164 protein-coding genes, 3 tRNA genes, 11 pseudogenes and 1 riboswitch are annotated in these 197,608 nt (G+C 63.5%); of the genes and pseudogenes, 97 read left to right on the top strand and 81 right to left on the bottom strand.

What is annotated here, in order from left to right; genetic code table 11:
* The first annotated feature begins 103 nt into the window (after positions 1-103).
* The 9 genes from NG696_RS12205 to NG696_RS12165 all read left to right on the top strand — a co-directional run bounded on the left by NG696_RS12205 (position 104) and on the right by NG696_RS12165 (position 9,517).
* Positions 104-2,131, top strand: coding sequence for a CocE/NonD family hydrolase (locus NG696_RS12205; protein ID WP_252575555.1), 2,028 nt, complete (start codon positions 104-106; stop codon positions 2,129-2,131).
* Positions 2,132-2,152: 21 nt separating this feature from the next.
* A complete protein-coding gene (locus tag NG696_RS12200; RefSeq protein ID WP_252575553.1) occupies positions 2,153-2,803 on the top strand; it encodes a TetR/AcrR family transcriptional regulator in 651 nt (216 codons plus the stop codon).
* Positions 2,804-3,140: 337 nt separating this feature from the next.
* Positions 3,141-4,541 (top strand): LLM class flavin-dependent oxidoreductase, encoded by a 1,401-nt coding sequence (locus tag NG696_RS12195; RefSeq protein ID WP_252575552.1) that lies wholly within the window; start codon positions 3,141-3,143, stop codon positions 4,539-4,541.
* A gap of 44 nt (positions 4,542-4,585) precedes the next feature.
* Entirely contained in the window at positions 4,586-5,887 is a 1,302-nt protein-coding gene (locus tag NG696_RS12190) for a flavin monoamine oxidase family protein (RefSeq protein ID WP_252575550.1), read from the top strand.
* The gene (locus NG696_RS12185; RefSeq protein ID WP_252575549.1) at positions 5,884-6,411 is read left to right on the top strand and encodes a flavin reductase family protein; all 528 of its coding nucleotides are present in this window, start codon (positions 5,884-5,886) and stop codon (positions 6,409-6,411) included. The genes NG696_RS12190 and NG696_RS12185 overlap by 4 nt, the downstream gene beginning before the upstream one ends.
* A gap of 93 nt (positions 6,412-6,504) precedes the next feature.
* Entirely contained in the window at positions 6,505-7,056 is a 552-nt protein-coding gene (locus tag NG696_RS12180; RefSeq protein WP_252575548.1) for a flavin reductase family protein, read from the top strand.
* The gene (locus tag NG696_RS12175) at positions 7,053-7,556 is read left to right on the top strand and encodes an ester cyclase (protein WP_252575547.1); all 504 of its coding nucleotides are present in this window, start codon (positions 7,053-7,055) and stop codon (positions 7,554-7,556) included. The genes NG696_RS12180 and NG696_RS12175 overlap by 4 nt, the downstream gene beginning before the upstream one ends.
* A complete protein-coding gene (locus tag NG696_RS12170) occupies positions 7,553-7,795 on the top strand; it encodes a hypothetical protein (protein WP_252575545.1) in 243 nt (80 codons plus the stop codon). The genes NG696_RS12175 and NG696_RS12170 overlap by 4 nt, the downstream gene beginning before the upstream one ends.
* Positions 7,796-7,927: 132 nt before the next feature.
* Positions 7,928-9,517, top strand: a complete 1,590-nt coding sequence (locus NG696_RS12165) for an aldehyde dehydrogenase (NADP(+)) (RefSeq protein ID WP_252575543.1) — start codon at positions 7,928-7,930, stop codon at positions 9,515-9,517.
* Positions 9,518-10,926: 1,409 nt separating this feature from the next.
* Here the strand turns inward: NG696_RS12165 and istB are convergent.
* Together istB and istA are read right to left on the bottom strand one after the other, a co-directional pair.
* A complete protein-coding gene (gene istB / locus NG696_RS12160) occupies positions 10,927-11,658 on the bottom strand; it encodes an IS21-like element helper ATPase IstB (protein WP_252575541.1) in 732 nt (243 codons plus the stop codon).
* A pseudogene (gene istA / locus NG696_RS12155) lies at positions 11,655-13,121 on the bottom strand (IS21 family transposase). The gene istB and the pseudogene istA overlap by 4 nt, the downstream one beginning before the upstream one ends.
* Before the next feature lie 509 nt (positions 13,122-13,630).
* Here istA and NG696_RS12150 point away from each other — a divergent pair.
* The gene (locus NG696_RS12150; protein WP_252575540.1) at positions 13,631-13,966 is read left to right on the top strand and encodes a hypothetical protein; all 336 of its coding nucleotides are present in this window, start codon (positions 13,631-13,633) and stop codon (positions 13,964-13,966) included.
* Between the two features lie 18 nt (positions 13,967-13,984).
* On the opposite strand, the pseudogene NG696_RS12145 reads toward NG696_RS12150, so the two are convergent.
* Positions 13,985-14,155 (bottom strand): annotated as a pseudogene (locus NG696_RS12145) (glycogen debranching N-terminal domain-containing protein); the annotation flags it as partial.
* A gap of 476 nt (positions 14,156-14,631) precedes the next feature.
* Here NG696_RS12145 and NG696_RS12140 point away from each other — a divergent pair.
* The 3 genes and pseudogenes from NG696_RS12140 to NG696_RS12130 all read left to right on the top strand — a co-directional run bounded on the left by NG696_RS12140 (position 14,632) and on the right by NG696_RS12130 (position 17,599).
* Entirely contained in the window at positions 14,632-16,116 is a 1,485-nt protein-coding gene (locus NG696_RS12140) for an amino acid permease (protein WP_252575536.1), read from the top strand.
* The gene (locus NG696_RS12135; protein ID WP_252575534.1) at positions 16,113-16,448 is read left to right on the top strand and encodes an IS1096 element passenger TnpR family protein; all 336 of its coding nucleotides are present in this window, start codon (positions 16,113-16,115) and stop codon (positions 16,446-16,448) included. Before NG696_RS12140 ends, NG696_RS12135 begins: the two co-directional genes overlap by 4 nt.
* 585 nt (positions 16,449-17,033) lie before the next feature.
* Positions 17,034-17,599: pseudogene (locus NG696_RS12130) on the top strand (recombinase family protein).
* A gap of 501 nt (positions 17,600-18,100) precedes the next feature.
* Here the strand turns inward: NG696_RS12130 and NG696_RS12125 are convergent.
* Positions 18,101-18,416 (bottom strand): annotated as a pseudogene (locus NG696_RS12125) (integrase core domain-containing protein); the annotation flags it as partial.
* On the opposite strand from NG696_RS12125, the gene NG696_RS12120 reads away from it, so the two are divergent.
* Positions 18,340-18,729, top strand: a complete 390-nt coding sequence (locus NG696_RS12120) for an integrase core domain-containing protein (protein ID WP_374211218.1) — start codon at positions 18,340-18,342, stop codon at positions 18,727-18,729. The pseudogene NG696_RS12125 and the gene NG696_RS12120 overlap by 77 nt on opposite strands.
* A 1,051-nt stretch (positions 18,730-19,780) precedes the next feature.
* On the opposite strand, the gene NG696_RS20970 is transcribed toward NG696_RS12120, so the two are convergent.
* Positions 19,781-20,422, bottom strand: coding sequence for a response regulator (locus NG696_RS20970; protein ID WP_252575532.1), 642 nt, complete (start codon positions 20,420-20,422; stop codon positions 19,781-19,783).
* Positions 20,419-22,335, bottom strand: a complete 1,917-nt coding sequence (locus tag NG696_RS12110) for a hybrid sensor histidine kinase/response regulator (RefSeq protein WP_252575530.1) — start codon at positions 22,333-22,335, stop codon at positions 20,419-20,421. The genes NG696_RS20970 and NG696_RS12110 overlap by 4 nt, the downstream gene beginning before the upstream one ends.
* Positions 22,336-22,783: 448 nt before the next feature.
* On the opposite strand from NG696_RS12110, the gene NG696_RS12105 reads away from it, so the two are divergent.
* The 3 genes from NG696_RS12105 (at position 22,784) to NG696_RS12095 (ending at position 28,436) form a co-directional block, all read left to right on the top strand.
* Complete coding sequence (locus NG696_RS12105; protein ID WP_252575528.1) at positions 22,784-24,838, top strand: hydantoinase/oxoprolinase family protein; 2,055 nt, start codon at positions 22,784-22,786, stop codon at positions 24,836-24,838.
* Between the two features lie 2 nt (positions 24,839-24,840).
* Entirely contained in the window at positions 24,841-26,847 is a 2,007-nt protein-coding gene (locus NG696_RS12100) for a hydantoinase B/oxoprolinase family protein (protein WP_252575526.1), read from the top strand.
* Between the two features lie 365 nt (positions 26,848-27,212).
* On the top strand, positions 27,213-28,436 hold the full coding sequence (locus NG696_RS12095; RefSeq protein ID WP_252575524.1) for a purine-cytosine permease family protein: 1,224 nt from the start codon (positions 27,213-27,215) through the stop codon (positions 28,434-28,436).
* A 438-nt stretch (positions 28,437-28,874) separates the two neighbouring features.
* Here the strand turns inward: NG696_RS12095 and NG696_RS12090 are convergent, their stop codons facing one another.
* Positions 28,875-29,384 carry an amino-acid N-acetyltransferase gene (locus tag NG696_RS12090; protein ID WP_252575522.1) on the bottom strand — a complete coding sequence of 170 codons (510 nt, stop codon included), beginning with the start codon at positions 29,382-29,384 and terminating at the stop codon, positions 28,875-28,877.
* Between the two features lie 318 nt (positions 29,385-29,702).
* On the opposite strand from NG696_RS12090, the pseudogene NG696_RS12085 reads away from it, so the two are divergent.
* Positions 29,703-32,109, top strand: a pseudogene (locus NG696_RS12085) (FdhF/YdeP family oxidoreductase).
* Positions 32,110-32,399: 290 nt separating this feature from the next.
* Here the strand turns inward: NG696_RS12085 and NG696_RS12080 are convergent.
* From NG696_RS12080 to NG696_RS12035, 10 genes are all read right to left on the bottom strand, one after another.
* Positions 32,400-33,626: an amidohydrolase gene (locus NG696_RS12080; RefSeq protein ID WP_252575565.1), complete on the bottom strand. Its 1,227-nt coding sequence runs from the start codon at positions 33,624-33,626 to the stop codon at positions 32,400-32,402.
* A gap of 304 nt (positions 33,627-33,930) precedes the next feature.
* Positions 33,931-34,449 (bottom strand): nuclear transport factor 2 family protein, encoded by a 519-nt coding sequence (locus NG696_RS12075; RefSeq protein ID WP_252575520.1) that lies wholly within the window; start codon positions 34,447-34,449, stop codon positions 33,931-33,933.
* Positions 34,450-35,283: 834 nt separating this feature from the next.
* A complete protein-coding gene (locus tag NG696_RS12070) occupies positions 35,284-36,297 on the bottom strand; it encodes an FUSC family protein (RefSeq protein ID WP_308291971.1) in 1,014 nt (337 codons plus the stop codon).
* A gap of 150 nt (positions 36,298-36,447) precedes the next feature.
* The gene (locus NG696_RS12065) at positions 36,448-36,666 is read right to left on the bottom strand and encodes a hypothetical protein (protein WP_252575518.1); all 219 of its coding nucleotides are present in this window, start codon (positions 36,664-36,666) and stop codon (positions 36,448-36,450) included.
* A complete protein-coding gene (locus NG696_RS12060; protein WP_308291970.1) occupies positions 36,666-37,874 on the bottom strand; it encodes an acetyl-CoA C-acetyltransferase in 1,209 nt (402 codons plus the stop codon). Before NG696_RS12060 ends, NG696_RS12065 begins: the two co-directional genes overlap by 1 nt.
* 82 nt (positions 37,875-37,956) lie before the next feature.
* Positions 37,957-39,060, bottom strand: a complete 1,104-nt coding sequence (locus tag NG696_RS12055; protein ID WP_256472163.1) for a 3-hydroxyacyl-CoA dehydrogenase — start codon at positions 39,058-39,060, stop codon at positions 37,957-37,959.
* Positions 39,061-39,077: 17 nt separating this feature from the next.
* Positions 39,078-40,589 carry an aldehyde dehydrogenase family protein gene (locus NG696_RS12050; protein WP_252575516.1) on the bottom strand — a complete coding sequence of 504 codons (1,512 nt, stop codon included), beginning with the start codon at positions 40,587-40,589 and terminating at the stop codon, positions 39,078-39,080.
* Positions 40,586-41,767, bottom strand: coding sequence for an acyl-CoA dehydrogenase family protein (locus tag NG696_RS12045; RefSeq protein ID WP_252575515.1), 1,182 nt, complete (start codon positions 41,765-41,767; stop codon positions 40,586-40,588). The genes NG696_RS12050 and NG696_RS12045 overlap by 4 nt, the downstream gene beginning before the upstream one ends.
* A complete protein-coding gene (locus NG696_RS12040) occupies positions 41,764-43,011 on the bottom strand; it encodes a CaiB/BaiF CoA transferase family protein (RefSeq protein ID WP_252575514.1) in 1,248 nt (415 codons plus the stop codon). The genes NG696_RS12045 and NG696_RS12040 overlap by 4 nt, the downstream gene beginning before the upstream one ends.
* A gap of 34 nt (positions 43,012-43,045) precedes the next feature.
* Complete coding sequence (locus NG696_RS12035; RefSeq protein WP_252575513.1) at positions 43,046-44,404, bottom strand: aminotransferase class III-fold pyridoxal phosphate-dependent enzyme; 1,359 nt, start codon at positions 44,402-44,404, stop codon at positions 43,046-43,048.
* A gap of 124 nt (positions 44,405-44,528) precedes the next feature.
* Between NG696_RS12035 and NG696_RS12030 the strand changes: the two genes are divergently transcribed.
* The 5 genes from NG696_RS12030 to NG696_RS12010 all read left to right on the top strand — a co-directional run bounded on the left by NG696_RS12030 (position 44,529) and on the right by NG696_RS12010 (position 51,632).
* Positions 44,529-45,968 (top strand): PucR family transcriptional regulator, encoded by a 1,440-nt coding sequence (locus NG696_RS12030; RefSeq protein ID WP_252575512.1) that lies wholly within the window; start codon positions 44,529-44,531, stop codon positions 45,966-45,968.
* Positions 45,969-46,345: 377 nt separating this feature from the next.
* Positions 46,346-47,497 carry an alcohol dehydrogenase catalytic domain-containing protein gene (locus tag NG696_RS12025; RefSeq protein ID WP_252575510.1) on the top strand — a complete coding sequence of 384 codons (1,152 nt, stop codon included), beginning with the start codon at positions 46,346-46,348 and terminating at the stop codon, positions 47,495-47,497.
* Positions 47,498-47,530: 33 nt separating this feature from the next.
* Positions 47,531-49,018, top strand: a complete 1,488-nt coding sequence (locus NG696_RS12020; protein ID WP_252575509.1) for a flavin-containing monooxygenase — start codon at positions 47,531-47,533, stop codon at positions 49,016-49,018.
* Entirely contained in the window at positions 49,015-49,968 is a 954-nt protein-coding gene (locus NG696_RS12015) for an alpha/beta hydrolase (protein WP_252575508.1), read from the top strand. The genes NG696_RS12020 and NG696_RS12015 overlap by 4 nt, the downstream gene beginning before the upstream one ends.
* 152 nt (positions 49,969-50,120) lie before the next feature.
* On the top strand, positions 50,121-51,632 hold the full coding sequence (locus NG696_RS12010) for an NAD-dependent succinate-semialdehyde dehydrogenase (RefSeq protein ID WP_252575507.1): 1,512 nt from the start codon (positions 50,121-50,123) through the stop codon (positions 51,630-51,632).
* A 1,067-nt stretch (positions 51,633-52,699) separates the two neighbouring features.
* Here NG696_RS12010 and NG696_RS12005 read toward each other — a convergent pair.
* The 3 genes and pseudogenes from NG696_RS12005 to zwf all read right to left on the bottom strand — a co-directional run.
* Positions 52,700-53,644, bottom strand: a pseudogene (locus tag NG696_RS12005) (glycogen debranching N-terminal domain-containing protein); the annotation flags it as partial.
* Between the two features lie 432 nt (positions 53,645-54,076).
* Complete coding sequence (locus NG696_RS12000) at positions 54,077-54,985, bottom strand: glucose-6-phosphate dehydrogenase assembly protein OpcA (RefSeq protein WP_252575506.1); 909 nt, start codon at positions 54,983-54,985, stop codon at positions 54,077-54,079.
* Positions 54,982-56,538, bottom strand: a complete 1,557-nt coding sequence (gene zwf / locus NG696_RS11995; protein ID WP_252575505.1) for a glucose-6-phosphate dehydrogenase — start codon at positions 56,536-56,538, stop codon at positions 54,982-54,984. Before zwf ends, NG696_RS12000 begins: the two co-directional genes overlap by 4 nt.
* A gap of 44 nt (positions 56,539-56,582) precedes the next feature.
* On the opposite strand from zwf, the gene NG696_RS11990 reads away from it, so the two are divergent.
* Entirely contained in the window at positions 56,583-56,786 is a 204-nt protein-coding gene (locus NG696_RS11990) for a hypothetical protein (RefSeq protein ID WP_252575504.1), read from the top strand.
* A 232-nt stretch (positions 56,787-57,018) separates the two neighbouring features.
* On the opposite strand, the gene hxlA is transcribed toward NG696_RS11990, so the two are convergent.
* The 3 genes from hxlA to NG696_RS11975 form a co-directional block, all read right to left on the bottom strand.
* Positions 57,019-57,642, bottom strand: coding sequence for a 3-hexulose-6-phosphate synthase (gene hxlA, locus NG696_RS11985; RefSeq protein WP_252575503.1), 624 nt, complete (start codon positions 57,640-57,642; stop codon positions 57,019-57,021).
* Between the two features lie 64 nt (positions 57,643-57,706).
* Entirely contained in the window at positions 57,707-58,306 is a 600-nt protein-coding gene (gene hxlB / locus NG696_RS11980; RefSeq protein ID WP_252575502.1) for a 6-phospho-3-hexuloisomerase, read from the bottom strand.
* Between the two features lie 507 nt (positions 58,307-58,813).
* Complete coding sequence (locus NG696_RS11975; RefSeq protein ID WP_252575501.1) at positions 58,814-59,530, bottom strand: GntR family transcriptional regulator; 717 nt, start codon at positions 59,528-59,530, stop codon at positions 58,814-58,816.
* Between the two features lie 131 nt (positions 59,531-59,661).
* Between NG696_RS11975 and NG696_RS11970 the strand changes: the two genes are divergently transcribed.
* The 9 genes and pseudogenes from NG696_RS11970 to NG696_RS11930 all read left to right on the top strand — a co-directional run.
* Positions 59,662-60,714: a Rieske 2Fe-2S domain-containing protein gene (locus tag NG696_RS11970; protein ID WP_252575500.1), complete on the top strand. Its 1,053-nt coding sequence runs from the start codon at positions 59,662-59,664 to the stop codon at positions 60,712-60,714.
* A 2-nt stretch (positions 60,715-60,716) separates the two neighbouring features.
* Positions 60,717-61,163: a hypothetical protein gene (locus NG696_RS11965; protein WP_252575499.1), complete on the top strand. Its 447-nt coding sequence runs from the start codon at positions 60,717-60,719 to the stop codon at positions 61,161-61,163.
* 57 nt (positions 61,164-61,220) lie between these two features.
* Complete coding sequence (locus NG696_RS11960; RefSeq protein ID WP_252575497.1) at positions 61,221-62,159, top strand: ABC transporter substrate-binding protein; 939 nt, start codon at positions 61,221-61,223, stop codon at positions 62,157-62,159.
* 14 nt (positions 62,160-62,173) lie between these two features.
* Positions 62,174-63,124 (top strand): amino acid ABC transporter permease, encoded by a 951-nt coding sequence (locus NG696_RS11955; RefSeq protein ID WP_252575496.1) that lies wholly within the window; start codon positions 62,174-62,176, stop codon positions 63,122-63,124.
* The gene (locus NG696_RS11950; RefSeq protein ID WP_305884619.1) at positions 63,121-63,918 is read left to right on the top strand and encodes an amino acid ABC transporter ATP-binding protein; all 798 of its coding nucleotides are present in this window, start codon (positions 63,121-63,123) and stop codon (positions 63,916-63,918) included. Before NG696_RS11955 ends, NG696_RS11950 begins: the two co-directional genes overlap by 4 nt.
* 1 nt (position 63,919) lies before the next feature.
* Positions 63,920-64,879: a PDR/VanB family oxidoreductase gene (locus tag NG696_RS11945; RefSeq protein WP_252575495.1), complete on the top strand. Its 960-nt coding sequence runs from the start codon at positions 63,920-63,922 to the stop codon at positions 64,877-64,879.
* 65 nt (positions 64,880-64,944) lie between these two features.
* The gene (locus NG696_RS11940; protein WP_252575494.1) at positions 64,945-65,772 is read left to right on the top strand and encodes an IclR family transcriptional regulator; all 828 of its coding nucleotides are present in this window, start codon (positions 64,945-64,947) and stop codon (positions 65,770-65,772) included.
* Positions 65,773-66,749: 977 nt separating this feature from the next.
* The gene (locus NG696_RS11935) at positions 66,750-67,004 is read left to right on the top strand and encodes a hypothetical protein (protein WP_252575493.1); all 255 of its coding nucleotides are present in this window, start codon (positions 66,750-66,752) and stop codon (positions 67,002-67,004) included.
* Between the two features lie 268 nt (positions 67,005-67,272).
* Positions 67,273-67,502, top strand: a pseudogene (locus NG696_RS11930) (recombinase family protein); the annotation flags it as partial.
* Positions 67,503-67,739: 237 nt separating this feature from the next.
* Here the strand turns inward: NG696_RS11930 and NG696_RS11925 are convergent.
* Entirely contained in the window at positions 67,740-68,519 is a 780-nt protein-coding gene (locus tag NG696_RS11925) for an N-carbamoylsarcosine amidohydrolase (protein WP_252575492.1), read from the bottom strand.
* Between the two features lie 739 nt (positions 68,520-69,258).
* Between NG696_RS11925 and NG696_RS11920 the strand changes: the two genes are divergently transcribed.
* On the top strand, positions 69,259-70,005 hold the full coding sequence (locus NG696_RS11920) for an IclR family transcriptional regulator (protein WP_252575491.1): 747 nt from the start codon (positions 69,259-69,261) through the stop codon (positions 70,003-70,005).
* 227 nt (positions 70,006-70,232) lie between these two features.
* On the opposite strand, the gene NG696_RS11915 is transcribed toward NG696_RS11920, so the two are convergent.
* The 4 genes from NG696_RS11915 to NG696_RS11900 all read right to left on the bottom strand — a co-directional run bounded on the left by NG696_RS11915 (position 70,233) and on the right by NG696_RS11900 (position 75,300).
* A complete protein-coding gene (locus NG696_RS11915; protein WP_252575490.1) occupies positions 70,233-71,045 on the bottom strand; it encodes an IclR family transcriptional regulator in 813 nt (270 codons plus the stop codon).
* A gap of 124 nt (positions 71,046-71,169) precedes the next feature.
* Entirely contained in the window at positions 71,170-71,331 is a 162-nt protein-coding gene (locus tag NG696_RS11910; RefSeq protein WP_252575489.1) for a hypothetical protein, read from the bottom strand.
* A gap of 132 nt (positions 71,332-71,463) precedes the next feature.
* On the bottom strand, positions 71,464-73,623 hold the full coding sequence (locus NG696_RS11905) for an amylo-alpha-1,6-glucosidase (protein ID WP_252575487.1): 2,160 nt from the start codon (positions 73,621-73,623) through the stop codon (positions 71,464-71,466).
* Between the two features lie 297 nt (positions 73,624-73,920).
* Complete coding sequence (locus NG696_RS11900; protein WP_252575486.1) at positions 73,921-75,300, bottom strand: MFS transporter; 1,380 nt, start codon at positions 75,298-75,300, stop codon at positions 73,921-73,923.
* A 1,168-nt stretch (positions 75,301-76,468) separates the two neighbouring features.
* Here NG696_RS11900 and NG696_RS11895 point away from each other — a divergent pair.
* The 5 genes from NG696_RS11895 (at position 76,469) to NG696_RS11875 (ending at position 79,460) form a co-directional block, all read left to right on the top strand.
* Positions 76,469-77,074 carry a hypothetical protein gene (locus NG696_RS11895; RefSeq protein WP_252575484.1) on the top strand — a complete coding sequence of 202 codons (606 nt, stop codon included), beginning with the start codon at positions 76,469-76,471 and terminating at the stop codon, positions 77,072-77,074.
* A 53-nt stretch (positions 77,075-77,127) separates the two neighbouring features.
* The gene (locus NG696_RS11890; RefSeq protein ID WP_252575483.1) at positions 77,128-77,730 is read left to right on the top strand and encodes a DUF6919 domain-containing protein; all 603 of its coding nucleotides are present in this window, start codon (positions 77,128-77,130) and stop codon (positions 77,728-77,730) included.
* An 88-nt stretch (positions 77,731-77,818) separates the two neighbouring features.
* The gene (locus NG696_RS11885) at positions 77,819-78,529 is read left to right on the top strand and encodes an AEC family transporter (protein WP_252575481.1); all 711 of its coding nucleotides are present in this window, start codon (positions 77,819-77,821) and stop codon (positions 78,527-78,529) included.
* Positions 78,520-78,738: an AEC family transporter gene (locus tag NG696_RS11880; RefSeq protein ID WP_252575480.1), complete on the top strand. Its 219-nt coding sequence runs from the start codon at positions 78,520-78,522 to the stop codon at positions 78,736-78,738. Before NG696_RS11885 ends, NG696_RS11880 begins: the two co-directional genes overlap by 10 nt.
* The gene (locus NG696_RS11875) at positions 78,735-79,460 is read left to right on the top strand and encodes a FadR/GntR family transcriptional regulator (protein WP_252575479.1); all 726 of its coding nucleotides are present in this window, start codon (positions 78,735-78,737) and stop codon (positions 79,458-79,460) included. The genes NG696_RS11880 and NG696_RS11875 overlap by 4 nt, the downstream gene beginning before the upstream one ends.
* Here NG696_RS11875 and NG696_RS11870 read toward each other — a convergent pair.
* Both NG696_RS11870 and NG696_RS11865 read right to left on the bottom strand, forming a co-directional pair.
* The gene (locus tag NG696_RS11870) at positions 79,432-81,003 is read right to left on the bottom strand and encodes an APC family permease (protein WP_252575478.1); all 1,572 of its coding nucleotides are present in this window, start codon (positions 81,001-81,003) and stop codon (positions 79,432-79,434) included. The two genes, NG696_RS11875 and NG696_RS11870, sit on opposite strands and share 29 nt — an antisense overlap.
* Positions 81,004-81,067: 64 nt before the next feature.
* A complete protein-coding gene (locus NG696_RS11865) occupies positions 81,068-82,495 on the bottom strand; it encodes a flavin monoamine oxidase family protein (RefSeq protein WP_252575477.1) in 1,428 nt (475 codons plus the stop codon).
* A 142-nt stretch (positions 82,496-82,637) separates the two neighbouring features.
* On the opposite strand from NG696_RS11865, the gene NG696_RS11860 reads away from it, so the two are divergent.
* Entirely contained in the window at positions 82,638-83,342 is a 705-nt protein-coding gene (locus NG696_RS11860; protein ID WP_252575475.1) for a TetR/AcrR family transcriptional regulator, read from the top strand.
* On the opposite strand, the gene NG696_RS11855 is transcribed toward NG696_RS11860, so the two are convergent.
* The gene (locus NG696_RS11855; RefSeq protein ID WP_252575474.1) at positions 83,331-83,786 is read right to left on the bottom strand and encodes a UPF0158 family protein; all 456 of its coding nucleotides are present in this window, start codon (positions 83,784-83,786) and stop codon (positions 83,331-83,333) included. The genes NG696_RS11860 and NG696_RS11855 overlap by 12 nt on opposite strands.
* Positions 83,787-83,942: 156 nt before the next feature.
* A tRNA-Leu gene (locus NG696_RS11850) sits at positions 83,943-84,025 on the bottom strand.
* 332 nt (positions 84,026-84,357) lie between these two features.
* On the opposite strand from NG696_RS11850, the gene NG696_RS11845 reads away from it, so the two are divergent.
* From NG696_RS11845 to pknB, 7 genes are read left to right on the top strand one after another with little or no spacing between them, the layout of a single operon-like run.
* Positions 84,358-85,101: an FHA domain-containing protein gene (locus NG696_RS11845; RefSeq protein ID WP_252575472.1), complete on the top strand. Its 744-nt coding sequence runs from the start codon at positions 84,358-84,360 to the stop codon at positions 85,099-85,101.
* Positions 85,098-85,580: an FHA domain-containing protein FhaB/FipA gene (locus NG696_RS11840; RefSeq protein ID WP_056342800.1), complete on the top strand. Its 483-nt coding sequence runs from the start codon at positions 85,098-85,100 to the stop codon at positions 85,578-85,580. The genes NG696_RS11845 and NG696_RS11840 overlap by 4 nt, the downstream gene beginning before the upstream one ends.
* A 2-nt stretch (positions 85,581-85,582) precedes the next feature.
* Positions 85,583-87,208 (top strand): PP2C family protein-serine/threonine phosphatase, encoded by a 1,626-nt coding sequence (locus NG696_RS11835; protein ID WP_252575470.1) that lies wholly within the window; start codon positions 85,583-85,585, stop codon positions 87,206-87,208.
* Positions 87,205-88,593, top strand: a complete 1,389-nt coding sequence (locus NG696_RS11830) for an FtsW/RodA/SpoVE family cell cycle protein (RefSeq protein ID WP_252564284.1) — start codon at positions 87,205-87,207, stop codon at positions 88,591-88,593. The genes NG696_RS11835 and NG696_RS11830 overlap by 4 nt, the downstream gene beginning before the upstream one ends.
* Positions 88,590-90,050 carry a peptidoglycan D,D-transpeptidase FtsI family protein gene (locus NG696_RS11825; RefSeq protein ID WP_252564286.1) on the top strand — a complete coding sequence of 487 codons (1,461 nt, stop codon included), beginning with the start codon at positions 88,590-88,592 and terminating at the stop codon, positions 90,048-90,050. The genes NG696_RS11830 and NG696_RS11825 overlap by 4 nt, the downstream gene beginning before the upstream one ends.
* Positions 90,047-91,723 (top strand): protein kinase domain-containing protein, encoded by a 1,677-nt coding sequence (locus NG696_RS11820; protein WP_252564288.1) that lies wholly within the window; start codon positions 90,047-90,049, stop codon positions 91,721-91,723. Before NG696_RS11825 ends, NG696_RS11820 begins: the two co-directional genes overlap by 4 nt.
* A gap of 15 nt (positions 91,724-91,738) precedes the next feature.
* Positions 91,739-93,676 carry a Stk1 family PASTA domain-containing Ser/Thr kinase gene (gene pknB, locus NG696_RS11815; protein WP_308291969.1) on the top strand — a complete coding sequence of 646 codons (1,938 nt, stop codon included), beginning with the start codon at positions 91,739-91,741 and terminating at the stop codon, positions 93,674-93,676.
* Positions 93,677-93,772: 96 nt separating this feature from the next.
* Here pknB and NG696_RS11810 read toward each other — a convergent pair whose 3' ends face one another.
* From NG696_RS11810 to NG696_RS11800, 3 genes are read right to left on the bottom strand one after another with little or no spacing between them, the layout of a single operon-like run.
* Entirely contained in the window at positions 93,773-94,414 is a 642-nt protein-coding gene (locus NG696_RS11810) for an anthranilate synthase component II (RefSeq protein ID WP_252564289.1), read from the bottom strand.
* Positions 94,411-94,581, bottom strand: a complete 171-nt coding sequence (locus NG696_RS11805) for a hypothetical protein (protein WP_167349826.1) — start codon at positions 94,579-94,581, stop codon at positions 94,411-94,413. The genes NG696_RS11810 and NG696_RS11805 overlap by 4 nt, the downstream gene beginning before the upstream one ends.
* A gap of 2 nt (positions 94,582-94,583) precedes the next feature.
* Positions 94,584-95,384, bottom strand: coding sequence for a class E sortase (locus NG696_RS11800; RefSeq protein ID WP_252564291.1), 801 nt, complete (start codon positions 95,382-95,384; stop codon positions 94,584-94,586).
* 175 nt (positions 95,385-95,559) lie between these two features.
* On the opposite strand from NG696_RS11800, the gene NG696_RS11795 reads away from it, so the two are divergent.
* Positions 95,560-95,814 carry a cell division protein CrgA gene (locus tag NG696_RS11795; protein WP_056342777.1) on the top strand — a complete coding sequence of 85 codons (255 nt, stop codon included), beginning with the start codon at positions 95,560-95,562 and terminating at the stop codon, positions 95,812-95,814.
* A 19-nt stretch (positions 95,815-95,833) separates the two neighbouring features.
* A complete protein-coding gene (locus NG696_RS11790; protein ID WP_252564292.1) occupies positions 95,834-96,466 on the top strand; it encodes a DNA-3-methyladenine glycosylase I in 633 nt (210 codons plus the stop codon).
* A gap of 337 nt (positions 96,467-96,803) precedes the next feature.
* Here the strand turns inward: NG696_RS11790 and NG696_RS11785 are convergent, their stop codons facing one another.
* From NG696_RS11785 to NG696_RS11775, 3 genes are all read right to left on the bottom strand, one after another.
* On the bottom strand, positions 96,804-97,277 hold the full coding sequence (locus NG696_RS11785) for a carboxymuconolactone decarboxylase family protein (protein ID WP_252564294.1): 474 nt from the start codon (positions 97,275-97,277) through the stop codon (positions 96,804-96,806).
* 653 nt (positions 97,278-97,930) lie between these two features.
* Positions 97,931-98,824 (bottom strand): rhomboid family intramembrane serine protease, encoded by an 894-nt coding sequence (locus NG696_RS11780; protein WP_252575468.1) that lies wholly within the window; start codon positions 98,822-98,824, stop codon positions 97,931-97,933.
* 8 nt (positions 98,825-98,832) lie between these two features.
* Positions 98,833-99,378: a peptidylprolyl isomerase gene (locus tag NG696_RS11775; protein WP_141138883.1), complete on the bottom strand. Its 546-nt coding sequence runs from the start codon at positions 99,376-99,378 to the stop codon at positions 98,833-98,835.
* Between the two features lie 155 nt (positions 99,379-99,533).
* Here NG696_RS11775 and NG696_RS11770 point away from each other — a divergent pair, with 155 nt between their 5' ends.
* Together NG696_RS11770 and NG696_RS11765 are read left to right on the top strand one after the other, a co-directional pair.
* Complete coding sequence (locus NG696_RS11770; RefSeq protein ID WP_252564297.1) at positions 99,534-100,505, top strand: hypothetical protein; 972 nt, start codon at positions 99,534-99,536, stop codon at positions 100,503-100,505.
* Positions 100,506-100,641: 136 nt separating this feature from the next.
* Positions 100,642-101,517, top strand: coding sequence for a glycosyltransferase family 2 protein (locus tag NG696_RS11765; protein WP_252564299.1), 876 nt, complete (start codon positions 100,642-100,644; stop codon positions 101,515-101,517).
* A gap of 26 nt (positions 101,518-101,543) precedes the next feature.
* On the opposite strand, the gene NG696_RS11760 is transcribed toward NG696_RS11765, so the two are convergent.
* The 12 genes from NG696_RS11760 to dnaA form a co-directional block, all read right to left on the bottom strand.
* On the bottom strand, positions 101,544-102,488 hold the full coding sequence (locus NG696_RS11760; RefSeq protein WP_252575467.1) for a DMT family transporter: 945 nt from the start codon (positions 102,486-102,488) through the stop codon (positions 101,544-101,546).
* Between the two features lie 71 nt (positions 102,489-102,559).
* Positions 102,560-102,635, bottom strand: a tRNA-Ala gene (locus tag NG696_RS11755).
* Between the two features lie 72 nt (positions 102,636-102,707).
* Positions 102,708-102,824, bottom strand: a complete 117-nt coding sequence (locus NG696_RS11750) for a DLW-39 family protein (protein WP_210412373.1) — start codon at positions 102,822-102,824, stop codon at positions 102,708-102,710.
* 69 nt (positions 102,825-102,893) lie between these two features.
* A tRNA-Ile gene (locus tag NG696_RS11745) sits at positions 102,894-102,967 on the bottom strand.
* Between the two features lie 99 nt (positions 102,968-103,066).
* The gene (locus NG696_RS11740; protein ID WP_252575466.1) at positions 103,067-103,723 is read right to left on the bottom strand and encodes a DUF3566 domain-containing protein; all 657 of its coding nucleotides are present in this window, start codon (positions 103,721-103,723) and stop codon (positions 103,067-103,069) included.
* Positions 103,720-106,398, bottom strand: coding sequence for a DNA gyrase subunit A (gene gyrA / locus NG696_RS11735; protein ID WP_252564304.1), 2,679 nt, complete (start codon positions 106,396-106,398; stop codon positions 103,720-103,722). Before gyrA ends, NG696_RS11740 begins: the two co-directional genes overlap by 4 nt.
* A gap of 59 nt (positions 106,399-106,457) precedes the next feature.
* Complete coding sequence (gene gyrB / locus NG696_RS11730; protein WP_104060341.1) at positions 106,458-108,548, bottom strand: DNA topoisomerase (ATP-hydrolyzing) subunit B; 2,091 nt, start codon at positions 108,546-108,548, stop codon at positions 106,458-106,460.
* 374 nt (positions 108,549-108,922) lie between these two features.
* Positions 108,923-109,480 carry a DciA family protein gene (locus NG696_RS11725; protein WP_056342749.1) on the bottom strand — a complete coding sequence of 186 codons (558 nt, stop codon included), beginning with the start codon at positions 109,478-109,480 and terminating at the stop codon, positions 108,923-108,925.
* On the bottom strand, positions 109,473-110,675 hold the full coding sequence (recF, locus tag NG696_RS11720; protein ID WP_252564311.1) for a DNA replication/repair protein RecF: 1,203 nt from the start codon (positions 110,673-110,675) through the stop codon (positions 109,473-109,475). The genes NG696_RS11725 and recF overlap by 8 nt, the downstream gene beginning before the upstream one ends.
* 45 nt (positions 110,676-110,720) lie before the next feature.
* Positions 110,721-111,605 carry a phosphogluconate dehydrogenase (NAD(+)-dependent, decarboxylating) gene (gene gnd / locus NG696_RS11715; protein WP_252575464.1) on the bottom strand — a complete coding sequence of 295 codons (885 nt, stop codon included), beginning with the start codon at positions 111,603-111,605 and terminating at the stop codon, positions 110,721-110,723.
* A gap of 103 nt (positions 111,606-111,708) precedes the next feature.
* On the bottom strand, positions 111,709-112,833 hold the full coding sequence (gene dnaN / locus NG696_RS11710) for a DNA polymerase III subunit beta (RefSeq protein ID WP_252564315.1): 1,125 nt from the start codon (positions 112,831-112,833) through the stop codon (positions 111,709-111,711).
* Between the two features lie 528 nt (positions 112,834-113,361).
* Positions 113,362-114,783, bottom strand: coding sequence for a chromosomal replication initiator protein DnaA (gene dnaA, locus NG696_RS11705; RefSeq protein WP_252564317.1), 1,422 nt, complete (start codon positions 114,781-114,783; stop codon positions 113,362-113,364).
* A gap of 468 nt (positions 114,784-115,251) precedes the next feature.
* Between dnaA and rpmH the strand changes: the two genes are divergently transcribed.
* From rpmH to NG696_RS11665, 8 genes are all read left to right on the top strand, one after another.
* Positions 115,252-115,389, top strand: a complete 138-nt coding sequence (gene rpmH, locus NG696_RS11700; RefSeq protein WP_003800212.1) for a 50S ribosomal protein L34 — start codon at positions 115,252-115,254, stop codon at positions 115,387-115,389.
* A gap of 40 nt (positions 115,390-115,429) precedes the next feature.
* Complete coding sequence (gene rnpA, locus NG696_RS11695; protein WP_056342732.1) at positions 115,430-115,840, top strand: ribonuclease P protein component; 411 nt, start codon at positions 115,430-115,432, stop codon at positions 115,838-115,840.
* Positions 115,833-116,228, top strand: coding sequence for a membrane protein insertion efficiency factor YidD (gene yidD, locus NG696_RS11690; RefSeq protein WP_104060345.1), 396 nt, complete (start codon positions 115,833-115,835; stop codon positions 116,226-116,228). Before rnpA ends, yidD begins: the two co-directional genes overlap by 8 nt.
* A gap of 16 nt (positions 116,229-116,244) precedes the next feature.
* Positions 116,245-117,225 carry a membrane protein insertase YidC gene (gene yidC, locus NG696_RS11685; protein WP_252575462.1) on the top strand — a complete coding sequence of 327 codons (981 nt, stop codon included), beginning with the start codon at positions 116,245-116,247 and terminating at the stop codon, positions 117,223-117,225.
* Positions 117,225-117,791, top strand: coding sequence for a Jag family protein (locus NG696_RS11680; RefSeq protein ID WP_252564325.1), 567 nt, complete (start codon positions 117,225-117,227; stop codon positions 117,789-117,791). The genes yidC and NG696_RS11680 overlap by 1 nt, the downstream gene beginning before the upstream one ends.
* Before the next feature lie 20 nt (positions 117,792-117,811).
* On the top strand, positions 117,812-118,462 hold the full coding sequence (gene rsmG / locus NG696_RS11675) for a 16S rRNA (guanine(527)-N(7))-methyltransferase RsmG (protein WP_252564327.1): 651 nt from the start codon (positions 117,812-117,814) through the stop codon (positions 118,460-118,462).
* Between the two features lie 86 nt (positions 118,463-118,548).
* Positions 118,549-119,616, top strand: a complete 1,068-nt coding sequence (locus NG696_RS11670; protein ID WP_308291968.1) for a ParA family protein — start codon at positions 118,549-118,551, stop codon at positions 119,614-119,616.
* Between the two features lie 66 nt (positions 119,617-119,682).
* Positions 119,683-120,975 carry a ParB/RepB/Spo0J family partition protein gene (locus NG696_RS11665; protein WP_252564329.1) on the top strand — a complete coding sequence of 431 codons (1,293 nt, stop codon included), beginning with the start codon at positions 119,683-119,685 and terminating at the stop codon, positions 120,973-120,975.
* Positions 120,976-126,442: 5,467 nt separating this feature from the next.
* Here NG696_RS11665 and trxA read toward each other — a convergent pair.
* The 5 genes from trxA to NG696_RS11640 all read right to left on the bottom strand — a co-directional run bounded on the left by trxA (position 126,443) and on the right by NG696_RS11640 (position 132,473).
* The gene (trxA, locus tag NG696_RS11660; protein ID WP_058930642.1) at positions 126,443-126,769 is read right to left on the bottom strand and encodes a thioredoxin; all 327 of its coding nucleotides are present in this window, start codon (positions 126,767-126,769) and stop codon (positions 126,443-126,445) included.
* Positions 126,770-126,806: 37 nt separating this feature from the next.
* Complete coding sequence (gene trxB, locus NG696_RS11655; protein WP_252564331.1) at positions 126,807-127,763, bottom strand: thioredoxin-disulfide reductase; 957 nt, start codon at positions 127,761-127,763, stop codon at positions 126,807-126,809.
* 249 nt (positions 127,764-128,012) lie between these two features.
* A complete protein-coding gene (locus tag NG696_RS11650) occupies positions 128,013-129,590 on the bottom strand; it encodes a protein kinase family protein (RefSeq protein ID WP_252575461.1) in 1,578 nt (525 codons plus the stop codon).
* 181 nt (positions 129,591-129,771) lie between these two features.
* A complete protein-coding gene (murJ, locus tag NG696_RS11645; protein ID WP_252575459.1) occupies positions 129,772-131,880 on the bottom strand; it encodes a murein biosynthesis integral membrane protein MurJ in 2,109 nt (702 codons plus the stop codon).
* 92 nt (positions 131,881-131,972) lie between these two features.
* Positions 131,973-132,473: an NUDIX hydrolase gene (locus tag NG696_RS11640; protein ID WP_058930646.1), complete on the bottom strand. Its 501-nt coding sequence runs from the start codon at positions 132,471-132,473 to the stop codon at positions 131,973-131,975.
* Positions 132,474-132,680: 207 nt separating this feature from the next.
* On the opposite strand from NG696_RS11640, the gene NG696_RS11635 reads away from it, so the two are divergent.
* Positions 132,681-134,189 (top strand): CCA tRNA nucleotidyltransferase, encoded by a 1,509-nt coding sequence (locus NG696_RS11635; protein WP_252564337.1) that lies wholly within the window; start codon positions 132,681-132,683, stop codon positions 134,187-134,189.
* Positions 134,186-134,770 carry a histidine phosphatase family protein gene (locus NG696_RS11630; RefSeq protein WP_252564338.1) on the top strand — a complete coding sequence of 195 codons (585 nt, stop codon included), beginning with the start codon at positions 134,186-134,188 and terminating at the stop codon, positions 134,768-134,770. Before NG696_RS11635 ends, NG696_RS11630 begins: the two co-directional genes overlap by 4 nt.
* A gap of 640 nt (positions 134,771-135,410) precedes the next feature.
* On the opposite strand, the gene NG696_RS11625 is transcribed toward NG696_RS11630, so the two are convergent.
* Positions 135,411-135,611, bottom strand: a complete 201-nt coding sequence (locus tag NG696_RS11625) for a hypothetical protein (RefSeq protein WP_252564346.1) — start codon at positions 135,609-135,611, stop codon at positions 135,411-135,413.
* Between NG696_RS11625 and NG696_RS11620 the strand changes: the two genes are divergently transcribed.
* From NG696_RS11620 to NG696_RS11560, 13 genes and pseudogenes are all read left to right on the top strand, one after another.
* Positions 135,610-137,076 (top strand): glycosyltransferase family 87 protein, encoded by a 1,467-nt coding sequence (locus NG696_RS11620; RefSeq protein ID WP_252575458.1) that lies wholly within the window; start codon positions 135,610-135,612, stop codon positions 137,074-137,076. The genes NG696_RS11625 and NG696_RS11620 overlap by 2 nt on opposite strands.
* Positions 137,069-138,508 (top strand): phytoene desaturase family protein, encoded by a 1,440-nt coding sequence (locus NG696_RS11615; RefSeq protein WP_252575457.1) that lies wholly within the window; start codon positions 137,069-137,071, stop codon positions 138,506-138,508. The genes NG696_RS11620 and NG696_RS11615 overlap by 8 nt, the downstream gene beginning before the upstream one ends.
* A 137-nt stretch (positions 138,509-138,645) precedes the next feature.
* Positions 138,646-140,634, top strand: coding sequence for a penicillin-binding transpeptidase domain-containing protein (locus NG696_RS11610; protein ID WP_252575456.1), 1,989 nt, complete (start codon positions 138,646-138,648; stop codon positions 140,632-140,634).
* A 101-nt stretch (positions 140,635-140,735) separates the two neighbouring features.
* A complete protein-coding gene (locus NG696_RS11605) occupies positions 140,736-142,418 on the top strand; it encodes an ABC-F family ATP-binding cassette domain-containing protein (RefSeq protein WP_252575455.1) in 1,683 nt (560 codons plus the stop codon).
* Positions 142,419-142,550: 132 nt separating this feature from the next.
* Entirely contained in the window at positions 142,551-143,324 is a 774-nt protein-coding gene (locus NG696_RS11600; RefSeq protein WP_252564356.1) for a DeoR/GlpR family DNA-binding transcription regulator, read from the top strand.
* Positions 143,321-144,532, top strand: coding sequence for an MFS transporter (locus NG696_RS11595; RefSeq protein WP_252564358.1), 1,212 nt, complete (start codon positions 143,321-143,323; stop codon positions 144,530-144,532). The genes NG696_RS11600 and NG696_RS11595 overlap by 4 nt, the downstream gene beginning before the upstream one ends.
* Before the next feature lie 29 nt (positions 144,533-144,561).
* A pseudogene (locus NG696_RS11590) lies at positions 144,562-146,058 on the top strand (bifunctional phosphatase PAP2/diacylglycerol kinase family protein).
* Between the two features lie 168 nt (positions 146,059-146,226).
* On the top strand, positions 146,227-147,189 hold the full coding sequence (locus tag NG696_RS11585) for an ABC transporter ATP-binding protein (protein WP_252564362.1): 963 nt from the start codon (positions 146,227-146,229) through the stop codon (positions 147,187-147,189).
* 14 nt (positions 147,190-147,203) lie between these two features.
* Positions 147,204-148,091 carry an ABC-2 transporter permease gene (locus NG696_RS11580; protein ID WP_252564364.1) on the top strand — a complete coding sequence of 296 codons (888 nt, stop codon included), beginning with the start codon at positions 147,204-147,206 and terminating at the stop codon, positions 148,089-148,091.
* Between the two features lie 20 nt (positions 148,092-148,111).
* Positions 148,112-149,476, top strand: a complete 1,365-nt coding sequence (locus tag NG696_RS11575) for a sensor histidine kinase (protein WP_252564366.1) — start codon at positions 148,112-148,114, stop codon at positions 149,474-149,476.
* A complete protein-coding gene (locus tag NG696_RS11570; RefSeq protein WP_252564368.1) occupies positions 149,473-150,165 on the top strand; it encodes a response regulator in 693 nt (230 codons plus the stop codon). Before NG696_RS11575 ends, NG696_RS11570 begins: the two co-directional genes overlap by 4 nt.
* Before the next feature lie 80 nt (positions 150,166-150,245).
* Positions 150,246-151,139, top strand: a complete 894-nt coding sequence (locus NG696_RS11565) for an intradiol ring-cleavage dioxygenase (RefSeq protein ID WP_252575454.1) — start codon at positions 150,246-150,248, stop codon at positions 151,137-151,139.
* Between the two features lie 10 nt (positions 151,140-151,149).
* On the top strand, positions 151,150-152,478 hold the full coding sequence (locus tag NG696_RS11560) for a M18 family aminopeptidase (protein ID WP_252575453.1): 1,329 nt from the start codon (positions 151,150-151,152) through the stop codon (positions 152,476-152,478).
* 23 nt (positions 152,479-152,501) lie between these two features.
* Here NG696_RS11560 and NG696_RS20875 read toward each other — a convergent pair whose 3' ends face one another.
* Positions 152,502-154,661, bottom strand: a complete 2,160-nt coding sequence (locus NG696_RS20875; protein WP_305884618.1) for a PKD domain-containing protein — start codon at positions 154,659-154,661, stop codon at positions 152,502-152,504.
* 515 nt (positions 154,662-155,176) lie between these two features.
* On the opposite strand from NG696_RS20875, the gene NG696_RS11550 reads away from it, so the two are divergent.
* The 7 genes from NG696_RS11550 (at position 155,177) to NG696_RS11520 (ending at position 164,372) form a co-directional block, all read left to right on the top strand.
* Positions 155,177-155,992 (top strand): glycosyltransferase family 2 protein, encoded by an 816-nt coding sequence (locus tag NG696_RS11550; protein ID WP_256472160.1) that lies wholly within the window; start codon positions 155,177-155,179, stop codon positions 155,990-155,992.
* A gap of 1 nt (position 155,993) precedes the next feature.
* The gene (locus NG696_RS11545) at positions 155,994-156,992 is read left to right on the top strand and encodes a glycosyltransferase family 2 protein (RefSeq protein WP_252575450.1); all 999 of its coding nucleotides are present in this window, start codon (positions 155,994-155,996) and stop codon (positions 156,990-156,992) included.
* Positions 156,989-158,296, top strand: coding sequence for a glycosyltransferase family 2 protein (locus NG696_RS11540; protein WP_252575449.1), 1,308 nt, complete (start codon positions 156,989-156,991; stop codon positions 158,294-158,296). The genes NG696_RS11545 and NG696_RS11540 overlap by 4 nt, the downstream gene beginning before the upstream one ends.
* A gap of 195 nt (positions 158,297-158,491) precedes the next feature.
* Entirely contained in the window at positions 158,492-160,633 is a 2,142-nt protein-coding gene (locus NG696_RS11535) for a hypothetical protein (protein ID WP_252575448.1), read from the top strand.
* A 106-nt stretch (positions 160,634-160,739) separates the two neighbouring features.
* Positions 160,740-161,450: a glycoside hydrolase family 16 protein gene (locus tag NG696_RS11530; RefSeq protein WP_252563078.1), complete on the top strand. Its 711-nt coding sequence runs from the start codon at positions 160,740-160,742 to the stop codon at positions 161,448-161,450.
* Positions 161,434-163,362 (top strand): hypothetical protein, encoded by a 1,929-nt coding sequence (locus NG696_RS11525; RefSeq protein WP_252575447.1) that lies wholly within the window; start codon positions 161,434-161,436, stop codon positions 163,360-163,362. Before NG696_RS11530 ends, NG696_RS11525 begins: the two co-directional genes overlap by 17 nt.
* Entirely contained in the window at positions 163,359-164,372 is a 1,014-nt protein-coding gene (locus tag NG696_RS11520; protein ID WP_252563082.1) for an aminoglycoside phosphotransferase family protein, read from the top strand. The genes NG696_RS11525 and NG696_RS11520 overlap by 4 nt, the downstream gene beginning before the upstream one ends.
* Here the strand turns inward: NG696_RS11520 and NG696_RS11515 are convergent.
* The 8 genes and pseudogenes from NG696_RS11515 to NG696_RS11480 all read right to left on the bottom strand — a co-directional run bounded on the left by NG696_RS11515 (position 164,369) and on the right by NG696_RS11480 (position 174,104).
* Complete coding sequence (locus NG696_RS11515) at positions 164,369-165,820, bottom strand: lipopolysaccharide biosynthesis protein (protein ID WP_252564648.1); 1,452 nt, start codon at positions 165,818-165,820, stop codon at positions 164,369-164,371. The two genes, NG696_RS11520 and NG696_RS11515, sit on opposite strands and share 4 nt — an antisense overlap.
* Positions 165,817-166,983, bottom strand: coding sequence for a glycosyltransferase (locus NG696_RS11510; RefSeq protein WP_252564647.1), 1,167 nt, complete (start codon positions 166,981-166,983; stop codon positions 165,817-165,819). The genes NG696_RS11515 and NG696_RS11510 overlap by 4 nt, the downstream gene beginning before the upstream one ends.
* Positions 166,984-167,132: 149 nt before the next feature.
* Positions 167,133-168,260: a glycoside hydrolase family 16 protein gene (locus NG696_RS11505; RefSeq protein WP_252575446.1), complete on the bottom strand. Its 1,128-nt coding sequence runs from the start codon at positions 168,258-168,260 to the stop codon at positions 167,133-167,135.
* A 3-nt stretch (positions 168,261-168,263) separates the two neighbouring features.
* Positions 168,264-168,427: riboswitch (cyclic di-AMP (ydaO/yuaA leader) on the bottom strand.
* A 134-nt stretch (positions 168,428-168,561) separates the two neighbouring features.
* Positions 168,562-169,196 (bottom strand): annotated as a pseudogene (locus NG696_RS11500) (NeuD/PglB/VioB family sugar acetyltransferase).
* Positions 169,193-170,356 carry a DegT/DnrJ/EryC1/StrS family aminotransferase gene (locus tag NG696_RS11495; protein WP_252564641.1) on the bottom strand — a complete coding sequence of 388 codons (1,164 nt, stop codon included), beginning with the start codon at positions 170,354-170,356 and terminating at the stop codon, positions 169,193-169,195. The pseudogene NG696_RS11500 and the gene NG696_RS11495 overlap by 4 nt, the downstream one beginning before the upstream one ends.
* Before the next feature lie 199 nt (positions 170,357-170,555).
* A complete protein-coding gene (locus tag NG696_RS11490) occupies positions 170,556-173,222 on the bottom strand; it encodes a LuxR C-terminal-related transcriptional regulator (RefSeq protein ID WP_252575445.1) in 2,667 nt (888 codons plus the stop codon).
* 502 nt (positions 173,223-173,724) lie between these two features.
* On the bottom strand, positions 173,725-173,874 hold the full coding sequence (locus NG696_RS11485; RefSeq protein WP_252575444.1) for a hypothetical protein: 150 nt from the start codon (positions 173,872-173,874) through the stop codon (positions 173,725-173,727).
* 62 nt (positions 173,875-173,936) lie between these two features.
* Entirely contained in the window at positions 173,937-174,104 is a 168-nt protein-coding gene (locus NG696_RS11480) for a hypothetical protein (RefSeq protein ID WP_252575443.1), read from the bottom strand.
* A 379-nt stretch (positions 174,105-174,483) separates the two neighbouring features.
* Between NG696_RS11480 and rpsF the strand changes: the two genes are divergently transcribed.
* From rpsF to rplI, 4 genes are all read left to right on the top strand, one after another.
* Positions 174,484-174,789, top strand: a complete 306-nt coding sequence (gene rpsF, locus NG696_RS11475; RefSeq protein ID WP_011693941.1) for a 30S ribosomal protein S6 — start codon at positions 174,484-174,486, stop codon at positions 174,787-174,789.
* 73 nt (positions 174,790-174,862) lie between these two features.
* Positions 174,863-175,444, top strand: coding sequence for a single-stranded DNA-binding protein (locus NG696_RS11470; RefSeq protein WP_252575441.1), 582 nt, complete (start codon positions 174,863-174,865; stop codon positions 175,442-175,444).
* A gap of 128 nt (positions 175,445-175,572) precedes the next feature.
* Positions 175,573-175,812, top strand: a complete 240-nt coding sequence (gene rpsR, locus NG696_RS11465) for a 30S ribosomal protein S18 (protein ID WP_003800144.1) — start codon at positions 175,573-175,575, stop codon at positions 175,810-175,812.
* 17 nt (positions 175,813-175,829) lie between these two features.
* Entirely contained in the window at positions 175,830-176,282 is a 453-nt protein-coding gene (gene rplI, locus NG696_RS11460; protein WP_111908353.1) for a 50S ribosomal protein L9, read from the top strand.
* Positions 176,283-176,433: 151 nt separating this feature from the next.
* Here rplI and NG696_RS11455 read toward each other — a convergent pair whose 3' ends face one another.
* Positions 176,434-176,856, bottom strand: a complete 423-nt coding sequence (locus tag NG696_RS11455; RefSeq protein WP_252575439.1) for a DUF1801 domain-containing protein — start codon at positions 176,854-176,856, stop codon at positions 176,434-176,436.
* A 65-nt stretch (positions 176,857-176,921) separates the two neighbouring features.
* On the opposite strand from NG696_RS11455, the pseudogene NG696_RS11450 reads away from it, so the two are divergent.
* From NG696_RS11450 to NG696_RS11440, 3 genes and pseudogenes are all read left to right on the top strand, one after another.
* Positions 176,922-177,634, top strand: a pseudogene (locus tag NG696_RS11450) (PhzF family protein); the annotation flags it as partial.
* A 100-nt stretch (positions 177,635-177,734) separates the two neighbouring features.
* On the top strand, positions 177,735-178,361 hold the full coding sequence (locus NG696_RS11445; RefSeq protein ID WP_252564626.1) for an FMN reductase: 627 nt from the start codon (positions 177,735-177,737) through the stop codon (positions 178,359-178,361).
* Positions 178,362-178,466: 105 nt separating this feature from the next.
* Positions 178,467-178,841 (top strand): TFIIB-type zinc ribbon-containing protein, encoded by a 375-nt coding sequence (locus NG696_RS11440; RefSeq protein WP_252575438.1) that lies wholly within the window; start codon positions 178,467-178,469, stop codon positions 178,839-178,841.
* Between the two features lie 67 nt (positions 178,842-178,908).
* Here the strand turns inward: NG696_RS11440 and NG696_RS11435 are convergent, their stop codons facing one another.
* Together NG696_RS11435 and NG696_RS11430 are read right to left on the bottom strand one after the other, a co-directional pair.
* Positions 178,909-179,478 carry a hypothetical protein gene (locus NG696_RS11435; protein ID WP_252575437.1) on the bottom strand — a complete coding sequence of 190 codons (570 nt, stop codon included), beginning with the start codon at positions 179,476-179,478 and terminating at the stop codon, positions 178,909-178,911.
* Positions 179,479-179,480: 2 nt separating this feature from the next.
* Positions 179,481-179,936 carry a hypothetical protein gene (locus tag NG696_RS11430; protein ID WP_252575435.1) on the bottom strand — a complete coding sequence of 152 codons (456 nt, stop codon included), beginning with the start codon at positions 179,934-179,936 and terminating at the stop codon, positions 179,481-179,483.
* A gap of 690 nt (positions 179,937-180,626) precedes the next feature.
* On the opposite strand from NG696_RS11430, the gene dnaB reads away from it, so the two are divergent.
* Positions 180,627-182,009, top strand: a complete 1,383-nt coding sequence (gene dnaB / locus NG696_RS11425) for a replicative DNA helicase (protein ID WP_058930676.1) — start codon at positions 180,627-180,629, stop codon at positions 182,007-182,009.
* 26 nt (positions 182,010-182,035) lie between these two features.
* On the opposite strand, the gene NG696_RS11420 is transcribed toward dnaB, so the two are convergent.
* The 4 genes and pseudogenes from NG696_RS11420 to NG696_RS11405 form a co-directional block, all read right to left on the bottom strand.
* Entirely contained in the window at positions 182,036-183,004 is a 969-nt protein-coding gene (locus NG696_RS11420) for an acyl-CoA thioesterase (RefSeq protein ID WP_252575434.1), read from the bottom strand.
* A gap of 125 nt (positions 183,005-183,129) precedes the next feature.
* Positions 183,130-183,684 (bottom strand): annotated as a pseudogene (locus tag NG696_RS11415) (rhamnogalacturonan lyase family protein); the annotation flags it as partial.
* A gap of 17 nt (positions 183,685-183,701) precedes the next feature.
* Positions 183,702-183,839, bottom strand: coding sequence for a hypothetical protein (locus NG696_RS11410; RefSeq protein WP_252575433.1), 138 nt, complete (start codon positions 183,837-183,839; stop codon positions 183,702-183,704).
* Positions 183,840-183,923: 84 nt separating this feature from the next.
* The gene (locus tag NG696_RS11405) at positions 183,924-184,358 is read right to left on the bottom strand and encodes a DoxX family protein (protein ID WP_252564616.1); all 435 of its coding nucleotides are present in this window, start codon (positions 184,356-184,358) and stop codon (positions 183,924-183,926) included.
* A gap of 128 nt (positions 184,359-184,486) precedes the next feature.
* Between NG696_RS11405 and NG696_RS11400 the strand changes: the two genes are divergently transcribed.
* From NG696_RS11400 to NG696_RS11390, 3 genes are all read left to right on the top strand, one after another.
* Entirely contained in the window at positions 184,487-185,839 is a 1,353-nt protein-coding gene (locus NG696_RS11400) for an MATE family efflux transporter (protein WP_252575432.1), read from the top strand.
* 25 nt (positions 185,840-185,864) lie between these two features.
* On the top strand, positions 185,865-186,455 hold the full coding sequence (locus tag NG696_RS11395) for a hypothetical protein (protein WP_252575431.1): 591 nt from the start codon (positions 185,865-185,867) through the stop codon (positions 186,453-186,455).
* Between the two features lie 107 nt (positions 186,456-186,562).
* Positions 186,563-186,934 carry a hypothetical protein gene (locus NG696_RS11390; protein WP_252564611.1) on the top strand — a complete coding sequence of 124 codons (372 nt, stop codon included), beginning with the start codon at positions 186,563-186,565 and terminating at the stop codon, positions 186,932-186,934.
* Between the two features lie 86 nt (positions 186,935-187,020).
* Here NG696_RS11390 and NG696_RS11385 read toward each other — a convergent pair whose 3' ends face one another.
* On the bottom strand, positions 187,021-187,566 hold the full coding sequence (locus NG696_RS11385; protein ID WP_252575430.1) for a CGNR zinc finger domain-containing protein: 546 nt from the start codon (positions 187,564-187,566) through the stop codon (positions 187,021-187,023).
* 70 nt (positions 187,567-187,636) lie between these two features.
* On the opposite strand from NG696_RS11385, the gene NG696_RS11380 reads away from it, so the two are divergent.
* Complete coding sequence (locus NG696_RS11380; protein ID WP_252564607.1) at positions 187,637-188,641, top strand: EamA family transporter; 1,005 nt, start codon at positions 187,637-187,639, stop codon at positions 188,639-188,641.
* Positions 188,642-188,798: 157 nt separating this feature from the next.
* Here the strand turns inward: NG696_RS11380 and NG696_RS11375 are convergent, their stop codons facing one another.
* Complete coding sequence (locus NG696_RS11375) at positions 188,799-189,062, bottom strand: WXG100 family type VII secretion target (RefSeq protein ID WP_104062917.1); 264 nt, start codon at positions 189,060-189,062, stop codon at positions 188,799-188,801.
* A 245-nt stretch (positions 189,063-189,307) separates the two neighbouring features.
* On the opposite strand from NG696_RS11375, the gene NG696_RS11370 reads away from it, so the two are divergent.
* Complete coding sequence (locus NG696_RS11370) at positions 189,308-189,580, top strand: DUF2277 domain-containing protein (protein ID WP_252575429.1); 273 nt, start codon at positions 189,308-189,310, stop codon at positions 189,578-189,580.
* A gap of 19 nt (positions 189,581-189,599) precedes the next feature.
* On the opposite strand, the gene NG696_RS11365 is transcribed toward NG696_RS11370, so the two are convergent.
* The 6 genes from NG696_RS11365 to NG696_RS11340 form a co-directional block, all read right to left on the bottom strand.
* Entirely contained in the window at positions 189,600-192,092 is a 2,493-nt protein-coding gene (locus NG696_RS11365) for a heavy metal translocating P-type ATPase (RefSeq protein WP_252575427.1), read from the bottom strand.
* Between the two features lie 24 nt (positions 192,093-192,116).
* Positions 192,117-192,347 carry a heavy-metal-associated domain-containing protein gene (locus NG696_RS11360; RefSeq protein ID WP_058930688.1) on the bottom strand — a complete coding sequence of 77 codons (231 nt, stop codon included), beginning with the start codon at positions 192,345-192,347 and terminating at the stop codon, positions 192,117-192,119.
* Between the two features lie 62 nt (positions 192,348-192,409).
* Positions 192,410-192,757, bottom strand: coding sequence for a metal-sensitive transcriptional regulator (locus NG696_RS11355; RefSeq protein WP_252564601.1), 348 nt, complete (start codon positions 192,755-192,757; stop codon positions 192,410-192,412).
* Positions 192,758-193,089: 332 nt separating this feature from the next.
* Positions 193,090-193,608 carry a universal stress protein gene (locus tag NG696_RS11350; protein ID WP_252575425.1) on the bottom strand — a complete coding sequence of 173 codons (519 nt, stop codon included), beginning with the start codon at positions 193,606-193,608 and terminating at the stop codon, positions 193,090-193,092.
* Positions 193,609-193,668: 60 nt separating this feature from the next.
* The gene (locus NG696_RS11345; protein ID WP_252575424.1) at positions 193,669-194,403 is read right to left on the bottom strand and encodes a class F sortase; all 735 of its coding nucleotides are present in this window, start codon (positions 194,401-194,403) and stop codon (positions 193,669-193,671) included.
* Between the two features lie 102 nt (positions 194,404-194,505).
* Entirely contained in the window at positions 194,506-195,150 is a 645-nt protein-coding gene (locus NG696_RS11340) for a hypothetical protein (protein ID WP_252564595.1), read from the bottom strand.
* A gap of 282 nt (positions 195,151-195,432) precedes the next feature.
* Here NG696_RS11340 and NG696_RS11335 point away from each other — a divergent pair, with 282 nt between their 5' ends.
* From NG696_RS11335 to NG696_RS11325, 3 genes are all read left to right on the top strand, one after another.
* Positions 195,433-195,633: a hypothetical protein gene (locus NG696_RS11335; protein ID WP_252564664.1), complete on the top strand. Its 201-nt coding sequence runs from the start codon at positions 195,433-195,435 to the stop codon at positions 195,631-195,633.
* 77 nt (positions 195,634-195,710) lie between these two features.
* Positions 195,711-196,856: a WD40/YVTN/BNR-like repeat-containing protein gene (locus NG696_RS11330; RefSeq protein ID WP_252575423.1), complete on the top strand. Its 1,146-nt coding sequence runs from the start codon at positions 195,711-195,713 to the stop codon at positions 196,854-196,856.
* Complete coding sequence (locus NG696_RS11325) at positions 196,849-197,136, top strand: MoaD/ThiS family protein (protein ID WP_252575421.1); 288 nt, start codon at positions 196,849-196,851, stop codon at positions 197,134-197,136. Before NG696_RS11330 ends, NG696_RS11325 begins: the two co-directional genes overlap by 8 nt.
* A gap of 137 nt (positions 197,137-197,273) precedes the next feature.
* Here the strand turns inward: NG696_RS11325 and NG696_RS11320 are convergent, their stop codons facing one another.
* Positions 197,274-197,510 carry a hypothetical protein gene (locus NG696_RS11320; protein ID WP_056341782.1) on the bottom strand — a complete coding sequence of 79 codons (237 nt, stop codon included), beginning with the start codon at positions 197,508-197,510 and terminating at the stop codon, positions 197,274-197,276.
* Between the last annotated feature and the right edge of the window lie 98 nt (positions 197,511-197,608).

The following is a 197,608-nucleotide window of genomic DNA, read 5'->3' as shown; positions in this document are numbered from 1 at the left end:
CACCCACCATCCAGGCCTCCGCCACCCACACCATCAAGTGCCACGCACCCATCTCCGAGCTGGTCAGCCGCCTAGCCCCAGCAGCAGTCTAGGAAGGAACCCCTTGAAAATCCGCACGGAATTCCCTCATAACGTCACCGTCATGGAGAACGTCCTGATTCCGCTCAGCGACGGCACCCGGCTCGCAGCCACCGTCTGGCTCCCCGACGACGCCACCGGAAACCCGGTACCCGCGCTGTTGGAGTACCTGCCATACCGGCGCGGGGACTGGACCGCGCCACGCGATGCCCAACGCCACCCCTGGTACGCTGGCCACGGCTATGCTTCCGTCCGTGTTGACATCCGCGGTTGCGGAGACTCCGAGGGCGTCATGCTCGATGAATACCACACTCAGGAGCAGGCCGACGGAGTGGAGGTTATCGAATGGCTGGCAGCACAGCCCTGGTGCACAGGCAAGGTCGGGATGTTCGGCATCTCCTGGGGGGGCTTCAATGGCCTCCAGATCGCCGCCGAACAGCCCGAAGCGCTCAAGGCCATCGTCACCGTCTGCTCTACCGACGACCGCTATGCCGATGACGTCCACTATTACGGCGGGACCATGCTCGGCATCGACATGCTCTCCTGGGCCGGAACCATGCTTGCATTCCAGTGCCGGCCGCCAGCACCCTGGCGGGTCGGCAGCCAATGGGAGACCATGTGGAAAGAGCGGCTGGAGGGTCTGCAGCCATTTGCTGAAATCTGGATGGACCACCAGGAGCGTGATGATTACTGGCGTCACGGGTCGGTCTGCGAGGATTACTCCAAGATCAAGGCTGCCGTCATGGCTGTCGGCGGCTGGGCAGATCCCTACCGCAGCGCCGTGCTGCGTCTGCTTAACGGGCTGGACGCGCCGGCCCAGGGACTGATCGGACCATGGTCCCACCAATACCCTGACATCGCACGCACCCCCGGTCCGAACATTGGATTTCTGCAGGAAACACTGCGCTGGTGGGACTACTGGCTCAAGGGCATCGAAACCGGCATCATGGACGAGCCCGTGCTTCGCGCACTCCACCAAGATTCTGTACGCCCTGCCACAAATTATCCGGTCCGCACCGGAACCTGGATCGGCCTTGATGCCTGGCCATCAGCCCAGGTGGACACCGCCTCCTTCAATTTGGCCACCGCCCTGCGCAGCAACGCGACGGATGCAAACCAGCTCGCCGTCGTAGTAACCCCCCAGCACACCGGCATCGATGCCGCACGGTGGTTCCCTTACGGCAACCTTTCCGACTTGCCGCCGGACCAGCGGGCCGAAGACGGACGCTCCGTGGTGTTCGAGACTTCCGAGCTGACCGGGAACCTGGACATTTTCGGTTTCGCCAGGCTCCGGCTCCGCGTGAGCAGCACTACGCCGCGCGCCAACGTCTTCGCCCGGCTATGTGACGTGGCACCGGACGGTTCCAGCACGCTGATCACCCGCGGTGCCATCAACCTCTCCAAACGCAACGGAATGGACCGGGCCGAGGACGTTGTTCCAGGAGAGTTCGTGGATGCCGAAATCGAATTCAGGGCGATCTCCTGGCAGCTACCCCCCGGACACAAGTTGCGCCTGGCGCTGTCGAATACGTACTGGCCCTGGATCTGGCCGCACGGAGAGCAGGGGGCTCTGACAATCGACGCCGCAGGCTCCGAACTGAGCCTCGACGTACTGGATCCGGCCGTCATCGCCGCAGCCGGCGTTACCTTCGAGGAAGCCGAACAGTCCGCGCCCCTGGAAATACAACCCGGACCGCTACAGGAACCCCGTCCCGAACGCGAAGTCCGCTACGAGCCCGCGACCGGTTCCTGGACCCTGACCGTCGACCCGAACTTTGGAGGCAACCGCATCTACCCTGATGGGCTGCACTACGGGGAAGAAGCCCTGGAGACCTACCGGATCCGCGAAGACGATCCGCAGTCGGCATCTGCCGTATCGCAATGGAAAATAAGCATGGAACGCGATGATTGGGCCGTACGAATTGAAACAAGCGCCACCATAACCGCCACGGCAGAGCATTATGTCCTGCACCATGCAGTGACCACGTACAAGGATGAGGAGGTCTTCTTCGAGAAAACATTCGACAAGAAGATCGTCCGGACATCCGCCTAGCACCGAAACGAGCACGATCTTATGGCAATCAGCACGCAAGAGCCAACCGATCGGCCGCGGGCCAAGAGCTTCGGCGAGCGTCAGCGCCATCCCACCGAGGTTCGCCGTCAGCTAGTGATCGATGCCGCACGTGACCTGATTGCCGACAAGGGCCTGTTCAATGTGGTCATCCGGGACATTTCCCAGACCTGCGGAGTGTCCCCCGGCACGATCACCTACCACTTCAAGGGCCTCGAAGAAGTCTTGATGGAAGTGGTCAAGGCTGAGACAGCCGATTTCTATGTGCCTCTTCAGGAAGCCGCCCACGGCACAGAGGACCCTGGCAAAGGATTGGTGTTCTTCCTCGAAGGGCTATTCGGATCCGACCAGAACACGCGACGGCATTGGCTCATCTGGCTCGACTTCTGGGCCGCGGCTGCCCGAGATGACAGGTATGGCCAATGGATGAACGACCACTATGCTGCCTGGCGCAAGGCGCTGCAGGAGATCGCCGAACGGGGAGTCGACGAAGGCGTCTTCCGCTGTGAAGACCCTGCACGCTTTGCAGTCGAAACCACAGCCATGGCTGATGGCTTGGCCGTCCAATGCTATTCGCGCCAGACAACCATCCCCGTGGACCGCGCACGGGAACTGCTGATTGCCTTCGTGAAGCGGGAGCTTCACATCAACTGAATTTCACGCTAACCCGCCAGGTCCTCACGCAGGGAACGATCTGCTCAAGGACCGGCGGATGTAAGGACCCGCGCACGGCAGGAGCATGTGCTGCAACACAACGTCTGTTACGGCGAATTCCAACGACCCCACAAACCAGCCCACAAAGACGACGGGCGCCAAGAACGAAATGCGACAACCCAGATAAAGCTTCGCCTCACGAGACATGAAGGGATTCAGGTAGCGGTCTGACCCTAAACCGCCCAAAGCGAATGCACCTGACCTAAATGACCCTGCAGTAAAAGAACTCAGATTCTTACAGCCGCTGGCCGGAATCCGTAGAAAGAAGTGCCACAACATGAAAAACAATCCTCTCGACCTCTTCGCCTTCGACGTCCAGGCCCCAGCCCACCTGACGTCCGGTTCCTGGCGGAACGGAGGCGACCAGGGGCACCGCTACACCGACCTGGAGTACTGGACTGGCGTTGCCCGAATGCTGGAAGACGCCAGCTTCGACGGAATCTTCTTTGCCGACACCGTCGGCTACCACGATGTCTACGAGGATTCTGCAGATGCTGCCCTGCGCGATGCCGCACAGTTCCCGATCAACGACCCGCTCCTGCTGATCAGCGGCATGGCCGCAGTAACCAAACACCTGACCTTCGGTGTGACATGCTCCCTAACCTATGAGGAGCCTTACCTCCTGGCCCGCAGGTTCAGCACTCTGGACCACCTGACCGGAGGCCGCATCGGGTGGAACATCGTAACCTCCTACTCCGAATCGGCGGCCCGCAACCTTGGCAGGGTCGAACAACTCAGCCACGACGAGCGTTACGACAAAGCCGAGGAGTACATGGAAGTCGTCTACAAGCTCTGGGAGTCCTCCTTTGAGGAGGACGCCGTCGTCCGGGACGCCGAATCCGCCGAGTACATCGACCCAGCCAAGGTGCACCCGATCAACCACACCGGCAAATACTTCACCGTCCCCGGCTTCCACCTGTGCGAGCCCTCACCGCAGCGGACCCCGGTACTGTTCCAAGCCGGCGCGTCACCTAAGGGAATGTCCTTTGGCGGCCGACACGCTGAAGCCGTCTTCATCAACACCACCTCAGTCGCACAAGCCAAGCGCAGCGTGACGAAGATTCGACAGGCCGCCGTCGAGGCTGGGCGCGACGCGGACAGTGTGAAGGTCATTGCCCTGATCACCGTGGTCGTCGCGGCCACCGATGAGGAAGCCCAGACCAAATACGAGCAGTACCGCCAGAATGCAACCGTAGAGGGTTGCCTGGCGCGCTTCGGCGGCTGGACTGGTATTGACCTGTCCGCATACGACCTGGACACGCCGCTGAAATCCATCAAGACCCGCGGCATCCAATCAATTGTCGACATGTTCTCCAAAGCTGACCCCGACCGGGATTGGACACCTCGTCAGATCGCCGAATTCCTGGCCATAGGCGGGACCGGATCCACGATCGTCGGATCGCCGCTGACAGTCGCCGCGGAGCTGCGACGCTGGCGCGACGAAGGCGACATTGATGGCATCAACCTCAGCTACACCACCAAACCAGGCGGCTGGGAAGAGTTCATCGATCTGGCACTGCCCGAGCTGCGCGCCCAGGGGATCGTGTCCCCGGCACGCAGCGAGAACCAGGAACCGGTCACCCTACGCGAGAAACTCTATCCCGGCCACAAGCACACCCTAGGCGCCCACCCCGCCACCACATACCGCCCACAACGGCTCACCCCCGCTCCCCAGTAAATTCGCCCCCATTCCACGACTCAAGAACATCAACGGAGATACCCTTGACTGAACAAACAGACGTGGTCGTCATCGGCGCCGGAATCGCCGGCCTGATCACCGCCCGCGAACTCGCCCAGCGCGGCCACCAGGTCGTCGTCCTGGAAGCCCGGGACCGCATCGGCGGCCGCACCTGGACCGATCACCGTCTCGGACGGAACCTGGAAATCGGCGGCACCTGGCTGCACTGGACGCAACCGCACTCCTGGGCAGAAATCACCCGCTACGGACTCGACGTGACCCGCGGGCCACGTTCTCAGGAGACCTTCTGGCTCGCCGGCGATCAAGTGCGCCGCGGCACCCTGGAAGACTTCATGAACCTGATCGGCCCCGGGATGACCCGGGTGCTTGAAGACACAATGAAGTGGTTGCCCCGGCCAGACGCCCCGCTCACGGTCGAAGACCTAGCGGACGTCGACCAGTACAACCTGCAGGAAATGCTGGACAAGCTGGACCTGCCCGAAGACGAGCGCAACGCCAACGAAGCAGCATGGGTTGGCCACTTCAACGCCCCCCTGGATCAGTGCGCCTACGTCAACGCACTGCGCTGGACCGCTGCGTCGGCCGGCCACTGGCACCTGATGCACGAAGCGTCGGCGATCTTCCGCCTGACGGAAGGAACGGACGCACTCGTGAAGGCCATCGCCGCCGATTCCGTTGCCGAAATCCGCACCGCGGTCCCCGTTACCGCAGTCCACCATGACGCCGAGGGCGCCACCGTCACCTACGGCGATGGTCAGCAGATACGTGCCAGGAAGGTAGTTGTCACGCTCCCGCAGAACCTGCTGCACCAGCTGGACGTGGAGCCCGCGCTGTCATCCGGAAAAGTTGCGGCCAGCCTGGAAAGGACCGCATCCCAAGGCGTCAAGGTCTGGATCCGGGTAAAGGGTCCGATCAAGCCCTTCTTCGCCTACTCATCCCAGCACAAGCCCCTGTCGGTGATTCGCACTGAGTTCATAGGCGAGGACGATGCCGTCCTCGTGGGGTTCGGTGCCGACGCGACCAAAATTGACGTGACCAACCAGGAGCAGGTCACCGAGGCAATCAAGGTCTGGCGTGACGACCTTGAAGTGCTCGAGGTCACCGGTCACGACTGGATGGCCGACCCCTACTCAGAGGAGACCTGGCTGATCCAGCGTCCCGGGCAGCTGACCAAATACCTGAAGGAACAGCAGCGCAGCGAAGGTGCTCTTCACCTCGCCAGCAGCGACTACGCAAACATCTGGGCCGGCTTCATCGACGGCGCCATCGAAAGCGGTCTCCGCGCCAGCCGGAACGTCCACGCAGAGCTCCAGGTGCAGTCATGAGCGCAACGGCACTATCCAACCGCACGATCATCAACGCGGACCACTACCGTGCCGTCATGCGGCATCTGCCCACGGGAGTGGCAGCGATCTGCTCCACCGACCCGTTAACCGGGACCCAAAACGGCATGATCGTCGGCACTTTCGCGGCACTGTCAATGGATCCAGCCATGGTGACCTTCAGCGTCACGCACACATCCACAAGCTGGCCAAAGATCGCCGAGGCAGACAGATTCGGCATAAGCCTTCTCTCCGAGGACCAGCAGCAGGTCTGCCGTGCTCTGTCATCGAAGGGCAAGGACAAGCTCAGCGATGTTAACTGGTCCGAATCCGAGTGGGGCACCCCGCTCATCCACGGTTCACTGGCCTGGTTCGACTGCCGGACAGAGCAGCAGATCGTTGCCGGGGACCACCTGATCGTCGTCGCCAGCGTGCTGGAAATGACACCCGGCGAGGGAACTCCCCTCATCTTCCACGGCGGCCGCTTTGGAAGCTTCCGCGAGAACAGCGCCAACCCGCCCTCCTAACCAGAGGACATTCCCGTCCTATCCCCCGTCCAGCAACACAGCGAGGCCAGGACGGACCCCTGCCCTTATTGAAGTGATTGAAGGAACACTCATATGAACACCACCCCCTCCACGGACACCACTCCCGCCGCCGGTATCACTCCCGCCCACTACCGCCAGATTCTTGGCAAGCTGCCTACCGGAGTCGTGGCCATCACCGGCACCAACGACGATGACGAAAAACTAGGACTAATCGTCGGAACCTTCCAGTCGCTCTCCCTGGAGCCGCCGCTGGTCATGTTCTGCGTCGACAAGTCGTCCTCCACCTGGCCCAAACTTCGCAAGCTCCAGAACTTTACAGCCAACATCCTCGCCGATGACCAAATCAGCATCTGCCGCTCCCTGTCCCGCAAGGGCCCTGAAAAGTTCGAAGGCCTGCCCTGCACCACCGGCCCCCTCGGAACCCCGCACCTTAACGGCGCTACCGCCTACATCGACTGCGTCGTCACAGCCGAAGTAGTCGTCGGAGACCACTACATGGTGGTCGGAGCCGTGACGAATATGGAAGAGGGAACGGGCGACGCCCTGCTGTTCAGGGGTGGAAAATTCGGCCAATTCCGGCCCATCGAAATCCCCGTACCGCACCACGCAAGGAGCGCATCATGAGCACAAAGCGGGAAACAATCCTCAATGCCTGGAACCAGGCCTGGGGCGAGGGGGACTTGTCCTCGTTCGAGCAGCTGCTCGCACCAGGCTACGTCCGCAGGTCCAAGTCAGGAAGCGAAGACTACGCCAGCCTCCAGAAGACCATCAAGGCCACCCACGCCGCCTTCCCTGATTTTGCCACTGAAATTCACCACATCATTGAAGACCAAGAAACAGCCGCGATCTACTGGCAGAGCACGGGCACCCACCAGGGAACGTTCATGGATGTCCCGGCTACAGGCCGGGCCATCACCGTCACTGGGGCGTCCTTCCTTCGCTTCGATGAAGGAAAAATCGCCGAGGAATGGGTCGTTTGGGATCCCAGAGAACTTCTTTCCGCACTCGGCATCTGGCACCTGGGCCCCGAACTGAAGCGGACGCACAGCCAAACGACCTTACTCGCCGGGGGACCCCGCGCCGCCGAGCGGCGCACGGAATCAGAGCCAGGAGGGCAAAAATGAGCACAACACTCTGTGCGCACCAGCAGCAGCCAGGCCCTCCGCTCGATCCTGTCCACGACTGGGGCGAGCTCCGCCGCACCGATGCGGTGGAAGTCCGGCGTCACGACCTGGCCACCTCCGGCCAAGTCGACGTCTGTTCCCCGGACGGCAGCGTCCTCTGGATCCTCCAGGACCACGGGCTGGGACGCATCATGATCCACGAGTCCGACGGATTCGCCGTCTACCGGCATCCCTGCTGACAGCCTCTTGGGGCAACTGATCCGGATCACAACAATGCGCAGTTCACCGACCGAGTAACGATCCTGTCGAAGCCTTGCCTGACCGCTGACATGCCCGCCCAATCACCACTATCAATCGCCAGGAGACAAAAGATGGCACTCACCGGACATTCTCTGATCGGCGGACAAATAGTCCCCGGTGAAAGCGGGACAACATGGGGCATCGACCCTGCCACCAATGCACAGTTGGAGCCCGGGTACAGCCTGCTCACCGAGGAGCAGCTGAAAACTGCCACCGCGGCGGCTGCCGACGCCTTTGAGTCCTTCAGCAACCTGGAGCCGGGGCAGCATGCACTACTTCTGGAGACCATCGCCGCCAATATCGAAACCATCGGTGACGAACTGATCCTCCGGGCAGGAGCGGAGACGGGATTGCCCGCCGCCCGCCTGCAAGGCGAACGGACCCGCACCACTCTTCAGCTCCGCCTTTTCGCCTCTGTGGTGCGCCGGGGCGATTTCCGGGGCGTGCGGATAGACTCGGCGCTGCCCGACCGCGCCCCCCTGCCGCGCGCCGACATTAGGCAGCGGCAGATTCCGCTCGGCCCGGTGGCGGTCTTCGGCGCGAGTAACTTCCCGTTGGCGTTCTCAACAGCCGGAGGCGACACCGCGTCCGCCTTGGCCGCCGGCTGCCCCGTTGTCTTCAAGGCGCACAACGCCCACCCCGGCACCAGCGAACTCACAGGACAGGCCATCGTGAAGGCCGTCCGCGACCTAGGCCTGCATCCTGGAGTATTTTCACTTGTCTACGGCCCTGGCAACAGCATCGGCAAGGCTCTCGTGGCCGACCCGGCCATCAAGGCCGTTGGCTTCACAGGTTCACGGGCCGGCGGTACCGCGCTGACGCGCATCGCAGCGGCCCGGCAGGAACCCATACCTGTATACGCCGAAATGTCCTCAATCAACCCCGTCATTGTTCTTCCGGGCGTCCTCAATGACGACATCGAGACCCTGGCAGACCAGTACGTCGCGGCCCTAACGGGCAGCTCAGGGCAAATGTGCACAGTCCCGCGACTGCTTTTCGTCCCGGATGGCGCAGCGGGCGACCAACTCACCTGCGCCATCGGAAAAGCAGTAGCCGCCTGCGCCGGCCAAACAATGCTCACCGAGGGAATCGCAGCGGCGTGGCAGACCGGTGTCGAGAGCCTCGGCGCGCTCACCGATGTCAGTCTGATCGGCCGTGGCATCGCGGGCACCACGGCCAACGCTCCGGCGCCGGCCGTCTTCGGTGCCGCCCTCGATGTCTTTACCGGCAACCGTCGCCTTCACGAGGAAATCTTTGGCGCAGCCGGCCTGCTGGTCAGATACAAAGACATTTCTGGGCTGATCGAAGCCATGAACGAGATGGACGGGCAGCTGACGGCCTCTGTCCACCTGACCGACGAGGATTACAGCGCTGCAGCTGCGCTGCTCCCGGCGCTGGAGCGCAAAGTCGGCAGGATCATCATCAACGGATGGCCCACCGGCGTGGAAGTCGGCCACGCGATGGTCCACGGCGGCCCCTTCCCCGCCACTTCCGATTCACGGACCACCTCCGTGGGAACCATGGCAATCAACCGGTTCCTGCGGCCCGTCGCCTACCAGAACTTCCCACAGCGGCTCATTCCGGAACCCCTGCGGGACGCCAATTCCTGGAAACTGAACCGCTTGATTGACGGAATACCGGAACATCCGCCCAGTGAATGAAAACACCGCTGCAATCCTTGGCCCGGGATCGACCGGCGGCTGGTTGTTGTATTCACTCAGCCGCAGCAGACGAACCCGCTTCCGCCGGAGCTGGTGTTATGCGGCAGCCCGCGGCCGCTCAGTGTCAGGGGGGCGGCTCTTGGGGCGTTGGAGCTTCCGGCTGACCGACGCAGGACAGCTCGAAACGCGACCGGAGCTTCGGACAGCCCTGGCAGTTCCGGGTGCCGCCAACGATGCTGATCTGGTCACCACGCAACTCATCCGACAACGTGGGCGCCGGCATGGGCGTCCCGGTTCTGCGCTTTTTGCCGATGCGGGCCTGTTGACGAACCCGAGCCGGCTTCTCCGACCCAAACTCCTTTTGCTACAACGAGACGAAGGAAGAACATGGACCATGGTGTTGCTCCATGTGGAATTGACGGTGGCCGAAGCGGACGGCATACTGGCTTGCCGCTATCGACCACTTTGTTCCGGACCTGGGGCAGCAGCTTCTGCCGAAACGCGGCAAAGTCACCTCCGTTGGGCAAACCGTGTGGATCTCCGCCACGGCTGAGTTGAAGGCGAAATGCCGGGCCCGCAGCGTGCGCGTGCACCCTCCTTGGACTCCTTGGCCGGGTCCTGATCTGTGGAAATGCCGTTGAGTCATGGAACAGGAGTGTGGCTTGCCAGCCTACTTGGCCAGCGCAGTAGGTAGTTGGCCAAGAGAATTGCGCCTATCTCGGGGTCGCGGACGGTGTCCTGTTGTCAGCGGAGTTGGCCAAAAACCGCCGTGGGGTTCGTTCATCAGGACTGGGGGGAGGAACTCAATGTCGCGGAGGCTGAGCGCTGTTATCAGGGCGGCGAAGACGCCATCGATGATCCGATAGCTTTCCGGGGCTGATCCGATCCATTCCAGGCGTGGCCGCAGGTGAGTGTAGAGCCCGTCGTTGCTCGGGGCGTGGGTGAACAAGCATGTCCTTGTGGCCGTTGGTGATCGGCCAGTAGAGCTCGAGGTACTCAACCGCAAAGGTGAGGATCCGTACGACGGCGGGATACAGGTCGAGTCTAGGCTGCCGTGGAGACCACCGCTAACGTGGTGGTGGTCTCGGCCGCTGGGGTAGAGCCCGTGCTGGCCAGCTTCTTGGCAAGAATGGCCAACTATCGTGTCAATTGGCCAATTACCTTGGCAATCGACAAGGAGTTATTGTCCGTTGTCAGTGAAGTTGTCAGTCGCGACGTGGGAACTGACAGGTTGGATGAGAGAAATCTGGCGGATTCTTTCTCATTCAAGTTGTCAGTTCCGTAACTCTTTGACGAGCTCGCGGGGCGGCTGAAAGGCCATAAGTGTGTTTCGTCAACTTTAAGTAGGCCATTTCAGCGCTAAGAATCAGGCCACCTCGGCACGGTTCCAGGCCATTTCAGCTGTTTGGCTATTTCATCAGGGCATTTTTGACTCTGTAGGACTCTCCGCGGAACTGCAGGAGCCGTCCGTGGTGCACCAGCCGGTCGATGACGGCCGCGGCCATGTTGTCGTCCCCGAACACGGTTCCCCACCGGGAGAACTCGAGGTTGGTGGTGATGATGAGGCTGCGTTTCTCGTAGCCGTCCGCGATGACTTGGAACAGGAGCCTGGCTCCTTCGGTGTCGATCGGCAAATAACCCAGTTCATCAATTGCGATCAGCTGGTTTTTGGCCAGGGATGCGAGCTCCTTATCCAGCCGGTCCTCGTCCTTGGCTCTGCGCAGCATCATGACCAGCGAGGAGGTGGTGAAGAACCTGGCTTGGATGCCCTGCCGGCAGGCGGCCGCGACCAGGGCGGTGGCCATGTGGGTTTTGCCGGTGCCCACGTCCCCGTAGAGGACAAGGTCCTGGGCCCGGGTGATGAAATCCAGGGACTCGAGGGGTTCGCGGCCGTAGTCCTCGGGGAACCTGACACTGGTGTAGTCGAATCCGGTGAGTGTTTTCATGGCTGGCAGCCTCGCGGATTTCAGCAGCCGCTGACGGCGTGATTCCTGCCGGGATTCGTGCTCCGCGATCAGTACCTCGTGAAGGTATTCGCGCTGTTTGGGGGTGCCCTTCTCGGCCCATTCGGTCAACACGCTCCCGGTCAGCGAGGTATGTTTGCCCGCTTCGATGATGTCCTGGACGGTGATCGGGTTCATGCGACTTCTCCGGTGCTCGTGTTCAGGGTGGTGAAGGTGTCATAGACGCTTAGGTCCACGTTGGCGGCGGCCGGTTCGGTGCCGTGGGCCAACCGGCGGGCGAGCATCCCCAGCGCTGCCATGTCCGGGTTATCCCCGCGCTGGATCAGCGTGTCGGCGGCGGCCATCGCGGCGTCGAAGCCGGCGGACCCGGACGCGGCATCCACGGCGTTGAGCAGGCGGCGACGGTCAGTGGGCGCCGCGGCATCGAGCCAGTCGCGGACCGGATCGCTGACCAAGGCCCGCAACGGGGAATGGCCCCATGCGCCGGGCTTGGTCACGAGCAGCGGGACCAGGGATGCGGGGTCGAAGATCGTTGTCGCCTGCCGGCCGAACACTCGGTCAAAGGACCGGATCGGCTCGGAGTGCTCATCAAGGATCTGGACCACGTCGTGGCGCAGCCCGACGGTAAGCATTCGCCCATGGAAGGATGGCCCGGCGGCGTAGGTGTTCCCGTCAATGAGCAGGTTCCCGGTCTTGTCGGCCTTGCGCGATTCGTAGCGCACCGGGTCGAACCCGACCCCGGGCAACGCCAGGGATGAGGCAACGTCGTGGGTGAACAGTTCGCCCAACGGCAGGCCCTTGCGGTAATGCGTGGTGGTGGCCAGCGCGTCGCACCGGGCCATGAGCACCTCGTTCAGGGCATGCAGGCTGGAGGCCGCGGGTTCGGGAACCATGAGGTTACGTCGCAGGAACCCGACCGCGTTTTCCACGTTCCCTTTTTCATGCCCGGAGTACGGGTTGCAGTAGCGGGATTAGGAGCGGTAATGCAGTTTGAACGCCCCGAACAGTTTCGTCTCCACGACCTTGGCGCCCACCCGGCGCCCGATGCCGGTGGCGTTGTCAAAGACCAGGTGCCTCGGTGCGGCCCCGATGTGCTCGAACACCTTCCGTAGTCCGTGGCAGACGCATTCGGCGGTTTCGCCGCGGTATGCCTGGACGAAGCGCATGTTCGAGAACGGGAACGTCACCACCAGGATGTGCAGGATCTGCCGGATCCCGGCGATGATGGCCTCTGCCTGACCGAAGTCGACCTGAGCGGTCCCGGCCGGCCACACCAGCTCGGTGAAGCCCTCCCCGGCGATCCTGTTGCGGGCCGTCCATTTCTTCACGAACCGCTGCACCGGGGAATACGTGCCGGTGAAACCGTGCTCCTCCACGAGCCGGTCAAAGACGCGTTTGGCCGTATGCCGTTGCTTGCGGTTTCGGCGCTGGTCCTCGGTGAGCCACGCTTCGATGATGTGCTCGAACCCGGTGAGCACCGAAGCCCCGCGCCGGGCCAGCGGCACCGGCGGTTCAGGGGAGTAGTTCTCCTGATCGGCGTACTTGGTCACCGAGGACCGGCTAACGCCGAGCCTCCGGGCGATCTCCCGACCCGGGACTCCCTGGGAGTCCAGCCTTCTGATATTTTCTTGTACGGACATGGGTACCGTCATCTGCTTTCCAGCCCTTCCGGCGCATACGCTTCGCAATGGCAGCGCCGTAAGGAACCTATCTGGGGGTGGCGGGCCCATGTCCCTGACACTCTGGGAAGGGCGCCGGCCGCCGGGTGATCTCTATCCAGGCAAGCCCCCGAAACCATGATTTCGGGAAAAACTGGCCTGATTCTTACCGCTCTTTTGGCCTGAAACGAGCCACCAACTTGGCTCAAATTCCTGGCTGAAACGGCCTACAGATAGTCGATCACACACACCATAAGCCTGCCATTCGATGCCGTGACGGGACGCTGACAACTTAAATGAGAATTATCCAGAATCCGTACACTGACACGCTGAATGCGAAAACTGACATCTGGAATGAGAACGGACAGTTATCGCAGCTACTTCTACTCCCCCCGCCATCTTTTTATGCCGATAATGGAGATTACGTCAAGCGGCCAAGAGGGGTCCCCGATCGGGCTTTTTGCCACTCTCTGTGTCCAGTCTCAATTTAGTTGGCCAGTTTCGCAACTTACCTGGCCATCTACGGGTTTCTGGGTTTTGTCTCAGTTAATGTGGCCACCACGGCTGCTGCTGCCGCGCTGAGGTCGCTGCCTTCGAACATGACGGACGAGGCCCGTGTGTTGGCGCGCCTGGACGGGCGGATGGTGAATACGTCGCTTTCTGGGGCTCTGACATCGCTGGGGCTTGAGCCAGCGCTTCCGGTGCGGGCGTTCTTCTCGCGGCAGGGCAAGCGGAACTACGAGGGGCAGGTGGTGGTCCAGCAGGGTGCGGCACCCCCTGACGGACAAGGCCGCTGGCACCGCATACGGCATGGCCAACTATATTGAGACGGTTCCTATCAGGCCTGTCAGGCTCCAGCCGGACAGGATCCGGGTGTCGAGGACGAAGAGACCGTGCGGATGTTCGGGATGGATGTCCCCGTTCGGCAACGAAATACAGAAAGAAGATCCTTCCACCAACGTGACCGCCCCGGAACCTAACGGACCGGCCGCCGTGTCAGCATTCCATCCAGCCATCCCGGCCCCTTCAAGAAACCGGCACCAGCGTGCCTTGGCCCCTCAAGTCACGCCGGTCGCCGCCAGATTATGCAACCGACGCTACTCTTGCATACTCCCCGATGCCAGAGTTCCGGCCCGTGGAAACCTCCGTTCGGTCGGACACCATCCCTTTCGCAGGTCGGCAGTTTGAACTGACCATCCGCAGTGTGCTTTAAGTTCCACGCCGTCAGGGAATCAGCTCTCGCTGACGCTGGGTATTCCTTATCATCCAATGATCACGTCTGCGTCCCTTCCCTGGACGGAGTGGAGGGGCGCCCTCTGATCGCGCATTGTACGTTGTGTATAAGAGCAGCAAAGGAATCAGTGCAGACCATCCATAGTCTTGGGAAGCTGCACCGCGCACACTGGCAGGGAATTGTGCTTGGCATCACCTCAACCCTCCCAATCTAGGAGTCAAGAAACCTATGCAAGACCCAGAACGCAGCATCAGACCGGTGTCGCCAGAGACATCGGCCGAAATCTCCGTAGTGCCCCGCACGGAGCACAAGAAGCTCCGTTCACGCCACATCACCATGATCACGCTCGGCGGCATCATCGGTGCGAGCCTGTTCGTAGGCTCAGGCAACATCGTCCGCGCGGTAGGCCCCGCGGCCGTCCTGTCATACTTGATCGGCGGGCTGCTCGTGCTGCTCACGATGCGGATGCTGGGCGAGATGGCGGCCGCGCGGCCGACTGTCGGTTCCTTCATGGAGTATGCCCGAGTCGGCCTCGGCGAATGGGCCGGGTACCTCGTCGGCTGGCTCTACTGGTACTTCTGGGTCGGCGTCATCGCGTTTGAGGCCGTCGTAGGCGGTGCGATCCTCACTGGATGGTTCCCGGAAGTCCCGCAGTGGCTGTTCTCCGTTGTTCTGATGCTCATTTTCACCACCACAAACCTGGTATCGGCGCGCTCCTTCGGTGAGGTCGAATTCTGGCTCGCGAGCATCAAGGTCGTCGCGATCATCGTGTTCCTCGGCATTGGCACCCTTTTCGCACTCGGGCTGTGGCCGAACGCCACCTTCTCGGTCCCGAACCTCTGGACGCACGGCGGTTTCGCCCCCAACGGCCTGTGGCCGGTCATCAGCGGTGTCGCGATCGTGATCTTCTCCTACTTCGGCACCGAGATCGCCGTCATGGCAGCAGCCGAATCCGAGAACCCGGCCAAGGGCATCCGCCAATCCACTATCACGGTGGTCTGGCGCATCCTGCTGTTCTTCGTCGGCGGTGTGCTGCTCATCGTGACTATCGTTCCGTGGAACGAACTCCCGAAACCGAAGGAAGAAGCGCCATTCGCCCACATCTTCGGGCTCTTCGGCCTGCCAGGCGCCTCCCTCATCATGAGCGCCGTCATCCTCACCGCAGTATGCTCGGTCCTCAACTCGGGCCTGTACTCGGCCGCACGGATGTTCTCCTCGCTCGCCGAACAGGGCCTCGCGCCCCGCATCGTGGCCAGGAAGTCCAAGGCAGGCGTCCCATTCGTCGCTGTACTGGCGTCGACCATCGGCGGCTATGCAGCCGTGCTGGTGAACTTCCTCGCCCCGGACTCCGGGATCTTTGACTTCATCATGAACTCGGCCGGTCTTGTTGCTTTGTTCGTATACGCATTCATCGCGGTCACGCAGATGCGGCTGCGCCAGAAAATGACGCCAGAAGAGGTCACAAACCTGAAACTCAAAATGTGGCTGCACCCATGGCTGGGCATTCTAACCGTCGTGGGGGTCGCCGGCATCGTCGTGGTGATGCTGTTCACCGACGACGCTAGCCGTGCCCAGGTGTGGATGAGCCTCATCTCGGTGGCCGTGCTCGCCGTCTTCTGGCCTCTCGTTCGTCGAGGCCTCAAGGGCCGCGACGCGCCGGCGCCCGGCGGTGACATCGACCACTCACTCGCGGCGGTGCACGACATCGACCAAGACAAAGTGGAGCACGGCATCCACCAGTGAACGCAGACCCGGCCGCCAGCCTGAACACTTTTGGCCACGCTGGCGGCCGGATTTCCGGCTTGGCATTCTACGAATACGACTTGGGGGACAGCTGGCTTCACCGGATGGAGCTGATGTCCCGCCGACCGTTGGACGAAGACAGTCCGCCGGCACGGCTGATCGACGGCGCCCGGCGCGGTCCGCTGGAAGACTCCGGAGGACTTCCCGGCTACGAGGAGATTATGGCAGGACTGTCCGTTCTCAATCTAGTTGTCAGTCGTGACGTGGGAACTGACAGATTGGATGAGACAAATCTGCCAGATTCTTTCTCATTCATTTTGTCAGTTCCGTAAATCGTTGACGGGCTCGCAGCGGGGCTGGGGAAGGCCTTAAACCAGCCACTCGATGCCGCCACCAAGCCAGGAAAAGAAGGAATGGACAGGCTGCACAAACTCTAACCGGCCGCCAAGGCGGAGAACACAGGCTCATCCAGCATGCGCCCATCCCAAACGCGCGAGAACCCTCGTCGAGTCAGTGACATTCGCCGGCAGGGACCTCGAAGCCACACACGCCACGCTGACAACTAGATTGAGAATCTCCCAGAATCCGTACACTGACACGTTCATTGCGAAAACTGACATGTGGAATGAGAACGGACAAGGACCCCCTTTGCGCCTAATCCCCCACCCATTTCCGAACGCCGATAACGGACGTTACGTAAAGTAAGCAGGCTGATAGTTGCACACGACGCCTATTCCAGTTTAGCTGGCTCACGATCTTGAGGCACGAATACCAGAGAAGACGCAGCCCTGCTCCGGATCCATTCATGGGGCCGTTCCGGCCCCGGACCGGCAAGCCCACCAGGAGTCATGGCGTCTTGACTGTTGTCCGATAAGAGCTTATAACTCAGATTGACAGGTCGAGGGGTGGAGGCGCCGGTGATTGGACAGCGGATCGGGTACGTGCGTGTAAGCACGCTGGACCAAACCGAGAAACGTCAGCTCGACGGCCAGGTTCTGGACCGGATCTTTATGGACAAGGCTTCCGGAAGGGACACAGCCAGGCCACAGCTCACGGAACTGCTGCGGTTTGCCCGCGACGGGGACACCGTAGTTGTGCACAGCATGGACCGGCTCGCCCGCAACCTCGATGACTTACGCGCTCTCGTCCAGACCCTGACCCGCAAGGGCGTGCGGGTGGAGTTCGTCAAAGAGAGCCTGGTCTTCACCGGCGAGGACTCCCCCATGGCTAATCTCATGCTCTCCGTCATGGGAGCCTTCGCCGAATTCGAACGCTCCCTGATCAGGGAACGCCAAAGGGAAGGCATCGCCCTGGCCCAGCAGCGCGGCGCCTACAAAGGGCGGAAAAAGACCCTCACTCCGGACCGGGCGGCGGAACTGGTCCAGCGCGCGGCAATAGGATCCCAAAATCTGTCCTAGCCCGCGACTACGGCATCAGCAGGGAAACGGTCTACCAGTACCTGCGCCACGCCAAGCTGGAGTGAATCCCCCTCCCCTACCGGCACAAGCGGCTTGCCGAGCCGCGAAGCGTTGGGCTGACCGGAATCTCATTAGCGGCGATACATCCGGACTCCCATTGGACGAGAATCATGCACCTGAACTGTGGATTGCCAGCCTTGTTGGCGATTTGCCAAATGATCTGGCGAATCTTGCCAGCGAGTTAGGGAATCGCCGGTTCCGATCGGTCACGCGAGCCGCGAATGGTGCGCGTTGGACCGCGTCGCCGCTTGGCCTCGGCGACGCAGACCAACCCTGAACTCCATCGGAACGAACTATTCGCCAATTCTAGTGGCAACGCGAGCCGCTCGGGATCTGCTCATACAGGCGCGTTCTCCTGGGTCAGCTGCCCGCACCGTTGGCCAAAGGGCCACCCGAATTCCCGTTTCGGCCGCGCTCCTCGGCTCGCCAACTGGGTTGTCAATCTCGCCAACTAGTCTGACTGAGGTGTGTCAAGGATGTGAGACAGTCGCGTAGTTTCTTTTTGGTCAGGCAGCCGCGGGAAGCGGTTCCGCGGTTGGCGTGAAGGCCGCCATTGCGGTGGCCGGCGGCAGGCCGTCATTGTTGCTGTGGGGTCGCCAGCGGTTGTAGAACACTTCGATGTACTTCATCACTCCGCGCCGGGCCTCCTGGCGGGTCGTGAAGCTGTGGTGGTGGTAGAACTCGTTTTTCAGGGAGGAGAACGCCGATTCGGCCACGGCATTGTCCCAGCACACCGGTGGCTCCCATGGACTGTCGGATGCCGTTACCGGTGCACCAGACACTCATTTCCCGGGACGTGTACTGCGTTCCGCGGACGGAGTTAAGCCGAATTCGGCTTAACAGCGATGCGGGAAGCCAGTACACCTCGATCCGTTACACGGACACCCTGGCCCTGGAGGGCCTGCAGCCGTCCATTGGCAGCGTGGGTGATGCTTATGACAATGCCGCCGCCGAGACCGTGATGGGGCTGTTCAAGAACGAGGCCGTCGCGAAGGATTCACCGTTCCGCAGCGGGGCGTTGAAGACCGAAACCGACGTGATGGAGATCGTCTTCGAGTGGGTCCACTGGTACAACAACGAACGCCTGCACTCCGCCCTGGATCACCAGACGCCAGAGGAATTTGAGCAGACATAATATGATCTACAAACCGGCTCGTTACCCGACGACGCCGCCAACAAACGGGCGGCATGATTTCCCCGGACGGTTCAAGCAGATGCTTCCGTGCATGTGGGGCGGCGACGGCGGCCCCAATGAGATCACCAGCCGCGCCCTCGTCGAAGGTGAGCGCGGCCGCAGTGGAATCATCCTTCTGGCCAGAAAAGATCATTCCTTTAGAGCTGCAACCGGCCGATGTGTGCCACATGGATCAGCTGAAGAATTAGGAATGAAAGGACCCGGAGGGGCGGGTCAACCAGTCACCACTTCTGCAGCATCAGGAGGCTTGTCATGAAGCGGATAGCTTTAGTGAACAGCGGATGTGACCGTCAGCCGTCCACTGAGAGCCTACGGTCAGTACGACCGAACCAGAAATTGAATCCTGAGGACTGCCCGGCCTGCCGCTCCTCCCTCGACTTCCTCGGCTGTCCCTTCTGCTGGGGATCCGGGTCAGAAACACGGCCACCCGCTACGTTGTCCGCGGCCTGAGTAAGTAAGAGAGACGGGACCACAAGTTCCCGACCTCACGTCACAAAACAAACGCAACGTTCAAATTTATTGGCTAGTTGATCGCTTCAGAGAGGAAGCCATCATGGCCATCGACCTCACGACCGATCTGATTCGTCAGAACCTCGCCGTCACACTCCTGCCATCCCGGACCGCGCCCCGCCGTCCCGCCCCGGTGAGCCTCCCGATCGCTGACGAACCCTCCCGGGATGAATACGTCCCTGGAGTGACTTCAATCCCAGCCCTGCCACCCATGCCTTCCTCTACATCATCAAGTAAGCAGAACCGGCGCAACTCCACAGCACGAATCCACCCAACCCCCGGGCAGCAGGTTATGGGGGAAGCGTGCGGTGCAGAGGCCCAGTTCTCAGCCGAAGACGGCGCAGTCCTGCTGCGCCGGCATCTCATGGCGGCCCATCGGCAGTAGTGGTCTTCGGCAAGGACGCCTTGTACATGCGCAGTACTTCGAGTGCAAGGCGTTGGCATTGCCGGCAGCAACGGACGGACTTGTCCCCACTTGTAACTACCAGTGAAGAAAGCCGCGGCGTATGGCTTGCGCGACGGCGGAGGCCCGGTCGGAGACGTCGAGTTTGTCGTAGATGTGCTGTAAATGAGTTTTGACGGTCGTTAGGGAGATGTGGAGTTCACTGGCGATCTTTTGGCCGGAGTGCCCATCGGCCGCTAGACGGAGAATTTCGACTTCGCGGGAGGTCAGGATTGGTTTTTCGGTTGTGTTCTGGCGAGTACGGAGTTCCCGAGCAAGAACATCCTGCGCAAAGGGGGCGATGATGGTTCCGCCGGCGCCAATCTGCAGGACGGCTTCCGTGATCTCACTAAACGATGCTGCCTTCTCGAGGAATCCCCGAGCGCCGTGAGTCAAGGCCCTGTAGACGGTTGTACTGTCCATGTAGGCAGTTAGCACGAGGACACTGGTGGGCGAGTCCTCCGCGAACAGCAACTCCAGGACCTGCATGCCATCGAGTTCGGGCAGTTTCAGGTCCATGACGGCCACGTCGGGTTTCAACTGCCGGATGGCCTCGAGGGCACTTTTGCCATCCCCTGCCGAGCCTATGACGTTGATCTGTGGCACGCCCTCCCAATTCTGGGCGAGGCCTTCCCGGTAAACGGGGTGGTCGTCAGCAATGAATACGTTGATGATCTTCACGGCAGCGCCAATGCGCTGCGGATCGTGCGCGCGAAATGGTCGATTTCGAAAGGTTTGGTGAGGTAATCCAAGATGCCTATACCGCGCAGCTCTGCGATGCGGGCAGGAGTGGCATCTGCGGAGATAATGATGACCGGGACCTGCCTTGTGCGCTCGTCCTCCTGCAACTGTTTCACGACCTCGACCCCCGACATGTCGGAGAGGTTCAGGTCGAGCAGGATGAGTTGGGGCGACGCTGTTTGTGCCAGAGCAATTCCTGATTCGCCGCTGGTTGCGGAGATCAGATTTAGCCCACCCATGCCCGCGATGATGTTCTCCACCAGGCGAATATTTGCGTGCGTGTCTTCAATGTGGAGGATTGTTGCATCGCTTCCACTAGGGATGGTTAAGGTTCCCGCAGCCGGCATGGGCGCTATGGCATCAGCTTCTGGAGCCGACGCAAGAGGCATCTCAACAAAAAACGTCGAGCCCTCGCCGGGAGCAGTGTGTTCGATGCCCAGAACACCCCCCATTTCTTCGACGAGCTTCCTGGACAGCGCCAGCCCTAGGCCGGACCCTTCGACCTCAGCGGACTGGGGTAGTCGCACGAAGGGTGTGAACAATCGCTGGACATCGGCTTCGGCCATCCCGGGACCCGTGTCCATGATAAAGAATCGAAGGGAACCCTCTCTGAGTTCGCACCAGACGCGGACTGCACCCTGCGCGCTGTTGAACTTCACCGCGTTTCCGAGCAGATTGAGGAAGACCTGCCGGAGCCGTTGTGTGTCAGCTAGAACGTAGAGGTGGAGGGCGCCATGGAGATCGCTGGCGATTTCGATGTCCTGCGCAGCCGCGAGCGGGCGCATGAGTTGGAGAGCTTGGTGTATGGATTCAATGGCAGGCACAGGTGCCGTGGCGATGCCAGGAGCCCCGGCTTCGATCCAGGTGATGTCCAGGACCTCGTTTACGAGTGACAGCAGATGGTTGCCGGCGTCGAGAATATGACGGGCACTTTCGGCTGCCGTGGGACTGAGTGGAAGGTTTTGAAGCAGCTGGGCGAATCCAAGGATGGCATTCAACGGCGTCCGCAGCTCATGGCTCATCCTGGACAAAAATTCGTTCTTTGACCGATTGGCACGTTCTGCCTCATGCATTGCATCGCGGGCTGCCCTCTCGGCGCGCTTGCGGTCGGTTATGTCGGTGGAGATCGCGCCGAGAGCGTAGGGGTTGCCCGCGTCGTCGAGGAGAGGGAATTTGATGGAGAGCCAGCGGCTGTCTTCGTCCGGGTCAGTCAGGTCGCCGATGGTCACCAGGGGTTCCTCGACTTCGATAGAAGTGGAGGTTCTGATCACCATGTCGTCGTTCTTCGTGTAATGGTCTGCGATCGGTTTGGCGAACAGATCGTAATCGGTAAGACCGAGGATTGATTCCGAGCTGACGCCAAAGCGTTGGGCGTAGTAGTGGTTGGCGATGAGGTACCTCCCGTCAAGGTCCTTGATGTACATCAGCGCAGTCGAGTTATCCAGAAGATCTTTGAGTTGCCGGACCGTTGAATGCAGATCACGTTCCGTAGAGTTTTGCTCGCTAAGCGCCGTCAATTGGACTACCAAGTATTCAGCCGGATCCCCCGGCACACGGAACGGCCTGACCCGCGGACGGAAGGCTTCAAGATGATCACCCAGGTGGACGACCACGGTGAAGGGGTCGGACGTAGTGGAAAGTGAGGCGGTTACCAGCCGGGAAAGGGCTGCCCCGAGCTCCCCCTCTGTGCCTTGGTTGGGACTAGCGTTGCCCTGGACGAGCGAACCAAATTCGCTGTTGCCTCCAAGAAACACAAGCCGTTCGGAGGTCTCCCTGCGAAAGATGGCAGTCGCCAGCGGCGCCGCGTCGAAGGCGCCTTGTTTCAGCCTGCTGAGGGCTTCTGCGGAACTCACGGCAACAGTCTTTCACAACGGCATAGTTCATGAGCAGGCGCCCATTTGTCACGAGTGCCTGATCCGTACTCGCAGGTCGGTGGTTGACCAGCGGAGAACCGTGATCCGGTACTACTACTGGACGGAAGCGCTTCAGTGGGCGGCTTTGACGCGGACATGAGCCAACAGACAATTTAAGCATTGAAACCCGGGCCCTGCTGCGCGCGTAGCTGTGCGGAGGCAACCAACTCCAGTGATACGAGGTGCCGGCAAAGCCGCGGGCACGTCAGGCTCGAATTTAGGCGCGGCCGCAGCGGCATCATCCTTTTGGTCAGAAAAAGATCATTCCTTTGGAGCTGCAACCGGCCGATGTGTGCCACATGGATCAGCTGAAGAATTAGGAATGAAAGGACCCGGCGGGGCGGGTCAACCAGTGGTACCCAATCCGCAGCATCCTGGAGGAACATAGATGTCCAATCTTAGAGTCGCCGTCGACGTCGGTGGCACATTTACTGACGTCTGCATTTTCGACGAAGAAACACAACGCATGCGTGTCACCAAGGTCCCGTCGACCCCGGCCGACCCCATGCTGGCGATACTGAGCGGCGTGGAACGCGCCGAGATTAACCTTGCAGACGTGTCGCTGTTTTCACACGGCACCACGGTAGCAACGAATGCCCTGATTACCCGGAACTTTCCCCCCGCAGCCATGGTCACGACAAAGGGGTTCAGGGATGTCATCGAGATCCGGGACGGTACCAAAGACGACCTTTGGGACGCCTACAACGACGTAACCGGCCCCTACATCCGCCGCCGCGACAGGTTCGAGGTGACCGAACGTATTGACTACGCCGGCAACATCGTCGCTCCCCTGGACGAAGAAGAAGCCCGCCGTCTAGCCGCGGTGCTCCGTAAGCGCGGCGTCACAACAATCGCCGTCTGCTTCATCAACTCCTACGCCAACGCCGAGCACGAAATCCGGATGCGGAAAATCCTGGAAGAGGAACTTCCGGAAGCCACGGTCTCCACCTCGGCCGAGATCCTGCCCGAAATCTTCGAGCACGACCGCTTCAACACCGCCGTCTCCAACGCCGTGCTGGGACCCCTGGTGTCCGGCTACGTCAGCCGCCTCGCCGATGAGCTCAAAACCGGCGGTTACGACGGCGACCTGCTGCTCCTGCACTCCGGCGGCGGTTCCATGACCCCCCGCATGGTCAAGCGCTACCCCGTGCGCCTCGCAGCGTCCGGAATCGCAGCCGGCGCCATCGCGGCGAAGCACATCGCCCAGCAGTGTGGCTTCGAAAACGCCGTGAGCCTGGACATGGGCGGCACGTCTACCGATATTGCCCTGGTCTCCGACGGTGAGCTCCGCATCACCAAGGAATGGCAGGTCGAATACGGCCACCCCATCGTCTTTCCCAGCATCGAGGTCCTCACCATCGGCGCCGGCGGCGGCTCGATTGCGCACATTGACATTGCCGGTTCGCTGCGCAACGGCCCGCAGTCCGCGGGTGCCGATCCGGGACCCGCCTGCTACAACATGGGCGGCGAAGAGCCGACCAACTGCGACGCCAACGTGGTCCTGAACAGGCTCGGATCCACCCTGGCCGGCGGCGCGAAGACGCTGGACCGCGGGCTCTCGCAGGCCGTGATCAAGCGTGCCATCGCTGAACCGCTGGGCATGAACGAAGAGGAGGCCGCCCACGCCATCCTCCAAGTCGCGAACGCCAACATGGCTGACGCCGTCCGCCTGATCTCCATCCGCCGCGGCTATGACCCCCGCGACTTCGCGCTGCTCGCCTTCGGTGGCGCCGGCGCCCTGCACGGCGTAGAGGTTGCCAGGGAACTGAACATTCCCACCGTCGTCGTACCGCCCAACCCCGGCGTCACGTCCGCACTGGGCTGCCTCCTGGTGGATATCAGGCACGACCTGTCCGCGATGTACACGGCCGTTGCCGCCGACGCCGATCCGGAAGACCTGGAGAGCAAGTACAAGGCCCTCGAAACGGAGGCCACCGCCCGGCTCCGCCACGAAGGCGTATCCGCGGAGAATTCGATCCTGCAGCGGATCATCTCCATGCGCTACCAGGGACAGTGGCGTTCGTTGGCCGTGAATATGGGAACCGGCGACGGTGCTCTGGAAGAAGCCATCCAGAGCTTCCACCAGCAGCACGAGCGCGAATTTGCGTTCCGCCAGGATGACCAGCCCGTGGAAATCTACCAGCTGCAGCTCTCCGCTGTCGGCAAGACGCCCAAGCCCTCCTTCGCTCCGGCCACGGAATGGGTCTCAGAGCCCGGCGAACCCGATTCGGTCCGGCCGGTGTACTTCGGTGAGGACGGCTGGGTCGATACGCCCGTCTACGACCGCACCAAGCTCGGCGCCGGCGCGACGTTCCAAGGTCCCGCCATCATCGACCAGCTTGACTCCACGACGGTCGTGCCCCCGCGCACCACCGCCGAGATCGACGAGTGGCTCAACATCCGGATCCACCTCACAGAGTTCAAAGACGAGCAGGAAGCCTAATCATGACCGACGTGATCACCATTCCAGATCTCCATGTCGCCCACACCGATGCACGGCAGGCATCAGGCCTTGACCCCGTAACGTTCGAGGTGCTGAAAAACGCCTTCGTCACCAGCGTCGACCTGATGAGCGAGCAGATCCTGAGGACCTGCTATTCCTTTGTTATTTACTCCCGCGACTTCTCCTCCGCTCTCTGTGACGCGAACGGAAACACCGTCATGCAGGGCAGCGGCGACATTGCCGTCCACGTCGGTACCCTGCACTTCCAGTGCAAGGCCGTCATCGAAGAATTCGGCAAAGACATTCATCCGGGGGACGTGTTTGCCATCAACGACCCGTACCGGGGCGGCACACACTTCAACGACGTTAGCTTCATTCGACCGATCTTCTCCGACGGTGAGGTGATCGCCTTCGCCCAGAACAAGGGCCACTGGGCTGACATTGGCGGCAACGTACCGGGTTCATTCGATGTCAACGCCAAGGAACATTTCGGCGAAGGCCTGCGGATCACTCCCGTGCGGATCTGGAGCAAGGGTGTCTTCCTTCACGACGTCGCCCAGCTCCTGGTGTCGAACACCCGGGCACCGCGCCAGGCGATGGGTGACCTCCAGGCCCAGTCAGAAGCGACCGCCGTCTGCGAGCGTGAAGTCCTCCGCCTGGTGGACAAATACTCCAAATCGACGGTCGTCGCCGCGATGCAGGAAACCCAAGACTACGTTGAACGGATCGTCCTGCGCCGCCTGGAATCCCTGCCGCAGGGAGTGTGGGAGACCACCGATTACATCGACTTCGACCCGGGCAAGGGCGAGGGCCTGGTGCCCATCAAAATCAAGCTGACACTGGACGGCAAGGGCATCCACTACGACCTGACCGGTTCCGCGCCCGCCGTCGAAACCTTCCTTAACTCCGGTTACGGCACAACCCACTCGGCCATCTACGCCGGCACCAAGACGTTCTTCCCGGACGTTCCGCTGAACTCCGGCTTCTACGCCGCCGTCGATGCGGAAATCGGGCCCGAGGGCACCGTGGTCAATGCCGGGTGGCCCTACGCTGTCACCGGGTTCTGCTCCGGTCCCTACGAAAAGCTGATGAACGGAATTTTCGAGCTCTGGTCCCAGATCATGCCCGAACGCGCCATGGCCTGCGCCTTCAACCTCGAGTACCTCCTGGTCGGTGGCCGCGACGGCCGCACCGACGATAACCCCTACTTCATGTGGTACGACTGGATGGCCGGCGGCTGGGGCGGACGAGCCTCCAAGGACGGGGCCAGCGCCACCGCTCCGGTCTTCGGACCCGGTTTGGCCGTCCAGCCCATCGAAGGCCAGGAGCGGCTCTCACCCGTCCTGACCACCGTTCACCAGATCGGTACCGACTCCGGCGGACCCGGACGATTCCGCGGCGGCCTCGGCATCGAAAAGGGCGGCACCCTGGTCGACGCGACGAAGACCGTGATGAGCTACTGCTGCGACCGTGCACGCTCCATCACCTGGGGCATCGAAGGCGGCCTGCCGTCGATCCCGCACGGTGTCTGGATGAACAAGGGTACCGATCAGGAAAAGTTCCTCGGGTCCAACTTCTCAGCCGTTCCGCTGCACTCCGGGGACTCGTTTACCCGCCCGTCCGCTGGTGGGGGCGGCTACGGCGATCCCCTGGAACGCCCCTTCGACGAAGTCCTCGAAGACGTCATCGACGAGTACGTGTCGATCGAACGGGCAGCGAAGGACTACGGCGTCATCATCCGCGAAATCGATCGCGAACTGGACCAGTTTGAGATCGATCAAGCAGCCAGCCTCGAGCTGCGCCAGCAGATCCGTGGCGACCGCCTAGGGTGGCTGACCGCCGATCCGGTCGCCGTGGCGGAGAAGTACCGCGCCGGAGAGGTGGACATGCTCGACGTGATCCGCCGCCACGGCGTCATCCTGGACTGGGGCACCGGGGAACTGTTCCCGGAGACCACCTCAGAGTTCCGCAAGAGCATGGAAAAGCGTTCGTCGGCCCACTGGCACTAAGCGCATTCTGACCAACACCGGGTCCGCCGGCGCTGATCGCGTCGGCGGACCCGGCATCGTCATCGCCCTGCAATCGCGACAGACCCGTGACCACGGTGAGGGAAGCAACTCAATTTGGCAGGGAGCTAACGCCGGCTCGAACCCGGAGGAACCATGGCGGCTCCTCTCGAAACGATCTCCGGCCAAGCATCCCCCTCCCTGGCTTCTTCAAAGATTTGAAAGGTGCAAAATTGTCGTACTCAAATTACGTTCTACCTGTCACTGAGCGTGCCGGAAAATGGTCACTCACCATGGCTTGGTGGGCGGTATTCTCCGCCATGTTCTGGATCTACGTAGCTGTGGCCTCAGCAGGAGCAGTCGGTGTCGTGAACACCCTGATCGGAATGGCGCTCACCATTGTCACCTACGGTGCCATCAACACGGTTCTGTCGCGCTACGCGGCGCGGACAGGACTCACAGTTAGCCTCTTCTCCCGCACACTCTTCGGACTGGTCGGCTCCGCCCTGGCATCGCTGATCTTTGCAGCCACGGCCATCTACTACGCAGTGTTCGAAGGATCCATCATTGCCGTCGCATTCCACGAGTACTTCGGCGGCAGCATGGTCGTTTGGTATGGCATCGTGGTGCTCTACGCCATTCCCCTGGCCCTGGGGGGCGTACAGAACTGGCTGGACAAACTCAACGGTGTCCTGCTCCCGCTCTATGTTGCCGGCCTGATTGCGGTCGTGGTCGCCGCCACGCTTATCAAGGGCGCACCCACGGACTGGATTGGCCATGCCGCCGCCTCGTCGGCACTGCCCGGCTGGCTGACTTCATACCTTATCTACATGGGCGTCTACATCATGATGATGTACACCTTCGACTATGCCCGGTTAGGACGCAAACAAGACGAAAAGTTCCTGGGAACAGTGACATTCGGCTGGGTCTTCTACGCATTCACGTTCGGCCTGAACGGGCTGGTTGGCATATACATCATGAGCGCATGGCGAATTGAAGCCTCAGAAACCGGGGTCGTCCAAGCATTTATCTCATCACTGGGACTGGTCGGCCTGCTCGTCATCCTCATCTCACAGACCCGCATCAATACCGCCAACTACTTCCTGGCATCCGAAAACCTTTCAGCATTTGCCAGTCGGGTATTCAGGCTCAACCTCCCCCGCTATGTCTGGGTTATCGTCTGCGGCGCTCTGGCCTTTTTGCTCATGCTCACAGATGTTCTGAGTTACCTTCTCAAGGCCCTGGCCTGGCAAGGCGTATTTGTAACCGCCTGGGTTGCCATCGCACTGGTATTTATCGGACTGAACTGGAAAACGCAAAATCTTGTCCCTGATATCCGTCCGGCTAATCTCAAAGCGGTCAGCCCCGGAGCAGTTGCCTGGGTATTCGCTTCAGCAACCGGAATTGCACTCACTGAACAAACAGCGTGGCCGGTAGTGTCCCAGCTTACGCCTTTGATTACCATGGCCTTGGCTGCAGGCGTCTATTACGGTGCCTATAAATTCTCCCCGCCGCGTCTACTCAATTCCGTGGATACGATTGACCGAGCCGATGAAGAGTTGGATCCTGCCATTTCGCATCCCACCAGCTGAAGCCATATCGCTAGCACGTGCAGCCGAACTCCACCGGACAAAGTTGTCCGGTGGAGTTCGCCCATGCCCGAATCCGTCAACGTCCGCTACCAACGCAGTCCGGGTCAGGGTCAGAGGACACTTCCCGACCCGGGCACTGCCATAAACGAACCGGGCTTGCCATTGCAGTAATGCAGGTTGCTGCTCGCGCGAGCAGGCCGAGAAGTTTCCCTCGTCGTCCATCACCGCGAGACGCCGACCTGCTAACTGCAGAGCAGCAGGGCAGCACTAAGACGGCATTGCGGTTTCAGACCGCTCCAAAGTTATGAGGAGCCGCCCGCTGGAGTCTACGATCATCGCGTCTTTCACACGGAGCGGATCGATTGCTGCAAACATATGTCTTCCAGATTTGTAGAATGGGCGCCCGGGCACACGTGCAGGAGCTGCACCTGCACCGTCCTAGAGGAATCGGATCATGCGCGTGTTGCCCAGGGTGTTGGGCTTCACGCGGGCGAGGTCCAGGAACTCCGCAACGCCTTCGTCGTGTGAACGGAGGAGCTCCGAGTACACGACCGGGTCCACAGCGGACTGGTCTGCCATGACCTCGAAGCCGTGGCCCTTGAAGAAGCCCACCTCGAAGGTGAGGCAGAAAACGCGGGCAACACCCAACTCACGGGCCTCTACGAGCAGGCTCTCCACCAGCACATGGCCCACACCCTGGCCGCGCCAATCTTCGGAAGCTGCCAAGGTACGGACCTCAGCTAGGTCCTCCCACATGACGTGCAGCGCGCCGCAGCCGATGACGTCGCCCTCGCTGGATTCGGCGATTTGGAATTCCTGCAGGCTTTCGTAATAAGCCACGGTTTCCTTCGCCATGAGAATCCGCTGTTCCGCCAAGGGCGCTACCAACTTCTTGATGGCGGACACGTCGCTGGTGCGGGCAGGCCGGATGCGGAAGGAGTCGGTCACAGCGCTAATCCTACGAGGCCCTGCCTGGGCCGTTTCAGCGATATGTACGGCCAAAAGCGCATGTTTTGACGAACTGTGCGATGACGTCTCCCAGGGGCCATCCCTACTATCGGGGGATATCTGATTCCTAACCGCGGCAATCCGAGGGATCCAAGCCACGCGGGTGACGCATCCGCAGCGTCAGCGCAGACACGTTCGGCCGAACCCTGTCGCTTTTCGCACTCCTCAAGAGGCTTTCCGGCCCTTCATCGCAAGAGGGGCGGCCGCGAAGTCCCAAAGCAACACCGCTCAGCGGTGTTGCGCAAAGAAAGGTAGACAGTGAAGTTCGGTAGGCAGCCCGCTCCCGTGACGGACATCAATGAGGACAACCTCGAAGTTCACAAGCCCAAGACCGAGGCGGCCGGAGTCAAGGCCGTGATGGTGGCCCTTGAACGCGCCGTCGCCCAGGCCGGCGTGACGCGCACGGCGCAGTTGCTGCTGCGGCTGAACCAGCAGGGCGGGTTCGACTGCCCCGGCTGCGCTTGGCCGGAATCGGCCACGAAGCGCAAAGCGGCCGAGTTCTGCGAGAACGGCGCCAAGGCCGTGGCCGAGGAGGCGACGCTGCGTACCGTGGGGGCGGAGTTCTGGGCCCGGCACTCCATCGCCGAACTCTCCGGGAAAACGGAGTACTGGCTCGGCAACCAGGGCCGGCTCAGCGAACCGGTGGTGATCCGCGAGGGTGACACGCACTACTCGCCGATCTCCTGGGCCGAAGCCTTCGAGCTGATCGGCGAACACATCCGCGCCTCCACCCCGGACCGCTGCGTTTTCTACACCTCCGGCCGCACCGCGAACGAGACCGCGTTTATGTACCAGTTGTTCGCGCGGGCTTTGGGCACCAACAACCTGCCGGACTGTTCGAACATGTGCCACGAGTCCTCGGGCTCGGCGCTGAACCCGACCATCGGCATCGGCAAGGGAACAGTCTCCCTGGAGGACATCCACGATTCTGAACTCATCTTCGTCGTGGGGCAGAACCCCGGCACCAACCACCCCCGGATGCTCTCAGCCCTGAAGGAGTGCAAGGACAACGGCGGCAAGGTGGTGGCCGTCAACCCGCTGCCGGAGGCCGGGCTGTTCAACTTCAAGGATCCGCAGACCGTCTCCGGGGTGGTGGGCGGCGGCACGCCGCTCGCCGACGAATACCTGCAGATCAAGGTCGGCGGAGACCTTGCCCTGTTCCAGGCCGTCGGCCACCTCCTCCTGGCGGAGGAAGAACGCAACCCGGGCACCGTCGTCGACCGCTCCTTTGTTGACGCGCAAACCGACGGGTCCGATGCCTACAGTGACGCCCGCCGGGAGCTGGACTGGGCGGAAACGGAGAAAGCCACCGGCCTGGCCCGGGCCCAGATCGAGGACGTGGCCGGGATGCTGATCCGGTCCAAGGCCACCATCTTCTGCTGGGCCCTCGGCGTGACGCAGCAGCCGCACTCGGTGGACACCATCAAGGAAATGGTCAACGTCCTGCTCCTGCAGGGCAACTTCGGCAAGCCCGGCGCCGGCGCCTGCCCCGTCCGCGGGCACTCCAACGTCCAGGGCGACCGGACCATGGGCATCTGGGAGAAACCCAAGGACTGGCTGCTCGAAGCCCTCGACACCGAGTTCGGGATCGAGTCCCCGCGGCACCACGGCTATGACGCCGTCGAGTCCATGGAGGCCTTCGACCGCGACGGAGTCCCCGCGGCACCACGGCTATGACGCCGTCGAGTCCATGGAGGCCTTCGACCGCGACGAGGTGGACGTGTTCGTCTCCATGGGCGGAAACTTCTCGCTCGCCTGCTCGGACACGGAAACCCTGGAAGCGGGCATGCAGCGGATCGGCCTGACCGTGCACATCTCCACCAAGCCGAACCGCTCCCACGTGGTCCACGGGCGCACGTCCCTCATCCTGCCCACCCTGGGCCGGACGGACAAGGACGACAAACACGCCAACGGTGCCCAGTTGCTGTCCGTGGAGGACTCCATGTCCGTGGTCCACTCCACCCAGGGCCGCCTCCAGCCAGTCTCCGATCACCTGCTCGCCGAGCCCGTGATCATCGCCCGGATGGCCGACGCCACGTTCGGGGACGGCCATCCAGTGGATTGGAAGGCCATGGCCGCTGACTACGACGTGGTCCGGGAGCACATCTCCCGCGTCATCCCCGGCTTCCAGGACTTTAACACCCGGATCCGGACCAAAAACGGCTTTGTGCTGCCCAACCCGCCGCGGGACACCAGGTCCTTCAACACGGACATCGGCCGCGGCCGCTTCACCGTCAGCCCGCTGGAATACCTCACCCCACCCGCGGGCCACCTGGTCCTCCAGACCATCCGCAGCCACGACCAGTACAACACCACCTTCTACGGCCTCGATGACCGGTACCGCGGCATCTCGGGCGGCCGCCGCGTGATCCTGGTACACCCCGAAGACCTGGCCGAGCTCGGCTTCCAGGACCGGGACCTCGTGGACGTGGTCAGCACCTTCCGCGGCCACGACCGGCAGGCCGACAAGTTCCGGCTGGTGGCCTACCCCACGGCGAAAGGCTGCGCCGCCGCGTACTTCCCCGAGGCCAATGCCCTGGTCCACAAGGAGAACGTGGCCAGGGAATCCAACACCCCCGGCTTCAAGGCCATGTTCGTCCGCTTCGTTCCCCACGGTTCGCTCGCATCGAGCGAGGCAGTGGCACTGGCGGGCGCGCACGCCTGACTTTGCCGTTGATACTTCGACGGTGGCACACTCGTCTGTCCGGAGTGCCACCGTTGCCGGCCACGCAGTCCCGTGCTTGCGGTGTACGAACTTTCTAGGAGATGGCTCCTAAAGGGAGCGATCCCTACGGTGTGACTGAGGCATGGTGCCCAGCCACAAGGGCTGCATCCCTCCGGCAGATGCCGCAGGGATGCAGCACTTGTTTTGCCACAGTCGCTCAGAAACGATGCCGTCTTCTTTTGTGGGGTCGTTGGAAGGCCATTGCGGTCCCGGAAATTCCGTGGTGAAACTTAGGACATATTTTTGCGGGTTGAAGTCTGACGGCTGTATGCCGATTTGATGAAGCGTTCTCTTTCGGTGGGGGTGATCGCGGCCCCCGCGATGGTCCAGGCCAATGCAGTGGCCGCCTCGAACATCACGCTGTACGCGTCAGGCGAGTCGGCAAATGCTGCGAACCCGTGTGAGTGGATTGGTACGTTCGCGCCGGGGATACTCAGCCAGGGATGCAGGGTGGGAATTACCTGGGAGACGTTGCCCATATCAGTTGAGCCACCGCTCATGCCGGCGGAGCTGGACGTGTCCTTGCCGAACGTGTCCATGGCGTCAGTCCAGTGTGCAGCCAGGGCGCTGTCTTGGATTAACGGGTCGTATGCGGGTTCTGTCGCCTCAATGGTCAGCGCTGTTCCGGTGGCCAGGGCGGCCCCTTCGAAACAGCCGCGGACGCGCTCAAGCAAGGCTTCATATTCCCTTAAGGTGAATGCCCGGCACTCAAACTCGACTACCGCCCGTTCCGGAATGATGTTCGTGGCGTGTCCGGCCTCAGCTACATATAGAGCTATTCGGTGGTCTCCGGGCATTTGCTGGCGCAGTAACCCTACGGCGACTTGGCTCAGCACAGCTGCATCTGCGGCGTTTATGCCTAGATGGGGGGCTGCTGCCGCGTGGGCGGCCTTTCCAATGAAAGTCGCCTGGTACCTCCCCATCGCCTGGGCGCTGGTACCTGCCGGGTTATAGGTCACTCCGTCCTGGACAGGATGGACCATCAGGGCGAGGCTGATACCGTCAAACGCTCCCCGTTCAAGAAGAAGCGCCTTACCGCCGCCGCTTTCCTCAGCAGGGGTTCCGATGGCTTTTAGTGTGATGCCGAGCTCGTCTACGTAGGGTCTCAAGGCAAGGGCAGCGGCGACCGAGGCACCAGCAATCAGGTTGTGCCCGCACGCATGTCCAATGTTCGGAAGCGCGTCGTATTCCACGCACAGTGCCACCTTCAGCTCGCCGCTTCCAGCGGTGGCCGTAAAAGCTGTAGGCAGACCACCAGTGCCACGGTCAACTGTGAAACCACCTTCAGCCAGGAGCGCCGCTGCTGCCTCGGACGAGCGGACCTCCTCGAAGGCCACCTCGGGGTTGGCATGAATTTCGTGGGCCATTGCCTGAACCCGCGGCTTCCACTCCTTGACGCCCTCTGCAAGGGCGGTGCGCAGACTTGCCATAACGGTTGCTGTGCCTCCTGGTTCCATGAGTATCGCCTGCTTTAGCAGGACATAAACGAGTCGGCCTGGCTGCCTCGGAAAGGTCGAACCATCCGACATCTCAGTGGGCTCGCTGAACTGCAACCATCGTCGTACCTGAGCCTATGCCTGTGAGGGCAGTACCACGGGTGATGCGTTGCCGATGTACGAGTTACTTACCGGAGGAAGCTAAGTGTTGCATTACTTCGTTTAGGTATCCCCTGAGCGGGGAACCCGGGCCTCTGAAATTTTTGCGCAGTTACTTCTGGTCTGGAAGGGCTTTGTCCGACGTAGTGGCGAGAAGCCTTGAGAGCTAGTCAAGCCACCCCTCCGTTGCGGGGGTAAGTGAAAAGGCGGGTATGGGGTACCTGGACCAATGAGCGGCTCGACTCGGAGCCGAGAGAGTTTGAAAAAATGAGATTCGCCATCCCTCGGCCGTCCGGACGTATTCCTCTTCATAGTGTCCGTATCCCCTGATCTCCCACATACCTGGTACATCGAAGCCTTGATATTCGCGCGAGTCGGGCTCCCAGGTCAGCTGGTCGAACATGCTCCAGATCCCGCGAATAGAGTCATCGGATTGGCGCTCGAGTTGGGGCATGAATGCCTGGTGAATGGATACCATACCTGACATGTAGGCCGACACAGCCTCAACGAACGTGTCAGGGTCAGCTGGAGAGAAACTGAAGCCCAATATTTCGGTGTCTACGGAGAAAAGCGTCCGGAGGTCTGACCATCGCTTGAGGTAAATATAGCGAAAATACCGAGCCTTTAATCTACGCACGTCCTCGTAGTCGTCGGCGGATATCTGGGTCCATCTCGTCTCTGCCATGAAGGGACTCTATCGATGCCAGGGAGAGCGAACATCAGCTTTTTCGGCGATCAGTACAGACGAAAGCGGAAGTCTTGACGAACTGTACGGTGACTCGCGCGTGGGGCGTCCCTACGATCATGGGACAGCCTGATTCTCCAAGCGGCATTCATGTTCAGGCCTTCATTGTCAGGACCACTCCGAAAGAAGGGGCATCCGTGCTGCAGCTTCAGGTGAACCGCTCGAACAGTTTGACTATCAACGCAAGAACAGGGCACCACGCGCCTTTCAGTGGCTGGTGGGGACCCGAGAGTGATCCCTTGCCCGTCCGTTACCTGCAGCAAGGAGAAATTATGCCACTGCTGCACGGCTCCCAGACTGTATGGAGGCTCGTTCGCTCCGTATTACCGTCGATAAAAGCGAACTCCCGAAGCACTTACTCCTGACGTTCAACGTCTTGCCGTTCCCCCCTTCCGTTCACAAATTTAGAGAGGAGAAAAGATCATGAAAAGCAGGATCCTCGTTCAGAGCAAGAACACCTCCCGGCGCCTCGGGTCCCCGGAAGAAGCGGTTGGTACTTCCCCGTCGGTTGCCGGTGTCCAGCAGTCCGGGTGGGTAAGCTCAGCAGGTAAGCAGGAGCACGCCGACCGGCGGTCAGTTGCATCGACGCACAGGGTCTCATACGGCAGTCAGAACCGATAGTAGAACTGCGCCGGACTCCAAGAGGCCTGTCGGGCCCGGCGCATTCCCGCGGCTGGCAAGAGAAATCTCAGATGCTACTCAGTTCGATTCTGCATCAACAGCAACCGACGGTGTTGGTTCGCCGCTCTTGTGGAGTGCATGCAGAACCAGCGCTCAGCGCCGTGTCGTATCGCCGGAAGCTGGGTTTGATCTGAGGAGCGGACGCTGAGTGGGGTGATCCCTCTCCCCTACTTGCAACCATATGTCGTGGCCGTCGTGTCCGGAGAAGATGATGAGGACGATGACCCCTACGGTTGCACCGACCAGTGTCTCCACGCCGCGTTCGGCGATGAGCACGTAGGGGTGCGCCGGTGCGGCGAGCTGCGTAACCAGGAGTATTACCGGCGTGAATGACACCATGGCCAGGCCGTAGTGGCGCATCATGAAAAGTTCGGTGGTGAACTGGAAGAAGATGATGACGATCACCAGCGCCGGTGCCTCCTTCTGGGCATCCAGCTGCCAGGGGGAAGGCAGCAGGAGGACTGCGACGATGACAAGTCCAAGGAACGTTCCCACAATCCTGTGGATTCCGCGGTAAATGCCGCCGACTAAATTTTCCGAGGCAAGCGGTACCGCTGCAGCCGCCATGGCCCACTGGGGGTATGTGCTTCCGCTGAACACGCCAGCGGCTCCAGCCGCGCCTACCGCCAGGACGTAGCGTCCCGCATGGATGAACGCCTTTTGCCTTCGCGGTCCGGCAAGGGATGAGTGGTCCCGTCTTGCCTTGGGCCGCCACGCCCTTTCGCGTGTCCAGCCGAGAAAACCGACGGAAAGCGAAGAGGCGGCTGACGCCACAGCGATAAGCACAGCAAAGAGCCAGGGAACGGTTGTGGGGATCGAGGCACATGCTCCTAGGGCGAGGATTCCAAAGAAGGGCCCGCTCGGCTTCAGGTTCAGCCTGTCCGCGAAGATTGATCCCAGTCCGGCCAACAGCGTTTCAACGGCCACGAGCCACCAGGAATGGAGGCCAGTAACCGATAACCCGGTCCCGATCATCACTCCGGTCACGAGCATGCCTGCAGCCTGCAGTTGGTGTTTGAGACGGAGCTGGTGGGGTTCAGTCCTTCCGTACATTCCAGTCAGCGCGCCAAAAAGGGCGTAGATGGTCAGCTCTGGGTGTCCGAGCATCAGCAGAGCCAACGATGGAACTGCAACGCCTGTGCAGACCCGTAGGGCTGAGACGCGATCCCTGCTTGGAGGTGCGAAGCTGTGGAGTGTGCGGAGGTGATGTTTCACGGAGCGCTGCTCCTCAGCCAGTCGATGACTGTCTCCCCTGGACTAGATCCAAAGCTCGTAGCCGAGATCTTTGTGGAAGTACTCCCGGCGGTCAGCGGCATCGGCTGCCAACCATAGGCCTGAACCGTCCGGCATTTCTTCTTCGACGATCCCCCGGCGAACAACGCGGTCGTTGGAGCGGATCTCTACGATGTCGCCCACATGGTCCTGCCAATCTACTGTTCGGCGGAGGTGTGTAGCGGTGTGCCACTGCTCGAACATCAGCGTTCCAGGAGCAGGGCGTCGCCCTGGCCCCCGCCTCCACATAGTGCAACGGCGGCCCGGCCCGTTTCGCGGCGGATGAGTTCGTGCACGGCAGTGACAACCAGCCGGGCTCCTGAAGCACCGATTGGGTGTCCGATGGCAACTGCGCCGCCGTGTATGTTGATCCGGTCCTCGGACACGCCGAGCAGTTCCCCGGAATGCGACGCAACTGAGGCGAAGGCTTCATTGATCTCAACCAGGTCGAGTTCTTCGGCTGTCCAGCCTTCGCGCTCCAGGGCGGTGCGGATAGCCTTAGCGGGCTTGTCCGGCAGGGATGTGTCAGGCCCGGCGATTTGTCCGTGGGCCCGAAGGACTGCGAGGACATCCCACCCATGCCTCTGGGCGGTCTCCCGGGTGGTCAGTACAACTGCCGCGGCGCCATCGGTCAAAGGTGAGGCGTTGCCCGCAGTCACCGTCCCATCCGGGGAGAAGGCGGGGCGCAGACGGGCCAGCGACTCCCGTGAAGCATCGGGGCGGATGCCTTCATCCTCGGTGATTTCGAGGACGCCCTTTCGTGTGGGCACCTTCACAGGGATGATTTCCTGGGCCCACACTCCTGAATCTTGGGCTGCGGCTGCCCGCAAGTGGGAGGTGACGGCGACGGCGTCTTGGGTTGCCCGCGAAATGCCCAATGCCGAGTTGGCGCGGTCAGTGGCCAGGCCCATGGCCTCGTGGTCGAATGCGTCTGTTAAGCCGTCCTGGGCGGCTGCGTCCACCAGAGTGAGCGCTCCGTACGCATTCCCGGTCCGGGTGCCTGCGACTAGGCGGGGGGCCTGGCTCATCGATTCCTGGCCGCCGGCGACGACTACGGCTGCGTCGCCAAGGCGTAGCATTCGGGCGGCCTCGATTATGGCCGACAGTCCCGAGAGGCACACTTTGTTCACTGTCACGGCGGGTGCGCTCAGGGGAATTCCCGCGGCGACCGCGCTCTGCCGGGCCGGGTTTTGTCCGGTCCCTGACTGGAGAACTTGGCCCATGATGACGGCATCGACGGTATCTGCCGGGACGCTGGCCCGTGAGAGGGCGCCAGCGATGGCCGCTCCGCCCAGTTCGACGGCGGAAAGTGGTGCCAATTGGCCCAGCAGTCGTCCCTGAGCGGTGCGTGCTGCGCCGACAATGACGACATCCCTTGGGTCGGGTAGTCGGAAGTTAGATTCTGTTTTCACTGCGGTTGCTCCGGGATTTGTTGGTGGAGACGGCTCGAACTTACTTCGATTGGCCGTTCTTCGTTTTGAACGGTTGTGCATGTTACGTCGCGAGGAGGCGTGTCAGGCCGCCTGTCGGGAAGTTGGCGCCGAGAGTCATGCAGCGGTTGATGTCCTCCCAGGTTGCGACGACGCCTTCGTCCAGCATGAGCTGGGCTTCTTGGGCCAATGCATGGCGGACGCGCAGCCGTACCCGGTCCGGGTCCACTCCGTGCGGCTCCGGGGGTAGGGTCCGTGCCGCGGGCGGAACTTTGCCGTTTTCGTCGAAGAAGCCCGGCAGTCCGGCTTTTACGACTGCCGTGAGAGAGGCTGATCGGCCGAAGCGGGCGGGGTAGGCGCGGTGCAGTGTGTCACAGATGTGCTGTTGCACCGAGGGGCCTATGTAGCCGATCAGGTGAAGGGGTGTCATGGGCAGATCCCACGGTGAGAGGGAACGGTCCACGGCAACGGGGTCCCCGCCTTTGTCGATTTCAGCCAGTATTTCGTTAAACAGGCGCGTGAGGAGTCGGTTGACGACAAAGCCGGGCGTATCAGTGACAGGTATGGCGGTCTTGCCGAGACCCGCGGCGAGGCTCCATGCTGTGGCGAGAGCGGTATCGGATGAGAGGGGGGTCCGGACCAATTCGACGAGCGGGAGGACAGCGACTGGATTGAAGAAGTGGAACCCAAGCACCCTGTCTGGGTGCTTGAGGCCACGTGCCATGTCGGTGACCGAGAGCGAGGAAGTGTTGGTGAGCAGGAGGGCATCCGGATCGATGTGCTCCTCGAGCTGCCGGAATACGCTCCGTTTAGTCTTTTGGTCCTCGAAGACCGCCTCGATTGCGGCGTCGCACCCGCTGAACCTCGACGGATCGGTGGTGCCCCGGATTAGCCCGGCGATTTCGGCTGCCTCGCCTGGTCGGAGCTTGCCTTTGGCCTCCTGCCGGTCAAGATGTCCGCGCATTCGGTGGAGGGCCGCGGACACCCGGTCGGTGGAAAGATCGCTGATGAGGACCGGGATGCGGAGCTTGTCCGCGACCAGCAGGACGAGCTGGCTTGCCATAAGGCCCGCGCCAACGACGCCGAAGGTTTGGATGGTTTTCGGCTGCCCCGCGTTAGCGGCTGATACCGCTAAAGGGTCAGGCGTTTTTGAAAGAGTGTGAGACATCTGATCCTTCTTCGTTCCTACCCGCGGAGGTAGACCGTTGTCGTGTGTGTGTAGAAGTCTTTGGCCGCGCCGCCCTGTTCCTTGGGACCGAAGCTGCTCTTCTTTGATCCGCCGAACGGCACATGAGGATCTGAACCGGCAGATTCGGAGTTGAGGTGAAGGATTCCCACATCGAGGGCTTCGATTGCTTCCAATGCTGTCGCGAGGTCACGGGTGAATAATGCTGCAGACAGGCCGAACTCGGACTCTTCGGCCAAACCGAATGCTTCCTGGGTGGTCGCGGCCCGGCGGACCGCCAAGACGGGACCGAAAAGTTCTTTTCGCCAGGCGAGGTTGGTTGATCCGGCCTTGCCCGCAGGGAGCTGCAGCACAGTCGGGGGGATGAAGGCACCGGGAGTACCGGCATAGGAATTGTCAGCAGATGTTCCGGCGATGGCGACGGCGCCCGTCTCTACGGCTGTGTCGATTCCGCTCATGATGGACCTGCGCGCTGCCTCACTGATTACGGGCCCCATCTGTACTTTTGAGTCAACAGGGTCCCCGGTCTGCCAAACGCTGAGTCGGAGCGTGAGGCGCTCCAGGAATTCGTCCGCGATGGGGTCCGCGAGAATGAGCCGTGATGTTGCGGTACATTTCTGTCCGGTGGAGCGGAACGCCCCGAAAAGCACCTGTTCCGAAGCTAGGTCCAGATCAGCATCGGCCAGAACCAGTGCCGCGTTCTTTCCTCCCATTTCGCCTTGCATGGGAATTCCCCGGAGGGCCGCCTCGGCCGCAAGTGCACGTCCGACCCCGGAGGAGCCGGTGAAGGTCATGGCGTCCACCCCGGGGTTCTGAACAAGGGCAGTCCCAAGAGAGCCGGGACCAATAACAAGGTTGAGCAACCCTGCTGGCAGGCCGGCGTTGACGAGCGCTTCGGCAAAGCGCATGGCGAGCAGCGGGACGGTGGAAGCCGGCTTCCAGACCACCGCGTTTCCGTGCACCAGGGCGGGAGCGATCTTCCACGCCGGGATGGCGATCGGGAAATTGAACGGGGTGACGATGCCCACTACGCCCAGCGGCTTACGAGTTACCAGGATGCGTTCCCCGCGCCGAGGCGAAGCAAAGTGCTCCCCCGCCACACGGTCACCTTCGGCCGCGAAGTAGCGCAGAATTTGGGCTGCACGCAGCACCTCTGCCCTTCCCTCAGTGAGGGTCTTGCCTTCTTCGCGGGAAAGTTCCAGGCCAAGTGCGTCGGCTTTCGACTCCAAGGCTGCGGCGGCGCGAGACAGGATGGCCCCTCGTTCGTGGATTGGGGTCCGGCTCCAGGCCCGCTGTGAGCCGCGCGCTGCCAGGACAGCCCTGTCGAGATCGGCAAGGACGGCGGTGCCGCCTTCGGCGACGATCTCCTCCGGGCGGCTGGGATTTACAGAGGTGAGGTGGCCGCCGTTGCCTGAGACCCAGTCTCCGTCTATGAGGAGCCCGAGCTGCACCGTCCCCGTGGCACCGGGGGCGGCGCCTGACGTGGCCGGTGCATCAACGGCGGCACTCACCGAAAGGCTCCTATACCTGTTAGCTTCTGGCCAAGGATGAGGGTGTGGACCTCATCGGTGCCTTCATAGGTACGCACTGATTCAAGGTTGTTCGCGTGGCGAAGGGGCGAGTGTTCGAGAGTTATCCCGTTGCCGCCAAGGATTGTGCGTGCTTCGCGACAAATTTCGATCGCTTCGCGGCAGTTGTTCAACTTGCCCACGCTGATCTGATGGTTCTGCAGCTTGCCGGCATCCTTGAGCCGTCCCAGGTGCAGCGCCAGAAGAAAGCCCTTGTTGATCTCCAGCGCCATGTTCACGAGCTTCTGCTGAGTCAACTGATAACCGGCCAACGGCCGGTCGAACTGCAGCCGATTTTTGGAGTAGTCCAGGGCGTCTTCGAAGGCGTCACGCGCGGCTCCCATGGTTCCCCAGGCAATGCCATAACGTGCCTCGTTGAGGCAGGTGAAAGGCCCGCGGAGGCCAGTGACGTTTGGCAGGACCGCGTCGGCAGGAAGACGCACATCATCCAGAGTGATTTCACACTGAACAGATGCACGCATTGACAGCTTGGGCTCGATCGGTGTGGCGGTGAAGCCGGGAGTTTTGGTTGGTACGACGAAGCCGCGTACGCCGGTGTCCGTCTGGGCCCAGATCACTGCCACCTGCGCCACGTTGGCGAGCCCGATCCAACGCTTAGCGCCGGTCAATATCCAGTCCCTGCCGTCGCGGCGGGCATAGGTTGCCATGGCGGAAGGGTCCGAACCGGCGGTGGGTTCCGTGAGACCAAAACATCCGATGGCCGTGCCGGCTGCCATCCGTGGAAGCCACTCCTGCTTCTGCTCCTCAGAGCCGTGCTTAGAGATGGCAGACATGGCCAGAGACCCCTGGACAGAGACGAAGGTACGTATGCCTGAGTCGCCGGCCTCGAGTTCAGCAGCGGCGAGCCCGTAGTCCACCGCCGTTCCGCCAGCGCAGCCGTAGCCCTTTAAATGCATGCCCAGCAGGCCGAGTTTGGCGAGATCAGGGACGATTTCCAGGGGGAACCGCGCTTCTTCGTACCACTGGGCGATGTTCGGTTTGATCTCGTCCCGAACGTAGGTCCGGACCCGGTCGCGCAGTGCGATTTCCTCGGCAGTGAGGAGAGTGTCGAAGGAGATCAGGTCCGAGGGGTCGGGTGCAGAACTAGGGGCAAGAGTCATGATGTGGTCCCTCCTGGGCATAAGTGATTTTGGGAATGGGCGGCACTTTGAGGGGTGCAGGTAAACGTCTTGCTTTGGGGGTGGTGCCGCAGCCAGTCCAGCACCGCCCCGGTGTGCTCACCGAGGGCGGGTGGGGCTTGGGTGCGCGGTGGCAGCGCCGGCGTCCATGTGATCGGATGGCGGAGTTGGCGGCCGGTGATGTTTCCGTCCTTGTCATGGACTTGAATGGTCGGTTCCAAACCCAGTGACTCGGCGTATGCAATGCCTTCACCTATGCCGGCGACGCGGCCTGCCGGTACTCCCACGGAAACCAGCTGGTCCTGCCATTCCGTCGCTCCAGCGCCCGCGAGCCCGGCTTCCAGCAGTTGGACAAGTTCCCGGCGGTGCTTTACCCGCGCTGAATTGGTAATAAACCGGGGATCCTCCGCCAGTTCCGGATTACCGATAGCGCGGCAGAGCTTGGCGAACTGTGAGTCGTTACCCACAGCAACGGCCAGCGGGTCATCACGTGTGGCAAGAAGCTGGTACGGGACGATGGAAGGGTGGTCATTGCCCAGTCGCGTAGGAGTAACACCGGCGCCGAGGTACGCCTGGCCTTGGTTGGCAAGGGCGCCCTGCAGGCTTGAGAGGAGATTGACCTCGATCCGTCTTCCCCTACCTGTGGAATTGCGCTCTGTAAGGGCGGCGAGGATGCCGATCGTGGCATCTTTCGCTGTCAGTACATCGACCAGTGCCACACCTACTTTGTAGGCGTCGCCCTGCGGGTCCCCGGTAATACTCATCAGTCCCCCGACGGCCTGAACTATGAAGTCGTACCCAGGCAAATCGCGTCCGCCTTCGGAGCCGAAACCCGAAATCGATGCGTACACCAAGCCTGGGTTCTCCTCGGCCAATGATTCATATCCCAGGCCCAGTTTGGCGAGCCCGCCGGGTTTGAAGTTCTCCACCAAGACGTCGGCGCGGCGTGCCAGTTCCCGGGCAAGCTCCAGGTCCTCGGGGTCCGTCAGGTCAAGGGTGACGGATTCCTTATTCCGATTAACGCTTTCGAAGTAGGTCGCACCTGTCTTTGAGGAAGGTGGTGCCCATTCCCGCGTGTCATCCCCTGTTCCGGGCCGCTCCACCTTGATGACCCGAGCACCGAGATCAGCCAGGGTCATGGTCGCGAGCGGACCGGCAAGCACGCGGGAGAAGTCGGCGACGACAATCCCCTCAAGTGGCGCGCCGGATTCCGCTCCCGACCTCATAACTGATCCCGCCCGGTCCACCTTCCCCGGAAAGTCATGACAGTGCCGACCGAATAGATGCCTCCAGTACCGCCAGGCCCTCGTCAAGGACGTCGGCTTCGATTACGAGCGGAGGCAGCAGCCGGATGATATTTCCATTGGTCCCGCACGTAAGAGTCAGGACACCATGGGCATTGGCTGCCTTCGCTGCTGTGGTGGCGAGGTCTTTGCGGGGTCCGGAGGCGTCGCTGAACTCGATCGCCATCATCGCACCCCTGCCGCGAACGTCCGCGACACCGTCCAATTTGACGAGCGGCTCCAGACGACGCCGCACCGCGGTTTCGATGGCAACGGCGTTCTGCAAAAGGGCGCCGTCTTCAAGGAGCTCGAACACGGCCAGAGCGGCTTCACAGGCTACGGGGTTACCGGCGTACGTTCCGCCAAGACCACCGGTGTGGACAGCGTTCATGAGCTCAGCGCGGCCGGTAGCGGCCGAAAGCGGCAGGCCGCCGCCGAGTGCCTTAGCGGTCAGTGTGATGTCGCCGGCAATTCCGTCGTGCTCGGACGCGAACAGCGTGCCGGTCCGCCCCATGCCTGCCTGGATCTCGTCGATGACCAGAACGATGCCGTGGCGGGTAGCGATTTCACGAAGACCTTGGAGGAACCCGGGGGCCTGAACAATAAAGCCGCCCTCGCCCTGGATCGGTTCGATGACCATGGCTGCGAAGGTTTCCGCACCGTTTTCGGCGAGAAGCGCCTCGATCTGCTCAAGTGCCTTACCGGGCCCGTCAGGAGAGGTGTGCGCCGGGGCTGTCGGTCCGCGGAAAACTGAGCCCGGCAGGGGTCCGAAGTTGAGCCGGTATGGGTTTTCCTTTGCCGTCATCGCCATCGTGAGCTGGGTGCGCCCGTGGTAGGCCTCGTCGAAGACGAGAATGTTGGGGCGTCGAGTGGCGGCTCGGGCCACTTTGATGGCGTTTTCAACCGCCTCCGCTCCCGTGGTGAACAGTGCGGTCCGCTTTTCGAAGTCGCCCGGGGTGTGTTCATTTAGCCACCGGCAGACCTCAACGAAGGACGCGTATTCGGTCACCATGAAGCAGGTATGGGTGAACCGCTCCAGCTGGGCGGCGGCACGCTTGGCCACCTGCGGGTTCGCGGCGCCAACACTCGTCACGGCAATGCCTGAGGCGAAGTCAATAAGATGGTTCCCGTCAACGTCCACGAGCAGCGCATCCTGCGCGTGGTCGATAAACACGGGCATGACAATACCGAATGCGTCGGTGACGTGCTGGCGGCGTTCGGTCTCCAACTCGCGGGAACGCGGTCCCGGAAGCTCGGTGAGCAGGCGGCGTGCTGTGGCTTTAACGCTGGCCGGATCGTTGGCCTGGTCTGCGGCGAGTTCTGATGTGACAGTCATAGGTCCTCCTCGTGTGGTGAAATCCACCATAGGGACAGTCCGATGACGTGTCGTTGGACAATACATCCAAAGATATTTCCGGTTCGGTCTAAGCGTACAAAAGCCGGTCACCTATGATTTACCCATGATCACCCTCGCAAGGCTCGTCGAGGCCGCAAAGCGCGACCTCGCGCCCTACTGGCCGATACCGCTCCCCCGCGTGGAACTCACGGGCGTGCACGTCTCCGAGCTGGAGGATCCAACGATGTTCCTCTACGGCGGCGAGCTTCTACTCACCGTCGGGTTGCAGCTCACCGGCCTGGACGGAGACGCACGACAGGAGGGCGCCAAAAACTATGTGCAGCGGCTGGTGGACGGTCGTGTCGCTGCCCTGGGTCTTGGCCTGGGCTCAGGCCATGCCATGGTGCCGGACGAGCTGCGGGCCGCTTGTGTTGAAGCCGGCCTTCCCCTTTTGACCATTCCCCGGGAGTCTCCCTTCCTGGCCGTATCGCGCGCTTACTGGGAACTCGTCAGGCAAGGCGGCGAAGCTGAACTCACTGCTCTTTTGGGGCTTCAGGTGGCGTTGACGCGGGCGGCCGCGCAGGATAACGCGGAACCGGAGATCGTCCGCGAATTGTCGCGCGCCCTGGGAACCTGGGTGGCCTACCTGCCCGAAGGTGACGGGACCCCATCGTCCGCCGCCAGCGGTGCAGAACTACCGCCCGGACTGCTGGTCGAACTCACACGGGAATCTGCCATCCTGCGGAACGCCCGCCGAGGGGCCACCGGCAATATTCAACTGGCATCCGGTGTTGCTTCCCTCTACCCGGTATCTGACGGTCCGGCCGCTTCCGGGTATCTTGCGTTGGGTAGAAGCGGGCAACTGGCTGCTGCCGAGCGGCACTTGTTCCTCACCGCATCCACGCTCCTGGCCGCCAGAGCAGCCGGACAACGCCGCGCCGCGGCAGAGCGCCGACGGGCTGAGGGCATGCTCGCGGCGCTGGTCCTGGAAGGACATGACGACGCAGCGCGACTCCTCGCAAAGCAGATGGACTCCGATCCGCTACCGGAAACAGCATTCGTCGCGGTCCTGCCCGATACCGAACATCTGGCTGCCCAGCCCGCTCTGTCCGGGCTGGTACTCGAACGTTCCGGTGTCACGTTTGTGCTGCAGTCAGCGTCGAGCCCCTATCCAAGGCTGCCGAAAGGTGTCCGCGGTGCATGGGGAGGCCCGATGCCTCTACGGCGCCTGCACGAAATTGGAGCACAGGTGGCCGAGGCCGCTGCCTCAGCACCCGCAGGACAGCTGATACGCGTTGGTCACGGCCTCGACCTGCCGGCAGATGAATGGGTGGATGAACTAACCTCCCACACCGGCCAGCTCCTTGAAACGGTCCGCGCCTACCTGGCCCATCGCGGTCAATGGGAGGCCGCCGGCCGCGAGCTCGGAGTACACCGGAACTCAGTCCGCTACCGAATCGCCCAGGCTAAGGAACTGTTGGGGGTTGACTTGGATGACCCCGACGTAGCAGCCCAACTCTGGCTCGCCCTCAGAGGCCGCTCCCAAGCAATGCCTAAAGACTAGCGCGCATATCTAGCGCCCGGGACGGCTGAAACGGTTCGCCAGCGGATCCACCGCCCCTGACGCCAAGCGGTCCTTTTCCGCCTCCGGCGCCCTGTGCCAACGCCGTGCACAACCGCGCCCGCCTGCCCTTTGACGTTTCGTACAAAGGAAAGCGCATATATCGACTTTCCGCACCGTGACCTGAACTCCCGGCCTGCCTACTCTCAATGGACAGTCCGTCTCGGAGGAACCATCCCCGAGGGGATGAGCACACCCGTTGCAGGAGGAACGATGAGAACAACACGAGCCAGCACACATGGTGTTGCCCAGCGCCGAACGCTCCCTCCCAAAAAAGCCTTCCCCCTGCACAGCTCTAGCGCACCACTGAGAGGACAATCGTGACGACCGAAGATACGAACTCCATCGCAAAGACAACCACCACCAGGACCATACGCGGGGCGGTACTTGAGACCATCGGGGCAGAGCGGCCCTACGCTGATACCCGTCCCATCCATGTGGAAAACCTTGAACTCGAAGGACCCGGCACGGGCGAGATCCTGGTCCGCATCGAGGCCGCGGGCGTATGCCACTCCGACCTTTCCGTAGTCAACGGCAACCGGCCACGGCCGGTCCCGATGCTGCTCGGCCACGAGGCAGCCGGCATCGTGGAGGAACTGGGCGAGGGTGTCAACGACATCTCCCTGGGCCAGCGCGTCGTCATGACCTTCCTCCCCCGCTGCGGTGAATGCGCAGGATGCAACTCCAACGGCAAAACGCCATGCGCGCAGGGCAGCGCTTCCAATACGGAAGGAACGCTGCTGGGCGGCAACCGCAGACTCTCCCGCGAGGGTCAGCCCGTCCAACACCACCTCGGAGTCTCCGCATTCGCCACCTATGCAGTGGTCTCACGCCGTTCCGTGGTGCCCGTGGGCGCGGACGTTCCGGCGCACATAGCCGCTTTGCTCGGGTGCGCACTGCTCACCGGAGGAGGAGCTATCCTCAACGTCGCCAAGCCTGCACCTTCCGCCCGGGTAGCCATCGTCGGTCTCGGCGGAGTAGGCATGGCGGCACTCATTACGGCCATCGCCACCGGAGTCGAACACGTCGTCGGTATCGACACCTTGCCGGCAAAACTGGAAGCCGCCCGAAACCTCGGTGCCACTGACGCCTTGACCACTGCTGATGCCCTGGAACGCGGCGAAAAGTTCGACGCCGTCATCGAAGCAGCAGGGCACCCGCGCGCTCTGGAAGCAGCCGTCGCACTGACAAAGCCGGGCGGCATTACCGTCACCGTCGGACTGCCCGCACCCGGCCAATCAATCAACATCGACCCGCTGAGCCTTACAGCGGAGGCACGGTCGATCGTGGGCAGCTACCTCGGCTCGGCAGTCCCGGAACACGACATCCCGATCTACGAACAGCTCTGGCGATCAGGCCAGCTGGCGGTTGAAGGCCTGGTCTCAGACACCATCCCGCTGGAAGAGATCAACCGCGCCATGGACACGCTCGACGGCGGCCACGCACTGCGCCAAATCATTACCTTTCCCTGAACACCACACTTCAAGCTCCGAAGAGAGAACATCATGACCTCCACAAATGACCACATTTACAGCGCGATCATCATCGGCGCCGGCTTCGGCGGCCTAGGCCAGGGAGCCCAGTTCGTCCAGGAAGGCATCGACGACTTCCTGATTCTCGAGCGCGGCAACGATGTGGGAGGCGTATGGCGCGAGAACACCTATCCCGGCGCCGCATGCGACACCCAGGCGCTTGTGTACTGCTACAGCTACTTCCTGAACCTCAAGGTTTCCCGCATGTTTGCCGGCCAGGAGGAACTCCAGGGCTATCTGCGTTCCATGGTTGAGGAATTCGGGCTCGGTAAGCACATCCACTTTGGCCAGAACATCACCGCGACTGAATGGGACCAGGACCGCCGCCTCTGGACCGTGCACACTGCCGATGGCTCGGAGTTCCTGACGCGTTCCGTGGTGGCTGCCTGGGGCCAGCTGAACGAACCGAACATCCCCAACTTCCCCGGCACCGAAACATTCGAAGGCGCGGTGTTCCACTCCTCCAAGTGGCGGCACGACCTTGACCTGACCGGCAAGCGCGTCGCGTCCATCGGCTCCGCCGCAACTGCGGTTCAGTACGTGCCCGAGGTCGCCAAGATCGCGTCGAACCTGACCGTATTCCAGCGCTCAGCCAATTACATCCTCCCCCGTGACCAGTACATCTTCACGGAGGAAGAGAGCGCCCGCTTCCAGGAAAACCCGGACACCTACCGTCAGCTGCGTCAGGAAATCCACGAATTCCGCGAAGCCGGATTCGAACGCACCCGCCGCCACACCGCAGCTTCCGAGGAAGGAGTCGAGCTCGCCCGCCAGCACCTCGAGACCCAGGTTTCTGACCCTGAACTGCGGGCCAAGCTCACTCCCGACTACGACTTCGGCTGCAAGCGGATCCTGCGGAGCGATGATTTCTACCCCGCCCTGACCCGCGAGAACGTAGAACTCGTGACAGAGGCAATCACGGAATTCACTCCCCGCGGCCTCCGCACCGCTGACGGGGCCGAGCACGAGTTTGATGTCATTATCTACGCCACCGGGTTCAAGAGCCACGCCTTCATGGGATCCATGCGCGTTTCAGGACGCGACGGAATCGGCCTCGACGAGCGGTGGGGCAACGCCCCCGAAGCCTACCTGGGCATCGCCGTCGACAACTTCCCCAACCTCTTCCTGGTCTACGGGCCCAACACCAACCTCAACCACAACTCGGTCGTATCCATGCTGGAGGCCCAGCACCGCTACATCGCCCAGGCTGTGCAGTACATCGCAGCCGATGAATCAAGGTTCCTGGAAGTGGACCGCGCGGTAGTTGAGAAGTTCAACGCACACGTTCAGGAAGAACTCCAGAAGTCCGCGTTCTCCTCCGAATGCTCCTCCTGGTACAAGAACGAGGACGGCCGCGTTATCAACAACTGGTCCGGAACCGTCGAAGAATACCGGTCCCACACCCACGACCTCCAGCTCGAGGACTACCTGCAGCTGGCCGAATCCGGACCCGGAAAGTGACCAAAACCGACCGGTTCAGCGGGAGGCCCATAGCACCGGAGGCTGCAGAGGTGCTGCAGAAATTCCGTGCCTCCGGTGGGCGTCCGTTTCACTCCTACTCCGTGAAGCGTGTGCGCGAGCTCTACGAGAACGGTTGCGCGGCCAACGGCCTTAGCGGTGATCCGCTGGCGTCGGTCACTGACTTCAGCCTGGATGGTTTCAAGGTGCGGGTCTATGACCCCCGCACCGTTGCAGGCCCCACCCCCGCCGTGCTGTTTTTCCACGGCGGGGGGTGGGTCATGGGCAGCCTCTCAACTCATGACGGACTGTGCCGTCGCCTGGCCTCCCTCACGAACCTGCCGGTCATTGCTGTGGACTACCGGCTTGCCCCGGAGCACCCCTACCCGGCGGCGATTGACGACAGCCGCATGGCGATGCACTGGTTGTTCGATGCCGGCAACGAGCACGGCCTGGACGTAACCGAGGCTGTGCTCGTCGGTGATAGCGCGGGAGGACAATTGGCCGCAGTCCTGGCCAATGAGAACGCCACGACCACAGATCCCCTGCCTGTAGTGGCCCAGGTCCTCATGTACCCCATGGTGGATCTGACTATGTCCTCGCCCTCCTACAAACGCGTCACCGAGGGGTTCCCTCTGGTTGCTGACACCATCGCCTGGTTCGCTGACCACTACCTGCCAGAGGGCGTAGACCGCGCTGCACCGGAGATCAGTCCTTCCCTAGCCCAGCTCCCCGCAGGGCTGCCACCCGCTTACGTGATCACTGTGGACAACGACCCGCTGGTTGACGAGGGGGCAAACTACGCCGCCGCCCTGGCCCGGGCAGGTACGGAGGTCCAGTACCAGCACCTCCCCGGGTACGCCCACGGATTGTTGACCTCCGCGGGACGTATTCCCCGTGGAGAACAGACAGTCGACCAGGTCGCTGCCTTTATCAGGGACCGCACTATCTAACTGAGATGGAGTACGTCCCGCCATCACAGGACCGATGTGGCCAGTCGCGCTTCCGGCGCTTGAGCCCGTCGGGCTGATCAATCAAAGGACGGTGATAGCCCTCCACCCTAATGGCGGGTTATCACCGTCACTTACGTTCTTTAGGAATCTTCATGACTACTGCCCTCGTTGATCCGACTGCTGTCTCACGCCAGCGTGAGGCTGACCTCCTTGCCTCTGTCCCCACCGGTTTGTTGATCGGAGGTCGGTGGCGGGACGCGTCCGACGGCGGCACGTTCGATGTCCATGACCCCGCCACCGGGGAGGTACTCGCTACCCTCGCCTCCGCCACGAGTGAGGACGCTCTGGCAGCACTCGACGCCGCGGACATGGTTCAGGCTTCCTGGGCGCGCACCGCCCCGCGGGAGAGGGCCGAGATCCTGCGCCGGGCCTTCGATCTGGTAACCGAGCGTGCCGAGGACTTCGCGCTGCTGATGACCTTGGAAATGGGCAAGCCGCTGGCCGAATCCCGTGGGGAAGTCACCTACGGTGCGGAATTCCTCCGTTGGTTCTCCGAAGAGACGGTCCGGGATTACGGCCGCTACCTCACCACCCCGGAGGGCAAGAACAAGATCCTGGTCCAGCACAAACCGGTAGGCCCGTGCCTGCTCATCACGCCGTGGAACTTCCCGCTCGCCATGGCCACCCGCAAGGTAGCCCCTGCCATCGCCGCAGGATGCACCATGGTCCTGAAGCCGGCGAAACTGACCCCGCTGACATCCCAGCTATTCGCGCACACCCTGATGGAGGCCGGCCTGCCCGCCGGTGTCCTCAACGTAGTGTCTTCCTCGTCCGCCTCAGGGATCTCCGGACCGCTCATGAACGATTCGCGGCTGCGGAAGGTCTCCTTCACTGGATCCACCCCCGTGGGCAAACAGTTGATGGCCGACGCGGCGCAGAACGTGCTGCGGACCTCCATGGAACTCGGCGGCAACGCCCCGTTCATCGTGTTTGAGGACGCCGACCTGGACAAGGCCGTCGAAGGCGCCATGGCCGCCAAGATGCGGAACATGGGCGAGGCCTGCACCGCGGCCAACCGGTTCCTGGTCCATGAGTCAGTGGCACAGGAGTTCACCCGCAAGTTCGCCGCCGCCATGGGCGCCCTGACCATCGGCCGCGGCACCGAACCCGCCACCCAGGTAGGCCCCCTGATCGACGCCGGTGCCCGCGACAATGTGCACGCACTGGTCAGCGCCGCCATCGACGCCGGCGCCACGGCCATAACCGGAGGCTCACCCGTTGACGGACCGGGCTACTTCTACCAGCCCACCGTGCTCAGCGGCGTGCCCAACGACGCCGCCATCCTCCGCCAGGAAATCTTCGGCCCAGTTGCACCCGTCACCACCTTCACCACCGAGGAAGACGCCATCCGGCTGGCCAACGCCAGCGAATACGGCCTGGCCTCCTACGTGTACAGCCGCGACTTCAACAAGCTCCTGCGCGTGGCCGAGCAGATCGAATTCGGCATGGTCGGCTTCAACGCCGGCATCATCTCTAACGCTGCAGCACCCTTCGGCGGCGTCAAGCAATCCGGGCTCGGCCGCGAAGGCGGCTCCGAAGGCATCGCCGAATACACCACCACCCAATACATCGGCATCGCCGACCCCTACGCCGCAGGTAGCTGACAGGGCACGTATGGCCAGGCGGGACGCAGACTCTACTGGCGTGCACTTCACGGACCGACAGCACCGAACCTCACCTCATCCATGAGCGATCTCACTGGTCGTCGAACTCAAAGGACTCTTGATGAGAAACATTCTCCATCAGCAAGCACAGCGTAAGGAACGTGAAACAACGACGTGGCCACGGACGGGTGCCCATTTCCCTGCAGGCGGGCCCGGCGTTTTGGACCGCGGAGCTGCCCGCCTGCTCCCCCCGCCGGCAAGCACTACCCTCCGGAATTGGTCTCCATCCTCCAGCTTCAGGGTGGATGCAGCCATGTCGCAGGACGGCTGCGAAGAGGGCTGCCACTACTGCAACGGACCGGAAACGGACTGAAATCTGGATAAGCCGGCACGCAACCCCCGCCAGCGCGGGAGCCAAGCGCTTAGCCACTAGTGGATCCCCAAACGCCAGACCGGGGCAGTTCAGGTGGGTGGATCCTGCCCGCCCTGCAGGGCGAAACGTTTGAATCCTATGTTTTACACGACCGCAGCACTTAGGAACGAGGCCATGATGCCAGCCGCAAAGCACGTGCACCAGCACCAGGACGTCCGTGCCACCGCCACAAGCGGTGACCCTGCGCCAATAAGCGGTTGGTGGCGGCCGGCCGACGACCCCATGCCATTTCGCTACATAGAGCAAGGGGAAACCGTGCCACAACTGGGCGAAACGCAGACCCTCTGGACCCTTGTGTTTGACTTGGCACCCTCAGCGGGAGCCCATTTTGCCAAGCTGCGGCCCTGACGCGCTGAGAGGCCCAGACTCCCAGGTCCAGAAAATGCGACTACCTCTACTGGCCGGCTCAGCGGCTTCGAAGCAAACCAGCTGCCCTGCCCCCTTAGCCCATCCGAAGGCAGGACCGCAACCCCATGAAGCCAAAAATTGGAAGAAATTCAGAAACGGCCGTACCGGATCCCAGCGATAAAAGCCGTTGCCAGCAACTCGCGATCCGCATCTCTATACCCGGGCGCACGTAGGTGAATCGGCTCGCTTGAGCACACCGATAGTATCCACCAGCCCTGTCATAGTCACCTTGGCGTTCGGCCAGCGTTTGGAGGGTGCCTAAGGCCAGGGAGGGGTCCACGGGCAGCGCCATTTGCGAGGCCCACAGGGAATCCCGCCCGAATAGGGTCATGAACCAGGGTGCCCCGGCGGCCACCACGACCCGGTCCGGGTGGTTCGGGTCCTCGATGCGAAGAGCGCCCAGGTCGTCGTAGCTGCGCCGCAGCGTGCGTTCGATTGACGGGCTTCCTATGTGCAGCACCGGGATCTTGGCCACCCACTCCCGCCGACGTCGGTCGCTCGGTGACATTTCCTCCCGCTCAGCATGGACGAACGAGGGGGCGCTGGGACTTTCGGTGCCGGACACCGCGGTAAGGATCGTGCTCCACTGGCCTCGGGCGGCGATGGAAGCCCGGTACGTGATCGTGTCGGGGGTCACGTCGGCTCCGGGCGCCTGGATATTGACGCCTTTCTGGACGTCCTGCCAGACAGCCCGAATGGTAAGAACCCCACCTTCCGCTTGGCGGCTTTCGTCCCATGATCGCTGGATCCGCGCTTCCTTCACCTCAAACAAATCGGCGAAATCCGCCTCAACCGTCAGTGTGATCATGCATTCGACGGGGTCCAAGGAGAAATTCCGGACAGTAATCTGCTCTTGGATGCCAGCTCCCACCTCGCGGAGCCGCTCAACGATCAGGGGGCTGTCGGCATACCCGTCCGTGCGGGGCACGCGCCCGGCAAACAGCGCACGGTACGGCTCCTTGGTCTCTGCCGCCAGTGGCTCCACCATGAGCCCGTTGATGGTCAGGCTCCACTTGGATAGGATCCGGGTGTCCTGGACGAAGAGGCCATGGGGATGTTCCGGGTGGATGTCCCCGTTCGGCAAGGAGATACAGAAGGACGATCCCTCTACCAGGGTGACCGTCCCGGCCCCCAAGGGACCGGCCGCCGTGTCAGAGTTCCACCCAGCCATCCCGGCCTCCTCAAAACTAACACCCCTGCTGCCTCGGCTATAGGGCTTAACCGCCGCCTGGAAGCTAACTCTCCGATCGACGCTACGATCGCTGGCTCGCCGACGCCAGAGCCTTGGTCCGCGGGACGCGGCAGTGCACGTGCACGTGCAGGGACAAACGAGGCTACAACCGGTTGATCCTCCTGAAAGGGACGACACTGCGAGACTTGGCCATCTCGCATCACCCAACAACGCCGCCGCTGATGGTCAGATCCTCCAACGAGTGACTGCTTTCCGGAAGATCTGATATCGGCGTTTGAAGAGGGCCCGAAAGGGGCATTTCACTTCTTTGCAGCTCTATGTCAGCCATCCTGCTGAGGCCGTGGCACTTGGATGACGTGCCCATTCACGGCGGCCCAGGGCTCCTTATAGACGACCACACTGTGAGGTCGGCTAATTGCCCTTCTGATACTGAAGAACGTCGCCGAAGACTTCGTCGGGGTCGAGGCGGCGGAGTTCTTCGGCGAGGCAGTCGCGGAGGCTGCGGCGGGGCAGGGAGATGCGTTGGGCCGGCTGGCCGGGCTGGGTGAGTTCCGCGACGGAGAGTCCGGGGCGGAAGAGCTGCACGTCGCCGCTGTGGCGGGACAGCCGGACCCGGCGGATGCCGGTCCCGGCGGGGTCCGCGACGATGGTCACGGGCGCGTCCAGGGCCAGGGTCAGCCAGGCCGCGAGGAGGATGGTGGACGGGGAGTCGGAGGCGCCTTCGACGGCGACGGCGGTCACGGGTGAGGAGTCCACCTGATCCAGGACCGCCGCGAGCTGGATCCGCCAGTTCGTCAGCCGGGTCCAGGCGAGGTCGGTGTCGCCGGCCTTGTACGTGTTCCGGATGTTCTCCAGCGCCATTTGAGGATCGGGTTCGTTTGCCGAGTCGGTGATCCTTCGGTGCGCGATCCGGCCCACGGAGGTTTCGCAGGCGTTCTCCGGCGCCGCGTGCGGCCACCACGCCACGATCGGGGCGTCCGGCAGCAGCAGCGCCGCGACGAGGGACTCACTTTCGTGCGCGAGCTCGCCGTAACCGCGCAGCACGATCACCTCCGAGGCGCCGGCGTCACCGCCCACCCGGATCTGCGCGTCCAACCGGTTCGGGGCCTTTGCCCCGGCATCGGCGAGGACGATGATCCGGCAGGGGTGTTCGCGGCTGGCCTCGTTCGCGGCCTCAATCGCTTCTTCCTCGAGCCCGGAGCGGGTCACGACCACCAGGGTCAGGACCCGGCCCAGGGCAATCACGCCGCCCTGCTCACGCAGGGCGGTGATCTTCTTGGAGATCTTCGAGGTGGTGGTGTCCGGCAAATCTACAATCATGGCCTTCTCCAGGTTCGTCCGTCGCGGGCCAGCAGTTCATCCGCCGAGGCAGGGCCCCAGGACCCCGGGGCGTAGGGCTCCGGCTGCTCATCCAGCCCGGCCCAGTAGTCTTCAAAGGGGTCCAGGATCTTCCAGGACAGCTCCACTTCCGCGTGCCGGGGGAACAGGGGAGGCTCGCCGAGCAGCACATCGAGGATGAGCCGCTCATACGCTTCCGGGGACGATTCGGTGAACGAGTGACCGTAACCGAAGTCCATGGTCACGTCGCGGACTTCCATCTGCGTGCCCGGGACCTTGGACCCGAACCGGATGGTCGCACCCTCGTCGGGCTGGACCCGGATCACCACGGCGTTCTGGCCGAAGTCATCCTCACCATGGTCACGGAAGAGCAGGTTCGGGGCGCGCTTGAACACCACCGCGATCTCGGTCACCCGGCGGCCCAGACGCTTGCCCGCACGGAGGTAGAACGGAACACCGGACCAGCGGCGGGTATGGATGTCCACCCGGATCGCCGCGAACGTCTCGGTGGTCGAATCCGCGGGGATGCCGTCTTCCTCCAGGTAGCCCTGGACCTGTTCCCCGCCCTGCCAGCCGCCGGCGAACTGCCCGCGCGCCGAATGCGTGGAGAGGTCGTCCGGGAGCTTGACCGCAGCCAGGACCTTTTCCTTCTCCGCCCGCAGGTCGTCGGCGTTGAAGGAAATGGGCTCCTCCATCGCCGTCAACGCCAGCAGCTGCAGCAGGTGGTTCTGGATGACGTCGCGGGCCGCGCCCACACCGTCGTAATACCCGGCCCGGCCGCCCGTGCCGATATCCTCGGCCATCGTGATCTGGACATGGTCCACATAATTGGCGTTCCAGAGCGGCTCGAACAGCTGGTTCGCGAAACGCAGCGCCAGGATGTTCTGGACCGTCTCCTTGCCCAGGTAATGGTCGATCCGGAACACCGCATCCGGCGGGAACACCGACTCGACAATGTCGTTCAGCTGCCTCGCCGAGTCCAGGTCATGCCCGAACGGCTTCTCGATCACCACCCGCCGCCACTTCTCGCCCTCAGCCTGCGCCAGGCCGTGCTTGGACAGCTGCCGGCAGACCTGCTCAAACGCCTTCGGCGGGATCGAGAGGTAGAACGCGTGATTGCCACGCGTTCCGCGCTGCTCATCGAGCTCAGCGATCGTGTCACCCAACCGCTCAAAGGAATCATCGTCGTCGAACTCGCCCTGGACAAAACGGATACCCTCGGCGAGCTGGTTCCAGACCGCCTCGTCAAACGGGGTCCGCGAGTACGCCTTCACCGAGGCCTGCACCTCGGCGGCGAACTCCTCGTGTTTCCACGGACGGCGGCCGAACCCCACCAACGCGAAACTCGGCGGCAACAGCCCCCGGTTCGCCAGGTCATACACCGCCGGCATCAGCTTCTTACGCGCAAGGTCGCCGGTCACCCCGAAGAGCACCAACGAGGACGGACCGGCAATCCGGTTCAGGCGGCGGTCACGCGGATCCCGGAGCGGATTACGCCCGCGGTATCGTCGCCGTGTAAAGGTAGGGTCGAGCACGGGCTGCCTGCTACTCCTTGAACGAATGATTAAGTGTGGTCTTAGTGCAGTTTTCAGAAAGGGACGGCCTGGCATCCATGCCTCCAGCGTTCAACGACGCGGAGGAGAGTTCAGATGGGGCAAAGTGTGACCCTGTCCTCGCGAAGGAAAAGCCGCCGATGAGCGGTGCCGTTCTCGATCACCCAAATTATTTGACCTTGTTGTCCAACCTGGTCCACCCGGCCTGCGTACTGAAATACTTCCGCTGACCACACCTCGATGTCGTCACCGGGGCTCAGCGCTTCCCATCGGGAGACGGGCTGTCTCATAGTTCGACGATCGATTGTTTGGGCCTTCAACGCTCACTCACCTGCCTGCCCTTCGGATGTTGCTTCCGGGCGTCGGAAAGGCCCAGCACTTGGCTCTTCCTATGCTGGGCGGGTGGATGCAGCGGTCTGCACCTTGTGCAGGCGCAGACCGCCACAGTCTGGGTAGGGCGCTCTAGACGATTGCTGCCTGGAGTTCCTTGGCTGCCAGAGCCGGATCGGCGGCTCCGTAGATGGAGCCGCCGGCAACGGCGACGTCTGCACCAGCACGCTGCACGGCGCTGATTGTGGCGAGGTTTACTCCTCCGGCCACTGAGAAGGGGACGCGTGATTCCTCGCCGGCGCTGAGGAGCCCGTTAAGGTCGTAGCCGGGCTGTGCCTGTTCATCCAGGCCCGCGTGGAACTCGATGAATTCGGCGCCCAGGGCGCGCGCCTCTTTGGCGCGGGCGACCTTATTCGCCACACCGATGAGGTCAACGACGATGCCTTTTCCGTGTGCCCGTGCGGCTTTGACGGCGCCTGCGATGGTTGAGTCGTCGGCGCTTCCAAGGACGGACACCAGATCGGCGCCTGCTTTGAAGGCGATGTCGGCCTCCAGTTCGCCAGCGTCCATCGTTTTCATGTCGGCGAAGACGATCTTGTCCGGGTGAGCTGCTTTGATGGCGGTGACAGCGGAGAGACCTGCAGCCTTGATGAGGGGCGTGCCGAGTTCAATGATGTCCACGTGCTCGGCGACTTTGCCTGCCAGTTCGAGGGCGTCCTCGATTGTCAGGAGGTCCATGGCGACTTGAAGTTTCATGATCAGTTCTTTCTCTAGGGGTTGGGTGGTGAGCGGCTAAGGCTCTTGTTGGTCTTTGATGGGGCTATTCGAGGTTTGCGTGCCGGGTCCACAGCTGTTCGGCAGGGATATTGGCTTTCTCCCAGAGGGCCTGGAAGACGGCTTCGGCAGCGAGGAAAAGGACTTGCTCGAAGAGGCTCCCGGAATACTGCCGGGAGGCCCCGGATCCGTGGTCGGTCTTTTGGGGGGCAGGGATGATCACCAGCGTGTCCGCTATAGCCCCCAGCGGCGACTGCGGGTTAGCCGTGAAGGCTGCCACTCGGGCACCGGCTTTGGCAGCAATTTCTCCTGCCCTGACAACACCTGAGGTTGTTCCTGATCCCGAGGCAACCAAAAGTAGATCACCGGTGCTGATCGCGGGCGTCGTGGTGTCACCGGCTATGTGGACTCTTAGGCCAAGGTGCATTAAGCGCATGGCCGCCATCCTAAGAACGAGGCCACTTCGTCCCGCCCCTGCCACGAAAACCTGATCTGCGCCGGCAAGCTCTGCAGCCAGTGCAGCCAACTCTTCCCCATTGATCCTGGCTGCGGTGTCTGCGACTTCGCCATGGATGAGCGCTAGGTTGCGCCCGAGGGCGTCCGCAGGAATGGCATGAACAAGTGCCGGTGACGCCGTGCTCTGCATGTTGCTCTCCTTTGAGCTCTTCGGAATTGGGTAACTCAGTGAGTCCCGCGCGCTCCCGAGATACAATGAACGAGCGAGCCGTATACACTGTATACAGCCTTCGGGTTTGGGTCAACAGTCTTCGTCCTGCATTACCCGTCGGGCGGACTTAATGAGCGCACACCTACGCTACAGAAGGCCCGGACCGGGGAAAATCGCGAGTTAATGTTGCACGCGAACGGGGTTCGGGCGCGTCTCCGTCAGACTCCCCTGGACATCACGCGCCTCCACAGCCAGCAAGGCTGCATGAAATCTCACACCGGCAGACGCCGATGGCCCATAGCAACCCGCTCCGGGCCTCACTCGGTGCTGGCACTAGCGAGAACATTGTTGAGTTCCACGGTTCTAAACCTGAGTCCACTGCACGGGCTGCAGCTCGGCCGCCAATGGAGGTGATGCCCCTCCCCCAGCGCCAGGGCTGCGCTGGTTCAGTGGACACCAAACCACTATCGAGGCGCCCTTTTACCCTCAAAGCTCTACGGGGCTTTGTTCACGATTAGGATCGGTGACGTCATGGCAATGGCGCAGGAGCTCAATTGCCCGGTTGGCGTCCTCAGCCCTGAGGGCGTCCAGGATTTGACGGTGGTCGTCCACGACCTTGTTTTGGTAGTCCGCGCCCTGGCGGTAGGTCATCGTAATGCGCTTCTGTATCGGGTGATTCCAGACGGAGGTGAGCACGCTGAGCAGGAAGCTGTTTCCCGCCGGCTCTACAAGGGCTATATGAAAGGCCTGACCAAGCCGGAAAAGCTCGAGGTTATCTGACGGGTCAATGAGGGCGGTCTCTTCGGTGAGGCTGCTCATCCGCAGCAGCTGCTGCGGAGTGTAGTGGCCGCAGGCGCGCTGCACCGCCAATGTTTCGAGGGCGTAGCGGACGTCGAAGACATCTGAAATCTCGGTCTCGTCAAGCTGGTTGATGATGTACCCGCGGCCTGGGACAAGGGTCGTAAGCCCTTCCAAGGTCAGGCGGGTCAGGACGTCACGTACCGGGGTCCGCGACACCCCATACTGGGCGGCAACCTGCTCCTGGACCAGGGCCGTGCCGGACGGAATCTGGCCGGTGGCGATATCGGCCGTAATGAGCTCATAGACCTTCTCGGCCAAAGGCCTGAGATCTTTCGGTTGTACGGCCATGGCCACCTCTGCTTTCATTTTCTGCAATTTTGGCACGAACTCCGCGCCGGCCACGCCGTCCACGCTCGGCGGGAGCCAACCGCAACCAAGGCCGGAAGCAATCTTGCAGAGCTTTAGGGAAACTACTTGACCTGCATCACAGCTTCTGAATACAGTGTATACAGTCAATTTTAGGAGGAACGAAGATGTTCGTATTGAATACCTGGTACGTGGCGGGGTGGTCTGCCGATGTGACACGCAAACCGATTCGCCGGGTGATCTGCACACAGCCCATTGTCCTTTTCCGGACCCAGGACAACGAAGCGGTGGCATTGGCCGACCGTTGCGCACACCGGGCCTTTCCACTTTCTGAAGGACGAACCGTCGGTGACTCGGTGGAATGCGGTTATCACGGGTTCGCGTACGGGCCCGACGGCGTCTGCACCCGTGTCCCTGCGCAGACCTCCATTCCGGAGCGGGCCCGCGTCCGCAAATACCCTGTCGTGGAAAAGGACGGCTGGATCTGGGTCTGGACCGGCGAGGCCGAACTTGCAGATCCGGCGCTGGTTCCGGACACCCACTGGATGGCCGACCCTGAGTGGGCAACCGTCACACACTCCTACCACTTCAAGTGCCGGGCGGATCTTATCCACGACAACCTGCTGGACCTGACCCACGAGTCCTTTCTGCACCAGACGACCGTCGGTGACGACTACATCTACGAACACGGGATCACCGTTGAAGTTGACGGTGAGGTCGTGAGCGTTGACCGCCTGATGCCTTCCGTTGTGGCACCTCCGCTCTACGCGGAGACAATGGACGCACGAGGCCTGTTCGACCGCTTCCACTGCACCGAATTCTTCGTTCCCAATCTGCACGTTCTGCATTCAGGCATTACCGGCGAGGGCAGACCCCGGGAAGAGGGCTACCTGATCAAGGTGCTCAACGGCATCACCCCAATTGATGAGCACAACACCTGGTACTACTACGCCTTCAGCCGCAACTTCGCCGTCGACAATGCACAGGCTACAGAGGATCTCCGCATCGGGCTGGCCACCGTCCTGGACGAGGACGCCGCAGCCCTCGAGGCCCAGGAAATAGGCATGAGCACCAGGCCGGCCGGTGAGCATGACGTGCTCATCGCCCAGGACGGAGGCGTGGCGAAGGCCCGGAGGATCCTTGCAGCCTTGCTACGGAAGGAGCAACAGGCGCTTCCGGCCAACAACCCCCGCGTGCCTGCCGCTGTGGGAAGGGACTAGGCATGTGGATGCTCATCCGCGCCAACGACGTTGGTGCCGTCAGAACGCGGTCAGGCGCGCGTGTCCTTGCCGCCAACCCTGACTCCGCCGAGCGCGGCGATCCCTGGCGCTGGGCCGTGGAGCTGGATGAATCAGCGCCCGAGCCGGTGCCGGCGGTAACTGTAAATGATGCCCACGTGTCCTCGCACAGCACCCGCTATGACAGAAACTACACCGGCATTCTCCACCGGGACGCCGGGGAACAGATCGTCGTGGCGGCACTTGCCGGGGAAGCCCTCGTCTCAGCAGAGGACGGGCCATGGAAACGGAGGCTCCGTCCTGGAGACACTTTCATCGTCGAAGGTGAAGACCCGGAATCACTACGGCTTTCCCTGACCGCCGGCGAATCAGCCGTGCAGGTCATCACCCTGTCCCCCACGCACGCCAAAGTGCTCCGCTGGGTCCCCTGACTCTGGCACCTTGTCTTGTTCTTGTTTCCGTACATTTCAGCGTCGAAAGGTATCACCATGAGCAACCCCGCTAACCCCCTGCTCCTCACCGGAGCTCTTCTGATGGCCCTGACTGCAACCTCCTGTGCCGCGGCGTCGGACGCATCCCCGAAAGGCAGCGCCGCTGCTGCTCCCGGCAGCACCTCAACCGTGACCGCATCAACACTGCCCGCCAACGAAAAGGCACGCGGGCTTCTCCCGGAAAACATCAGGGCAGCGGGAGTCCTGCGAGTGGCCTCAGACCCCACCTATGCGCCCTTCGAGTACTTCGACACCGACAACAAGACCATGATCGGCTGGGACGTTGATTTCACCGATGCCGTAGGGGCGACCCTGGGACTGAAAATCGAACACGTCCCCGCAACGTTCGACACCATCCTCCCCGGACTCGCCTCCGGTAAATACGACATGGCAGCATCCTTCTTCTCCGTCACCACGGAGCGGGAAAAAATCGTTGACTTTGTCCAATACATCAACAGCGGATCGGGCGTCGCCGTCCTCACCGGGAACCCCCACCACATCACCATGGACCCGATGACCATGTGCGGCAGGACCATCGCGGGCCAAAAGGGATCCATACAGTCCCTGGAAATCCTTCCGGCATTCTCCACACAATGCACCGAGTCCGGGCACGAACCAATCAACGTGCAAAACTTCCCCTCCCAATCCGACGCCAACCTCGCCCTGGTCTCAGGGAGAGTCGACGGCGTCGCCGCGGACAGCGTCACCCTCGCCTACCAAGCCAAGGAAGCCAACGGGAAATTCGAACTGGCAAAGGGCGAAGACTACAAGCCCGAACCCATCGGACTGGCCCTCAACAAGGAATCCGGGCTGAAGGCAGCGGTCACGGAGGCTGTACGGGACGTGCTCAACAGCGATCACTACCAGGCCATCAGCGAAAAGTGGGGCGTCCCGGACAGCGTCCTTGTGAGCGCTGACGTTTTGGCTGCGAAGTAAACAGGAATCCCTAAATGACAACCACCACGCCCCGCCTAGCGGCGGGTAGAACCGGCGACGAATATACGGTCGTCAAGGCAAAACACCCCGGTCGATGGGCATCGGCGCTCATCATCGTGCTCATCGCCGGGCTGCTGCTGCAATCGGTGCTGACCAATCCCAATTTCGGTTGGGACGTCGTCGCAACGTATCTCTCTGAAGCGTCCATCCTTCGCGGCATCCTGGTCACCCTTGAACTGACCGTCATCAGCATGGTCATCGGAACGGTCCTGGGCGTCGTTTTCGCTGTCATGCGGCTCTCACCCAACCCCGTGGTCCAGGCTGCAGCGTTCGCCTACGTCAACTTCTTCCGGGGAACACCTGTCCTCGTGCAGCTGCTTTTCTGGTTCAACCTCGCAGCGCTTTACCCGGTCATTTCCCTGGGCATCCCGGGGCTGCACCTAGACGCAAACCAGCTCATCACCCCCCTCACCGCAGCCATCCTGGGCCTTGGCCTCAACCAGGGCGCCTACATGTCCGAAATCGTCCGGGCAGGCATACTCTCGGTCGACAACGGCCAGATAGAAGCCGCCGAAGCCCTGGGCATCACCCGTATGCAGACCATACGCAGGATCGTCCTGCCCCAAGCCATGCGCGTCATCATCCCCCCGACCGGCAATGAAACCATCGGGATGCTCAAATCCACCTCGCTCGTCAGCGTCATTTCAGTGCCGGAACTTCTCTACTCGTCTCAAGTCATCTACGCCCGAACCTTTGAAACCATACCGATGCTGATCGTCGCGAGCCTCTGGTACCTCCTCATCACCTCAATCCTGACCATTGGCCAGTACTACCTCGAACGCAGGTTCGCCCGCGGCAACCAACGCAATCTGCCTCCCACGCCACTTCAACAGCTCCGCAGATTCTTCCGCACCCACGACGCCCTGTCCTTGAAGGGCCCAACCTTGAAAGGCGGCCCGCGATGACGGTCCAGGCAACGCCCACGCCGATGGTCAAGGCAAATTCAATCTCCAAAAGCTACGGCAGCAATGACGTGCTCAAAGGGATCGACATGGAAGTCGCGCAAGGCGAGGTCGTCTGCCTCATCGGTCCCTCAGGCTCCGGGAAAAGCACCTTCCTGCGCTGCATCAACCACCTCGAAACCGTTGACGGCGGCCGCATGTGGGTCGATGGAACCATCGTCGGCTACGACCTCAAAGGCACGAAACTCCACGAGCAGAACCACCGCGATATCTGCCGCCAACGCATGGACATCGGCATGGTCTTCCAGCAGTTCAACCTCTTCCCTCACATGACCGTGCTCGAAAACCTGATCGAGGCACCCCGCGTCGTCAGAAGAGAGAAGAAGAGCACAGCCACCGAGCGTGCTCTCGCACTGCTCGAAAAGGTAGGCCTCAGCGACAAAGCAAACGCGTATCCCCGACAGCTCTCCGGCGGACAGCAGCAACGCGTCGCTATCGCCCGCGCACTCTGCATGGAGCCAAAGCTCATGCTGTTTGATGAACCAACCTCCGCCCTTGATCCGGAACTGGTCGGCGAAGTCCTAAAAGTCATGAAAGACCTCGCACTGTCAGGCATGACCATGATCGTCGTTACCCATGAAATGAACTTCGCCCGTGACGTCGCAGACCGTGTCGTATTTATGGCCGACGGCCGGGTCGTGGAACAGGGCCCGGCCCGCGAGGTGATCACCAACCCCACCAATGAACGGACCAAAGCATTTCTTGCATCCGTCACTGCGGAAAAGGTTGAGAACTGAGATGGAGAACGACCGCTTCTTCGATATGGTGGTCCGCTCAGTGGATCAGCTGTCCGACAAAGTAGTTTCACTAACCCTGACGCACCCATTGAAGGGAGAACTGCCCGCATGGGAACCGGGCGCCCATATCGATGTCCTCCTTCCCAACGGAATACTTCGCCAGTACTCCCTCTGCTCCACACCAGAAGAAACACAGGAATGGCGTATTGCTGTGCTCCGGGAAACCCCCGGGCGCGGCGGTTCGGCATTCGTGCACGACGAACTGAAACCAGGCACAAAGCTCCAGGTCCGGGAAACAAGAAACAACTTCCCGCTGCGCCCCGCCGAACGGTACCTGTTCGTCGCGGGGGGCATCGGCATCACCCCGATCCTTCCAATGGTCTGGTCCGCCCTGAAAAAAGACGTTCCATGGGAACTGCTCTACCTAGGTCGCAACCGCAGCTCCATGGCGTTTCTCCAAGAGGTCGCAGCCCTCGGAGACCGGGCCACGATCCATGTCAGCGAGGAACTCGGGGCATTTCCCCTCAATCACCTGGTCAATCAGCTTGAAGACGGAACCGAGGTCTACGCATGTGGCCCACAGAAACTTCTCGATGCGCTCGAAACGGCATCACGGACTTGGACTGACCCCTCCACTTTCCACTGCGAACGGTTCTCCCTCGATCCCGCTGCCCCAGGCACGCGGCCAGCTACTGACTCCTCCTTCATCGTTGAGTTGGCCGACGGAACGGAGGTACCAGTTCCAAACGAGTTATCCGTCCTGGAGGCCCTGGAAGCGGCCGGCATCAACCCGCCGAACTCCTGCCGCGAGGGCATCTGCGGCACATGCGAAACCCCTGTGATCCAGGGAAGCATCGACCATCGAGACACCTTGCTGTCGCCACTGGAGCGTGAAGAAAGCGCCACCATGATGATTTGCGTCTCACGCTGCAACAGCCCCCGCCTCATTTTGGACCTATAAGCGACGCACCGGAACCTACCCACCACGGGAAACACTGTCGTCGCAGCCACCACAAGAGAAGACTCATGACACTAAACGCAGTCGACATGATCAAGGGCCGCAAAGGCAAAACAGTATCCAAAGTCCCTGGTTCAGAGAACACCCTCCGCATACTCAAACATCTCGCCTCCAAGAGGTCACCGATGCTCGCCTCAAGGATCGGTAAAGAGCTGGACATACCCCGCTCCAGCATCTATGACCTACTCCGCGTCATGGAGGAAAACGGATTCGTCCAACACCTCCGCGAAGAAGGCCGCTTCGGCCTGGGGCCGGACGCACTCGAAATCGGCTCCGCCTATTCCCACCACCAAGCACTGACCAGCGCCGGCAGGCCTGTGCTCGAATCCTTGGGCAAAGCGACGGGCGAAAGCGCACATCTGGCCGTACTACACGGCCGTGATGTGCTCTACATCCTCGAAGAGCGGGCAAAAGGACGCCCTCCTCTCGTCACCGACGTCGGAGTGCAACTGCCCAGCCACCTGACAGCCAGCGGCCGCGCCATTCTCGCTGCCGCACCAAGGGCGCACGTCCGGGCACTCTATCCCAATGCCGCGGCCTTCAGCTGCCCCAACGTGGCAGCAGAACCATCGATCACGAAATACGTGGCGCTGTCCTCCCATCTCGATCAGGTGCGCCAGCGGGGCTATGCCACAGAATCCGGCCAGGTCACCCCTGGATTAGGTTCCATAGCTGCTGCTGTGACGGACGACCACGGTTGGCCTACAGCCGCAGTTTCAGTGACGTTCATCGAAAAGGATTTTGCTGAAGATTTAGGGCCACAATTGGCGCAGATGGTCAAGGATGCAGCGAATAAGCTCTCCCGCCGCATCCATGGAAACAGAACTGCAGACTAAGTGAACATCCACTCACGTTCTCGCCGACTTTACCACCCGCCGTCACGGCTGCGAACTCGGGAAACGACCGAAAGATTCCAAGATGCCACTCAAAAGTCCCCCTGCACCACCAACACCTCTCGTACGGCCGAACGAACAATCCGACCGTCTACAACGAAGGTACAAAAAATGATTCAAGCCACGCCCATGCAACCATCCAAGGCAGCAATCCCTGCAGAGCGGCCCACGCAACGAATAACGAACAGAACTGAGGCGCTGGAAGCACTTTCGATGCCGGCACCAACGGGCCTCTCACAGTGTCCCCCAGACTGCCATTATTGCCACGGACCGGAAACCGACTAAACCGCACAGTTGCCCATAAGTAGTTCCGCACCTTTCGCGAGCAGGACCAACAGCACGCCTGCGCTTACCTGTCAAGGATTGCTTGGTTCCGGGACTCCCAGCCTCCCACGACGACATGTCATCCCACAGACGGGGGGACCGCACCCCTGCACCGCAGGAACACTTAGACCACCAGGGCCTCTCATTCTCGCAACGTGGGAGGCCCTGGTCCAAGTGACTGTGAGGATCCCAGTATCTAAGACTGTCAGGACCTTCCGTCCTTCAGTGTCAACGGCTCAGAAACTTCTATGGAATATGACTCCAGCCACTGAACAACAACGGCCTGAGCGTCGCGGCTTCTGCCCCGCTGCGAGAACCTGTGATGTTGCACCAGTTAGTGGCTGGTGGAGGCCAGACGGTGACCCTGAGCCATTTCGCTATCTTGCGCAAGGGGACATCATGCCGTTACTGGGCGGTAGGCAGGTCCTCTGGACTCTTGTGTTCGAATTGGCGCCCTCGGAGCGGGCTCAGGCTGCCCGATCACGGCCCTGACACCCATGACTCGGACGCCTGGTCCCTGCAACTGGAGCAAAGAACTAGCGGAGCCCTGAAAGCAACCACCAACAAACCGCACGCAAGACTCAGAGGAGAAAACCATGCAAAGGATCATCGCTGATCTATTAGTCCGGGACCCTGCCGACAAGGAGACCCAGCTAACGTTTGCGCTTGAAACTGCCATTCAGGAAGCCAAAGTTAACAAAGCTTGTGGCGTGCTCGTCACCCGACATCACTACACCCAATTCACCGTCGCCCTATCTCCAACGGTGCCGTACGGACAAACGTATGAACTAGATCTGTCCCCCAACACGGGGGGCGAGGAAAAGTTCCAAGTGCCGCCCAGCCATTCATAGGGTTTCTTATCGGCACGTCAGGAAGGAGCCCATCATTCCTGGCCACTTTAGCCCTGCTGTTGCTTCGAAACAGGAGTCTAGATCTACTGCCGCAGCGTTTGCATGACGCCTTCTCTGCATACTCCCGTCAGACCGAAGTACACCCCAACCTGACGAGCGGGCCGTTACATCCTTGACTTCCTTCTGGGACGCGCCCAGAACTCAACCTGACAGGATGAGGGTAGGAGGCACCGTGTGGCTGGTCAGCGTATCGGGTACGTGGGCGTGAAGGCCTCCGGCCCGGACACAGCACACAGAACTTCTGCGATCCGCCCGCGACGGAGACCCTGTCGTCGTACACAGCATGGACCGGCTCGCCCGCAACCTCGATGACTTACGTGCCCTTGCCCAGGGCCTCACACGCAAAGACGTGCGGGTGGAGTTCGTCAAAGAGAGTCTGGTCTTCACCGGGGAGGAATACCCATGGCCAACCTCATACTTTCCGTCGCAGGGGCGTTCGACGCCCGGCGTCGGCGTGCTCCGGCGCGTTGCACGCTTGCGCACGCGAAGCTTCTTCTCGGGTTCGCCGAGGCCGGCCGAGCGCAGTTCGTCGGCGGTCCAGCCAGTGTTCCAAAAACGCACTCATCACCGCAGCCCAGCCCGACCCGACGACAGCCGGCACCCGCTGAGGGGTGCCGGCTGTCGTCGGGTCGGCCCGGGATGCCGGACCGCGGGGCTCCGAGAGTGCGGTGCGGCTTAGGCCGGATCCGCGGGGCACGCCACCTCGGGCTGGGGATCCGAGAGGGTCTTTGGGACCGTGTCCTCGAACTGCGGGAGGCGGTTCAGGTAATCCACCACCGAATCCGTGGACTCCACGTCACCGAACTTGTTGTCGATGTCGTAGAGGTTCCACTGCACGACGCCCGGGACGCGGTCGCCGATGGTCTCCCTGGGGATGATCGGGCGGAAGCCCTTCGCGATCGCGTCCTCGACGGTGTGGCGTACGCACCCGGCCGCGGTCGCACCGGTCACGATCAGGGTGTCGATGCGGTTGGAGGTCAGGAAGAGCTCGAGGTTCGTTCCCGGGAACGCCGAGGCGCGATTCTTCTCGATTACGACCTCGCCTTCCGCGGGAGCAATGCGGTCGTCGATCTGCGCCCAGTAGGAATCCGCCGGAAGGGTCTCCGTGGGGATCTTCGAGTACCACAGGCCCATGTCGTTCGTCCCGGAGGTGGCGTCGCGGTTGCGGTACACGTTCGTGGTGTAGAAGACCGGGACACCCTTGGCGCGCGCGGCCTCGTTGATCCGCTGGACGTTCGGGATGATCGTCTCCATGCCTGGGCAGCTGAACGGGTGGCCCGGACGGGTCCAAGCGTTCGCGAGGTCGATGTGGATGACGGCGGGGCGGTTGCCGTAGCCGATCCGACGCTTGAAGCCTCGCTCGTTGTAGATGTCCGTGCCTGCTTCGAACGCCTCCTCCAGCACTGCTGCAAGACGGGCTTCGATGTCGTTGAACGTCTCTGTCTCTGTTGTCATGGTTCTCTCCACTCTCTCGGGCTGTTGTGTTTCTAAGGTAGCAACAAGGTTGCTGTAGTGGATACTGTAGCGCACGAACCGGCACAGCACCAGAGGTGCCAGAGTCTGCATCTCCACCGGACCAACTTCTCGATAGGGCGAGCTCGGCGGGTGCGTCACTCCGGCAGCCCCGGCGAGGGTTTCCGGTTCGCAGCCGCGGCGGCACTCCTGACTACGATCCGGGCGCGATCAGCAGTGCCTGTCCGGGGGCCGCCCGCCGACCCCAGCAACGCCGGCTGAGGCGTCCGCAGTTTTCCGGGCGGCAACATTCGTGGCACGCGATGACAAATCCGCCGGTTTCTGTATTGAGTCGCGCATTGCTCCACGAGCAACATCGTCGGCCCGCCAGGTCAGGGATATCGGGTGGATAGAGCGCACAGTAGGCCTATGGGCGTTGCTCCTGTTGTGACTATTTGTTAGCAAAGCAGCCGATCCCTTCGGGACAAGGCAAAGGCAGGGAAGCCTGCCGAAGCTCGGATGTAGTCTGAGCGGAACACTTTGAAGGCCCGCCAAGACGGGCCTTCTGTTCGTTAATCTCACGTCCGCAATATGGAACTGCCAACCTCAGTGAGGCGGGTACGGATTGCGGCATATGATGGCCCCAAAGAGTGGCGGGATAGTCATGTAGCGCGAAAGGATGAAGGTGGCAGGCAGGCCGAGGCAGGACAACGGGCAGGTCCAAGGAGCTGCGGCGTCACTGTTGAACGGTCTTGCTGTCCTGGAAGCCTTTTCCGTTCAAAGCCCGGTTCTTGGTGTGACTGAGGTTGCTCAGCGTGTTGGCCTCCATAAGAGCACGGTCTCACGCATTCTTGGAGGCTTAACAGAAGCTGGATACGTCCAGCGGGATGAGGAGACGGGACGGTATAGGCTCGGGCTGGGCCTCCTTGCGTTGTCCGCCCCTTTGCTGGCGGACCTGGATGTGCGCCGTGCTGCGGTTCCGTATTTGGAGAAGTTAACCGAAACCACCCAAGAGACCAGCGCTATCTCGGTCTGGAACGGTCACGAGGCCATCGTCGTGGAGCAGGTTGCCAGCCCGAATCAGGTCAAACACACTGCCACCATCGGAACCCGGTACAACAAATTCGAGAGCTCTTCGGTGAGAGTTTTCCTGGCGGAGCTGGCGCCGGCTCTCGCGACCGAACTGATCGGATCCGGGCAGATACTACGCACGGCAGGAGATGGTTTGCCGTTGGACCACACCGCCCACCTGCAGGAAGTCGCCCGTCAGGCATACGCCGTTAACGACGGTTCGACGACGGAGGAGGAGTTCGGGGTCTCCGCTCCGGTTCGGGATTACCGGGGCAAGGTGGTTGGGTGCATCACTGCATCCGCTCCCCGTTCCCGTGTGCACAAGCACGCAACTAGGGATGCTCTGGTTCAAGCCGTACAACAGGCTGCCTCGGAAGTATCCACCCGCTTGGGCTGGTCGGCCTCCCTTCCGGGGTGATTCATCCACGCGGCTAGGCGAACGTCAGCAACATCGTGTATTCGACCGCATTCAGATCGAGACGCGTGACCGCGCTGTCTCACGTGGAAAAAGTTTCCGTGACGGAGCAGCTGCCAACTTCGAGGGGGTGGCCCTGCTTGAGGTTCCGTGGTCCCTGCTCTGGCAAACCATCGAGGATCACTGCTCGCACGCCCATCGACTCCTGCTCGGATCAGCCAACAGCGCCGTCAGCGACCTGGATCTGTTCCCCCCGGCAGGCTGCCCAACCGTGTAGACACCCGCGCCGCGGCCTCTAGCACGGCTTCGCGGAGGATCGACTGACTCTGCATGTACTGCACTCGGGCTCGGGGCGCGCTGGCTGTGATGCAGCCGACGACTGCACCCCGGTAGTCCCGCACAGGAGCGGACACGCCGTATTCCTCGTAAGTGGTCTCGCCGTCGTTAACGGCGAAGCCGTCGTCACGTACGCCGACAAGCTGTTCGTGGGCCGGGTCTTCGAGACCGAGGTAGCCCTCCCGCAGGACCGTCCGGTCGGCAAGCAGACGGTCGGTCTCCTCGGGCGGCAGTTCGGCGAGGAACACACGGACTGAGGAACTGGCGAACTTGTTGTAACGCGTGCCGATCGCCGCGCTGTGCTTGACCTGGTGGAGGCTGGCCGTCTGTTCCACAACAATCGCGTTGGTGCCGTTCCAGACGGCGATCGCGGCCGTCTCGCCGGTGGCCTGTGTGAGGTCTTCGAGGTGGGGCAGTGCGGCACGGCGGACGCCGAGCTCGGCCAGCAGTGGTCCGGCTAGGCCGATCATCCCGAGCCCGAGGCGGTATCGCCCTGTTTCGTCGTCGCGCTGCACGTAGCCGGCTTCGTCCAGGCCAGTGAGCATCCGGGAGACCGTGCTCTTGTGCAAGCCAACGAGCTCGGAGATCTCCGTGACGCCCAGGAGGGAACGCTTGGCGACGGAGAAGGCTTCGAGCACGGTAAGACCGTTGAGCAGCGATGCTGCCGCCCCTTGCGGTTTGTCAGTGGTTGTTTGTGGGTCAAGCATGGGTTCTCCCTCTCTAGGCGCTACGCGCAGTCACCGTAGCAGCCATCGTACGGTGTGCCCATCCAACCTCCCGTCGGAGGACCGGTCATACCTCTTCCGCCATGCCGCAGCGCGGCACAGGAGATCAGGCGACGACAGCCCTGGCGACCGGGATCGCCGAAGTGGGGACGGTATCAGCGAAGTCGGGCAGGTTGTTCAGGTACTGGATGACGTTCTCCAGCGGCTCCACGTCACCGAACCACCTAACGGCGAGGTCCTCACCGCCCTCAAGCACTGGCGCTGACACCGCCTGAGCCATGAATGCACCCCGTCATCTACCGCTCCAGCGGGTTTGCTGCTGCACCGTTTCCCCGCCCGGCTGAGCAGGAGGTGGGTATGCCGAGGTTGCCGAAGAGGGCTGACGGGCCCGCTCGTTCCGCTAGGCTTTCTTGCGCAGCTTGGCCTGCTCCACCAGCTCAGTCATCCACGGCCGGTGCCCGCGGTGGAGCACCATGCCTTCGGGCAACCCTTGGACGGAGGTGGTGGAACCGGAAATGTCGATGGTAATCCGGCCGCCGGCCATGGGGGCATTGGTGACGTGCAGGTCGCCATAAGACTCCGGCAACACGGGGTCCAGCCACAGACCACCACGGGATACATGCGCGTCGTAGCGCATCAGGCTTGTCACCAGCAGGATCGGCGCCGTCGCGGCCCATGCCTGCGGCGAACACGCCGTCGGGTACGGCACGGGCTGGGTGAACCGTTCCCGGTCGAAGCCACAGAAGAGCTCGGGTAGTCGGCCGTCCGAGTACTGGGCGGCCTCCAGCAGGGCCGTGGCAATCCGCTGCGCTTCTTCCACGAAACCGTAGCGCACCAGGCCGGCCGCAATGATGGCGTTGTCGTGCGGCCAGACCGAGCCGTTATGGTAGCTCGCCGGGTTGTAAGCCCCCATGTCGGTAGCCAGGGTGCGAACGCCCCAGCCGGAGAACATCTGCGGGGACATCAGCTTCTCGGCTACCAGCGGCGCTTTGTCCTCATCCACGAGACCGAACCAGAGGCAGTGGCCCATGTTAGAGGCGCAGGCGTCCACGGGGCGCTTGTCCTTATCCAACGCGATCGCATAGTAGCCGCGATCGGGCAGCCAGAACTGTTCGTTGAACTTCTTTTTCAGCTCTGCCGCCCGGTCCGTGAGCTCGTCACCCACCGCCGTGTCGCCGGCGTCGTAGGCCATCCAAGCACGCGCCATGTACGCCGAGTAGACGTAGGCTTGGACCTCGCACAGGGCGATCGGAGATTCCGCCAGTGTGCCGTCGGCGAAGTTTATCCCGTCCCAGGAATCCTTCCAGCCCTGGTTGATCAGCCCCCGATCATTCAGGCGTTCATATTCGACGAAGCCGTCGCCGTCGCGGTCCCCGTAGTCCCGGATCCAGTCAAGTGCCCGGTCCGCGTTGGGCAGCAGGGCGGCAATGGTCTCCTTGGCGAAGCCCCAGCGGCTGACGGCCCCGAGCACGCTCACAAACAGCGGGGTCGCGTCGACGCTGCCATAATATTCCGGTTTACCGCCCAAGGACAGTCCGCTGGAGACGCCGAGCCGGACCTCGTGCAGGATCTTGCCCGGCTCCTCTTCGCTCATCGGGTCCACCACCCGGCCCTGCCGGTCGGCCAGCGTCTGCAGCGTGCCCAGGGCCAGGGACGGGTCCACCGGCAGTGCCATTTCCGAGGCCCACAGTGAGTCGCGGCCGAACAGGGTCATGAACCAGGGTGCTCCGGCTGCGACCACCACCCGATCCGGATGGTCGGGGTCCTCGATCCGGAGCGCGCCCAGATCGTCGTAGCTGCGCTGCAGAGTACGTTCGATGGAACGGTTGCCCATCTGCAGCACCGGAATCCTCGCCACCCACTCCATCCGGCGCCGGTCCCGCGGAGACATATCTCCCGGTGCCGGATGAATAAACGGTGCAGCCGGGCCGGTTCCGTCCACGGCAGGCACCACGCTCAGCACGGTGCTCCAGTGCCCGTGCGGCGGGACAACTGTGCGATATGTCAGGGCGTCCACACCAACGTGGTCGGCGCCGTCCGCGTTGATGACGATCCCCTTGCGGGAATCCTGCCAAGTGCCCCTGATCGTCAGCGAACCTGCGTCCGGCTGCAGGGTTTCGTCCCAGTGCCGGAGGATGCGCGCCTCCTTGACCTCGAACAGATCGGCGAAATCCGCTTCGACGCTGAGCGAGACCACGCATTCGACAGGATCCAGCGAGTAGTTCCAGACCGTAATTTCCTCTGTAATGCCGACACCCACCTCGCGCAGCCGCTCCACAAGCAGCGGGCTGTCCGCATATCCGTCAGAACGGGCAACACGGCCGGCAAACAACGCCCGGTATGGTTCCTTCGTTTCCGCCGCCAACGGCTCCAGCAGCTGGCCATTGACGGTGAGGTTCCAGCGGGACAGGATGCGCGTGTCCTGGAAGAAGACCCCGTGCGGCAGCTCGGGTTGGATGTCCCCATTCGGCAGCGAGATGCAGAAGGATGAACCTTCCACCAACGTGATTGTCCCGGCGCCCAGAGGCCCGGCCGCCGTATCGGAGTTCCATCCAGCCATTTCCGGCTCCTTGAACGGATTGGCACAGTACGGCAGCGTGCCGGTCCTTGATCAGGCTGCGACCACCGCCGTCGTTCTACTTGAACGCTACGCCCCTCGGTTCACGGTTGCCAGAGCAGGGCATCCAAGGGTCACGAGGGGTTGAATATGGCGGCAATGAGCATGCCAGGTTACTCAAACCGTCCCTTTCATCCACCGGCGGATCTGTGCCATCGCGATCGGCTGCGGCAAGGCCAGCCGCTGTCCGGACCCACACAGGTCCGGACAGCGGCCGACCATTTTACTTGCCCTGGGGCCTCAGGCGCCGGGCAACGATCTTGAGGCCACGGCGCGCGCACGCTCTGCGGGCACTGGGTCGTCGTGGTAACGGCGCAGAGGCCGCCCTGCGGTCTCGGGCATGAGGAAGGTGGCGACGAGGAATGATGCGACGGCGATGGTCGCGACGTAGATCGCCGGGGAGAGCGTGTACCCGGTTCCCGCGACAAGCCACGTTGCCAGGAAGGGTGCGGTACCGCCGAATACCGCGTAGGTGATGTTGTAACAGGTGCCCGATGCCGCGAAGCGCACGTCGGTCGAGAACATTTCCGACATCAGGACCGAGGTCACCACATTAGCGGTCACGGCACCGAGTCCTATGAGCAGTTGGCTGGCAACGGCGGTTGCGAACGTTCCCTGTTCGGCGATCATGTACGCCGGAATGGTGAGAATGGCCAGGAGACCGGCGGCGGTCTGCATGGTGCGGCGGCGCCCTATGCGATCCGAGACACGTCCCATCACGGGGGCCAGCGCCGTCGCCATGGTCAGCGAGATCAAGCTCGAGAACAGGGCAAGGTGCGGGGGCAGGCCGACCACTTTGATCAGGAAGGTCGACATGTACGTGGAGTAAATGTAAAAGGAAAGCGCGGTGAGCATCACGAAGCCGCCGAGGCGCAGCATCGCGGGCCACTGGGTGCGGAAGACGACTCCCAAAGACGGGGCGGGCCGGGCGGCGGAATCATCGATCATCGCTTGGAACTCGGGGGACTCGTGGAGTTTGGCGCGAATGTAGAAGGCGATCAGGCCCATCGGTACTGACAGCAGGAAGAGGATGCGCCAGCCCCAATCGCCCATGGCCTCGGGGGGCAGGATGAAGCTGAGCAGCGCTCCGAGTCCAGCCGCGAGGGCGAATGAGGAGAACGTCGCCGCGGACATGGTGGACGAGTAGCGTGCCCTGTGCCCGTCGGGGCTGTGCTCGACGACGTAGATGGTGGCACCCGCGTATTCACCGCCAGCGGAAAAGCCTTGTAAACACCGGGCAAACACCAGCAGGACGGCGGCCCAGATGCCGATCGTCTCGTGGCTTGGGATGAGCCCGATTGCGGCCGTGGATCCGGACATCAGCAGGACAGTCAGCACCAGGATCTTTTTACGTCCAAGACGGTCGCCCAGGCGTCCGAAGAAGATGCCGCCCAAGGGCCGCAGCGCGAACGCGACAGCGAACACGGCGAATGTCTCCAGCAGACCCGTGACCGGATCCGTGGATGAAAAGAAGGTGGCGGCAATGTGGGTTGCCATGTAGCCGTAGATGGCAAAGTCGAACCACTCCACCACGGTTCCGGCAAAAGAGGCCCGCACCACCTTACGCAGGCGCTCCGGACTCACCTTCTCCAGGGAATTATCTGCAAGATCGCGTTCCATGTTGTCTCCATTCAGGGGATGGTGCCAAGACCGCGAGGTGCTTCACTTTCAGCCTAGCCACTGGGGCAAAGCGTCGCACATGTGATCCCGATCACCGTTGATCATGTAACAACTTATTTCCTGCGGTAGCAACAGTCAAGGGTTTTCCCATAATTCTTCCTGTCAGACGAGGAGACTTGCGGGGATTCTGCACTTAGGTCAGCAATTCGCTAGTGTTGCCCCCGGTCCTTACGGGAGAGGGCTCCCCCATGGCAGTGTCAAGCTTCATTAGGGAATACCCGCGGAAGGAATCGCCCTGGCCAAGCAGCGCGGGGCCTGCAAAGGGCGCAAAAGACCTCAAGCCGGAACAGGGGCGGGTCGACCGGGAAAGGCGCGCCGGCAGGGTGCTCCGAAAGCCCTCTGAGCCCGTAACAAAGTCAGCACAGAGACCACATGCCAGTACATTCGCTGTGCCAAGCCGATGTGAATCGCTCCCCTATCGGCCACGGCCCGCCAAGTCCGTTGCCGCCGCGGCGATTACTGGTACGCGTGTATGTTCGACTTCGAACTATTCGAGCCTTCTGAACAAAGGTGTAGGGCCGGTCAGATCAAAGTTGTGGCAAACGGCCCCGTGAGCAGCCGGAAGCTTCAAGTCCGGAAGCCTTGGTTCGTGTGCCGAGTTCACGTCCAGTTAGAGAACACCCCAACCTGACCTCCATCCCACTCGGACGGGTGTCAGAATAGGATCTGAAATAGCGTTTCCGGACATGCCTTTTGGAAAGTCATAGGTTTCATCCTGACAGCTTCGGCAGGGGTGACTACGGCGGCAGGTCAAGGAATCCGGTATGCGAGGGTTACCACGCTGGACCAGAATGAACAGCGCAAGCTCGGCGGCCAAGCCTTGGATTAGATTTTCAGCGACAAGGCTTCCGGCATCTGTACCCTCAGGCCTCAATTGGCCGAACTGCTGCGCTCCGCTCGTGACGCAGACATCGTCGCGTTGGGCGAACTTCGTGTTTGGCAGGCGGAACCAGGAGCCAAGTCAAATGCCTGGGGGCTCCCTGATCAGCCTCAGGATCGTGCAATATCCACATAGCCTGCCCGCCCATTGACCCCGGCGCCCACAGGGGATGCAATGGAAGGAGCAACCCGGAATCCTGGGCCGGGCCTGACACGGGGAGGTGCCGCAGTGCCGGCATTTGCAGAATCCGTCCTGTTTGGAGCGTTGCAGCTGAGTTTCTGGGGTGCAGTGCTCGTGTGCACGGTGGCTGCCACCGTCCTGGCTGTCCGCCAGCATTCGACGCCGGACCCTGCCGTCCGCGCCCCGGATCCCGTATTCTGGGATGTGTTTATGGGCTCTGCCGTGGCACTTCCGGCGATCCTTATTCCCACACTCGCGTCACCCTGGTTTGGTGTGGTCCTCGCCGCGCTGGGCGCAGGGGCGGGCGTGGCCGCCTACCGGGGCAGCCCCCAGATCCTGGCGTTGCAGGAACGCCGCCGGCAGCTGCGGCTGGACCGGCCCGTTCACACTGCGGCGCAGGCTGAACATGACGCACTCCTGGCCCGGTGGAGCCGCTACGAACTGGACCCTGCGAGCTGCATCGACTACCCCGCCATGACGGACGTCCGGCTGCCCGAAACGTCCGCGCTGATCCGCGCCATGAGGGAGGCAGAGCAGCTGCGGGCAGTGCCGCACCAAGGGTACGCTCCCGCTGTCGTCCGCTTTGGCATTGCCCTCGCAGCGGCGGAGCGGGCTGCCGGGATCTCTGCCGGAACCACCGCCGGCGGACATTAACTGCTGTGTCGCCGCCGCTGGAGTCCGGCGGCGGGGCGCCGTAGCATCCGAAGATGGAACCCACAGAAGCGGAAATCCGTGACCAGTTCGGCAGGCGCCTGGAGGATAAGGGGGCCTGGCGGCAGGCCATCACCCTTGCAGCGGCCGGGGAACTGACGGCGCGTTGGCTGGAGGGCCATAGCGAATACCAGGCCGCCACCTTTACGGTCCGCTACGACGACGAAACAGAACCGATCGCCACCGAGCTTGCCGCCCTGAACAGGAGCGGGCTGTTCACCAAGGAATCCCAGCCCGGCCTGCGGACCGACAACTCCGCCCAGCGGCAGTACGTGACCGGCTTCTGCAGTGCAGAGGCAGCCGTGGAACTCCTGGCCCTTTCCACCCGGACTGAGCTGGTAACGGTGGCGCATGCCCCGGGCGAGGCCAGCAGCGCCGCCATCCCGGTAACGCTCGACGGCGACGAGGTAGTTACCGTCCTCGGCTCCAGTGAGACTCCGGTGCAGGAAGAGCAGATCCAGGACTGGGCGGAGGAAACCAACGAAACGCTGGCGCTCCTGCTCGCCGACTCCTGGTATGTGGAAATCCTGGATCCGGTCTGGGGCCGGAATGACGTGCTGCTGCCGACCGTCCTCGCCGCGCTGAAAGCCGCGCCGTAGCCTACGGTATTTAGGAGTCGGAGTTTCCGGCTTTGAGCGCAAGGCCGGGCCGTGCGGAACTTCCAACAGCCAAATAGAAGGGCGCACTGTGGGCGGCGTTGTTTCCGGAATCCTGATCGTCTCCGTCGTCATTGCCGTGGGCTATTTCGCCGCCCGGCTGCGGATCCTGGGGCCGGAAGTCCAAGGGGCGCTGACCCGCACCGCCTACTACGTCACCAATCCGGCACTGCTGTTCACGGTGGTTGCCGGCAGCGACATCCGCGCCGCCCTGGGAACCGATGCCCCGCTCGCGCTGCTCTCCGCAGCGATAGTGGGGCTTCTCTATTGGCTGGCGAGTTTCCTGTTCTTCCGGCGTCCTGCGGCGGAGACCGCCGTCGGCGCCATGGCCAGCAGCTACGCCAACGCCAACAACATCGGCATCCCGGTGTCCCTGTACGCCGTGGGGACGGCGCAGCACGTGGCGCCCGTGCTCCTGGTCCAGCTTCTGGTGATGGCACCGTTCTACCTGACGGTCCTGGGGCTGGTCTCCGGTTCCAAAATCTCGTGGAAGAAAATGCTGCTGCAGCCGTTGGGTAATCCCATGATCATCGCATCCGCACTGGGTGTGGCCGTCGCCCTGACAGGCTGGACCGCGCCGGACCTGCTGCAGAAGCCGATCGACATGCTGGCCGGCGGGGCCGTGCCCATGGTCCTGCTGGCCTTCGGACTGTCCCTCGCCGGCCGCGCCCCGCTGCAGAAGGACGACGGCCGGACAGAAACCCTTGTGGCAACGTTCCTCAAGACGTCGGAATGCCGCTGATTGTGTGGGTTCTTGGCCGCTTTGTCTTTGGGCTGGAAGGCCAGCATCTCCTGGCCAGCGTGATCATGGCCGCACTTCCCACCGCCCAGAACGTGTTCCTCTTTGCCTCCCCCTACGGCCGCGGCATGACGGTGGCCCGCGACGTCATCCTGTGCACCACCGTGCTGAGCGTGGGGGCACTCCTGGCCGTCGCCTGGCTGGTGGGATGAGCGCGTCCGCTGGCCTCTCCCTGGCCAAGTTCCTGGGCGCCTACCGGGACTCCGTCCATACGTACATCGTGGACGGCGTCATCCAGCCCGGCGACAAGCTTCCCAGCGAAAACGCGCTGATGGTCGACTTCGGCGTCAGCCGCACCGTGGTGCGCTCGGCACTGACGCGCCTCCAGGCCGAAGGGCTGGTGGAAACCGAACGCGGGCGAGGCAGCTTTGCGTTGACCCCGCCCGACGACGGCCCCCAGCCAGTCCCGGGCAGCCGCCCCGTCGCCAGCGTCGAAGACCGCCTCCACCTGCTGGAATTCCGGCTGGGAGTGGAGTCCGAAGCTGTGGCCCTGGCCGCCCGCAACCACTCCGACCGCCAGCTCCGGGCGGTTAATGCTGCCCTGGAACAGTTCGCCGCCAGCGCTGACCACCCCGGCCACGCCATGAAGGCCGACTTCGAGTTCCACCGCGCCATCGCGGCCGCCTCCGGCAACCCTTTCTACTCAGATTGCCTCGCCGCCCTGTGCCAGACGATGATCGCGATGCCGCGCACCCGGCTGCTCACCGGCGTCGAACATTACGCACGGGACCACTTTGACCAGGTGGTGCACGAGCACCGGTCCATCGCTGCCGCCATCGCCGACGGCGATGAGACCGCCGCCTCAGCCGCCATGCGCACCCACCTCGCAAATTCCCGACGGCGGTTCAAGGCGTCGGTGCGCCCGCCCGCTTAAACTCCTCGCGGCCGCGGGCCAGCACCTGCCCCTTGAAGAACTCGGGCCGCAGCCGGGACATCACCAGCATGATCACCACGCCCAGCAGGATCACGCCCATGCCGAGAATGAACACCATCCCCAGCCCGCCCACCGATGATCCGGAGCCGTACTCGGGGTCCATGGAATCGACGGCGGTCTTGAAGAACATCACCAGCAGGATCACTCCGCCCAGCAGCGGCGCCAGGAACTTGAAGAAGAAGGCGCGGCCATTGCTGAACGCCTGTGCCCGGAAGAACCAGACGCATGCCAGGGCTGTGATGCCGTAGTAGAAGCAGATCATCATGCCCAGCGCCGTGATGGTGTCCCAGAGCGCGTTCTCCGAGGTGGTCCGGGTGATGACGTAGAAGGCTGCGGCGGCAACGCCCGCGGCGATCGTGGCGTAGCTCGGGGACTTGAAGTGCGGGCTGACCTTGCCGAAGCGGCCCGGGAGTGCCTTGTAGTGACCCATCGACAGCATGGTCCGCGCCGGGGACACAAACGTGGACTGCAGCGAGGCGGCCGAACTGCTCAGGATGGCGAGGGACATCAGGATGGCGAACGGTCCCATGACCGGCCCGGAGAGGACGGCGAAGATGCTCGACTGGTTGTCCGGATTCCCGGCGCCCAGGCCGGTTTCGCCCACGCCCGCAAAGGACAGGGTGGCCAGCGCAACGGTCATGTAGATCGCGACGATCACCACCACGGTGACGGTTGCCGCCCGCCCCGGAGTCTTCTCCGGATTTTTGGTTTCCTCGTTCATGGTCAGAGTGACGTCCCAGCCCCAGTAAATGAAGATGGAGAGGGAAACCCCGGCAGCAAAGGCTGAGAAGGATCCAACCGCGAACGGGTTGAACCAGTCCGGCGAAATGGCAGTTGCATCAAAAGCGGAGCCGTTGGCCACGTGGCTGAAGGCGGCAACGGCAAACCAGCCCAGCACCAGCAGCTGGAACGCCACCAAGACATACTGCACGCCCTTGGTGGCTTCCATGCCCCGATAGGAAATCCAGCAAGCCAGGGCGATGAACACCAGGGTGGTGGCGATGTTCAGCGGCAGGTTCTTGCTCAGCTCGCCCAGTTCCGGGTTCCCGAACAGCTGGGCCAGCATGAGGTAGAAGAAGTCGACGGCGACCGCCGCCAGGTTGGACAGCACAATGATGGTGGCCGCAATCAGCCCCCAGCCACCCATCCAGCCGATCCACGGACCAAAGGCGCGCGATGCCCACGTAAACGAGGTGCCGGCGTCGGGCATGGCATTGTTCAGTTCGCGGTAGCCCAACGCCACCAGGATCATGGGGATAAAGCCCACCAGGAAGATCGCCGGCAGCTGGACCCCCACTTCCGAAACCGTTGGGCCCAGCGCCGCGGTCAGCGTGTACGCAGGCGCGATGCAGGAAACCCCGATCACGACGGCGCCCACCAGCCCCACCGCGCCGGCCTTCAGGCCCTTCCCGCTCAGGCCCTTTTCTGCCAGGCCCTGGTCCAGGCCGCTGGGTGGCTGTGCTGTCACTTCTTTGGGACTCATGGCCTTGCCTCTCGTAGTTCATTCGACGCTGAATGGGGTGGAGCTCGTACTGGTGCTGGTGCTGTCAGTCGACGGCGGCCGCGGCCATATGTGCCGCAGCGGATGCGCCCGCTTTGGCTGCAACGCCCGCCGCAGCCACGATGCGCGCCGCTGTGCGCTGGCCCATGCGGACGGCTCCGTCAACGTGCTGGTAGCCCTCGGCGGCGAGGTCCGAGGAGCACCAGTAGATCGGGCCCACAGGAGTGTGCTGGTCCTTGCCGTAACGGTGCAGGCCTCCCAGATCGTAGCTGGCCGCGTACGCGCCCCGGGTCCATTCCTCGGAGCCCCAGTCGGATTCGTAGTAGACCTCGGGTTCCAGGGCCTTGTCCCCCAGGAACCCGGCAATCGATTCCAGGATGGCGCGGCGGCGGTCCTCGGCACTCAGCTCGAAGACGGCGTCGGCCTTTTCATCCGAGACGAAGCCCACCAGGGTTCCCCGTGAATCACAGTGGTTGGTGTTGTCGTAGACCTCCTGGACCAGCGAACCGGCACCGAAACCCGTTCCGGAGAGTCCGACTTCACGCCAGAACGGCGTGCTGTAAACGGCGTGGACCTTGATCACCAGGCCCAGCGACTGGTGCTGGTGCATCTGGTGCTGCCGCCGCGGAAGCGGCGGGTCAAAAGAGACGCGTGAGTAAAGGTTCGGTGGCACCGCCATGATCACAAAACGCGCATTCACGGTGGCGCGCTCCGAGACAACGCTGACGCGGTGCCCGCCTTCGCCGGCATCCTCCCAGCGGACTGTGCGCACCGGACTGTTAAGTACGACGTCGGCCCCCAGTTCCGCTGCCTGCAGCAGGGACACCTGCTGCATCCCGCCAATGACCCGCTTGTCCAGGATGAAGTCCTCGTCGGTGAGGTGGCTGAAGGACCCGGCGGAGGCTGCCATGAGGACCGCCTGCAGTGCCGAAAACGCGTGCGCGGGCTTGGTGAGCATGCCGCCGGCGATGAACAGGCCAATGTTGTTGCAGGCCTCCTCGTCGTTCGAGTTCCGGCGCAGCCAGTGGTGGAAGGAGATGGTGTCCAGTTCACGGGCCTTGGGGTGCGCCCAGGGCTCGCTGGCGCCGATTTCCGCGGCGAGGCCGTCCAGAATGCCGATCAGCTTGTCCATTTCCGCCCCGGTGGCTGCGCTCACCGGGAAGGAATCACCGGTGTAGCGGGTTTTCTTGCCGTCGGCGCCGACGTAGACGGACTCGCCCTCCCGGTAGCGGGAGTATGTCTTCAGGCCGAGCTCGTCCAGGAGCTCCAGCAGTACGGTCTGATCCGGGGAGACCCACTGGCCGCCGATTTCCAGCATGGCCCCGTCAATGGTGTCGGTCCAGGTTCGGCCGCCCACGCGGTCCCGTGCTTCCAGCACTGCCACGCTGAGGCCGGCCTTCCTCAGCTCGCGGGCAGCGGTGAGCCCGGAGGGTCCGGCGCCAACGATCACAACGTCACGGTCAAGATTCAGCATGATGTCCTCTCTATGGCCGGTCGAGTGACGCGAACCACTAAATGAATGCCATTCATTTATTAGAACTGTAGCTGTTTTGCGGTCCGCGAGGAAGAGCCGGGTGGAATAATGCTGGAGACATCTGTCCGCAGAAAGGCCAGCAATGCCGGCATCACCAGCCGCTTCACGAACTGCCACGGAACGCGAACCCGTGCCGCAAACCGGTGCGGCACGGCGCCGCGTGGGGCGGCCCGCCGCGGCTGTCCTGGACCAGGCGGGCATCACGGCAGCAGCCCTGCGGCTCATCGGCAAGAACGGCTACGACGGTCTCACCATGGCCGCACTGGCCCACTCACTGCACGTGGCGCCGTCGGCCCTCTACAACCATGTGGAATCCAAGCGGGACGTGCTCCTGCTCGTGGAAGACCATTTGACTGCCCTGGTGGATGTGGCCGCATTCGCGGCGGAACCTTGGGAGTCCGCCGTGCGGAAGTGGGCCTGGAGTTACCGGGACGTCTTCGCGGAGCACACGCCCCTGATTCCCGTCATCGCAGTACTTCCAGTGACTGACGCACCGCAGACCCTCGCCATGTATGAGACCGTCAGCGCCGGATTCCGGGCGGCCGGATTCCCGGAGGAGCGGATCGTGTCCGCCATCGTGGCCCTGGAATCCTTCATCTTCGGATCCGCCTACGACGTCACGGCCCCCGCCGACATTTTCGAATCCGGCAGCATGGCGGAGTCGACGCCGAGCTTCACGGGAGCAGTCCGGAGCTTGGCCGCGCAGGGGCACGAGAAACCTGCGGACGTGGCGTTCAGCCTGGGGCTTGAGGCCCTCATTGCGGGCTTCGGGGCGTTACGGAAGTAGGCGCAGGGCGTTCTCGGCCTCACCCTGTTCCACTACACCAGATGCCGCCAGCCACTCTATGGCGCGCCGCCGCATGGCTCGGTCATGGAATGAGAACCATAGGGTCTGAAGCTCGGGGAACTCTGCGAGCGTGTTCCTGAAACGCCGGAATGCTCCCTTGCCGTCTATTGCGCGCCAGAGCAGGTCCTTGGCGCGTTCATCCCGCACATCCGCAATGAACAATTCCATGTCGCGGTAGGCCTCATACGGTCTAATCGGTTCCACCACGATGGCGCCAGCTGCTTCGAGGTCTTCCTCGGACTCTTCGGCTTCGTCAAGCGAGTCCCTCAGCCAGAGGCTGGTCTCTCCCGTGCGGGGGTCGAACCAGTATCTGGAATCCCACTCGGACGGGGAATCGAGGGCGAGTTGCAGCATTTCCAGATCAATTGCGCCCAATGTCAGCATGAGCAGTCCTCCGGCCGCATGATCCAGCGGGTGTCACTCGCATGCTATACCCACAGTTACGCCCGCGGCATGCCGGATTCGGGGCCCAGCGTTAAGGACCGCCCCGGCGTTAAAGAAAGGAACCCCGGTCCGAAGACCGGGGTTCCCTTGATTGCGTGCGCGAGGGGGGATTTGAACCCCCACGCCCTTTCGGACACTGGCACCTGAAGCCAGCGCGTCTGCCGTTCCGCCACTCGCGCGCAACTTCTTTTCCATGAATTACGGCCGGTTTTTCGGATCCGCAACCTTGTAAAAGCAGCGAGATCAAGCATAACGGACATCGGCGGCAAAACACCAATTGAGCCTCGGGAGCGGTCAAATTCCCCGCCGGGAGGGGGCCGGCAGGGAACCGCCAGCGAACTTTTCCGGGGGCCCGGCCGTTGTGGATTAAGGTCATTCACAGGCCTGCCCAGTAGTATCTGATGTAGTAGTGCCTGCCACTGCCAGGCAGGCCGCTGGGTTCTGAACTGCATTGTTGGCTGAGTTCCGGAACGAAAACTGCCCCGCAGCCGGGGGGGAAAGGAGAAGGACCATGGGATTGCTGGACAAGGTCGAGCGCGGCATCGAAAAAGCCGTCCGCGGTGTCTTCTCCACCGGTTCGCGCGCCCAGGTGGAACCTGTGGAAATCGCCAGCCGGCTCCGCCGCGAGGTGGACAACAAAGCCCTCACCATCGCCGCCGGTCGCACACTGGCCCCCAATGTCTTCGACGTCCAACTCAGTGACGACGACTTCAGGAGGGCTCAGGACTGGGGCACGCCGCTGGCCGAAGAACTCTGCGACGTCGTCATCAACCATGTCCGCAGCCAGGGCTACACCCTGCAGGGCTCGGTGCGGATCTCTTTCCGCCGGTCCGAGGAGCTGCGCGCTGGCAACTTCGAGATCGTCTCCTCCACTGAGAAATCCAAAGCCGGCCCCGGAGTCTCCTCGGCCAGGCCCAACATGCCGGCAGCTCCCAGCCGCCCGCCCGTCCGGCTGCAGCCCGTCCTGGACATCGACGGTCAGCGCTACTCCCTCAATGCCCCATCCATCGTCCTGGGAAGGTCTTCCGAGGCCGACATCCTGGTTGACGACACCGGCGTCTCGCGCCGCCACCTCGAGATCCGCACCGCCAGCGGCGTCACCAGCGCTGTGGACCTCGGCTCCACTAATGGCAGCTATGTCAACGGCCATAAACTGGCAGGCAGCACCGAACTGACCGACGGCTCCACCATCACAATGGGACGGACAAAGATTATCTTCCGCCTGCTTCCCGCCAACCCTGGGGGCCGCCCATGAGCGACCTGACCATCACTGCGCTACGGTTTGGCTTCCTGATCCTGCTTTGGGTCCTCATCTTCAGCATCGTTTCGGCCATGCGCCGCGACCTGATGGTGGGCCGCAAAGCCGCCGCCGGCACTCCTACCGCCCGGCAGGTCCGCAAAAACCCGGAACTGGCCGAGGCTCCGCCACAGCCCCTCAAGCAGCAGGCCCATCAACTGGTGGTCACCGAAGGCCCGCTCAAGGGAACCACCATCCCCCTGGCCGCGAGCCCCATCCTGCTGGGCCGCGCGCAGGAAGCCACGCTGGTACTCGAGGACGACTACGCCTCAGGCCGCCACGCGCGGCTGTTCCCGCAAGGCAGCCGGTGGTTCATCGAGGACCTTGGCTCCACCAACGGCACCTACCTGGCCGACCAGCAACTTACCCGGGCACTGCCCGTTGAGCTTGGCGTACCCGTGAGAATCGGCAAGACGGTCATCGAATTGAGGCCGTAGCCATGGCCGCTGACCTTCCCGCCGGCGGGGCCACACCCGTCCAGCGGCCCCTCGTCATGCGCTATGCGGCGCGCTCGGACGTGGGACGCATCCGGGCCAAAAATGATGACTCGGCGTACGTCGGCCGCCATTTGGCAGTGGTTGCGGACGGAATGGGCGGCCACGCGGGCGGCGATGTGGCCTCCGCGGCCACCGTGCTGGACATGCTGCACCTGGACCACGGCGACTACGACGGCGACGCCGGCACCGTCCTGGCCGACGAAATTCAGACGGCCAACTCCCTGCTCTCCGAGCTGGTGCACATCAACCCCAAGCTCGCCGGCATGGGCACCACCGTCACATCTCTGCTGCTCGCCGAGGGCAAGCTGCACTTCGCGCATATCGGCGACTCCCGGGCGTACCGCCTGCGTGATGGCGAGTTTGAACAGGTCAGCGTGGACCACACGTTCGTCCAGCGGCTGATCGATGAGGGCCGGCTCCGTCCCGAAGAGGCCGAAACCCACCCGCACAAAAACGTCCTCATGCGCGTCCTGGGCGACGTCGACGCCAGCCCCGAGCTGGATCTGGACACCCTGGACGTCAAGCCCGGGGAACGCTGGCTCCTGTGCTCGGACGGGCTCAACTATGTGGCCGGACACGTGGTGGAGCGGACGGTCCGCGAGACAAAGGACCTGCGCGAGTGCGTCGAAACGCTGGTTAACCTGACGCTGGAAGCCGGCTCACCGGACAACGTCACCGTGGTCATGGTGGAAATCACCGAGGAAACGTCCGACGACGTCAGTACCGCCGCCGTCGACATCATCCCCTCGCAGCTGCTCACCGAAGCCCCCGTCGCGGACAGCGGCGCGGCCAGCGCTTCACCGGGCCCCGAGGCGTCGGACTACAAGAAGCCCATCGCCGAAAACCCGGCAGCCGCCGAACCGCCGCCCTCCACCGACCCCCATCTCGGCGAGCACCTTTCGGCCGAAGTCCTGCGGCAGGAACTCGCATCGCGCCCGCACGAACTTGTCGGTGCTGCCGCCACCGCGGCCGAGTCCGGCTCGATTCCCACCATCGCCGGCCGCACCGTGGCACGGCGGGCCGCCACCGTCCTGACACACAAGGCCGACGCGCCCGTTGCGGAGGTAGATGACGTCCTGGGGCGGCCCAGACCCCGCCGCTGGGTCACCATGTCCATCGCCGCGTCCGTGCTGGTGGTGCTGACCGTGGGCCTCTGGCTCGGCTACGCCTGGACCCAGACGCGCTACTACATCGGGGAGTTCGATTCCCGCGTGGCCATCTATAACGGAGTGTCGCAGCGGCTTGGCCCCATCCAGCTTTCAACCCTCGAAGCCGTTACAGAGATCCGGATGGATTCCTTGCCCCAGTTCTCCCAGCAGCGCGTCCGGCAGACAGTGCCCGCGCGTGACCTCTACGACGCCCAGCGGATCGTGAAGAACCTCGAAGGCACCGGCACCATTGCGCCGCCGGATGAGTGCTTGACCCCCTCGCCCACTCCGGCGCCAGCAACGGCGCCCGCTGCAACACCCACCGCGCCTGCCCCATCGCCGGACCCAGCCGCTCCGGCGGCAGCACCTGCCCCGGCTGCCTCACCCACCCCCACTACCGTCTGTGAGGGGGGCCAGTGAGCCAGCTCAGCACCATCCCCAAGCCCCGGCGCAACGTGGAACTGTTGCTGCTGATCCTCGCCCTGTCTGTGGGCATTGGCGCCAGCATGCTGGTGGGCGTTGACCAGGCGAAGGCGTTCGACTCCGATTTCTGGTTCCAGTCCAGCCTCCTCGCGGTGGCCGCCCTGGTCTTCCACGTGGTCCTGCGGATCCGGGCAAAATATGCCGATCCGGTAATACTTCCTTTGGTGGTTGCACTCAACGGTCTGGGTCTTGCCATGATTCACCGCCTTGACGCCCCCGGGGAGGACACCGGCAACAACCAGCTGCGTTGGACCCTGATCGCCATGGCCGTGGCCATCGGCGTGATCTGGTTTCTCAAGGACCACCGGGTGCTGCGCCGCTTCACCTACATCTCGCTGGCTGTGAGCGCGCTCCTGCTGATTCTTCCACTGGTGCCCGGCATCTCGGCCGGCGAAATCCTCGGCGCCCGGGTCTGGATCCGGGTGGGTCCCATGACGTTCCAGCCGGGTGAGATCGCCAAGATCACCCTCGCTATATTCTTCGCCGGTTATCTTTCCTCCAACCGCGACCTCATTCTGCTGGCCGGCCGCAAGATCGGCCCGCTGCAGTTCCCCCGGTTCAAGGACATGGGGCCCATGATCACCGCCTGGCTGGTGAGCATCGGCGTGTTGATCTTCCAGCGCGACCTCGGGTCTTCCGTGCTGTTCTTTGGCCTGTTCATCGTGATGATCTACGTGGCCACCAGCCGTATCAGCTGGGTAGTGATCGGCTTGGGCCTCATCCTGGGTGGCGGCTTCGTGGCAGCCCAGGTGTTTTCCCATGTCGAAGTCCGCATCTACGGCTGGCTGAACGCCTTCAGCCCAGACGTGTACGAGACCGGCAGCCGGCAAGTCATCGAGGGACTCTTCGGCATGGCCAACGGCGGCCTGGTGGGTACCGGCCTGGGCCAGGGCCGGCCGGACCTGGTCCCCTTCGCCAACAGCGACATGATCATCGCGTCCATCGGCGAGGAGCTGGGCCTGATCGGACTGTTCGCCGTAGTGCTGATGTACGTCATGCTGTTCACCCGAGGGTTCCGGGCGGCGCTGGGCACCCGGGATGCCTTTGGGAAACTGCTGGCCTGCGGGCTTTCCTTCGCCATCGCCCTCCAGTGCTTCGTGGTGATCGGCGGAGTCACACGACTGATCCCGCTGACCGGTTTGACCACGCCTTTCCTCGCCGCCGGCGGTTCGTCGCTGCTGGCCAACTGGATCATCGTGGGCCTGCTCCTGCTGATCTCCCATACGGCGCGGGGACCGGTGGACACCACACCACTTCCTCCCGGCGGCGCTGCGGAACCTGCAGGAATTGATACTCCCACCGAGGCGGTGAAACGAGCGTGAACCAAGCAATCCGTAATTCCTGGGTGGCAGCGATCGCCATGTTTGCCTTGATCTTCGGCGCCATCAGCTTCGTCCAGGTGGTGGGTGCCGATGACCTCAACGACCACCCCCTGAACCAGCGCGCCATTCTGCAGAATTACTGCAACGACCGCGGCGCCATCATCGTGGGCGGGGACCCCGTGGCCGAATCGGTGGAAGGCACCTCCGAGGTCTGCCAGTTCCAGCGGACCTACGCGCAGCCGGCACTGTATGCAGGCCTCACGGGCTACTTCTCGCGGAACTACGGTGCCACTGGCCTGGAAGTTGCGATGAACGATCAGCTGGCCGGCAGCTCAGACCAGCAGTTCTTCGACCGGATCGGCCAGCTCTTCCTGGGCAACCAGCCGAAGGGCGCCTCGGTGGAACTAACCATCGACCCCGAGATCCAGAAACTCGCGTACGACCTCATCCCGGACGGCCAGCGGGGATCCATTGTGGTCACCAACCCAAAGACCGGCGCCATCCTGGCCATGGTGTCCAAGCCGTCCTATGACCCCAACCTGATCGCCACCCAGGACCCCAACGCCGAAACAACCAACATCAATGAGCTGGTCAAGGTCCCCGGCATCAACCTGAACCAGAATGTCAGCGGACCCACGGGCGAGCTGCTCGCTCCGGGATCAGTCTTCAAGCTGGTGGATACCGCTGCGGCCCTTGCCTCCGGGAAGTACAACAAGGACAGCGTGCTCCCCAACCCCGCCGAGATGCCCTTCCCGGGGATCCAGTACAAACTGCCGAACTACGCCGGAGGCAACTGCTACACCCAGAATACGGCCAGCTTTGCCTTCGCCCTGCAGCAATCCTGCAATACGCCGTTCGCCAGCATTGCCCTCGACCTAGGCCGCGACGCCATCGCCGAGCAGGCGGCAAAATTCGGCTTCGGCGAGGATCTGGGCGACCAGCTCAAGCTCGCCTACGCCAAAGGCGGCGGCTTCCCCGATGATCTGGACGGGCCAGGCCTGGCCCAGTCCGCCATCGGCCAGAAGGACGTGCGCGCCACTCCGCTGCAGATCGCCCTGATGACCGCGGCCATCGCCAACAACGGTGTCCAGATGAGCCCCAGCCTGGTCAAGACCGTGCGGTCCCCGGACCTCCGGGTTATTGACGAGCCCCAGCCGGCGGCGCTCCGGACGTCCACCACTCCGGAAATTGCCCGGCAGATCACCGAATGGATGACCAGTGCGGTGAGCCAGGGCATTGCCCGCGGCGCGGCCGTCCCCGGTGTGCAGGTAGCCGGCAAAACCGGAACCGCTGAACTGGGCAACGGCCTGAACAACTCCTGGTTCACCGGGTTTGCCCCGGCGAACAACCCGGAGGTGAGCGTCACCATCGTCATGGAGGGCGTAGACATCACCACCGGCGCACAGCTAACCAGTCCGAACGCGAAGAAGATTTTTGAGGCGGTGTTGAATAAGTGAGGCCTACAACGGGAATCACCCTCGGCGGCAGATTCCAGCTGACCACGCGGATTGCGATCGGCGGGATGGGAGAGGTCTGGAAGGCAAAGGACCAGGTCCTGGGCCGGATTGTCGCCATCAAGGTACTCAAGGAGGAATACACCGGTGACCCCGGTTTCCTCCAGAGGTTCCGCGCCGAGGCACGCCACACCGCCCTCCTGAACCACGTGGGCATCGCCAATGTCTTTGACTACGGCGAGGAGGATGGCTCCGCGTACCTGGTCATGGAGCTCGTCCCTGGCCAGCCGCTGAGCAGCATCATCGAGCACGAGCAGGTATTGTCCCCGGACCGGACGCTGTCCATGATGGCGCAGACCGCTCGCGCGCTTTCCGTCGCCCACGCCCAAGGGCTGGTCCACCGCGACATCAAGCCGGGCAACCTGCTGATCACGCCCGACGGCCGGGTCAAGGTCACCGACTTTGGCATCGCCCGCCTGGCCGATCAGGTCCCGTTGACGCAGACGGGCCAGGTCATGGGGACCGCCCAGTACCTTGCCCCCGAGCAGGCCACCGGCCAGACCGCTACCGGCGCCTCGGACATCTACTCACTCGGCGTGATCGGCTACGAGTGCCTCACCGGGCACCGGCCGTTCTCCGGCGAATCCCAGATCGCCATTGCCCTGGCGCAGGTCAACGACGCCCCGCCGCCGCTTCCGGAGACCCTGCCCAAACCGGTCCGCGCGCTGTTGATGTCCATGCTGTCCAAGGACCCCAAGAACCGCCCGGCCAACGCCATCAAGCTGTCCGAAGCCGCCGAGGCCATCCGCAACGGCGATATTGACGCCGCACACGCAGCTGTTCCCGGCATGTTGCTCTTCGAGGCGACTACCGGCCCCATTACCGCACCGGTGGACATTGCCACGGCACCCACCGGCGTCATCGCCCAGAAGGACAGCAACACAACGTCGACGTCTGCTCTGCCCGTGCTTGGTGCCGCTGCCGCCGGCGCTGCACTCGGCGCCGCCGCGGGCACAGCCACTGGACCCGGGAGCACGCTTTCGCGTGCGGACGCCCTGGCTGCGGAGCGCAGCTGGGTGCAGGAGGAAGAGAAGTACGACGACGAGCCGGCCGACGAGCCCGACCGACGCGGCCGCAGCCCCTGGACGTGGCCGCTGGTTGCCTTGATCGTGCTGGTTCTGTTTGCGCTGGTGGGGTTCTTCCTGACGCAGCAGGGGATTTTTAACCCGGCCAACACCACCACTAACTCGGCATCCAGCAACCCGCCATCCACCAGCGCCAGCCCGTCAAGCACGTCGGCCTCCGCTACGCCTACCCCCACCCGGACCACCGACGCGCCCACGCCAACGCCCACCCCCAGCACCGTGGACATCATTTCGGCGGCCTACCTCGGGAAGGACTACCGTCAGGTCCAGGGGACGCTGGAAACCATGGGCCTGTCCGTCCGGGTCATCCCGCAGCAGAGTACTTCCGCCGCCGGAACGGTGTTGCAGGTCAACCCCACGGGCACCGTGCCCAAGGGGGCTGAAGTGACTGTGACTTACGCCGTCCCGGTCCCGGCCAGCACGCCGACCGCTCCGCCGTCCTCGCCGGCCGCCTCTGCTGAGCCAACGTCCACCCTCCCCAAATGCAACCCCGGCCAGCTGCCGGGATTGCCTCCGACCTGTGCGCCGTAGCGGTCGGGATTGACAGTGAGTGATTCGGCCCGCACCCCGCTCCACCGGGAGGACAGCCTCCCAGTGGATAACCAGCGTGTCCTGAGCGGCCGCTACGAACTCGGCGGAATCATCGGCCGCGGGGGGATGGCGGATGTCCACCGCGGAGTGGATACCCGGCTTGGCCGGACCGTTGCTATCAAGCTTCTCCGCCCGGATATGGCCCGTGATCCGCAGTTCCAGGCGCGCTTCAAACGGGAAGCGCAGTCCGTGGCGGCGCTGAACCATCCGTCCATCGTAGCCATTTACGACACGGGCGAACATGCGGTTCCGGATGGCTCGGAGGACAGTGTCCGGGTGCCCTACATCGTGATGGAGTTTGTTGAGGGCCGGACCATCCGCGACCTGATCCGGGCCAAGGAAGTCAGCATTGACCAGGCCATCGACTTCTGCCTGGGCGTGCTTTCTGCCCTTGAATACAGCCACAAGGCGGGCATCGTCCACCGGGACATCAAACCTGCCAACGTGATGTACTGCGAAGGCTCCAATTCCGTGAAGGTCATGGACTTCGGGATTGCCCGGGCAATCGCCGATTCATCCGCCACCATGACGCAGACCCAGGCCGTGGTGGGCACTGCCCAGTACCTCTCGCCCGAGCAAGCCCGGGGCGAAACAGTGGATGCGCGCAGCGACCTCTACTCCGCAGCGTGCCTGCTGTACGAAATGCTCACCGCCCGCCCGCCCTTTATTGGTGACAGCCCCGTGTCCGTGGCGTACCAGCACGTCAGGGAAATCCCGGAGCCCGCGAGCAGCGTGAACCCGGAGGTCTCGGCCGCCCTGGACAGTGTCCTGGCCAAGGCTCTGCAGAAGAACCGGGCGGACCGTTTCCAGGACGCGGCCGCCTTCCGGCGTGCGCTGCGCGCAGCCCGGGCGGGCGTGTCCGTGCCCGCGCTGGCCGCAACCGAAGCCCCCACCGATCCCAATGACCACGTCCCGACGCCGGAACGCCCGCCCGTGACAGAGGCGTTCGGGCTCACCGGAGCCGGCTTCCTGGACGATGACCCCACCGGCCGGCAGCGCAACGCGGACGACACCCGAACTGACGGCGTACCGGTCATGGCGGCCGCCACCCTGGGACAGTCGGATGTCGATGAACTGCCCTTGGGCTTCGCTCCGGAACGTGAGCGGACCGCCCGGCAGAAGTCCCGTCGTCGTACGTGGATTGCCACGCTGGTGATCTTCACCCTGCTGGTTCTTGGCGGCGGCGGTCTCTGGCTGTACAACGTCGTGAACCAGCCCGCTCCAGCGCCGCCCAAGGTGGCGGTCCCGGCGGTGGCGGCCCTGACGGAGTCGGCGGCCCTGCAGGAACTTTATGGTGCCAACCTGCGGCCGCAGATCAAACGGAACAAGCACGAGACCATACCCAGCGGGACGGCCATCGGCACTGACCCGGTGGCCGGAACCTCGCTTGACCCCAATGCGGAGGTGATCCTGAATATCTCTGAAGGCCCAAGCGCCGTCAGGATTCCGGAGAACCTTCCGGGCCAGACAGAAGCCGCGGCACGGGACATCCTGCGCCAGGCAGGACTCGTGGGAGCCCCTTCCACCACCACAGCCAACAGCTCCACCGTTCCCGGTGGCAGGGTGATTACCACCAGCCCGGCACCGGGCCAGATGGTGGGGGTGGGCACCACAGTGGAGATCGTGATTTCCACCGGCAAGGTGTCCATGCCTGAACTGCGCGGCCGCACGCGTGCCGAGGCGGAAACGGCGCTGAAGGAACTGGGCCTGGTCCCAAACGTCCAGGAAGTGGAGAACTCCGAGGTGGAGGCGGGCCGGGTCACGGATCAAAGTGACCCCGTGAATGCCGCCGTCGATCAGGGCAAGACGATCAATATTGTGGTGGCCAAGGAACCGGCCCCGCCGCCATCGCCATCGCCTACGGCCACGCCGACACCCACTAAAAAGGGCTGAACCCCACTCGCTCCTTAAAGCAACGCGGGGTCAGTTCGCGCCCATGTTCCCCTCCGGCATGGGCGCGAAGTGACCCTCGTTGTTCGTGTGAGCCGGTCAGTGCTGGATGAGCGGGCTCAGCGTGGCGGCACGGGCGGCGGCTCCCGCCATTCCCAGGGACTCGAGCCAGTTGCCCAGCATCTGGTAGCCACCTTCGGTCAGGACCGACTCCGGGTGGAACTGCACTCCGCACAGCGGTGCTGTGCGGTGCTGCAGGCCCATCACGACGCCGGTCGCGGTCTCGGCGGTGATCTCCAGGAGGTCGGGGATGGTGCCCCTTACCGCTGCCAGCGAGTGGTAGCGCGTCGCTGTCACGGGGGAGGGGAGCCCCGCGAAGACGCTGGTGCCGTTGTGCTCCACCAGCGAGGTCTTGCCGTGCATCAGCTCCGGCGCGTGGGTCACTGTGCCGCCATAGGCTTCGGCCAGGGCCTGATGGCCCAGGCACACACCGAACATCGGCTTGTTGTTCGCGCCGCACCACTTGATCAACTCAATGCACACGCCCGCCTCGGCGGGGTTTCCCGGACCGGGTGAGATGAGGACGCCGTCGCGCGTTTGTGCCATCTCGATGGCTTCAGCGAGGGTCACGTCGTCGTTGCGGACAACGGTGGTCTCGGCGCCGAGTTCCTGGAGATAGCCCACCAGGGTGTAAACGAAGCTGTCGTAGTTGTCTACGACCAGGATTTTGGTTGTGGTCATGGCTGGCTTGCAGAACCAATCGTTGAGTCGGTGAATGCGGTGAACCCGGACATCCATGGGAACAGGAACTGAACCATCAGGATCAGTGCGCCGGCGATGAGCACCAGCGACGTGAGGATCCGCAGCCAGAGGGGGCCCGGCAGGTGGCGGAAAATCCAGCCGTACATACTCAGTTTCCCCCCACCGCTGCGGCCACCTGGGCGGCGATCTCGGCTGGCGGGCCCGCCGAGGCAGGCTGCCAGCTGTCCAGCAGCGCGTAGGCGATGATGCGTTCCTCGGCGCCGAAGCGCGGATTGCAACTGGTCATGGTGAGGAAGCTTTCGGTGGGAGTGACGCCGGGGCGGGTGGGGACCGGTTCCAGGACATCGGTCCGGGAAGGCATCACAATCTGGTTGTTGCGGAAGACGTAGATGTAGTAGCCGTCCTTGGTCTGGACGTAGATTTTGTCCCCAGGGACAAGGGTGTGGATATTGTCCAGGACGGCACCGTGGGTCTGCCGGTGGCCGGCCACAGCGAAGTTGCCGACGGCGCCGGGCATGGCCGTGTTGGCGTAATGGCCGAGCCCCAGCGTATCCAGGACATCCCCGGTGGTTCCTTGCACGATGGGCCGGGTGTAGTTGGTGCCAAACCGTGGGATGTACATGATGCCGATGGTGCCGGCATGGCCTGGCGCCGCGGAAACGGCCGGGGTGCCGTAATCCACGGGTGCCGCCGATGGGCCCGGTTCCGGGCTTGCAGGCACTGCGCCGCCCAGCCCCTGGGCGAATTCCTTGATGACCGCGCTCTGCTTGGCGTCGGATTCGATGTTGGTCCACCACAGCTGCCAGCCCACAAAGAGCAGGAGGATAATGCCGGCCGTAATGAGCAGTTCGCCGAGCACCTGCACTGTGCCACGCAGAATGGAAGCGCGGGCGGGCGCCGCACGGGCGGGCCGCGTAGCGGCGCGCCTCGCCTTCTCCTGCACTACCACGCGTTCTCCTCCGGGGTGGCCGCGATGGGCGTTTGCGTGCCCTGAACTACGGCTAGAATTGACTGCTAGTAAGAATCCAGATTTGACCAAGATCTCGCAGACCGCTGGCAACTTCCTTCTTGCAGGATATCAAGCCCGCGGCGCCGAGCTTGCTCCAGTCCGCCAAGGAGAGCACGTGCCCGAGTCAAAGCCTCGCAAGAAGACTTCCAGCGCCGCGCAGCCCGCTTCCGGGGCACAGGCGTATAAGCCCAACGCTGTTTGGTTCAAGCCGGTGATGTTCGGCCTGATGATCATCGGGCTCTTCTGGATCATCACGTTCTACATCAGCGAGGGCCGGTTCCCTGTCCAGGCCTGGGAGTCGTGGAACATCGTGGCCGGCTTCGGCATTGCCATCATCGGCTTCCTGATGACCACGCGCTGGCGTTCCTGAACCTGACCGCAGAACCCGCATGACTCCCGCGGCCGCCGCCCAGCCCCTAAACGAGGGTGTGGACGGAACTGTCCTGGGCGACGACGGCCTCGCCCGTCCGCCGTGGGCCGCCGTGGATCCGCTGTTGCGCGAGTACTACGACTCCGAATGGGGCCTGCCCGTCCGGGACGAACAAGGCCTGTACGAGCGCATCTGCCTTGAGGGCTTCCAGGCAGGTCTCTCGTGGGCAACGATCCTCCGGAAGCGCCCTGCCTTCCGTCAGGCTTTCCTCGACTTCCAGCCGGACGCTGTTGCCGCTTTTACGGAAGCGGATGTTGAGCGCCTGCTCCAGGATCCCGGCATCGTCCGCAACCGGCTCAAGATCCGTGCCGCCATCACCAATGCCCGGGCCACCATCGCGCTGCGCGAGCGGGAAGGCCTGGTTGACTTCGTCTGGCAGTTCCAGCCCCGGACCACTCCCCAGCCGGTCACGCACGCGGAGATCCCCACGCAGTCACCGGAATCAGTAGCGCTGTCCAAGGCGCTGCGGACGCAGGGATTCTCGTTCGTTGGCCCCACCACCATATTCGCGCTGATGGAAGCCATCGGCATGGTGGACACCCATCTTCTGGACAGCCACCGGCGCGGATCCTCAGGCGTCTGGACCTGCTGACCTGCCGCTCCGGGGAGATCTGACCGGACGCTCCGCCGGAGCCTGTTGTCCACAGCTGTTGGGAAAGTTATCCACAATGTGCATAACTTTCCCGGCTCCGGAAGCGACAGCCGCCCGTGCAGGCCATGGCGCACGGGACCGGATCCAAAGCGCTCGACGGACAGTTATTAACAGTGTGGATTGGCTGTGGATAATTCACACTGACCCGACCATGGCGTCCTTGGTGTCACCACCCAGGGGCACACCCAGCAGTCCGCTAAAGGCCCGGGGTAATCTAAAGGCCCGGGGTAATCTCAGTTGTCCTACCCGGGCCCCGGGTGGTCCGGTGCCGGCCCGGTCAGCGATCCCGGCGGACCGGATGGTGGCTGGTGATGGACACCCGGTTAAAGGCGTTCAGGGTGATCACCAGCCAGCTGACCGCAGAAAATTCATCCGCACTGAGGTGCTGACGGGCATATCCTTCCTCACGCTGGCGGGCCCGGTGGTCCGGCAGTTCGGTGATGCATTCGGCCAGGGCCAGGGCCGCCCGCTCCTTGTCCGTGAACAGGGCCGTCTCGCGCCAGGCCGGCAGGACAGCAAGCCGCTGGTGCCTCTCCCCGGCCTCCACGGCGTCCCGCACATGCATGTCGAGACAAAAGGCGCAGCCGTTGATCTGGGAGATCCGCACGTTGAGCAGCTCTATGGTCTTGCGGTCAATCCCGGCCGCGTCGGCGGCTTCGCGCACTTTCAACCCCAGACCGTTGAGAGCGCACCATACCGCAGGGTGCTGCTTGTCGAGGTAGATGTGCTGGGTTGTTGCGGTGGCGCTCAAGGCGGTCCTCCTGGCTGGAAGCTTGTTGGGTCCGATGCTGCGTACGAACACCCTCGCACACACACGTGTTATCCACTTACTAACACTGAACTACCCACAAGTTATCCACAGTTGTGGATAACATTCCACAGGGCGGCCCGAGCGGACCCCTCAGGTGCCCCAGTCGGGGAAACACTGAAGGTTAACTACATGTCTGTAAGTTGTTAACACTGTGAATAACCCTGTTGATACTGGCAGGCCGGATCCCCTCCTGTGGGCCCCCTACTCGGGAAATGGCCAAGATATCCACAGGTCGGGTTCAAATGGCGTGTTTTTCCACTTAACCACAGGCGCATCCCCATATGTTTTCCACAATTGTGGACAACAGGATGATCAAATCCGGCAAAAGGGCGGACGTGCGGGAGCAAGGGGCCCATCGAAATCCTGAACTACACCCGTGTAAGTTACCAACAGTGTGGATAACCCCTGTGGATAACGTAGGCGCCGTCGTCATGGCCTGACGCGGACCACGGGCTGCTCACACGCCGGGACGCACCCAGCAAATGAACGGCGGCGCGGTGCGGAGGACTCACGAGGCACAGAAAGACCCCGGTGTCCGTTGGGACACCGGGGTCTAAGTGGTCTGTTGGAGCTGGGCCCGAGGACCCGGACGGTCAACCGGCCGTGACGCGGAGCCAGCTCGCCAGGGCCAGCAGGAGAACGACGGCGACCAGTCCGGCCGCGTGCAGCAGGCCCTGCCGTGGGCCCTGCCGTGGGCCCCGGGGCGTGTATGCAATCACGGCAGCGCAAAGGGCGCCTGTGACGAGCCCGCCCAGGTGCGCCTGCCAGGCGATCTGGGGGACCACAAATCCGATCACGCCGTTGATGGCGATCAGGACCCACAGTTGCCGCGTATCCCCGCCGCGGTGCCGCTGTACCAGCAGCATCGCCCCGAAGAGTCCAAAGATCGCCCCCGAGGCGCCCACCACTCCGGCAAGAGGCACGCCAGGCACGTAGCCGGGGGTCAGCAAGAGATAGCCGACAGACCCTCCGATGGCAGAGATGAGATACAACGCCAGGAAGCGGACCCGGCCCAGAAGCGGTTCGAGTGCCTGGCCGAAAATCCACAGCATGTACATGTTCAGCACAATGTGGAGGATGAATCCCTGGGAGTGAAGGAACGCCGCCGTCAGCATCCGCCACGGTTCGAACTCACCAAATTCGGGAGTGGCAAAAACATTGGCGAATGCCAGGTTCTGGTAGATCCACTCGCCGGGGACCACCCATTGCAGAACGTACATCACCGCGCACAGGGCGATAATTCCAAACGTCACAACGGGTTTGCCGGTTGCCACGGCGCCGCCGTAGACAGTCTTGACCGCCGGCGTCGTGCGCTTTGTTTCGTTGACGCAGTCAACACACTGGAATCCGACGGCGGCCGCCCGCTGGCAGTCCGGGCACGCTGGGCGGCCGCAGCGCTGGCAGCGCACATAGGAAGGCCGGTCCGGGTGCCTGGGGCACACCGGAACCTGCGCGGACGGCTCAGCCGCCGGAATTCCGTAGCTCATGTGATGGGTTAGAGCTGCTCGATGTCGATGCTGTTGATGGTGACGTCCTCAACCGGGCGGTCGCCCATGCCGGTGCGGACGCCCTCGATGGCGTCGACGACCTTCTTGGAGTCCTCGTCAGCAACCTCGCCGAAGATGCTGTGCTTGCCCTGCAGCCAGTCGGTGGGGATGGTGGTGATGAAGAACTGCGAACCGTTGGTGCCCTTGCCCGCCTGGATGCCGGCGTTGGCCATGGCCAGCTTGTACGGGGCGTTGAAGCTGAGTTCGGGGTGGATCTCGTCGTCGAACTTGTAGCCAGGTCCGCCCACGCCGCGGCCCAGCGGATCGCCGGCCTGGATCATGAAGTCCTTGATGATGCGGTGGAAGATGGTGCCGTCATACAGCGGCGTGCCAGTCTTGTCCTCACCGGTCTCGGGGTGGGTCCAGGCCTGCTCCCCGGTGGCCAGGCCAACGAAGTTCTTGACCGTCTTCGGCGCATGGTTGCCGAAGAGATTAACGACGATGTCGCCGAGGCTGGTGTGGATGGTTGCTTTTGCAGTTGCGATTGCAGTCATGCCGCCTATTCTTTCACGGCAGGTCAACGTGGAAGGGGCAGTACCGGCAGTTCCGCGCTGGGTGAAATCAGCTGTAAATCCGCGGGAAGAATAGCCGGTGCAGGTCAAGGCACGTAGGCTAACAACAGAACCGTCACATTAATCGGGAGGTAGTTGTGAAGAAATCGGATCGTATTGCCCGTGACCTTGAACAGTCAGTCAACAGCGCAGTTGAGAGCGCCAAGGACTGGGCATCCCCCCGCGTGGAAGCAGCAGTGGATTGGGCAGTTCCCCGCCTGCAGCATGGCCTGGACACCGCCTCTCCCATGATTCAGGAAGGGCTCAAGACCGCGGCCCACAACCTTGCCGACGGTGTTGCAACAGTGACACCGCGCATCCAGGAGGGGCTGGCCCAGCTCGCCCCGAAAATCCACGACGCCGTTGAGGTCGCCACTCCGCGCCTGTACGAAGCCCTGGACAAGGCCGCTCCCGTTATCCAGAACGCCCGGGACCGCGTGGTGGTGGAATACCTGCCGCGCCTTTCGGACCAGATCGGCCACGCGTCCGACGCCGTGCACCGCACCTTGGAAAGCGCGCCGTCCCACGTGGACGCCGTCGCCCAGCGGCTTGCCGATTCCGGCGTAGTGCATTCCCTCCAGGAGCAGGCACAGACGGCCGGCACGCAGCTCAAGGCCGCCGCGCACGAAGCCGGTAAGGCCGTAGGGGTCCAGATCGCCCAGCCGCAGAAGCCCAAGAAGCGCGGCTGGCTGGTATTCGGCATCATCGCCGCAGCCGTCGCCGCCGGCGTCGCCGCCTGGAAGGCCTCCAAGCCCGTGGAAGACCCGTGGAAGACCCCTTCGCCTGTCACCCCCACTCCGGCGCCGGTTCCTGCCACCACCGTGAACGACGCCAAGGACACGGCCGGGGACGCAGCCAGCAAGGCTGCAGCCGCCACCGCTTCGGCCGCTGACGCCGTGGCCGGCCAGGCAGAGGATGTTGCCGCGGATGCGGAGGACGCGACCGAGAAGGCCAAGCACGTCGCCGATGAATCGGCAGACGCAGCAGCCAAGGCGTCCACCGATGCCAAGACCGCCATAAAGAACATTGCGGCCAACATGAACGGTTCCACGGACAAGAGCAGCAACTAGCACTTCCGGCGCCGTCGCGCCGTCCATTGAAGGGGCTCCGCCTGGTGCGGGGCCCTTTCAGTGTTTTCCCAGTGTTTGTCCGGGCTGGACCCAGTCGCTGGCAGGACAAATCCCGATCGGTGCTAAATTTGAACTGATGTCAGCCGATAAATCCTCTGGGGATGCCTTGAACGACGCAGCACAGCTGCCGTGCGTGTCCATTGTCATCCCGGCCTACAACGAGGAAAGTGTCATCCGGCAGTGTCTCATCGCTGCGGTGTACCAGTCGATGCCGGCCCACGAAATCATCGTGGTGGACAACCTCTCCACTGACCGCACCGCCGCCATCGTGGCGCAGATGCAGCTGGAGTATCCGGAAAGTCCCATCATCCTGCTCAGCCAGGACCGGGACCAGGGCCTGATTCCCACCCGAAATTTTGGCCTCAACCATGCCACCGGAGACGTCCTGGGTCGCATTGACGCCGATTCGGTTGTCGAGCCGGACTGGGTGGAGCAGGTCCAGAAGGCCTTTTTTGATCCGTCAGTCCAGGCAGCCACCGGACCGGTGGTCTACTACGACATGCCGATGCGGCGGTTCGGGCTCAAGGCAGACGACAAGATGCGTCAGCTGATGCTCAAGCTCGCCAAGCACCAGTACCATTTCCTGTTCGGCTCCAACATGGCCCTGCGGGCTACGGCATGGGAAACCATCCGGGACGAAACCTGCCGGGACGAGAAGGACGAGATGCACGAGGACATCGACCTCTCCCTGCACCTCGCTGACCACGAACTCAAGGTCCAGTACTGGCCCCAGATGGTATCCGGGATGTCCGCCCGCCGGCTCGAGGATTCACCGCGGGACTACCGGTATTACGTGACCCGCTTCGACCGCACGTACAAGGCGCACAACGTCAAGAAAATGGCCCTCAAGGCACCCATGGTGGTGTTCTTCTCGGTCTATTTCCCGGCGAAGCTCCTGCGGGCCATCCACACGGTCAATACCGCCCAGCCTGTCCGCCGCGGCGGACAATAGGCCCGCTTCACGGACCTTGCCCGGCCTCAGTCCGTTCCGAGCTCAGCCAGGCGGTCCGACGGCGGTTCATCCCCACGCGCGGCAGAGCCTTCGCGCCGTTTCCTGAATCCCGACCGCTGTCCCAGAACCACGACGGCGAGGCCCACGAGGATGAGCCCCAGCCCGCCGTAGGTGCCTGCCGGCAGGGTCTCGTGCAGGAAGACCGCGGCCAGCACGGCTGCGCCGGGGATCTCCAGCAGGATGATCATCGACACCAGCAGCGGGCTCATGGTGGCCAGCAGGTGATTGAAGGCTGTGTGGCCCACCAGTTGGGCACACACGGTGATGGCCAGGATCCCCACCCAGCCAACGGCGTCGAACCCCACCAGCGGCTGGCCGCTGAAGAGCGCCAGCACCGCCACAAAGGCCGCGCACATCCCGTAGCAGAGCGTGGTGTACGTTCCCGTGGTCATGGTCTGGCGGGCCTTGCCGCCGGCGAGCGTGTAGAGGCCGGCCAGGGCCCCGCCAGCGACAGCCAGCAGGTCACCCATGAGCGCGTCCGGCGAGGATCCCATGTCGAACCCGGTGATGGTGACAACACCACCAAAGGCGATCCCCAGCCCTGCCAGCACCTGCCAGCGGTGCCTGGTGCCACGGAAGAGCTGGAAGACCGCGATCCACGCCGACTGCAGGCAGACCAGGGCGGTGGCGGCAGCTACGGAGGTGAGCTGGAGGGACGTGATGAAGCAGGCAAAGTGCAGGGCCAGGGCGACGGCGGCGAGCAGCGACCAGCGGAACTCGGGACCGGTGATCCGGCCGAACTGCCGGGGTTCGCGGACCAGGGTGGGAGTGGCCATGACGGCAGCCCCGATGGCGTTGCGCCAGAAGGCGATGGCGAGGGCACTGACGGTGGTGGCACCGAGGGTCGCGGCGATCAACGGCCCGGACGACGCCACGCCCAGGACGCCCACGGCCGCAAGAAGAAAGTTCACCGTTCAACCCTACTGTTCTGCATTTAACGAAAAAGTCCCGGACAGCCTTTCGGCTGTCCGGGACTTCCTTATGGTGGAGGCACGGGGACTCGAACCCCGAACCCCCTGCTTGCAAAGCAGGTGCGCTACCAATTGCGCCATGCCCCCATAAGAAGCAACCCGTCAATCATACCCTAGAACCGTGGAGCCTTTTGCAAGCTCCCGGTCCGGGAATCCGGCCTATTCGACCTTGTCGGTCGACTGGCTCCAGACTGTTTTCCGGGCCTCGGATTCCTGTGCTTTCCTATAGAGCAGGACGCCTGCGATCGCAGCTGCAAGTACCAGCAACTTCTTCACATGCTCCCCGTTCCGGTCCTGCCTGCCGTGAAGCAAACTGAACCTTCCTTCGAACCTGCACAGGTTCCGTGGGCGTACCAGGACTTGAACCTGGGACCTCTTCGTTATCAGCGAAGCGCTCTAACCGCCTGAGCTATACGCCCCGATGCCTCATCGGGCCGAGACATGACTTTACAGCACATCCCGGCCCGATCTCAAATCGAGGCATTTCGCCGGAGAAATTCCGGTGAAATCATGGGTTTTCAGTCGTCCGTGAGGGTGACGCCGATGCCGCCAACAAGCGTTGCGGAGATGTTGTAAAGCACCGCTGACAGCATGGACAGCGCCGTCAGCAGGACAACGTTCACCACGGCGATGATCGTGGCAAAGGAAGCCACCTGGCCCAGGGATGCGACCTTCTTCAGTTCGAACCCGCCGCCTTCGGAGCCTGCCAGGGTGCCCAGGAGGCTGTCCACCTGGTCAAAGATTCCGGTGAGGTCCAGGACAGTCCATAGGACGATGGCGGCCACCACGGTGACGATTCCCAGCGCCACCGACAGGAGGAATGCCATCTTCAGGACAGACCAGGGATCCACCTTGCTGACCAGCAGCCGTGCACGCCTTACCTTGGCCTTGGGTGCAGGCTTGACCAGGCCGGGCTGGCCCTGCACTGGGCGCTGGCTGGTCTGTGCTGCCGCCGGCCTGCCCTGTCCGGCACGCTGGCCGGTCTGGCCTGCCGGAACCCGATCCTGCGCAGGGCGCTGGCCGGGAACGGCCGGCCGCTGCCCCGGCGCGCCCGTAGGGGCTGGTGGGCGCTGCTGCGGACGGACGGGGGCGTTCACCCGGGGTGCGGGCGCGGGCGGCGGCGTTCCGCCGGGGACATTGCTGCTCGGCTTGGGATATGAGTCGGGATTACTCACTCGTTACCTCCGGTGTAGTCTTCGTTCGGCTCAGCGTCGCCGGAGGCGTCCTCTGACTCAACAGCCGGTGATGTTTCTGCCGTTGTTGCTGACCCTGCGGATCCCTCGGGGGACCCGGCCTCTTCAGCCAACGTTACGTCATCGTCCACGGATTCTTCGCCCTCGAGGCCGCGTTCGCTGTTCCTGGCCACCTCAATGATGCGGTCATTCTTGTCCGGCTTCGCGAAGATAACACCCATGGTGTCGCGGCCCTTGGCAGGTACGCCGGCCACGGATGAACGGACAACCTTGCCGCCTTCCATGACCACCAGGACCTCGTCTTCTTCCTGGACAATCAGGGCGCCCACAAGGTGGCCCCGTTCCTCCTGGTACTTGCCCACCTTGATGCCCAGGCCGCCGCGGCCCTGCAGGCGGTATTCCTCCACCGCGGTGCGCTTGGCGTACCCGCCTTCGGTGACCACAAAGACGAACGAACCGTCCGTGACGACGTCGGCCGCCAGCAGTTCATCGTCCTCGCGGAACTTCATGCCCGTGACACCGGACGTGGCCCGGCCCATGGGACGCAGGGCATCGTCGGTGGCGGTGAAGCGGATGGACTGGCCCATGCGGGACACCAGCATGAGGTCATCCGTTTCGGAGACCAGCTGGGCGGAAACCAGCTCGTCCTCGTCCCGCAGGTTGATCGCGATGACGCCGGCGGAACGGTTGGTGTCGTAGTCCTCCAGCCGGGTCTTCTTGACCAGTCCCCGCTTGGTGGCCAGCACCAGGTATGGGGCCTGCTGGTAGTCCCTGATGTCCAGGACCTGGGCGATGTGCTCGTCCGGCTGGAAGGCCATCAGGTTGGCGACGTGCTGGCCCTTGGCATCACGGCCGGCCTCCACCAGTTCGTACGCCTTCGCCCGGTAGACCCGGCCGAGGTTGGTGAAGAAGAGCAGCCAGTGGTGGGTGGTAGTCACGAAGAAATGCTCCACCACGTCGTCGCCGCGGAGCTGGGCGCCCTTGATGCCCTTGCCGCCGCGCTGCTGCGACCGGTAGTTGTCGCTGCGCGTGCGCTTGACGTAACCGCCGCGGGTAATGGTGACAACCATTTCCTCTTCGGGGATCAGGTCCTCCATGGACATGTCGCCGTCGAAGCCCATCAGGATCTTGGTGCGGCGGTCATCACCGTGCTTGGCCACGATTTCGCCCAGCTCGGTGCTGATGATTTCGCGCTGGCGTTCCTCGGAGGAAAGGATCGAGTTGTACTCGGCGATCAGGGCCTCAAGTTCGGAATGGCGGTCCTGGATCTTCTGGCGTTCCAGGGCTGCCAGGCGGCGCAGCTGCATGTCCAGGATGGCCCGGGCCTGCAGTTCGTCGATGTCCAGCAGCTGCATCAGTCCGTCGCGCGCGGCTTCGGTGGTGTTGGACGCACGGATGAGCGCAATGACTTCGTCCAGCGCGTCCAGTGCCTTCAGGAGGGCACGCAGGATGTGCGCCTCTTCCTCGGCTTTGCGCAGGCGGTAGCGGGTACGGCGCGCAATGACGTCCAGCTGGTGCGTTACCCAATGGCGGATGAAGGCGTCCAGGCTCAACGTGCGCGGCACCCCGTCCACGATGGCCAGCATGTTGGCGGAGAAGTTGCTCTGCAGGTCGGTGTGCTTGTACAGGTTGTTCAGCACCACCTTGGCCACGGCGTCGCGCTTGAGCACAATGACCAGCCGCTGGCCGGTGCGGCCGGAGGTCTCGTCGCGGAGGTCCGCAATGCCGGAGATCTTCCCGTCCTTGACCAGTTCGGCGATCTTGATGGCCAGGTTATCCGGGTTGGCCTGGTAGGGCAGTTCGGTGACAACCAGGCACGTACGGCCCTGGAGTTCCTCGACGTTGACCACGGCGCGCATGGTCACGGAGCCGCGGCCCGTCCGGTACGCGTCCTCAATGCCCCTGTGGCCGAGAATAGTCGCGCCGGTGGGGAAATCGGGACCCTTGATACGGAGCAGCAGCTCTTCGAGCAGTTCCTCGCGGCTGGCCGTCGGATTTGCCAGGTACCACTGGACGCCGTCAGCTACTTCGCGGAGGTTGTGTGGCGGAATGTTGGTGGCCATGCCCACGGCAATGCCGGAGGAGCCGTTGACCAGCAGGTTGGGGAAACGGGCCGGCAGGATGGTGGGTTCCTGGTTCTTGCCGTCGTAGTTGTCCTGGAAGTCGACGGTTTCCTCGTCGATGTCCCGGACCATCTCCATGGCCAGCTGGGACATTTTCGTTTCGGTGTACCGCGGGGCGGCGGCACCGTCATTGCCCGGCGAACCGAAGTTGCCCTGGCCCAGGGCCAGCGGGTACCGCATGGTCCAGTCCTGGATCAGGCGGACCAGCGCATCATAGATCGCGGTGTCGCCGTGGGGGTGGTACTGGCCCATGACCTCGCCCACCACACGGGCGCACTTGTTGAAGGACCGTTCCGGCCGGTAACCGCCGTCGAACATTGCGTACAGCACGCGGCGGTGCACGGGCTTGAGGCCATCGCGCACGTCGGGAAGAGCACGGCCCACAATAACGGCCATGGCGTAGTCCAGGTACGAGCGCTGCATTTCCGTCTGCAGGTCCACCTGCTCCACGCGGTCAACCAGCACGTCGCCTTCAAGAACGGTTTCCGGAAGATCGGCGGATTCCGCCGGGTTCTCGGGTGTCTCGTCACTCATCGTTTATATTTTCCGTTTCAGGTATATGTCGGACTTGGAATATCTACTCGGTGAACCGGTCAGATATCCAGGAACCTGACGTCCTTGGCGTTCTGCTGGATGAAGTTTCGGCGGGACTCCACGTCTTCGCCCATCAGTGTGGAGAAGGTCTGGTCCGCTGCCAGGGCATCGTCCATGGTGACCTGCAGGAGGGTCCGGTGGTCCGGGTCCATGGTGGTGTCCCACAGCTCGGTATAGTCCATCTCGCCCAGGCCCTTGTAGCGCTGGATGCCGTTGTCCTTCGGAATACGGCGGCCGGCGGCCTGCCCGGACAGGAGCTTGGCATCGCGCTGCTTGTCGCTGAAGACGTAGTCGTGCGGTGCGTTGGACCACTTGATCCGGTACAGCGGGGGCTGCGCCAGGTACACGTAGCCGTTTTCGATCAGCGGGCGCATGTAGCGGAACAGCAGCGTCATGAGCAGCGTGGTGATGTGCTGGCCGTCAACGTCGGCATCGGCCATCAGCACAATCTTGTGGTACCGGAGCTTGCTGAGGTCGAAGTCCTCGCCGATGCCGGTGCCGAACGCGGTGATCATGGACTGGACCTCGGTGTTGCCCAGGGCCTTGTCCAGCCGGGCCCGCTCCACGTTCAGGATCTTGCCGCGCAGCGGCAGGATGGCCTGGGTTTCAGGGTTGCGGCCTCGCTTGGCGGAACCGCCGGCGGAGTCGCCCTCCACGATGTACACCTCGCAGCGGGCGGGGTCCTTCGAGGAACAGTCTGACAGCTTGCCGGGCATCCCGAAGGATTCCAGCGGGCTCTTGCGGCGCGCATTGTCACGGGCCTTCCGGGCGGCCATCCGGGCCTGGGCCGCGGAGATGGCCTTGCGGATGACATCGCGGGCGGGGCCGGGGTTGCGTTCCAGCCAGTCGCCCAGGCCGTCGGTGACAACGCGCTGGACGAAGCCCTTGACCTCGGAGTTGCCGAGCTTGGTCTTGGTCTGGCCCTCGAACTGCGGCTCGGCCAGCTTCACGGAGATGACCGCCGTGAGGCCTTCACGGATATCGTCACCGGTGAGGTTGTCGTCCTTTTCCTTGATGATGCTCTTCTCCCGCGCGTAGCGGTTGATGAGGGAGGTCATCGCGGCGCGGAAACCCTCTTCGTGGGTGCCGCCCTCGTGGGTGTTGATGGTGTTGGCATAGGTGTGGACGCTTTCGGAATACGCGTTGGTCCACTGCATCGCCATTTCCAGCGCGATGTGCCGCTCCGTGTCCTCGGTTTCGAAGGAAATGACGTCTTCGTGGACGACATCAACCTTCTTGCCGGAGTTCAGGTGCTTCACATAGTCCAGCAGGCCGTCGTCGTACTGGTACACCACGGTGCGGTGCTCAGCGGTGACTTCACCTTCGGTAACCACGACGTCAAGGTTGAGGTCCTCATTGGCGTCCGCGTTCGACGCTGCGGTGCGCTCGTCCGTGAGCGTGATCCGCAGGCCCTTGTTCAGGAAGGCCATCTGCTGGAAGCGGGCGCGGAGCGTCTCGAAATCAAATTCAGTGGATTCGAAGATTCCCGCGTCCGGGTAGAAGGTCTGGGTGGTGCCGGTGGTGGCGCTTTCTTCCCCCTTGACCAGCCCGCCCTGGGGCTTGCCGCCGTCGGCGAAGGACATCCGCCAGACGTTGCCCTGCCGCCGGACTTCAGTGTCCACCCTGCTGGAGAGCGCGTTCACCACGGAGATACCCACACCGTGGAGGCCGCCCGAGACTGCGTAACCGCCGCCGCCGAACTTGCCGCCCGCGTGCAGGATGGTCATAACCACTTCAACGGTGGGCTTGTGCTCGGTGGGATGCATGTCCACCGGAATTCCGCGGCCATCATCAACAACTTTGACGCCGCCGTCGGCCTGCAGGACTATTTCGATGTGCGTGCAGTACCCGGCCAGCGCCTCGTCCACAGAGTTGTCCACCACTTCATAGACCAGGTGGTGCAGGCCGCGCGGCCCGGTGGAGCCGATATACATGCCCGGGCGTTTCCGGACGGCTTCGAGGCCCTCAAGTACGGTGATGTCGCTTGCGCCGTATTCCCGGGGTGTCACGGCCTCCGCCGGCGTATCGGGGGTAGGGACGTCCTCCGTTGCGCGGTCCACTGCCTGGGTATCTGTATTGTCGTTAGCCACAGGTGCTGTCGACTCCTCTTTTTCGATGATGGCCGGCGGCGGCCTTCCAGGGGAAAGCATCCGCCAACAGGCACAAGCTGATGGCGCTGACGGATACGTCGACGTGCAGGACCGAAGTCCGCCTGCGGAGAGCGTGCGGAAAACGGACTCAGTCAACGTTTCACCGGCGCCCAGTTATCTGCTGTGATTCTATCGTGAAATGGGCCGCAAACCCGCATTCCGGCGGGCGTCGCGGGACCTTGATGTGCCGATGCGAGGCCATTGACCCCGCCTAGGGCGCTCTCGAGGTCCCGTCTCCGGGTTCCTATACGCCCCAAGGGCGTTAGCCCGCCCTACACGCCGCCGGACGAATATTCAAGAGTCGACGGCGGCGGCTAACCGTAGGTATCGCGCGGCCCGCGGCCGTTGACGGTACGTCCGCCCTTGCGCCAGCTGGGTGCTGACGGGCCGAGCACCTGGATGCTGGTGACCACGCCATCGCCCAGTTCCGTGCGGAACTTCTCCAGCAGGCTGTTGCTCAGCAGCCGCAGCTGCGTGGACCAGGCCGTCGAGTCGCAGCGCACGTGAAGGGTGGTATCGGTGAAACTCTCCGGGGTGCAGTGCGCTGAGATCTCCGGGCCAACCAGCGTGGCCCACTCTGCCATGACCGACCCCACCGCTACCGGCGAGCTCCAGCCGCGTTCGGCCACGAGGCGTCCTACCACTTTGCCAAGCCCCAGCGGATCACGGCCGGTGGAATGGAACTGGCTGAAACCGCGGGTATCCCGGATCCCACCCTTTGTCTTGGCGGCGCCGGCCTTGGGGGGTGCCTTCCGGCGGATTTCGCCGCGTGCGGCCGCGGCCTCACGCATGCGGTTCAGCGCAGCCTGCGGCGCGTCTATGTTGTCAGGATCCCGGCCGGGCTGCAGCCCGCCCTTTTCATCCTTATTCATCGATTCCTCCCGGGATGACCTTCACCCGCCGGCCGGAGAGTTCCTCCGGGATATCGGCGTCGACAGCGGCGGTTACCAGGACCTGTTCCGCGCCGGAGACTATTGCCGCCAGTTTACGCCGGCGCTGCACATCCAGCTCGGCGAAAACGTCGTCGAGGATGAGGATCGGTGCAGACCCGCCGGTCCTCGCGTCATCGAGCATGACGTAATAGGAAGCGAGCCGGAGGGAGAGGCACATGGACCAGGTCTCGCCATGCGAGGCATATCCCTTGGCAGGCGCTTCGCCGAGGATCAGTTCCAGCTCATCCCGGTGCGGCCCCACCAAGGAGATTCCGCGTTCAAGTTCCTTGCGGCGGGAGGCTGCAAAGGCCTGGACATAGCGCCCGGTGAGGTCCTCAACGGTGAGGTTCCGCAGATCTTCGGCAGCGGCGGACCCATCCACCATCAAACCGGCGCCGGCACCCGCTGCTGCGCCGCCGTCGTCGTCCATCAGGTTTTGCAGGGTGGACCGGTAGACGGCGTTGGCCTCCTTGGAGCCATCCGTGAGCTGGGCATATGCCTTGGCCAGATGCGGGCGCAGCAGTTCCACCAGCGCCAGCCGTGCGTGCAGCAGCTCGGCGCCTGCCCGGGCCATGTGCTGGTCCCAGACATCGAGGGTGGCCTCATGGCCGGCAGTGAATTTTCCGGCCCGGGCGGATTTGAGCAGGGCGTTGCGCTGCTTCAGGACACGGTCATAGTCCGTGCGGGTCGCCGAGTGCCGGGGCATAAGGCTGACCAGCAGCTCGTCGAGGAACCGGCGGCGGTTGGACGGATCTCCCTTGACAAGCGCCAGGTCCTCGGGGGCGAAAAGCACCGTCTGGCAAATCCCCAGGAGATCCCTGGCCCGGACGGGATTGCTGCGGTTGATCCGCCCCCGGTTGGCGCGGCTGGCGTTGATCTCAAGTTCCAGGACCGTGGTCTGCCCGCCACGGACCAGGCGGGCCCGGACCAGCGCACGGTCCTTGCCGAACCGCAGCAGTGGGGCGTCGGAGCTGACCCTGTGCGAGCTGAGCGTGGCCAGGTATCCGATGGCCTCCATGAGGTTGGTTTTGCCGATGCCGTTTGCCCCGACGAGCACGGTCACCCCCGGTTCGAGGGGAAGGTCAACCTGGGCGTAGCTGCGGAAGTCAGTGAGCGAGAGGTGTTCTAGGTACACGCGGTGTTCGACAATTCTCGGAACCCGCGGGTCCCGGGGTGGATGTTACTTGGCGGGACGGGTGGCATGCCCGCCGAACTGGTGGCGCAGCGCTGAAACCATTTTCATCGCGGGCGAGTTTTCTTCGCGGGAGGAAAAGCGTGCGAAGAGTGCAGCGGTGATGGCCGGCGCGGGAACAGCGTTGGCGATGGCTTCCTCAACGGTCCAGCGTCCCTCGCCCGAGTCCTCGACGTAGTCATCAATGGATTCGAGTCCAGGGTCCTCGTCCAGCGCCTTGACCATGAGGTCCAGCAGCCAGGACCGGACCACGGTGCCCTTTTGCCAGGCGCGGAACGTACCGGGCAGGTCGTCAACAATGTCCTTGGCGGCCAGCAGTTCGTAGCCTTCGGCGTACGCCTGCATCAGGCCGTATTCGATGCCGTTGTGGACCATCTTGGCGTAGTGTCCGGCACCGATTCCGCCGACGTGGACAAAGCTGTCTGCCCGCTCGCCTTCGGGGCGGAGTACATCAAAAACCGGCAGGGCCCGCTCTATATCGGCAGCGTCGCCGCCGGCCATGAGTCCGTACCCGTTCTGGAGGCCCCACACTCCGCCCGAAACACCGCAGTCGGCGAAGCGGATGCCCTTCTCAGCCAGCGCGGCACCATGTTTTTGGTCCTCGGTGAAGCGGGAGTTGCCGCCGTCGATCACCAGGTCGCCGGCGTCGAGCTTGTTCCCGAGTTCGGTGACGACGGCATCGGTGATGTCGCCTGACGGGACCATGACCCAGATCAGTCGCGGGGCCGGAACGGCCGCAATGAGCTCATCCACGGACGTAACATCGGTGACCTCGGGATTGCGGTCAAAGCCGGTGACCTCAATGCCGCCCTTTCGCAGGCGTTCGCGCATGTTGAAACCCATTTTGCCAAGGCCGATCAGTCCAATATGCACGTGGGTCTCTTTTCTGCGCGGGGTTGGCTGTTGCTGAACTGGTCAGCCCAACTAGGTCGCACTAAGTGTCGTTATGAGCGCCCATAACGACGTTTTCTGCTACCTAGTTGGGGAGGCGGACGGGCATGACCAGGTAGCGGTAGTCGTCCTGGTCCTCACCGTCGACATCTGCTTGGGCCGTGATCATGGCGGGCTTCGGTGCAGTGGTGAAGGAGAACCTGACGTATTTCGTTTCGATGACGCTCAGGCCTTCCACCAGGTAGTGCGGGTTGAAGGCGACGGTGATGTCGTCACCGGAGAGCTGGGCTTCGAGTTCTTCGGAGGCCTGGGCATCTTCGCCGGTGCCGGCGTCCAGGTGCAGCAGTCCTTCGGTGAAGGCGAGGCGAACCGGTGTGTTGCGTTCGGCCACCAGCGACACACGGCGGACGGCTTCCACAAGTTCCTGCGTCTGGACGGTTGCGTGGATGGGGGTGGAATCCGGGAACAGCGAGCGGATCTTGGGGTAATCGCCATCCACGAGCAGCGAGGTGGTGGTGCGGCCGCCGCTTTCGAAACCGATCAGGCGGCTGTCATCGTCAGCAAGCGCGAGGTTGATGTCGCCGCTGTTGCCAAGGGTCTTAGCCACTTCGTTGAGGGTTTTTGCCTTGACCAGCGCACTGGTGGAAATTCCCGGAGTGGTGGGCTTCCACGGCACTTCGCGCATGGCCAGGCGGTAGCGGTCGGTGGCCAGAAGCGTGATGAGGTCGTCCTCGATCTCCATCCGGACGCCGGTCAGGATCGGGAGGGTGTCATCCTTACTGGCCGCAATGATCACCTGGGACACAGCCTGGGCGAATGCTTCACCCGGGACAGTGCCGCTGATGGCGGGCAGCGCAGGCAGCGGCGGGTATTCGGCCTCGGGCATGGTGGCCAGGTGGAAGCTGCTGCGGCGGCAGGTCAGCGTCACTTTGTTGCCATCGGTCTCCACGACCACCGGAGCGGAAGGAAGGCTTCGACAAATGTCTGCGAGGAGGCGCCCGGAAACGAGGATGGTTCCCTCGGCGGTGATGTCCGCGGGAATTTCCAACCGTGCGGAAGTCTCGTAGTCAAAACTTGAGAGGCTGACCGTGCCTGCTTCAGCCTTCAGGAGCAGGCCGGACAGCACTGGAACCGGCGGCCGCGGAGACAACGACCGGGCTGTCCAGGTGACGGCTTCTGCCAGGACGTCCCGTTCGACTCTGAACTTCACGGAAGGGTGCCGCCTTTCATTGCTGCTGCCTTGTCTGAACCGGAAACTCCCACAGGGAGCCCAAAAGTAGTGGCGCCCCAACAACGGAACCTGCATGGTTCGTCGATTGCTGAACCACAAAGAATCCCGAGGATGGGAGCGCTGCTGACAGCTTAGCCGGAAGACGGCTGATTAACCCATCCCCGGTCAGGACGCCTGGGGTCCGGAGGCCCTTGGGCCTGGGCCGGTTCGGGGCGCGGATCGAGATTGTTATTTGAGGGAAATCAATTTCTTGGGATTAGTAGTGTTAATAACTGCTGTGGATACTGTGGATAACTCGATCCGGCCGCAGGATCCAGCGGTTAAGCCCTGTTCATGGATTGTGGGTGACGCAGGTTTTAAACAGGCTGTGGATGGGGATAACATTTTTTGGGTTTTCGCTGATCCACAGGCGGCTTAAGGGTTTTAAGCCCATTAAGCTCGGTTGTCCCCTTAAGTATCCACAGGGTTATCCACATGCACCTGTTAATAAGGTATAGAGGCGACAGCTCAGGAGTTGCGCTGCTGCTGCTTGATCCTGTTGGTGAGTTCGGTGACCTGGTTGTAGATCACACGACGCTCAGCCATCAGCTCACGGATCTTGCGGTCTGCGTGGATCACCGTGGTGTGGTCGCGGCCGCCGAGTTCCTGGCCGATCTTCGGCAGGGACATGTCCGTGAGCTCGCGGCAGAGGTACATGGCGATCTGCCGGGCGGTCACCAGCGTGCGCGTACGGGACTTGCTGCAGAGTTCCTCCATGGTGAGCTTGAAGTACTCGGCCGTCTGGATCAGGATCTGGCTCGACGTGATTTCCTGGGCGCCGTCGTCCGTGATGAGGTCCTTCAGGACCATCTCAGCCAACGCAACATCGACCGGCTGGCGGTTCAGGCTGGCGAATGCCGTCACCCGGATCAGTGCGCCCTCGAGTTCGCGGATATTGCTGGAGATCTTGGAAGCGATGTATTCCAGGGCATCGTCCGGGGCGGAGAGACCTTCGCTGAGCGCCTTCTTCCGCAGGATGGCGATGCGGGTCTCGAGCTCGGGCGGCTGGATGTCGGTGAGGAGGCCCCACTCGAAGCGGGACTTCATCCGGTCCTCGAAACCTGCCAGCTGCTTGGGCGGCAGATCCGAGGTGATGACCACCTGTTTGTTGTTGTTGTGCAGGGAGTTGAACGTGTGGAAGAACTCCTCCAGCGTCCGGTCCTTGCCGGCCAGGAACTGGATGTCATCGATCAGCAGCACGTCCACGTTGCGGTACGTGGTCTTGAAGCTGGCGCCTTCGTCATCGCGGATGGAGTTGATGAAGTCGTTGGTGAACTCTTCGGAATTCACGTACCGGACCCGGATTCCGCTGTACAGGCGGCGGGCATAGTGGCCGATCGCGTGCAGGAGGTGGGTCTTGCCAAGCCCGGAATCACCGTAGATGAACAGCGGGTTGTAGGCCTTGGCGGGCGCTTCGGCCACGGCCACAGCAGCTGCATGGGCAAAGCGGTTGGATGAACCGATCACAAAAGTATCGAAGACGTACTTAGGGTTGAGACGGCCGAATTCGTGGGAAGTGCTCGGCAGCATCGGCTGCGGCTTCTGTTCGATCAGCTGGTCCGGCGAGTAGGAAGGTTCGACGACGGGTTCCGGCTCCTTGTGGAGCGGCACCAGATCGGTGTCCACGTCGATCGCGCAGCGGATGTCCTCGGAGAAAACGTTATGCAGGGCGTCATCCAGGGCGTCCTTGACCTGGGTCTGAAGGACTTCACGGGTCAGTTCGTTGGGAACGGCCACCAGGAGGGTGGATCCGATCAAGCCCTGTGCCTGGGCCAGGATGACAAAGCCCCGCTGCCGTGGAGAAACGCGGTCGTCCTGCTCGAGCAGGCTCACAACTCGACGCCAGGAACTTCCGACAGTATTGGCGTGGTTGGCTTCGTCTACTGTCATCAATCAGTTCCTCAAAACTTGCGTGCCTGCATTACGTGCAGCCCCAAGTCCCGAACCAGGATGCTGGTTCAGCTTCATCCACAGGGTTATGCACAGTCCGTGGATAATCGGCTACTGAGCCACTCTAGGGGAACAAAAGGCCAGAAGATAGCTGGGAAGTAGCTTGTGGATAATTACACCGTTGTGGTTCGAAAACAGCCCTGTGAGCCACTTCATCCACAGGCTGTGGGGCCAGGTTAACCACAGCCGGCGACAGGGACCCGGGGCTACCCCGGTTTGACTCTGGCAGGCATTTTGCCCTAACGTTGTGAAGTCCTTTGTGTACGCTTTTTGGCCCCTTCTGAATCTCTCTGGCGCACCGCGTTTGAGCAGCCGGGGGAAGTGTGCATATACAAAACTTAGCGTCGGCCAGTTCTTCCCCTTTTACTGATCGGGTGGGCGCACCTTTGATCCACTGGAGTAACTAACGTGAGCAAGCGGACTTTTCAGCCGAATAACCGCCGTCGAGCCAAGAAGCACGGCTTCCGCCTTCGTATGCGTACCCGTGCCGGCCGTGCCATCCTGGCAGCCCGTCGTGGCAAGGGCCGCACCGAACTGTCGGCCTAGATAACTGACTCGTCGGTTAACTTTTCTTTGCGAGTTTAAGGTGCTGGCCACCCGTAACCGTTTGAGGACTGCAACCGATTTTTCAACAACTGTACGTTCCGGTGTCCGCAATGGACGCCGGAACGTAGTGTTATATGCGGCAGCTATTGCTGCCGACGAACCCAGCCGGATCGGGTTCATCGTTTCCAAAGGTGTCGGGAACGCTGTGGTCAGGAACCTCGTTAAGAGGAGACTGAGAGAAGCCGGTGCTGCCTCGCTGCGCGAGTACGGTACCGGGTTCGCCATAGTGGTCCGGGCGCTGCCTGCGTCCGCTGCCGCCAGCTGGGATCAACTGCTGGCGGACTACAACGCCGCACTGGAATCAACAATGAGCCGGTTGGGCAGCCGCCTTCCGCGGGCTGCTGTAAACGGTTCAACCGGTACAACACAGGAAGGGACACAGCGTGCGTAAGGTAACTGCCGCCGTCGTCCACTACCTTCATCCTGTTGCTGCCGCCGTGGGTACCTTCCTCTGGAACCTGCCCAGGAACATTCTTATTCTGCTGCTGATGGCCTACCGCAAGGTGATTTCTCCCTTGTATGGCCAGGTCTGCCGTTTCTTTCCTTCCTGCTCGGCGTACGCCCTTGAGGCGATCACTGTCCATGGGGCAGTGAAGGGCAGCTGGCTCGCGGCCCGTCGCCTTGTGCGCTGCCATCCGTGGAATGCCGGCGGTGTGGACCATGTCCCCGCCGGCCACCGCCACTGGCCCGATCACCGGACCCCCACAATTGTTGTGCTGAACAACCCGGACAAGTACCTGGCTGCTCAGACTGATGGAGAAGGCCGCCTTGCGGCCTGACGAATAGGGATATCGTATGGACTTCTTTGAAACAATCATGTTTCCGTTCAAGTGGCTGGTTTCCATCATCATGGTTGGCTTCCACGAGGGCCTGAGCAGCATCGGGCTGCCTGAGGCTTCAGGCTGGACGTGGACGCTGTCCATCATCGGGCTGGTGCTGGTGATCCGTGCCGCCCTGATCCCAGTATTCGTCAAGCAGATCAAGGCGCAGCGTGGCATGCAGCTGCTCCAGCCGGACTTGAAGAAACTCCAGGACAAGTACAAGGGCAAGACTGACCAGCTCTCCCGCCAGGCAATGGCGCAGGAACAGATGGCCATGTACAAGAAGCACGGAACCAACCCGTTCTCTGCCTGCTTGCCCATGCTGATCCAGATGCCGTTCTTCTTCGCGCTCTTCCAGGTTTTGTCCGGCATCAGCACCGCCCGTGACCAGGGCAAGGGCATCGGGGCCATGAGCCACGAACAGGTTGTCCAGTTCGACGAGTCGAGCATTTTTGGTGCTCCGTTGTCGGCAACCCTGCTGCACGGAACGCCTGAGGGCGGCAACGTGGTGGCCGTGTGGACGCTGTCGATCGTGATGATCCTGGCCATGACGGCGTCGCAGTTCATCACGCAGAAGCAGATCATGGCCAAGAACATGTCTGAAGAGGCCATGGCCAGCCCGTTCATGCGCCAGCAGAAAATGATGCTCTACATCCTGCCCATCGTATTCGGTGTGGGTGGCATCAACTTCCCCATCGGTGTCCTCATCTACTGGACCACCACCAACCTCTGGACCATGGCGCAGCAGTTCTTCGTCATCCGCCGCATGCCGACGCCGGGATCCCCCGCCGCCAAGGCACTCGCCGAGCGCCGGGCTGCCAAGGGCCTGCCGGCCCTGCCCATTCTGGGCGGGAAGAAGGCCGACGCCGAAGCGGAGGCAGCTGCCGCAGCTGCGATCATCGAGCAAAAGGGACAGCGCGTCCAGCCCCAGCGTAAGAACAGGAAGAAAAAGTAATGTCAGCCGAAAGCACCGAACACGCCCTTTCCGACGAGGTCATTGACGATCAGGACGAAGCCTCGACGGACGCCGATGATTCGCCCAAGGGATCCGCTGCCAGCCGCCTCGAAGAGGAAGGCGACGTTGCTGCCGATTACCTGGAGGAACTCCTTGATATCGCTGACATCGACGGCGACATTGACATCGAAGTCCGGAACGGCCGAACTTACATTTCCATCGTTGCCGAGGACGAAACCGATGGTCTCGACAGCCTCGTCGGCGAAGACGGCGAAGTCCTGGAAGCCCTTCAGGAACTGACCCGGCTTTCTGTCCTCTCCGCAACGGAGAACCGCTCACGCCTGGTCTTGGACATCAACGGCTACCGTCAGCAGCGCGCCGGGCATCTCCAGAAGATCGCCGAGGATGCGGCAGCTTCGGTCAAGGAGTCCGGCAAGGCCGTGGCACTGGAGCCGATGAGTGCCTACGAACGTAAAATCGTTCATGACGCCGTCGCTGACCTGGGACTCGTCAGCGAGTCCGAGGGCGAAGGCGCCGGGCGTCACATCGTAGTATCCGCAGACTAGAGAATGCTGAACCGCTAATAATGGTTGACATCACGGCAGCAGAATTGCTGGCGGCCGAGAAGATTTTCGGTGACCGCCTGGACCTGGCCAAACGCTACGTAGACCACCTGGCCACGTCCGGAACGGAACGCGGGCTGATAGGGCCGCGCGAGATCCCACGGTTGTGGAGCCGGCACGTCCTCAACTGTGCCGTCATCGAAAGCGAGATCGCGCACGGCAGCCATGTTGCCGACGTCGGAAGCGGGGCTGGTCTTCCCGGACTCTGCCTCGCCATCGCGCGGCCGGACCTTCAACTGACACTGATCGAACCGCTGGAACGCCGGGTGATCTGGCTCCAGGAAGTGGTGGACGATCTGGGCCTGACAAACGTCACGGTGATGCGGACCCGCGCTGAACTGGCAGTCGGCATGGTGGACGCTGATGTTGTGACTGCCCGTGCTGTTTCCGCGCTGAGCAACCTCGCTGGCCTGACCATCCCCCTGCTCGCCGGCAAGGGCGAGGTTGTGGCCATTAAGGGACGCAGTGCAGGCGAGGAAATCGAAAAAGCAGCGAAGGTCATCCGGAAACTCGGTGGTGTCCAGACATCTGTAGTGACTGTCGGTGAAAACCTCCTGGAGGAACCCACCACAGTGGTACGGATCGTCGTCAACAAGTCCCGAAAGATCTCCTAGTCCGGGCCCGGTAGCCTTGGTCTGCAGGGCGAAGAGGTTAGGCTAGACAACGGCAGCAAAAGCCGAACGAGAGTGAGTGTGTCCCAGTGACCAGTAGCGAAGCCTCCACACAACGGATACCCCCGTTCGTGTCTTTGGGGTCAGCACGATCAGTTGCTGGCATGGGATCCGCGCCGGGACGAGGGGAAAGTCACCCTAATCCGGTTTCAGAGATGGCAAATCTTGCCTCTGTTTCACGTGAAACAACAACGGGGGGCAGGATCAACGTCATGGACACCATGGACGACTCCAGTCCTATCGCCCGGGAGCTCGCGCACGAAACCAGGCGCCGCGAACGGCTGGTTGGCCGGAAACTTCCCAAGCCGGAGAAGACCCGTATCTTCACGGTGTCCAACCAGAAGGGTGGGGTCGGCAAGACCACCACCACCGTGAACATCGCCGCTGCCCTGGCCGCAGCCGGCCTGAACGTCCTGGTCATTGACATCGATCCCCAGGGCAACGCCTCGACCGCCCTCGGCGTCGAGCACCATGCCGATGTGGACAGCATCTACGACGTCCTCATCAACGATTTCCCTCTTGCTGACGTGGTGGCTCCCTGCCCGGACATCAGTAACCTGATCTGTGCTCCTGCCACCATTCACCTGGCCGGCGCGGAGATTGAGCTTGTTTCGCTTGTGGCCCGTGAACAGCGGCTCCGCAGGGCGATCGATGTCTATGCCAAGACCCGGGCGAAGAATGGCGAAGAACGCCTCGACTACATCTTCATTGACTGCCCGCCGAGCCTCGGGTTGCTCACAGTTAATGCCTTCTGTGCTGCCGGTGAGGTCCTAATCCCCATCCAGTGTGAGTACTACGCCCTGGAGGGCCTCAGCCAGCTCCTTAAGAACATTGAGATGATCCAGAAGCACCTGAATGCGGATCTGGTGGTCTCCACTATTCTCCTCACGATGTATGACGGCCGAACCAACCTTGCAGCCCAGGTGGCAGCGGAAGTCCGTCTGCACTTCCCCGAGCAGGTCCTTGGTGCTGTAGTCCCCCGCTCCGTTCGGATTTCAGAAGCTCCGAGCTACCAGCAGACCGTCATGACCTACGATCCTTCCTCCAGTGGAGCCCTGTCTTACCTGGAAGCCGCAGCCGAAATCGCTGAACGCTAGAATCTTCAAGAACTGCAACAACCGGAGTCCGACAAGGTCTGGCTCTTCCATCGGAGGGATTTATCCATGAGCGAAAAGCGACGTGGCCTAGGCCGCGGTCTTGGCGCACTCATTCCAAGTTCCGCCGGTAGTGCGTCGGGCAACGGCAGCGCTGTGTCGCGGCCTGTGGATCTCTTCTTCCCGGAAGGCCGTAAGAAAGTCGCTTCCTCTGACGATGCTTCAGGGAACGGTGGGGCAGCTTCAGATGCATCATCTTCCGAGTCGGTTGCGCCGGCTCAGGCCAACGACGCATCGGTAACGAAGAAAACAGCCGCGCCGAGAACGGCCTCCCCCGCGAATCCGCCAGCCAAGGCAGCAGACAAGCCGCCGGCCGCTAAAGTTCCCGCCAAGGCTCCTGCGAAAGCTCCGGTAAAGGGCGGTGCAGCTACATCGACGGTGGACCCTGCGCCCGCGCCGGTTGAAGGCGCGACTGACGAGTCTGCATCCGAGGCACCTGAAGCCCTGAGCAGTACGCCGGACAACGGTGTTGATCTTGTGGAAGTCCCCGGCGTGCGTTTCGCCGAGATTCCGGTCACCGACATCCATCCGAACCGTAAACAGCCCCGCTCAGTCTTCGATGACGATGACATGGCGGAGCTCATCCACTCCGTGCGCGAGATCGGCGTCCTCCAGCCAATTGTGGTTCGTACTTCAACCGAAGAAGGTGGAGAACCGTACGAGCTGGTGATGGGTGAGCGTCGCTGGAGGGCAGTACAGGCGGCCGGGATGGCGACCATCCCTGCCATTGTCCGGGACACCACGGATGATGACCTCCTCAGGGATGCACTGCTGGAGAACCTGCATCGAAGCCAGTTGAACCCGCTGGAAGAGGCGGCGGCCTACCAGCAGCTGCTTGAAGACTTCGGAACCACTCACGAGCAGCTTGCGGACCGCATTGGCCGTTCACGTCCCCAGGTTTCGAACACGCTGCGTCTCCTCAAACTTCCGCCCCTGGTTCAGCGTCGTGTGGCGGCCAGCGTTATTTCCGCTGGCCACGCGCGCGCGCTGCTCGCCCTGCCGGATGCAGCAGCCATGGAACGCCTCGCCCAGAAGATCGTGGCTGAAGGCATGTCTGTTCGGGCAACCGAAGAGGCCGTCACTCTCTATCAGGATCCTGCGAAGCCTGCCAAGAACAACATCCCTCGTCCGGGAGCCCGCCATGAGCGCCTGGACTATCTTGCATCCTCGCTGTCAGACCGCTTAGACACCAACGTCAAGATTTCCCTGGGTGTCCGCAAGGGGCGAGTCAGCATTGAATTCGCCAGTGTTGAAGACCTGAACCGCATCATGGAAGTTCTTGCGCCAGGATCTGAAAACTAGCGTTCCGTGTTCAAAGAAGGGCCTGTTTCACGTGAAACAGGCCCTTCTTTCGTCTGTATCGACGCCATCTTTGCACTCCGGAGCTGATACTGGCTGTGACCATTGTGGTTGTGAAGCGCCGCGGAAGCCAGAGCCCGCGGTTCGTATGGCGTACGCCGGAGCCCGATGGAATAGTTCTTGGTTGTGGGACGCGAGTTTGGCTCTGTCCACTGCCTTGAACTCCTCCAAGGACTGGACTCCTCCAACGAGTGGCGCCTCTGCTTGTGTTCCTACGGCAGCGGTGGAATTCTGTGGCTCGGGTTTGCTGACCCACTGGAGGTGGGCACTGGGAGAGATGAAGGTGGTGGAGCCGCCAACTCTCAAGACGAGCAGTCAGGTACGAGTGGAGGATTCGGCGGAACGCTGGACACTACGATGCGACTCTTGATGCTGTGCACCCAGTGGGTTCCGTTGCTCCGAACAGTCAAGAATGCGTCGATTCACACAATTTCCATCGGTCGGTGCGGTGCTCATCCTGCGAAGCGGCGGGAATCCCGTGTTCGTTGCTCTTGCCCCGTTCTCTTCCAGGGAGCTGGTGTGCAGCGTGCGCACCCGTGCAGCTGTTGGCCTCAGCCTCCGGCTGGCTCGTTGACTACGGGGATGCGCCAGGATGGGCGTCTGCCCCGGACCTGTCGCCAGATAGTATTCTGACCTTCAATCTGGTTCGGCAATATCCGGGTTCGACAAAGTCAGGTTCAGATGGGAGGGCGCCTCTCGGTGGCTGTTTCACGTGAAACATCAACAGGGTAAGTGCCGGATCTAGGCGGCGGCCTCATCGAGAACGAACATGAAGTTGGTATGACCTAGAGGTCACGACGCATGATGTCGCCAACGCGTCATCTGATCTGCGGCTGCGGTGAAGTGAAGTCCGGTTTGCAGCATCCGAGGGACTTCGCCGGCAGCCAGGGACGGACAGAAACACTCCTTCAGAGGCAGTTCACTGAGGTTCGTGAAGGTAGCCGAGATTGCTTAGCAGGCTCGGCCTGCAAACCCAGTGGTCTTCCAATGGGTTTCACGTGAAACATCGCGACGAGTCCAGCGTCCCGTGCCTGGCATCTCCCCATGGCCCGACGGCGCCAGTGAGCCGGCTGCGTCAGGGATTCAATGACCACAGCCCGGAGTCCGTCCTATCTCGACCGCCGAAGGAACAGATGGTTTGGCGTTCTTGGAGTGTATGGCTCAGAACCGATGATGGTCTTTTCACGCAACGAGGATGATGCCGCCCCACTCCCCTCGCCGGCCGTGTCGAATCCGCTGCAGGCAGCGTGCTGCTGAACTAGCGGATGGCGGCCCGGGGCTCAGGGGACCTTGGCAGGCCGTCCAGAGGGCCAGCATCCAGAGGCGGGACATGGCCGGGGGCACGGCATGTTCACGTCCGTGGTGGCCCGACCCTGGCGCCTCAGTTTCATCTGACGGGATGCTAGCCTGGGTAGAACGCTTCCAGGAGCATCCGAGGAGCCGTGAGCTGATAGCCAGCGTCGATCCCTGGGCTTGGGGCAGCTCAGAAGAGACGGGCTAGGGCGGCGCTGCGGGCCGCCGCCGGCGCACGGGTAGTCTCTGCAGGAATGCAGGCAGGTACGACCTTGGCCCCAACGGGCCTTTCGTTGAATAGTCTTCTGTGGAGATGGGAAGTCGACGGAATCGAATCTGCAGGGCGCCTCGATACACACGAATCTCAGGAGTGCGCATCGATCCCCTGGCTTGGCCAATAGGGTCGCCGGCTGCCTCATCTGGAACCACCATCCATGGGCAGGACTGCTACATTCCAAGACGTCACAGCATGACGCCGGGCAGCTCGCCATAGTGCGTTTCTAGACCAGCTCCACGACTTGGCTTCGCCCCCTCTAGGACCTGACCGCGGGGTGGACAGAACAGGCCCAGTCTCGGAGTGTCCGGGAGAGGAAGGAATTTGGAAGCCGAGTCGTCTTTCTGTGCAGCAGTTCGGGACAGACGGGACTGTTCGGAAAGGTACGGATCCGATCGGGTAGCGACCACAGTAGCAACCACGTCCGGCCATGGCCCGGCGGAAGATGAATCAGCTTTAGCCAGTCGGACAGGAGTCTGGTTTAGGGAAAGAGACTGCCGAAAGACTATGAGTCTTCGGCCCACTCTTCATCATGGTGCGCGGCAGACTCGCCACAACAATAGATGGAGCCAAGACAGCCTTGGGCCCGTAGGTGTGAACTGCGCGGTGGATATCGCGGTGGATATCGCTGTGGATAACTTTGTGGATAGATTGCGTGGTGGCAGGCATCACGAAGAGATTCTGCCCACACCAGCAGATCCTGAAACGAGTAGTCCGCACGCGCATCGGATAGCGTCTGCTGTACCGTTTCACGTGAAACATTACCGAGGCCGATCCAGACTCTCTTTCGAGACGGAAAGCGACGTCAATAGTTGGATTTCCGGCGATATTTCCAGTCCTATGTGAACAAGCGCTTCTTCCGTGGTAGTTGTCCTGGGAGAAGCGCCGGCTTGGGTGTGTCGGCTGATCTCAAGTCCCGCCCTAGGGGTACTGCATCCACGATTTGCAGGCCGGTGGATAAGCCTGTGGATATAGGTGTGGATAACATTTGGGGATAACTTCGAATTCGGTGGAACATCAACGCGATGGAACCCTCCGGTCGAACCGAACAGTCACACTTCAGATGGGTACGATTCCGTCACCCGCTGACATTTATCACCTGGTCTAGCCCTTTGCAGGTGGAGTTGGTCGGGCATCTAGGGCTCCGCCGTTCGACCAGGAATGCCGGCATGAGCCAGCTGATTCATGACCTGCCCTAGCATGCGTTCGCAGCTGGGTGCTTTGTGCCTTGCTCAGACGCGCATCCTATCGGCGCATTCCGATGCGTGCCGTTCCCGTCGGGAGCTGCAGTGCGGACTGACATGTTGACGACCGGGCAGGCGGCTTCGGTACCGTCCTTGGCTGATGACCGAGCAAGGCGGCTCTGGTACCGTCCTTCACTGACTGGACGGCAGCCGTAGCGATCTTGCGAACAGAGATGTGCGTGGCGGCGAAGCCACAGCGCCTATTTGGGCCACGGGCAGATACACGGCGATCACCTTCTTCCAGGCCAGGCCAGGTTCAGGCTGATGGTCCCCCATCGATGCAGCAGACCGCAGGGCTTGGGCGAGGGCTCAGCCGTCACGCAAGCTTGCATAGGGCCCGGCGGCAGGATTGGGGGCGCCGGGCAGTGTAGAGCATACCTGGGTCTGGAGTATGTGCCCTCGTATGCCGGGGCTGTGCATGGGTGCTCCGCGTATACACGAACTGTCGATCATGGCGCAACGAGCTTCATGTGGGGTTGCGGCCATCTGGCAGTTGGCCTCAGAAGTTAGCATCCAACACATGCGAGGCCGGTGTCCTGAGCATCCCATCCCGAGAAGGCATGGACGACGTTTTCGCTCAGTTCGTTTCACGTGAAACAGTACGCTCGAGGTGCTGCCATCCACGAAGTCGTCGCTGGGGCCGAGCATGTTTCACGTGAAACAGTCTGGCGTGGAAGAGCATCTGTGTCCTCATGCCGGCTTTGCTGGCCCGCACCAGTGTCGCGCAGGAGGTCTCCCGGTATGGTCCCGTTGAGACGAGTACGGCCTTGTCAAGGGAAGAGGCCGGAACAAGTGTGTGTCGAGGCGGTCGTTGGGCGAGGCCCAGGGCAATATCTGACTTAGACTATCTCCGCATGTGCTGCCCTTCGCCATCGGCATCAATGGACACCTGTCACAATTGGACGATGAGCCCGAATGGGCCAACCCGAGCGGCGAGCACAGGTCGATTGCGCGACGCGGGGCCTCCGGGCGGCTCCCGAACCACCATCCGAGGCTGGAGGTAGCGGCGGATGGGCTTTGTGAGTCTCCAGGCCCACGGTCCAGAATTCGTCCGTAGGCAACTTGTCTGTGCTGGCGGGTTCCCAACACTGTGTGAGTGTGCTAGCGGGGTCGCTGAATCTTGAGTTGCCCGTTGCTGTGTCGTCGACATGCGGTGGACAAGACTGGACTGTTGCAACTGGTCAGGCTGCCACTGAACTGGATACCGTCGCGGCAGGTTACCGACGTGCTGCGGTTTGGCGATGAGGCTTGTACGCATTTCCGACCGGGCAGCTATTTACGAGGGGCCAGTGCCGTTTGATGTGAGGGATCTATTCCAGTGGCTCGGATCCTTGCGTCAAGCAGACACCTGGCTTCCCCCGGCGTCCCTTGGCTTCCTCCGGCCAGCCCCGACTCCCCCGACCACCGGCATCGAGTCTGACCAACTCTTGGAACCCCGTTCTTCTAGGCGTCAACTGCGAGAGTATCGGCGTTTGATTCAAACCACGGGCGGCTAGCGTGACTGGAACGCTGGCCCGGTCGGGGTGTTTCCGGTAGTCCGATGTTCCCGTTCCATATTTTTGCCGGCGAGATGAAACTGGGCGGGAAGTCCACTAGGCCACCTAATCCAATTGTCTTACGCTGCTCAGAGTTCGATCTATTGTCCGAGCGTGACGCGGATATTCTCCTCAGCGATGGACTGGACGCAATACGGCTACATCGCGTGCACCCAATCCATAAGGACTGGCTCGAAGTGCCGTCGGACAGGCCAGTAGCAGCAGGAGGGGGCAGACTCTTGCAGGTTTGGGCAGTGTTTCACGTGAAACATAGCGCGGGGACGCATCAGTGCGCAGAGTATGACCGTAGCGATCGTGCAAGGCTGGATGGATTGATCTACTGTCGGTGGACTGAACTGAATCAAGTGGGTCAAACTGAATCGGAGCGGCATGTCGTGCGACAACGGCACTCGAATGGAAGGAACAGCATGCACTGACGTCGAAGAAAATTGCGCCCGTCCGGCGAACGTGGTCACAGCGTGCGCCGCTTGGATTGGCGATTGTCGATGTTCCACATGATGCCCTGCATCTCGATCGCCAATGTTTCACGTGAAACAGAGCATTCAGGATCGCGTCGTCGGGCATAAGAAATCCGTAGCGAGGTGGAATCTGGGAACACTCTGTCCACTGTCGGCGAACCTATGCGTTCTTGCCGCGGCCCGGCGGCCGAATCCAACGAAGACCGCACGTCCTGCGAAGTCTCCCATTGTCGTGCGCCATTCCCTCACGTGAACGAGACCAGACGTACGAGGCCCTGCATCTCGACTGCCAATGTTTCACGTGAAACAAGAATCCGAAGCTGGAAACCCGGACTTTGGGATGACGACCGGGCGACTAGTCGGAGATTTCAGCCCACCAGCCCTCATAGATAGGACGCTCATCCCTGCACTGGGTCTCCAGGAGCGACTCTGAGCAACCAGTGAAGTTAGGAAACAATTGACGGTTGATGCAATGTGGTTGTGCTTCGACGGGCTCGGTCTTAAAGGCCCGTGGCCACCGCTTCATGGAAGCAGTGGCCACAGGCCGGTGTCACCGGTCATATGGGACAGAAGTCCCCTACCTGATTAGGACAGGACGTCCGCAAATTCCTTTTCGAAGAACTGCTTCGGCCTCGCACCGATAACAGTGCTCTTCACCTGGCCGTCCTGGAAGAGGTAAACGGCAGGGATGGACGTGATTCCGTACTCGGCGGCGATGGCGGGGTTGTCGTCGACGTTGAGCTTGACGACATTAACCTTCTCGCTGTATTCGACCGAGATCTCGTCGAGGATGGGTCCCAGCTTGCGGCAGGGGCCGCACCATTCAGCCCAGAAGTCCACAATTACTGGCTTGTCGGCGGACAGTACGTCCGCAGCAAAACTTGCATCTGTTACGTCTTTAGCGTTGCTCATAACCTTGTCTCTCTCTTCGAACGGCGGGTACGCGAGATTACGCGTGAAGGTCTGCGAGGTAGTGTTCCACGTCGATCGCGGCAACACATCCGGACCCGGAGGCCGTGATGGCCTGACGGTAGGTGGGATCAACAACATCGCCGGCGGCGAAGACGCCAGGGATGCTGGTCTTGGAACTCCGGCCCTCGACGGCGATGGTACCGGCCGCCGTGATCTCCAGGGAGTCTTTGACCAGGTCGGTGCGGGGGTCGTTTCCGATGGCGACGAAGACGCCGGTGACGGCGAGGTCGGATACGGTGCCGTCCTTCAGGTTCTTGATCTTGAGCCCGGTGACTTTGTCCGTTCCGATGACGTCCTCAACGGAGCTGTTCCAGATGAACGAAATCTTGTCGTGGGCCAGGGCGCGGTCTGCCATAATCTTGGAAGCTTTGAGTGTGTCGCGGCGGTGCACAACGGTGACGGACTTGGCGAACTTGGTCAGGAACAGGGCTTCTTCCATCGCCGAGTCTCCCCCGCCGATGACCGCAATTTCCTGGTCCTTGAAAAAGAAACCATCGCAGGTTGCACACCAGCTGACACCATGTCCGGAGAGACGCTTTTCGTTCGGGAGGCCCAGCTCACGGTATGCGGATCCGGTGGACAGGATGATCGCCCGCGCCCGGAAGGTCTCGCCGGTACCGATGGTGACAGTCTTGATGTCGCCGTCGAGGTCCAGTGCTGTGACGTCCTCGAATTGGATTTCGGTTCCGAACCGGGCTGCCTGCTTCTCGAAGTTCTCCATGAGGTCCGGCCCCATGATGCCTTCGGGGAAGCCTGGGTAGTTTTCGACGTCGGTGGTGTTCATCAGTTCGCCGCCGGCGGTAACTGATCCGGCCAGAAGCAAGGGCTTCAGGTTGGCGCGCGCCGTGTAGACAGCGGCCGTGTACCCGGCCGGGCCCGAGCCGACGATGATGACATCACGTACTTCGGACGCGGTGTTTTCTGCGTTGCTCACTGAACGGTGAACCTCTTCCTTAGTCGATGCGCCGGCTTTTGCGGCCGGCCACATGGCACAACTGAATCTAGGTGGTGAATATTCCGGGTGCCGCGCGAACGGAGGAACCATCAGCGGCCATAACCCCGTCACCTGGACGGGACGCCCTACCAGATTACCGTCTGAAAACAGCTGAGCCGCGTCTATTACTGCGGAGCAATGCTCCGGGCAGAACAGCCGCGGCTCAACGGGGACGACGCTGGTGTGGTCCTACTGGATCTTGATCTCCGCCAGGCGGATGCCAAAGCCATAGCGGGTCTTCGGGGCGGCCAGCTTGGGAAGGGTCTTGATGGACACGATCACGTACTGTGCCTCCACCGGCTCGGCCAGTGGCATGGTCAGATCTGTTGACGTGAAGCTGTTGGTCCCCACCAGCTTGGCGCCGTCCAATGACGGACGGTCATTGGTGAAGACACTGAGATTGCCGCCCGAGGCTCCGAGCTGAGTCAGGGTGATGGATGAAACCTTCGCCGGATTCTTCAGCTTGACGAACAATGGCACGCCATTGGTTGCGAGGCCGCCCCAGCCCTCGGTGGCAAATTCCATGTCTGACCAGTAGCTGGCTGCGTTGCCGTCAAATGCCTTCACAAGATCCACGTCGTAGGTGGCTGCGAAGTCAAAATCGCCTTGCCGGGTGATGTTGTCGATGGCCGGCGGTGCCGCCGGAGGTGCGGAGCTCTGGTTGGGTGAAGGCGACCCGGTGTTTGGCTGGGTGGAGCCCGTCGACGTGGAGGATGGGGCGGCCTGAGGGCCCGTTTTGAATAGACTGCCCAGGTTGGTGACCGCAAAGACCAGCCCGGCAATCAGCACCACGGCAAGCAGCCCGCCCACCAGCCAGCGCATGGAGCGGGGCTCACGCTCGGGCTCGTCGTCGTCGTCGTAATAGTCATCCGTCCCGCCGGAAGGAGGTACTGCGGCCGCCGGAGACACTTTCCGGGCAAGCGACGGGAAGGCGCCCGCTGCACGATCGGAGCGTTCCGGCGCTCGGGAGACCACGGGTTCGTCGTAGCCTGCGTCGTGGGAGCCGTTGGAATAGTCGTCCTCAGACCACAAAGAAACCTTGGGCGAATCGGAGCCCGCACCTGTCTTGGGCTCAGCCGGTCCGGAAACTGACCGGTTCTCCGCAGCCTGCACCGGTTGCGGCGCAGCGACGTGCTGATGTGCAGCAGTGGCGCCAGCAGCGGCGGCCCCTGCTCCAGCGGCCCCTGCTCCAGCGGCCCCGGTCCTGGCAGACCCCGACGCCGGACGGACTGCCGGTCGGAGCGGCGGACGGGCTGGAACAACCGGGGGTACAAGCGGCGGAGCCGCCGGCGCGGCAGACCGGAATGGGTCAACCTGGCTGGGGTGATTGTCCGAGTAGTTGATGTATCCGGCGTCGACGTTCTCTTCGTCGTCGTACGGTTCCGGTTCGTGGGAACGCACCTGGCCGAAAATTTCGCTGCCCAGGGTATCCGTGAAGAACGGCTCGACGTAAGGCGCGTCGGAGGCAACCACGAGGTCCAACAGGTCTGCCGCGGACGTGTGGTTGGTGATGAGGTACGTGGTGGCCTCAGTGACCCCAAGGTCCAGGACCTGGACGTTACCCGGGCGCTCACCGGTAGCCACCTCGCGGGCGCTCTGGGCCACCTGTTCGGTGTTGTCCGGGCCGGCGACCAGAATGCTGACCGGTCGGTTGAGAACTTGGTCCACCCCGTCCAGCACCAGATCCTGGTCGTGTGAGGTCAATACCGTGGCTGTGACCTTGTAGCGGCCGCCGAGTACTGATCCAACGTCGATCGGGTGGGACACGTGTTCCTCCTAGACTGTCCGGGAATGCCGGCGTAGATGATGCCACCGCCGGTCAGAAACCGGCAAAAAGCCGGCCGGCGAGCCGGTCTGCGCTTGCCTGCAACTACCCCTGTTCACTGTCGATCCTAGCCGATCGGCTATGGCCGCCGTGGTCGACAGGCAACCAAAAACCGCGCGAAGATCACTTTTTTCGAGGCCGGCGTGGCCTGAAATGGGGGTTCTGTCCGGCCTGGCCCTGGAACGTGCGCCGGCCGGGAAGGGGAATCTCGTCGCGCAGCAGCCCGCCCCGCGCTGTGCCGGGCACGTCCTCTGCGGGAAGGTATCCCACGGCGGGTTCAGTGTCCCCGTTAGCCACTCCTTCAGTTTCCCCTTGTGCGCCGTCAGCTGGCGCCGTAGGCGCTGCCTGGGGTTCCGGTACGGGTCCTGCGCGGAATGAGGCGGCGTCGAATTCGCCGGAAATCCGGGGAATCAGGCCGGTGTCCACCGCGATCGTGGCGCGTTCCGGCGTCGGACGTTCCGTTCCGGAAACGTCGGCACCCGCAGCCGACGACGGCGTTCCCCCGGCGCCGCCGGACGGTCCGGTGCCGCGTCCCAGCCGTCCCAACAGGGGGCGCATGAGGTCCCGGAGTTCGGCAACGTGGAAGACCTTCAGCAGGAAGACATAGGCAACCAGCATGATGGGTCCGACGACGATAACGGTCACCAGGGCGGCGAGCCGGTCCTTCCAGGCGAAGCCGTCGGCGCTGTAGCTGCCCATCAGCCACAGGGCACCGGCGCCCGCGATCGCAGAACCGAGCGCTGCATAACCCATCCGGATATAGGAGTTGGCGATCCGCGGCCCGTCGAGGTGGCCCAGGAGCCGGCGTAGGAAATAAGCGCTGATGACCACCGAGAGAATATTGCCCACCATGTACAGGAGGGCGATTGCGTAGATGATCTGGCCCACCGGCAGGAATTGGATCCCGAAGGCACCGGCCAAGTAGACCACGGCAAGCAGCAGCTGGATATGGAACGGCGTGCGGGCGTCCTCATTGGCGTAGAAGACCCGCGACATCATGAAGTTGGCGCTCATGAACGGGGTGCTGAGAGCGAGGATGGTGAGAGTTTGGGCCAGCATGACGCCGTCCTGGCGCGGACCACCGGAGAAGAACATGCCAAGCGGGCCCGCCAGCGCGAAGAGTGCCAGCGCGCCAAAGACGGTGGCCACCGCCATCGTGCGGAGGCCGTGCGAGAGGGCATCGCGGAGTTCTGCGCGGTTGCCATCCTGCGAAGCGCGGGTCATCCGGTTAAACAGAACAGTGGCGAGCGAGAGCGCAATGATGGAGTGCGGCAGCAGATATAGCTGGCTGGCCACCTCCAGGACGGCGTTGCCGGGCAGCATCTCTGCCGCCGGATCCCCCGCCTCCTTCAGCCGGAGACGCTCGGCGCCGGGAATGGTGGCGATGCGCATGACGTACAGGAACGCCAACTGCCCGACGGCGGCCGTCAGGAGCGTCCACACGCTCAGCTTTGCTGCCTGGCCCAGGCCCACTCCGCGCCACCCGAACCGGGGCCGGAGGCCTAGCCGCAGGCGGATCACCGGGATCAGAAGAATGGCTGTCTGGGCCACAACGCCTACGGTCGAGAAGCCGGCCACAAGCAGGGTCTGGGTCGGCCCCCAGTTGTCCAGAGTGTGCGGATTCATGGCGTTTTCGCCGAAGATCCAGATGAACATGCCCAGGCCGCCAATGGCCACCAGGTTGTTCAGGATGGGGGCCCACATGGCCGGTCCGAACGCGCCGTTGGCGTTGAGGACCTGCGTCAGCAGGGCGTAGAGGCCGTAAAAGAAAATCTGGGGCAGGCACCAGAAGGCGAACGCTACTGCCAAGGCCTTCTGCTGGGGCGAATAACCCTGCGTGGTCAACTCAATGACCCACGGAGCAGCAAGCGTAACCAGCGCGGTGAGGCCCAGCAGCAGGAGCACGGCCAGCGTCAGCAGCCGGCTGATGTAGTCCGCTCCCCTGTCCGGGGCCTTGCTCGCCTTGATGATCTGCGGCACCAGCACGGCGTTGAAGACACCACCGGCCACCAGCAGGAAGATCAGGTTGGGCAGGTTGTTGGCGTTGATAAACGTGTCGTTAACCGTAGAGCCGAGGCCCAGCGCGGCACCCAGCATCCAGGTCTTGCCGAAGCCCAGGAACCGGGAGACCAGGGTGCCTGCAGCCATGATGGCGCTGGACCGGGTTTCACTCGCGGTTCCGCTCGGGGCGGCGCGGCCTGCTTTATCGGAGGGGGGATTGGTAGCTGACATCGAGTTCATCGTCTCACCCGGACGCTGTTTGTACCGCAACGGACAGGCTGTATGCCGGTGCAGGCATACATGCAGCTCCGGCTGAGGCAGCCTTAGAGGTGTTCGGGCAGGACGTCCCGGGCCAGATCCGCGATGCGGCGCTCATTGGGGAACGAAAGCTTTCGTGCGAGTTCCTTGATGGGAACCCAGGCGACGTCCACGGCTTCGTGGTCCGGATCGTTTTCGATAGTGAGTTCGCCGCCGGTGGCGCGCAGCAGATAGTGGTGCACGGTCTTGTGCACGCGGTGCCCGCTGACAGTGAACCAGTAGTCGATGCTGCCCAGCGGCGCCAGGATGTCGCCCTCGATGCCGGTTTCCTCGGCAATCTCGCGGACTGCTGCCTGCTCGTTGTCTTCCTTGCCTTCAGGATGGCCCTTGGGCAGGCACCACTCCAGCCGTCCGCCCCTGTTAAGGCGGGCAATGATCGCAACCCTTAGTTCGCCGTCGGACGTGTCCACAACAACGCCGCCGGCGGAAATTTCCTCCACCGTAGGCAGCGAGGCCGGGGCCGAGTGCAAGACAGGCGCGACGTGGGCACCAATTGCCGACGGCAACGGTGCGTTTGTCCTCCTGCCGGGAGCGCTCGGTACGGGATGGGCCATGGAGTCCACTCTAACGACTCTTGTCCGATCATGATGACCTGAACATGACATCAAAGTGGACTGCGTATGACGCACTTTGAGGGGCTGTAGGCGAATAGGCGCGATCTTGAGGAGATTTTGGCCTGCCAAGCCGCCGGTTTCTGACAAGCTTAAGTAACTATGGCGCACGCACATCACAAGATTGATTCCAATACCGTCGATTTCCAGGTGGACCCGGTGGTCCTGGAGCTCGGGCAGCGCTTTGTCGACGCCGGCCACGAACTGTCCCTGGTGGGCGGTCCGGTACGGGATCTTTTCCTGGGACGCACCTCGCCGGACCTGGACTTCACCACCGACGCCAGCCCGGACCAGACAGTGGCCCTGATAAAGAAATGGGCGGACAACTTCTGGGAGATCGGCCGCGCGTTCGGGACGATCGGCATGCGGAAAGCCGGCTTCCAGATCGAGATCACCACTTACCGCGCCGAGGCTTACGATCCGGAGTCGCGCAAACCCGTGGTGGCATTCGGCACGTCACTTACCGACGATCTCCTGCGCCGCGACTTCACGATCAACGCCATGGCGCTGCGGCTGCCTTCCCTTGAACTTATTGATCCGTTCGGCGGCGTCCGGGACCTCAGCGCCTCTGTCCTGGCGACGCCAGGTTCACCCGAGGCCTCCTTCTCCGATGATCCCCTCCGCATGATGCGCGCTGCCCGGTTCGCATCGCAGCTGGGTATTTCCGTGCATGACGACGTGCGGCTGGCCATGACCCAGATGGCCGAGCGGATCAAGATCATCTCGGCTGAACGGGTCCGTGATGAGTTGGTCAAGCTCATCTGCGGTGCGAACCCCCGGGCCGGTGTGGACCTGCTGGTGGACACCGGCCTCGCCGAGTTTGTGCTGCCTGAGGTGTCCGCGCTCCGGCTGGAATCCGACGAGCACCACCGCCACAAGGACGTTTACCAGCACTCCCTCCAGGTCCTGGAACAGGCCGCCGCCCTGGAAACGGATGCCGACGGCGCCGTGCCGGCCCCCGATTTTGTGCTGCGGTTCGCAGCGCTGATGCACGACGTCGGCAAGCCGGCTACGCGGCGTTTCGAACCGGGCGGCGCGGTCAGCTTCCGCCACCACGACATGGTGGGGTCCAAGCTCACGGCCAAGCGGATGAAGACCCTGCGGTTCGATAACGACACCATCAAGGCCGTGGCCCGGCTGGTGGAGCTGCACATGCGTTTCTACGGCTACGGCGATGCCGGCTGGAGCGACTCGGCCGTCCGCCGCTACGTCACGGACGCCGGCCCGCTCCTGGAACGGCTGCACCGGCTGACCCGCTCAGACGTCACCACCCGCAACCAGCGGAAGGCTGAGCGGCTCGCCTTCGCCTACGACGACCTGGAAGACCGGATCGCCGTACTGCGGGAGCAGGAGTCCCTGGACGCGGTCCGGCCCGATCTGGACGGCGCCAAAATCATGGCGCTCCTGAACCTCAAACCCGGACCCGTGGTGGGCCGTGCCTACAAGTACCTGCTCGAGGAACGGATGGAACACGGACCGCTGCACCCGGACGACGCCGAAACGAGGCTGCTCGCCTGGTGGGCGGAGCAGCCCGAGGCGGCACCCCCGGTTCCGGAAACAGAAGAACCTCCCGCCGCCGTCGAACTTTCCCCGAACGAGGAGTCCAAATGATTAACCCGATGACCGCGCCGCGCCCCCAGCTCTGGATCCTGCGCCACGGCGAGACCGAGTGGTCCAAGAGCGGGCAATACACCGGGCTCACCGACCTGCCCCTGACCGTGGAAGGCGAACAGCAGGCCGTGGAGGCGCGCAAGGTGCTGGACCAGGTGGACTTCGACCTGGTCCTGACGTCCCCGCTGCGCCGCGCCCGGCGCACAGCCGAACTGGCAGGTTACCCTGACGCGCAGCACGAACCGCTGGCTGTGGAATGGAACTACGGCGACTATGAGGGCATCAGCTCGGACCTGATCCGCAAGGACAACCCGGATTACCTGATCTGGACCCATGGTGTGCCCAACGGCGAATCCCTGGACGAGGTGGCAGCCCGCGCGGACAAGATTGTGGCCCGCGTGCTGGAATCCGGGTTGGACAACGTGCTGATCGTGGCGCACGGGCACTTCTCCCGGATCCTCACCGCGCGCTGGCTGGAACTGCCGCCCGCCGAAGGCCGCCATTTCATCCTGGGAACCGCGAAAGTCTGCACGCTCGGCTGGGATAAGCGGACCCCGGCCATTGTCCGCTGGGGACTCTAACGGCGCATTCATAAACTTTCTTGAAAAACTTTGCGAATTAAGTGGCGCATTGCTCTATTCGTAGGGTAATTTTATTCCTGACCCCAGAGCGTCTTTGCCGGGGTTGCGGCGCGCGTTGTCCGGCTAGTCAGCCGAGGCAGCAGCATAACGGAAAAGGAGGTTGGGAAAAATGATTACTTTGACTAGCGGATGGAAGATGACCATCACCACGAACCCGGCCTCTGCTGCTTATGCGCGCCGTCTTAACGGAGTGTCTGCCTCCTAACCTTCCTGCAACCGATCCCGCCCCCGCGGCGGCGTCACGTGCATTGAGGTATATCCAGGCCACTTCCCTCTCGGATGGCCCGCGCTAGCGGCTCGCCTCAGGCGACGCCTGCTGGAAGTCTCCTGTCGGCGTAGCTTCACGGCTGGTCCGCGCGGCGACGCGGCATCCCCATAGTTCGGAACTCAGCTTCTTTGTTGGGGTCTGCACCGCCGCTGCAAGTGGGTCCTTCTTCGCATTTGCAAACAATTCATAACCGCCGGGCATTTCCCTGCCTAATTATGCCGTTATTGCTTCGACATTAAATGGCTCTATTTGTCATGCCCAATTACACCCCGAAAGGAGGTGACCACCATGATCAAAAGAATGAAGAACGTACTATTCTTCCTGCGGAGGCCTGTCCGGGATGACGGGCCTGTCCGCGATGACCGCCGGGAATTCAACGGGCAGCTCCTGGACCGGCGACGCGAAGATGTTTTCGTCCTGTTGCACCAGCAGATGGGCGGCATGAACTGAGGCGAGGGCCAGGAATGAAGTCCAGGGTCCGGTATCGCACGTGCCGGGTAAGCTCTCAGACATGCAGGAGACGAAGCCACCGGTGCACCCACGGCGCGCCCGCCTGGTTGTTCCGAGCCGCAGCGACCTGCTGCTGAAGAATTTCACGGAACTGATCGGCGGGCCGATGGGTGCCCGGTCGGCGCCCGGCCTCGTCTCCCCCGGCGTTTTTACCGTGGAACGTGTCCTGATCATCCTGACCGTAGTGGCGGCGCTGGCCGGCCTCGCCATCAAGGGCTACTGCCGGGCCAACGGCTGGTCGAGCCCCGGCCAGTTCTATTCCACGTGCTATTCCGACTTCCCGGAATTCTTCCGCAACCGCGGCCTGGGGGACGGCACGTTCCCGGTCCTGAGCCCGGGGTCTCTCTTTGAAGACCCCGTCCTGATGGGACTCATTGCCGGGGTGACTGCCTGGATGGTCCCGGGCCAGGGCATCAGTGACGCGCGGATTCTTGGCTACTTCGACGTTAATGCCACCCTGGTTGCAGCCGTATGGATTGTCACCGTGCTGGCTACGGCCCGGATGTCACAGCGGCGCCCCTGGGATGCGGCCATGGTGGCGCTGGCACCTGGCATCGTGCTGGCCGGAACCATCAACTGGGACATGTGGGCCGTGGGGTTGTTGGCGCTAGGAATGCTTTGTTTTTCGCGGGAAAGGCTGGTCCTCGCCGGCACCCTGATCGGCCTCGCCACAGCGACGAAGCCATATGCCGCCCTCATTCTCGGAGCCGTCCTCCTGCTGGCCCTGCGGACCGGGCGGATCCGCGGTTTCCTGGTCACTGCAGGCGCCAGCGCAGCGGCCTGGCTGGCCATTAACGTGCCTGTTGCGGTGGCCAACCCGTCCGGCTGGGGGTACTTCTTCAGGTTCACCGAGACGAGGGAGGCCGGCTACGGGTCCCTATGGTTCGCCTACAACCTGGTGGCCCGGCGGCTGCGCTGGCCGGTGCTGGATCCCGCAACCATCAACTGGCTGGCGCTGGCCGTGTTCCTGCTGGCCTGCACCATGATTGCCGCGGTGGCGCTGACAGCAGCACGCCGGCCGCGGCTGGCCCAGCTGGCGTTCCTCATCGTGGGTGCTTTTGTCCTGACCAGCAAGGTCTATTCGCCGCAGCATGTCCTGTGGCTCATCCCGCTGTTGGCGCTGGCCCGGCCGCGGTGGCGGGATTTTCTCATTTGGCAGGGCGTTGAAGGCCTGCACTGGGCAGCCGTCTGGATGTACCTGGGCCAGGTGGCCAGCCAGGGCCCGACCCAGCACAATATTGACATGCCCTACTACGTCCTGGCCGTGGCAGCACATATGCTTGCAACGGTATATGTAATGTTCCGGGTTGTATGGGACATCTACGATCCGGACTACGATCCCGTCCGCCGCCATCACCTCGATGATCCACAGGGAGGGCCGTTCGACGGACTCCCGGACTGGTTGCGGTTCAGCCCCCGCCATCCCTCGCACGCGGTGTTCCCTTGGCGGGCGAAACACCATGCCTGACGTCGCCGTCGTCGGGTCCGGACCCAACGGGCTGGCTGCAGCCGCCGTGATGGCGCGCGCCGGCCTCTCCGTTGAAGTCCACGAGGCGGCGGACACCATCGGAGGCGGCACCCGCACCGCCGAACTGATGCAGCCGGGGCACCTCCATGACATCTGCTCGGCCGTGCACCCCATGGCGCTGGCATCACCCTTCTTCCGCGACTTCGAGTTGGCACGCCGGATAGACCTGGTGGTCCCGGAACTTTCGTTCGGATCACCGCTCGACGGCGGACGGGCGGCCCTCGGCTACCACAGCCTCGAACGGACGGTCCAAGGCCTGGGCCCTGACGGCGACGCCTACCGCAGGCTTCTTCGCCCGTTAGTTGACCGCATTGACGGCGTGATGGATCTGACGCAGCACCAGCTGCTGAGGATCCCCCGGAATCCCCTGGCAGCGGCGCTTTTCGGGCTGCGGACACTGGAGCAGGGATCGCGGCTGTGGAACGCGCGATTCCACGAGGACCTTGCGCCCGCACTGCTCAGCGGCGTGGCCGCCCATGCGGTTTCGCAGCTGCCCTCGCTGGCCTCTGCAGGCGCCGGGCTCATGCTCACCGCACTGGCCCACGCCCAAGGCTGGCCGATTCCGCTGGGCGGATCGGCCTCCATTGCGGCGGCGCTGGAGGCCGACATCCGTGCCCACGGCGGGGTGATCCATACGGGGGCGACGATCGAGAGCCTCCAACAACTCCGCGGCGCACGGGCCACTCTGCTGGACGTGGCCCCACGGGGCCTGCTGAACATTGCAGGCGACAGCCTCCCGGCCAGGTACCGGCAAGCCCTGGAGGCGTTCCGCTATGGGAATGGTTCCTGCAAAGTGGACTTCATCCTGTCCGGACCCGTTCCGTGGGCAGCAAAGGAACTGGGGGACGCCGGAACGGTGCACGTCGGCGGCACGCGTGCTGAACTGGCCCGTGCCGAGAACAAAGTATCCGCCGGGAAACACCCGGAACGCCCTTACGTCCTGGTGGCCCAGCCATCACGGTTCGACACGGACCGGGCGCCGGCCGGACGGCAGATCCTGTGGGCATACTGCCATGTGCCGGCCGGATCAACCCGCGACATGGGCGAGGCCGTCACCGCGCAGCTGGAGCGCTTCGCGCCCGGTTTCCGGGATGTGGTGATGCAGACCCAAGTGACCACTGCGGCGGAACTGGCCAGCTACAACCGGAACTACGTGGGCGGGGACTTCAGTGCCGGCATCATGGACGTGCGCGGACTTATCCAGCGCCCTGTGGTCTCCCGCGTTCCATGGCGGACGCCCATGGCCGGTGTGTATCTCTGTTCCTCCTCCACGCCGCCCGGCCCCGGCGTAACGGGCATGCCAGGGTTCTTCGCCGCGAAACATGCCCTGAAGGACATATTTGGTCTTGGGGTCCCTTCTCTCGGCCTCTGAACCCGGCACGAACGGACACTCAATCCCCTGACAGCGGTCCTCAAATGTCCTTTCGCGCAAATCATTGGGGCGTCAACTGTCCGTTCGCGCGGAATGGGTGACAGCAAGCGCGTTCCAAATCGGGGCATAATAGCGCCGTGGGGAACTCAAAGAAACTATCGCTTGCCATAGCTGGACTCATCCTCGGCGCCTCCTTGGTTGCCTGCGACGACGGCAGAGGGGGTGCCGAAAGCGCGGCTAAACAGTTTGCGTCCGCGCTTTCCACGCTCGACGTCGGCTCGGTCGCCTTTGATGGCAAAGACTCCGGGGTGGCCAAGCAACAGGTCCAGGACGTTTTCAAGGCCCTGGAGCCGGGCAAGCCCACTGTGGCGGCCGGCGAGCTCACCCTGGACGGCGGCACTGCAACCGTTCCGCTGAACTACACCTGGAAAATCGGCACCGGCGAGTGGAAATACACGGTCTCCGCAGAGTTCACGAAGTCAGGGGATAACTGGCTGGCGGTCTGGAACCCGGCAGCCCTGGTCCCCGGACTCGCCGACAACGAAATCCTGAGCAAGGGCACCCAGTCGCCGCAGCGCGCCGACATCCTGGGCGCGGATGACGCGAAGCTGGTCACGTACCGTCCCGTGGTGAACGTGGGGATCGACAGACTGCTTCTGGGATCCGCGGACGCCGCCGCGTCAGCCACCAAACTGGCCGAACTGGTGGGTGTGGATCCCGCCGCCTACGCCCAACAGGTTGCGGCCTCCGGTGCCGAGGCGTTCGTCCGGGCAATCACTCTCCGTGATGAGGGCCGCACCGTCACGGACGCGCAGATCACGGCCATTCCCGGTGCCCGCGCCATCCCGGAAGCCCAGCCGCTGGCACCCAGCCGCACGTTCGCAAGGGCAGTCCTCGGCACCGTCGGCGAGGCCACGGCCGAGCAGATCGAGGCGTCCGACGGCGTCCTGACCGCCGGAGACGTGACCGGCATCGGCGGGCTCCAGCAGCAGTACGACGCGCAACTCCGCGGCACCGACGCCGTGGTGATCCGTGCGCAGCGGGCCGACCTGACCCGCGAACAGATCCAGGCTGCGGGAACGGATCCCCGCAGGGTGGTCTTCGAGATGGCCCCCACCCCGGGCACGCCACTGAAAACCACCCTTGATCCGAACCTCCAGTCACTCGCCGAGAGCACCCTTGCCGGTGTAGGCCCGGCGTCGGCCATCGTGGCGCTCCGCCCCTCTACGGGGGCCGTTCTCGCCGCGGCCTCAGGCCCGGGAAGCAACGGCTACAACACCGCCATGCTCGGCCAGTACGCGCCCGGGTCAACCTTCAAGATCGTCGATTCGCTTGCCATGCTCCGCAACGGCCTGACGCCCGATTCGAAGGTGGAATGCACACCCACCCTTACCGTGGACGGCCGGACGTTCAAGAACGCGGAAGGTTACCCGGAAACGTCGCTGGGGTCTGTGGCACTCCGCGATGCCTTTGCCCACTCGTGCAACACGGCGTTCATCGCTGCGCGCGACACAGTCACTCAGGCCCAGCTCGAGGCTGCCGCCGTCGCCATGGGCGTGGCGGTGGAGGCCCCCGCGCTGGGCGCCGCGGCATTCCTCGGGTCCGTTCCGGGCGAGGCTGCGGGCACCGAACATGCCGCCTCGATGATCGGCCAGGGCAAGGTGCTCCTGTCCCCGCTGGCAGCGGCCATCATGGCCGGTTCCGTGGGCAACGGATCCCCCGTCTCACCGCAGCTGGTCCTGAACCCCGACGCGGGGGCTGCCGCGGCAGACACGTCCGGCGGGACGACCGCGGAGGGCGCGTCGCCGTCGTCGACCGTTACGCCGGAAGCGCCGGCCAAGGCGTCCGGCCAGCCCATCACTGCCGCCGAGGCCGCGGCGCTGTCCGACATGATGCGCGCGGTAGTCACGTCCGGCCACGCGGGCTTCCTGACGACCGTTCCCGGCGCGCCGGTAGGCGCCAAGACCGGCACGGCGGAGTTCGGCAAGGAGAACCCGCCCAAGACGCACGCCTGGATTGTGGCCGTCCACGGGGACCTGGCAGTGGCCGTGTTTGTTGAGGACGGCGGCCTCGGAGCCACCACGTCCGGGCCGCTGCTCAAGCAGTTCCTGACCGCAGCCGGCTAGCGCCCCCGAGTTTCTTGTCCAGATAATGCGCGCAGAACTGCCTCAAAGGCATATTATCCGGACAAAAACCCGGGTAGGGCGGGCGTGGGAAGATTGTTGGCGTGGCCCACATAGACATTTCCGGCATTGACTACTTCCTCTCCGACGGCACCCAGCTGCTCAACGGCGTGACTTTCAAGGTCCCGGACGGTACCAAAACCGCCCTGATCGGCCCCAACGGCACGGGCAAGACCACCCTTTTCCGGATCATTTCCGGCGACCTTGTACCGGACGAAGGTGTGATCGGGCGCTCCGGAAACATGGGCATCATGCGCCAGTTCGTGGGCCAGGTCCGGGACGATTCCACCGTCCGCGATCTGCTGGTCTCCGCCGCTCCGCCGGCCCTGGCCGCCGCGGCCAGGGAGGTGGACGAGGCCGAGCTCGCGATGGTGGAGCACGACGACGAGCCCAGCCAGATGCGGTACGCGCAGGCCATCGTGGACTGGGGAGATGCCGGCGGTTATGACGTGGAGACTGTCTGGGACGAGGTCTGCATGGCCGCCCTGGGACTGCCCTTTGACCGCGCACAGCACCGCCCGGCGTCGAGCCTTTCCGGCGGCGAGCAGAAGCGGCTGGTGCTGGAGGCCCTGTTCGCGGGACCTGACCAACTCCTGCTCCTGGACGAACCGGACAACTACCTCGATGTGCCCGGCAAGCGCTGGCTTGAGGACAAGCTCAACGAGTCCAAAAAGACTGTCTTCTTCATCAGCCACGACCGCGAGCTGCTCAACAATGCCGCCGGACGCATCGTGACCCTCGAACCGGGCATCAACGGCGCAGGCGCCTGGGTGCACGGCGGCGGCTTTGGCTCCTATGTCGACGCCCGCGCGGACCGGAACGCCCGCTTCGAGGAGCTCCGCAAGCGCTGGGACGAGGAGCACGTGAAGCTCAAGGAACTCGTCAACATGTACAAAAACAAGGCGGCATTCCGCTCCGACATGGCCAACCGCTACCAGGCCGCCCAGACGCGCCTGGCCAAGTTCCTCGAGGCCGGCCCGCCCGAAGCGTTGCCGATCGAACAAAACGTGCGCATGCGCCTGAAGGGCGGCCGGACCGCCAAGCGGGCGGTCGTGGCTGAGAAACTGGAACTGACCCGGCTGATGAAGCCGTTTTCCACCGAGGTGTGGTTCGGGGACCGCGTGGGTGTGCTCGGCTCCAACGGCTCCGGCAAGAGCCACTTCCTGCGCCTGCTCGCCACGGGCGGGACGGACCCGGAACGGGAGCACCTCCCCGTGTCCGACGTCGATATTGCTGAAGTGCCGCACGAGGGGACCGTGAAACTCGGCGCCCGTATCCGGCCCGGCTTCTTCGCCCAGACCCACGTCCGGCCCGACCTCCTGGGCAAAACCCTGTTGGAAATCCTGCACCGGGGCGACGAGCACCGGTCCGGTCTGGGGCGTGAGGCTGCTGCCGGCGCACTGGACGGCTACGGCCTGGCCGGGCAGTCCGAGCAGAAGTACGAGTCCCTCTCCGGCGGCCAGCAGGCGCGGTTCCAGATCCTGCTGCTGCAGCTCTCCGGCGCCACGCTCCTGCTGCTGGATGAGCCCACGGACAACCTGGACCTGCATTCGGCCGAGGCCCTGGAAAAGGCCATTGACCACTTCGAGGGCACCGTCCTGGCAGTCACGCACGACCGCTGGTTCGCCCGCACGTTCGACCGGTTCCTGGTGTTCGGCTCCGACGGCCGCGTCTACGAATCCCTCGAGCCCGTGTGGGACGAAAAGCGGGTTGAGCGCGCCCGCTGACGCTCTCTCACTTCTTGCAGGTTTTCGGCAGACGCTCTCTCACCGAGTGAGAGGGCGTCTGCTTTTTTATGCAGAAAGTAAGAGAGCGTTCCGGGTGGCGATCATATGATCAAAAATTGCTATCATATGAGCATGAAGACTGAAGAGCGGCACCGCCTGATCGGGGAGCTGCTTCGCCGCAAAGCCGAGGTCTCCGTGGAAGAGCTGACCCAGGCGTGCGACGCATCGGGAGCCACCATCCGGCGGGACCTTGAGCTGCTTGCATCGCATGGTGTGCTGCGCAGGGTCCATGGCGGTGCCAGGAGCCTGATTGCCGGCGGCGAAAACCCCGGCTACGGCCAGCGCGAACTTGAAGACCAGGCCGTGAAGGCCAGGATCGCCGCCGCCGTGGCAGGCCTGCTGGGAGAACGCGAACACGTGTGGCTGGACAGCGGCACCACAGCCACCGAAATTGCCCGCGTCCTCCGCGGGCGCGAACTGACGCTGATGCCCATGTCCATGCGCGCCCTGACGACGGTCACCGACGACGACCCGCATGCCGGCCAACGTCCTGCCCTGCTGCTCCCGGGCGGAAGCCTGATTCCCGGCGAGCTATCCTTCCGCGGCCCGCTCGCGGAAGCCAACATCCGGTCCCTGCGCTTCGACACGGCGGTGGTCACCCCCTGCGCCCTGAACCTCAAGGACGGTCTCCTGGCCCATGATTTGGAAGACGCCGCAGTGAAGCGGGCCGGACTCGAGTCGGCGGCGCGGGTGATTGTTGCCTGCGCCGCTGCCAAATGGAATGCCACCGCGATGGCCCTGGTTGCCCCCTTGGACGCAGTGAACGTGATAGTTACGGACAAAGACCTGAGTTCGGACGAACTCGCACACCTCAACAAGCTCTCGGTGGAAGTAGTCAAAGCATGAGCATCAACACCAGCACGACGGCCGGACCGTCCCTCAGGGCAGCCGCCGCAGCCACTTTTGTGGTCTTCGGGATCAACGGCTTTGTCTTTGCCAGCTGGGCCGCAAGGATCCCCGCCGTCACCGAGACGCTGCACCTGACCTCCGGCCAGATGGGCACGCTACTGCTGTGCATAGCCGTCGGCTCCCTGCTCGCCCTTCCGACGGCGGGACTTGTGGTGGGGAAGATCGGCACCGCCAATGCCGTGCGCGCAGGCGGTCTGCTGTCAGCCCTGGCCGGGGTGGGCATTGCCCTTTCCCTGTCGGCGGAATCGATCCCGGGCACTGCAGTTTCGCTGTTCTTCTTCGGCATTGGCGTCGGGCTGTGGGACGTTTCCCAAAATATTGAAGGAGCCGACGTCGAGCACAAGCTTCGGCGCACCATCATGCCGCAGTTCCATGCGGCCTTCAGCGGCGGGGCCTTTGTGGGGGCACTGATCGGTGCGGGCCTCTCAACACTCGGTATTGGCCTGCCGTTGCACCTGCTGGTCATCGCCGGTGTAGTAGTGGTGGTAGCCCTCGTGGCGCCCCGCTATTTCCTCCCCCACGCGGCCCAGGCCGCTCCAGTCGAGGGTGAACCGACGGCTGTGAAGGGGCCATCGGCCTGGCGTGACGGCCGCACCCTGCTGATCGGCGTTGTGGTCCTGGGTGCAACCCTCACCGAAGGCGCCGGAAACGACTGGATCGCCAAGGCCACTGTTGACGGCCTGGGCAGTTCGGAATCCACCGGTGCCCTGATGTTCGCCTTGTTTGTCCTGGCAATGACGGCCATGCGGCTCTTCGGCGGCCGCGTGATCGACATCTACGGCCGCGTCGTAGTGCTCCGGGCCAGCATGGCCGCGGCCACGGCGGGTCTGTGCCTGTTTGTGCTCGCGGGGAACATCTGGCTGGCCGGGGTTGGTGCTGCGCTGTGGGGCGTGGGATCCGCGTTGGCCTTCCCCATGGGAATGTCAGCGGCCGCCGACGATCCGAAGCATGCGGCCGCGAGGGTTTCGGTTGTATCCACCCTGGGGTATGTTTCCTTCCTCGCCGGCCCGCCGTTGCTGGGCTACCTGGGCGACCTCACGGGAATCCACCTGGCGCTCCTCGCGATCCTCGCCCCGATCCTGGTGGCACTGCTCCTTGCCGGCGCCGCGAGGCCCCTGCCCCCCAAGACCCTGTCCTCCAAGTAGGTAGGACCCACCGGTTATAAGGTGGGGAGATGTACAGAGTGTGGCGCAAGGGACCGGGCTGGATCAGCCGCTTTGACCGGCATCTTGTCCGCGGCGTGTCGTCGTTCCCGGGTGGAAACCACGATGAGTTCTTCCGGCGCCTCTCCGCCTCCGCCACCCACGGGAAACTGTGGATCGGGGCAGCGGCGGTCATGGCCGCCTTTCCCGGCAAGCCGCGCCGGGCCGCCCTGCACGGGCTGATCGCCCAAGCGGTGGCATCTGCTGTGACCAACGTGGTCTTCAAGACCCTGTTGCCGCGGGCCCGGCCGCTCCCTGAACACCTGCCGGTTTTCCGGTTCGTCCATCCGCAGCCCACCAGCTCGTCGATGCCATCGGGGCATTCGGCCTCCGCTATCGCCTTCGCGCTCGGCGCCGGCCTGGTCAAGCCGGTTGTCGGTGCGGCACTTGCGCCGGCGGCGCTGGGGGTGGCCTACTCCCGCGTCCACACGGGGGCGCACTGGCCCTCGGATGTGTTCTTCGGTTCGGCGATCGGCGCAGGGGCGGCCCTGGTGACCCGTAAGTGGTGGCCCGTCCGCCCACCGTTTCCCGGAGTATCGCGCACCGCAACCCAAGCCCCGGAGCTGCCGGGCGGTGAAGGTCTCAGCATCGTGGTGAATACCCTGGGCGGCTCCTTCACGGAACAAACGGCAGGCGCACTCCAGGAAGTATTCTCCAAGGCGCATATAAAAGCGGTCGAGCCGGGAGAGAGCCTGGAGGAGGCCATCCAGGCCGCCGCTTCCCACGCGGACACCCGTGCCCTGGGCGTGTGGGGCGGCGACGGTACCGTTGGCACCGCCGCCGCAGCCGCCGTCGAACATTCCCTCCCCCTGCTGGTGCTCCCCGGCGGAACACTCAACCACTTCGCCCGGGACACGGGAACTGCCAACCTCAAGGACGCTGTGGCAGCCGCGGCCGCGGGTGAAGCCGCGCGGGCGGACGTCGGCATTGTGACCGTGGAGCGCGGGCTGGTGGGCAATCCGGAAACAGCTGACCTGGTCATGCTGAACACGGCCAGCATCGGCCTGTACCCCAACCTGGTCCGGCGCAGGGAGCAGCTGCAGCCGGCCCTCGGCAAACCGCTGGCCGGCGTGGTGGCAATGTTCCGGACCTTCGCCGCGGGAACACCCACAACACTGACCGTGGACGGTGTCCGGCACAAACTCTGGATCGCGTAAATCGGACGTGGGCGCTATTACCCCCGGGACCACGCGCCCCTGTCGCGGCCCGTGCTGGACGATGGCGTCCTGGATGTCCGCATGATCACTGCCGACGAATCTTTTGCCCGGCTCCGGCTCCTGTGGTCGGTGTTGACCGGCACGGTGGCGACGTCCCGGATCACCCATCTGCGGGAGGCCACCGAGGTCCGGATTGAGTCGGAGGGCTCCCCCCTGGCACTGGCGGTCGACGGCGAGGCGCTGGCGGGCGTGCGCAGCGTCCGGATCCGGGTGGAACCGCGCGCCCTGACGTACTACTCGCCCCGCACCTAAGGCTGCGCCCCGGTGGGGACCCCTAATCATCCGTGCGGACTACCCTGATTCGACCCTGAATCATCCCTGAGACAGGCGAAATCCGGCCGAGCCGTCGGTAGCGTGGAGCGTACACGAAACTTCCCCGCATCCCGCAGCCACCAGGCTGCTGTTCTAAGGAACATTTCCATGATTGAGGCAACAGGCCTGACCAAGGTCTACGGCAGCAAAACGGCGGTTGACGGCGTCAGTTTCACCGTGAAAGCAGGGCAGGTAACGGGCTTCCTGGGCCCGAACGGTGCCGGCAAATCCACCACCATGCGCATGATCATGGGACTGGACCGGCCGACGTCGGGCACGGTCACCGTCAACGGCCTGCATTACGCCGATCACAAGGCCCCCCTGCACCAGGTGGGTGCGCTGCTGGACGCCAAAGCCGTCCACACCAGCCGCAGCGCCTACAACCACCTGCGGGCCATGGCGGCGACGCACAACATTCCCACGTCCCGGGTACATGAAGTCATCGAAATGACCGGCCTGGAGGCAGTGGCCCGGAAAAAGGCAGGCGGCTTCTCGCTGGGCATGGGCCAGCGCCTGGGCATTGCCAACGCGCTCCTTGGCGACCCGCAGACCCTGATCCTGGACGAGCCGGTCAACGGCCTCGATCCGGAAGGTGTGTTGTGGGTCCGCAACCTGGTCCGCTACCTCGCCGGGCAGGGTAAGACAGTGTTCCTGTCCTCGCACCTGATGAGTGAGATGGCCCAGACCGCAGACCACCTGATTGTGATTGGCCGCGGCAAGATCATTGCCGACGCCCCCGTGCAGGACATCATTGCGGGGACCCGTCAGGTCAAGACCCTGGTCCGTACGTCCGCAGCCACCCACCTGACAGCCCTGCTGTCCGGCGATGGCGTAACTGTGGACCAGGGCCAGCCCGAAACCCTGGAAGTGACGGGCCTGGACGCGCGCCAGATCGCCCAGGTGGCGCTGGACAACCGGGTGCTTGTCTACGAACTCACCCCGCAGCAATCGTCTCTGGAAGACGCCTACTTCGATCTCACCAAGGACGAAGTGGAATACCACTCACACCTGACCGGTGGACCAGCCGGCGAGTTCGCCCCGGAACCCGCCCCGGCAACGGCAGGAAAGTAAGGACGATGACCACCATGACTGATACCCAGACTTCCCGGGTCCGTTCCACCGCTGGTACCAAGGGGGTGACCTTCGCCGGTGTGCTGCGGTCCGAATGGATCAAGCTGTTCTCCCTGATGTCCACCCGCATCCTGCTGCTCCTGACCCTTGTGGCGATTATCGGCGTCGGGGCCCTTGCCGTCCTGATCCGGTTCTCCTTCCTGGACGAAATGGCCCGGCAGGCCAGGGACCAGGGCCAGACCATGACGCCGGAAATGATGTCGCAGACATTCCCGCCAGGATCAGGCTTTGATCTGTACAACCTGCCTAATGCAGGCCTGCAGATCGGCATCCTGGTGCTGGGCTCGCTGGCTGTCCTGTTCATCTCCTCCGAGTACGCCACGGGAATGATCCGTTCCACCATGAACGCCGTCCCGCGCCGCACACCGGCTTTCGTGGCCAAGGCGATCCTGCTCGCCGTGATCTCCTACGTCATCACCACCATCGCCGCCGTGGCCACGTTCCTGATCGCCATGCCGGTCTTCCAGGGACTGGGCTTGGACCTGGACTGGTCCACGGAGGGCGTGCTGTACAGCGTCTTCACGGGCGGCCTCTACGTTGCCGGGGTGGCCCTGATCGGCCTGTCGCTCGGCGCACTCTTGCGCAACTCCGCGGGCGGAATCACCGTGCTGGTGGGCCTGTTCTTCGTCCTGTCCATTGCGGCGAGCTTTATGACCTTCATCCCCGGTGACTTCTGGAAGTACGTGCCCCAGTACCTCCCCAGCGACGCCGGCGGACGGTTCCTGTCCATTGGCCACACCGACGGGGTCATCGATCCCTGGCAGGGCGGCCTGATATTCCTGGGCTACGTTCTGCTGTTCCTGGTACCAGCCATGATCGTGCTCAAGAAACGCGACGTCTAGGCGGACACTAGGCTCAGAGCATGAATGAAGCGGGACTCGTGAGGGACGCGCCGGCCGGACAGGCCGACGCGTCCCTTGCCGAGATCACGGCCAAGCGCCGCGGCCTGCTCCGGCGCTACCTTTACCAGCATCCCCGGGTGATGGACGGTGTGGTGGTGTTCAGCTACGCGCTTCTGGTGGCGCCGACCGTGGTGGACGCGATCATGTCCGGCGCCTGGCTGGCGGCGGCGCTCCTCTTCGTGGTCGCCGGGGCCCTATTCTTCCGGCGCTCCCACCCCGTGGCGTTGGCTGCCTTCGTCGCGGTGATGGAAGTGGCGGTCACGCTGCTTCACCCGTGGGGCTCCAATGTTTCGGCGGGCCTGTGGATCTCGCTGTATGCCGTGGCCGTGGTGCACACGCGCCGGTTCGCGCTGGTGGCCATGGCCGCCGCCACGGCGCCGCTGGCCCTGCTGTACCTGCTGGCCGCCGTTGGTCCCATCGAGAATTCCTTCGTCCATGATGCCGGCGGCAATCCCGGCGACTTCCACCTCCTGACCAGCATCGCCACCGGCGCCACCATCGCCCTGTCCAACGTCATCGCCACCGGGATCGGAATCTCGGTGCGGCAGCGGCGGGAACATGAGCAGGAGATCGCCGCCTGGGCGGCGCGGACGGCCAGCCTGGCGTCCGTCAACGAACGCAACCGGATCGCCCGCGAAATGCACGACGTCGTGGCCCACTCACTGACGGTGATGGTCAGCCTCTCCGATGGCGCCGCCGTCGTGGTCCGGAAAAGCCCCGACCGCGCCGGCGAAGTGCTTGGCGAACTGTCGCGGACCGGCCGGACCGCGCTGGCGGACATGCGGCGAGTCCTGGGCGTACTCCGGGACGACGCCGGCGGGACCGCGCCACGGCAGCCGCTCGCTTCCGGCGACAGCCTGGCCAAGCTCCTGGAAGGCTTCCGGACCGCGGGCCTGCCCCTGCACTACTCGCACACCGGCCCCGCGCTGCCCGACGACGCGGCCTTCCAGCTGACGGTTTACCGGATAGTTCAGGAGTCACTGACCAATGTGCTCCGCTACGGCCGGTCGCTGGGACGCGTGGACGTGGGCATCGTCCGGACCGGCTCCACGGTCACCATTGAAGTGCTCGACGACGGCGCGGGAGTCCCGGGCCCGGGCACCTCCGACGGCGGCGGGCCAGGTTCAGGACTCCCAGGCTCCGGCGTCGGGCCCGGTTCCGGCCAGGGGCTGGCAGGCATGGCCGAACGGGCGCGCATCTACGCAGGCGCCGTGGTGGCCGGGCGGCGCGGCCGCGGCTGGCGCGTGTGTGCCGTCCTGAACTGGCCGGCCGACGAACCAGCGGAAACCCCACAACCGTCCATCCCAACTGCAAGGCACACGTGACTGAAACCCAACCCATAACCGTCCTGCTGGTTGATGACCAGCCGCTGCTGAGGATGGGATTCCGCCTCATCCTCGAGGGCGAGGAAGACCTGCATATTGTGGGCGAGGCCTCCGACGGTGCCGAGGCGGTCCGGCTGGTCCGGGACCTCAAACCCGACGTGGTGCTGATGGACGTCCGGATGCCCGTGCTGGACGGTATCGAGGCCACCCGCGCCATCACCGCCTCCGGATCCTGCGCCCGGATCATCATCCTCACCACCTTCGATGTGGACGAATACGCCTTCGCCGGGCTCCAGGCAGGCGCGTCCGCGTTCCTCCTCAAGGACGTGGCGCCGTCGGAGCTGGTCAGCGCCGTCCGGGTAGTGGCCAGCGGGGATGCCGTAGTGGCACCGAGGGTCACGCAGCGGCTGCTTGAGACCTATGTCCGGGGTGCGGCCGTGCCGGCCCCCTCCGCCGCGCCGCGGGATTCGCTGCTCGAAGACCTCACGCCGCGCGAAACAGAAATGCTCGAAGCCATGGCGGAGGGCCTCTCCAATGCCGAGATCGCGCACCGGTATTTCCTCTCCGAAGCAACGGTGAAGACCCACGTCCGCCGGATCCTCACCAAGCTCCACCTGCGCGACCGGGTCCAGGCAGTGGTGTACGCCTACGAGACCGGCCTGGTGGTCCCGAGCAATCCCGATTACTGACGCTGGCGCGCCGACTGTTGCACAGGGTCCGCACAGGAAGGGCCTATGCAGGGGATAGGCCGGCCGCGTTGGATGGAGCCATGAGCAACCACCTTCCCCACCCCAACCACGACCGCGGCCTTGAGTTTGACCTGTCCACCATGATCAGCCGCCGTTCACTCGGAATGTTCTTCGGCGCCGGCGGTGCGGCAGCGGCGCTGGCAGCCTGCACCCCCGGCGGGTCAGGCACCACAGCCAGCACGTCGACGTCGGCCGCCACCGAGAGTGCCTCAGCCACCGCAGGTGCCGCCACCACGACGGAGACTCCCACCGCCAGCCCCACGCTCACCCGGGCGATCGCGGAGTGCGGCATGGAGATCCCGCAGGAAACAGCAGGTCCTTACCCCGGTGACGGCTCCAACGGCCCCAACGTCCTGGCAGCCTCCGGGGTGGTGCGGCAGGACATCACCTCAAGCTTCGGAACCGGCAGAGCCACGGCCGAGGGTGTGCCGCTGACGTTCACCCTGACCCTGCTGGACAACGCCAACGGCTGCGTGCCCCTAGCCGGCGCGGCCGTCTACGCCTGGCACTGCGACCGGGACGGGAGGTATTCCCTCTACGATTACGGCCTGGCAAACGAAAACTACCTCCGCGGCGTCCATGAGGCGGACGCCAACGGTCAGGTCACCTTCACCTCCATCTTCCCCGGCGCCTATTCCGGGCGCTGGCCGCACATCCACTTCGAGGTGTTCGAGTCCATGGGCAACGCCACCGCCGCCGGACAGGTGCTGGCGGTATCGCAGATCGCCCTGACCAAGGCCGCCTGCGACGACGTCTACGCCACTCCCGGCTACGAGGCCAGCGTCGCGAACATGAAACGGACCACGCTGCAGTCGGACAACGTCTTCAGGGATGACGGCGGCATCTACCAGCTGGCCATCATGACCGGATCGGCTTCGGCCGGCTACACCGCCGGGCTCAATGTGACCATCTAGACTCGGAACCATGCCTTCACGCTCCAGTGCCGCCGCCTCCAGTGCCGTTGACCACATCCAGGACCTTGGCGCGTACGTCAGCGCATCGCCGTCGAGCTTCCACGCCGTCCACGAGGCCGCCCGGCGGCTGGACGAGGCCGGGTTCACGCGCCTGGACGAGCGTGAGCCCTGGGCCGGCGGGGCCGGATCGTTCTACCTGGTCCGCGACGGCGCGCTGATCGCCTGGGTGGTCCCGGAAGGCGCCGGACCCACCACCGGGTTCAACATCCTGGGCGCGCACACGGACTCCCCGTCCTTCAAGCTCAAACCCAAGCCCACCACGGGAGCTTTCGGCTGGCTGCAGGCCGGAGTGGAGGTCTACGGTGGGCCGCTGCTCAACTCTTGGCTGGACCGCGAACTTCAGCTGGCGGGCCGGCTGGTCATGCTGGATGGCACCGAACACCTGACTGCAACGGGGCCGATGCTCCGCTTCCCGCAGCTGGCCATCCACCTGGACCGTGCCGTGAACGACGGCCTCACGCTGGACAAGCAGCGGCACATGCACCCGGTGTGGGGCCTGGGCAATCCCGCCGACGTCGACCTCCTTGCCGTGCTCGCTTCGCACGTGCCCAGCGGCGCTTCCGTTGATCCGGCCAGGATCGGAGGGTACGACGTCGTTATTGCAGACACGCAGGCGCCTACGGTTTTCGGGGCCAATGGGGAGTTCTTCGCCTCCGGGCGCCTGGACAACCTTTCGGCTACGCACGCCGGGCTGGCGGCGCTGGTCGCGCATTCTTCAGCTGTGTCTAGCGGCGCGGCCGGTGGGCCGATCGCCGTCCTCGCGGCGTTCGACCACGAGGAAATCGGCTCCAACTCCCGTTCCGGCGCGTGCGGGCCCGTCCTCGAAGACGTCCTCGTGCGGATCTCCGACGGACTCGGCGCAACGGTGAGCCAACGGCGGCAGGCGCTGGCGGCGTCGTTCTGCGTTTCCGCGGACGCCGGCCACGCCGTCCACCCCAACTACCCGGAGCGGCACGATCCGGCCAACCATCCGGTCCTGAACGGCGGCCCGCTGCTGAAGATCAACGCCAACCAGCGGTACGCGACCGACGCGCCGGGCGCGGCATTCTGGGCCAGGCTGTGCGGGGAGGCGAAGGTGCCGTACCAGGAATTTGTGTCCAACAACGTGATGCCCTGCGGCTCCACCATTGGCCCCCTGACCGCCACGCGCCTGGGGATCCGGACTGTCGACGTCGGCGTGCCCCTGCTCTCGATGCACTCCGCCCGCGAGCTCTGCGGCGTGGCGGACCCGCACAGGCTGGCTGCTGTCACGGAGCTGTTTTTCCGGACTGCGGTTTAGGCGGCCGGTTTCAGGCGCTGCCGTCAGGCGGCGGGCTTCAGCGCTGTCCGCCAGACGGCCACGGCCCGCGCTGCACTCATGGTCCACGTGGCCGTGCCGCTGGCTCCCGCTGTGGCCTGGAAGCGGTCGGCCAATTCGGCTATCTGGCCCGCAGGGGCCTCCCAGCGTTCGGTCCAGCCGGAGGGCGGGCTGAACACGGGTGCTGAGCAATCGCACGCGCCGCCGCCGATCAGCATGGCGCCGGCGGTGGCCGTGGTGACGCTCGGGGCGGTGATGCTCGTTGCCGAGTAGGTTGTGTCGAGGGCAGTGACCACCGGGCTGTCCAGCGGAGTTGTGTTGTTGACGCCGCGGTAGGCGGTGATGCCGCCGCCCCATTTCACGGCAGTGCTCAGCGTCCAGGTGTAACTTGCCGGATCCGAGGTTCCCACCACGTGGTAATAAACGAACGCCCGGGAGCCCGAGTTCGAGGAGCTATTAATGCCCAGACCGTTGACAATCGGCGTCCAGCCGGTTGGAACTGAGGACATCGTCGGGCTGAAGTCCGCGGTGATCGCGGCGATCAGCACATCGCCGGCTGCGGTGCCGGCCGGTGCTGCGATGGTCACGTTGGCCGATGCTGTTGAGGCGGAAGCGCTGCTGGAGTTGACCACCGTCACGCCAGCCGGTGGTACGGGGTTGACGGTGATGGTTGTGGTCGCTGAGGTGGAGCCGGTGCTGTTGGTGGCGGTGAGTTCCGCGGTGTAGGTGCCGGCGGTTGTGTAGGTGTGTGAGGGGTTCTGCACCGTGGAGGTGCCGCTGTCGCCGAAGGTCCAGGCCCAGGAGGTTGGGGTGCCGGTGGAGGTGTCGGTGAAGCTGACGTTAAGTGGTGCTGTGCCGGTGGTGGGGGTGGCGGTGAAGGCTGCCACGGGTGCGGGCGGTGTCACCGGACCCAAGGGGCGGTCCGAGAACCAGTAGCGTTTTGCGACGTTGTCGCTGGCCATCACCACAATGCCGGTGCTGTTGTTCACGCTCTGCTTGGAGCTGGTCACGTCGTTCATGTTCGACGACGATGCACTCTGGATGACGGGTGTCCCGCGGCCGGCAGCGAACACGGGATTGTCCATGGACGCAGTCTTCTCGTAGATGCTGCCCGCCACGCCGGAGAAGGCACAGCCACTGACTGATGTTGGTGGCGCCGTCTGGAATGCCCGGACGAGATTGTTCTGCGTGTCCAGCACGATCTGTGGACGGGTCACACAGTCGCCCCCGACGGAGATGGTGGACTTGGTAAAGGACCCGGTTCCTGGCTTGAAAACCAGCAGGAGAAGCTCGGGAAGTGTCGGGTCGGACGATGTATCGTTCAGGCTCGTCTTGATTGCTGCGAAGACCCGGCCCGAGGTGTCCGCCTGCAGGGTTTTGAGGTTCAGGTGGTCATCGGACTGTTTATTGCCCTGAATTGCCGGCTGAACCTTCCACGAGGAGGTCGACGCCGGGTCCGTTCCGTCAGTGCGGGTTGCCCAATTGACGGACTCGGTGAGTTGGTCGCTCCACATCACCCCGATCTTGTTCTGGCCGAAGGCCACGACGGCTGAGATATCGTCAGGTGCCGGATTCGGGTTGGCGACAGGAAGCACGAAGGGGGTGGTCCAGTTGGTACCTCCAGGCAAGGAGTTGTTGACATAGACCGTGCTGGTGAACCCGGCGGTCGAATTGCCGGCAACCTGCGTCCAGGTGGCCCAGATCGCACCGGTGGTGTCCTTATCGATGGTCATCGTTTCGCTGCTGTTGGTGTTGATGGTCGTCGGGAAACCATTGTCCAGCGTGTACGTGCCAGCGGAGTAGCTGTACCTGTACAGCCTGGCCTGTTGGCCGGACTTCGACACACTTTTGGCGACAACGTGGGAGGCGATGTAAAGATGCTCGCCGTCCCACAGCGTGTCCGCCAATGTGCTGTTGCGGCTGTCATTCCGGACCCCGGTGTCCACCCATGTCCCTGTGCCGCGGTCCAGCCGGAAGATGGACCAGCCGGTGCCGGTCTTCCACATGTCCGCCCACCACGAGCCAGCGTTCCACCACAGCTTGCTCTGCGGCTTATCCGACGTCGGCGGATTGCTGACGCCCGAATAGCTCAGGCTCGGAGTGCCGTAGGCCGGGTCCGCCGATGCCGCCGGCGATGTAGCCAGAAGCGATCCAGCAACGATCATGGCCGTAACAAGCGTTTGACTCAGCCACCTGACGGGACGCTCGATATTCATCGCAGGGCTCCCTGGCACTTCAATATCGTCGATCTGAAGTCCCAATTTGCGCACTGGCACAGAAACAGCGGTGGAACCCCAGTTAAAGGCCAAGCGTAGACCCGAACAGTGAGCCCGCGCAATGAAATCCCCTATACCTAAAATGTGGGCTGAATAATAACCCCTATACCTAATATTTGGACCGACGGAAAACCCCCGTACTTGGAAAGCAGACGGTGATCCGCCCCCTCAAAAGTGAGTACCTACTACTGGTGACAGCCTCATCACGCCCCCAATAGGCTCTTCCTTACGGCCAGAGTCGAAGGCTAAATGAGAGCTGGGGCCAGAGACCAGACCCATGACCGGATAAAGCGCTAGTGCCGCGCTCGATTTCCCCGTCGAGCGCGGCGTTGAACTAAATCCGCAAACGTCATGAAGTGGTGAGGTATTTGTCCATTTCCATCCAGCTCCCAATTACATTTACGATGCCAGCCGTCGAAGCCACCAGGGCCTCAGTAAGCGTCGTCATTCCAACCTTGAACGAAGCGAAAAATATTCCGTGGGTTCTTCGCAGGATGCCCTCGTACGTTGACGAAGTGGTCATCGTCGATGGCCGTTCCACCGACAACACAGTGGGCGTAGCCCAAGCAATCCGCGACAACCTGGTCATCGTCAATGAGCAACGCAAGGGAAAGGGCGTGGCCCTTCGCTCCGGGTTTGCGGCAGCCTCGGGAGACATCATCGTCATGCTGGACGCGGACGGCAGCATGGATCCCCAAGAGATTGGTTGGTTCGTTTCCCCGCTTCAGCACGATTACGACTTCGTCAAGGGCTCACGCCACGTCACCGGGGGAGGATCCGAAGACCTCACCCGCCTGCGGAAGGCCGGCAACCGCGCGCTGACCGGGTTGGCCAACGCGGTCCTGCACAGCAACTACTCCGACCTTTGCTATGGATATATAGCGTTTCGACGGGAATGCCTGGAGATCCTGCAGCTGGAATCGGACGGCTTTGAAATTGAGACCGAGCTGATTGTCCGGGCGGCCAAGGCCGGTCTGCGGATTGCTGAAGTCCCCAGCCTGGAGCTGGATCGCATCTCCGGCGCCTCGAATCTGCAGACGTTCCGTGACGGGTGGAGGGTTCTGGGAACGCTCGCGCGCGAATGCACCATGTGGGAGGCGCCCACCGCCGGCGCCAGGCCCGAAGCGCTCCGCCGGGTGAAGTATGCCTACGCAAACGTCAGCGTCCCGCGGACGCCTACGGATCCCCAGACGGTTCTCTCCCTGGTTCGAGGAGCGTAGCATGCTGGATCGTGCTGCACGTCCCAGCGTGTCGATCGTCATTTGTGCTTACACCGAAAGGCGTTGGGACCGGTTGCTGGACGTCATAGAGTCCGTCCGGGCCCAATCAATTGCACCCCAGGAGGTCCTGGTGGTGATTGACCATAACGAGGACCTCTACGAGCGGCTCACCGAAATTGTTGATGACGTGACGGTGGTCGAGAGCAGCGGTCCACGCGGGCTGTCCGGAGCACGCAACACTGGCGTCGGCCTGGCCGACTCTGACATTGTGGCCTTCCTCGACGACGACGCCGAGGCAGCCCCGGACTGGCTTGAACGGCTGCTTGCCCTTTACGACGACCCTGACGTGCTGGCCGTCGGCGGGCGCGTGGAACCGGTGTGGGAAACGGGCCGTCCGGGCTACTTCGGTGAAGAACTCGACTGGATCGTTGGGTGCAGTCACCGCGGAATGCCCAAGGTGGCCTCCGAGGTCCGGAATGTCATTGGCGCCAACATGTCCTTCCGGCTTGAAGCCCTCCGTCAGGTTGGCGGCTTCAACCTTTCGCTGGGACGCCAGGGCACCTTGCCCCTTGGCTGCGAGGAGACCGAGATCTGCATCCGCTCAAGGATGGGCTCACCCGGATCGCGGATCGTTTACGAACCCGCGGCTTTGGTACGCCACCACGTTCCGGCGGAAAGAGGGACATTGCGCTACATGCTGTCGCGTTCCTGGTCCGAAGGTATCTCCAAAGCCCAGGTCAGCCGGGTGGTAGGCCATAAACGGGCTCTGGGCCCGGAACGGCGGTACGTGCGCAGCGTCCTGCCACGGGCCGTTTTTGCGGGAGTGCGCGATTGGGGCCGGGGCGACAACCCACAGGGGCTGGGTCGGGCGGGAGTCGTCATTGCAGTCCTGGCATGCACGGCCGCCGGGTACATACGCGGACGCCGGATAGCCCACGTCGAGGGCCGCCCGCTGTCCGGGACCGCCCTTGCGGGCGCACCGTGGAGGGAGGTCCAGTGAGCGAACGTGTCGATGAGCTCCTACCTGTAGAGGAGCGGGCTGCTTTTGAGCTGGCACCGGCCATGGAGAGTGCCGTCCCGCCGGAGTGGTCGGGAGCCCGCTGGATCGGTGCCGTTGATCTGGAATGCCTCGCCAATCACACGCAATTGCAGCTGCTCAGTCATGCGGGCTACGACCGCGCACGGTTGTTGGTGCGCCAAGGGACAGCGGTTCGTGGCTTCGTCGATGTAGAGGCACCAGGGGGAATGGTCCAGCGGGACGCTCTGGAAGAGGCTGCCGCTGGCCTTCCGGCGGTTGTGCCGATGACCGCCGGGGCCGCAATACCGTCCGTCACCGTTATCGTCTGCACGCGTGACCGATCCGCACTGCTCAGGGGAGCGCTGACTGCCATCCTTAAGCTCGACTACCCCAATTTCGATGTCCTCGTGGTGGACAACGCGCCACGAACGGCCGAAACCGCCGACATGGTGCGCGACGAGTTTGACGACCCTCGGATCAGGCTCATCACCCAGCCCGTCCCGGGACTCTCCCAGGCGCGGAATACAGGCCTCCGCCACGCACAGGGCGACATCGTGGCCTACACCGATGACGATGTTGTTGTCGATGAGGCGTGGCTGCGGGAAATTGCCACCGGTTTCGAACGTATGCCCGGCACGGCCTGCGTCACGGGACTCGTGCCGGCAGGGGAGCTGCGTTCACCGGCCCAGGGATACTTCGATGACCGCGTCAGCTGGTCCAAGAGCGTGGCGCCGAAGGTCTACTCTTTCGCCGATCCGCCCCAGGAGCTTCCGAAGTTTCCGTTCTGTCCGGGCGCTTTCGGAACCGGAGCGAATTTCGCGCTGGATCGCCGTACGGCATTGAGCCTTGGCGGCTTCGACAACGCTTTGGGGGTCGGAACGCGCACCGGCGGCGGTGAAGACATAGACATGTTCACCCGGGTGATTATCGAGGGCTACAGCCTGGTGGTTCAGCCGTCCGCAATTGTGTGGCATCGCCATCGTGATGGCCTGGACGACTTGAGCGCCCAGGCCCGCGGCTACGGCAGCGGTCTGGGTGCATGGCTCACGAAGATCCTCCTGAACCCCCACACGGCCCGGCTCGCGCTGGCCCGCACTCCGGGCGTCGTCTGGAGTTTCCTGCAAAGCACGGGTGCACCACAACAGCCGACAACCGGGCCCAGCCAAGGCCATGATTTCTGGGACGAGCAGCGCGCCCAGGTTTTACGGCTTGAGCTGCACTCGCTGGCACGCGGTCCGCTCAACTATCTGCTTGAACGCTGGGCAGGGGCTGCCAAGACGTTGTAAATAGCCGCTTCGGCTGTTCATGGGAATCACGCTGGACATTCACTCACACCAACCCAGGAGGTTGCGCCGATGGCTCTGCTAATCCGAGATGATGTTTCCCCGGTGCTGCCCCACGCAAATTCGGCGGCCAAACATCCGCGGTACTTTGATGCGGGGCTGGCAGTACTCGGACTCGTGGCAGCTTTCCTGATCCTCATGGACATCGGCGGAGCGCCCCTGGCTGCCTTTAAGCTCATGGTCTGCCTGGCATTGCCGGGGTGGGTGCTGCTGTCTCGACTTTCCTCCGTGGACCGGGCGGCGCGGTTGGTCTGGACGCTGACGGCCAGCGCAGCGCTCTACACCACACTGGCTTTGGCGATGGCGTGGACCGGCTTCTGGTATCCGCGACAGGTGGCGGCCGCCGTCGTCCTTGCCGCAGTGGGCTTCATCGTCCTGAAGCCCGGCCCCTACTTACCGGGCACGTTTGTTCGAGGCGCCGCCCGAGGCGGCCCCGCTCTCACCGCCACCGGAGGACGGGGGCTCCAGCGGCGCTCCCGGATCAGGGCGGTGTTGCCTTGGCTGACCCTCGCTGTCGCGGCTCCCCTGTGGGTCTTTGGGCTGGCCACTACCGGACATGGCCGGCTGGGCGATTTCGGGCTGTTGTCCGAGTTTCCGCTCGCCTGGTACATCGCCGTCGGGCTTGTAGTGGGCACGTGTGTTTACGCAGTGGTGGCCCGAAAGACGTTCTCTACGCTGCTGATGAGCGTCTCGGTCTCCAGTCTCGTCGTTGTCCTCTATTCAACAGCGGGCCTGCTCGCCGAGGTGCCTCGGTTTCCCTGGACCTACAAACACATCGCCGTCACGAACTTCATCACAGCCACCGGGAATGTGGATCCCTCAATCGATATCTATAACCGGTGGCCGGGCTTTTTTGCGCTCAGCGCCTACCTGGGCGAAGTGATGGGATATCGGAACGCCCTTGACTACGCTGCGTGGGCCGAAACAGGATTTGCGCTGGTTGATGCGGTTCTTGTCCTCGCGATTGTGCGAACGATCTCCAACAGGGCGCGCATTTATTGGACTGCGACCATTGTATTCACTCTCGCCAATTGGGTGAACCAGAACTATTACGCCCCGCAGTCCTATTCCTACTCCCTGTACCTCGCCATGTGCCTGATCGCACTGACTTTCCTGAGGGGCGTGCCGTTTAAGTGGATGGCCGGCTTCGAAATGCGCATCAGGAGGTCGCGGATCGTGCAACGGGTGAAGCAGCGGCACCCCGTGATCATGCCCAGCATCTGGGAACGCCGTGGTACTCCGAGGCAACTACTTGCATGTGTGGCCATTCTGATAATTCAGGCAGTGATTGTGGTAAGCCACCAGTTGACGCCCTACCTGGCGGTCCTGGGGCTATTCCCGCTCTTTATGTCGGGCTATTTCAGGCCACGTTGGATGGCTCCGGCTTTGCTGGCAATACCCCTGGCATACTTTATTCCCAACCTTGCCTATGTCAAGGGAAAATACGGACTTTTCAGCGGCTTCAACCTGTTCGCGAATACGGGTTATCGCCCGCCGCGAACCGACCCGCTTGTGGTCGGAGGTTGGGTGCTGACGGGGCAGTCCCTGGCGCATCTTGCTGTGGTGCTCACGCTGGCCACGGGGGTGCTGGCCGTCGCCGGCTTCGTCCGCCGGTTGCTGCATGGCCACGTGCGTACCACCTTGGTGGTTGCCTGGCTGGCTTTCGCGCCAGCACTCGGGCTGCTGGCCCAGTCATACGGCGGTGAGGCGCGCTTCAGGGTCTTCCTTTTTGCCTTGCCCTGGCTATCCATCGGCGTTGCCTGGCTGTTCTGGTCCGGCCCCGTCAGGACCGGCAGGACGGTCATTGGTGCGAGTGCCGGGCTGGCCGCCATGGCCATGCTGTTTACCGTGGTGCACTTCCAGCCTGAGGCCGATTACCGCGTTCCCAGGGACGACGTCGTCGCGAGCCAATGGCTTGACGCGAACACCAAAGCGGGGGACATCGTTTTTGATACGAAGTACTTCTTCCCGTTTCTGGTCGGATCAAATTATCCGCACTATCTCAAATGGGGAAGTGTGTCCTCGCTGGTCGACTACTTCAGGGAGGCCGACGGAAATATCAGCGTTGAAGGACTGCGTGCATACGCCGACCATCTTCGCGGGGCGGAAAATAACTACGTGATTATTACTGACGAACAAAAACTTCAGGCCGTAGAAAAGAAGCGCTTTGAGGCCGAATATTTACCGGAGCTGGAGGGAATGCTTGAGAATGGAGTCGGCGTCGAGAATGTCTTCAGCAACGATACGGTCAGAATCTACAAATTCAAGTCCGCCGGCTAGGCGTTCCCGGTTCCGAAAAACTCTCGGTGCCGCCATTGCCGCGGCAGCGGCACTCAGTACGGGGACAGTCTGGATTCCAGCCCTGATAACGGAAAGGTCAACAGAAATGCCCGTTGGAGATCTTCCTGGATGGAAGCAAACGGGTGCGCAGGATTTCACGACGGCGGCCGGCCGCGGTGCGGTGGACGAAGTCTACGGCGCGGAGATGAGAGGATACGCCGACTTCGCCGACAGTTCGGGCAGGGGGTCATACGCGCCGGATGAAGTCCTTTCAGTAACTGATGGAACACTTGACTATTTTCTCCATACAGCATCCGGTTCCCCGCGGGTGGCAAGCGTCATTCCGTTTGGTTATGCCGGTCAGACCTACGGGCGATACTCCATCAGATTCAGGTACGACTCCACGCCCGGCTACAAAATGGCGTTTCTGTTGTGGCCTGTCAGCGATAACTGGAATGAAGGTGAAATTGACTGGCCGGAGGGTGGCCTCGACGGACCCCTCTACGGCGGCTCGGCGATAAAAGGGTCCTTGGCGAACGGCCCGATGGAGTTCGATCCGCCGGCACGTACTCGGACGCCCACGAGCCCTGGCGATTGGCATGTGGCGACGACAGAGTGGACACCGGGGAAGGTCCGATGGTTCTTTGACAGCCGTCTTATCGATCAGACGACACTGCCGGCAGGAGTTCCCGATACTCCGATGCGGTGGACTCTGCAGGCTGAGACTTCGGATCGTGCCAATGACACCTATCCCTCCGAAAGAACGTCCGGCCATCTGCAGATCGATTGGGCGGTGCAGTATGCCTACGCGCCCTAATGCCATGGAACAGGTGCCGGTTATTGAACCTAACCTCACCGCCGCACTTCACGCCCTCGACGGGACGGGCATACCGTGGCTCCTGTTGCGGGGGGAAGATGACCTGGCCCGTCCCTCCGGCGACGTGGATATTCTCGTCGCCAGCGAGTTGCTGCCGGCTCTGGACGGTTTGCTTGAAGCCGCCGGCTTCCGCCGTGTCCTGGCACCGGGCCACGGGAGCCACCGCTTCTATTTCTGCTATTCCGCCACCGCGGATGCCTGGGTGAAGCTGGACATCGTTTCGGAGATAGCCTTCGGGCAATATCAGCAATGGCGGACCTCTTTGGCTCGGCGCTGCCTGGGGCGACGCGCGCGCAGTGGTCCCTTGTGGCTCCCGACGCAGGCGGATCAGGCGTGGTTGCATTTGCTCCACTTATTCCTGGACAAAGGACAGATCGCGCCGCCGAGGATTGAGGCAGCCAGGAATGCGGCCACGACAGCTTCGGGGCATGATTACATTGCCCGCTTTGTTGACCGCCGCATGGGGCCGGGCACAGCCGCGACTGTGTTGGAACTGGTCCGGACAGGCAGGTACGACGACGTGCCGGCCGCTGCCGCTGCGATGACGTCCAGGTGGGCCGGCGGCCCGTCAGGACCCCGGCTCGTCGCCGCCAAGCAGAGGGGCCTTCGACTGCTCGGCGCGCGGCTCCAGGATCGTGGGCCCATGGTAGGCGTGATGGCTCCCGACGGCGCCGGCAAGACGACGTTGCTCCGCGGACTTCAGGCAGCCGTGCCCCTGCCCACCAAGTATGTGTACATGGGCATGTGGGGCGCGGGCCCCTGGGACTCCTGGCTCGGGAAGCTTCCGGGAGGACGCACTGCCAAGAAGGTCTACCGTGTAGTCCGCGGCGGCCTGCTGGCCAGGACCTACAGCCTGCTGGGCCGGATGGTGCTCATGGACCGCGTGCCCTATGACGCCCTGCTGCCCAGGCCCGGTTCGGACGCCGCCTTGGAGGGCGCCTTCGGCCGCATCCTGGAGAAGGCCACGAATGCCGTTGCCTTTGCGGTGGTGCGGCCTCCTGACCTGCTGCTGGTCCTCGACGTTTCCGGCCAGGTCATGTTCGACAGGAAAGGCGAGCATTCCCCCAAAATTCTGGAGGACTGGCGGCGGGCCTACCGGGACCTTGCTGACCAGCTGCCGGGCAGCAGCGTGATCGACGCCACCCAGGCACCGGAGCGGGTCCTCAGCCAGGCGACCGGAATCGTGTGGCGCTGGCTCGCGCCGGCGCTGGGGGCCGGGCCGGATTCCGGCACCGGGCCCGTCGCTTCGTCCGCTGTGCCCGGCCCGGAAGCAGCAGGCGCACTGTCATTGCATCTGTGGCGGCTGCTGGATTGGCGGTTCCTGCTCCCTGACCTGCAGACCTACAGCGTGGGGTATGGCGGCTCAACGGGCCCGGACCTGGAGTCCGCCCTCCACTTGCTTGACCCCTCGGCGGCGGTTCTTTCACCGGACCTAAACGGGAACCACGGCAGTACCTACGAAGTTGTCCTCCTCAGGGCCCCCGATCTGGCGGACTTCAGGACCGCCGCGGCAGCAGTGGAACCCGGCGGCTGGGTGTGTGTCGAGGCCCGGCGTTCGCTGTTCCGGCGATCCGGGCCCCGCACTCTGAAAGGCTGGAAGCAAGAGTTTGTCCGCAATGGCTACCAGGACGTCAGCGTCTACTGGAATGCGCCGTCCCTGGACCGGACGGCCCGCATCGTTCCGGTGACGTCGGCGGCAGCGATCAGGGACACCCTGGCACTGCACAAGGATGTCCGTTTCGGTGGAGCCAAGGCTCTCGCCGCCCGCGCGGCACTGATGCTCGGCCTGTTTGACCTTGCTGTTCCGGAAGGTACCGTTACGGGCCGTCGCCCATCCGCGGGGCCGTCATGACTTTCGTCGACCGTTTCCTGGCGGAGCATTATGAGGAGCTCGGGTTGGAAAAATACGGGATCGGCAGGCACTGGGAAAGCGTCCTGCTGACGCCGAGATTCGTCACGTCCAGGCATGTGGTGGCTCTGATTTTCGCGGCTGGAGCCCGCGAACCGAGTCTTGTGGTCAAGGTGCCCCGGCAACCGGGCGAGAACGGCAGCGTGCGGCATGAGGCCGAGGTCCTGAGGCAGCTCAGCACCGGGAGGGAAGGGCCAGCCATCGGCGTTCCAACGGTGGTGACCGTCCAGGACGTCGGCGCCCACACAGTGCTGGTCGAAACGGCGGTGACGGGAGCACCCCTGGACCCCCGCCTGGTGGCGGCGGACTTGCCCGGCGCGGTCAGCGCGGGCACTGCTTTTGTGGACGCCTTGCCATGCACGCAGGCAGCAGCCCAGAATGACGGCTGGTACGAACGGACCATTATCCGTCCGCTGGAGGCCCTCAACGGTCTCGTGTCCCAGGAAGTCGAGACCACTGCGCTGGTGGAACGGACCCACGAGATACTGGCGCCGCTGCGCGGTGCGCAACTGCCCGCCGTCGTCGAGCATGGCGACTTGAGCCATCCCAATCTCTTCCTCAATCCCCAAGGAGGGTTGCAGGTGGTGGACTGGGAACGGGCCCGCACCGATGGCGTTCCCGGGCATGACCTGGTCTTTTACCTCCAGTATCTGAGTGAATCACGCGAACAGGCTTTCGATCGCGGCAGCCAGCTCAGGGCCTTTGAAAAGGCTTTCGGCCCCGGCGGGTGGGCGCTGGCACCCCTTGCCGGGCACCTGGACCTGCGGGAGGTGGACGCTGCCCTGCTTCCGTTGCTTGTCATCGCAACGTGGGCCCGGTCCGCGGCCACGCTGTCCTATCGGCTCGAGGGCCAGTCCGATCCCGGACGCGGAACAGACCAGGTGCGTTCGGCAGTGGCGGCCGACCGGGATTTCTGGCTCTGGCGCCACGTGGTGAGAAGCTGGACGGCTTAGGCCCGGCCCGCCAGCCTCAGCAGTTCGTGGTGCAGGGACGGGAATCCCCAACGCAGAATCGCATAAACCAGCCCGACGGCCACAACCACCACGGCGGCCGTCGTCAGCACGGGGCCAAGGAACGGAAGGGCTAACGTGACCAGCCCGGCCATTGCCACAGCGGCCCCACACACCACCCCTGGCACGGCGGCGCGCACTAGGCGGCGCGCCCGGATCCTGATGACCCGGGCAGCAACGGCCTGCATTCCGCAAGCAAAGACAAACGCCACGGCCAACTGCGCACAGGCCACGCCAACTATGCCCCACTGGACGGCGACCAGCAGGACCGGCACGAGGATCACGAGCCGGACCACAGATATCGTGATGGAGAGCCCCGGCCGTCCGAGCGCCTTATAGACGTCGTTGGCACCCGCGCCCAGCGACCGCACGGCTGCGTACAGTGCCAGGAAGATCAGCGGCAGCGCGGCGTCCGTCCACTTCTGGCCGAAAAGTAAGGGGACCAGAATGGGTGCCAGGACGGCCAGGCCCACGCCGGAGGTGATCCCGTACAGGGACTGGACCTGGACACTCTTCAGGTAGCCGTCGCGGAGCCTGTCCGGATCCGTGCGTACCTGAGCGTAGAGCGGGAACAGCACTGTGGACAGCACAAAAAAGACGTTCAGGATCAGGGCCTCCGGAAGCCGGAAGGCCAAGGTGTAGTAGCCCAGGGCCTGCGCCCCCAGCAGGAGCCCGATGATGAGGTAGTCGACGTCGAAGATCAGCCGGGCCAACAGGCTGCTACCCGCGACGGGTGCCCCGAAGGTGATGTTGGCCCGGAGGGCGTCCCTGCCCACCCGCCAAATCTGCCAGGGCGCATTCCTGCGGACCAGGAACCAGCACGTGAGCGCATACGCAACGGACCCCGCGGCCGTGCCGACAGCCAGTGACCACGCGCCGTGGCCCGTGAACGCCAGAGCCAGGGTCACCGTTCCCATGGTGGCGGCGCGGATCACGGGAGCTGCGGTCAGCGGCTTGAACAGCAGGTCCCGCCGCAGCAGAGCTTCCGGGACCGCCCCGAAGGACGTGGCCAACACCGAAACCGCCAGCACCTGGACGAGGGGCGCCGCGTCCGGAAGGTTGAAGAGGCCTGCGATCCAGGGCGCGGCCAGGACGGCGGCGGATGCCAGGACCGCTCCCAGCAGCACGGAAATGAACAAGGCTGAGCGCGCAATGACGCCAGTGCGGGGCAAATAGACCAGTGCCTGTGCCACACCGGCGTCGGCGACGGTTTCGGCGTAGGCCATGAGGACCAGCGCCAGCGCCACCAGGCCGTACTCCTCGGGGGACAGAAGCCGGGCCAGGACGATGGTGGTGACCAGGACGATCACCTTTCCGGCGACGAATGCCAGCCCTTGCCACGCTGCGCCCCGGACACCGGTCCGGGACAGATCCCCGGGTGCGAACGTCATGCCGGTGACTTTCCGGACGGGAGGCCGGCGCTGCCGGACCGGATCGCGCTTCCCACCTCATCCAGATAGTCCTCGGCAACAGCCCGCCACGTCCGGACGGACCCGCCGCCGGGTGAGGGCCGGTGCCGTCCGGGCGCGGTCAGCCGCCGCACGACTTGATCAACGAACCCTTCCGTGTCCTGTTCGACGGCCAGCAAGGGGTGGGGGTCCTGCTCGCGGGCGGCCACCGGCGTCGCAACCACCGGGAGGCCGGCAGCAAGGGCCTCGCGCACGGAGTTCCGGATGCCCACACCGTGTTCGTCGGGAAAGACTGCCACGTCCGCGGAGTGGAAGACCGCCAGCACCGACGGCACGTTTGCGAGGACCTCCACGCGGGGGCCAGCCAAGGCTTGTACTGAGGCCTCGGGGCGCCGGCCCGCGAGCACAAACCTGGCATCCGGAACCTGCTGCCACACGAGCGGGGCGATCTTCCTGATCAGGACGTTTGCGCTGTCGATGTTTGGACCGTAGTTCAGGCTGCCAACAAAACAGGCCACCGGACCGTTCTGTCTGGCGGCGTCGCGCACCGATTCCTCGGCCCCGTTGGGAACGCTCCTGACGGGCCGCGCAAGCCGCTCCGACCAGGTGCGCGCATCCGCGGCGCCCACGGTGAGGAGCCGCGCCCGCGGCGGCAGGCGCCTTTCGGCAAGTAGCGCAAGGAACTCACGGGCGCGGTAGGCCGGCCGGAGGGTGCGTGCAATGGCAGTGTCCATGGCGGCGCGGACCGACCAGGGATCAACAGTCTGCAAAACCAGCGGGCCGCTCACCGCGTTGGCCAGGAACAGGGCGTGCGGACCATGGATCAGGGTGGCGTCGTGTTGGCCGGAGAGTTGTGCCGCGATGGCCATAGCTTTGGCGGTGGACCGTTCGTGCTTTCCGAGACCGGTCAGGCCAAAGACGGACAGGACGGTGGCCCAGGCGCGGCTGCGCGTGGGCATCACATGCACGGCGTTACAGCGCGACCTGATTTCGGCCGGCACGTCCACCGGTCCGGCGAAAGTCAGAAGCGTCACTGCCACTTCTCCGGGAAGGTTCCGCAGCACCTCGAACGGAATCATGGAACTGCCGTCCCCCAGCATGGGGTCCCGGTTGGGCACGCTTTCTGTGATGTACAGAAGCTTCATTGCAAGAGTTTACGGGAGTGGCGGAACGTTCCGCCGGTCCGGCACCGACAACTGCGGGTTTACACAGTAGTAAGTGAAGCAGACGATTAACAGAAAGCGGACGACGGCGGGAGGTCCCGCCGTCGTCCGCTCACCGTGGTGGTGGTGCCTTACTTCCAGGCGCGCACGTAATCAACCTGGACCTGCGACGCAGCTCCGTAGGCCGCCGGGCTGCTTCCCGACGCTCCGACGTTGAGGATGATGTACTGCGGTGCGTTGCCGTCGTCGGTGGAGTAGGACTTCACCTTGACGCCATCGAAGTAGACGTCCGCGGAGTTCGCCGTCCGGTGCAGGCCGAAGGTGTGGAAATTGTTGCCCCAGTCGCCGGGAACGGTCCCCTGGTTGTGGGCGCCGGATGTTGAGTGGTAGTTCACGGTCATCTTGCCGCTCAGGACCTCAGCGATGTCGTTCTCGCCGTTGGTGGGCCACGACTGGCCGTTTGTCCAGAACGCAGGCCAGTTGTAGAGGTTCGTTCCGTCGCCGGGGAACTTGATCCGGGCCTCGACGTAACCTGTCGTGAATTCGTAGCCGGTGGTGGCACCGCCCTTGGGGTTGGTTGAAACCAGCGCACCCGAGGTGGACGAATTGAGGGAAAGGACAAGGTTGCCGCCGCCGACGGAAACGTTGCTGGGGCTGGTGGTGACCTTGTTCATGGTGCCGCAGGTGGGGGAGAACCAGCAGTTGGACCATTTGGCCGTGTCCAGGGCCGTGCCGTTGAATTCGTCGGCAAAAGCCATCGTCCATGCGCCGGGGACACCTACAGGCATGGCGCCGGTTGTCCCGGTTGACGCAAGGGGTGCAGGGGCAGGGGCCGGTTCTGGTGCAGCCGTTGTCGTCGTTACCGGGGCGGGTGCGGGAGCAACCGCAGGCTCTTCAGGTGCCGGTGCCGGTGCCGGTGCAGGCGCAGGCGCCGTGGTCGGGTCGGGGGAGGGGTCAGTTGCCGGCAGCGGTGCCGGGGCGGGGTCGGTGTTGCGCTTCACCTGGCCCGGGGCCTGGTCACGCTTGGACGTGTCCGCGACGCGGCTCAATTCGGCGCTTAGGGGTGCCTGGTCGGAGACCTGGCCCAAGGAAACAACTCCCAGCAGGGCTACCAGGGCGGCCGCTGTCAGCGACATGTTGCGCTGGGTGTTGGCACGGTGGGCGGACTTCTTCAGCGCAGCCCGTGGCTGGGTGGGCGCGGCGGCTTCTTCGGAATACGGGCGCGCGTCAGTACGCGGCTGATCATGGGATGCAGACATGGGTGATTACCTCTCAACGCCTGCGGAGTTAGCTGTCGGATTCGGATGAGGCCATCCGGCCGCGCAATGCGGCTTCACCCCAAGGGCCGGCTTAAAGCCGTGGCCCGGACACTCTGGGTCCCCCGCCTCTGCCTAATAATGTCGTGGATTCCGGGCAGCGGCAGAGCTTGGCGTCTGCCCGGATTCGGGCCTGGAAGGTCGGCCCATTTGATCGACCGTACAGGACCGGACCTGATTAATCACAATCGGGTAACGGAAGTCACGACGGCGGAGTGGCCCCTTGCGCCGGGATTGTTCTGAGCTATTCCTGATCGATAGGGTGGGCTGGGACGCCAACCCATGTTTCGCCGTCGGGTACGTTGCTCAACACTGCCGCCCCCATGCCAACCGTCGCGTAGGACCCCATGAAGTCCGTGCACGGACGCTGGAATTCAGTCCCAGATAGGCCGCCCGGCCGATCCGGACTCCGCCGCCCAGCGACACACCGGCGGCGAACGTCGCGAAGTCCGCCACGTCGTCGTCGTGCGTGAAAGTTACGGACGGCATGGCCACAACATGCGCCCCAAGCGTGACCGAAGCCGTCAGCGTCACATTCCGCAGCAGGATGCTGCCCCGGCCAATCCGGCAACCCTCGGGGCACTCCACGGTGGGGTCGATCGCCGTGGCGTACCGGGCATCGCGCACGCCCTGGGCCGCCAGCCGTTCCACTACGGCTTCCCGCGATCTTCCCGAGGCCAGGCATACCAGCACCAGTGCGTGCGTGAACTTGGAGGCGTCGTCAATGGTCCCCAGCACCGGCGCGCCGTCCACGGTGACGCCTGCCATTTCCTTGTCGTCGTCGAGCAGCCCGACGACGTCGTACTGCCCGCTGGCGCGGACCATGGTCAGGACCTCCCGGGCCAGCCCGCTTGCTGCGATCAGCACCAGTTCGCTCACCGGCGTACACCGGCGGCCGCCCGTACGCTGTTCATGACCCGGTTCAGGCCCACGTTGTCTAGGCCGTGGAAAATCGGGAGAACTAGGGTCCGGTCCGTCAGCCGTTCGGTGTTCTGGAGCCCTGCGTTGCCAGTATCGCGCCACCGGTAGGCAGGCTGCCGGTGAGCCGCCATGGCGCCGCGGCGCGCCGAAATTCCGGCATCGGCCAGGCGGGCCAGGAGCCCTTCGCGGTCAATGGCGAAATCCGGGAGTACTTCGACCCAAAAGGACTGGAAGTTGGCCGTCCCGTACGGTGGGTCGGCCACAAACCGCAGACCCGCCAGGCCGGAAAGCCCTGCCTCATACTTCGCGGCGATCTCCCGGCGGCGAGCCACTATCTCGCCCAGCCGGCCCAGCTGCACGATGCCGACGGCGGCCTGCAGATCCGTCATCTGGTAGTCGAAGCCGACCTCGACGTACACCTCCGGCGCGGCAATGCGGGATCCGCGACGGTCCGCCGCCGGCACGTTCAGGGAGTGGCCGCGGAGGCTCCGGGCGCGTGCCGCCCAGTCCGCCCGGTGGGTTGTCAGCATGCCGCCCTCGCCAGTGGTCAGCACATTGTCCTGGTGGAACGACCACACGGAAATGTCGGCCCCCGTGCCCACGGGCCTGCCCTTGTATTCCGAGCCAACGGCGCAGCCGGCGTCTTCGATCACAGTGATTTCGTGACGGTCGCACAGCTCGCGGACGGGGTCCAGGTCAACGGGCACGCCGGACTGGTCCACCACGATCACGGCCCGAGTGTCCAGGGTCAATGCCGCCCGGACCGTGGCCGCAGCCACAGTCCCGGTGGCGGGGTCCACGTCGCAGAAAACCGGCCGTGCCCCGACATACGTCACCGCATTCGCCGTGGCGATGAAGGCCAGCGACGGCACCACCACGTCATCGCCGGGACCGATGCCGGCCACTATCAGCGCCAAGTGCAGTGCGGTGGTTGCGCTGGAGGTCGCGACGGCGTGGGGCACCTCCTGCAGGGCGCTGAACTGCGCCTCGAACGCCTTCACTTTCGGCCCCTGCGTCAGTATGCCGGAGGCGAGGACCTCCGCCACTGCGCGGGTTTCGTCGTCGCCGAGCCAGGGTTCCATGACGTTGATGCGGGCCAGGACGGTTTCTGCTGTCACTTGGCACCGGCCTTTCTGGCGACCGTTCTCATGTCCGCGTCCTTCCTACTTTTCGCTGCGGGGTCTGTGCATTCCGTACTGCAAAATTAGCGGGATGCATGCCGTTCTGGCGGGGAAAGCAGGCGGTTGTGTGGGCACCGGAAGGGAAGAATGCGGGAATTGCGGGTACCTGCAGCGCCCTGTGCCCCCAGCCGGTGTCCTAGAGGATGGGAAGGACGAATTGTTCCTTGGCCTGCGTGGCTTCCTTGCCCGTTGCGAGGGCTGTCAGCTGGGCGCGTGATTCCACTCCGAGTTTCCGGTAAATCGAGGTGAGGCGCACTTCCACGGTCCGGACAGAGACATACAGGGTGGCCGCGATTTCCTTGTTCCGCATCCCGCGGGCCACCATGCGCACCAGCACACGTTCGTGGTCTGCAAGCATCAGGATCGCGGGGTTGCCGGGGGCACCTGCCGGTTCCACACGTTCGTCGAGCAGCAGCGAGTCGACGTGCTGGGCCCACGCGTGGGCCCCGGCTTCGTCGAACATCACTTTCGCTCGAAGCAGACCATCCCGGGCGCTCCGGAGGCGGCCGAAGGCGCCGAGACGTTCGGAGTAGCACAGCAGTGTCCTGGCGCGTTCCAGCAGTGATTCCTGGGGATTTCTGCCGGCGAGGGCGTCACTGAACAGCTGGAGCGACTGCTCACCGTCGGCCAGCATCGCCCGGCTCCGGGCAACAGCCATCATGAGCCAGGGCGAACGCAGGCCAACTGCCTGGCTTTCCAGGTGCCACAGCGCCTGGGCGGCCTCCCTGTGCCGGCCCAGCCGGATCAGGACTTCCACCAGATCGGACTCGCAGCGGAGCAGCGTGGGGTTGCTGAAAGCCTGACCTATCTCCCCTGCCCGCGACAGCTGCGCGAAGGCCTTGGCGAGGTTTCCCCGCATGAGGGCAAAATGCCCTTGGCACGCGGCCAGCTGCGCTGTAATCGCAGGGTGGCTCTCCGCCCCTGAGAAGTGCTGGGCGTCCGACGCGTAGGCGCGGGCGAGTTCCTCGTTTCCGATCGCGTTGGCCCGCCAGACCCGGAAGACGTGCCGCATTCCACGGTGGTATTTGGTTTCCGGTTCTGCGAGCTCAAGATCTTCGATCAGTTTCACCGCCTTCCGGACGTTCCCCGCCCGGATTTCATTGTCCACTGCGAGGAACTCCGCGGTTTCCCGCCAGTTGACGGTGTTTGCCTCCAGAAAGTTCCGCACCCGGGCAAAGGCCTCCTGGGCGGCGACATGGTGTTCGGCATAGCTCAGCGCACGGCCCTGTACGAGAAGGGTGGCAACCGTTTCGCTCCCGCCGTCGGGCTTGCGGCCGATCTCCTCACGTGTCCCGCTGATCGCTTCGATGAGTTGCCTGGCGCTCTCCGCCAGGGCCAGACAGTCCGGTGAGGCGTGGTCCTTGAACTCCTCGGCGTACCGCAGCAGGCTCGTGGCATCCGCAAGCTCCCAGCGGTCCGCATAATAGAGCGCGCCGGCCACGAGCAGGCGGTTAGCGAAGGCCGGATCGTGTTGCCCGAACTCCTTCACCAGCCGGAGCACCATGCTGGAGCGCACGGCGCCGCCCTGGATGAACTGGATCTCGAAGGCGAGGCCGGTAAGCCGAAGGATCAGGGCAGGGTTCCGCGTCACGCGCTGCGCCCAGTCCAGGTAGCGCTTGGCGTAGACGAATTCACCCCGGTTCAGCAGCAGCTCGGCCACGGTGGTGAGCCTCGCAGCCGTCTCCGCTTCCCACGGGTTGATGGTCAGGGCCCGTTCAACGTATTCGACGGCGAAGGGCACTTCGCCGCTCCGGATTAGGTCAACGGCAAGGCGGAGCAGCCCAAACGGGGTCTGCCGTTCCAAAGCGGTAAAGCTTAGGTGCCAGCGGTGCGCATAGGGATCCGCGGGCTCCGCCGCTGCCGCCATGGCGCGGTGGCTGGCGGTCCGCGTTGCTGGTGTCATGGCCGCATACACGTAGCCTCGGAGCAACTGGTCCTGGATCCTCAGATGCGGCCCGGACCTGCCCACCATGCCCTGTGCCAGCAGTTCGTCGATCCCGCCCCACAGCTGGTCATAGGCTCTTTCCAAGGTGGCGATATCGCTGCGGCAGGACAGCGAAAGCAGGTCAAGGACCTTCCTCGCGACAGGCGAGAGTCCCCCCACGGAGGCAGCGAACTCCGCTTCGAAGCTTCCCTTGCCGGGCAGCGGAACCGGCAGCGCGTATTTTCCGTCTGCCACACGTTCCAGCAGCAGCTTAAAAAGCTCGACGGCGGCGAGCGGGTTCCCTTGGGTGGCAGAGGCGACTGCGTGGACCGCCGCCGTCGCGGTCTGCCGGGCCGGAATGGCCTCCAGCATGCGGACTGTGTCGTTGTAGTTCAGCGGTGCCAGCTGGAGGGCGGGAAGGGATGCGAACGGGCTATCGGCTACATCTTCCCGCACGCTCATGAACAGCGCCATGTCCGTTCCGGTCAGCCGGCGCGCCAAGTAGCCGATCACCGCCTGGCTGCTGGGGTCCAGTTGGTCGGCGTCATCGATGACAATGACCGTCCGGGACGACGAGCGCTGGTGCAGTCCGTTGAGCAGCAGGGTGGACACAGTCGGGACGTCCATGGCGCCAGTGGAATCGCGCAGCAGTTCGTCGGCGAAGCGGTTGAGGACGGGATCATCGATGCCGGTCAGGAGCGCGGTGAGGCCCGAGAGCGGCCAGTCGGACTCTGAGGCACTCGCTGTCAGGAAGACGGTGCGGACATCGGAGAGGCGGGGAATCTCGGATAGGAGGGCGGACTTGCCCGTCCCGCGCCTGCCCACCACCTTGAGGGCTGAATCTTTAGGACCCCGGATTACGGAGAGTATCCGGTCCAATTCCCTGCTTCGGCCTATTAACGACATGTGGTCCCCATCCATCGAAGAAGGAGACCGAACTGCTTGCTCTATCCAAAATCCTGGGTCCATCCAGCCGCTTGCGCGACACGCGGACCGGCTTTCCTGGCCGCCTCATTGCGTCCAGTACGGTACCCAGCCGTTCTTGCCAATATAGACCTGTTCTGCTGCGGGCACCAGAGACTTTCTGCCTCGAGCCGGAGTGCAGTTGGGGGTCCAATTAGGCCGCCAGTCCCAGCCTCGGGTTGATGGTGGCGGCCAGGATGACGGCACAAATATGTAGGAATGCAGGCTGTGCTTCAAGGCTTCGCGCCGAATCCGCGGATTCAAACGGCTTGGATCGGAAGCTTGCTGCGGATCCATGCGCACGATCAACACCCACACGCAGGCGACGTACACCAGGGCTCCTGTGGCCCAGCCCGCGGCAGGTCCCTGCGGCCAGCGCACGCTCGCACCAGTGAACTCAGCGGCGGCGGGGAAGGCGCTATTCGGCCGCTTCGCTGACAGGCGCTAAGCCGAAGGGATCGTAGCTGCGGGTTCCCTCCGTGATGTCCTTGTTGAGCTGGGTCAGCCGCCGGACGATCTCCGCCGGGTCCTGCGCTATGGATTTCGGCCAGCCGTAACAGGCGGCCACGGCTTCAACCAGCTGCTTGTACAGCTTCTCAGGTCCGCGTAGCCGCCATCGTCCACGAGGTTCTAGAGCTTGGTCAGGCCGAAGTTTTCCGCCATCCAGATTTCCTGCCGGCGTTCGACGACGGCGCGGCCGAGTTCCGCGACAGCCTCGCGTTGCGCCGGGGTAATGGGGCCCGGCCAGGGGAACGTTTCGAAGACGGACGTACTTGCATACGCAAGGTCAGCTTTCAAAGTTGCCCCTGCTTCCAGGCCCAGGCAACGTGAGCCGAAGAAAGAAGAAACCCCATAGGGGCATCGTCTTGGAAAGGGAATACGCAGATCTCGTCGCTTGGAAGCGTCCACTCGTCAGCCCTCGCAAACGTTGCCCTCTTGCAGGCCCACTTGTTGGTGAAGTTTTCCACATACGCACACTCCGGCTTCCGCCTCGGGACCATGGCGCCTAGCCTTGAGTCAAGCGCGAATCGCCTATCCGGTTCAAATGCACTAAGATATTGAAGTCTGTGCTGCGCCCTGCCTCCGTTCTGTTGGCTGGGCATCGCACGGCATCGCAAATGAACCTCCTGTTACGGAAATGCCGTAACCGCTTAGCCCAAAGGAGGTGGGTTCACATATGCGTCCTTACGAATTGATGGTAATCATCGACCCCGAGGTCGAAGAGCGTACCGTTGAGCCGTCGCTTCAGAAGTTCCTGAACGTCATCACCAACGATGGTGGAACCATCGAAAAGGTTGACATCTGGGGCCGTCGTCGACTGGCTTACGAAATCAAGAAGAAGTCCGAAGGTATCTACGCCGTGGTGAACTTCACCGCCAAGCCGGACACCGCCAAGGAACTTGACCGCCAGCTGTCTCTTAACGAGACCATCATGCGCACCAAGATCACCCGCCCCGAAGAGCAGAAGGTTGTTGCTGAGTAATTTCAGCTCCGATCTTCATTCTTTACCCCGCAGGATCGAATTCTTCACCCAGGATCGAACAAGGAGGCAGTAGATGGCAGGCGAAACCACTATTACGGTCATCGGTAATCTCACCAATGACCCGGAATTGCGGTTCACACCGTCAGGTTCGGCAGTAGCGAACTTCACCATCGCTTCCACCCCGCGCACCTTTGACCGCCAGTCCAATGAGTGGAAGGACGGGGAAACCCTGTTCCTCCGCGCAGCGGTATGGCGTGAAGCAGCCGAGAACGTTGCCGAGTCCCTCACCAAGGGCATGCGCGTGATCGTTTCCGGCCGTTTGAAGAGCCGTTCCTACGAAACAAAAGAAGGCGAAAAGCGCACCGTTATCGAGCTCGAAGTCGATGAAATCGGCCCGAGCCTGCGTTACGCCAATGCCAAGGTCAACCGCACCCAGCGCTCCGGCGGTCAGGGTGGGCAGGGTGGCTTCGGCGGCGGCAACAGCGGCGGTGGCTTCGGAGGCGGCAACTCTGGTGGAAACCAGGGCGGCAACTCCGGTGGAGGCTTCGGTGGCGGCAACCAGCAGGCTGCACAGGAGGATCCCTGGGCAACGCCCGGTGTATCCAACGCAGGCGGCGGCTGGGGCAACGGCCCCGATTCCGAACCTCCCTTCTAAACCAATCATTTAGGCCCGACGCCGGGACCGCCGAAGGTGCCGCAAGGCACCTGACGTGACTGCCGCCGTCGGACCACCACCATCCCGTGGATCAACATCCACGGGCTCCATAGAATAGGAGCTCCACGATGGCTAAGGCTGAACTCCGTAAGCCCAAACCAAAGTCCAACCCCTTGAAGGCCGCTGACATCACTGTCATCGACTACAAGGACGTAGCATTGCTGCGCAAGTTCATCTCCGACCGCGGAAAGATCCGCGCCCGTCGCGTCACTGGCGTCACGGTGCAGGAACAGCGCAAGATCGCCCAGGCAATCAAGAACGCCCGCGAAGTTGCACTGCTGCCCTACTCCGGCGCTGGCCGCGGCTAAGGAAGGGACTGACTAACATGGCAAAGCTCATTCTGACCCACGAAGTAACCGGTCTCGGTGCCGCTGGCGACGTTGTCGAGGTTAAGGACGGTTACGCACGTAACTACCTGCTGCCCCGCAACTTCGCCCTGACCTGGTCGAAGGGTGGCGAGAAGCAGGTTGAGTCCATCAAGGCTGCCCGCGCCGCCCGCGAGCACGCTTCCCTGGAAGACGCTCAGAAGCAGGCCGCTGCACTCTCCGCCAAGCCGGTCAAGCTCGTCGTCAAGGCTGGCGAGACCGGACGCCTGTTCGGCACCGTCAAGCAGGCCGACGTCGCCGACGCTGTTGAGGCCGCTGGCCTTGGCCGCATCGACAAGCGCAAGGTTGAACTGCCGACTCACATCAAGTCGGTTGGTTCCTACCAGGCCAACGTACGTCTTCACGCCGACGTTGCCGCTGTGATCGAACTCAACGTAGTCGCAGGTAAGTAGCCTTTCCGGCTACGCAGCCTCAAACTGCACAAAAACCCCCGTTGCCGTCACCGGCAGCGGGGGTTTTATGTGCCCTGCGCTGCGCCGACATGGCACTTGGCGGCAGTGTCGGAGCCCGGGACTGCCGCCAAATGCCAACTCGGGGTAGAGATCAGGGCTGGTGGATCTCCGCCATGACATGGTGGTATCCGGTCCGGATCATCTCCGCGAGGACGTCACGGTCCACGTCGTCCAACTTGTTGACGTAGAGGCAGGCTGTGCTCGTCTTGTGCTTGCCGAGTTCGGGAAGCAGCCGGTCGGCGGCGGGTCCATCGGTGAGGCCGTACAGCACCAGGTTCGCCTTGCGCGGCGAGAACGCGACGGCGGGCGCATCGCCTTCCCGCCCGCTCTGGTACTTGTAGTGGTAGCTGCCGAATCCCACGATCGTCAGACCCCACATGAAGGCTTCCTGTCCTGTGATTTCCCGCATGAGGTCCAGGAGTGCAAAGCCATCAGCGCGCCGTACAGGGTGCTCCACTGCGGCCAGGAATTCTTCCACTGACCCGCCGGTTGCCTGGGTCTTGTTTTCTGCCATGACGGAAGTCTCCCAGAGCACGGCTCACTTGTCAGCCAGGCCGCTCCGGGTGATAGCCTGCGGCGGTGAGCCAGAATTCCTCCCCCGCGCGCCGCCGTCGTCCGTTCACCCAGGTGGACGTATTCACAGACGAACCCTACCGGGGCAATCCCGCTCGCAGTGGTTGGTGATGCCGTGGACCTCACCACAGAACAGATGCAACAGTTTGCCAACTGGACCAACCTGTCGGAGACCACGTTTCTACTGCCGCCGACGCATCCCGATGCCGACTACCGCGTCCGCATCTTCACCGGCCACGAGGAATTCCCTTTTGCCGGGCACCCCACATTGGGGTCTGCGCACGCGTGGCTCGACGCCGGTGGCCTCCCGAAGCGGGGCGGGGTCCTGGTCCAGGAGTGCGCGGCCGGCCTGGTCCGCGTGAAGCTCGACGGCGGACGGCGGACGGCGGGCCTTCGCCGCGCCGCCCCTGACGCGCTCCGGGCCGGTGGCGGAAGCGGACCTGGCGCGGATCGCTGCGGGCCTTCGCCTGCCCCGCCCGGCGCTTCTGGATGCCACCTGGCTGGTCAACGGCCCCGAATGGATCGGCGTGCTCCTGGAGTCCGCCGGACGGGTGCTCGGCATCAGGCCGGACTTCGCCGCCCTGGCTGCCTGAAAGTGGGTGTGATCGGACCGCATGCTGCGGACGCCGGAACTGACTTTGAGGTTCGGACCTTCATCCCGGGGGGACGCTGCCGCCGAGGACCCTGTCGCGGGCAGCTTCAACGCAGGCGCGGCGCAGTGCTGCTCTAGCGCCTGTGGAATAAACGCCGACCGCTGCTGGTTACCAAGGTGCATGCAAACACATGTAACATAGGCTGTACCGAACCTCAGGAGTCCAAGTGGAAACCCGCCGCATCACCGTACTGTCCGCCGGCCTGGGCGTGCCGTCCTCGAGCAGGCTGCTCGCCGACCAGCTCGCCGTTGCAGCAGAGCACCGCCTCGCCGATGCCGGTTTCGAGGTGAAGGTTGAGGTCCTTGAGCTCCGGGACCTCGCGGTGGACATCGCCAACAACTTTGTCACCGGCTATGCGGCTCCTCGCCTGGCGGATGTCATTGCCGGCGTGGAGGCTTCCGATGGCATCATTGCCGTCAGCCCGGTGTTCAGCGCCTCCTACAGCGGCCTGTTCAAGTCCTTCATTGACGTCCTGGACCCCAAGTCACTGGACGGGAAGGCTGTGCTCCTGGGTGCCACGGGCGGCACGGACCGCCACCAGATGGTTCTCGAGTACGCGATGCGCCCGCTGTTCAGCTACCTGCGCACCCGGATGGCCGCTACGGCCGTTTTCGCCGGCCCCCAGGACTGGGGAAACACGGACGACGGCGGCTCGCCCCTCTCGTCGCGGATCGACCGTGCGGCGGCTGAGTTTGCCGCCCTCCTGGCGGAGGATCAGCCCGGCCGCAAGCCGGCGGCCCTGGAGTCCCTGCCGTTCGAGCAGCTCCTGGCGGGCATTTCCGGCGGACGCTAAGGCGGGCTGGTCCGCAAGGTCCGCGCCCTTCCCGCAAAGTTCTTCCCGTCAGCGCCGGGGTCCCGGCTGCCGAACTATTCGGTCTCCCCGGTCGTTGACCGGAACATGAAGTGTCCTGTGGATTCAATTGACCTGATCATGAGCGAACGCAGCGGCGTCGAGATCGACTACTGCCCGCGGTGCCGCGGCGTTTGGCTGGACCGCGGTGAGCTGGACAAAATCATCGACCGCGCCAACGACGCCATGGGCGGCAGCGCTCCTACGCCGGCGCGCCCGGCGGCCGCGGCGCCTGTCGCTGCTCCGGTTCCGCCCCCGCTGTATCCGAACTTTGAACCCCGCCGCGAGCAGCCGCGGTACGAGCAGCCCCGTTACGACCAGCCGCGCTACGACGACCGGAAGTACGACAAGCCGGGGTATGACCGCGACCGCCGGCGGCCCAAAAAGAAAGAAGGCTGGCTGGGAGACATCTTCGACTTCTGACAGCCGGACGGTGCGCTGTGCCGTGGCTGAGAGCCCTGGGGTCCAGGAGCCTAGTCGTCCATAAGCCCTAGTCGTCCAGGAGGGCGATGAACTCGCGTGCCTGTTTCAGGGAGATGTCCGAGTGCCTGGTCAGCGCAGTGGCGGCGCCTTCGGTGTCGCCACTGCGCGCCAGCGTGCGGATGCGGCCGTAGATCTCGTCGTTGAGCATATTGCTGCTGACCTCACGCGTCACGTCGCCCTTGCTGGCAATGGCGCGGTAGCGGTAGGGGAACCGCTGGGGCGTGTCGTCATCGTCGGACTCTGCCACCACTTCAGCGGCAGGGCTGCGGTAGGCCTGCGGATGGGCGGCCAACGCCCCCACCGCGTCCCGGGATGCCCGCAGGCCTTCTCCTGTGGCCTCGTAGTACAGCTTGATGGCCGCCATCGCTTGTCCCTGGGCAATCAGCGCGTACAACCTGCGGTGCTGGTCCTCAGAGAGCTTGGCGGCGGCCAGGCGGGCCACCTCAACCGGATCCGGCGCAGGGGCCGTGCCGGCCTGCTTGACGGCCGCCTGCCGCCTGCTGACCGTCCGGGCAGCCAGTGCGACACCGGCGGCCACGACCGCGAGGATAATAACGGGGATCACGAGCGATTCCATTTCTAAAGCCGATCTACATACTTTTTGGCTGTCGCCAGGTCCGTTTGGGTTGCCTGGCGGAGGAGTTTGATGGCCTGGATCTTATGCCCTTCGTGCGCCATTGTCTGCAACTGCATGGCCAGCTGAGGGTCCAGAATCCCGCCGGGCAGCGCCGCATAGCCATACTGGCCGGCACCCGCTCCGGACTGCCCGCGCCGTGCTGCCCGGGCATGGTCTTCCTGCTGCGATTGCTGCTGTTCGTTCTGGCTGGGCCGGGTGTTGGCTTCCAGGCGGACACGCACGGCTGTTGCGACGCGCACCTGCTCGGCATAGTGCTCCGCAGAGCGCCTGGCCAGGTCCTGCTGGTACTTCTCGGCGTCGGAGGTCCCGGAATCACGGGGTCTGAGGGCCGTCGTAAATGCCCAGATTATCGCCGCCAACACGCCAGCCGGCAGAAACACCATCAGTACATCGCCCATAGTCAGAGCTTATGCCAGATGCCCGTTATCCACAGCACATTCCTGCCGTTGCATACAGCCGATTCGCTGCGGCGTCAAAAGATGCCCGGCGGTGTGCCGCGCATCACCAAACGGGCATGAATCGCCGACGGAGACGCTCGGAAAGCCAGATCTTTCAACAGCGCCACGCCGCAAGCTGTGGATGAAGGTTGAGAAAAAAAGAATTTAGTCCACATCCTCGACGAACGTTTTCGCAGGTCAGACGCATATATACGGCAAAAGTTTTTTTGTTTCCACAGGTTCACCCACAGGCTGTGCACAAGCTATGCCCCTTAGTGCACAGGTTATCCACAGCCCTCCGGGTTGGTGGGCTTGGACGCTGGGGCGGTGGCGGCTACCGTTGCGGGATACCTGCTTTTGGGGCGCCATGACGCCGTCGCGGACATGTGCTGTCGCAGCAGTGGACGACTTCGGTCCGGCTGCTGCGGCGCTTTTTGTGGATAACTTGCGGAACATGGGGATAACTCCCACGCGCCTTGCGCAGACTCAAATGTTGCGCAGACTTCAATCGGGCCCGCCGGGCTTCATTGTCGGAGGCCGCTGATAGACCTGAACGTATGCCGTCCCGTGGAGGTCCCGCAGGAGGGCGCCCGGCAGGTAAATGACTTACTCGCCGCATCAAGTCGCGGCACACTATGGAGGACGGCAGCTTTGTCAGTAACGCACCTGGACTCGATCGAGGGTACCCGCGGATCAGAAGGCAGCCGTAAGCCACCACAGGACATTCCCGCCGAGCAGTCCGTCCTCGGCGGCATGATGCTGTCCAAGGACGCCATCGCGGACGTTGTGGAAATCCTCCGCGGCCAGGACTTCTACCGGCCTGCGCACGAGACCATCTACGAGGCGATCATCGACCTCTACGGCCGCGGCGAGCCGGCGGATGCGGTTACCGTCTCGGACGAACTGACCAAGCGCGCAGAGATCAACCGGATCGGCGGACCCGCCTACCTGCACGAGCTCATCCAGACTGTGCCCACGGCCGCCAATGCCGGCTACTACGCCGAAATCGTGGCAGAGCGCGCCATTCTGCGCCGGCTCGTCAACGCAGGCACCAAAATCGTCCAGCTGGGATACGGCTCCGACGGTGAGGTGGAGGACCTGGTCAACCAGGCACAGGCCGAGGTTTACGCCGTGGCGGAGCGGCGCACAGCAGAGGACTATGTGGTCCTCAAGGACGTCATGGAAGCCACGGTGGACGAGATCGAAGCGTCCGGACACCGCGGGGAAGGCATGACCGGTGTGCCAACGGGGTTCTACGAACTCGATGAACTCACGCATGGACTGCACCCGGGGCAGATGATCGTCATCGCCGCCCGTCCGGCAGTTGGTAAGTCCACGTTTGCCCTAGACTTCGCCCGCTCTGCGGCCATCAAGAACAATCTGGCCACGGTCATGTTCTCTCTCGAAATGGGCCGGAATGAAATCGCCATGCGCCTGTTGTCCGCCGAGGCAACCATCGGCCTGCAGGACCTTCGCAAGGGCACCATCAAGGACGAGCAATGGTCCAAGATCGCCACCACCATGGGCAGGATGAATGATGCCCCGCTCTTCATCGATGACAGCCCGAACATGTCGCTGATGGAAATCAGGGCCAAGTGCCGCCGCCTCAAGCAGCAGCATGACCTGAAGCTCGTGATCCTGGATTACCTGCAGCTCATGAGCTCCGGCAAGAAAGTGGAGTCACGCCAGCAGGAAGTCTCCGAGTTCTCCCGTGCGCTGAAGCTGCTGGCCAAGGAACTCCAGGTTCCGGTCATCGCCCTGTCGCAGCTCAACCGTGGCTCCGAGCAGCGCCAGGACAAGCGGCCCATGGTCTCTGACCTCCGCGAATCCGGCTCCATCGAGCAGGATGCGGACATGGTCATCCTGCTGCACCGTGAGGACGTCTATGACAAGGAATCCCCGCGCGCAGGCGAGGCGGACATCCTGATCGCCAAGCACCGTAACGGCCCCACCAAGGACATCGTGGTGGCCTTCCAGGGCCACTACTCGCGCTTCGCCAACATGGCGGCCGACGCCGGAGGCAGCGGCTTCTAGGGTCGTTCCCGCCGGGGCTGGCTGGCTTAGCCCTGCCCCAGCAGGTGGTTGGGCAGCCGGTTCCCCGGGGCGGTCCCACGGATCTTGAGCAGTTCGCGGGCGTGGGCATGCAGCCGCGTATCTTCTGCCGAGACCGGCACCCAGCCGGGGACGGGCACCGAGTTGCCGTCGGCGTCGCGCGCCACCATCACCGTGAGGCAATACGTGGTGAGGTTCAGTTCCCTGCCCTTCGGATCACCGGAGCGGACGTGTACGGCGATGTGCATGCCTTTAGTCCCGGTGTAGACGAGCCTGGCCTCGACCTCCACTACATGGCCGATCAGCAGGGGCCGGTAGAAGCGAACGCCACCGGAGAATACCGCCACCGTGTCCATGCCGCAGTAGCGGGACGCGCAGACATAGGCGGCTTCGTCGATCCACTTCATCACAATGCCGCCGTGCACTTTCCCGCCCCAGTTCACGTCCGTGGGGGCGGCCATGAACCGCAGCGTCACCCGTTCGGCGGTCCCGGCGTCGGTATATTCCTGGGCGTTCATGGCTTCGACGATCCGTTCACGGACCGTGATCCGCGCCAGGGCGTGGTCCCGCTGTTCGATCTCCGCCGCCGTGACCGGTTCGAACTGTTTGACGGGTATCGGCTTGCCGTTGTCGCCGACCGCTACGAAGATCACCATGCACTGGCTGCGCATCGTGGCAGGCCCGCCCTTGGGATCGCTGGACGAGACGGTGGTCCGGATGTGCATGGAGGAGCGTCCCGTGTAGACGATGGTGGCCTCCACCTCCACCATGTCGCCGCTGTTCACCGGGTCCGCGAAGTGGATGTTGCCCACGTAGGCGGTGACGCAGTAGGACTTGGCCCAGCCCACGGCGGCAGCGTACGCCGCCTTGTCCACCCATTCGAGGACGGTCCCCGCATCTACCGAGCCGCTGTGGCCCACATCCGTGGGGGCAGCCAGGAAGCGGAGGGATACGGAATTGGCGGCGGTCTCAGTCATGCTGCGATCTTACTGAGACGTTGTGTTACCGGAGGGTCGGGGATGACATATATGCAACAGGAACTGCCCCGACCGCCTTTTTGTGGCGGACAGGGCAGTTCTGTCTGTGGATTGCTGGCTGCTGGCGACTTCGTTCCGCCCGCCGTCAGGACCCGGTCGCTGGACCCGGTTTCCCAGTTCCACTTGGCAATGCTGGGCGTTCCCTTGTTTGTTGTTGCGTCCCAATCGTGATCCACAATTTCGCGGAGCAGGTCCCCGTCCCACCACGCCAGGAAATTGGCAGCCGAGATCCTGTTGGCGATCAGTTCGCCCTTGGCCGACCGGAGCTCACCGACGGGGGAATTCCAGGCGGCGTCGCCGCCGATGGCCCAGCCCTCAGCCCCGGCGTAGCGGGGGTCGATGTCGCCGGCCGCCGCGCGTCCGGTGTCCTTGACGGCCGGGATGCTCCAGAGGACTTCACCGGTCCGGGAGTCGCGGAACGTGGCGCCCTTGTTGCCGCTTGACCCCATGTCCTCGTGGGCGGCGAACGTTTCGAGTCCCGGCCGGGTGGGGTCCGGGTCGCTCGTATGGATCGCGTCGCCGTGGCCAAGCCCCGTGTTTTAGAGGGGCTTGCCGTTGTCATCGATGGTCATCGATCCGAAGATGAACTCGTCCTTGCCGTCCGCGTCCACGTCCGCCACGAGAGGTTGTCCAGGGCTCAACGGCCTACGTCACGGAGCCGGCCACTTCCAGCATCCACGCCGTTGACTTGAATTCGGGAAAGGTGGTCCAGAGCGCCGTCCTGGATCGCGCCGCCAACGAACTCACCGGAGTTGCCGGCTGACATTCCTGCCACGGCAAAGACGTTAAAAGCCCGACGACGGACCGGCACCTGGGTGCCTGTCCGCCGTCGGGCGTTGCTCGTTTAGGAGGAGTCCGCTTAGGCGAGGACTGCCAGTTTGGAGCCCTTGCGGCCGAACAGGACGCGATCCATAGACACGCGGCCGGCTCCGGTGAGTGCGAGTGCCAGGGCGGCAGCGCCCAGAAGCAGCACCAGTTCGTACCCGCCCTTGTCGGCGAAGACTCCTGCCGAGGCGTGCACCAGGAAGAAGGCGCCGATCATGTTTACGGCCAGCAGGGCGGCCACCACGCGGGTGAGTACGCCCAGGATGAGGGCAATGCCGCCAGCCAGTTCGAGGCCTGCGACGAAGGGTGCTGACACGTTGGCTGCCGGAACGCCCATCTGGGTGAACGCGGCCTGGGTGCCGGCGATGGTCCATTCGTTGAACTTCTGCCAGCCGTGGGCGGTGAAGAGGAAGCCGAGGATGACGCGCAGGACGGTGATGGCGGTGGTGGTGAGGCGTGACTGATTCATAAATCGAGTCTGCTGGATCATTAGTTGAAGTGTCAACTAACCGTCCACCATTGTGTCCTTTGTCATGACTTCCGGCGTCACGGAAGCGGGGCCGCCAGGTGGTTGGTTCCGGCCGTTAGGCTGAAACTGTGCCCAACCAATCCGCCCCCGCTGCCGTCCAGCGTCCCGCCAGCCATGCCCGGGAAATCCTGCGGCTCGCGGTTCCGGCGTTCGGCGCACTGATCGCCGAACCGCTTTTCCTGCTCGCGGATTCGGCCATTGTGGGCCATCTTGGCGTGGCCCAGCTGGCCGGCGTGGGGCTCGCTTCCGCCGTGCTGCACACCGCCGTCGGCCTGATGGTTTTCCTCGCCTACTCCACCACTCCGGCGGTGGCCCGCGCGATGGGACACGGCCAGTTGGGCAAGGCACTCGCCGCAGGGCGCGACGGCGTCTGGCTGGCACTTCTGTTGGGCATAGTTCTGGCGGTGGCCGGTTTCTGGGCCGCTGAACCCCTGGTGTCCCTGATGGGGGCGGAGGCTGACGTTCGCTCGTTCGCTGTTGACTATCTCCGCTGGTCCATGCCCGGCCTGGTGGCCATGCTGCTCATCTTTGCAGGCACCGGAGTGCTCCGCGGATTGCAGGACACCAGGACGCCGCTGCTCGTGGCCACCGCAGGCTTTGCCCTGAATATTATCCTCAACCTGTGGCTGGTCTACGGGCTGGACTGGTCCGTCGCAGGCTCGGCGGCCGGCACCAGCATGGCGCAATGGGCCATGGCGGCCGTCTATCTGGTGATGGTCCAGCGAAATGCCGCCCGGCATGGCATCGGCCTGTGGCCCGACTGGAGCGGTATCCGCGCGATGACCCGCGTCGGTTCGTGGCTCATGCTCCGCACGCTGAGCCTGCGCATTGCCATCCTGGCGACGGTTTTTGTGGTCACGGGGCAAGGTGCCGTCAACCTGGCCGCGCACCAGCTGGCCATGACCATCTTCTCGTTCCTCGCCTTTGCCCTCGATGCCCTTGCCATCGCCGCCCAGGCCCTGATCGGCAAGGAACTGGGCGCCTCCAACGCCGTCAGGGCGCGGCACCTGACCCGGACCATGATCCGCTGGGGTGTCGGATTCGGCGTGGTCACGGGAGCCATGCTGGCCGTCGCCGCGCCCTGGGCGGGGGCGCTGTTCACTTCCGACGCCGGCGTCCAGTCCGTGCTGACTTACGCCCTGTGGATCCTGGCCGCCGGTCAGCCTCTTGCCGGTTATGTTTTTGTCCTGGACGGCGTGCTGATCGGCGCCGGAGACGCCAAGTACCTGGCGCTGGCGGGCGTGGTCAACCTCGCTGTCTACGTCCCCATGCTCGTGGCCGTTGCTGTCTCCGGCATGTCCGCCGCTGCAGGCCTCGTGTGGCTGTGGGCCGCCTTTGCGCTGGGGTATATGGCCGCCCGGGCGCTGACGCTGGGCCTGCGCGCCCGGTCGGACCGCTGGATGGTGCTGGGTTCGCCATAGGGCTGGCGGCCACTAAACTGGACCGGTGAACCAACCACTGACACCCACAGATGCTCCCTCCGGCACCGCCCAGCAGGCAGACCTGTGGAAGCCGGTACTGCTCCGGGCCTTGGCCGCACTGGTGTTCGGTGCCGTGACCATTTTCTGGGCCGGGCCATCGGTCCAGGTCATGGGATGGTCGGGCGGGCTCTATCTGCTGGTCACGGGCCTGCTGCTGCTCTGGGCCATCCCGAAGACCGGCTACGCGCGTGATGGCATGCCCGGCAAAATCCTCTCCGCCGCAGGGGCCGCCCTGGCAGGCGCAGGTGTTGCCTTGGCGCTGCTTTACGGGGACCGCGTCTTTGGCGTCGTCGCGGCGGTGGGACTTGGCCTGGCCGGAGCGGTGGAACTGTACTGCGGTCTCAAGTATCGCGGCCGGCACGTGCTGGCCCGCGACTGGCTGGCCTCGGGCATCATCGGGCTTGGTACTGCGGCGATCCTGCCTTTTTTCATCAGCCTAGGAGCCCATGCCCTGCTTGGCGTCGCCGGCGGCGGGGCCATCATCTCCGGTGTGCTGTGGGCCCTGTCCGGGTTGACGCTAAGGCACGATTCCCGGCCCGCCTCCGCGAAGCCGTAAACTAGAAGCGAAAGGTTCTACCCGGCGTAGAAAAGACGCCCGGAACAACCCCCCGCACACATTCGAACCAGCACGCCTTTCGGCATGGCTGTAGGAGAGGAACTACCTTGGCAGACCAGAAACCAGGAAAACCGCGCAATCTGCGGACCTCGGTGAAGGGGCCTCTGATGTTCTCCGCGTTCTGGGCCGTCCTCGCCTTCGTCGCGGTGCTGATCTTCGCCTCCGGCGGCAGCTCGAAGACCCCGCGGTTCGACCTCGCCTTCACGGGCGCCGGCATTGCGTTCATCGTAACGCTGGTGATCGCCGCCATGCTGGCCATGAGCCACAAGGAGAACTCCGAACATCTGGGCAAGGGGTCCGGCGTCAACCTGAGTTCAGCGCGGAAGCCGTCCCATGGATTCGGGGGACACGGCCCAAGCCAGACCGGCGGCGCTCCTGAGTCTCCGGACGCCGACAGCAACGGCTCCAGCCACCCCTAGCCCACCGGTTCCTCGCGCGCCGGTTCCTCGCGCGCCGGGCCTGGCCCCGGCACTGGATCAGCGAACCTTATTCACTGAACCTAGGCTCAGCGAGCAGTCGCCTGCCGCGCCCGGTACGCTGCCACGTGCGCGCGGTTGGCGCAGTTCCCGGTGTCGCAGTACCGTTTCGACCGGTTGCGGCTGAGGTCCAGGACCACGGCATCGCAGTCCTCGGCCTCGCACACCAGCATGCGGTCCATCTCCTTGCTCCGGATGACGTCCGCCAGGGCCATGGCGGCTTCGGTGCCCATTCGCTCTGCCAGCGGCGCGTCACTGGCAGTGGCGTGCAGATGCCAGTCCCACTCATCGTGCTTCATCAGCTGGGGGAGTGCGTTGGCCTCGCGCAACAGGCGGTTGACGCCCGCCACAGCAGAGTCTTCGTCCGCGGTCCAGAGGGCGGCAAGCCGCCCGCGCAGTTCGTGGACACTCGACAGCTCGGCCGCATCGCCGGCGCGGGATCCACTGAACCCTTCGGAGTGAAGGAAGCCATCCAGATCCGCCACCGTGGCGAGCGATTCGCGTCCGTTGGCGGCGGTGTTGATCAGGTTGACCGCGGCGCGCAGGGCTATTTCGGTGTCAGGGGCAAAGACCATCTTGACTCCTTACTGGGGCGGGCGTAGTGTCAGGACCATTACCCCACTTTACTCCTGACAGGAGGCGTCGGTGACTGCCGCCCCTAACCCCGCAGCCGCGGGCGGATTCCTTGGCTCCGGCCTCGGAATCGCGTTGTTCTCTTCTGCCGTCTTCGGGCTCTCCGGCTCCTTCGCCAAAGCGCTCCTGGAAACCGGCTGGTCCCCGGGCGCTGCCGTGACGGCCCGCCTGACCGGTGCTGCGTTGATTCTCGCCGTTCCTGCCGTTCTGGCTCTGCGCGGACGGTGGTACCAGCTGCGCGACAACTGGGTCACCATCGGTCTTTTCGGCCTGATCGGCGTGGCCGCTTGCCAGCTGTTTTACTTCAACGCGGTAGCCCGCCTTTCCGTGGGTGTAGCGCTGTTGCTTGAATACCTGGCTCCCGTCCTCATCGTGCTTTGGCTGTGGGGAGCCAGCAAGAAGCGGCCACGCGCGTTGACCTTCGGCGGAACAGTGCTGTCGCTCGGCGGCCTGGTCCTCGTGCTGGACCTCACCGGAACGGTCAAGATCGACATCGTCGGGGTCCTGTGGGGGATGGCCGCTGCCGTGTGCCTTGCCATCTATTTCTTCATCACTGCCAAGGAGAATGATTCCCTGCCGCCCATCGTCCTGGCATCCGCCGGGCTGCTGGTGGGGTCAGCCGTCATGTGGCTGGCGGCCGCCACGGGACTGCTTCCCATGGCCTTCAGCACCGCGGATACCAGGCTCGGCCCCTGGATCACCCCCTGGTGGGTCTCCCTGGGTGGCCTAGTCATCCTGGCAACAGTCCTGGCGTACATTTCCGGCATTGTCGCTGCCCGCGCCCTTGGCTCCAAGGTTGCATCCTTCGTCTCGCTGACCGAAGTGCTGTTCGCCGTGACCTGGGCCTGGCTGCTTCTGGGTGAGCTGCCCGGCGCCATCCAACTCCTGGGCGGCGTCCTCATTGTCGGCGGGGTGGTTCTGGTCCGGCTGGACGAGCTGCGCTCCGGCACGGCCGCTGCAACTGTCGGTGCGCCAGCCCCACTGGACCACGCGAACGACGTCGAACCTGTGCCCTGAGTGCCGGCCGCCTTGCCCTGAAGGACTTGCCCTGAAGGGCAGGTGCCACAGCTCGGGGCACCGCCGTCGCCCCACCGTTTCGTTGTGCCCGGCCGTTAAATGCCGCGGGGCCCGGACACTGTGCAGTGTCCGGGCCCTCGCAGTAGGGATTCTGCGGTTAGCGTGAAGCCTGGTCCTGCTCGCTGGCGTTCTTCGTGGCCTTCTGGCCCGCGTCCTTCAGCGCCTGGATGACCTGGTTCAGCGCCGCCGTGTGGGTGCCGGACCATTCGCCGCGGAAGTGGTCGGCGTCCGGGCCCTTCCAGTTGGTGCTGTCCAGCACGCGGGTCAGGTTGGACCTCTGCTGCTCGATCTCGCCGGCACCGGCCTGCAGCTTGCTGCCAAGAGTCCTGAGCTGTTCTACATCTGCGCCCCACATTGCCATCAGTTTTCTCCTCGTTGTCTTGGATCCGATCCAGATCGGCATCCCCAGCGGCCCCCGGCTCATCCGGAAGATCCATTACCTAGAACCTATCCCGGCCCCAAATCACTGTCGATGGGCACCGCTGCCCATGCACCACTCCCCATGGGCCACAGCTCCCCGTGGTTTGAGCCGGCCGAATCTTGACAAGCTCGATCACCGGTGGGCTGGGGGTCGATCCGAGGCGTTCCAGAGCCTAGCATGGGCATATGTGCCGGAATATCCGTACCCTCCACAATTTCGAACCCCATGCGACCTCTGAGGAAGTGCATGCCGCCGCGCTGCAGTATGTGCGCAAGGTCAGCGGCAGCACCAAGCCGTCCAAGGCCAACGAGGACGCCTTCGAAGCGGCGGTGCACGAGATCGCCCAGATCACCCAACACCTGCTGGATTCGCTGGTCACCCACGCTCCCGCCAAACACCGGGACGAAGAAGCCGCCAAGGCCAGGGCCCGCGCGGCCGTGCGCTTCGGCACCGCCTGAGGACCTAACCGCCTGAGGACTACTTGCCGAAGCTGCGCAGCCGGAGCGAGTTTGCCACCACTAGGACGGAACTCGCTGCCATCGCAGCACCGGCAAGCATCGGGTTCAAAAGGCCCAGGGCGGCCACAGGAATGCCGACGGCGTTATAGAAGAATGCCCAGAAGAGGTTCGTCTTGATGGTGGCCAGCGTCCGCCGGGACAATTCGATGGCCTGTGCCACCTGTCCCAGGTCATTGCCCATGACGGTGAGGTCCGCCGCCTCGATGGCCACATCCGTACCGGATCCCATGGCGATGCCCAGGTCAGCCTGCGCCAGCGCGGCGGCGTCATTCACTCCGTCGCCGGCCATCGCCACAATGGCCCCGCCCGCCTGGAGTCGGCGGACGGCGTCCACCTTCCCGGCAGGCAGAACCCCTGCATAAACATCGTCAGGGGAAATGCCGACGGCGGCAGCGACCTGCGCGGCCACCGCGGCGTTGTCCCCGGTCAGCAGGATGGGGCGCAGCCCGAGCTTCTTCAGCTTTGCGACAGCCTCCGCGGATCCCGGCTTCACGGTGTCGCGGAGACTGATGATTCCAGCCGGGGTGCCGTCCACCGCCACCCAGATGGCCGTGGCACCGGTTGCTTCCGCGGCGGCCAGGGCCTCCTGCTGCGGGCCGGAAGGGCGGACGCCGTTCTCCGTGAGCCAGCCGGTGCGGCCCGCCAGGATCACGCGCCCTTCAGCGGTTCCCACCACTCCGCCGCCGGGTGCCGAACGGAAGTGTTCGACGGCGGGGAGCCGCCCGCCGTCGTCGTGCCCGGTTTGTGCCTCAACGGCCGCGGCCGCGATGGCGTGTGCGATCGGGTGCTCCGAAGCCGCCTCGACGGCGCCGGCGAGCCGCAGCACGTCCGTGCCCTGGTAACCGCCAAACGCGAGGGTGCTGCCCACAGCGAGTTTTCCGGTGGTGACGGTGCCGGTCTTGTCGAGCAGGATGGTGTCCACGGTGCGGGTGTCTTCGAGGACCTGCGGGCCCTTGATCAGGATGCCCAGCTGGGCTCCCCGGCCGGTTCCGGTGAGCAGTCCCACGGGAGTGGCAAGCCCCAGGGCGCACGGGCAGGCGATGACCAGGACGGTGACCGCGGCGGTAAAAGCGGCCCTGAGCTCGGCAGGCTCAATCGCCGGGCCGCTGAACGCGAGCCACAGCCCAAAAGTCAGCGCAGCGATGGCCAGGACGATCGGGACAAAGACGGCGCTGATCCGGTCGGCGAGGCGGGCGATGGGGGCTTTGCCGGTCTGTGCCTGCGAGACCAGCCGGGCCATTTGTGCCAGCGTCGTTTCGGAGCCCACGCGGGTGGCCCGGACCAGCAGCCGCCCGGAAGTGTTGATGGTGGCGCCGGTGACTTTGCTCCCGCGCTCCACCTCCACCGGGACGGATTCGCCGGTCAGCAGGGAGGCGTCCACAGCTGACATGCCGTCGATCACTTCTCCGTCCGTGGCGATTTTTTCGCCGGGCCGGACCACCACGACGTCTCCCACGCGGAGCTGGTCGGCGGGGACTTTGTGTTCGGAGCCGTCCTGAAGGATGGTGGCGTCCTTGGCGCCGAGGTTCAGCAATGCCTTGAGGGCGTCGCCGGCCTTCTGTTTGGCGTTGGCTTCCAGGAACCGGCCCAGGAGCAGGAACGTGGTGACCACGGCGGCCACTTCGAAGTACAGGCCACCCGATTCCATCCCCTCCATGGCCGGGTGCTCGGTCATGCGGGGATCCAGGGCCAGTTGCCAGAGGCTGAAGAGGTAGGCGGCAGCGACGCCGATGGACACCAGCGTGTCCATGGTGGACGCCAGGTGGCGCGCATTGACGGCCGCAGCGCGGTGGAAGGGCCAGGCCGCCCAGCTGACCACCGGAAGTGCCAAGGCCCCGGCCACCCAGCCCCAGTTGGGAAACTGCAGTGCCGGAACCATCGAAATCAGGAACGCCGGAACCGTCAGGAACGCCGCCACGATCAGCCGCGGCACGAACTGGGCGGCGGCGGGACCGTGTTGCATGTGGTCACCTTGCGTGCCGCCTTCGGCGCCATGCTCCGCGTGGTCACCATTCGCGGCACCGTCGGAGTCATGCTCTGCATGCTCGCTCGTGCCTCCCCGGCGGCCCCCTGGCCTCGCTAGCTCGGCCAAGGAACCCTGCCGCCGTGGGCCCACCTTAGACGCATGCTGCCGCATGCCACCGGAGTCGGCGCTCGCGGGCAGGCCGAGTGTATCCGCTTCGTGGCCGGCACTTTGGCTTGGGAAGCGCGCGGGTCGGACCGTTGCCTTGTAGCCGGTGGCGTTGACGGTGTCTACAATCTGCTGGTCCGTGATGCCAGCCGGGACGGTGACGTGGGCGGATTCCAGCGGCAGGTTGACGGAGGCTTCGACGCCGTCTAGTTTGCCGAGCTTTCGTTCCACGCGGTTCACGCAGGAGGCGCACGTCATGCCCTCAATGTCCAGTTCAACCACGCGGCTTTGGGGCTGGTCATGGAGATGGTCTGTACTCATGATGGATCCCCTGATCGGACGGCGTTACGCGTCGTTGGCAACAACCAGGTAGCCGGCTTCGGCTACCGCTTCGCCGATCTCGGACGGCGACAGCTCCTGGCTTGAGGTGATGGTGACGGTGGAAATGCCGCCGGCGTTAAGTTCGACGTCGACCGTTTCAACTCCGGCGAGCGATTCGAGTTCCTCGCTGACGGACGAAACGCAGTGACCGCAGGTCATGCCGGACACGTTGACGGTAGTGGAGGTGGTGCTCATGGCTGGCTCCTTCAAAGGGGCCGGCGGTGGCCGGCCGTGAATGGGTGGCAGGTGGTAAGTGGTCAGCGCAGGAGGCGGCCGATGGCCTCTGTAGCTTCCTTGACTTTGGCGTCTATGGCTTCAGCGCGAAGGGCGGGATCGGGTTCCCCGGCGGCGCCCACCACGCAGTGGCCGATGTGCTCTTCCACAAGTCCCAGGCTCACGGCGTGCAGGGCCTTGGTGACCGCTGAGACCTGGGTCAGGATGTCGATGCAGTATTTGTCCTCATCCACCATCCGGGCGATGCCGCGGACCTGGCCCTCGATGCGTTTGAGCCTGCGCAGGTATGCCTCCTTGTTGGCGGTGTAGCCATGCGGAGGCGCCGGGGCGGTACCAGTGTGTGTGGTCAAGGTGTCCTGCAAAGGTTCCATGCTGCCAACATATACCCCATGTGGGTATAAGGCAAGTACCCCCATGGGGTATCCAATTCGGGGAGGAGCACCACGAGTCCGGGACCGGTGTGGCGATGGAAGGGCACAAAAAAGCTCCGGAGTGCGTTATTGGGGGATACGCACTCCGGAGCAGCATTTGGGCAGATTCACCCGGCCGTTGCGGCCGGATCGTTCTGCTTGAATTAGCTTACTTGCCGGTACCGCCGTCCGCTACCACCTCGAATAACTACTTTCGCTTTATTATTTCGGTCACCCGAAAACCGCCCGTGTGGGCCAGGCAGCCAGCTCAGGCCAACGTCTCAGCTCCCTGTTCAGGCTTCGTCCTGATGGGCCGGTCTCCGGTAGGGAACCACCAGCACCGGCCGGCTTTGATGATGCGTTAGCCAGAGTCCCACTGATCCGTTGAGCAGTTCGGAGATCCGGTGGGTCAGGCCGCGCTCCGAGGTTCCCACGATGATCATGGAGGAGTTGTTTTCCGCGGCGAGCCGGGCGAGGGCGCGGCCCGGATCCCCCGCCAGGGTCCGCAGCGTCCAATCCACGGGGGTGCCCGACGTCGCGGCGTCGGCCACGGCTCCCGCGATCACCGCCCTGAGCTCAGTGGTGACGGAGCGGATGTCGTCGTCGTCCTTGTCCGGGTGCAGCGACAGCCGGTGCGCGGATCTGGTGGGATCCCATTCGACCAGGTAGCTGGCCTCGTCAACATAGGCACACAGCAACGGCGCTGCCAGTTTGGCCGCCAGGGAGGTGGCGGTCTTCAGCACTTCCGGGTGCTGATGGGGCAACACGCCCACCAGCAACGGAGGCGGACCACTGAACCGTTCGGGACTCATAGCACCATTCTGTGCCTGCGCGGCGCCGCTTGAACAGGGGGCCGACGGTGCGTGGCCGTGTCAGGCGGCGGCGGGGGACGCCGAGACCACCACGTTCTTCCCCCACGGGTCTTCCGTGTAGCAGCTGATCAGGACCACACGGCTGGGCACCATGTCCCAGATGGGGCTGTCCTTGAGGCTGTCCTTGAGGTACGTGGTGACGCTGTCCACCCGGTAAGGGATGGTGCCGGTCGCGGTGACGACGTCGAAGGTGTCGCCGACGACGGCAGCGGAGCTGAGGTGGTTGAACGGGGCGTCCCGGCCCTCCCAGCTGTGTCCGATGATGTACGTGGTGTTGCCCGATCCGTTGCCCGGAGTCCCGAACGGTGTCAGCCAGTACCCGTCCATGGTGGTGGGCGGCACGATTGTCTGGCTTTCGACGGCGGTGCTGTCCGGCGCCAGCGGATGCACGGCCGTGTCCATCGCAGCTTTCGGATAGACGATCCGCTGCGGGGCCGAAGCCTCCGGGAGGACCGGGCCGGTGGCCACGGGCGCAGCTGCAGCTGGGGCGGATGCAGACGGTACGGCCGGAAGGCCCGAAACGGCCAGGGGCAACGGCAGTTGGATGGACGACGTTCCGGAAGAGTAGGCAGCAGCATTTGTTCCTGGTGTTGCGGCCCCCTGCTGGTCCAGCAGCGGTCCACCGAACGTGAAGGACAGGAAGCCCAGGACGCCGCAGGTCAGGATGGCGATGTCTCCGCGGTTCCAGCCGCGGGGCCGTTTCGGCACTTCGTGCCGTCCGGTTTGCTTTGACACAATTCTCCTCAGGCTGTTGGAAAGTGTGCTTACAGGAAGGGCGCCCCGCCTTGAGTTGGCGGGGCGCCCTGCGTGTCAGCTCGGCCCAGTCCGAGCTGTGGCCTAGTCTGCCTTTGGTTCCAGGGACCTGCGGCGTAGGGCCACCAGTGCACCGGCGCCGAGCATCACGCCCAGGCCCGCGAGCCAGGTAGGAGAACTCTCGGCTCCGCCCACTGAGGTCTGCGCGTTGAAGCCCTGGTTGGTGCCCTGGCTGACAGCGGCTGCTGCTGCGGCGGGCGCCTTGGCAGCGGCTGCCTTCGGTGCGGGCGTTTGTGCGGCCGGTGTGACTGCGCCCGCTGCCGCAGGCACCACTGCTGGTGGGTCCACAACAACCGGTGGGTCCACAACAACCGGTGGGTCCACAACAACCGGTGGGTCCACGACGACGGGCGGATCGACCACAACCGGTGGGTCCACGACGACGGGCGGATCGACCACAACCGGCGGCAGCGTCACGGCCTCGCAGTCATTGGCAAAGTCCGCCATCCCTTGAAGGTCCCAGTTCAATCCGCCAGGCAGCAGCGCATTGGGCGGGATGATGTCCCTTGAGTGTCCGCTATGGGCACCCAGGCCGTTCACCCCGCTAAGGTCAATGCTGATGGTGTGCCCGTTGTGGCAAAGAGTGAAGTTGTCTGCCGCGCTGGCCGGGGCCGTGACGCTGAGCATCGCCAGCCCCACCACTCCCAAAGTTGCGAAAGTTCGTTTCATGGTTTTTCGTCTCCCCCGACTGTTCTGAAAGGACCATGGCGGCAAGGGAGAAGTGACGGTTCTGAATGCCCCCAGCAGCATGATCAGGTTTGCTTGTGGGTTCAGGCTAGGGGCGCCGGACGGGCGCGGTCGCGAGTAGCGGGTACTCGTCTTTTTCCGCCTTTGACCTGCGTCGTTACCTGCGTGTACGCGGAAATGGGAGCCCGCTACTGGAGTTTTCCACCCTTGAACGTGGACAGGGCGGCGCCTAACGTTGGAGCATACGAAAGGTGCGTGACCGGCATGGAAATCTACATGTGGTGGCTGGATCTGAACCTGCAAACCAAGGAATGGCTGAGGGAAAACCTCCGTGCGGCGGAACTGCCGCTGCCGGTGCTGCAGGGCATCGCCGAAGCCGGCGGGCCGCATCCGGATACCCCGGTGGCTGTGCTCACCGATGCGGACTGGGATTTCATCGAGACGCAGTCCGAATTCGTCGACTGACAGGGCGCGGTCCGGCCACGCCGGACCAGTCCACGTAGCGAAGAAAAGCGTTGCGGCCCTCCGGTCGGGGTGGTTGCATGGGGTGCATGGCAACCGTAGAGAACTATGTCTTAGCGATCGGGACCAAAAAAGGCCTCTGGCTGGCCACCAGCCAGGACCGGAAACAATGGTCCTTCTCCGGCCCGCATTTCCTGATGAGCGAAATCCCCAGCATCGGGATCGACACACGGGAAGGCCGTACCCGGATCATGGTGGGCGTCAGGTCCGAGCACTGGGGCCCTACGGTGGCCCACTCCGATGACCTGGGCGCCACCTGGACCGAACCCAAACAGGGCGCCATTACCTTTCCCGAAGACACCGGCGCGGCAGTGGAGCGCATCTGGCAGATCTACCCGGACGCAGAGTCGCGGCCAGGGGTGGTGTGGGCAGGTGCCGAACCGATTTCGGTCTGGAAATCCATCGATGGCGGCGAGCATTTCGAGCTCAACCGCGGGCTGTGGGACCATCCTCATCGCAGCGACTGGGGTGCGGGCTACGGCGGCGCCGCCGCCCACTCCATCGTAGTGAATCCGGCCGGGGACAACGTCCACGTCGCCATGAGCACGGGTGGTGTGTACCGCTCGCTCGACGGCGGGACCTCCTGGGAGCCCCGGAACAAAGGCATTTCGGCGTACTTCATGCCGGACCCCAATCCTGAGTTCGGCCAGTGCGTCCACAAGATCGCGGCGGATGCTGCGGTGGAAGGACGGCTGTACGCGCAGAACCATCACGGCGTCTACCGCACGGATGACAACGGCGAAAACTGGAACTCCATCGCCGACGGCCTTCCTGCGGACTTCGGTTTTGTGATGCTGACGCATCCGCGGCGGGAGGGCACCGCCTGGGTTGTGCCGCTCAAGGCCGACGGCGAGCGGATCCCGCCGGAGGGAAAGCTGGCCGTGCACAGAACGGACGACGCCGGGGCCACCTGGAAGCGCCTGGATACGGGCCTGCCCGAGGGTGAGTACAACAGCGTCCTCCGCGACGCCGCGGGCGTGGATTCATCCGAGCCGGCCGGCGTCTACTTGGGAACCCGTGGCGGCACGGTGTACGCCAGCGCGGATGAAGGGGAGACGTTTGCAGAGGTTGTCAGCCATCTCCCCGACGTACTGTGTGTCCGCGCCGCCGTGGTCTCCGCGGCTGGACTGCCGGTTCCGGAAACGGCGGCGGCCCGCGGTGCCTGACATCAGCGTGGTACTACCCAGCATTCTCCAGCCGCTGGCCGGTGGGCAGTCCATCCTAACTGCGCCCGCCGACGGAACGGTGACGGTGGGAAGCCTGCTGGATACGGTGACCGGGGGTTACCCGGTGCTGGCCAGGCGGCTGCGGGACGAAACGGGAGCGCTTCGCCGGTACGTGAATATCTACGTAGCCGGCGATGAGGTGCGCCGGCTCCAGGGCCTGGAAACCGAGGTGTCGGCCGGGCAGGAGGTGCTGGTCATGCAGTCGGTGGCCGGAGGTTAGGACCGAAGTATCTCTCGGGCGGTCCGGCGGGCAGTCCTGACTGACTGCGCCCGCCGTCGCGGTGCAAGACTCCGCGGTGCAAGATTTGTGGTGCAAGATTCCGCAAGGAGGTTCTCCGCCGTGGCGGTAAACCTGGGTCAGGCAATCCGCCAGACGCTGCATTCGTCCGTATTGATCGCTTTCCGCGAGCCAGTGTGATGGTCCATGATCCAGACAACGCCGATTCCCGGTGCTGTCTCCTGGACACGGCCGCGGCGGATGACCACGTCGTCGTAGCTGGGCCCCACAGAGAGGCGGGCTTCGATTTCATCGCCGCGGTGGAGCTGGTCCAGGGCGCGGACTCGTGTTACATGGGCTTTGGCTTCCTTCAACATGGGGGGTGTCCCTATGTTTTTTGTCAAGCGTTGGGACGGGTTTTCCTTCGAGATGGTGGCGGATCGTTTTTGGGCAGGAGCCAACGGCCGGCGGGGTT

It is taken from the genome of Pseudarthrobacter cellobiosi (genome assembly GCF_023913755.1).
In the GTDB taxonomy this organism is placed as follows: domain Bacteria; phylum Actinomycetota; class Actinomycetes; order Actinomycetales; family Micrococcaceae; genus Arthrobacter; species Arthrobacter cellobiosi.
This window is presented reverse-complemented; position numbering and strand designations above follow the sequence as displayed.

What these genes read in the sequence shown, in the direction of transcription:
- NG696_RS12055 (WP_256472163.1), bottom strand. Translation starts at nt 39,060, where the DNA reads ATGTCTCACACTCTTTCAAAAACGCCTGACCCTTTAGCGGTATCAGCC.
- NG696_RS11860 (WP_252575475.1), top strand. Translation starts at nt 82,638, where the DNA reads ATGCCGGCATCACCAGCCGCTTCACGAACTGCCACGGAACGCGAACCC.
- NG696_RS11790 (WP_252564292.1), top strand. Translation starts at nt 95,834, where the DNA reads ATGACTCCCGCGGCCGCCGCCCAGCCCCTAAACGAGGGTGTGGACGGA.
- NG696_RS11530 (WP_252563078.1), top strand. Translation starts at nt 160,740, where the DNA reads ATGCCCGTTGGAGATCTTCCTGGATGGAAGCAAACGGGTGCGCAGGAT.
- NG696_RS11635 (WP_252564337.1), top strand. Translation starts at nt 132,681, where the DNA reads ATGGCGCACGCACATCACAAGATTGATTCCAATACCGTCGATTTCCAG.
- NG696_RS12105 (WP_252575528.1), top strand. Translation starts at nt 22,784, where the DNA reads ATGTCCAATCTTAGAGTCGCCGTCGACGTCGGTGGCACATTTACTGAC.
- NG696_RS11960 (WP_252575497.1), top strand. Translation starts at nt 61,221, where the DNA reads ATGAGCAACCCCGCTAACCCCCTGCTCCTCACCGGAGCTCTTCTGATG.
- NG696_RS11545 (WP_252575450.1), top strand. Translation starts at nt 155,994, where the DNA reads ATGCTGGATCGTGCTGCACGTCCCAGCGTGTCGATCGTCATTTGTGCT.
- NG696_RS11665 (WP_252564329.1), top strand. Translation starts at nt 119,683, where the DNA reads ATGAGCGAAAAGCGACGTGGCCTAGGCCGCGGTCTTGGCGCACTCATT.
- NG696_RS11595 (WP_252564358.1), top strand. Translation starts at nt 143,321, where the DNA reads ATGAGCATCAACACCAGCACGACGGCCGGACCGTCCCTCAGGGCAGCC.
- NG696_RS11365 (WP_252575427.1), bottom strand. Translation starts at nt 192,092, where the DNA reads ATGAGTACAGACCATCTCCATGACCAGCCCCAAAGCCGCGTGGTTGAA.
- NG696_RS11525 (WP_252575447.1), top strand. Translation starts at nt 161,434, where the DNA reads ATGCCTACGCGCCCTAATGCCATGGAACAGGTGCCGGTTATTGAACCT.
- NG696_RS11925 (WP_252575492.1), bottom strand. Translation starts at nt 68,519, where the DNA reads ATGACAACAGAGACAGAGACGTTCAACGACATCGAAGCCCGTCTTGCA.
- NG696_RS11330 (WP_252575423.1), top strand. Translation starts at nt 195,711, where the DNA reads ATGGGGTGCATGGCAACCGTAGAGAACTATGTCTTAGCGATCGGGACC.
- NG696_RS12045 (WP_252575515.1), bottom strand. Translation starts at nt 41,767, where the DNA reads ATGACTCTTGCCCCTAGTTCTGCACCCGACCCCTCGGACCTGATCTCC.
- NG696_RS12080 (WP_252575565.1), bottom strand. Translation starts at nt 33,626, where the DNA reads ATGGAACCAGGAGGCACAGCAACCGTTATGGCAAGTCTGCGCACCGCC.
- NG696_RS20875 (WP_305884618.1), bottom strand. Translation starts at nt 154,661, where the DNA reads ATGATCGTTGCTGGATCGCTTCTGGCTACATCGCCGGCGGCATCGGCG.
- rsmG (WP_252564327.1), top strand. Translation starts at nt 117,812, where the DNA reads ATGGTTGACATCACGGCAGCAGAATTGCTGGCGGCCGAGAAGATTTTC.
- NG696_RS11625 (WP_252564346.1), bottom strand. Translation starts at nt 135,611, where the DNA reads ATGTCTGAGAGCTTACCCGGCACGTGCGATACCGGACCCTGGACTTCA.
- NG696_RS12000 (WP_252575506.1), bottom strand. Translation starts at nt 54,985, where the DNA reads ATGATTGTAGATTTGCCGGACACCACCACCTCGAAGATCTCCAAGAAG.
- NG696_RS11880 (WP_252575480.1), top strand. Translation starts at nt 78,520, where the DNA reads ATGCCGCTGATTGTGTGGGTTCTTGGCCGCTTTGTCTTTGGGCTGGAA.
- NG696_RS11565 (WP_252575454.1), top strand. Translation starts at nt 150,246, where the DNA reads ATGAGCAACCACCTTCCCCACCCCAACCACGACCGCGGCCTTGAGTTT.
- NG696_RS11870 (WP_252575478.1), bottom strand. Translation starts at nt 81,003, where the DNA reads ATGAGTCCCAAAGAAGTGACAGCACAGCCACCCAGCGGCCTGGACCAG.
- NG696_RS12175 (WP_252575547.1), top strand. Translation starts at nt 7,053, where the DNA reads ATGAGCACAAAGCGGGAAACAATCCTCAATGCCTGGAACCAGGCCTGG.
- NG696_RS11935 (WP_252575493.1), top strand. Translation starts at nt 66,750, where the DNA reads ATGCAAAGGATCATCGCTGATCTATTAGTCCGGGACCCTGCCGACAAG.
- NG696_RS12070 (WP_308291971.1), bottom strand. Translation starts at nt 36,297, where the DNA reads ATGCTCGGACACCCAGAGCTGACCATCTACGCCCTTTTTGGCGCGCTG.
- NG696_RS11835 (WP_252575470.1), top strand. Translation starts at nt 85,583, where the DNA reads ATGGCCGCTGACCTTCCCGCCGGCGGGGCCACACCCGTCCAGCGGCCC.
- murJ (WP_252575459.1), bottom strand. Translation starts at nt 131,880, where the DNA reads ATGTCAGCTACCAATCCCCCCTCCGATAAAGCAGGCCGCGCCGCCCCG.
- NG696_RS12120 (WP_374211218.1), top strand. Translation starts at nt 18,340, where the DNA reads ATGGACTGTCGGATGCCGTTACCGGTGCACCAGACACTCATTTCCCGG.
- NG696_RS12170 (WP_252575545.1), top strand. Translation starts at nt 7,553, where the DNA reads ATGAGCACAACACTCTGTGCGCACCAGCAGCAGCCAGGCCCTCCGCTC.
- NG696_RS12185 (WP_252575549.1), top strand. Translation starts at nt 5,884, where the DNA reads ATGAGCGCAACGGCACTATCCAACCGCACGATCATCAACGCGGACCAC.
- NG696_RS11505 (WP_252575446.1), bottom strand. Translation starts at nt 168,260, where the DNA reads ATGTCTGCATCCCATGATCAGCCGCGTACTGACGCGCGCCCGTATTCC.
- NG696_RS12180 (WP_252575548.1), top strand. Translation starts at nt 6,505, where the DNA reads ATGAACACCACCCCCTCCACGGACACCACTCCCGCCGCCGGTATCACT.
- NG696_RS12030 (WP_252575512.1), top strand. Translation starts at nt 44,529, where the DNA reads ATGATCACCCTCGCAAGGCTCGTCGAGGCCGCAAAGCGCGACCTCGCG.
- NG696_RS11340 (WP_252564595.1), bottom strand. Translation starts at nt 195,150, where the DNA reads ATGAAACGAACTTTCGCAACTTTGGGAGTGGTGGGGCTGGCGATGCTC.
- NG696_RS11865 (WP_252575477.1), bottom strand. Translation starts at nt 82,495, where the DNA reads ATGCTGAATCTTGACCGTGACGTTGTGATCGTTGGCGCCGGACCCTCC.
- NG696_RS11430 (WP_252575435.1), bottom strand. Translation starts at nt 179,936, where the DNA reads ATGGGCGATGTACTGATGGTGTTTCTGCCGGCTGGCGTGTTGGCGGCG.
- NG696_RS11355 (WP_252564601.1), bottom strand. Translation starts at nt 192,757, where the DNA reads ATGGAACCTTTGCAGGACACCTTGACCACACACACTGGTACCGCCCCG.
- NG696_RS12065 (WP_252575518.1), bottom strand. Translation starts at nt 36,666, where the DNA reads ATGTTCGAGCAGTGGCACACCGCTACACACCTCCGCCGAACAGTAGAT.
- rpsR (WP_003800144.1), top strand. Translation starts at nt 175,573, where the DNA reads ATGGCTAAGGCTGAACTCCGTAAGCCCAAACCAAAGTCCAACCCCTTG.
- NG696_RS11845 (WP_252575472.1), top strand. Translation starts at nt 84,358, where the DNA reads ATGGGATTGCTGGACAAGGTCGAGCGCGGCATCGAAAAAGCCGTCCGC.
- NG696_RS11875 (WP_252575479.1), top strand. Translation starts at nt 78,735, where the DNA reads ATGAGCGCGTCCGCTGGCCTCTCCCTGGCCAAGTTCCTGGGCGCCTAC.
- rplI (WP_111908353.1), top strand. Translation starts at nt 175,830, where the DNA reads ATGGCAAAGCTCATTCTGACCCACGAAGTAACCGGTCTCGGTGCCGCT.
- NG696_RS11680 (WP_252564325.1), top strand. Translation starts at nt 117,225, where the DNA reads ATGTCAGCCGAAAGCACCGAACACGCCCTTTCCGACGAGGTCATTGAC.
- NG696_RS11350 (WP_252575425.1), bottom strand. Translation starts at nt 193,608, where the DNA reads ATGAGTCCCGAACGGTTCAGTGGTCCGCCTCCGTTGCTGGTGGGCGTG.
- NG696_RS11370 (WP_252575429.1), top strand. Translation starts at nt 189,308, where the DNA reads ATGTGCCGGAATATCCGTACCCTCCACAATTTCGAACCCCATGCGACC.
- NG696_RS11385 (WP_252575430.1), bottom strand. Translation starts at nt 187,566, where the DNA reads ATGGTCTTTGCCCCTGACACCGAAATAGCCCTGCGCGCCGCGGTCAAC.
- istB (WP_252575541.1), bottom strand. Translation starts at nt 11,658, where the DNA reads ATGAACCCGATCACCGTCCAGGACATCATCGAAGCGGGCAAACATACC.
- NG696_RS12100 (WP_252575526.1), top strand. Translation starts at nt 24,841, where the DNA reads ATGACCGACGTGATCACCATTCCAGATCTCCATGTCGCCCACACCGAT.
- NG696_RS11810 (WP_252564289.1), bottom strand. Translation starts at nt 94,414, where the DNA reads ATGACCACAACCAAAATCCTGGTCGTAGACAACTACGACAGCTTCGTT.
- NG696_RS11775 (WP_141138883.1), bottom strand. Translation starts at nt 99,378, where the DNA reads ATGACTGCAATCGCAACTGCAAAAGCAACCATCCACACCAGCCTCGGC.
- NG696_RS11585 (WP_252564362.1), top strand. Translation starts at nt 146,227, where the DNA reads ATGATTGAGGCAACAGGCCTGACCAAGGTCTACGGCAGCAAAACGGCG.
- NG696_RS11905 (WP_252575487.1), bottom strand. Translation starts at nt 73,623, where the DNA reads ATGGCTGGATGGAACTCCGATACGGCGGCCGGGCCTCTGGGCGCCGGG.
- NG696_RS11360 (WP_058930688.1), bottom strand. Translation starts at nt 192,347, where the DNA reads ATGAGCACCACCTCCACTACCGTCAACGTGTCCGGCATGACCTGCGGT.
- trxA (WP_058930642.1), bottom strand. Translation starts at nt 126,769, where the DNA reads ATGAGCAACGCTAAAGACGTAACAGATGCAAGTTTTGCTGCGGACGTA.
- NG696_RS11535 (WP_252575448.1), top strand. Translation starts at nt 158,492, where the DNA reads ATGGACATCGGCGGAGCGCCCCTGGCTGCCTTTAAGCTCATGGTCTGC.
- NG696_RS12075 (WP_252575520.1), bottom strand. Translation starts at nt 34,449, where the DNA reads ATGGCAGAGACGAGATGGACCCAGATATCCGCCGACGACTACGAGGAC.
- NG696_RS11560 (WP_252575453.1), top strand. Translation starts at nt 151,150, where the DNA reads ATGCCTTCACGCTCCAGTGCCGCCGCCTCCAGTGCCGTTGACCACATC.
- NG696_RS11805 (WP_167349826.1), bottom strand. Translation starts at nt 94,581, where the DNA reads ATGTACGGCTGGATTTTCCGCCACCTGCCGGGCCCCCTCTGGCTGCGG.
- NG696_RS11630 (WP_252564338.1), top strand. Translation starts at nt 134,186, where the DNA reads ATGATTAACCCGATGACCGCGCCGCGCCCCCAGCTCTGGATCCTGCGC.
- NG696_RS12165 (WP_252575543.1), top strand. Translation starts at nt 7,928, where the DNA reads ATGGCACTCACCGGACATTCTCTGATCGGCGGACAAATAGTCCCCGGT.
- NG696_RS12195 (WP_252575552.1), top strand. Translation starts at nt 3,141, where the DNA reads ATGAAAAACAATCCTCTCGACCTCTTCGCCTTCGACGTCCAGGCCCCA.
- NG696_RS11900 (WP_252575486.1), bottom strand. Translation starts at nt 75,300, where the DNA reads ATGGAACGCGATCTTGCAGATAATTCCCTGGAGAAGGTGAGTCCGGAG.
- NG696_RS11620 (WP_252575458.1), top strand. Translation starts at nt 135,610, where the DNA reads ATGCAGGAGACGAAGCCACCGGTGCACCCACGGCGCGCCCGCCTGGTT.
- NG696_RS12020 (WP_252575509.1), top strand. Translation starts at nt 47,531, where the DNA reads ATGACCTCCACAAATGACCACATTTACAGCGCGATCATCATCGGCGCC.
- NG696_RS11600 (WP_252564356.1), top strand. Translation starts at nt 142,551, where the DNA reads ATGAAGACTGAAGAGCGGCACCGCCTGATCGGGGAGCTGCTTCGCCGC.
- NG696_RS11950 (WP_305884619.1), top strand. Translation starts at nt 63,121, where the DNA reads ATGACGGTCCAGGCAACGCCCACGCCGATGGTCAAGGCAAATTCAATC.
- NG696_RS12035 (WP_252575513.1), bottom strand. Translation starts at nt 44,404, where the DNA reads ATGACTGTCACATCAGAACTCGCCGCAGACCAGGCCAACGATCCGGCC.
- NG696_RS11550 (WP_256472160.1), top strand. Translation starts at nt 155,177, where the DNA reads ATGCCAGCCGTCGAAGCCACCAGGGCCTCAGTAAGCGTCGTCATTCCA.
- NG696_RS11955 (WP_252575496.1), top strand. Translation starts at nt 62,174, where the DNA reads ATGACAACCACCACGCCCCGCCTAGCGGCGGGTAGAACCGGCGACGAA.
- NG696_RS11970 (WP_252575500.1), top strand. Translation starts at nt 59,662, where the DNA reads ATGTTCGTATTGAATACCTGGTACGTGGCGGGGTGGTCTGCCGATGTG.
- NG696_RS11615 (WP_252575457.1), top strand. Translation starts at nt 137,069, where the DNA reads ATGCCTGACGTCGCCGTCGTCGGGTCCGGACCCAACGGGCTGGCTGCA.
- NG696_RS11420 (WP_252575434.1), bottom strand. Translation starts at nt 183,004, where the DNA reads ATGACTGAGACCGCCGCCAATTCCGTATCCCTCCGCTTCCTGGCTGCC.
- NG696_RS11520 (WP_252563082.1), top strand. Translation starts at nt 163,359, where the DNA reads ATGACTTTCGTCGACCGTTTCCTGGCGGAGCATTATGAGGAGCTCGGG.
- NG696_RS11320 (WP_056341782.1), bottom strand. Translation starts at nt 197,510, where the DNA reads ATGTTGAAGGAAGCCAAAGCCCATGTAACACGAGTCCGCGCCCTGGAC.
- rpsF (WP_011693941.1), top strand. Translation starts at nt 174,484, where the DNA reads ATGCGTCCTTACGAATTGATGGTAATCATCGACCCCGAGGTCGAAGAG.
- yidC (WP_252575462.1), top strand. Translation starts at nt 116,245, where the DNA reads ATGGACTTCTTTGAAACAATCATGTTTCCGTTCAAGTGGCTGGTTTCC.
- NG696_RS11455 (WP_252575439.1), bottom strand. Translation starts at nt 176,856, where the DNA reads ATGGCAGAAAACAAGACCCAGGCAACCGGCGGGTCAGTGGAAGAATTC.
- NG696_RS11965 (WP_252575499.1), top strand. Translation starts at nt 60,717, where the DNA reads ATGTGGATGCTCATCCGCGCCAACGACGTTGGTGCCGTCAGAACGCGG.
- NG696_RS11855 (WP_252575474.1), bottom strand. Translation starts at nt 83,786, where the DNA reads ATGCTGACATTGGGCGCAATTGATCTGGAAATGCTGCAACTCGCCCTC.
- NG696_RS11470 (WP_252575441.1), top strand. Translation starts at nt 174,863, where the DNA reads ATGGCAGGCGAAACCACTATTACGGTCATCGGTAATCTCACCAATGAC.
- NG696_RS11440 (WP_252575438.1), top strand. Translation starts at nt 178,467, where the DNA reads ATGAAGTGTCCTGTGGATTCAATTGACCTGATCATGAGCGAACGCAGC.
- NG696_RS11890 (WP_252575483.1), top strand. Translation starts at nt 77,128, where the DNA reads ATGGAACCCACAGAAGCGGAAATCCGTGACCAGTTCGGCAGGCGCCTG.
- NG696_RS11940 (WP_252575494.1), top strand. Translation starts at nt 64,945, where the DNA reads ATGACACTAAACGCAGTCGACATGATCAAGGGCCGCAAAGGCAAAACA.
- NG696_RS11375 (WP_104062917.1), bottom strand. Translation starts at nt 189,062, where the DNA reads ATGGCAATGTGGGGCGCAGATGTAGAACAGCTCAGGACTCTTGGCAGC.
- NG696_RS11945 (WP_252575495.1), top strand. Translation starts at nt 63,920, where the DNA reads ATGGAGAACGACCGCTTCTTCGATATGGTGGTCCGCTCAGTGGATCAG.
- NG696_RS12200 (WP_252575553.1), top strand. Translation starts at nt 2,153, where the DNA reads ATGGCAATCAGCACGCAAGAGCCAACCGATCGGCCGCGGGCCAAGAGC.
- NG696_RS11580 (WP_252564364.1), top strand. Translation starts at nt 147,204, where the DNA reads ATGACTGATACCCAGACTTCCCGGGTCCGTTCCACCGCTGGTACCAAG.
- NG696_RS11335 (WP_252564664.1), top strand. Translation starts at nt 195,433, where the DNA reads ATGGAAATCTACATGTGGTGGCTGGATCTGAACCTGCAAACCAAGGAA.
- gyrA (WP_252564304.1), bottom strand. Translation starts at nt 106,398, where the DNA reads ATGAGTGACGAGACACCCGAGAACCCGGCGGAATCCGCCGATCTTCCG.
- NG696_RS12010 (WP_252575507.1), top strand. Translation starts at nt 50,121, where the DNA reads ATGACTACTGCCCTCGTTGATCCGACTGCTGTCTCACGCCAGCGTGAG.
- NG696_RS11840 (WP_056342800.1), top strand. Translation starts at nt 85,098, where the DNA reads ATGAGCGACCTGACCATCACTGCGCTACGGTTTGGCTTCCTGATCCTG.
- NG696_RS11575 (WP_252564366.1), top strand. Translation starts at nt 148,112, where the DNA reads ATGAATGAAGCGGGACTCGTGAGGGACGCGCCGGCCGGACAGGCCGAC.
- dnaA (WP_252564317.1), bottom strand. Translation starts at nt 114,783, where the DNA reads ATGACAGTAGACGAAGCCAACCACGCCAATACTGTCGGAAGTTCCTGG.
- NG696_RS11405 (WP_252564616.1), bottom strand. Translation starts at nt 184,358, where the DNA reads ATGAATCAGTCACGCCTCACCACCACCGCCATCACCGTCCTGCGCGTC.
- NG696_RS11915 (WP_252575490.1), bottom strand. Translation starts at nt 71,045, where the DNA reads ATGCTTGACCCACAAACAACCACTGACAAACCGCAAGGGGCGGCAGCA.
- NG696_RS11725 (WP_056342749.1), bottom strand. Translation starts at nt 109,480, where the DNA reads ATGAATAAGGATGAAAAGGGCGGGCTGCAGCCCGGCCGGGATCCTGAC.
- NG696_RS11510 (WP_252564647.1), bottom strand. Translation starts at nt 166,983, where the DNA reads ATGAAGCTTCTGTACATCACAGAAAGCGTGCCCAACCGGGACCCCATG.
- NG696_RS11780 (WP_252575468.1), bottom strand. Translation starts at nt 98,824, where the DNA reads ATGAGCTACGGAATTCCGGCGGCTGAGCCGTCCGCGCAGGTTCCGGTG.
- hxlB (WP_252575502.1), bottom strand. Translation starts at nt 58,306, where the DNA reads ATGCAGAGCACGGCGTCACCGGCACTTGTTCATGCCATTCCTGCGGAC.
- NG696_RS11765 (WP_252564299.1), top strand. Translation starts at nt 100,642, where the DNA reads ATGTCAGCCGATAAATCCTCTGGGGATGCCTTGAACGACGCAGCACAG.
- hxlA (WP_252575503.1), bottom strand. Translation starts at nt 57,642, where the DNA reads ATGAAACTTCAAGTCGCCATGGACCTCCTGACAATCGAGGACGCCCTC.
- NG696_RS12040 (WP_252575514.1), bottom strand. Translation starts at nt 43,011, where the DNA reads ATGAGGTCGGGAGCGGAATCCGGCGCGCCACTTGAGGGGATTGTCGTC.
- NG696_RS11515 (WP_252564648.1), bottom strand. Translation starts at nt 165,820, where the DNA reads ATGACGTTCGCACCCGGGGATCTGTCCCGGACCGGTGTCCGGGGCGCA.
- NG696_RS11435 (WP_252575437.1), bottom strand. Translation starts at nt 179,478, where the DNA reads ATGGAATCGCTCGTGATCCCCGTTATTATCCTCGCGGTCGTGGCCGCC.